Raw genomic sequence first — 177,906 nt, forward strand, 5'->3', positions numbered from 1 at the left:
AAAAAACGCGTCCCAACCGGTTTATCCAGTCCGGCGCTGGCCAGCGCCGCTTCGTAATCAGCGGTTGAATCATAAGCGAGCGGATCGATTGGCGACGAGTTAGTTAAACTCATCAAAAAGTAAACAATAACAGTGATCGCCAGAAGAGCAAAGGCGGCTAACAAAAGACGTTTTAAAAAAAACTTGAGCATTAGTTAACCTCGTAATCTTGGAGATAGACAACCCCATTTTTAAGGCCGGTACCAATTAGTCAAGGTTGTCAAACTTTGGCAATCGGTTTTTGTTTGTTGGGCAACCCAATCGCTTGGGTGCCAAAGTAGTTACCAACTAAACTCATGTACTCGCTGAAAATGCTGACAAAATACTGTTCTTCAACTTCTTGTTGAATTTCAAAGTCAAGTTTGGCGATCAAATTTTGAAACTTCTGACGTGCTTGGTCAACCAAAAGACGATCGCTCGCAGGCAACTTTTGGTAAGCCTGGACGTCCAAAAGCGAATCACCAATTAAACTGTGGGAGCTCAAACTAGTTTCCTTAGCGTTAGTAAAGTTGCTCGCCTGGTTTGGGCTCTTGAAGATGTTAATTAATTCAGGTCGATTTTCAAACTGCTGACTAATGGTAGAAGTTATCCGGTCCGACAAGCGTTTGCCGTAGTCAACGAGTGTTGGCGTGCTTTCGGCCAGGTTTGATTTAAGACTAGCTAGGGCCAAGCCTTGGATTCCAAAACGCTCCCGGGATAGACCCGTCAGCCAAGTTCCAGCTCCGGCGTAGTCGGGTGACCAACCGTGGAAAGAGTACCACGTTCCTTGTCCCAGCAAATAGTTGCGCAAAATATCCACGTTGTTGTATATCTCTAGCTTAGGTTTTAACTGCGGATTTAGCATTTTTAAAACGTCCACGAATTGTTCAAGCATTTGAGTACCGCTCGCGTCTACTTGGGGAAAGCGGTTGGTAAAAGTTCACTCAATTGACTTTGATTGATCCGGTCCCAATACCGCCTGAATTGTGCGTTGAATCGCAGGCTGAATTTTTTCAAAAACCGCCGACTTGAGACTCTCTTGCAGCGAAGATGTTTGCTGGTAAACTTGCTTGTTTTGCTCCATGCTCACGGTATTTTTCTCTAACGAAAAGTTGTCAGAACCTAGTTCGTAGTAAGTTAACCGGTTAAGTTCACCGCGGTAGTCGTAAAAAGTTCGCGGTTTTTCAGAGTCAGAGTTTTGAGCGTTAATAGGTGCATCTGGCGGTAAAGGCGGATACCAGGGCTCGGTTTGGTCAAGTTTGGACATGGTCCGGTTTTGAGTGTACCAGTTAATAGCTGCCATGATTTGACTTCGAAAAGCAACGGCGGTCGGTTTTAAATAATCACCTAGTTGCATTTTTCCCTGGTCAATGTTAGAAAGAGACGTGCCAAACCAAAGTTGGGCAAAGTTGTCGTTAAAGTGGTAATTGCTTAATTCAGGAAAAGGTAAAGCGATCGGAAACATGTCACCCACAAAACGGTTGTCAATTTGTGAATCAACGTAGCGAAGACCAAATTTTTCCGGTTCTTTTTTAATGTCAAAAATCTTGTTGGAAGCAAGGTCATTAAGTTCTAGACTGAAAACACGCCCGTGACGGTACTGTTCAAACATTGATTGAGCAAAAATTTTGTTATCGCTCTGGGGTGAGTAATCAAAAATAATGTTTTTGACCGTTTGATCGCTTTTAACAAAGCGTTTGTCCCAGTAGTGCGGGTTGAGATCGTACTCCACTTGAAACTGGTTGTTTTTTTTGACATAGTAAGGTCCAATGTAAAGAGTGTTATTCCAGTCGGTTCCGTAAGTAAAAACACCGTATTTGCGAACGTTAATCTCAGAACTGACAATCGCCGGGTCTTGTTTATCTGGCACGACAAGCGATGCGCCGTTACCACTTACATAATTAACTTTGCTGGCGTAGTCTTGGATGTAACCCGAAGGAGCCGGAATAAATTCTTGAGCGTCTAAAAACTTTTTAAAGAACTGCCCAAAATTGGGTTTCACAGTTGAATTTTTAGCTTGAATGGAAACTGTCGGTTGGCCTTCAAAATCACCTATCAAAGCCGCGTTTTTTCGCCCAGGCAAAGGGGTAACTAGTTCAATTAGATTTTTCACACCAAAAATATCGTAAAGATAATTGTTTGAAAAGCCGCCTGTGACTGAAGCCAAAGGACGAAAGCGACCGATGACAGAAGCTTGCCGCGACTGCTCACTCCAACGCTGGCTTCACTTTTGCTGGTCTTGACCCGGCGGCAAAACCCCGTAGCCGCCAAAGGGGTTACTAATGTCAACCGGAGCGTGACGTCAGTTGTTGTTAGTTAAACCAGTTCGGTAAACTCCGTAAAGTCAGTCAAGAGCTTGGAGGTAGTAAATTTCGCCCGTCGGGCTAGTCGCTGCCTGACCAAGGTGATTGACCCACGGAACGTTGGTACGAACAACAAAATCAAGCGCCAAAGTATTGGGACTTTCGAGTGCCTGGCGAAAAAAATCGGAGTTGATTGAGTTTTTTAACTGGGCATCGTCAACGTCACTATCAAACACCAAGTTGGTGTTAGTTTGGCGAACCACAACTTTGGAAGCTAGTTCCAGCTTCAAAAACTGGCTAAAACGGTGCTCAGAAGGTTTGAGATTTAAATTAAAATCTTCGTCAACTGGTTGCGAAAGATCGACCACTCGGGCGTTCTCTCCTCGCGAAGAACTGCGAACAAGTTGACCAGCTACCAGCGGAGAATGGAGGTCGTTAGAACTAATCGACCCGTAGGAGAATGATTTGTCAAAGCGGTACCAAGAGTTGGCATTGACGCTGTTAATCACAGTCCGCAAGTTGTTTTTTACCACCGACTGGTCGGGCAAACCGTAAGCGATGCCGAGTCCGGCGGCACCTAGGAGCGCGGTTGTGGCAAAAAACCCGGCCCCTAGTCTTAATCATCCTTTGTAAGTCATGACACCGCCTAAAAATTAACAGTCATTACCTGTGGTAATGTTGGATTTAAACACCAACCAATTAATAATCCAAGCAATTATAGCATGAACGGAATCAAATTGACAGTTAAGGACTAGTACTGGATTAACGAATGAGTACTAATTCCGTGGTACTTTTGACGACCTTTTAGGTGGACTAACTCAACCACAAAAAGAACGCCAATTACCTTCGCACCGTGTTTTTCAATCAAATCAACAATTGCCCTTGTTGTTCCGCCCGTAGCAAGCAGATCGTCAATGATGACCACCTTTTGTCCCGGTCTAATCGCATCGCGCTGAATTTCTAACGTGGTTTTGTTGTACTCAAGTTGGTAAGTTTTGCGAAAAACTGGGCCGGGCAGTTTGCCAGCTTTACGAACCATTACAAAAGGTTTTTTTAAGATCGCAGATACTGGCGTGGCAAAAATGAAACCGCGCGCGTCAGGACCAACAATTACGTCAGCTTCGCGGGCAAAATCGGCTAACTTGTGCACCGTGTAATGAAGCGCTGGACCGTTGGCTAAAAGCGGCGAAATGTCACGGAAATCAATTCCCGGTTCCGGAAAATCTGGGAAAGTTCGGATGAATTTTTTTAAATCCACGTCAGTCATTTTATCTTAATCTAGCATTAAACCAGTTAAGTTTTGAATCCATTTGAAAAAGCTTTGGTAAGTTCGACTTAAGTCAACTTGACCTTCTTTTTGGTAAAAACCCCGGTTTTTGGCGTACTGAATTAAATTCTGATTAACCTCGTTTTCTGTTTGAGCCGGAGTTAAATCCAAAGATTTGATTTTGTCGGGGTAAAGTTTTGAAATTAATTGGTAAGCATTGAAAAAAGCACTTTTTTGGTCAACCGCTTTGGTGCCGACTAAACCCAAGACTGCTAGTTTGGTTGCTGTTAAGTAGTCGGAAGCTTCAGGCCACAAAACGCCGGGGTTATCAAATATTCAAGCCCACTTAGTTTTGAGCACTTGACGTCCGCGCGTCTTACCTGCTAGACGTGCCACTGGCGCGCTCGCTCGGCCCACTAGGGTGTTAATTAAACGGGACTTGCCCACGTTTGGTAAACCGACCACAAAAATTTTGGGTAGGCCTATTGATTTAACTTTCAAGACTCGCTGGATCTTGCGACTAATTTGCTTTGCTGCTTGAGGATCGTCTAAATCAACTGCTAACCAAGGTGCTATTTGGTTAAGTTCATTTTCCATTTTTGCAAGCTTAACAAGGTCGCTCTGGTGTTTCCGAGTTAAAACTAAAAGTTGAGGTTTTTTGCCAATTAAATCAACTAAATGATGGTTAAAACTAGTGCGCGGAATTCGGGAGTCTAGGACATTAATAAAAAGGTCAACGTCTTTTTTGACCTCATCAATTTGGCGTTTAGCCTTAGCCATGTGGCCAGGGTACCACTGCATTAGCTCATCCAAGTCGGAATCGGAATTTGACCGTTTAAAAACATCACAACCAAAGCAATCATACCTGCGTAAAAAATTACCACTAAGTAATCGGTCCAGCGAGGCACGTACACCCGGTAACGAGAGCGTTTTTCGTAAGGATCGTAACCGCGGGTTTCCATCGCATAAGCTAAGTCATCGGCCTTAGTAAAGGCAGAAACAAAGAGCGGGATAATTAGCGTAATGAGCGACTTGGCTTTCGTTTTTAAGTTACCGTTTTTAAAGTCCACACCGCGCGAGGCTTGGGCTTTCATAATCCGCTGGGCTTCTTCTAACAGAGTGGGAATAAACCGGAGCGCGATGGCAATTATTAAAGCGATAATGTGAACTTTAATTCGGACAAGACGGAGCGGGAAAAGCACGTCCTCAATCGCGCGCGTCAGCGCCATCGGCGAAGTTGTGGCAGTTAAAAGAGTTGTGGTCAAAATCATGATGTAAATTCTGATCATGATTAGAAGCGACAACTGAATTGCCCGGTCTGATAAAGTAAACTTTCACCAGGAGCCATAAGTTTGACCAACATGTCCGGTTTTACCTAGAATGAAAAGATTAATCACGAAAATAAACAGACCAATCGCGAAAACTGGTTTTAAAGAACTGAGCAACAAACTTTTGCGCAAATGCGAAAAAAGAAACGCAACAAAAATTGGCACTAAGAAAATCGTTTGCATAATCAAACTACTAGTTAAAAACACCAAAACGATTAGCAAAATGTTAATTAGGAGTTTGACGCGCGGGTCAAGCCGGTGAACAAAGGAATTGCCAGGTATGTATTTACCAATTGTGACGCTATTCATGCTTTTTCCCCCGGGTGAGTTTAATTCTTCGAACCAGTTGACTTAAATCGCTGACGCGACCAATTTTTAAACCACAACTTTCTAACTGACCAACCAGCGAAACCAGTTTAGGCGGTTCTAATTCGTTTTCAATTAAAAAAGCGTGGTCATAAAGTACGTCCAACGTATTGCCGTCGCGAGCAACTTGGCCGTGGCGTAACACTATTGTCCGTTTGACGTAGGACAAAACTTTGTCTAGATCGTGAGTTACGACTACGATAGTTTTTCCTTTGGCATTGAGTTGCTTAAAAATGCCGTACATTTCCCGACTACCCTCTGGATCAAGACCAGCAGTTGGTTCATCAAAAATCAAAATGTCAGGTTCCATCGCTAAAATACCTGCTAGCGCTACTCGGCGCTTTTGTCCTCCGGAAAGAGCAAAGGGACTGCGTTGCAAATATTCCTCGGGCAGACCGACTAGTTTAATGTACTCCTTGGCCAGCGCTTGTGCTCGGGGTAAAGGAACGCCCATGTTGCGCGGGCCGAAAATAATGTCCTTTTCAATCGTTTCCTCAAAAAGTTGGTACTCAGCAAACTGAAAAACAACTCCGACACGTTTGCGGATCGAATTGATATTTTTGATTTTAGCCGGTCGTCGTCGACCACCTTCAATCACTATTTCTCCAATCGCGACTCGACCGCGAGTTGGCCGGAGAAGTCCGTTTAAATGTTCGATCAAAGTGGTTTTACCCGAACCAGTGTGACCGATGATAGCGATAAACTCGCCCAAACTAAACGTGACTGAAACGTTTTTAAGGGCGGTGAACTCGCTAATTGTACCTAGTGCGTAAGTGTGGGAGAGATCGGTCGTTTTTATTTGCATAAATTCTCCAGCAGTTGGTTTTTTGAAAAAGTCGGTGGAGTGATGTCTGGTCCAAGCGCGCTAGCTACGCGGTAGATAAAAGGACTCTCAATTTTAGCTTGCTCAATAATTTTCTGGTTGGACAAAATTGCGTGGGGATCGCCTTTGGCAATCACCTTTCCGCCGGCTAAAACGATAATTTCGTCTGCTAAAACTGCTTCATCCATGTCGTGAGTAACCACGATTAAAGTTTTACCATCGTCTTTTTTCAACTCTTCCATAATTTCCAAAACTTCGCGTTTTCCCTTCGGGTCAAGCATGGAGGTGACTTCGTCAAAAACGACGATTTTTGGATCAATTGCCAAAGTAGCCGCGATAGCGACGCGCTGTTTCTGCCCGCCGGACAAGTTTTGAGGTTCTTTGCTTAAGTGGTCAATCATGTTAACTTTTTTAGCGTACTTATGAACCTTTTCGTGCATTACTTGACGCGGTAAAAGTTTGTTTTCCAAACCAAAAGCGATGTCATCTTCAACTGTAGCGCCGATGAATTGGTTTTCCGGATTTTGGAAAACCATTCCGATTCGAGACCGGATTTTCTTAAGGTTTTTGCGCGAGAGCAAAATGTCATCAACTCAAACTTCGCCGCTGGTAGGCGGAGCAAGCCCGACAAGAATTTTAGATAAGGTTGACTTGCCTGAACCATTGTGTCCAACAATAGCGGTGTACTTGCCAGATTTAATGTGTAAAGTTACTCCATCAAGGGCGTAACCACCGGCTTGTGCGTACTTAAAACGCAAGTTTTGAACCTTGATCATAGCAGTGATAATTATACAATAAAAATGGCTTAAAATTTCTATAAGGAGTCGAATTTAGACTGGTCAAAAACACCGATATAGGGTAAATTACGCAGCTTTTCCTTGACGTCTAAACCAAACCCAGCATAAAAAAGATTGGGAGCATCAAACCCGAAAACATCTGCTTCAATGGGCGCGGTTCGTTTGCTTTTTTTATCTAGCAAAGTCATAATTTTTAACGTTTTGGGTTGGCGGGTTTTCAGTAACTCCACGATTTTAAACAGCGTTTGGCCAGAGTCGATAATTTCTTCAATGATTAAAACATCTTTGCCGTGAATATCGCTGTGTAAATCCATCACTACCTTAACTTGACCAGTGCTAGACATGCCACCGGCAAAAGAGCTGACTGTCATGAAATCCATCACGTGATCAACGCGGATGTGCTTAATTAATTCGGCTAAAAATGGAATTGAACCTTTGAGTAGTCCCACTAAAACTAAATTAGAACTTTCGCGGTAATTTTGATCGATCCACAACGCCAACTCCTGACACTTTTTCACGATTTGTTTGTTCGTATAAATGACTTGGGAGATGCGCGGGTCAACCATTAATTGCTTTTGTTTAGTCACTTTTTTTTCCTTGGCAAACTAATTTTTAACTGCAACAATTTTTACTTGGTACTTTTGTCGACCATCGACTTCCACTACGTCTCCCTTGTGTTTACCTAAAACCGCCTGAGCTAGAGGCGATTCATAAGAGACCTTGACAAGCGGCTGACTAAATGGGTCGGCTTCCAAAGTACCCACGATCTTATACGACTGGCGCGATCCGTTTTTTAAATGTTCCAAAACCAATTCGCAACCGATTCTAACTTCTTCATTTTTTGATTTAGTAGAGTGTGAAGCACCAGTTGTTAGAATTTGTGAATTGTCTAAAATGGCATTAATTTCCCGAATGCGATCTTCAATTTTGCCTTGCCTCTCGCGGGCAACGCTGTACTCAGCGTTTTCCGACAAGTCGCCTAAACCACGAGCATCACGAATTTCCACTATTACGCGCGGTCTTTCTACTTCCACTAAGTGTTTGAGTTCCTCTTCAAGTCGTTTTTTACCTTCGCGGGTAATGAGGTTTTTTTGTTTAGGTGGTTCAATCATTTTGGCTCCCATGGCAAATGTTTAAACTACATTCTAACTCAACTTCTCTAAACAAAGGCAAAAATTATTTTATCGGGCGATTAAGACTACGCCGTGGCCAACTTTTTCGTAACTAATTCGTAAATTTTGGTTTTTACAAAATTGATCAAGAGCTTGTTTTTGGATTTTGTCGTTTTTGCCATGGGCGATAAAAATCATTCCTTCCGCGCTAAGCTTGGGCAGCATCTGTTCCAGTTTAGCCACCACCTCAGAGTTGCTTTTGAGAAGCAAAAAAGCGAAGTTATCGGCTACGATTTTTTGCCGGGCAATTTTTTCCAGCGAAGTTTGTTCGTAAGTTCCTTCAAAACCAGCCACGCAAGATGTGCGGTAGCTATTGCGCATAATTGTGGCCACTGCGAAAACTAGTTGCTCATCTTGCAGCGGATCAGAGGCATCTTTTTTAAGTTGGCTAATAATTTGACCGTGGCTCGGGTCTTCAAAGGCTCTCTGGTAAGTGAGTAGGTTTTCTTGACTAGCGTATTTCCTTCGCAAAAATTTAATTCTTAAAATCGTAAAAACCGCGCTAGCAAAAGCGACTAAAAAAGCAATTCCTAACGAAACAATTAAAAATACTCTCAGCACTAAACGCCACCTTTATTTTTCAAATTATAGATGAACTGAGCGGATTTAAAAACCAGCGGTTGCGGTTGCAAGGCATTAAATCCATCTTTGTTTTGGAAACATTTTTTTAAACTCCAGTCACGATTAGACAACGCGGTAATAAATTTCCCAAACTTTTTCACCTTTGTGAACTATTGGAGCTTCTGTTATGTTTATTACGCTAGGTTTTTTTCAATTATGTGTTCTAATTGGAACATTGTAAAACAGCACAGGACGGAATTTTCCAACTGCGTAGTATCCGTCTTTTTTTTGCGCTCTTGGGTATTCTTCCCAACTAACTCTTTCAAAAAGAACCGTGATACCTAGTCCAGCTAAGTGGGCGATGAGTTCAATTCACTCGTCACCAAACTTATGGCTTTGACCTTTTTGGTCGAAGCGATTGCCAATCAAAATATTGTTGAGAGTGTTAGCACGTAAGACGCGTTCTTTCCGGTCCATGGTGAAGCGGAAATCTGTAAGTTCTAGGACTTGTCGGTAAAAGTATCTTAGAATGGATGGGTTAAAAAACCCATCTGTCTCCTTACCTTTAGTTAGATTCGGATCCATGGCCTTTTCTTTAGGGCTGCGGTGTACAACGACTTCAATGCGGTGGCAATTACCGCTGCATTCTAACATTTGGGCTCCAAGTTTGTCTTTGACAAGGCCGGTAAAAAGTCGAAATTTTAGAAAGTCTCGCTCTAAAACTTGTTGCATGTAGTCCGATAAATCGTATGGAAGTTTGACTCCAAACTCTAGATTTTGGTCAATTAAGTAAAGATTTGACTCGTCTTTGCCTTTTTCGGGAATTCCTCTTTTGTAAGGAAAAACAACCGGAATGTTGTCACTCGGTGAACTAGCGATCATTTCCAATCCGACCGTGAAAAACATGGTGTTGTGGGAAGGTAGGTAGCGCAGAAATTTAAAGTATAATCGAGCGCTAGCAAATAGATCTCTGGTGCTTGGATCAGAGTTTTTTCACAAATGTTCGTAGTCAATCGGAACTTTGTTTCACGGTGAGAAATGGTTAAACTTACCAATTTTTTTAAGTCAACCGGCAACATTGCCTCTCGTTTCGTACCTAAATCAGAGTGTATTTTCACCCTCGTTTTGTCCTCATTCGCCTTGTCGAGCGAATTTGTCAAGTAAATCACGCTTTTTATTTTCTCGCAAATATTCGGGGTGAAATTCGGGTAATGATTCGTGCCCGTACATCTCTGAAAGGACTCCGCGTAGATGGCCAAAATCTTTCGGACCTCGCAGTCCCGAGTAATCAACATCTTTAGCATGGGGAATTTGTTCAGGAAAATCTCACTTCAAAAACTCGTGTTTTTGTAGTTCCTTGGTAACGACCTTAATTACATCGTCTTTAGTTTTGAATCCCGTAACTAACTTGAAAAAACTCCTGTGTTGAGCTATAACTTCGCGTGGTTGAAGATTTTCATCGTCCAACTTACGTTTGTTAAAATAGTCGCTTTCAGGACCTTGAAGACCAGTTAAAAATTGAAAATGAAGGGCAGGCGAGTGGTAACTTTTAGGATCTTGGTTGCTCTTTCAATCCACGTCTAAAATGATCATTTTGTGGGATCCTATTCGCGGACCATCTTTCAGAACATCACCTAAACCAGTCAATTTTTTAAATTCCGAAACGCGCGTCAAACCAGGTTTAGTTTTTTCCAGTGCTTTGATTAGTGAGAGAGCAATTCCCTTGGAACTAGTTTTTAGTGCGTAGTTTATTTGTCCGCTTCAATATTCGACCATTTTCTGGAAGTTTTGTTCAAAAGTTTGAAAACCACCAATCACGATCGTGTTTGGCAAAGAAATTTTTTGGTCAACGAAACTGATTAAAGGTTGAACTCGAATGCTTCCGTTAAAGTAGACATGGTCTGGTCTTTCAACCACTTTGAAAATTAACTTGTAGTCTTTGTCAACGTCAGCAAGTCATTGCCTAATAAGCGACGCTTTTTTAACTAAATTCAAATCTTCCCAAGCAATTTCCTGACCATTTTGGTAACCAGCATGGTTACCAATAAAATTTATGTTGTTAGAGGTATTGTCAAAAGCGGGCAACTGCTTAGTTTTTTGCTCAGAGAGTTTGCTAATTTGAGTGTCAAAGTAAAAGTCGCGGAAAAAGTTATGCATCTGACCCGGTATTAACCGGCGAGCTGCTTCGCGTTCAGAATCATTTCAAAACCCATCTACCTCAATTTTCTTACTTTGCATTTCTCCGCCGCTTGAAACAAGTGCGTTTAGATGGACTATACCCAACCTATTGTCCACTCCCCGAACCATCAAATCGACTCCAAAAATATCTAGTCTTAAATCAAAAGGTGCTATCCCCAGATCGCGATAGTCGTAAATTCGTCCTTCCTCAAAATCGGTCGCTAATTTTCGCTTGAGTTGAGTTGTTAACTGAGCTGGAATCGACTCAATAACATCTCGGATCATTTTGCCAGCCATTGTCAAAAAACCAGTAACTTCAAAAGTCAGTTTTTGGCTGGCCTGTCCGAAACTAATTTGCAAATCAACTAGTAGCAAATTGTTTGTCACCAACGGCTTGACCGAAATTCACTCTAACTTTACCCCATCCAAATCATCGGGCAATCGAATTGAAAATTCATCCAAATTGTTCTTAACGTCTTCGACTGAAATTTTTGCAATGTCATACTCGTAAAAAGCGGATTTGTTAGTGATTTTAACCGCTATTTTTCCTTCATCATTTTGAGCGTTGTTAAGTTTGCGGATTGAATTTACCTTTTCAACTAATACTTTTTCTTCGTACTGGCTAAGAGTCATCAAATTTTCCAAAGTGTACTTTTTAACCACATGAGAACCGTCTTTGTCCAATTCTAAAATGAGCGTTAACAAACCTCTATGATCGTCAACTTCATTAACGATCATTTTGTAACCAACTCCTTTTCTTGATGGGTAATCAAGTTCAGGTAAATTCAAATCGGCAAAAGTTACCAACTGCTTGACTGATCCGACTTGACTAGGCAATCGATCTGCTAGTTTAGCTCTTGATAAGTGTTTGACGAAAATTTCAAAAACTTTTTCCAGCAGTTCTTCTAAAGTTCCGTATCCCTTGACAACTATCTCGCGCGATCGCTGGGCGTGGTCGCTTTTCACAGTCACTAAAATAATCGCTTGACCTAGGTTATCGTCTAGTGATTTAAGAGTAACTTTTACTTCAACGTCTTCCCACTGGTTTGTGTTTGGTAGTGGATCTAAACCTAAATCTTGCCAATTAACTGAGTTGCCTGGATAAACGCCCAGGGCCCTAGGTAGTCGATCTTTTAAACTAGTTTTGGTACGATTTTCTTCGATTCAAGTCAACAACTGATCAAGTTGAGGCTCTCGCTTGACACTAACTTTACGAAAACCGTGAAGAGTGATCTGCAACTCTTTCGGCGTCTGAGTGATTTTGCCTCAAACCAAGACTTTGAGTTTTACTTGACCAAGGTAATCATCAATTGACAAGACCTCTAGTGAGATTTTAGTAAATCATTCGCTTAACTCCTCACTTAAATTGGGTAGACCGAGTTTCTTACCAAAGTCACCCTCAAGTATTTGACCAACCTTAACCACTTTGCTTGCTCTTTGGTCAGACAGATAAGTCTTAGACCAATTTTTTCAAACCCAAGCTTTAAGAAGTTCAAAAGATTCAGTTTCTTTTTCAATTTGTTCACGTTTAACTTGCTGATTAGTTTTAAAACCGCTTACAATAAATTGCTCATCGCGGGTTTTTTGATCCATTTTGAGCTCAACTTTAATTTTAATTTCACCGCGTTCATCATCAACCGAGATAATTGTGATTTGAGTTTCAACTTTTTTCCACAACTTGGACGGAAGTTGCTTTAAACCAAGATCAGAGGTTTTGACTCTATCACCCTTTTGCCCGACCAAGCTAGGTAATTTTTGCATTAGAGTTGTTTTCAAATTATTTTCTCTGAAATAGTCTAAGAGACTTTTCAAGAAATTATCGGTCGTTAAAAATCCGCTAACTGTGATAACTTTCTCGACTTTTTTACCGTCTTTTTTCGCTTGGATCCAAACTTTTACGTTTCCAGTTAAGTCGCTAATCTCAGTAATTTTAAAAACTAACTGAACTCCTTTAGTCAGTTGGTTGGGAGGACTAGTTAGACCTAACTTTTCCAAGGAAGTCTCTTCTGCGACTTTAAAGATGTATCCCGCTAATTCATTTGTCAAACTTGTACGGGAATTGGTTTCAAATCAATTTAATAACCTGTCAAGCTCCGAGGCCACCCGGTCTTCTGTTTTGTAGCCATTAATGGTCACGTCTTGGCTGACCTTGGATTTGCCTCTCTCAAAATGGAATCTAACTTTAATGGTGCCTAACGCATCGTCAAAATCAAGAACCACCAATTTTACTTTGGCGTTTTGGAGTTTGTCTTCGGGAATAGTTTGCTTAATGCCCAACTCTTCCAAAGTAACTTCTTTACCAATTCCTTTGATGGAAGAGGCGATTTGATCACCTAGTGCAGTGCTAGTCTCGTTGATTTCTCTCATGATCCAGTTTTGAAGTTCTTTTAAATGCCTATCGTTACTTTTATAACCAGTCACCCAAACATATCCAATTTGGGTGTCGCCTGACAAAGAAACCTTAACTTCAACGCGGATCTGACCTAGGTCATCGTCAACCTTGTCCAACTTAAGTTCTATTTGAGCGTTGTTTTTTTTGTGGTTTGGAACGCCCTCAAGACCTAATTTTTCAAAAGAGACTTTTTGGTTAACTGAACCAATTTGCGAAGGCAGTAGTTCGCTGAATTTTGAAATAGCAGGACGTTGCTCGATTCAAGAAAGCAAATCTTTCAGGAAATCGCTCTTTGCTAAAAAACCAGTCACTTTGAGAGTTCCAGATAGACTTTTATTGCCCCGGATAAGTTTAACTTCCAGTTCCATCTGTCCTAGTTCATCGTTAATTTGTAAAATTGTCAGTTCTATTTTTGCTCCGCGCTTAATTTTGTTGGGAATTTCTTCCAGACCTAATTTTTCAAAAGAGACTTTTTGGTCAACTGAACCAATTTGCGAAGGTAATTGGTGACTTAACTTTGAACGGTTATTATGTTCCTTAAGGTAAGCAAGTAGAGAGAGTAAATGATTTTGGTTGGACAGAAAGCCAGAGACTACTACTTCTTTAGTTTGTCTTTGACCTCTCCGCGAAACTGTGATTTGTAATTTGATCGCGCCTTTTTCATCGTCAGTCTCAATTATTTTTAACTCCCATTTAATGTTCTTGCTCTTTGGAACAAAAGTAATTCCTAACTTCTCAAAAGTTAGGTTGTTTTGACCTGCAAGTTCAGAAGGCAATTTTGAACTTAGTTTGCTAGTCAGACCTTGACTAATGATTCGCTGCAAAGTTTCTTCAAGATCTAACTTATTTTTGGTCTGTTCTTCTTCTAAAACTTGCTGATTAGTTTTAAACCCTTTGATTAACAGCGTGGTTTTTAAACTTACTTTCCCAACTCTAATGTCAACTAAAAGTTCCAAAGTTCCTTGCTCATCATCAAATTCAGAAACACTAAATCTAATTCTGGTGTCCCCGCTCGTTAACCATTTTGGCAATTTTTCAAGACCTAGAGCGTTTAAGTCGCTACTTCTACTAGAAACAAAATTCAACTTGGCTTCCGAGGCCAATTGACCAGTTAAGCGCGTTTTGTGACTAAATGTTTTTTCAAAGTAGTCTTTAGCCATTTGAGCTTCAAGACGGTCTTGTTCTTCCTTAGTTTTAGTTGACTCCAAAAACCCGCTGATTAAAATAGTTTTGCTTCTTTGAAGAGACTTGCCGTTAAATTCAAACAGCAAGTTGATCTTTAATTCAAGTTGCCCGGATTGGTCACTGGTACGATCGCCTTTGGAAAAACGAACTCTCAAATTCTGTACGGTATTGTCTAGATCTGCAAGTTCGGGAAAATTCCCAATTCCCAGCCTTTCAAAAAAATTAGGTTGGTCAATATCTTTCAAAAAACTAGAAGCAAGTCTATTGTTGTGAGTAGTTTGTGGCGCTTGGTTAATTTGGTCAAATATTTTCTCAACTTTTCGGAAAACAATGCTGAATTCTGGGTCTTCCACTAAGAAACCGCCCACCTTAAGTCTTAAAATGGTTGTAGAACCGCCTAAACTAACTTGAATTAGAACTTTGATTTCACCAATTCGATCGTTGGCATCGGTAATTTTAACCGAGTGTTTAGCTTGTCTAAAGTTAAAATGGGATTCAATTCCTAAATCAGCAACTTTGGGAGTCTTGATGTCCCGCAAGAAACTCGCTTTAACTTCTGGAAAACTAGTTTGTAAGTAGTCTGGGCAGTTAGCTTTGATTTCAGAAAGAAAATCTTCTGCGTTTACTTTTAGAAAACCACTGATTTTAACCCCGGTTTTTTTTAAAATACTGTCAACAGAGTTAGCTTGTTGATAACGGATGTCAACTACGATTTCACCCTTTAAATCATCACAAGATTGCACTTCAAAGTAATAACGCTCATCAAAAACTTTTTCAACTCCAAGCTGAGCTGATGAGTAAGACTCTCCCACTACAAAGTCAAGTGTCTGAGTCTGATTACGCGTTGTAAGGTAAGAGTTTTTAAGGCCAACAACTTTGTCATCGTCTATTTGGTTTTTTTCTTGGTCTTGTTCGTCAATGCAAGACAACAACGAAATAACGGGCGAAGTGAGAAGTCCTATGCAAGCGCTGGTTAAAAAAAGTTTTTTCATTTTCATTCCTTGTGAATGAAACAATTGTACTACATTTTCTTTAATTTTGAAAAAAGCACAGTCACATAACTACACGTTAGGGACAATAAATATTTATCGGACTTTTTCTATTTTGCTTAAATTACACTTACGAACTTAAAAAGGTGTCCAAATTATGGTTTTATTTTTGATTGTAGTAACGGATCCAGAATTTACGGACTCAGTAAACCGACGGCTCGGTCTGTACTCATAGAAAAAGTTACTATTTGATTTTTAACTTGATTACCGTGTCTATCAGTTTTAAATCATTAGCATCGTGCCATTCTTTGTTTTGTTCGTATTTGGGTCATTTGTTCGGCTGTCGAAGAGCCGTCTCATCAATAATGTTAATTCGTCCAATCCGAAATCCAACTTTAAAATTCATTATTGAATCATCGTTGCGATCAACAGATAAAAATCTTAGATAAGGTCTGAGTGAAGCTATTGTTATGTATTGGTCACCAAATAAAATCTCTTTAACGTAAAAATGATAGTAAAGTTCTGATCAGTTAACTTCAGGAATTTTTGACCAAACAAGATAACGCTCCTGACTAATATTTTTTTGTCATTCACTGACCTGAGTCTCTTTTCTATAATCAATTTGATCGTCTAGAGAATCTTTCCCGTACATTTCGCTCAGCACTTCTTTGACATTCAACTTGATCTTTGTTTCCAATAAAACTCCATCTTTAATAAATTCTTTATTTTTCATAGCTGTTTTGTACATTTTTTCAACAGTATCTACCATTTTGTCGTGGGTAGCAAACCCGGAAAGAATCTTCACAAAACTTCTTTTACCTCGCGAAAATGCGTCGTAACGATGTTTTCGTGTAATTTCTTCTTCGCCTGGATTCCAAAATTTATTGTTAAATTCAATGTCTTTTGGACTGTTACTTGCTAATCCTCATACAAACTCAAACTCGTACTCATCGGAGTTAAAAATGTGGTGCTGTCCGTTGGCTATTGGCTTAGCTAGAATATCCATAAGTCATAATTGGTACTTACCAAACTTTTTGTATGTCTCTCTAAAAACTTTGGTCTCTCTAAAATTAATTGTTTTTTCGTTTATTTTAGCAAGTTCTTGGAAAGCATTAATATGACCTTGTCTAGGTTCTGAGGCATATTTGTCAACCGGGTAATTATCAAAACCAGGGAGAGCTTCTCGACTATATCCTCGATTAGATATCATTGGAACATGATCCAAGAATTGAACCAACGAACCTTCGTAACCTAACTCAATTTTATTGGGAATCTCCTGGCTTATTTTTGCAACCAAAGAGTGAAAATAAAGTTCAAAACTTTGAAAACCCGAAATGACAACTGGGTCTTCGCTTTTAATCACAAGATCAATGTAACGTAAAACTGGTTTAACCGTGATGGCTCCGTGAAAATTCATGCTACTTGGTCTTTCAACAATTTCAAATGTTAATTCGGCATTTTCGTCAAGTTCTCTCACTCAGTTGCGAAGAGCCAAAGTTTTGTTTACTAATTTTAAATCTTCCAAACTAACTTCAGGTCCCGGCGATCACGCCCAATCATCACCAATAAAGTGATTGATTTGGGTTTGGTCAAACGCGGTCAGTTTTTGGGTATCTTCCTCTGAAATTTGGCTCAATTTTTCTTTGAAGTAAAAATTTCCAAAGATTTTTTCAATCTCTTGTAAGATCTCTTGACGAGCATTTTTTCTCTTAGCTTCGCTTCAAAAACCTTCAATAGTTATTCTTTTGTCTCTTACGTAACCTTCGCTGGAAACGATCAACATTACTGTGACTGTGCCCTCAGTATCATTAGTTTTTTCAACAACAAATTTAAGGTCAAAAGATTCAAGTTTTTCTAGATCCTCTGTTATGCCCAAGTGCTCAATACCTAGTTGACTAAGATCGTAAGTCTTTCCTGTCTCAAAATTATTGACTTTTTGTTTGGAAGACTTGGTGGTTAAAGATTTCAGTTTCTCGTCATCAATGAATTTGTCAATCACTCTTTGGGATAATTTTTTAAAACCGGTGATTTTAAAACTTAAGGTTTCGCTGGCTTTCCCTCGTCGTATCTCCAATAAAACTCCTAACTGTTCGATGGTGGTTTCTTCTCAGTTGAGACGCCACTTTAATTCCACATCGGAATCAAGTTTTAAAGGTAATTTAACGTTGAATTCGCCGGGATTATTTTCAAACTGCTCAGGAGAAATTTCACGCGGGTCTTTGTCTCACCAATCGGAACGCTTATCAATTGAAACTTCAATATAACTGCTGTTTGAACCAACATTATTTTCTTTACGAATTTGATTGGCTGTTTTTTCAACGATTTTATGCGTGGTCATTAAACCGTCCAAAGTAATTTCTCTCACTAACGTTGACCCTTGTTTTTCAAGTTCAAACTTAATGGTAAGTTGACCTTGGTCGTCGTCAAGATTTGTGATCAACATCTTGATAGAAGTATTTTCTGAATTAGCACGGTTAAGTATCATTTTGATTTTTTTGCCGAATTCATTATTAGCAGCTTGGTTAACTTGACCAAAATGGCTCGGCAAATATTTATCTCAGTCTTTGTGAGTTTTCAGATGCCTTTCAATAAAATGCATCAGTTCAGCAATCTCTTGGTCCTGTTTTGTTTTAAAACCTCTCACTCACACTTCCCGATGATTAGTTTCATCACCCAAAGAAACCGTAACCCTTATTTGCAGCCTTCCTTGTTCATCATCAGCCAAGATGACCTGAATCTTGACAACCGCGCCTTGTTTTTTCTCTTCGGGAATTTCATCTAAACCAAGATCTTCTCACGTGATGTTTTGATTTTCAAATTTTTGGAAAATGTCTTTGGCTCATTTTTGTCCAAGTTTTGATTTTGCTAGTAAGTGCTGGTTTTTGATGTAGTTCAGCAGTCCATCTAAATGCTTCAAACTAGACTTGAATCCGTGGATAACTATCTCTTGCTCTTTGGTTAACCCTCGCAACTTAACTTCTACCTTGACAGTGATCTGACCTTGCTTGTCGTCCACCTCAATCAGTGTTAAAGTCACTTGAGCGTCTCGCTGTTTTTGCTTAGACAAAGTTGAAAGTCCTAGTTTTTCAAAAGTAAGTTCGCTCTCAAGGCCAGCAATTCGAGAAGGAAGTTCATTTTCAAAACGAGTTTTGGTGTGATTTTTTTGGATGTGAGCTAAAAGCTCTGTTAAGAATTTATTTGCTTGATCTTTTTCCTGCTTATCTTGAAGAGATGTTTTAAACCCTTGAATCTTAATTTCAGTCTCTAACTCAACTCGTCCAACTTTGATCGAAACTAGGATGAGCAAAGTGCCCTGGTCGTTATTTGTGCTTTTAATTTCAAAGGTAAGTCTAGCGTCATCAACTAACTGACTTGGCAAACTTTGTAATCCTAGATCTTGCAAACTACCACGAAAGTCTTGTTTAACTTCCGAAGGCAACTTGTCTTTCAATTCGCTCGTCTTATCCAACTCATTGTTTAGGTAATCCTTAATTTTTTGGACTTTTATTTGATCTTGTTTTTGCTTTTCTGGGTCAAGTTTTAGAAAACCGGTAATGAAAACGAGTTTAGACTCGGTGTAACCTTTGTATTCTTCTTCTGGTAAATCAAGAGCAATATTAAGCCGAATTGAACCCGCCATATCGTTATGCCTTACATTTTTGAAAGAAAGTTTCACCTCATGTTTTGCCAAGTCGTTATATTCAGGAAATTCACCAATTCCGAGTTGGTCCCAAAAATCAGCATCTGCCTTCCTTTGGACAATTTCGGAGGGGAATTTGCCAGAGTGTTCAGTTTGGTAAGAGTCGCTAATTTTCTTAAGCACCTGCTGCATAAACTTGACACGTTGACTTAGTTCTGGATCGTCAGCCAAAAAACCTTCAATTACGAAGGTAGTAGCAACTTTTTTGTTGCCAAGAATAATGGTGATCAAAACATTCAGTCGACCAAGTTTATCATCAGATTTTTTGATTTGAATTTGATGCTCGGCTTGACGGAAATTAAAATGGTGGTCAATGCCTAAATCCGCAGCTTTGTAAATGGTTTTTGTGTCTAACTCACTCGGTTTTTGATCGCTAATTAGGGCGGTTTCAAACATTCCTTGCTTAGTGATTTGGGTGCGGATTTGGTTAATAAAATTAACCGCATTAATCTTTTTAAAACCGATAATCTTTACGCCGCGCTTAATAATTGAACTGCTGCCATCAACTGATATGCGGTGTATGTCAACTACGATTTCACCAGCCAAATCATCATATTGTTGCACCTCAAACTCGTGCTGGTCACTAAAAATTTTTTCAAGCCCTATTTCGTTGGCTGAATAACGTGTTGCTAATTCAAATTCAAGTGTTTCGGTCTGGTTGAGCGTAGTTCGGTAAGAACCTTTAGGATTAATCTGGTCATCATCTTTTTCTCTCTGCTCTTGGCCAGTATTACCGATGCAATTTACCAACGAAGCAACTGGTAAAGTAACCACGCCTAACAAGGCGGCGGTTAAAAGAAAAGTCTTTTTTCTCATTTTTTATCCCCTAATTTAGTTTTAATTGTCTAAATTTTAGCAGATTAAACCTGAAAAACTGACTTGTAAAACAATTTTCAATCAATTTGACGGATTGGACTCATGTTTTGTCATAAATAAAGAATATTCTCGCTAAATCTGTCTGCGCGACCCACTTGTTAAGTTCAAAACCGAAAAACAAAGAAACATTCTAGAGTCAATTGTTTAAAAAGCGAGGCGAAGTTTTAGTCTACAGGAACTTCACCAAAGTAAAAATGGTAGTCAATTTTCCAAATTTTAACGTCATCTTCGTCTTCTATTAGCATGGAATCCACTCCATAATTGGCTAAAGGGCGGTTGTGCATTTCATTTTTTTCCACGTTGCTTTCTTCCATGATGTAGGCTTGAGAGTTGTATAACAGTCGTGGGCGGAAACTAACTGTGACATTTGGTTTCTCGTTCTTTGTAAATTTTGATTCTGCAATGTGATTTAGAAAATCAGTTGATCCTACTTTTTCAAAAACAAGTGTGACACCCAAATTCCCAAGCATTTTTTCAAAGGAAACATCTACAACGTATTTTTTGTTCTTTGGTCAACTCCAACGCGTTGAGGCTAAGATGTCATGAATGAGATAACCTTTTACCGCATCTTTAGGTTGAAAACCTCGCGTTGGGGTATTTCCATCTTGTCTATTTCACCAGTTAAATATGCCTAGCGAGCTATTAATTTGTTCCTTCCAGTACAGTTGTTTCGCTATTGATAAATCATGACTTGGATTATTTTCATCGTCCAAGGGAATTCTGACTACAATTTTGTGATGGTTTCTAGGTTTTCCACTTCTTAGCAGTGATGCACCTAGTTTTTCGTTCACATGTTGGTTGAAAAGATGACTTCCTAAGTTGTCTTGGTTCATCATTTCTTCCAAGTACTCTTTAAGATTGTGCTGCATTTTTAATTTAACAGTCAAGTTTTGCGCTTCCAATTTGTCTGCCGTTAGTAATTTTTCGTGGGTAGGTTGATTGTAAGAGTCCTCGGATCCGTCGTATCTTTGAAAGCGGAAAGCGACCTTGAAATTCATAGTAGGTTTTTTAGTTTTTAAACCTTCTACCGACACAAAACGGAAGTAAGGCTCGGCAGAATAAAAACGTTTCTTTTCTAACTGAGTTTTAAGGTTTGTGTTGGCTGATTTGAAAAACTTGACTCAGTCCACCGGCATTGTTTTCCAGTGATAGTAATGCTGGTCCATCTTAATTGCTTTAAGTCACTTGTTAATATCATCTGGTTTACCGTAATCAACTCAAACCCCTGGAACTTCGTGACGTTTAACGTCGTCAAGTATTAATTGATTAAAAAGTTGTCTTTTTGCTTTGTACTTAGGCGATCAGTGAAAATCCCAAGCAAATTCGGGCAGAGAATCTTCTCCGTACCACGATTGAAGAATTCCCCGAAAATGGGTCAAGTGGATGTTTGGCGCTTTTAAGGTTAGCGAGTTATTCGGTTCTTTGTAAACTTGCTCGGCCGTTTTTACCACATCATCGCGAGTAGAAAAACCGGTCAACCTAATGGTAAAACTTCTTTTTTGACGATAGAGTTTGTCATAATCGTCTTGATAAACTTTTTGGTTAAAATTATCATATTTATTTTGCCCATCAACCCCGAATAAAAATTCAAACTCGTATGTGTCCAAATCATAATTACGTGGGTCGTCTTTTTCAAGTTCCTTACCTAGGATGGCCATGACAAATAAGTCGTACTTGCCGTCAATTTTGTAAGTGAACTTGTCGGCAAGTTGAGTTAGCTCAAAAAACTTAGCGATTAAATTTTGAGAATTTGGAAGCGGGTAGTTGCTAAATTGTTCTCCGCTAGGCAGGTACTCTTGAAATAGCGACACCAACAGGCCGGAGTAACTTTGTCTTATTTCGTCGCCCAAGTTATTTTTTAGTTTGCGAACGTGAGAGTGAAGATATTTTTCAAAACTTTGAAACCCCTTAATCAAAACAGGGTGTTCGCTACTCACCTTGACATCAATGTAATTTAAAGTGGGTTTGAAAGAGATTAATCCGTTAAAATCTGTGCCAAGTAATCTGTCAACCAACTCAAATGTGAGACGCGCGGTTTGGCCGAACTTATGAATCGTTTTTTTGAGATTGTCAGTTGTGGATAACAAACTTAACTGCTCTCAAGTGATATTTGATCCGATTTTATATTTGTCGTCGTCGTCGATCCATTGATCGGTCAAATCAGTGGAGGCTCATGTAGTAACATTTTCTGACTCATAACTAGTAAGGTCAGCTAGCTTACCATCAAAGTAAGCTTTCCCAAACACTTGGGCCAGCTCATTAGTTAATCTATCTTCAGCAGTTTTGCGTTTTTCATCGTTTCAGTAGCCAACAATCGTGATAGCTTTTTTGTTTTTGTAACCGGTAAGTGAACTTGAAATGACCAGAGTCGCAACAACTTCTCCCAAGTGAGTATCATGTTTTATGATTTCTGCCGAAAACTCTAACGCATCATTTTCAAAATCGGAGATTTCAACGCCCAGATCCGCAAATTTGTAAACTTTCTTCTCAGTGAATTGGCTAACAAGCTTTTCTGACCACTTGCTTTTAAGTTTGTCGGGAAATTTTTTCAAAGCGGCGTCTACTAACTTATCTGAGTAAGGCTTAAAACCTGTGATGTTAAAAATTAACTCCGCCTGGGCTTTTCCGCGGGAGATTTTTAGTACCAAAACCACCGTGTTGGATTTTTCTAACTTATCTTTAATGAATCATTCAAAAGTTAAATTTTTCAAGTTAGGCGGCAGCATGATCCCGAAAGTTCGCAAATTATCTTTGATCATGTTAACGTCAACTTCAGAAATTGCCATTTCGTAAAAGCTTGAATCTTTCTTGACTTGAACATCTATGCGCTTGCTATTATTATCAACTTCGTATAGACCTTGAATTTGCCTTACCATATCGTCAATCTCTTTTTGGTCAACCTTAAACCTAGTTAAAAACCCTTCAAGAGTCAACTTAGCATTCTTTGTTTGTTGGTTTTTACTAATTCTTAAATCAATCAATAATTCACCAGTCGCGTCATTAGTTATGTATATAGTGATTTTCACCACAATTGATGCTCATTTAGCAAAATCAAAATCCTCCAACCCTAATTTAGAAAGGCTGATTACGTGGCCAGGTTTCCCTAACTGACTAGGTAGAGTTTTTGAAAAGTTGACTTTTGACAGACGTTCTTTAATGTAGTTAAATACTTCATCCAACTCTTGAGAGACTTTTTTGAATCCGCTAATCGTAAGAGTTTTGTCAATTTCAACCCCATCTTTACTTAAAGACACTTTGACTTTGACTTGACCTTCAACATCATCAGCGCGCTCAAAAAGTAGTTTTACAGATATTCCCTCGCGAGCAAATTCGTCTGTTAAGTCGGTGAGTCCTAACTCTTTGAAACTGGTTTGCCCTAAGATTCCTAAGTCGCTTGGCAAAGTTTGTTCCAGGTTAGTTTTACTTCGGTTTTTAATTCGGTCAAAGTAGGCCTCTAACTCCTGTTTGACTTGGCTTTCTTTCTTGAAGCCTTTGATTACCAACTCAACACTAAATTCTTGGTAGGGATTAAGAAGTTGAATGTTAACCGTTATTTGCCCCAGCAAGTTATCCACCCTATAAATATTGATATTTAACTTGAAGATCTTGCGATACTCTTCGGGAATTTGACGCAGTCCTAAATCATTGAAATCTTTGGTTTGTCTTTCCTGGGCAACTTGACTTGGCAACTTGTCTTTCAAAGAAGTTTTGGACCAATTGTTTTCAAATCAGTTGTTCAACTTTTCTTTTCAGTCAGTGATTTCTCGAATGTGGTCGGCTTCTTTTTTGAAACCTTTTATCTCTAGAATACCATCAACGCTGACTGAGTTTTTTGTAAGTATCACTTGGACCTTAACTGTTCCCAATTTATCACTAACAATCAAAATGGATAACTTGACTTGAATGTTTTCAGCTTTGCCAAAGTTGGCTAATTTTCCCAGTCCAAGGTCTTCAAACGAAACCTCTTGATCTACGTTTCCGACTTGACTCGGTAGTTTGCTTTGATGGGAAGTTGTTAAGTCTCTGCTTCGAATTTGCTCCAACAAACTGTTGAGTTCATCTTTTGTGGTTCTAAATCCTTTAATCGTGATTTGTTCTTTGTGTTCAACGCCTAGATAAGATAGCTCAACAGAAACTTTCACTTCGCCTTTGACATCATCTAAACTTATAAAAATCAGTTTTCAAGCGACGTTTTTCTGATCAAGTTCAGTTAATTTGTTTAAGCCGAGCGTTTCAAGCGAAACCGATTGATTTTCTTTAAGACCAATCAGACTTGGTAACTTATCTCGGTGGGTAGTTCACTCGATTTGACGCTTAACCCGGTTCATTATTTCAACAAGTTCGTTAAGTACTTTGTTAGTAGTTTTGTAACCAAAAACATCGTACTGTATGTTCTCTGTGATTTGACCTTTTTTAATCGTTAGTTTGACTTCAATCGAACCATTTTCGTCACTAAAACTCGTGATTTCAATTTTGACATCGTAATCTTTGAAAAGTTCCGGCGGAATTTTTTCAAGACCTAGATCTTCAAAACTAACGCTAGTTTTTCCGTCAATGACTTTGCTGGGCAGCTCAACCAAACTAGTTTTATTTCGCTCTCGTTTAATCCAAGCGAGTAGTTCAATCATGGTGTCACGGTGTTTTTTATAACCAGAAATTGAATAAGTTTTTGTCGCGGTTTGACCTGATTTAGAAACCGTTACTTTAACTTCAATGGTTCCTTCAAAATCATCAGTTTTGACGATTCTAAACTCGGCCAAGGCCCCAGCCATTTCTTGATCTGGTATGTTTCCCAGACCAAGTTCTTTTAGCGAAACAATCGCTTGATTTTTTCCGACTTGACTCGGTCGCTTGGTCTTGTTAGAAGTTAAATTAAGATTTTCAGAAATTCACTCCGCAAGGGACTCAAGTTCTTGGGCGATTTTCTCTTGCTTTTCCTTAATGACCTCAGAGTTTTTCTTGTACCCTTGCACAACGACTTGCCCCTGGAGTGACACGCCGTTTTTGCTTAAACTGACTTCTAACTCAATTTTCCCGTTTTGATCGTCAATATGGGTCACCAAGATTTGCACTTGCGCGCCCAGTAACTCGTTTGAATCTAAATCTTCCAGACCTAACTTGGCAAAGCTAACTTTCTCTTGTTCGCTGGCAATTTGACTCGGCAGTTTTGCCCCCAAGGTAGTTAAACTGCGATTTTGCTTGATGTAGTTTAGAAGGTCTTGCAACTCTTGGTTTGTTTGACGACGTAATTCGTCGCTAATTTGTTTGTTTGTCGCGTAGCCTTTGATAACTAAACGCAACTCTTGACTAACGTGGTTTACCTGGATGCTCACGAATAATTCCAAAGTGCCTAAATCATCATCGGCTGTCCCGAGTGTTAAATCCAGTTTGAGATTTTCTGTTAGCGCAGAGGGGAGCTCCTGTAAGCCTAGTACCGTTAAATTTTGCTGGGAGTTTTCAAGAGACAAAAATTCCCGTTTAATTTCCGAGGGCAGAGAATTTTTTAGGGCAGTGTGCTTGCTGAACGTTTGCTCAAATCAATTTTTGATTACTTGAACTTTAATGTGGTCTTTGTCCTCTTTAGCTTCGTCGCTAGTCAAAAAACCGCTAATCAAAATTGTTTTGCTTCGTACGACGGATTTTCCCTGGTTGCTAGCTGTAAGTGTGATAACCAACTCTAACTGACCTTTGGCGTCGCTGGTATTTTCTCCCTTTTTAAAACTGACGTTAATTGTTTGCTCGTCAAAATTAGGAAAGGCTCCAATGCCGAGTTGATTCCAAAAATCAGCATCTCCCGTTCTCTGGACAATTTGGGAAGGCAATTGACTGCTGTTATTAGTTGTGTAGTTCTCACTCAATTTTTCAATTATTTGACGAATTTTTTCTAAGCGAGCTTCTAACACCTCGTCTTCCATCGCAAGATCGCTTACCGTCAAAGTGATAGTTTCATCTTGACCAGCAATGGCAATTTTGAGTTCAATGGTAACTTCACCAAGCAAATCATCGTGATCAACTACACTAACAAAGTGTTCGGCTTTGCGAAACTTAAAATAATGCGCAATGCCTAGATCATCAACGTTTAAAAGTCTTTGACCTTCTAAATCGCTTGGTTTAGGTTTGTCAAGTAAGTTGCTAACTAAGGTTTTATTGTCGGGTAAGTCTTTGGTAATTTTTTGAAAAAACTCTTGTGCATTCAAGTTTTTGAAACCGCGAATCTCAACTCCGCTCTTGAGCTGTTCAACGGCTTGATCATTAACATGCTCTACGCTGACAGTCAGAGCGCCTTGTAAATCATCATAATCGTCAACTTTGAACAGGTACTGGTCATTAAAAATATCTTGGACACCAATTTGACTGGGAGAATAAGTTTCGCCAACGTTAAAATTTAAAGTGTCAAACTCTTTCAACGATGTGTAGTAAAAATTTTTAATAACGCCGATTTTTTTATCTTGATCGTCTTTCTCTAGTTTCTTGCCTTGGTCATCTCCCCAAACATTGCTGCAAGCAATGATACCGGCCACAGGCAAAGAAAATAGGCCACTTGAAGCGGTCAACAAAACTAATTTTCTTCCAGATTTTTTCATAAAGACATTATACCAATAATCGCGTATAAATTAGTCATCTAACTAGTTGAAAATAAGACCCGTGATTCGATCAATTCATAGTTTAGTTTGAGTTGCTGGTTTCTCAATTATTTCCAGCGTGCGATTGATGCTTTTGCTGGCTGTCATCTACAAAATTCTATGAGAATTGGCGGCAAATTATGCTCAGTTTTCAGACTAAAAAGCAGACCATAATTGCTGCCTGCTTGCGCTTTTACTAATCAGAGTTTAACACGGGTTAATTGTCCCACTTGCCTTATAGTCTGATCCAAGGCGCCTATGTCATCAAACGATTAGTTTCACGATCGTAAGTTTACTAAAGACCAATTATCTTCCTTGCCTACAAGTTCACGCCTAACATTGAAGTGCTTAGATCTGAATTTTACGCTGGTATTTTCAAAACAAAAAACCGGTTCCAGACCGGTTTTTAAAACCAAAATAAACTTAAAGTGTTTGGAGACTTATGGGATTAAATTTGTTTCGTGGTTATCCACTTTGGTGTTTTAACTTAAATTGACTTTTGCTAAAGCAGGTGGTAACACTGTTAAAAGACTGCTTTGAGCGGCGGAAAAGCGATTAAATTTCTAAGTGTTCAACTGCAAGAATTAATTTTTGATTCTGAGATTACTTATGACCAATTTTGTAAAACACTTCCCAAATTTTCCCAGTTACAATCAGCGGCTTGGCCATTTTATTTCGAATAGGTACGTAATCAAATCTAGATCAAAACGCACCAGGACCGGGAATCAAAGCTTTGTTATAGATTAAAATCGGACGATACTTGACACTAGCATTGTGACCACCTTCGTCCGGAAAGTCGGTTCAATAACTGCGTTCGACAAATTCAAAAAACACCATAACGCCCATCGCTTTTAGATTTTTTATAAATTCCAAATTCCATGTCTGATTGGTTTTGAATCCCAAAATACCTGATAAGGTGTTTCCGTGCTTTGTTTCTCGCTGATTAGGTTTGTCTGAATCGTAAGTAAAAGCCGAGGTTTTTAAAGCGGTTTGCCCCCATTGATGGGCCCATTGTGAACGAAGTTGGTCTGAATAATGATAATTATCAAAAACTTCTAATTTGTTGGTTTCGCCACTTGACAACAATTTAACCTCCACTCTTTTCCCGTCGAAATCTTGACGAGGTAAGGTCTTGCTCATCTTACTTATTAGGCCATTTAGAAGATGATCTCCGTCATCAACATACTTTTTAAGTAGTTGACCGAAGTTATTAGGTAACTCAATCTTGACTTCTGTTGGCAGAACATGAAGGTATTTTTCGGTCGACGGGTAAAGTTGTTGGTTATCAATATAAGGAGATACTAGTGGAATGTCACCACCAGGTGAGTTAGGCACCATTTGGACACCGACTTTGAACCTCATCACTGTTTTGCTATCTTCTGAACTCGGGTCGCCAGTTCTCTCAATTGTGGTGAACTGAAAGTACAAAAGCGCGTTACCCAGTAGTTCGCGAGCTGGGGGATTAAAATTTCACAATTGATTTTGGTCAAACGGAACCTTGTTCCACGGTAAAAATTTACCACCCTGGTTAATTAATTCTAACCACCTGGCTACATCAACTCTGCTTTCGTAGTCAAAAGAAATTGAGTAACTTTCAACTTCTCCGCTTTGCTGATTGATTTTTTTATCACCAAACTTATTCAAAAAATGATGGTTTTTGGGTTTATTGTGAGCTCAGTTGAAATCAAACTCTGGCAAAGACTCGTGCCCATACATGTTCGCTAACGCGCCGCGTAGGTGAGAAGTGTCAAGAGAAAGATTTCCCCGATGTTTTCAAGTGAGTTGATGATTTAAACCTTGAAGCAAACGAACAACTTCCCGAAGAACCTGATCCTTTGTGTTAAAGCCGACAACAGTTTTTGCAAAAACCCTTCCCAGCAAATATTCGTTCCCCCGGTATATACGTTTTTCCACCGTGCGGTTGAATTTTTCATAGCGCTTACCTTTTAAACCTACCACAAACTGAAATTCATGGCGATGTTCGTTGTCGTCATCTAACTTATCTCTTAAGTAGGTACTGTAGCCTCCCATAAAATCAATATCCAAAACTGAAAGTTGGTATTTATCGTTAATGGTTTGATCCTGGAATACATCTGCAAGACCAGAAAGTCTCATGAACGATTCAAGCTTATTGTTAGATTCTCTGACGGTTTTAAGCAGAGACATTTTAAGTCCGCGAGAATTTGTTTTTAGATCGTCGCCAATTTTCTTACTTCACTCAAGAACATGTTCTTGGAAAAATGTTTCAAAAGATTTAAATCCTCCGATCAAAATCGTTTGTGGACCAGGGATTTTTTGGTCAATAAAATGGAGAATAGGTCGAATTCGAATGCTTCCGTGAAAATCAACACTTTCTGGTCGTTCAACAATTTCAAATGTAACGCTGTAATCGCGATCAAGTTGCTTAATTTGATCTTTGAGCGATGCGGTTTTCGTGCTTAAATGCAGTTTCTCAAGAGTAAGTTCAGTGCCCAGAGAATAATTTTCGTTGTCGCCAATAAATAAATCGTTCAGCGTAGTTTGATCGTACACACGAAGATCTTGAACTTCTAGGTAAGATAAACCGGCAATTTTGTCGTTGTGATGGAAACCATCAAAAACCTTGTCAATTACAATGGGTAAATCTTGGTGAGCTTTTTTTCGTTTAGCATTGTTCCAAAATCCTTCTACAATTACTTCTTTGCTCCTTAGATAGTCAGACCTTGGACTTAAAACATCTGCTTGAACTGTGAGAGTTCCCGTAGCATCGCTTTTTCCTAGGACGGTTGCTTTAAATATCAAAGGTTCAACCTCAAAATTAGAAATATCTACCCCAAGTTCTTTAAACTGATAAGAACGGAAAAGTTTGAACTTAGAGACTAGTGTTCTCGCTAGATCAGAAGAAAGTCGTTCTGGTAATTGATTTAATTTTGCGTCAATCAAGTGATCAATTTCCGTCTTAAAACCTTCCAAAGTAAACGTTAGAGTTTGAATAGCCCCGCCGCGAGATAAAGTCAATCTAACAACAACGCGTTTAAGTTTTTTATCTAAAGATTCCAATTCCCAGTTAAGTTTGATATCGCTTGGTATGTTTGGCGGCATAACAATTTTTCAACCCAAAGCGTCATCTTCGATCAGTTCAGCCGTAATTTTTTCAAAATCAATGTCAAAGTAACGCGACTTGGGATCAATTTTAATTTTTATGTTGCGAACGTCGTCTGCGTTGTTAAGTTCAAGAATTTGCTTGACCATTTCCGCGATTGTTTGGATATCTAAATCACTCTTTTTTAGAAATCCTTTCAGTGTTAGTGTTTCCTTTTTGACTACTCCTTGTTTGCTTAATTCTAAGGTGATTGTCAATTTACCGTTTTCAATGTCAACTGCTTCAACCAAAATTTTAACTATTGCTTTGCGTAAATTTAGATCTAGTAAATCTAACGAAGAAAGCGTCAAGAAACTGCCTTTTTTGCCAAAGTGATCGGCAACCTTGTCGTTAACTTTAAGCGTTTGTAAACGTTGCTTAATCAAAGCCAACAACTCATTCAATTGATCGCTAACTTTTTTAAATCCTACAATCGTAAAACTTTGACTCGCTTTGACCCCTTCTCTAGTCAATTCGACTCTAATTACTACTTGTCCCGTCAAGTCATCAATTTTTTCTACAATGCATTTCATTTCCGTGTTTTTAACAAAGCTATCTGGTAAATTTATCAATCCCAATTTTTGGTAATCAATCTCTTGTTTTAGCGCAGCTATTTCGGAAGGTATAATGTCGCTCTTGCTGGTTTGAGTTCAATTTTTGCCAATTCAGTCAAAAACCAAGTTTAGTTGACTTTCCACGACACCAACTCTTTTATAACCTTTAATCACAAGCGTTTTTTCCGTTTGAATGTTGGAGTTAGTGATGGTGATTTTAACGCTAATCTCCCCTTGTTGATCGTCAAATCGTTCAATTCTTATTGCGAGTTCAAAAATTTCTCCAAACGCCTGCGGCAGTTGCTTAAGACCAAGATGCTTAGCATCTACTTCTTGGTAAAGAACACCTACCTTAGTTGGTAATTTGTCGCTCAGAGAGGTGTTTGATCAATTATTATCAATTCATTCACTCAGTTCTTGAACTTGTTTTTTTACCTCTTTAATTTGGTCTTCGGTCGTCTTGAACCCAGACACGGTAATTTCCGAACTTATTGACTCAGACTCTTTTCTAACTTCAACTTTGACTTTGACGGTTCCCCTTCGATCACTAAGACCTAAAATAGTCAAAATAATTTCGGCACCTTGTTTTTGCTGCTTTGTTAAGTCATCAAGCCCTAAGTCATCAAAACTAACTATCTGGTCTTCCTGACCAATTTGACTAGGTAACTTGCCACTCTTTCTTGTTAACGATCCTCTGCTTTGAATTAAGTCAATCACTTGTGCGAGTTGATCTAAGATTTTCCGGTAACCTCTGATGGCAATTTCGCTTTCGTGAGAGACACCCCGGTGCGAAAGCGTTACTTTAATCTTCACCTCACCTTTGGCATCGTCTGCACTAACAAAAACAATTTCAAAATTAATGCCTTGGTCGCTTATTTCTTTGAAATCACCAATCCCCAGAGCTTTAAAATCAATTTTTTGCCCTGGTCTTCCGATGGAACTCGGCATTTTATCTCTGTGGGCACTCAAACCACGATTATCTTCAATTCACTTTATTTTTGCGGTGAGAATGTTAAGAACTTCATCGTTAGTTTTATATCCCTTAATTTTCCATTTGATTTCCCGTTTGTGGGTGGCTTGTTTAGTATCTTTTCTAATTGTTAAAGAAATCTCAAGTGTTCCATCATTGTCGTTTGCCTGGTCGATAACCATCTCAATTTCGTACTCACCAAACAAGTTTTTCGGTAAATCGTGTAAGCCTAACTCTTTGAAACTAACCGAAGTTTTCCCAGCAGCGATTTCACTCGGAAGTTTATCTCTTAAGCTCGTGCGTCCGCGGTTAATCACAATCCATTCAAGAAGTTCGCCCATTTCTTGATCGTGAGTTTTGTAACCGGTGATCACAAAATTCTTGGAGCGCGATTGATCTTCTTTGGAAGCGGTAACTTTTACTTCAAGATTACCTTCAAAATCGTCGGCGCTGACAATTTCAAAACTGATTGAAGCTCCGTTTCTTTTCTCTTCGGGAATACTTTGTACACCTAGTCTATTTAAAGTAACCGGCGCGTTTTCTGAACCTATTTGACTTGGTCGCTCACTATTGTTAGAAGTGGAAACAAGATTTTGAGAGATTCATTCCACCAAAGACTTAAGTTCTTCGGCGATCTTTTCTTGTTGCTCCTTAATAACTTGGGCGATTTTCTTGTACCCTCTCACCACGAGCCTGTCGTTAAGTGATTGGTTATTTTTACTCAAACTAACCTCTAACCCAATTTCTCCGTTTTGATCGCTAACTCAATTGATTCTCAGTTGAATCGCTATACCCGTTTGGGTCTCTTCATCAATCTCCTGCAAACCAAGTTTTTCAAAATTAGTTGTCTCTTGAGGCTCGCCAACTTGCGATGGCAACTTTTGATCAAAAACGGTTCGATCGCGATTTCGTCTAATGTAATTAAGCAGGTCTTGCAACTCTTGGTTTGTTTGACGACGTAATTCGTCGCTAATTTGTTTGTTTGTCGCGTAACCTTGAATGAGTAAGTTTGCTTCCAACTGAGCTTTACCAACACTAATGGTGATTAGCAATGCCAGCGTTCCTCTCTGGTCGTCAGCAACCCCTAAATCTATCGTCATCTTAACGCCGTTTTGGTACTTTTCAGGCAGAGCATCCAAACCAAGCGTAGACAAGTTTTGGTGTTGGCCTGAATAAAACTTCTTCTTAACTTCTGAAGGCAAGGTTTGTTTTAACCTAGTTATTTTTCTCCATTCGTTTTCTAGGTAGTTTTTGACTGCTTGGGCTTTAGCATGCGATAAATCGTACTTAGTACCTTCGGTCGTTAAAAAACCGCTGATCAAGATTCTCTTAGTTCTAATTAAAGAATTGCCGTCGCTAGAAGTTTTAAACTCTATAATTAGTTCAATTTGACCTTCATCGTCGCTAGTCTTGTCTCCGCGTTTGAAACCAACTTTAATGTCCTCGCTTAATTCGGGGAAAGGTCCAATTCCGAGTTGATCTCAAAAATCGGCGTCGTTGATTCTTTGCATTACCCTTGAAGGCAATACGTCATCGTAAGAGGTATTAGTGTCTCTTAACTTTTTCAGTGCTTTGTTAATTTGATCAAGTCGCTCTTTTAAAACTGGATCCTCTAATGCCAAGTTGGTGACGGTAAACTGTCTTTCTAACGTGTGGCCCGCGATACTAATTTCCAAGTTAATGACTACTTCTCCGACTGCATCGTTAGGAGAAACGATATCAATCAGGTGTCGAGCCTTACGAAATTTAAAGTGTTTGTCAATTCCCAAGGTTTCAACGCTTAAAGTTTTTAAAAACTTTAGATCGCTTGGTTTTGGTTTTTTTAATAAATCACTAGTTAATGTACTGCGATCGGGCAAGTCTTTAACCACTGTTTCTAAAAACTCATCAGCACTCAGCGACTTAAAACCGCGCACTTGAACGTCGTTACGGAGCACAGTTGAACTTTTAACGTGCTCTACGCTAACTACTAGTGTTCCCTTTAGATCATCGTAATCGTTGACTTCAAACTCAAATTCATCGCTAAAAATTTCATCAATTCCTAATGCACTAGCTTGGTAACGTTTTCCAATTTCAAAGTTTAGGGTGTTAATGTTTCCCAGCGCTGTTGTGTAAGAGTCTTTCGGATTAACGATTTTTTTCTTATCGTCCTTATCTGGATTTTTCTCATCCTCTTTTTCTCAGGCGCTTCCACAGGCCATCAAAGAGGCGACGGGTAAAGTAACTAAACCTAAGTTTGTAGCAAGCAAAAATATTTTTTTCATTTTCAATTCCTTTTCTGAACCATTATACCATTTTGAAATCGTTAAATTTACCGTTGGAAACTCATCAACCTAACTGAAAGCATTTGATTGATAACTTCTTTTCAAAGTCTCCTCACGAATGATAAACTGACGATTTAACTCCATCAGTTTCAAATAAAAATCCCCAACTGACCGTTGGGGAAATTAGTTGGAAAAGTTCCGGGCAGTTTCACACGCAACTTGAGGAATTGCTATTTAGCTTCAATTCCAGATTTTTAGGAGTGCCATTGCTACACAATTTCGTCCATAAATTGCAAAGTTTTCGCATTTTCTAGCGGATTTTTTCAAATAATGACTAAATAGGTGGAGTCAGTTTGTAGTACAGCACTCAAATGTATCTACTTCTGATTAAATTTGGTTTTTGAGTTGAATTGACATACAAGAGAGTTTCGGGTTGTAAATTCGTCCAAAGGTAAGTGTTGTAAACAAGCCAAGGTCGGAAATAAATGGCAGCGTTATATTTTTTGTCGTTGTAACCTATCTTATGGTTAAACGTGGTTTCGTAGATTTTCTCAAACACGATCGTTATCCCAAGTTCATCTAAGTACTTTTTAAATTCAATCGTGTGCTGTTTAAATTTACCCGGAATGCGGGTGTAGCGTTGGGAAACAAAAATGTCTTCTATGCGGTAGCCATTCAACCCACCCGGATTGTAAAAGCCTGCAGAAAAGCCTGTAAAATACGGCCAAGAGAAAACCACAGAACGGTTAGCCTGGTTATCAAATAATTGCTCTTTAGCTTTAAGGTTAGCATCTAAGGGCGTGGATGTGTCATGCACTGGATCGGAAGAGCCAAAAACTGGTAACTTAACTTCCATTACGTAATGTCCATCGAAACTTCTAAGAATTTTGGTCCCTAAATCGCTTTGCATCTTTGGCGTAAAAAGTTTAGTTTCTAAGTTTTTCCTTTGATTCACAACATCTATCATGAAACCATGCATGTCATCTTGAACACGAAATTTAAAAATGCCGTTGATCGGTTGAAGTCTTAAACTCTCGTTCACGAGCGCACTGGCATTAGTCAAAGGATTATCAGTTCAGCGAGCCGGTGAATCACCTTTTACGGGTGAAATTGTCCGGTAAATAACTGCGGCTTCAAAAATCATGTAGTAAGGGTAGCCATTTTTTGAACTATCAATTCTAATGAATTTGAAATAAGGCTCAGCCTGGTCAAAGAGCGTTCTTAAATTAGGACCGACGTTCTCAAAAGTATCTTTTCAAAGCGCGGGAATTTTTTTTCAACTAACGTAGTATCTTTGACTGTCAATTGCCTTGAGTCATTTTTGCACGTCAGAAGGTTTTTCGTAATTAATTGGCACCTTCAAGTCAAATCTTCTGTCAAATTCCGGGAACTTCTCAGCCTGGGACAATAACTTTTCTAATTTTTTCTTCTTGGCTTTGTGAATCGGATTGTTTGTTAAATCAGATGGAAACTCAGGTAAGGAGTCGGATCCGTAAATCTGTTGCAAAATTCCTCGAAAGTGGCTCTTGTCAACGTCTACTTGCAAGTCAGACGTAAAGTATTCCTGTGAATTAATTCATTGTTCAAAAGCTCCAGCGATGCTCTCCTTTGAATCAAATCCGGTCAACGTTCTGACAAAACTTCTCTTGTATCGGTAAAAATCATTTGCGTAGACTTTTTGGTTGAAATCGTCGTACTCTCTTCCCTTGAGACCGATCACAAACACAAATTCACCCTCGGTTGGGTATGAATCTAAGAAAAATCAACTTTCTTCCACGTGAGCATTGGTGTAAAGAGTCGCTTTGATCTCCAGAGTATATTCGTCATCAAACGTAAAAGTTGGGAATTTTTTGGCTAGACCGGTAATTTCCATAAACGACTTGGCTTTCGTGCTATCAAAGGTAAGGTCCCGGAGAACCGAATCTATCCCCGTGTACTTAACTAGTGAACCGATTAGACCTTGCGAATCAGTCGCTATTTGGGCTGGAATTTGTTTTCTTCACTTGATAACATGTTCAAAGAAGTAATCTTCAAAACTTGGGAAGCCGCTGATAACAATTGTACGATCTGCAATGACCTGCTGATCTACCAAGCGGATAAGGGGAGCGACTAGGATGCTGCCGTGAAAATTGGTTCCATTGGGAATTTCTACCAATTCAAAAAAGAGTTGACAATCAGGATCTAGTTTGGTTAAAATCTGTTCCAAAAATGACGTCTTGTTGACTAATTCTAATTGGTGTAAAGAAAGCTCTTCAGCTAGAGGGCGGACGGAGTACTCACCACTGATTCACCAATTTGATTTACCGGTTTTGTCGTAACTTAGTAATTCGCTTATTTGATCTTCAGAAAGACTGCTGAGCCTTACATCGTAGTAAAAGTCTTGAAAAATTAGGTTAATCGTAGTCAACATTTTTTCTTTAGCAGCGGCGCGCTTAGAGTCGTTTCAATAGTTTTCAATCGTGATTTTCTTTTCTTGACTGTGAGAACCACTTTTGACGGCAAGCATGACAGTTACTACGCCGCTAGTGTCATCAACTTCCAAAACGTTCCAACTAACGGCCGCGTTATTTAATCTTGCATCGTCAATACGATCAATTCCAAGTTGGTCATAACTGTATTTTGTGCCTACTTCAAAATCAGTGACTAACTTTTTGGTGAAAGCGGTTGTCATTTTGCTGGGCAATTTTGCGACTATATCCGCAACATCTTTTTGGTCAAGACTCTCAAAACCATTAAACTTGAAGACAAATGTGTGACTTACTTGACCATAACTAACTAGCAAACTAAACACTATTGATTCACGGTCGGTTAACTCTTTAATCAGCACTCATTGCAACTTTACGCCGTAAAGACGCGGGGGCAAAGTAACTCCAAACTCGGAAGATCTGTGTTCAATGTCTTCGGCGGTTATTTTTCAAGGATCACGCCCATGGTAGTATGAACCTGGTTCGATCTTAAACGTGTGACTATCGCTGTTGTCACCCATGCCGTTTTTTTCACGGATAAATTTAAGAGTTTTGGCGACCTTGTTTTGGTCGTGCTCTTGTCTTGTCATGAAACCGCCCATGACATAATTACGTCTCAAGTGTAAGTTTTCTATTTGAATGTGGATGTTAATTTTTATCCATCCCTCTTTATCGTTATAGTCAACCTTGTACATATCAAGCTCAGCGTGATGAAGTTCTTCGTCAGTTGGTTTTTTGAGATTAAAAGTGTCAAATAAAATTAACGATCCTACTCTAGACAAATCACTTGGTAACACATGGGCTATATTTGCTTGAGATAAACGATTGACCACTACCTCGTAAACTTCTTCTAAAATCCTTCCATTCTCTGGATCAACACTTTTAAAACCAAAAACGGTTAACTCCCGGGTTAGTTTTGTTTTGCCTCTCTCAATTTTTAGGTCAACTTTTATGGTTCCTACAAGGTCATTAAACTCTTTAACCGTTAAATCGTAGGTAAGTCCAGTTCAAATGCTAGATGCTAATCCAAGCTCTTGGAAAGTAACTTTGTTGCCAACGTTTTTAAGTTCGGAGGGCAACTTGTCGCTAAAACTAGTTGGTGCTAAGTTAGCAAACTTTGTAGCGAAAATTTTTTCTAGGTACATCGAGTTAGTTTGGTAGCCCTTGATAGTGATCAGTGTATCTTCATTCCCGTGGGCTGTCAAATCTTTTACGAGCAACTTAATGGTGCCTAAATCGTCATCGGTCTCAACAATTGAAAATTCAAACTTAATGTTTTTTCTAGGTTGAACGGGCAAAGGTTGTAAACCGAGTTTTTCCAAAGTTAATTTGCCATCTAGCTCTGTCAAACTTGAAGGCAATCGGTCGTTCAAACTTGTTCGCAAACCATCAATTTGTTTGACAAGTTTGTTAAACTCGGGAGTAATTTCTAAATTTTTGTTTAAATTGTCGCCACTATCACGGTAAAAACCCTCAACCAAAACGTTTGTTTCTAACTTTGTCTTTCCAACTTTGATCTCTGCCAGCAGAGTTAGTGTGCCCTTCTGATCGTCAGCGACTTTTGCGGTAAAGCGGATCTGCGCATTTGCAAACAGTCAACTCGGTAAAGCAGGTAGTCCTAAATTAGTTAAGCGACTTTGACTTGCTACAAACGCTTTTTTAGCAGCCGAAGCAGGCAGTTTGTCGTACTTTGTTTTCCAAACAAAACTTTCTCGCAGGTAGTTTTTAATTTTTTGAGCGCGGGTTTGATCTGTGCGGTCTTTGACTTTTTCAGAATTTAAAAACCCGCGGATCATAACAGTTTTGCTTTTTTGAAACACCTGGTTATCAAACTCAAAAAACATTTTGGTTTTTAACTCAATTTGGCCGGTTAAATCGCTCGTGTTAACTCCCTTTTCAAAAGCAATTTGGATTCCCTCAGGCAACTTGTCAATCTCAGGAAATTTACCAACTCCTAGCTGGTCGTAAAAGTCGTGATCCACGATCCTTTGCATGAGCGTCGAAGGCAACTTGTTAGAATGAGTAGTTTCTGCATCTTTAAATTTCTCCAGCGCCTTCATAATTGCATCTAAGCGCTTGACCACCTTCGGGTCAACGCTTGACTTAAGACCCACTACTTTAAGCGGTAAATCTAACTGCTCTCCGCCCAAGTTAACACTTAAGATAATCTCTAACTGGCCCGCCGATTCTTCGTAACGGAGGATTTTAATTTTGTGCTCGGCTTGACGAAAGTCAAAATAGTCGTCAATTCCTAAGTCTTTGGCGGCAAGAGATTTAATGTCGGTCAAAAAACTGGCGTCTAATTTTTTTTCTAAAGAAGTTGTTAGTTCCATCTGCGGAGGTAAACAGCCGCGTAATCTTGCAAAAAAATCAGACGGCCGGATTTTTTGAAACCCGGAAATTGTTAACCCCGTTTTTAAAATTTGACTACTTCCATCAACTTTTTTCAAACGAAGATCCGCTTGCAATTGACCAGTTAAATCATTGGTAACTTTAACTTCAAACTGGTGCTGCTCACTAAAATTTTGCGCAAGACCCATTTGAGCAGGCGAATACAAGTGACCCTTTTTAAAATCCAAAACCGCTGTGTCATTTAAAACTGTCAAATAAGATTTTTTAACTCCGGATGACTTATGCGGAGTTTGGTGGCGGTTTTGTTCTGACGATCCAAACCCAAGGGTGCAACTAACTAAAGAGGTGGCCGACAAAACGCCTAGGCCTAAAAATGTGCTGAGTAAGGTAAACTTTCTCACATTGTTCCTTTCAGATGTAAACTAAGATTTATCTAATTAACCAAGATGATTTAATCAACTGCAAAGTTTTGCCACCAAGATTAACCCAATGCCGAAGGTCGTGTTTCAAGTAAGTGGTAGTCACTCTTCCAAGAAAACTAGTCTATCGCGGTAGGTTAATAAGATTTTTTAGATCAAACGCTCATCGCTTGATAACGCACTTAACCTACTTAGGAGGGGCTAGCAATTTGTAGTGAAATTCTCAAATGGTTTCACTTCTGATAAAAATTGGATTTTGAGCTGAGTTGACGTAGGTAACAGGTTTCTTTTCCCAACTTTTCCATAGATGGGCATTGTAAATAAGTCAAGGTCGGAAATGACTGATGGCGTTATATTTTTCGGATCTATAACTTACTGAGGTATCAAACCCGCTCGTGTAGATTTTCTCAAACATAATCGTTACACCAAGTTCATCCAGGTATTTTTTAAACTCAATTGGGTAATTTGTAAATCTATCCGGTAAGCGAGAGTAACGTTTGGCAACAAAAATATCTTCTATGCGGTAACCAGCCAACTGACCCGGGTTATTTTTGCCTTTAAAATATGGCCAAAGGAACAAGCCGCGGGAAAGGTTAGCTTGACGATCGAATAGCCACTCTTTAGCTCTTGAATTAACCACTGACGTTGGTTGTAGATCAACCGGTATTGTGTCAACTGTCCCGAAAGTTGGCAATTTAACTTCAATTTTGTGACGACGATCGCCTCAACTTTCAAAAATTTTGACTCCTAAATCACTTTTGGTCTTTGGAGTGAAAAGTTTGGCTTCTAAATTGCTCTTTTTGCTCACCACATCCCACATGAAATTTCTCATGTTACTTTGTGATTGAAATTTAAAAATGCCGTTGATCGGTTGAAGCAGACTATCTTGTATGAGCGTACCGGCGTAGGTCGGCGGATTATCAATTCAGCGATCCGGTAAATCGCCTTTTATGGGTGAAATTGTTCGGAAACGAATTGCGACTTTAAAAATCATGTAATCACTAAAATCACCTTTTTCAATTTTGATGAATTTAAAGTAAGGTTCGGCTTGGTCAAGAAGCACCCTTAGGTTGCGACCCTTTCCCTCAAAAGTATATCTTCAGGCTGCGGGTATTTTCTTTCAACTAACGTAGTGTTTTTGTCTGCTAATTGCCTTGAGTCATTTTTCTACATCGGAAGGTTTTTCGTAATCAATTGCCACCATTTGATCAAGCTCTTGGTGCTCTTTGGTGGCCTGGGACAACAATTTTGCTAAACGTCTTCTCTTGACGCCGTGGATAGGATTATTTGATAAATCAGCTGGAAACTCAGGCAAAGTCTCTGAACCGTAAATTTGTTGCAAAATTCCTCGAAAGTGGGTTTTGTCAATGTCTTGTACCCAATCTGACCCAAAATGTCTTGGCCAATTGATTCATTCTTTAAAAGCCCCAGCGATGTTATCTTTTGACTCAAAACCGGTCAACGTTTTGCTAAAACTTCTCTTCTCCTGATTCAGTTTGTTAGCGTAAACTTTCTGGTTAAAATCGTCGTACTCTCGTCCCTTAAGACCGATCACAAACACAAATTCACCCTCGGTTGGGTATGTAGGTAGGTACATGAAATCTTCTCTAATAAGAAAATCGGCGTAAATAACTGCTTTCACCTCCAGGGTATATTTGCCATCAAACGTAAAAATTGGTAATTTTTTGCCTAGGCCGGTAATTTCCATGAACGACTTGACTTTCATGCTATCAGCTTTGAGACTCCAGATCCTATCTTCTATGTCCACATACTTAACTAGTGAACCGATTAGGCCTTGCGAATCGGTTGCGATTTTAGCCGGGATTTGCTGTTTTCAATTGAGAACTTGAGTCTGGAAGTAACCTTCAAAATTTTGGAAACCGCTAATAATAATTGAGTGCTGTTCCCTAACTTCCTGGTCTACCAGGCGGATGACGGGTCTAACTCTGATGCTGCCGTGAAAATCAATTCCGCTGGGGATTTCCACCAATTCAAAAAAGATCTGACAATCAGGATCAATTTTTTCTAAAGCTTGTTTTAGAGCCGGCATCTTAGTCGCCAGTTCTAATTCCTGCCAGGAAATTTTTTGCCCCACAGCGTACTTTGGATGGTCACCGTTAATTCACCAATTTGATCGATTCGTTTTATCGTAGCTTAGTAATCCGCTTGTTTGCTGAGCAGAAAGACCACTTATCTCTTTATCATGGTAAAACTCTTGGAAAATCTCGTCAATTTGACCCGAAATTTTGTCTCTAGCAACTCGACGTCTAATGTCATCTCAATAGTTTTCAATTGTAATCTTCTTTTCTTTGCTGTAGTTTCCGCTGACAATCTTAAACAAGACGATGACTTTGCCCTTGCGGTCGTCTGTTTCTAAGACTGTCAAACTAATGTCAGAGTAATCAATTCTTCGGTCATCAAAGGCATCAATTCCCAATTGATAGTTTCTATATCTTTGACCGACTACATAGTCAGTAACTCTTTTTTTCGCCAAAAATGTAATCATTTGGCTCGGCAATTTTGCCACAATATCGTTAACGGTTTCAATGGTTAATTTTTCAAAACCATGGATGTGGAAAGTTAACGTATGTCTTGCTTTGCGGAAACTAACTAACAATTGGAACACCAACGTATTGCGAGTAGTTAGCGAACTAACTACTGACCAATGCAAATCTACGCCGTAAAGATTAGAGGGAATTTCGATGCCAAAACCTCTGTAGTCGCGAGCGATGTCTTCAGCGGTAATTTTTGAAGTGTCCCAACCGTGGTAATGAGTAAAGGGTCGAATTTTAAGCGTGAAATTGTCGGTGGTTAAGTCCCCGCCGTTTCTTTCACGAATTTTTTGCACAACTTCGGTTACTTTTTCCTCGTCAAACTGCTGCGCGGTCACGAATCCGCTCATTAGGTAATCTCTTCGTAAGTAAAAGCCATCCTTCTCAATCTCTATGTGCCACTTGATTAAACCTTTTTCGTCGTCAAGTTCTGTCGCATGCAAGTCGTACTTAGTTCCTTTGAGTTGTTCCTTAGATAGGTCGGGCAAACCCAGTCACGCCAAAGACACCGTTTCGTATGAAGTAATAAGACTAGTTGGCATTAAATCTCTTCTGACCTTGTCTAAGCGCTCAGTGATTAATTTGTAAACATCTTCTAGGGTGCTAGCAATTGCTGGATCAATGCTTCTAAAACCAAGAATTGTTAATGGACCTCTAGCACTGGCCTTCCCACGGGCGATTTCTAGGTTGACCGTGACACTTCCTGCCACATCGTTTGCTTGATTAACCGTTAAATTTAACCTAGGTGCTTGACTTTCGTCCCACCCAGGTAGAGTGATTCCCAAATCTTCAAAAGTAGTCTGCTCGTTGACATTTACGATTTCCGAAGGCAATTTTTCGGTAAAAATGGTCCGCGGTAATTGATGGGATAATTTGGTGACAATTTTTACTAAGTACGATGAATTGGTTTCAAACCCTCGCAAATTGATGACAAGTGATTCTCTTTCGCCGCTTTGTCAAGTGCTAACAAGAAGTTTTACTAGTCCTAGATCGTCATCGGTCTCGACAATTGACAATTCAAAATTAGCGTCTTGTCTGCGTTTGCTGCTCAAGGGTTGGAATCCAAGCTTTGCAAAAGTCAACTTGCCCTTTAGTCCTCTAAGACGAGAGGGCAACGTATCCTTGAGACTTGTCTTTGCGTTACTAATTTGATCTAAAAATTCCTTGAGATCACGAGGGATTTTTGAATCCTTTACCAAGCGATTTGGGCCATCAAAGTAAAACCCCTCAACCAAAACGCTTGTCTCTAACCTCACTTTACCGACTTTAATCTCAACTAAAAGTGTTAGTGTACCTCTTAGGTCATCAGCAGCTTGAGCGGTGAAACTAATTTGCGCCTGATCAAATAATCAACTCGGCAAAGCCGGCAACCCTAAGTTAGTTAGCCCTCCTCCACTCGCCACAAAAGCCTTTTTAGCGGCTGAAGCCGGAAGTTTGTCGTACTTGGTTTTTCAGACGGTTTTTTTGACAAGGTGGTCTTTAATTTTTTGAGCGTGAGTTTGATGCTGATGGTTTTGATGTTCGTGGTTTTCATGTCGATCTGAAGTTAAAAACCCGCTAATCATAACCGTTTTACTTCTTGCGTACTCAAAGTTTTTGTGTTTGAAAAGCATCGTAATTTTTAGCTCAATTTGACCGGTTAAATCACTAGTATTAAGACCTTTTTCAAAGGTGATTTTCGTATCTTCGGATAACTGGTCAAACTTAGGCAAGGGTCCAACACCCAAGTGATCATAAAAGTCAACATCCCCGATTCTTTGCATGAGCACGGAAGGCAGCTTATTAGACCGGGTAGTTTCTGAATCTTCAAATTGGCTAAGCGCCTTAAGAACTTGGTTTAGACGCGCGCTAACTTCGGGGTCAACATCAGACTTAAAACCAACTACATCAAACTGTAAATAAGTCGTCTCTCCGCCCAGAGAAACGGTGAGAACAACTGCCAATTTCCCCGCAGCTTGGTCATAACTGAGCACCTCCGCTTTGTGCTGGGCTTGACGAAAATCAAAGTGGTGATCGATGCCCAAATCTTTCGCTGTTAGAGAATTAACATTTTCAAAGAAATTCGTTTCTAACTTAGTTTTTAAAGAGGTTTCTATCTCTTTTTCTGAAGCCACTGCGCTGCGTAATTTGGCAAAAAACTCAGTCGGTTTAACTTTTTTAAACCCCGAAATTATCAGTTCCTTTTCTAAAATTTGACTACTACCATCAGACTTTTTGACACGAAGATTTGTTTGTAGTTGACCAGCCAAATCATCGGCAGTTATAACTTCAAACTGGTGCTCCTTAGTAAAATGGTTTTCAAGACCGACTTGCGCGGGTGAATAAAAACGCCCTTCTTTAAAATTCAGAACTGGCTTGTTAGTAAAAATAGTCGAGTAGGATTGTTGGCGCGCAGCAGATTTATGTGTTTTGTTTTTGCGCTCCTTAACTGGTTCAGATTCAAATATGCAACTCGCTAGAGAAGCTACGGGCAAAAGACCTAGGCCAAGGTAGGCACTAGTTAAAGCAAATTTTTTCATTTTCTTCCTTTCAGATGTACACTAGTTTAATTCTACTCCTGCTCTAAACGGGTTTAGCAAAGCGTTAAGGTAAAATAACGCTCACCTAGTTGTTGGCGCTTGCTTCACAAAATTTTTTAAAAGTTTAGTTTTCGAGCCCTAATAACTTTCCCATGTTGCCAAAACTCGTCAATTTTAAATTTTTCCAAAAAAACTCGCCCAACTTCAAAGTTGGGCGAGTCAACAAGTCTTGGCGTTTAATTTCTAACTAGTTTGTAGAGAAGTTCCCAAGTTACATCGCTTTTAACAAGAATTGGTCGGTTGGCGGAGTTGATGTAAGTATCTGGTATGTGCCGGTAAGCGAGTCAAGAGTGGGCGTTATAAAGTAGTCAAGGGCGCACCTTAATAACCGCATTGTAGTCGTGATGGTTGTAGTCAAGTTCGTGAGTAAATCAATGGTAGGCGGTTTTTTCAAACACAATTGTGATGCCAAGTTCACCAAGGTATTTCGTGAAGTTGATTTCGTGTTCTTTGTATTTGGTTGGATAATGAGAATAACGCTTGGAAACTAGAAGATTTTCTAAGGCGTGAGAAACTAAAAAGCCTGGAGCTCCTTCGCCGTGCTGGAAGCTAGGTCAAACTAGGTGACCTAGTTGGCGAAGAGCTTGCTCATCTCAAAGCAGTTTCTTCGCTCTCAAGTCTCTTTCCCATTTTGGTTCGTTGTCAAAATTTCTGATTTTCCCGTCTTCGTAAGTGGCTCCAAAAACCGGCAATTTAACTTCAATTCTGTAATTCTTTTCAGTGGTGTTGTGTTTCAATACTTTTACACCTAAATCGTTTTCCAATTTTTGGTTAAACAATTTGCTTTTGACAGCATCTAACTTAACTACGTTTTGCATAAACTCTCTCAAGTTGCTTGGCACACGCAAGTGGAAGTAATGGGATTTGACTTCGGTAAGCAGACTGTTAAAACTAGTTTGATTTCAAGAGTTGAAAGGTAAAGGATTCTGGTCTCATGTGGAAGGCAAGTCACCTTTTTTGGGCGAAATTGTTCGATAATTTACACCCGTCTCAAAAACCATGATAGTTTTTCCTTCTCCATCATCAATCACTTGTCTAAACTTAAAATAAGGGATAACTTGATCAACTAATGGTCGCAAACTAGCATCAAAAGCTTTGTCTCAGGCGATTGGTATTTTGCTATAAATTTTAGAATCACGGTTAAGTTGCTTGTCAATAGCGGCCAATCACTTCTTGACGCTGGCAGCATCATAATAGTCAACCTTAACCATTTTTTTTCTGTGATCGTTATGTTGTTTTTCTGCCTTATCAAGCAAATACTTCAGCATTTTTGCCTTATCCTCGTAAATTGACGATGAAGCAAAATTGTACGCAAACTCAGGAAGTGCACTTCCGCCGTAAATTCCTTTTAAAACACCCATAAAGTGGGTATTATCAATATCGTTTGTTGATACATCAAATGGATTGTCGCGGTTATACTTCCTGACCCATGACTCATATGCCTTATTCACGCTATCAATCGAGTCAAAGCCGGTCAGCGTTTTGACAAAACTTCTCTTATTTTGATGCAGTTTGTTATCGTAAACTCTTTGGTTGAAATAATCGTAATTCTGTCCCTTAAGACCGATCACAAACACAAACTCACCCTCGGACGGCTGTACATTAAAGTATTGTTTTGTAACAATTGAGTCCGTGTAGAAAACTGCCTTCACTTCCAGGGTATATTTGCCATCAAACGTAAAAACTGGTAATTTTTTGTCTAGACCGGTAATTTCCATGAATGACTTGGCTCTAATGTTATCGCCCTTGAGTCCAAAAATCTTATATTGTATATCCGCGTATTCAACTAGCGACGCAATTAGACCTTGCGATTCGGTTGCGATTTTAGCGGGAATTTTTCCCTTTCAATTGTTAACTTGAGCATGGAAATAATCTTCAAAACTTCGTAATCCGCCGATCACAATTGCTCTTGAAAAAATTTCTAAGTCAACGTACCGCACGACTGCCCGCACCCTGATGCTGCCTTGAAAATTGGCGCTTTCAGGGCGCTCGACAATTTCAAACGAAAACTTATAGTTGGGATCCATTCGACGGATTTGTTCCGCAAGCAATTGGTGTTTCTTAACAAGTTTTAATTCGTCTAATGAAAACTCCTTACCTTGGGACCAACGTGGGTTGTCACCGATGAACAGACTACCGTGATTGACTTTATCGTAAACAAGCAGTTCGTTAACTTGTTGCTCCGAAAGGTCACCAATCTTTTTATCTCGGTAAAAATCTTTGAAAACATTGTAGAAGTTTGCCACTTTTATCCGAGTTTTTTCGCGCTTAGCTTCGTTCCAGTAACCCTCAATGAAAATTGTCTTGCTCTTTTTAAAATCGGTGGAATCGGTTCAAAGTGTCGCTTTTATTTCAAGTGTACCTTTTTGGTCGTCTAACTTGAGAACGACTAATTTGAATTTAAGTATCTCGTCTAACACATCAGGGAAGTTAACTCCCAATTGAGCAAAAGTGTATTGTTGGTTGACCTTAAAATCACGAACGGATTTTTCGCTTAATTTAGTTGTCAAGCGGAATGGCAACTCTTGCAACTTAGTTTCAATCAACTTTTCAATGTACGGTTTAAAACCTTCAATCCTGAAAATAACTCTCTGCGTGATTTCACCTCGCGACACTTCCAAAGTCACGATTACCTTTTTGTTAGCCTCTTTGGTTAGAAGTTCTAGAGATCACTCTACTTCAAAATCATTTGAGATTATAGGCAGGAGGATTTTCCAAGCAAGCGGATTTTTCTTGATTTCATCAATGGTAATTTTTGAAACATCACGGTCGTAAACTTCGGAATTGCGGTCAACTTTGATAATGATCTCTTTGGCAGAAGAATCAAAACCGTTTTGTTTTTTAATCTGCTCAACTAACCTATTAACTGCTTCGCGGTCCAAAGTTGACTTCTTGAGAAAACCGTCAAGCACTAAAGTGCTGGTTTTCTTTTCGCCCAGCTTGATAAGTTCTAGGCTAACCACTAGTTCACCGGCGTTGTCATCGGTTTTTTCCACCAGCATTTTGATTTTAATTCCTTTTCTCTCGCTGGAATCTAACTCTGGCAAGCCAAACTTAAGGAAGCTTAGCGATGCGCCTTTTTGACCCATTTGACTAGGCAGTAAGTTTAATCTAACTTTTTTCAGACGTTGCTTAATTAGCTCCAGTAGTTCACTCAATTGTTGAGATACTTTTTTAAATCCGCCGATCACCAAACTTTTGGACACCTCAACGCCATTTTTGCTCAACACAAATTTGACGCTTACTTCTCCGGTCACATCGTTTGTCTTTTCCACGGTTATCCGCAAATTGACTTCTTGACTTAAATGCTTTGGCAGCGGACTAAGACCTAAATCTTTAAGAGTTGTGTGTGTCGCAAGCTTAAAATCACTCGGCATGGTGTTAGTTAAACTCGTTGAGAGGTGATTTTTTTCAATTCAAGCTAGCAGGTTGTTTAATTCTCCAGCAACTGAAACATTCGTTTTAAAACCTTTAACGCGTCACTTTGTTTCCAACTTGAAACTAGATTTGACAAGACTAATTTTGATTTCAATTTCTCCGAGTTTGTTATGGATTTTGCCAATCCTTATACCCACATTAAAACCGTCCCTAATTTTGTCCGGAATTTGGGGTAGTCCTAAGACACTAAAGTTAACTTCTTGGTTTATTTGACCAATCTGGCTCGGTAATTTATCGCTTTTAGAGGTCTTTTGTCAGTTTGTTTCAATCCATTTAACCAAACGATCAGCCTGGTCTTTTAACTCTCTGTTGTAATCGGTAGTTGTTTTAAATCCGCTAACATCAAAATCGGTGATTTTAGTTTGACCTAACTTGGCGATAACAACTTTGACCTTGGTAATCCCTTGATTATCGTTAACTCTTAAAATGGTTAAAGTTATTTCAACATCGTCTGTTTGCTCAAGAGGTAAAGCGTCAATACCAAGTTCTTGGAAACTTATGCTCTCGTCTTCCCGGCCAATCTCGCTTGGGAACTTGTCACGGAAATTAGTGGTCCAAACTTGGTTTTTAATTGAGTTTATGATCGCGTCTAGTTCATCGTTAACCGTTTTGAAGCCTTTAATTTCAACTTCTTCGCTCAGTTCAACCCCTTCGCGCTTAAGTTTCAATAAAACTTTCAACTTGCCGTTTACGTCGTCAGTTGCTAGCAAGGTAAACTCGGTTTCGGGGCACCCGTCTTGGCAAAATTCGGTGTTTTCAAACGATTTTATCCCCAGCATCTCCGGTGTAAGTTGCTGGTTTAAGTATCCGATCTCGCTCGGCAATTTGTCTTTATGAATTGTGTCAGCCAGATTTTTCTCAAACCATTTAAGTCTAGCTTGAAGGTCATTGAGAACTTCCGAACTGGTTTTGAAACCAAACACCGTGTGTTCAAACTTTTCAACTAGTTTGGCCTTGCGAATAGATACAAGCAAATCAACCGAACCTTTGGTCTGGTTAACTGCAATTACCTCAACAGTTAGTTCGTATTCCCCAAAACGTTCTTCTGGCAACTTACCAAACCCGAGATCTTCAAACTGGATTCTTTTTCTCCCCTTAATTACAGAAGTTGGTAAGTCATTTTCAAGACTTGTCCGGTGGTAATGGCCTTTGATCCAAATGAATAAGTCTTTAATCTCATCACGGTGGGTTTTGTACCCAATGATGGAGTAATTTCTCCGCTGCCTTACTCCCTGTTTGGAAACCGTTAACTCAACCCTAATCTCTCCATCAAAATCATCAACTTCTACGATTTTAAAACCAACTGAGGCACCTTCTTTTTCTTGGGAACTAAGTTCGTTTAAACCAAGTTTAGTTAGATTAGTCGTCTCACCCACGGACCCGACTTTGCTTGGCCGCAAATCTTTTTTAGTCAATGTTTGGTGGCGGTTACTGCTAATTCAATTAATTAAAGCGTTAAGTTCAGCGTTAATTTGATATTCGCGTTCTTTTTCAAACTCAATTTTTTTCTTGTAACCTCTAACGACGATTCTGCCAACTAATTTTTGACCATTTTTGGAAAGTTCAACTTCAACTTCCAATTCGCCGTATTCGTCGTCCACTTTAACGATAGTTAAATTAACCAAAATGTCTGACTTAATTTGACGCGGTAATTCGTTTAAACCAATCTTTTCAAAGTCAACCGCTTGTTTTCTAGTCCCAACGTCGCTTGGTAACTTATGACCAAACCTTGTTTCATGTTTACTTTTTTCCAAGTAATTTAGCAAATTCCGGAGTTCTTGCTCGATTTGCTGACGCTCTTGGTCTTTAACTTGTTCCAGCGTTAGAAAACCTTTGATTAGTAAGTGCGTCTCCACGGCAGGAGCGTTTCCAGCTTTGATCGTGGCAACTAAAATGAGTGTTCCGGCCTGATCATCAGCGGTCCCTAACGTAAAACTAACCTCGACTCCATCCAAAATTTCCTCGGAAAGATCGGTTAAACCAAGCAGAGTGATACTTGGATTTTTCGCGTTGATAAATTTCTTTTTAACGTCCGAAGGAAGTGATTTTTCGAGCGTGGTATTTTTATCAAAATCGTTTTCTAAGTAATTTTTGATCGTTTGAACTTTAAGTTTGTCCTCGTCTTGTTGGACTTCGTCTAAACTTAAAAATCCGCTGATTAGAATTGTTTTGCTCCGTTCGACAGAATTATTTTCGTGTTCAGCCTTGAGTGTAATAACCAATTCTAACTGACCTTTGGCATCACTGGTATTTCTTTTGTTGACTTTAAAACCAACCTTAATCTTCTGCTCGTCAAAATCAGGAAAAGCGCCGATGCCGAGTTGATCCCAAAAACCAGCATCTTCCACCCTTTGGGCAATTTGGGAAGGCAATTGACTGCTGTTAGTAGTTGTGTATTTCTCACCCAATTTTTCCATTATTTGGCGGATTCTTCCTAGACGACTTTTCAAAACCGAGTCTTCCATAGCCAAATCGGTCACTATCAAATTTTCAACGGTTCTATCTTGGTTAGCGATAGCAATTTTTAAATCAATCACCAACTCGCCCACTACGTCATCGCTCTTGACGGGGCTTATAAAGTGCTCAGCTTTACGAAACTTAAAGTACTCTCCGATTCCTAGAGAATCCACGTTTAAAAGTCCTAGGTTTTCTAATTCGCTTGGTTTAGGTTTGTCAATTAAGTCGCTAACTAGCATTTTATCCGACGGTAGCCCTTGGACAATCTTGTCCAAAAATTCCCGGGCGTTATAACTTTTAAAACCTTTAATTTCGACATTTTCACGGAGTAATTTGGCTGGAAAATCCTGGGTATGCTCCACATTAACGATGAGAGTACCCGTTAAATCATTGTAGTCTTTGACTTCAAACTGGAAATTTTTGTCAAAATAACTGCCAAGGCCTAGCTGGGCAGCGTCATATCTTTCGCCTATTTCATAACCCAAAGTATCCGAATCTTTCAAAGCGGTCGTGTAAGAATCTTTTGGGTTGACAATGTCTTTTTTGTCCTGATCGTCTTTTTCAAGGTTTTTTTCGTCATCAAAATCTCCAAAACTTCCGCAAGCTATTAGAGATGCGATGGGCAAAGAAATTAACCCCAGAGAGGTGGTAAACAAAACTAATTTTTTCATTTCAATTCCTTTTCTAGACAATTATAACATTTACGCTAATTTTTTCACCTGGGTAAAACGTTTCCAAATTGCGTTAAATTAGTCTATTAAAACTGGTAAAAACTCGTATCTACCAATAATTTTCCTTTGGTTTGATGTTAACTTTTTCGGTGAGCGGGCTCAGACTTAACAAAGTTAGTTGTTGTTAAAAAGTGGTTTTAAAAATAACCGGATAAACCTATGCTTGGTTTACCCGGTTTTGATTACTGCGAAGTGATTTTTTATGGTTCTAAAAAACTGCAACTGGAGAGTTTTTTAATAACTGTTTGCTCGTTAACTAAACGCGAAGTGTTTTTGAATCTAATTAAAGTTTAAGCAGTTAAATAACCGTAAATGGGTTTAACAATCCCGCGACTGTGAGTTTTATTGCTGTGGTCCACAACCACAATATCTATTCAAATTCCTCCGGCATTATCGTCAACTTTCCACAATTTTAAACTGATGCCAAAGCCGTCCAATAGATCCTTAGGAATGTCATTTAGTCCCAGCAGTTTTAAACTCTTGTGAGGTGCCGATTCAAAGTCTTTTGCAACTTGGGAAGGAAGTAGGTGTTTTAGTCGAGTGCCTTTTCGAAGTTCGTTTTCTATGTGATCTAAGATAGCTTGGACTTTGCTTCTATTGCCAACCTTAATGTTATAACCTCCAACCACAATTTGCCCGGTCAGTGATTGCCCGTTTTTAAAGAGTTCAACCTCTAGTTCTAATTCCCCTCTTTGATCGTGAGCTTTAACGATTTTGAATTTGGCTCCAACGTCGGTTGGGATTAGTTCTGGGAAATCTTTCAAACCGATTTTGGCGTAGTCAGCCGACTCTCCCTCGGATCCAATTTGACTCGGCAATTTATCTGCCAGTCAAGTGTCGTAGCGTTTTCCTTCCAGGGAAATGAGCAAATGTTCTAACTCCGCTCTGATTTGTTGGCGGTCTTTTTCATGAACGTGGTTAGGCTGTAAAAATCCTCGTATGTACACAGTAAAGGTAAATCGACGATTTTTGGAGTAATCTGTGATCTTACCGTGTAATGTAATCCATTGGTAGTTCTCAAAAACATTTCCCAATCTGAATGTGACATCAAGTCCGTTGGTCAAATTCTTAGGAACGTCATTTATGCCCAGCAGTTTGAAACTCTTATTTGCCGCTGAGTTGAACCTCTTGGCAACGTGGGAAGCAAGCAGATGTTTTAATCAGGTGCGCTTTTCAAGTTCGTTTTCCACGTAATCTACGACAGCTTGAGTTTGGTCTCTATCGCCAACCTCAGCGTTATATCCTCCAACCACAATTTTTCCGTTCAGCGATTGACCGTTTTTATAAAGCTGAACCTCTAGTTCTAATTCCCCTTTGAGGTTGTCAGTTTTAGCGATCGTAAGCGTGGTTACAATGTTTGACGAAACTAAATCGGAGGGGTTTTCTAAACCGATTTTTGCAAAATCAAATGAGTCTCCTTTGGACCCGATCTCGCTCGGCAATTTTTCTTGCAGTCAACTATCGTGACGTCTTCCTTCCAGAGAGGCGAGTGCTTTTTCTAACTCTGCCCGGGCGTGCTGGTGGTCTTTTTCCTCAATTTCACTAAGTTTTGCGTATCCTCGGATGTATAGAAGTGCACTGTGACTCGCGTTATTAGCCTGATCGGTGATCTTAAGTCTGAACGTTACAATTCCGTGGCTATCGTCAGCATTTCTTACTTCGTATTTGACATCAAGCTCGTCTATTAGTTGCTTAGGAATGTCATTAATACCTAGTAGTCCTAAACTTTTGTTTGAAGCTAAGTTAAAACTTTTAGCAACGTGGGAAGGAAGTAGATGCGTGAATCGAGTGCCTTTATCAAACTCGTTCTCTATGTGCTCTAAAACGGCTTGAGCTCTGCTCTTGTCTCCAACATTAACGTTGTATCCTGCAACCACAATTTTTCCAGTCAGCGATTGACCGTTTTTGTAAAGTTCAATTTCTAACTCTAACTCCCCGTTTTGGTCATCGGTTTTAACAATTGTTAGCCTTGTTAAAATGTCAGACGAAATTAAATCTGGGAAAGGCTGTAAACCGATCCTTGAAAAACTGACTCCATCTCTTATAGATCCAATTTGACTCGGCAGTTTGTTTTCCAGCCGTGTTTCGTGACGATTTTTTTTCAGAGAAGCTAACGAGTTTGCTAACTCTGCCTGGATGTTTTGGCGGTCTTTTTCCTGAATTTGATTCGGTTTTAAGTAACCGCTGGCACTTCGATTAAGACTGTATCCGATGTGAGCGGCACGGTCAATGATATTAATTCCAAGTCTGATTGTTCCGTCAGCATCGTCAATTTCTTTTAAAGAGTATTTGAAATCAATGTGCTCCAGCAGATGGTTAGGGATGTCATTTAGGCCCAGTAGTTTTAAACTCTTTTTGGGCGCTAAGTCAAACTTTCTTCCAACGTGTGAAGCAAGTAAATGTTTTAATCGAGTGCCTTTAGCTAATTCGCTATCTAAGTAATTCATAACAGCTAGCACTCGAGGGTTTTCCTTAATAAACGGACTTCGTTTGACAGCTGTCTCCGTTTCCGGTTGGACTGCATCATAACTTCGGTCAACCCCAAGACTCAAAGCGTCAACTTCGTTTGACTCAATCGGGTAAGCGCGGATCGCTTGAGACTGCTCGTGCTCGCGACTAGCGGTTTTTTCAAGTTTTTGCTTTCCCTCGGATTGAGAACTTCCGCAAGCGACAATCGTAGCCGTCGGCAAAGAAACAAATCCCAAGGTAGTAGCAAGCAAAAATACTTTCTTCATTTCAACTCCTTTTTTGCACCGTGATTATAGCATTGCAAGGTAATCTTCCTTCTGCTCTACAAGCTCGTCGTGAGCCCGTTTAATTAAACAAAACATCACTTCAGAAGGTTGCTGGTCAAGGTCTAGCGCTATTTTCAATGATGTTTAAGTGGGCAGAATTTTTAGGCCCTGAGAGTTTTTGGCTAATCAATCAGTTAGGTCCTGCAACCTAGATAGCGCCCGTAGTTTTACCGCTCTACTTAATAGTCCTTTTGGCAGAGCGAGCAATCTAACTAAAACGCGGGGCTGCTTCTAAAACCTTGTCTATTTTAACGGTGGAATAGCCAGCAACTTTGAAGGAGAAAGTTTTTTCAACGCCAGCGATTTTAAGTTCTAGTACAATCTCTAATTCACCAACTCCGTCATCGTAATCTAAGATAAAAACGCGGTGGAAAACGTTACGAAATTGAAAATAGTGGGCGACACCTAAATCGCTAACGGACCAAAACTTCGTCCTAGTGAAGATGCTGGCCTTAACTTGATCAAGACTAGTTCATAATGGTGCATCGCTCGGAAGATGTTGAACGACTTTTTTCAAAATTTGCTCAGGATCTTCCGTTTTAAAACCTGATATTTGGACAAAGTTGAGAAACTTTTTAACCACGCTTGAACCTTGGACGGCTTCAATTCTAGCGACAACTCTGCCCGAAACGTCATCGCAAAATGTGATGACAAAACCAAAATCTGCGCCGAGAATTTTTTCGCTACCAAACCTTTCGGATAATGAAAGCGCTAAATCGTCATTAAAAAATTTGTCAATTCCCAGTTGAGAAGCGCTGTAACGCTCGCCTTCTCGAAATGATAGCGTGCTAACATCGCTCAGCGACGTCTTAATAAAAATTCTTTCGGCTGCTTCTCCATCATCTCGATTGCCCACAACACCAGAGGCTCCGCAAGCCACCGTGGAAGCAATCGGCAAACTAACTAAGGATAAATTTGTGATAATTCAGGGCAATTTTCTCATTTTCATCTCCTGCCAGGGTGATTTTACCACAATTACTGCTACCATGACCAGTCTATTGAGATCAAAATACTCCCATTTTTAACTATTTAACGTCAATTTGGCTTCCGGTTTGCGTTGGCAGCGATAACTTTATGAAAAATCAGCCGTTGAATTTTTTTTGATTTGGGTGGTTATTTTCAGGTCAAAGACCTGAGAACCGTCAGGATGGCTGGAAAGACCTGGTAAAAAATAACTGTCACCGACGTGAAAATGAGCCGGCGGTCGGTAAGTATTTTGAAAAACTTGCCGAAAACTTTTCCAGGCTAATTTTTTAGCTCAAGAAGTTAACTGACTGCTTTGAATGGCTTTGAAAACTAATTTAACTACCAGTTGATGCTCAGCGTGTAAACCGTCGGCGCTAGGAACTGAGACGATCAAATTGACTAATTTTGAATCTTGGTTAGACGAACTTTTTTCTGCAACTGAGCAAGCCGTTGCCAAAGCGGGCAAGAAAACTAACCCGCTCGGCAAAACAACTTTGGGCCTAAAAACTGCCGCGATTTTCTTCCACATTTGCATCAAAAACCTCTGGTGGTAAAACTTCGGTATTTGCGCTAATTTTACAATAAATGTAATTATTCGTAAAACTAAAACAAAATTGGTTTTAACTGCTCAACTAAAAAATCAACGGGACTTAACTAAGTTAAGCGGGAAGTGTTAATGATACCCATCGCCAAAGTTTTTTGACCTCCGCCACGACCGCCGTACTTGGTAATTAACTCCGAGAAAATTCGCTGGCAGTCAAAAGTTTGCGAAGCAAGCGCGACTTTAGTGTTGCTTCCAACCGCACTGCCAACTATGATTAAAGCTTCGGGGTGCTCGCTGCGCAGACGGATTGCAAGCGATCTTAAATCAAACTGGTGATCAAAATCTAACTTGATAAAAGCTGGCATACCTTGGTAAGTGGTAGTTTTCCAAACTACGTTAACCTTGGCTTGGCTGCGACGAGTTTTTTTAATTAATCGTTTGTAATCATTAGTTAGTTTTTGAATTAACTCGGAAGTTATGGTTATGTCTTTTTCCAACGAAAAATTGGGTTGGTAAGTTGGCTCAAGCGTTTTTATTTTTGCGAGCAGTTGCTCGGCTTGGCTATGCATTTTAGCTCGCTCTTCCCGCTGGTAATTTTCAATGCTTTGGTGAGAAGTAATCGCTTCGATCCGGTAAACTCCCGAACCTTTGGACTCGAGACGAATAATTTTAAACCGCTCTATTTTTGCCGTGCTGCTAACGTGGGTGCCGCCACAAAGTTCTTTGGAAATGCCAAAATCAACCACTCTTACGATTGAATCGTACTCTTCATGGTCAAGCGCCCAAGCGCCCATAGCTAGCGCCTCTTCCTTAGTGGTTTCTAAGTAACGCCGCGGTCAATCTTGTTCAATGTAATCGTTAACTAACTGTTCAACGGCCTTAATTTGCTCGGGCGTTGGGCGGTTTGGATGGGGAAAGTCTAGTCTGAGACGCTGAAAATTATTTTCAGATCCAAGTTGGACACTAGCGCCCAAAATTTCTACCAAAGCCTTGCCAAGCAAGTGGGTAGCTGAGTGGTTTTGAGCCGCTTTTTGACGAATAACCGGATCTACTTGCAAACGAACTTTTTCGGCTTTAATTGGCTGGTTTAAAACGTGAATGTGGTTTTTGTGCTTGTCTTTAAAAACGCTCTCTACCAAAACTCCTCCCAGCGTTCCCTGGTCGTGCTCTTGTCCTCCGCTCGTCGCGTAAAAAGGCGTCTCAAGCGTGGCTACCAACCATTTGTCGTCGGCCTGAGTTTGAAAAACCACTTGTGAATCGGCCTCTAAATGATCGTAGCCCACAAAACGTGAAATTTTTTGAGTTGGTAAACTGGCTTGGTAACGAGCCGGGTTAAAACCCATTCTTGCTTTGCCACGCGATTTTTGCTGATGGGCCTGGGCTAATTGCTCAACTTGACCAAGGTCAACTTGAGCGCCGTGTTCATGGGCAATCTCCTCGGTCAACTCAAGCGGATAACCATAAGTTTCAAAGAGTTTGAAAGCGAGCTGGGAATCGACTCGGTTTTGACGGGCTAGGTGGTTTAACAAAAGCGTTTGCCCGTCGGCCATCGTGCGGGCAAAAAGTCTCTCTTCCCTAGCAATGATCTCAGCCACTTTGGCCACGCTCACCGGGTAGACCGGCAACGTTTTAGCCACGAGCCCAACTAATTTGTTCAAAAAATGCTCGGACTTAATCGCCAGTTTGGAGCCGGCGTGGTAAGCGCGACGAATTAAACGTCTAATCACATAACCGCGCGCTGTGCGACTCGGAATCACCCCGTCTTCAATTGCCATCACGATCGCACGAATGTGGTCGGCAATAATCCGGTAAGCCTGGGTTATTTTGCGTTTGGCGGCAACTTTGGACCTTGGCTCGTAAGGATGGGGGCTAAGTTTTTCAACGGCGGCAATGATTGGCAAAAATAGGTCGGTTTCAAAATCAGTCGGTGCTCCCTGAAAAATAGCCGCTAGACGTTCTAAGCCCGCGCCGGTGTCGATCATCTTTTGACTCAGTTCTTGGTAGTTACCTTGACCATCGTTTTCAAACTCGGAAAAAACGATGTTTCATATTTCTAAGTAACGATCGTTTTCAATGTCTTCGCTCAAAAGTTTGGTGCCCTGTTTTTGGGGATCAAACATAGCTCCGCGGTCGTAAAAAATTTCCGTGTCAGGGCCGCAGGGACCTTGACCCAAATCCCAAAAGTTAGTCGCGCGACTGCCAGCCACCAAGTGGTCAGCCGAAATGCCTAGTTCGCGTCAAATTCGGTAAGTGGTTAAGTCTTCGCTATGGTAAGTAATGTAAATCCGCTGTTTAGGTAGTTTTAACTGTTTGAAAATAAACTGGTAAGCCAAAACGAGCGCTTCTTTTTTAAAGTAGCCGCCGATTGAAAAATTGCCGAGCATTTCAAAAAAGGTGTGGTGGCGAGCCGTTTTGCCCACGTTTTCAATGTCGTTAGTTCGAATGCATTTTTGAACTTTAACAAGGTTAGGTGATGGCGGATTGACTTGGCCAGTAAAATAAGGTTTAAGCGTAGCCACGCCCGAATTAATTAGCAGCAAAGAGTGGTCGCGGTGAGGGATTAGAGAACTAGAGGGCAAAACTAAGTGTTCGTGAGCAGCGAAAAAATCGGTTCACATTTGGCGGATTCGGTTAGCTGAGAGTTTTTGCATACTTTATAAATGTACCACTGCATTCTAAACTTGGCTGCCTAAAAAACGCTAATTAATAAGTCCTTAGGCAACTTAACAACTTAGAGCAAGTAGTTTTTAAGACCTTTCTGATCAAAAACTTGGTCAATTTCGCCAGCCCCTAAGCAAAGCGAATCGGCGTATAAAACGCATTGCTGACCAGGCGTCACAGCCCAGTGTCCGGTTGGGTAATCAACGCGCAAGCGGTCTTTTTCCCAAGTCAGCGAAACATCAACGCTTGAACTGCGATAGCGAAATTTAGCCTGGGCTTTCTGAGGACGGTAATCATCAACTAGTCAGTTAACTTTTTTGAGCGTGACGGCTTGGGAAAGTAAAAACTGAGAGTCGCTAAGCGGCGCGACGTAAAGAATGTTTCGGGTCACGTTTTTACCAACTACGTAGTAGCGCTCAGACTGACCACCCAAATTTAGGCCCTCGCGTTGACCGATGGTGTAAAACGCGACGCCTTGGTGTTGACCAATTTTTTTAAGAGTGGTTAAATCTACGATATCTCCGGACTTTTTGGGTAAATAATTCTCAAGAAAAAGCGTGAACTTTCGGTTACCGACAAAACAAATTCCCGTCGAATCTTTTTTGCTCGCGACTTCTAAACCAACTTGGCGAGCAATTTCACGTACCTTTTCCTTAGTGTAATCAGCCAGCGGGAAAAGTACATGAGCAAACTGCTCGGCCTTGGTTTGAGCGAGAAAATAAGTCTGGTCTTTAGTTTGATCGAGTGGCTGGTGCAGTTGACCAGCCTGGTTACGGGCGTAATGCCCCGTGGCCAGAAACTGCTGATCGGGTCAGTTTTGGCGAATTCACTGCCAAAGTGCACCGAATTTAATTAAGCGGTTGCACCAAACATCTGGGTTAGGGGTGTAACCTTGCCGGTACCCTTGGATCAAATTTTGAAAAACTTCGTTTCAATACTTATCGACAAAATCAACTCGCGTTAATTCGATACCCAGTTTTTGGGCGACTTTCAGCGCGTCTTGGTAATCGGTTTCCTGGGGACAATTTTGACTAGGAACTTTTAGAGCACTAACTTGGACTTGGTTAGCTAAATCATCCCAGTTGCGCATAAAAACGGCCCTGACCTCATGACCTTGCCTAAGCAATAGTCACGCGGCCACGGCTGAGTCTACTCCGCCCGAGAGGGCAATAACTACTTTTGCCATAACAGAAAAATTATACCGCTCTGGAAGCGGCAAAGTCGCGTTCAAGTTGCCACAAAAAATGCTTCATTTTGATCCCGCCGCGGTAAGATCCAACTTGGGTCAAGTTGGCGTGGGTAACCCGGTGGCAAGGCACAAGCAGTAAAAACGGGTTGTTGGATAAAGCGTTTCCGACTGCTCGGGCCGCTCGCGGCTGGCCAACTTTAGCGGCTAAAGCTTGGTAAGTAAGTAACTCGCCGCGGTGAGTTTTAACTAACTGGGCGTAAACACGTCGGGCGAAGGGAGAAACATTTTGCCAAGCGACTTTTTGCGCGTCCATTTTCGTTTTTCGGCCTTGGAAGTACTCATCCAGTCAATCACCAAAGTACTTAGTCTGCTGGCAGCAGCGGACTAGTCGGACCGGCTTTTTGAGGCGACTGAGAAGTTTTTTAAGTCTTAAATTTTCAATTGGATCTTGACCTGGAGCGATTACATCCAACAGACAAAGTTGACCGTTTTGCGTGACGATTAAAAAACGCCGGTCGGCAAAATTACGGATGTCAAAAAATAACTTGTTCATTAACTAAGATTTTAACGCTCTAAGCGCGCTGGGTGACAATTTCTAAGGTGACTTGCCCTTGATCGCCTTGAACTTCAAAAAGAACAACCGTTTGACCCACGTGGAAATGGTGGTTTTGGTTAAGTCACTTGGTTAATTTTTCAAGGGCGCTTTTTTTAACCGGATCCGATAAAGCAGAGCTTTTTTCAATCGCTGTCTTTAAATCTTCTTCAAGACTAGTTTGGCTGAGCGGGTGAATTCCGTCGACTTGAGTGCGAACTTTGGCAGTCAAACTTAAATCAACGTGCGGCGCACAACTCACGACTTGGGTTGGTAGTCAAAAACCGCCCAAAGTTAAAATCACACCCCAAGAAAGTTTTTTCACTCCAACAGTTTAACTTATTCACGCAACATTTTTACAAAAATTGTAGTTTGAACGTTGGATATTTTTAAATTGTCAATTAAACTGAAAACTTAAATTTTTAAGTCAGTCTCAGAAAACTAAACTTTTTTCTCTTTGTCTTCTTGGTTAGCTATTTTGGAAATTCCGGGAGAAACTGGGTCAACTGTCTTTTGGTAAAACTGATCGTAATAAACCAGTCCAGCTACAATCGGGAAAACGGCGGTTGAAGTAGCGATAACTAGCAATGTTTTAGTAAACTTTTTCATGTTTTCCCCCTCGTTATTCTAATTATTATAGCATAAAACAACTAATATCCAATAAATAAATCACCTAACACCGGAGAAGTCCCAATAAAAAACTGCCCTCTCGGCAGCGCGAAGAACCTTCAAAACTGAATAGCTTCAAAATCAATCTTTTTCTAAACTTAGCGTTAAATTATTCAATTATTAGTACTGGTCAGCTCAATATGTCACCATACTTAAACACCCAGCCTATCAACCTCGTAGTCCACAAGGAATTTCAAGGAGTGCTCATCTTGAAAGAGGCTTCCCGCTTAGATGCCTTCAGCGGTTATCCTTTCCGTACTTAGCTACCCAGCTATGCCCCTGGCGGGACAACTGGAACACTAGTGGTACGTCCGTTCCGGTCCTCTCGTACTAGGAACAGCTTTTCTCAACACTCCAACGCCCACAGCAGATAGGGACCGAACTGTCTCACGACGTTCTGAACCCAGCTCGCGTACCGCTTTAATTGGCGAACAGCCAAACCCTTGGAACCGACTCCAGCTCCAGGATGCGATGAGCCGACATCGAGGTGCCAAACCTCCCCGTCGATGTGATCTCTTGGGGGAGATTAGCCTGTTATCCCCGGAGTAACTTTTATCCGTTGAGCGACGACCCTTCCACACGGAATCGCCGGATCACTAAGTCCTGCTTTCGCACCTGCTCGACATGTGTGTCTCGCAGTCAAGCACCCTTTTACCTTTACGCTCTACATATGGTTTCCGACCATACTGAGGGTACCTTTGAACGCCTCCGTTACCTTTTAGGAGGCGACCGCCCCAGTCAAACTACCCACCACGCACTGTCTCCCTTTTGGATAACAAAAGTGGGTTAGAATCCCAATTAAACAAGGGTGGTATTTCAAGGATGACTCCACGTTAACTAGCGTCAACGCTTCAAAGTCTCCCACCTATCCTACACATGTTTAACCAGAATCCAATACGAAGTTGTAGTAAAGCTTCACGGGGTCTTTTCGTCTTGCTGCGGGAAAACGGCGTTCTCACCGTTACCATAATTTCACCGAGTCCATTGTTGAGACAGTTGAGAGATCGTTACGCCTTTCGTGCAGGTCACCAATTAAGTGACAAGGAATTTCGCTACCTTAGAACCGTTATAGTTACAGCTGCCGTTCACCCGGGCTTCATATCAATGCTTCGTCGTATTTTAATTTTTGACTAACAAATCAACTTAACCTTCGGGCACTGGGCAGGCGTCACCCCCTATACATCGTCTTACGACTTAGCAGAGAGCTGTGTTTTTGGTAAACAGTCGCCCCTCACATTTCCTGTGGCTCACCGAAGTGAGCGCCCCTTCTTGCGAACTTACGGGGTAATTTTGCAGAGTTCCTTAACAATGGTTATCTCGCTCGCCTTAGAATACTCATCTTGGGGACGTGTGTCCGTTCTCGGTACGGGCTCACACGCGATTAAGTTAGAAGTTTTTCTTGGAAGTTTGGAATCGCTTAATTCGGTACTTGCCTAGACTTTCCCTATGCATCGTAACTCACGGTTATGCCGTGCGGATTTGCCTACACGACCCACTAATTACTTGCCCTAGAATCCGTTAACTAGTAAAGTTATCCTGCTTCGTCACTCCATCACTCACGCGGAGGTACAAGAATATCAACTTGTTGTCCATCGACTACGCCTTTCGGCCTCGCCTTAGGTCCCGACTAACCCTGGGTGGACGAACCTGCCCCAGGAAACCTTCCCCAATAGGCGTCAAGGATTCTCACCTTGAATCGTTACTCATACCGGCATTCTCACTTCTAACTGCTCCATCAGTCCTCACGGTCTGACTTCAGCGCGGTTAGAACGCTCCCCTAACGTACCCGTAGGTACCCGTAGCTTCGGTATTGTGCTTAGTCCCGTTACATTTTGGGCACAAAATTTCTTGACTAGTGAGCAATTACGCACTCTTTAAATGATGGCTGCTTCTAAGCCAACATCCTAGTTGTTTGAGAAACTTCACCACCTTTTTCACTTAGCACAATTTGGGGACCTTAGCTGACGATCTGGGTTGTTTCCCTCGCGACTACGGGACTTATCTTCCATAGTCCGACTGCATGGCAATCCGCTACGGCATTCGGAGTTTGATTATGGTCAGTACCTCTAGGTGAGGCCATCCCACATTCAGTGCTCTACCTCCGTAACTTAACACCACACGCTAGCCCTCAAGCTATTTCGGGGAGAACCAGCTATATCGAGGTTCGATTGGAATTTCACCACTAACCACAGGTCATCCAAGCACTTTTCAGCGTACTCTGGTTCGGTCCTCCACATGGAGTTACCCATGCTTCAACCTGCCCATGGTTAGATCACCTCGTTTCGGGTCTATGCCAACATACTAATCGCCCTATTCAGACTCGATTTCTCTACGGCTCCGCTTTTTACCACTTAACCTCGCATGCTAACATAACTCGCCGGTCCATCCTGCAAGATGTACGCCATCACACATTAACGTGCTCTGACTACTTGTAGGCTTTTTGGTTTCAGAATCTATTTCACTCCCCCTCCGGGGTTCTTTTCACCTTTCCCTCACGGTACTAGTTCGCTATCGGTGTCTAATGAGTATTTAGTCTTACCGGGTGGTCCCGGCTGGTTCAGACAAGGTTCCACGTGCCCCGCCCTACTCAGGGTACGACTAGGAGGTTGATGAATTTCGGTTACGGGGCTTTCACCCTCTCTGGCAGAGCTTTCCAACTCTTTCTCCTATCCATCAACTTTTTGACTCCGTGCTAGTCGCCCTACAACCCCGCCAAAATGACGGTTTGGACTATTCCGCTTTCGCTCGCCACTACTTACGGAATCACTTTTGTTTTCTTCTCCTCTAGCTACTAAGATGTTTCAATTCGCTAGGTATCGCTTTGTTCACCTATGGATTCAGTGAACAATCCTCAGAGATTAATCTGAGTGGGTTGCCCCATTCGGAAATTCCCGTTTCATAGCCTATGTCCGGCTCTACGAGACTTATCGCAGGTTATCACGTCCTTCATCGCCTATTAGACCCAAGGCATCCACCAAAAGCCCTTGTTTAATTTAAAGCCTATTGTTTAGTATTGCCGCGAATCAAGCTTGCGCTTGACTCTCGGCGAGATGATTTTATGTTTATCTTAGACGAAAAACTTTAGTTTTTGTGTTGTCTAAAGATTTACTTTGCTATTCAGTTTTCAAAGAACTTTAACTAATTTGAGATAACTAATTTTTAAATGAGAAAAGTTCGCTGTTTAGCGGTTTTCTTCAAGATGATTGACGCTAAACCAGAACTAAGATTAGTAATCTCGTTTTCCATTATACATGATTAAATCCGGGGTAAATTGAGAAAATTAGCATTATTTTTTAGAAAATTGCCGCCGGATCAAGTTTTATGGTCGCGAGTTAAATAGTGCCCCTAATTTTAGCCAGAATTAAACCCGGAAGTTCAACGACTTTTAGCTTGAAAAACTCCAATAAAAAATGCCTCCCTTGCAGGAGGCGCCTTTAAAAGAACTTTCAAAACTGAATATAAACGTTTCCATGACACTCTAGTTAGATTTGTTTGTGAGATCAATTGCTAACTAAAGATTTGTGAATGTGTGTGATCTTGACGATCAAGATCAATTTGTACTCCGTAGAAAGGAGGTGATCCATCCCCACGTTCTCGTAGGGATACCTTGTTACGACTTCACCCCAGTCATCAGTCCTACCTTAGGCGGCGATCTCCGAAGTTAATCTACCGACTTTGGGTATTACCAACTCCCATGGTGTGACGGGCGGTGTGTACAAGACCCGAGAACGTATTCACCGTAGTATGTCTGACCTACGATTACTAGCGATTCCGACTTCATGAAGTCGAGTTGCAGACTTCAATCCGAACTGAGACAAGTTTTCCAGTTTTGCTCCACGTCACCGTATTGCTTCTCTTTGTACTTGCCATTGTAGCACGTGTGTCGCCCCACTCGTAAGAGGCATGATGACCTGACGTCGTCCTCGCCTTCCTCCGGGTTACCCCGGCGGTCTCCCTAGAGTGCTCAACTAAATGTTAGTAACTAAGGATGAGGGTTGCGCTCGTTACAGGACTTAACCTAACATCTCACGACACGAGCTGACGACAGCCATGCACCACCTGTCACTTGGTTAACCTCCGCTATATCTCTATAGCATTGCCAAGGATGTCAAGAGTGGGTAAGGTTCTTCGCGTAGCTTCGAATTAAACCACATGCTCCACCGCTTGTGCGGGTCCCCGTCAATTCCTTTAAGTTTCACTCTTGCGAGCATACTACTCAGGCGGCTCGTTTAACGTGTTAACTGCGCTAGTGACTCTGCCACCAACTAACGAGCATCGTTTACGGCGTGGACTACTAGGGTATCTAATCCTATTTGCTCCCCACGCTTTCGTCCCTCAGTGTCTGTACATGACCAGTTAGTTGCCTTCGCCATTGGTGTTCTTCCATATATCTACGCATTCCACCGCTTCACATGGAGTTCCACTAACCTCTTCATGACTCTAGTATGCTAGTATCCAAAGCGGACTAAAGTTGAGCTTTAGGCTTTAACTCTAGACTTAACATACCACCTACGAACGCTTTACGCCCAATAAATCCGGATAACGCTTGCACCCTATGTATTACCGCGACTGCTGGCACATAGTTTGCCGGTGCTTTCTGGTGAGGTACCGTCAAACCGGAAGCATTTCCTCTTCCGGCTGTTCTTCCCTCACAACAGCAGTTTACAATCCTAAGACCTTCATCCTGCACGCTGTGTCGCTCCATCAAGCTTTCGCTCATTGTGGAAAATTCCCTGCTGCTGCCTTCCGTAGAAGTCTAGGCCGTATCTCAATCCTAGTGTGGCGGATCAGCTTCTCAACCCCGCTATACATCATCGGCTTGGTAGGCTTTTACCCTACCAACTACCTAATGTAGCGCACCCCCATCTCTAGGCGGAGCAAACGCTCCTTTGATTAAAGTCTCATGCGAGACAATAACATATCCGGTATTAGCCGGAGTTTCCTCCAGTTATCCCAATCCTAAAGGTAGGTTAGGTACGTGTTACTCACCCATTTGCCGCTAAGTACAAGTACTTCGCACGACATGCATGCATTAGGCACACAGCCAGCGTTCATCCTGAGCCAGGATCAAACTCTCGTTAAAAATTGACGATCATGGTGTTTATATCCAGTTTTCAAAGAACTAAAAAAAGTATTTGCGAACCGCTTGGACTTCTAAAAACTAAAGAAGACTAACCTTGGTTTCCGCTCACGCGGAACTAACTAATAATTCCAATCAGTTCAAGTGAGATTATACAAGAAAAATAAGTTTCAAAACCTATTTTTCGCTTAAAAAAACGCTAATTTGACCTCAACAACGGGTTAAATTTGAAAATAGTCGCGCGGATCGCGTAAATCGTACTTACCTCGCGGTGCAAAGTTGTGCGAACCGGTACCAGCTGGAATTTTATGCCCAACAATTACGTTTTCCTTTAGACCCTCTAAGTAGTCAACTTTATTAGCAATCGCGGCGTGGACTAAAACCGATGGCGTTTCCTGGTAAGAAGCCGCCGCTAAGAACGATTCAGAGAGAAGCGGGATTTTTTTAGCTCCGTTAATAACTACCTCTCCAAAAGCAGGTTTTTTGCCTTGACTAATTAACTGAGCGTTAACTTGCCGGTAGGCGTGACTATCAACTAGTGAACCGACAAAAAAGTCTGAATCACCTTGTTCACTAATTAAAATCTTCATCAAAAACTGACGAACAATGATTTCAATGTATTTATCGGCAATCGCAATACCTTGCATGCGGTAAAGTTTTTGAATTTCTTTGAGAATGTAGTTTTGAACCGCTTTAGTACCGGCAATTTCCAATAGTTCGGTCAAAATGATCGGACCTTCAACTAGTTTTTGACCTGGACGCACAACTTGTTTACGTTTAACGCGAAGTCGACGGTTAGCGCTAACAAACTGGTATTGGTAAGTTTGGGGAGTTTCAAGTTCGGTTGTTTGAACTTCAATGACCGAAACGCCCGAGTCTTTGTCGTGGTTATGAATGCTAGTCACGACGCCGTGGGTCTTAGAAATAATCGCCTTATCTTCCCACACGTCTTTGGTTGTGTCAATTAGCTGCATCAAGCGCGAGAACCCGCCCGTAATGTCTTGCACGCCAGCCACACCACCGGTGTGGAAAGTTTGCATCGTAAGTTGGGTTCCAGGTTCTCCGATTGACTGAGCTGCTACGACTCCAACTGGTTCACCAATCTCAACCACCCGGTCAGTTGCTAAATCTTTTCCGTAGCATTTTTGGCAAACTCCGTTGCGAGTTTGGCAACCAAATATGGAACGAATCTCGACTTCTTTGTGTTTAGCCTTGACAATTTCTTCGGCAATTTTAGCGTCAATTAACTGCTGAGCATCAATGATTAAATTGCCCTTAGCATCGTGAATCGGCTTATTAGTGAAGCGGCCAACCACACGTTCAGCTAAAGAAACTATTACCGATTGGGTTTGCGTTTCAACTAGGTCTTTTACAACCGCGCCAATGTCAGAGCCGCAATCAACTTCGCGAACAACGATGTTTTGGGCTACATCGACTAGACGCCGGGTGAGGTAACCAGAGTTTGAAGTATTAAGAGCCGTATCAGTTAGTCCTTTACGGGCACCGTGGGTAGAAGAGTAAAACTCGTAAGCTGTTAGGCCCTCTAAGAAAGAAGACTTAACCGGAACTTCGATCGTTGAGCGAACAACGACTTGGTTTTTAACGTATCCCCGGCGCATCTTTTTACTGTTGGACATTAGTCCCCTTAGACCAGCAAACTGGACAAAGTTGGACATGTTTCCACGCGCTCCCGATTTCATAATCATAAAAATTGGGTTGGTTGGGTGTTGATCCATGATGTTAGTCAAATCTTTTTGAATGTCGTCTTTAATTTGCGACCATTTTTCAATCGCCAACTTATAACGCTCGTCGTTAGTAATCACGCCCTGGTTGTACATTTTTCAAAGCGAGTTCACGTACTGGTCGCCCTCTTTAATTTTTACGTCCTTAATTGGTGACTGCATAATGTCTGAAGCGGCCATCGTCACGCCTGAAACAGTTGAGTATTTAAAACCTAACTCTTTCAAGTTGTCAAGAATTTTAGCAACCCCGTTAGTGTAATCAAACCAAACTTTTTCCAGCAGTTCAACTTTTTCATCTAGTTCAAAAATTCGTTCGACTCCCTGGTTTTGCAAAGTAATGCGGCGGTTAACTTCTTCAAAACGTTGGCGCAAAATCAAAGACAAAGTTTGAGCGTGAACGTGGTTAAGTTGGCGACCACTATAATCTTTTAACTCGGCAAAAAGCATCACGGTGTCGTAGTAGTTACCCACGTTAACTTGCTTAATCACCTGAGATAAGTCTTCCTTACTAATCGCTGAAACGTACTTGTCAAAAACGTAGCGAACAATTTTGGCAATATCCTTTTTAGCGAGCGGTACTTGCGTTGGCAGCTCTTGAATGTACTTACGTAAGTCGGTGCCATAACGCACCACGTAAGGGTTAGTGCGCTGATAAATGTCAAAAATGCTGTTATCAAAAATAAAATCAAAACTAGCCGGGAACGCTTGGTTAAAAATGAATTTACCAACCGAAGCCACCAAGTAAGACTTTTCGTCGTAGTGGTTAAAAAGCGACTGCTTTTGTACTTCAACAAGCGGCAGAGCCACTCGAGCAGATAAATCCACGTGGCCTTGGTCGTAAGCTTTAATCATCTCGTCGTAAGATCGGTAAAAGTTTCCCTCTCCGCGTGCTCCGGCTTTCTCCTGAGTCAAGTAGTAAAGGCCGAGCACCATGTCCTGGGACGGATTAATAATTGGCTCACCATCTTTAGGGCCAAGAATGTTTTTGTTAGCCAGCATCAGTTCGCGCGCTTCGCGAACCGCTTCGGGTGCAATTGTAACGTGAACCGCCATCTGGTCACCGTCAAAGTCGGCGTTAAAAGCAGTGGTTACGAGCGGGTGCAGCATAATCGCTTTACCCCGAACTAAAACCGGTTCAAAAGCTTGGATTGATAAACGGTGAAGCGTTGGCGCCCTGTTAAGTAAAACAACTTTGCCTTTAATAGCCTGCTCAACAAAAGGTCAAATGCGGTTGTCTTGCTCTTCAACTAGTTTTTTTGCGCCCTTAATTGAACTCGCTAGCGAGTGGTTAACTAGCCGCTGGATAATTCAAGGTTCAAAAAGTTTGGCAGCCATTTGACGAGGAATACCAACTTGGTGCATTTTTAGTTCGGGTCCGACCACAATTACCGAACGACCAGAGTAGTCCACCCGTTTACCAAGTAGGTTTTGACGAAAGCGACCTTTTTTACCCGACAATGAATCAGAAAGCGATTTGAGCGGACGGTTGTCTTTTGACATAACCGGCGAAGGTTTTTTCCGACTGTTATCAATTAGAGCGTCAATCGCTTCCTGCAACATGCGCAGTTCGTTTTGAATAATTAAAATCGGCGCGTCATTTTCCTGTCACTTTTTAAGTCGGTTGTTTCGAATGATAATTCGGCGGTACAAATCGTTAATGTCTGAAGTAGAGTGACGGCCTCCATCAATTTGAATTAAAGGTCGTAAGTCGGCGGGAATAATCGGTAAGTTGTAAATGATCATTGATGTCAAATCTTGACCCGATTTATAAAACTTGTTCAAAACATCTAGACGTTTGTAAAGTTTTGATCGTTGCTGAACGAGTCCTGAGTACCAACTTTCGTTTTCCTTGATTTCGCGGGAAATCCGGGTAATTTGGGACTTGACTCGACGAATTGAGTTTTTAAGGTCAAAGTTTTTTAGCAGGTACTCAATCGCTTTGGCACCGGTACTAATTTTAGCCTTGGAATACTCGTGAATAATTTCGTTAAGTTCGTAAAAGTCAACTCCGTAATCTTGACCAAGTTTAGAACTAGCGGTTTGTTCAAGATCCTCAATTGAATCACTAATCTCTTGGTAAGCATCGCTGCCAACTTCGTAACGTTCGCGCAACTCGAGCAAAGCATTGCGGTAAATGACTGCCGCCTGGTTAATTTCAATGATTTTATTTTTGGGCAAAGCTTTAATTCCGTCAGACTCAAGCACGATGTGGGAGCGGAAGTAAATGATGTTCTCAATTTGACGACGTGAGTGGTACTTTTCGGAATCTTCCGTTTTAAGTCCTAAAACTTTGGCAATGATTGAGTGGTGAATTGTAAAAAACCACAAGTGAACAACTGGCGAAGCGAGTTCAATGTGACCCATGCGACTGCGACGGGCTGATTTAGGTAAAATTTGCGGTTGGTAAATTCGACATTCATCGGTCTTTTCGCAAATTTGACCTTCGTTAGAACGTTTGTATTTCGTTCCACAAATCGGGCATTTGTAATCGGTAATCGGTCCGAAAATGACCTCGTCAAAAAGACCATTTTTCTCCGGTTTAAAAGATTTGTAGTTGATCGTTTCTGGTTTGGTCACTTCCCCGTAAGATCAGTGTTTCACATCCTCGGGTTTGGCCAGCGATAAAGAAATGCTCAAAATGTCGTTTTCGTGAACTTTTTGGTATTGTCTAGTTTGAATAATTGTTTCGTTTCTCATCGCTACTCTTCCTTCTTAACTTCAACGCCTAATTTGAGACACAGTCCGCGGAGCTCATAAGCGAGCACCGAGAATGATTCAGGGGTGCCCGGATTAGGTAAAGGCATACCGTTAGTTAACGCGTTATAAATCTTATTACGACCATCGATGTTGTCCGATTTGTAAGTTAGTAATTCTTGTAAAACGTTTGAAGCTCCGTAAGACTCAACCGCCCAAGCTTCCATTTCACCAAAGCGCTGTCCACCATTTTGAGACTTTCCACCAAGTGGTTGCTGAGTGATTAATGAGTAAGGTCCGACCGAACGAGCGTGCATCTTATCATCAACCATGTGGGCTAACTTAAGCATGTACATGACACCAACAGAAACTTTCTGGGCAAATTTAGCGCCTAAAATCGGATCGTAAAGATCAAATTTACCGTCAAGAGGCAAATTAGCTTCTGCCAGAGCCTCGTGTACATCGCGGTACTTAATTCCGTCAAAAACAGGCGAAACAAACTTAACTCCCAGCGCCTTAGCCGCCATGCCAAGGTGGAGTTCTAAAACTTGACCAATGTTCATCCGGGAAGGAACCCCTTGCGGGTTAAGCATAATGTCAACCGGTGTTCCGTCGCTTAAGTAAGGCATGTCCTCAACTGGTAAAATCCGTGAGATAACCCCTTTATTACCGTGCCGACCAGCCATCTTATCGCCCACTTTAATTTTGCGTTTTTGCGCGATAAAGACTTTGACGATCATTGAAATGCCGTCTTGCAGTTTATCGCCGTTTTCACGCGAAAGAACTTGCACATCAATGACAGTTCCGCCGTGACCGTGCTTTACCTTTAAAGATGTATCTTTAATGTTTTTGGCGCGCTGAGAAAAAATCGCAGCGATTAGTTTTTCTTCCGGGGTCGGGTTATCTTCGCTTTTAGGCGAAATTCGTCCGACCAAAACATCGCCGGCTTGAACTTCTGAACCAACTCTGATAATGCCCGAGTCATCCAAATTTCGTTTAGCAAAGTTGGAAACATTAGGTAAGTCGCGGCTGAGCTCATCATCGCCTGACTTTGCTTTTCGAAACTGAATGGTTTGCTCTTCAATGTGAATCGATGTGTAAACGTCATCGCGGACAAGTCGTTCGGAGATAATAATCGCGTCCTCATAGTTGTAGCCGTTCCAAGTTGTGAAAGCAACCACCACGTTTTTTCCCAGCGCTAATTCGCCTTGGTCAAACGAAGAAGCATCGGTCAAAACTTGACCTTTACTAATTTTTTGACCTTCTTGCACAATTGGTCGTTGTGAAATTAATGTTCCTTGGTTAGAACGTTCAAACGTTCTTAAGTAGTAAGTTCGCACGTTCTTTTTACCTTTAATTTTAATGACTTGCGAATCCACGTAGTTAACTTGCCCGTCTTCCTCAGCAATTTTGTTGTAAGCCGAATAGCGCGCAATGTCGGCCTCGGCTCCCGTCGCGATTAGCGGTGCCTCTGACTCTAAAAGCGGAACTGCTTGACGTTGCATGTTAGCTCCCATCAAAGCCCGGTTGGCGTCATCGTTTTCTAGAAAAGGAATGCAAGAGGAAGAAATTGATGTCATTTGACGCGAAGAAACGTCCACGTAATTAACTTCCTTACGCGGAACAATGATGTAATCGCCGTCTTTTCGCACCACGATATTAGCTTCCACAATCTGATCATCTTCGTCAACCGCGACCGAAGATTGAGCGAAAGTTTTACCTTTTTCGTCGCTAGCTGATAAGTAAATTGCATCGCGGATAATCTTGCCGTTTTCCACCGGGAAGTAAGGTGTTTCAATGAAACCGTACTGGTTAATGCGAGGGTAAGTGGCAAAGTTAAGAATTAGACCGATGTTAGGTCCTTCGGGAGATTCAATCGGACAAATTCGTCCGTAGTGTGTCGCGTGAACGTCGCGCACTTCAATAATCGCAGTTTCACGGTTTAGTCCACCCGGGCCGAGCGAAGTAATCCGACGTTTGTTAGCGATTTCGGCCAGCGGATTAACTTGGTCCATGAATTGGGAAAGCTGCGATGAGTTAAAGAAAGTTTTAAATTGGTTGTAAACAATTTTGTTATTGGTGATGTTTTTGGCTGTGATCTTATCAGGCTCGTTCGCCGACATTCTTTCTTTTGCACTTCTCTCTAACTTTGTCAAAGCGATTTGAAATTGGTTCTGAAGAAGTTCACCAATCGTGACTACCCGTTTATTGACAAGCGAGTCGGGGTCATCCTCGGTTCCAACGCCTTCAAGTAAGTTAAAGTAGTAACCGATTGCCGCGACAATGTCAGAAATAAGCAGGTGTTCTTCTTGCGAATTAGGGTCGTTCGCGATAATTTTAAGCGGATTTTTATTTTGCTCCATCCAAGATTCATTCGGGTAAACTTGCACCACGATAATTTGGTTCCGCTTAAGCAAATTAGGGTAAAAGTCAACTTGCTTGCCGTAAACATCGGTTGAAATTTCCGGAATATCAACCGTTGGCAAAACGCCTTCGTCAAACTGACTTTGAATTTCTTTGGCCAGTTTAAAGTCAATCGGAGTACCGGTTTTATAAAGCACTTTACCTGAGACTGTGGCTAAATCCTGGGCTAAAATGGTTCCTTCCAGGCGGTCAACCAAGTTGAGTTTCTTGTTAATTAAATAGCGCCCGGTTTTGAGCAAGTCGTAACGACGTTTGTTAAAGAGAAAGTTTACAAACAAGTTGCGACGGGATTCATTGGTGATCCGGTCGCCCTTTTTCAAAATTCCGTGCACATAATCAAGAGCGTCAATTTCGGTCTCCTTTTTATCTTTGCGGAGCGTTTCGGCTAAAACGGGTGTGGAACCAAAAAGCGACGGTAACTGGTCAAAAAATTCTTTTCAATTTTCTTTCTTATCTTTGCGACGGTCTTTTTTGTCGTACTTGTCAAACATTTTAACCAGTTCCGGACTAGTTCCGTAAAGTTCGGCAATCGCGGTTTTAGTCATTCCAAAGGCACGTAAGAAAGTTGAAAGCGAAACGTTGTTTTTGTCAATTGATACTTTGATATCGGACTTACTTTTAGTCACTTTGTGAAAAACTCGGATCCACATCCCGAGTTTAGGAATAATCTCCAACTTGTTAAAAAGGTCTTTGTCAGAGCCCTTACGAGCATCCATTTCAAAGTAAGCTCCCGGCGAACGAATTAGTTGTGAAACGACCACTTTGATTGAGCCGTTAACGACGAAGTTGCCGCCTTGAGTCATCATCGGCACTTCTCCGAACAAAACTTCTTGGGTTTTAACTTCGCCCGTTTCGTTGTCTTTACGACGCAAGGTCGCATAAACTTTGACGTTGAGCGTAGTTCCCTTTTGGCGAGCCATTTTAATCGCTTGGAATTCATCCTCGTACTTCTCAAGACGGAGCGAACCGTCAACGTATTCAATTGTTAATTTCCCGTTGGTAGAGTCAATAGGATAAATGTTTCGAAACGTTTCTTCTAGGCCTTTAGTTAAGAACCAGTGGAATGAATCTTTCTGAATCCGAACTAAATCCTCGACTGGATAGTGGTAGTTGTTGCGTGAATAATCACGTCGCTCAGTGATAGGACCAAATTTTCTCAGTTGATAAGAACGACTAACGGCGGTTTTTACGGGCATAGACTTCACTCTCTCCTCGGCGCAAGGTGGAACATAAGCGTTTAAATAAAGCCTTATTAGTATATCACAAATGTTAAATTAAAATATCGGCCAAATACTAAGAAAATTTTTTAAACTTTATCGGTAGCTTGGGCCATTTTTGACGGACCAAAAATTCAACTAACTAATCTTTAAAAATCGCTTAGTTTTACTAAATTTTCAACTTTGTTTTTGGACAAACTTGGGAATTTATAACGGTACGAAAAAGTAAAATGTAGACGTGGTACTTATGCGAATACTCAGAATTTACGTCACGGAATGGAACAAAGAGGAGCAAATTCAGCGTTACATTCGAGAGAAGAAAAATAGCAAGATTGAATTTGGTCAAGATTCGACTAAGTTCTACTCTAATTTTAACAGCAACCCTGAAAATGTTCGGTTTGAGACTGCTGTCATAGAATTTAATTGATTTCTGGTTGATTCTTTTGTGAAACATGCTGTTGAAAGTTCAAAAAAAGTTAGATACCTTAACCAAGAAGATAACGATAAAATGACGGGTGTAGAAAAAAATAGCGGTTCTGTGGCGGGTGCTATCCATAGCATCATTATGAAATGGCACTATAATCAAGAAAATTGAGATATCTTTGATTTTGTCACAGACCTATTTGTGAGAATCTTGATGGGTCATTTTTTTCACAACGGCAACAAAAGAGTCAGCATTGTTTTTTTGAGTACCGTCCTTTGGAATTTAGGTTATTATCTCAAATGAACCAGCGATGAAAAATACATTTACGAGCGCACTTATGAAAACGACCTGAAGGGTTTTATTCAGGAACTTGAATCTAAAGAAAACGCAGACAAAAATTGAAAAATAGTAATTGGAAAAATTAAGACCTGAATATACAGAAACATAGTCATTGCTCTTAATTTCAGAGTGCCAAGCTATATAATTGCATAGAAGACCTAAAAACAAAAAGGTTGGTTGTGAGGGAGAAAACATGAAATTAAAATACAATTGGTCAAAAGAACAACCGCCGCGCGACACAGAACAAATCCGTGCTGCGGTTGACAGAATAACTGACCCCGTTAAAGAAAAAGATTTTTTGCGGGTTCTAGAGAGTCTAAAGGACGATTAAAAAAGACCAGAAAAACCCCGACCAAGTGAGTCGGGGTTTTTCTTTTATTAAGGTCCTAACTGAGCGCACCCGCGTTAGATATAATTCAGACGATATGCGGAAAGTCGGACTCGACATTGGCAGCAAAACTTGCGGAGTAGCTGTGAGTGACATTTTTAACTTGACCGCCCAAGGGGTAGCCAACTTAATTTACCCCGAAAAAGACTGGCTTAATCTAGTCAACCAAATTGAGCAAGTTACTTCCGAGTACCAATTTGACACCTTTGTGATTGGATACCCGCGTTTCCCCTCGGGTGACAAACCGACTAATGCCCGCCGAATTGACCAAATTTTGCCTCTCTTAAAAAAGCGATTTAAAAAAGTTAAATTTGTTTTGATGGACGAACACCGCACGACCAAAAAAGCGACTCAAATCATGCAGCAAGCGGGTCTTTCACAACAAAAACAAAAAATGCTCAAAGACCAAATTGCGGCCCAAATTATTCTCGATGATTACTTAACAAGTAGTCTTTAAAAGTTTAAATTTTGCTTAGCTCATACATTTGTTGAACCATGGTAAACAAAGTGTCGGCAATCGGTTGGGTGAAGTGACGAGCTAGGTCATAGTCGGGATCATAGTCTAGTTCGTATATGTCTCTTGCAACCACGTCTTCCTCGCCGTCTTCGTCTTCAAAATAACCTTCTTCTAAAATGTAGTCTTGGTAAACTTGAAACGGCAACGAGTAATTAACATAATCAAAGTTGAGTAAGATTGGGTATTCGCGCGGTATTTCCTCTAAATCCACATCTTCTAAAACGCTGAGCTCGCCATTTCCAAAGAAGTATCCCCGGGCAACCTCGTAAGCCTGTTCGAGATACTCTCCGGTCAAATAGGTCGGCAAAATTAAGCCGTCAATGAGAAAAATCGGATTCTCTGGTTTAACGATTCGAACAAAGTTATCGTCTTCCATCAGCGGAAAATTATCATCAGCTCAGTAAGCATCAAGTGCGTCACCGTTGTAAAGAAGCGCCACATCCCAATCTTTACGCGGATCAATCAGATCCATTAAAACTTGGGTTCCGTCGGTGTCAAACTTAACGTTGTTAGAATTGAGTTTTTGGCCAAAACCATCACTTCTTTCAATCGTGTCTTTAAAACCCTGGATGTGACTTTCGTACGTTTCAAAAGTCGGCAAAGAATTAAAACCGCCCGGGCTAACTTCCGATCCAATCATCAAATTGTCGCGGACGTAATCGTTAACAACGATTTTTTGGTAACCCCGATCGGCGAGTGTTTTTAAAATGCCCCGGTACGATCGGTTAGGAAAAAGCGTGGCTTGTTGCTCGGGGTCGTCAAGCATCTCACGTTCTTGCTCGCTTCAGTTGCCTTGACGCGAATCGAAAACGACCACTTTTTCCTGCACAAAATAAGGGACGCTGTACTCCCACAAGTAATCCTCTTGACCATCGCCAGTTAAATCGCCCAGCGGACTGTAAACTTGGTCAAAAGCGCGGAAAACAAGCGGGGTGTAAATCTCTTCTAGTTTTTGCCTTAAATCTTGCTTACTTTCGTACTCCCAACCCCAAAGTCTTTTAAAGTCAATTTTTTGCACCATGTTTTTCCGGGCAAACTGCTTAATTTGGTAGTCAGAACTCATCCCGACTAAAACCCGTTTTTCTTGCAAAGCCGCTTCTAATTCATCAAGATCACCAAAGTTAGCATAACCGTATTTTTTGCTCAGTTCACTTTCTAAGTCCGGATCAATAAACTGCTGGTAATTTCAAACGAGCGGATGACTTTGACCGCAACTGAGCGCCGTTAGTGTTAAGGGGCTGAGTAAAGGTAAAATGGCAATTTTTTTTAGTCAAACTGATTTAACGAATTTTTTCATGTTTCTTAACTCTTCCCTTTCAAAGCGCAAAGCCCGCCGAACCGCTGACAGTTAAAACGAGCAAAATGGTTCCAAGCATTAAAGTTCAATTTTTGATGTTACTGCTGTAAAGGCGCGTTCCAATCGTTTCTACCTTAGCCACCATGCGTACCAAAATAAAGTCGTCAAAAGAAAGCGTTAAACTAATCACAAAAGTCGCGACAATAATGGGCAACATGTGACGAAAATAAGTTTTAAACCAAGTTCGAATCGGTCCATAACCTAAGTCGTAAGAAGCTTCCAAAAGCGATTTATCAAATTTGACTGAACGCGGATACATCACGATTAGTCCGTAGGGCAAAATAACTACAATGTGCGAAACGATTGCCCGCAGCATCCCGCCCTCACTAATCCCCAGCGTTCCAAACAAGAACGAGAACGTAACCGCTAGAGCAATCGCGCTCACAATGTCGGGGTTAATGAGCGGAATGTTAGCCGTTCCGTCCACAGCTAGTTTGAAAATTTTGTTGCGCTGGCGTCAAAGCGCGTAAGTTGTTAGAAGACTGAGCACAACCACTCCGCCCGCGCTAGTTAGACCAATAAGCAAAGAGTTTAAAAACGCTAGGCCTATTTCTTGTGTGAAAAGTTCGTCAAATCCGCGCAGCGAAAAACCGTTTCAGTTAAAAGTTAAGTCTCCGCGGTGCGGTGGCACGTTAAACGAGAAAATCGCAGCCATGACGAGTGGAACGTAAACTAGAATCAAAATTAAAACCACGTAAAAACGTTTGGCAAACGTTCCCAGTTTAGACATTGATACCTCCCCGAAGTTTTCGTCAAAAAGTCGGACCAAGGTAAATAAGTCCGTAAATACTCATCATGACCACGATTGTGATTAGCGCAATCGTTGAGCCAAGCGCGCCATCAGGCGCCTTGGTTCGGATCCGCGCGTTATCCATGAAATTGCCGATCAGTTTGTAAGATTCACGCATCGGAATTAGTTTTTCCGAAACGATGATGGAAGTTGCCGCCAACATAAAAACTAGGGCAAATCCAGCCGCTAAAGCGCGCAAGGTGTAAGGTATCACCACTCGTCAAATCGTTAAAAAACGGTTAACACCCAAATCCTCGGAAGCCTCAATTAAAGAGCGGGGCATTGATAACAAAACCGAGTAAAGAGGAATAATCATGAAAGGTAAGTTCAGGTAGGTCAGACCTAAAATTAACACGCCCAAGTTGTTAAGACTTGATTCGTCAAAAATGGCTAACAAAAGACCTTTGAGTGCTAAAACTTTGACAATCGTAAAAACAAACAGCGGCGAAACTAGAAAACTGAGAGCAAAGATTCGAAACATTTTGCTAGTGCTGCGAGCGCTAAAGTAGGCGTAAGCAAAACCGATTAATAAGCAAAAGGTAGCGCTAGCTAGACCAACTAAAATTGAGCGACCCATGACGACCCAAGTGGTCGGCATTTTCACCAACTGCCAGTTGTCAAACTCTTCGCTGACCGGAGCAAAAGCCTTAATGACCAAGAAAACCATCGGCATTAAAATAAACAAAATAGCGATCGAAAAGTAAGGTAAAAGTAAAGTTAAACGTTTGTTAAACACGCTTTTTAACCTCCCTTTTCATGAGGTGGACTTCCTCCCACTCCCAGTTAATTCCAACCTTAGTTCCGACGGCAAATTTGTGTGTTGACTGAATTAGTAAATCAGGTCCTTTGGGATTAATTTTGACTATGTATTCCCACATTGTCCCCTGGTAGTTAACCCGCTTAATTTCACCTTGTAGGTGTCCTTTGACGCGCGGGCCAATTTCAATGTCTTCCGGACGAATGACAATATCAACCGTTTCGTTAGTTTTAAAACCGGTTGTTAGAGCGCGAAAACTTTTGCCAAGCATGCGCACTTTCCCCTCGCCTAAAACTTTACCAACGAATAAATTGGAGTATCCGACAAAACTGGCTACCCAAGCGTTAATCGGCTCATCGTAAATATCTTGAGCCGTTCCGAACTGAACTACCCGCCCCTGGTTAATAACAGCCACTTTATCAGACAAAGATAAAGCTTCCTCTTGGTCGTGAGTCACAAAAATAAACGTCATTCCCAGTTTACGTTGGATGTCTTTTAACTCAAGTTGCATCTTCTCGCGAACACGCATGTCAAGCGCGGAAAGAGGTTCGTCAAGCAGCAAAACTTCGGGTTTAACCACCAGCGCACGCGCTAGTGAAACGCGCTGTTTCATGCCGCCCGAAAGTTGATCGATCGTCTTTTTTTCGTTGCCAGTTAAACCGATCATGTCAATCACTTGAGCAACTTCTTGGTTAATTTCTTGGCGCGTCATTTTACGCGTCAAGTAGCGTTTAGCGTACTGGTTGGTTTTAAGCTGGACGTAGTTTTCCCAGTAAGAGTAATGAAAGTCAGAGTTGTCGAGTCACTTTTGGGCTTTTCGATGTTTGTGCGAGTTTGGTTTGTGAGTCGCCATCATAGTTTCGTACTCGTCTTGCTCGCGGTCTAATTTAGCCAATTTATCTTCAACCGTTTTACGCCACTTATTTTGCAAAGCGACTAACTGTTGATGGTACTTAGCTGGCACATTTTCCCGTGGTACTCGGTAAATCTTTAAGCCATACTTAATGTTGTTTTCCACGTTTAAATGCGGAAAAAGAGCGTAATCTTGAAAAATTGTTTTTGTCGGGCGTTTGTACGCCGGTAAGTCTTTCATGTCGCGACCGTTGTAGCGGATTTCACCGCGCGTTGGTCATTCAAAGCCGCCAATCAAGCGAAGTGCGGTTGTTTTTCCCGATCCTGATGGACCGAGCAAAGTGACAAACTCGCCCCGATTAATTGTCAAATTAAAATCTTGTAAAACAATTTTGTCGTCAAATTGTTGAACAAGATTAACTAACTCAATGATCGGTTTGGTCTGTTGATGCGAACGCGTTGTGTTCATCGGATATTTCTCAACCCCCTTTGGACGTATGATGATTTTTTACGCATGTAGCATTATAAGTTTTTTTCACCCGTAAACCATCAATTAAATAACTTAGTTATTTGAACCAAAATCCGACTGGACTTAACTGAAATCTTAAAAACAAAAAAACCGCTCAAACAGAGCGGTTTTGGCTAAATTAGTAAGATTAGTCTACCGTTACTTCGGCACCAGCTTCAGTTAACTTTTTCTTAAGTTCTTCGGCTTCCTCAGGCTTGATGTTTTCCTTGATTGGTTTTGGCGCTGCGTCAACTAAATTTTTAGCGTCCATCAAACCTAAACCAGTGATTTCTTTGACAACTTTAATGACGGCGATTTTGTTTGGTCCAACTGCTTTAAGAGTCACGGTCACTTCGCTCTTAACTTCTTCAGCTGGCGCTTGACTAGCCGCCGCGGCGCTGACAACTGCCGTTGGGTCAACACCAAAAGTTTCTTTCATAGCCTCGACAAGTTCCATCACTTCTTTAATGGTCATTGACTGCAGACTTTCAATAAATGTTTCCTTAGTTAGTTTGCTCATCTTTTTTCTCCTCTCCCGTCTCGGTTTTTTGCTCAGCGTACTGGTTAAGTGCAATCGCTAAGTAACGAATTGGTCCCATCAGCGACATGGCCAGCATCGTCAATCCTTCCTCGTAAGAAGGCAGTTCGGCGATTTGGTTAATTCCGTGCTGGTCAAGCACCTCGCCCTCGTAAGTACCCGCCACAAGCGCTAGGGCTGGGTGGTCCTTAGCGAAGTTGGCGAGAATTTTGGCTGGTGCATTTTGATCTTGCTCAGTAAAGACGAACAAGTTAGGACCTTGTAAAAACCGCGCTAGATCCTTGTAAGGACTGCCCTCAAGAGCCAGCTTGAAGAGACGATTTTTGTAAACCTTGGCACTAATTTGGGCTTCGCTAAGTTTTTCGCGAAGGCTTTGAAGTTCGCGCACGGTCAAGCCGTGGTACTGAGCGACCACTAAACTAGTTACTTTACCCAGGCGAGCCGCAATTTCTTCGACAACGCTCTGTTTAACTTCTTTGTTGGTCACGTCAAAATCTCCTTCTTTAGCAAGAGGCAAAACAACGAGTTGATACCAAAAAGCGTTTCACGCACTCGGTAGCTTAATTAAGTCGTGCGACCGCTACGGTCTTAATGCATTGCCAGACCATTATAAACTAAATTTTGACCCTTGCTAAAACAAACAAACTAGCCGTTTCCGCGCGCATAATCCGCGGACCAAGGTAAACACGTTCAAAGCCGCTTGCCTTGGCTAACTCAAGTTCTTTTTCGCTTCAACCACCCTCGGGACCGACTAAAAAAAGAGAGTCTTGTTCAAAACTTGTTTTGATTGGTTGGGGAAGTTTTTCATCCAAAATGTACTTGTGAGCAGCACTAATTTGCAGTGCCTCTTTGAAACTGGTCGGACTGTGAACTTGGAGCGGGTAGTTGCGAAAAGCTTGCTGACTAGCGCCGTTAGCAATTTTAACTAGTCGCTCATGACGTTCTGGTCGGTGTTGAACATAATCGCTTGTAAGTGGTCAAAGCTGACTAACACCTAACTCGGCTGCTTTTTGAACTAACCAAGCAAAGTTTTTCGGTTTTAAAACTGCGGCAGCGAGTTTAACTGGTCGGGCAAACTCGTGGTTAAGAGCAATTTCCCGAATGATTAAGGCGCGCCGTCCATCTAACTTTGTTTCAAAAAACTGTCCTTGTCACACGCAAATAAAAGGTCGGCTGCCGATTCTGACCACTTTAATGTGAGCGAGTGTTTGAGGATCTAAGTCAAAGTGGTTGCCGACGCGTTTTTGTACGAAAAAACGAAACACTAACTAAACTCCCGCAAAAACTTGTCGTAAGTGCGGTCGGTTAATTCGGAAGTGAGGTCGCGAATTTGTTCGCTCTGACGGCGTGGTAAAGAAGGTAGGTAAATTTTCAGATGAACAATTAAATCACCGACAAAGTGGTGCCGCATTGAAGGAACGCCTTTTTTGGCTAGTTTAATCGTGGTTTTAGAGTCGTAGTCTGAACGCAATTTAATTTTCTCTTTGCCATAAGGTGTTGGCACTTCCAAAGTTTTTTCTTGCAAAATGTCAAAAGCTGAAACGGGTATTTCAAGGTGAATGTTGTAATTGTCGCGCTCGTAGTATTTGTGCTTAGCGATTCTGACTACTAAATAAAGGTCTCCGCTTGGACCACCGTTGTGTCCGCGCTGACCATAACCTTTAAAAATAATCGCTTGCCCGTCAGAAATGCCTGCCGGAATTTCAATCGTGGTTTCAACTCTTTCAAGTCGGTCATTAACTCATTTATCCAGTTTTTGGACCATCTTTTTACCGAAGATCGCGTCTAAAAACTGGATTGTAATTTGACCTTGGATGTTAGCTCCGCGGCGCGGACGCCGACTACTTTGGCCAAAACCGCCGCCGAAAAAGGAACTGAAGATGTCGTTAATGTCCATGCCGTCAAAACTACCAAAACCTTCAAACTCAAAACCACCAAAGCCAGCGCTTTGGTCAAATGCCGCGTGACCGTACTGGTCATAGCGAGAACGTTTTTGCGGATCGGAAAGCACTTCATAAGCTTCATTAATTTCCTTGAACTTAGCTTCGGCATCCGGTTCTTTGTTGCGGTCGGGGTGGTAGCGCATCGCCAGTTTACGAAAAGCGCGTTTAATTTCGTGTTCGGAAGCATTGCGGTCAACGCCAAGACTTTGGTAGTAATCTGGTTTGGATTGTTTTGCCATGTCAAGCCTATTTTAGCACATTAATACTACGAGTGCTAAACTTTCTTTACCAGGTTGATAAGTCAGTTCCTATATAATTTTTATTAGCATGGCACAGACTAAAAAACCGCTCCAAATCGTTCTCGACTCGTTTACCGGCTACTCAGAAAAAAAACTGACTAGTCTTGGTTTTACTTTCGTGCCCCAACTGATTAGCATTGACGAGCATACTTACCAAGATGGGCGGGATATCACTCTTAAACAAGTGGTAGAAAAAATTAAAAACGCCAAAAAAATTCACACGTCGCAAGTACCCCAAGGTTTGTTGGAAGAAACTTTTGCGGAGTTATCAAAAAAATTTGCCCATGTAATTTACATTCCAATTAACAGCGGAGTGTCTTCAACTTACCAAAGCGCAGTTCAAGTTTCCCAGAAATTTCCTAACGTGCACATTGCTAACGTTCGTCTAGTCGGTACGGCGCTAGTCGACACGGCCAGCAGAGCAATTGACGATTACGAAAAAAACCGTGACATTAAAAAAACGTTAACTCTAATCGAATCAATCAGTCACGCCAGTCACTGCTACTTTGCTCCCAAAAACCTAGAAGGCTTTATCCGAGGCGGCCGCCTAAAAGGAACTAAGAAGTTTATTCTTCAAAAAACCGGCCTAATCCCGCGGTTAGTTTTACGCGACGAAGGTATCAAAGTTAACGGCGTGAAACGCAGTTTAGCTAAAAACGTTTTCTCAAGCGTTGAGAAAATTATCCACGCGATTGGTCAAGCCCAAGTCCACGATTACTACTGGGAAATTGTCCACACTTTCGACCAAGACACAATTAAAATTGCCCGCCAAGCTTTAGAAGCAATCGGAGTTATCAAACCGATCGAAACACCCGTACCCGCTATCGTGGCTGCTCACACGGGTATTGGGGCAATTGGAATTAACGTTTGACCAAAACCTACCAACGGTAGGCGCGGTTAACATGGGGAAAAACTCTTTGGAGAGCGTAAACAATTAGACTGTAAAGCGGAACAATAATGGGCGTTTTAAGAATTCGTGGCACTAAGTAAAAGTCGTACTTAGCAAATAGTTCGTGCGGACTATAACCAACGCGCTGAACTAAGTAACGAATTTGTGCGATTGGCCCTCAGAGTCAAACGTAAATTACCACGACCAAAGTCACAACCACGACGACCGAAATCGCTTCTTGAAGTCGCTGATGGCGACTTTTTAAGTACTTAAGTAGCATCAAACCGAAAGCAAAAGCTAAAAAAGCGCAAACGCTTCACATCAAAACATAGACGCCCAGAGAATTGAACAAAAAAGCTTGATCGCCATTTTTGCTTTGGCTAACAAAACCTCGGTAGAGAGCCATCGTAATTAAAACTGAAATTAACGTGCTCATAACACTAAAAACTACTCCGGCCAGTCACCAGCGCTGGTGTTGGGTGTTGAGGCATCTTTTTAGAAAACCAACTAGTAAAACCATGGTCGGATAAATTAGAGCGTACTCAAGCATTCAGCGACCTAGACCCCCACCGACTAAAAGACAAAGGTGGTCAGCAATTAAAGCAATTTTGACTGCTAGAAGCGGTCTAAAAATCAGGCCAATCGTAATCACCCAAGCGTAAACAATTCCAAAACGCATGAAGCGCAAATTAACTGAAATGAATTTGTAACTAAAAACTCAAAGCGCCACGAAAACCGCTGCCAACGCCAGCTCGTAAGTCGAAGTGCGTAGGTTTTGTTTTAGTCAAGTTCAGAGTTTGTGCGAAGTAGTCATCAAACTGATTTTAGAACATTTAAGTTAAAAAAACTCTAACCGCGAGGGTTAGAGTGAATTGAAAATTAGAAAGACAAATCTTAGGAAATAATTGAAGTAATTGATCCCGCTCCGACGGTACGTCCACCTTCACGGATTGAGAACTTAGTTCCTTCTTCAATCGCAACTGGCGAAATCAGATTAACAGTTAGTTCTACGTTGTCCCCTGGCATCACCATCTCAGTACCTTGGGGTAGTTCAATTCCGCCTGTTACGTCGGTGGTACGGAAGTAAAACTGCGGTTTGTAGTTTTTGAAAAACGGTGTGTGACGTCCGCCTTCCTCTTTTTTCAAAGCGTAAACTTGCGCTTTAAAAGTTGACCGCGGAACAATTGAACCTGGCTTAGCAAGCACTTGTCCACGCTCAATTTGATCTTTGTCAATTCCGCGCAGTAGCAATCCGGCGTTGTCGCCAGCTAAAGCTTCATCAAGTGTTTTACGGAACATTTCAATTCCGGTCACAACTGTCTTTTTAGTGTCACGTAGTCCCACGATTTCAACTTCTTCGCCAGACTTAACGCGACCACGTTCTACCCGTCCAGTCGCCACGGTTCCCCGTCCAGTGATTGAGAATACGTCCTCAACAGCCATCAAGAATGGTTTGTCAAGTTCGTGTTTTGGAGTCGGGATGTAGTTGTCCACAGCGTCCATCAGTTCGTAAATTTTTGCTTCAAACTTTGGATCACCTTCAAGCGCTTTAAGCGCTGAACCACGAATCACGGGCACTTTGTCGCCGTCAAATCCGTACTTAGTTAGTAGTTCACGAACGTCCATTTCAACTAAGTCAACCATTTCTTCATCGCCTTCTAACATATCTACTTTGTTAAGAAACGGAATAATCAACGGAACACCAACTTGCTTAGCAAGCAAAATGTGCTCACGAGTTTGGGGCATCGGTCCGTCAGTAGCCGACACAACTAGAATTGCGCCGTCCATTTGGGCCGCTCCAGTAATCATATTTTTAACGTAGTCAGCGTGGCCCGGGCAATCAATGTGGGCGTAGTGACGCTTTTCCGTTTCGTACTCAATGTGAGCGGTGTTAATCGTAATTCCCCGCTCTTTTTCCTCAGGAGCATTGTCAATTGATGCGTAATCTTTCGCTTCTGACAAGCCCTTTTTGGAAAGAACCGTTGCGATCGCGGCTGTTAAAGTCGTTTTCCCGTGGTCAACGTGACCAATGGTACCGATGTTAACGTGTTCTTTTTTTCGATCAAATGCGGTTTTTGCCATGTGTAATTCCTCTCAAATTATCTTTCTTGCACACCTAATTGTAGCAAATTGTCGTGCAATCCAACCACCACTGCCTAGTCTTCCAACTAGAACCTATCCCTAGGATTAGCACTTGTTCTTAGAACAATTATACCAAAATATAAGCAAAAAGTTTATGTTAAATCAACGTTTTTACCCGTGTGAACGTAAGCGATTAGCTCGCAAATGTGCACCACGTAGTTGGTGGCCCGCTCGATCGCTCCGATCACATTAGTCGCAAAAATGACTGCCATCACCTGTTCCTGCTTCCGGTAACTGGTAATGGAACTAATTAGCGACATGCGCATATCGTTAGCCAGTTTTTCAATCGCTAAGTCGCGCTTGACTAGTTCAACGGCCAAATCAAAACTTTCCCGGCTAATTACTTCGCTCAGTTTTTTAATCATGCGCAAAAAAGGTTGGTGAACTTTGCTAATCGTGGCTAGTAAATTTTGTTTAAGCGGTTTGGCCTTAATAATAAAGCGACCGATACTCTTAACGTAATCGCCAATTCTTTCAATGTCCTGGGCGATCATAATGTAAGCCATTGTACGTCTTAAGTCTTTGTCAAGCGGCGTCTTAGTAATTAAAAACTCTAAATCGCCGTGAATTTCGTCAAAAAGGGCGTTAACTTGCCGGTCATCGTTAATAATTTTTTGCGCGGCGTCTTTGTCATCATTTTCCAGCGCTCGGGCCATTTGACTGTGCTGGTTGAGCACCAGAATAAACATTTTGATTAGTTTTTCCTGGATTTTACGCGTTTCTATGCGAATAATTGATGTCGCCATTTTTACCCCATTTTACCACGGATGTAATCTTTGGTAAGACGCTGCTTCGGTTTAGTAAAAATCAGGCGCGTTTTATCAAATTCAACGAGTTTGCCGAGGTAAAAAAAAGCCGTGAAATCACTAATTCGAGCCGCTTGCTGCATGGAGTGGGTCACGACAATAATGGTGTATTTTTTCTTCAGTTGGCTCATTAGACGCTCAATTTTGTTAGTCGCAATCGGGTCCAGCGCCGAAGTGGGCTCATCCATCAGTAAAACTTCCGGTTCCATAGCGATCGCGCGGGCAATGCACAGACGTTGTTGTTGGCCGCCCGAAAGTCCCAGCGCGTCGTCAAACAAGTTATCTTTTACTTCTTCCCACAGCGCTGCATCGCGAAGCGCTTTTTCAACTATGTTGTTTAGTTCGCGCGGCGATTTAACACCGCTTGAGCGAGGACCATAGGCGACGTTATCGTAAATTGACATCGGAAACGGATTAGGCTTTTGGAAAACCATCCCCACTCTAGTTCTTAACTCAAGCGGACTAATCACGTGCGATTTTTTAAGGTGGTAAATTTGCTTTTGGTAGCTAGCGATTTTTCCCTGGTAGTCAGTTGCTAGTTCGCTGTCAGCGCGAGAATTTTTCGCTTCTTTTTTAAGTTGGGCGATTTTGGTTTTGAGTTGGGCTATTTTATTTTTGCGATCTTTTTCGCTTTTCTGGACTTTGGTTTGTCAAGTTTGTCAAAGCTCTTTGCGACGCGAAACAAGCTCATCCCTATCGGGTCCCTTGGGTGCCAAATTGACTTGATCAGAAAGCGCACGAATTTGTCTTTCTAAATCAGTGTCTACTTCGCTGCCAGACTCGCGACCTTTGGTCAGTCCAAACCAGTTTGACCAGGCTCTTTTTTGCTGGTTGGCCACTATTTCGTACTTGCCATCAAACTTAATCGAACCGCCAAGCTTAACCCCGACAATTAAATCGTTCATTTTGTTAAGGCAGCGAATGAAAGTTGATTTACCGCACCCCGAAGGACCAATTAGAGCCGTGACTTTCCGCGGCGGTAAATCAATCGAAACATCTACCAAAGCGTGTTTACGACCCGAGTCGTACCAGAGATTGAGGTCGCTCACTCGGAAAATCGGGTTAGAACTAGTGGTTTTATCAGACATATTGAGCCATCCGCGCGGCCTGACGGCGGTTTTTTCAGCGCGTGATTAACATTCTAAACCGCTGACCAATCCAAGGCACGCCTTGAGCCAAAAAGATAATTAGTGTCGTGGCGAGCAGTGCAACCGAGCCAATTTTGTAAGATAAGGCGATTTGAGATTGGAAATCAAGCGCTTCTCGGTTGTTAGCAAAAACGTCCAAAATGTTCGTTGTAAGTGTGTGACCAGGCGACAAAATACCGATGTCAACAATCGATGTCGCAAGTCCAAGAGTTAAAAATATCGGCGCTGTTTCACCCATAATTCTTCCCATTGATAGGATTGTACCGGAAACAATTCCAATCGTGGCTTGGGGAATGACGACTTTGAAAATCGTGCGCGTGCGGGAAGCACCGAGCGCGTAAGAACCTTGGCGGTAAGAGTCGGGAATCTTAATGAGAACTTGTTCAATCGAGCGAGTGAAAGTTGGCAAAATGACTAACACCATCGTCAGCGTTCCCGCCAAAAGAGAGAAAGGAACCGTTTGGAAAAGTCCGAGCGTTTTAATGAAAAACACCGCGCCAAAAAGCCCGAACAAAATTGAAGGTGTTCCGCCCAGCGAATCTAAGAAAAACTTGATTAGTTTACCCAGTTTTTTGTCCCGCACATACTCGGATAAAAACAGAGCCGCGCAAAGCGCGAAAGGAAAAGCAATCACAATCGTGAAGCCGATTAACACTAGCGTTCAAACGAGCGGATGGAGCAAAGTTGACGGCACTCTTTTAAAGCCGCCAATGACTGGTTGAAGGTTGGAAAAACGCCAGTCGGCAATTTGGTACTGGGACATACCAACGATGCAAATGTCTAAAACAATCCAACCAACGCTAGCCATCACTAGGAAAATAGCCACCATCTCCCAACTTAGTCGCCAATAATCCCGGGCGTGACTAGTTGAACTGCGGGCAAAGCGGGCAAAGTACTTGGAGTAAGGTTCGTTGTGGGCGCGCTTAAGACCAAAGGCGCGTCAAATGGGATAAGACAAAAAGTAAACCGTTCACCGGAAAAAGAGCCGCAGTTTACCAACAGTTCAAAGCGCGGCAAAACTAACGAGTTTGAAAGGCAAAGTCAAGTAGTACCAAACCACGAGCGACCAGTAAAGTCCCGCGTTTTGGTAAGCGTCGATCCGCTTCCAAGGTTTTTGACCAAGCGGAGAACGGTTAGTCAAACGGCGTTTTTGGGAGATTTTAGTCACAAAGACGACCAAAACCATGATGATAACAAAAAGCGCCAAACCAGCCGCAAAAAGCGGACTCGTGTCACGGCCGTGGTCGGTGAACATGTTTTTCGCAATTAACACTCCCAAAGTTCCAAAGTCGCTCTGCAAAAAGTTTCATAACCCCTCAGCTAAGGGATGAGCACTGTTAGAAATTAAAATGATTGACAAAGCCATCGTTTCGCCAATCGCGCGACCAAGCGCCACAATCACCGCAACGTGAACGCCGCTGCGAATCGCTTTTTTGACGCTCGTGTAAGAAACGTACACTAATGTGTTACCCAGCGCCAAAGACGAGTTAACTAATTCGCGTGGAACAAGGTAGAGCTGGTTCAAAATCAGCGCGATCAAAGTTGGCAAAATGATAATCACTAACATCAGCGTTCCGTTCAAAATCGTGTTGCCGTGGTCAGCGCCAAGCACCAAATTAGTGACTACTTTTAGCGACTTAATCGCGAAAATTCCAAAAACCACCGAAGGCACGCCGGCCAAAATGTTAATCGTGGTTCGCAAAACTTGTTTACCTTTGCGAATGCGAAAAAATATGAAGTAAGCCGCTCGAAGCGCAATCGGTGTCGCGATTAAAGTCGCTAAGAAAGATGTGAAAAGAGTAACTAGAAGCGGCGACCAAATACCCCAGCCGCCTGGTTCACTGAAATAGTTGCTAAAGTACATGTGCCAAAAACCGTAGCGCTGGTAGGCCGGGTAAGCTTCTTTGATCAAAAAGCTAAACATCAAAATTAGAGCCACGATTGCCAAGGTCGAAAAAATAAAAATGGTGACCTTGGTGAGCAAGTCTTGGAACGTTTTGCGACCAACGGTTTGGCTAAACGAGCGAGGAGCTTGTTTCACACCCACATTTTAACGGAAAAGCCCGTCCAGAGGACGGGCTGAAAAAATTAGCGGCTAAATTTATTTGACCTTTAAACCAAAGTCTAGACCGTCGATTTGGTTGGCAGAGGGCAAGCCTTCAGCAGCCAAGTCGGGTAAAGTTAAAGAGCTGGGCTGACTGGATTGCAAACTAATCTGCTCACTGCTCAGAGCTACAAAACCTAACCGGGCAATTTCGCTTTGAAACTCCGGGCTGAGAAGCGTTTTAACCATTTCAATTACTTTTGTTTTGCTGACCGGGTAAAGAATGTTAAACGGACGAATTCAATCGTAACTTCCGTTTTGAGCGTTAGCAACCGTCGGGGCACCTCAGCCGTCAATTTCGGCTAAAACAACTTTGGACTGACGGTCGTTTTTAATGATGTAGCCGAGCGAGTAATACATCACCGAACTGGCGGTGTTAGCGTTTTTACCGTACATGGTATTTTCTTTGTCTTCAACTTTAAGTTCCGGAGCGATAATCGAATCGCTATGAGTTTGCACTAATTTTTTATCAACTCCTAGCGCCGCAAAACTTTCGCTCGCCACGATTTTGTCGGTAAAAGCTTCGGCCTTACCCGACGTGTCTTTACCGCCTTCAATCGCTAGCGCCCGCGGCTTGGACTCCTCAGGCTTGAATAACGAAGAATCTAAACCAGTAACTTCTGGGTTAGTTAAAAACTCTTGCCAAGTCGGGTAACGCTGGTCGTCTTGACTGAGACAATAAATCGCCACTAGAGCGTCGAATTTGATGCGCGGAATAATGTCGTTAGAACGATCTTGGTCGTTCAGTCGGAGGGAGTTCAAAATCGGATCAGGCAAATTAAGGCCAATTCCAATCGCATCCCAAGCAAAAGTTAAGGTGCGAATTTGGTTGTTTAACCAGTTGGTAACTTCCTGAGCAAAACCAGTGGTTGGATCAGAGTAATTGATGCCTTCCACTTTACCAATCGAACCAGGTGTTTTGCGCGAAGAAGTCATGGCAAAATCATAACTAATTTGAGCTTTGGCCATTTCCCGTGCGCCAAGCGTAGAACCTAAGTTCTCATAGTTAAGCGTGTGCTGAGTTTTTTCGTTAATTAGACTTGTAATGGCGGTAACCGAGTTTGATCCTTTACCAGACAATAAGTTTGGAGCGCCTCCGCAAGCTAATTGACCGAGCGCAAGTGCGCTCACCCCGCAAAATGAAGTGAGAGTAGAGAAAACTTTTTTTTGAAACATGCATGTCCTTTGTTAGCTATTCAATTGCTAACTTTGGAATTATAGCGTTAATAAAAAAACTAGCCCAAGGCTAGTTTTTGAATTAATGTCGTTTTTACTCTTTAGACTTACTTATCTTTCTTGTTCAACCAAGGACGAAGTAAGTTTCACGCAATCTCTTCGCTAGTTAATTTGTAAGGGTTGCGAGCTGGGTTTTTAATTAGCTCATCTCAGTCACCTAGGAAAACGTTAGAGAAGTCGTACTTGCGTAAGTAGTTTAGTCCGTTGCTGTTAATTGTTTTAGCAGCCGGTTTGTGTAACTCGCTTGAGTTTTCTTTTAAATAAGGAGCTGGTGAGTCAGAGTTAAGCGATCAGATTCCCACGTAAGCAAGATTTTTTTCGCCCATTGCTCAGTTGTAAAGCTCTTTGGCGTCTTCCAGCGTGAAGACTCCGTTTTTATGGTCGTTAACACCGATCATCGGAGTTACTCCCACTTTATCTCAAACTGATTCCAGTTTTTTCTCTTGTGATCAAGCAGCGTTAATTGCTTTGAGAACTTGATCGTGAGTATTTTCAGTCGCTTCTTTAGCTAATTGGAAGTTAGTTTTGCCATCTTTAAGCGCTTGGTTATACATTCCAATCCCGTAGTCCATCGCCATGATGTTAATCACTGGCATGTCCTTAGGCTTGTTACCCATCATTCTGTAGTGGGTCGTTAAAATGTCTAGCATCGTAATTTCGGACTGAACTAGACCGCTTGGTAAGACTGGCAAAGTCAATGAAAATTCTCACTTCGGATTTTCACGTTTTAGACGCGCCATTGCTAGGAATAAAACTTTTAACTCGTCAATTCGCGTTCGAGCAGCTCCTTCAATGTCAAAGTCAACTTTGTAACTCATATCTTTTTCGCCTAATCCGACTAGTTTGGCTAAGTTGAGGTTGAACTCTTTAATTTTATTTTGGAGAATAAATGCCGCGTTGTTCACGTCGTTGTTTGCTTGTCTTAGCGCCGTGTGTCAAGGGTTTTTCTCGTTGTCACCAGTGTTGAATCCACCGTATGAAACAGTTAAGTTTTGGAAAATACCAGCTTGTTTAGCGGGTTCAAGAATTTTCGGTACTAAGTGCGAATCGATGAAGTCATCGCTAGTTACGTTTTTACCTTTGATTGGTGAATAGAAACCGGCAAAACTTAAGTCAACTTCGCTATCGTGGACGTTGTCTTGTTGAACAAAGGCTAGCGTTAAGTGTTTTAAGTTCTTAACTTTCTTGCTTATTTCGTTTTTGTAATCAACTAGTGGCCAAAGCCCCATGTCAACGTAAGGTGAGTAAACGGTTTTAGTTTGAGCCGCACGGTGGTCTTTTTCAGTGACGGGTTTGATAATAATTTCTTTGCCATCTTTGTCAGTAGTAGTAGTTTTACCATCTCTTAGTGGGTTGGCTGAGTGCCAAGTTAGGTGTTTACCTAGTTTTTCCAGTTTGTTGTTGGCTACATTATCAATTTGACCACCATCGTGACCGCCGTCTCAGTCAACTGATTCTTTACGAATTTCAACCAGAATTGCTTCTAAGTCCTTGTCGTTTTGGATTCAGTTGTAATCAAAAAATCCAGGCAAACTTTTTAAAACACTTGTGTCTTGTGAACCACTAAGTTGTTCTTCCGCAGGAATTTCTTTTTCGCTAGCGATTTTCCCGCTGAAAATTTTGGAGAAAGTTCCAGCTGGGTAAAGTCGACTGTTACGAATGTTGACGTTTAGCGGATTGTTGTCACTCATGTTGTGTGCGCTGTCTCCACCTTGAATAAACTGCGATGGATTGTCGCGGGAAATGTAGAAGTTAGAAATTTGTTGCAGTCCTCGCTTTTGGGCTAACTGACGCAGTTTGAAAGCGTCCTCGGCCCCAAAGTTGTAAGCAGCTTTTTCGCTGCGAACTCCAATTCACGGAGTAACTGACATACGGTTATTAATCAGTCGGTCGTTAATTTCGCCTTTTTCCACAAGCTCGGGTGCAAACCCTTTTAGAAGTTCTTTCCAAGCGTGGAAACTGTTAGGAATCATCTTGTTTTCTAAGGCTTTGATTTCCCAGTCTTCGTCGCTCAGTTTTCCGTCATTACCAGCCGCTTCGGTTGGTTGAATATAACCAGTCACTATGTTAAGACTGAAGTTAATCCCTAGGAAACGGGTGAACTCGTAAAGCGGGTAAATGTCATCACCGATGCGACTTGGACCGTCAGCCGGGTTGAAAGTACCTTTCTCAACTCCGATATTTAGTCCGTCTCGACCAGTCACTAGCGATAGACGCACTTTGTAGGAAGGATCTTGTTCAATTAGAATTTTTAGCGCTCCGGCTAACAAACGAGTTGATGATCCAAACTCCGTGCTACCTTTGGTATTGTAAGGAGCAGCGAAGTAAAAGTCAAACGATTTGGTTCCCCACTTTTTAGAAATTTGCTTGAACTGCTCAGCCAATTGGTATTCGGTGTAGTTGTTCAGGTAAGCCGTGTGTCAAAAAGCGTTTGAAAACGGACCAAAGGTAATCGTTAAATCTTCGGGGTTGACACCGTCTTTAACTCACTGGTTTCAACGTTGTTCTTCAAACCACTTGCCAGACTGGTTAACGTCATCGGGGTTAACCGCGTTTCAAGCCGGTTTAAGTTCCATTGAATCCATGGCATTTTGCATGAAACCAACGTTAAACTTGTTGGCGATACCGTCTTTTTTAAACTGAGCTAAGTCGTTGTAGTTAGCGTTTTGGTAACCTTTTGAGTCAAGTCACCCTTTAATTTCGGCGCGGTAAGCACCAGGCACAGCTTTTTCCTTAAGAATGTACTCAACAGTGTCGCGCACAATTCCGATGTCAGCGTAAGGAACGTACTCAAGGTCAGCAATTTGATTATCAATCACACGCTGAGTTAAAGTTGAACGCAAACTATCTGAACTATCATTGATAGCTTGCTGGTAAATTTTGTCAATCGGACTTTCTACCGGTCCGTGACCAGTCATTAACTTCGATCAGTCGTAAGACATGACAAAGTTTCCTAATGATTGACGAGAATAGCGGTAGCGAAACTCTTCATTACGCTTGAAAGGCTCAAACTTTTCTTTTAAAACTTTGTCCTTTTGCTCCTGCTCTTTTTCCTTCTGCTCCAATTCTTTCTTGACTTGGTCGTCCGGATTAGCAGTTTCGTCGGACTGAGCCCCGCAGGCTACTAGGGAAGCTCCGATACCAAGAGGCACCGCCGCTCCCAGAGTTGCCAGCAACAGTTGGCTTTTTTTGCTTTTTAGTTTAGTCATTTAACTCTCCTCTTCCTTGACAAATTCAGAATGTGCAAGGTTTGACTATTTTAACAAACTCATTATAACACAAATTTTTATTACTTACCGATAAACATCTTGTTTAAGTAAGTTAAGTACCTCATTTGCCAGTGCCAAACTAACTCCCGGGGTTGTATCAATGGTCAAATCCGGCTTAACCCTCTCTTGGTAGTAGTTTGAACGTTGGGTTATTTGCTCTGCACTTCACCCTTTTTTGTCGCTGAGACGTTCCCGTCTTACTACCGGATCGCAAACTAATTTTACCACCTTAACGTTTTTGAGCTCTAAATACGGCGACCCCAGTACCGGGCATTCGCAAAAATCAAAGTCGCTTTGACTAAGTTGCTGGGCAATCAAAGGATGGATTAATTGGTCAATTTGCTCTAACTCCAATTGTCCTTGGGCAAGTTGTTCGCTGAGAGTTTTTCGTAAAACGCCCTCCGAACTGACAAAGCGAGCACCAAGCACATTTTTGATTCGAAAATAACCCGCCTGACCAGGCTGGTAAAGGCGGTTAACAATTTGGTCACAACTCTTGACCTTAAAACCTAACTCGCCGAACTTTTCAAGCAAAGTCGTTTTTCCAACGCCAGGCAAACCAGTAAGCACAACGCGTAACACTAATCAACCACGTTCAAATACTGCAAACTAGCTCGGGTAATGAAGTTGACTGGTTGGTTGAGATGGGGTAAAAAGTAAGTGTCAATTAGACCCAGCTCATCAATTTTGACTTTTTTCTCAATCGCGAGCGAAAGCATGTACATCACGCTGGCGTGGTCGGCTTGGGAAGCGATTTGAGCGCCAATAATCTCACGGGTATCACGGTCAAAAACAACTTTGAAAAAGACTTTATGACGTTGAGGCATAAAAACTGGCTTATCGTAGTCCTCGACAAAAATGGATCCGACGTTGCGATGCGAGCAACCAACCTCTTGACTTTGGAGCTCGGTTAAACCGGTGCTCGCTAAAGTTCAACCAAAAACATGGATCGCATTAGTGCCTTGGACGCCGCTAAAAGCTAGTTTGCCTGGCTCCATGACGTTAATGGCCGCCACGATGCCTGAGCGGACCGCGTTGGTAGCCAACATGACCGGTTTAAAACAAGCGTCAGGGTTGTACTTTTGGGCGACGCAATCACCAATCGCGTAAATATCTGGGTTGGAAGTTTGAAAGTACTCGTTGACAATAATGCCGCGCTGGGGATCGGTTTCGATTTGCCCGCGAGCTGGTTCAATTCGAGCGCGGAAACCAACGCTAACAATCGCCATGTCAACTTGATATGTGTCCTGGTCGGTCTCCACCGCACGAATGTGGCCTTGCTCATCGCCGATAAAACGAGTCACCTTTTCGCCTAGTCGCAAGTTAATGCTAGTGTTTTGCTCAACGCCTTGGACTAATTTAGCGCTAATCTCGCGGTCAAAATTGTGAGGCGCGATGGCATCTTGCATCTCGATTAGGTAAACTTTTTTACCGTGCTTATCAAACGCTTCGGCTAACTCAACTCCGATGTATCCGGCTCCGATCACGGCGACTGAACGCACGTTTGGATCCTCAACCTTAGCAATAATTGACTGGGCATGCTGGTAAAGTTTGGAGACCAAAACCCCCTCTAAGTCAATTCCTGGCCAAGGCGGTTGAACTGGTCATGAGCCCGATCCGATAATTAGCTTATCGTAAGGCTGGGAAAACTTTTCTCCCGTCTTTAAATTGGTTACTTCGACCACTTTTTGAGCGGCGTTGATCGCACTAATCTCGTGGCGCATGAAAACTTTGGCGCCCATTTTTTCAAGCTCTTCAAGCGACGAATAAAAAAGCGTCTTCGGGTTTTCAACTAGGCCCGAAACTCACAGGGCGATTCCGCAACCTAAAAACGAAATGTTGTCGTTACGGTCAAAGATTAGCACCTCATCTTCAGGCTTTTTTTTGCGTAAAAGCGTTTTAGCTGCCCACGTTCCAGCGTGGTTGCAACCCATTAAAACTATTTTCATATTTTTTTAACTCCTTCCTGGGGCACCAGACCAACCACTAAATCGGCTAAAACGGCGGGCTCCAAATTGTTAAAATAATCGTTGAAATCGTTAATCTCGCTCAGCCTACGCAAAATGTCTTCGCGTGAGTAACGAATTTTTCGGAGGTGATTTTCCACGTAAGCAATGTCTTTTTTGCCGAAAAAATCACCGTAAAACTTAAGGTCGCTAATTAACCCGTTTTCCACGTTGAGATAAACTTCAACTAAACCAACACTCGGCACGTAAAGCGTGTTGTTCAGTTCGTACTGAGGATTTTGACCGTAGTTGTGAGCTCAAGTCGCGTACTTGTTAGTGCGCAAAAGTTCAATTTGGTGCTTGTCTTCCTCAGTCAGTTCATAAGGCGTCATCGCCGGAAAGTCGCGCAAAACTTCGGCGAGCAGCATTTCGCAAAACTGGTTAATTGACAGCGGTGCCTTTAGGTGGTCCTTAATGTTAGTGATCCGACTTTTGACTGAGTCTAAACCTTTGGCCTTGATTTTGAGCGGGTTAACGTTAAGCGCTTTGCTCACGTGCGAAGTTGAAACCGAAAACATGATCGTTCCGTGGTGAATGATTCAACCCTTGACCAAAGACTGGGCGCTGCCAGAAAACTTGCGCCCGTCAATCAAGATGTCGTTGCGACCAGAAATTTGCGCTTTGATGCCTAGGCGCTCCAAAGTTCGAACCACCGGTTTTAAAAACTTTTTAAAGTTGAGAAAGTGACCGTCTTTTTCCCGCTCAATGAAAGTGAAGTTTAAGTTGCCAAGGTCGTGGAAAACTGCTCCGCCGCCTGTCATCCGCCGCACGACTTTAATTTTGTGTTTGTCAACGTAGTCCTGGTTAACTTCTTTGTAAGAATTTTGGTTTTTTCCTAGCACGATACAATTCTCGTTAATTCACAGCATGAAAAGCGCAGTCGGTTTGTGAACTAAAAAATACTCTTCCGTTGCTAAGTTTTGGTAAACATCGTGCGATGGTAGTTTTAAAAATTGCATTAGACTCCCTGCTTATTGCGGCGGTAAAGTTCGACGCTAGTTTCGTGGCGCTCGGGTCTAAAATCGGCCAGAGGCGTAATCTTAGCGTGGATGGCAGCCAAGATGTTTTCGGCTTGGGGATAAATTCAGCGGTCTAAACCTGCGCCCGGCATAATTCAATTCCGAGCTCCGAGCACAACCGGCGGTGCATCTAATTCATCAAAAGCCAACTCGCTGAGCGTTGAAGCCACGTGACGCATGAAATTATTCCGCTCAGCCCCGTTGTTGACCAAAACGATTTGGCCAGTCTTTTTGAGCGATTTTAAAACGATGTCATAGTCAAAGGGCACCGCCGAACGAGCATCGATTACCTCGGCGCTAATTTTTCACCGCTTGGCGAGTTCTTCAGCCGCTTCTAAAGCCGGGTACAGAGCGCTGCCCAAAGTCACGATTGTAATGTCTTGACCAACACGGCGAATCACTCCCGCGCCAATTTTGACGGCGTAAGCCTGACTTGGCACGCCAGTCTTAACAAACTTTTCACCCATTCCGTAAAGGTTTTGAGTTTCAACAAAAACCACTGGGTTAGACTCTCTCAAAGCGCTAGTCATTAAACCTTTGGCATCGTAGGGCGTGGCTGGTTGAACTAGTTTTAAACCAGGAATGTGGGCGATGACTGACGTATAGTCTTGCGAGTGCTGAGCTCCGTAAGTCGCGCCGATTAAAACTCTTAAAACGAGTGGAACATTCAGCGTGCCGCCCGACATAGCTCGCCACTTGGCCATCTGGTTAGCGATTTCATCACCAGCCCGGAACAGAAAGTCAAAGTACATAATTTCAACCACCGCACGACCGCCGCAAAGTGCGTAGCCAACCGCCGAGCCAACGATCGCCGCTTCGCCAATCATCGTGTTAAAAAAACGGTGGTAAGGAAGTAGCTCGGTTAGACCGCGTCAAACCGCGTAAGCTCCGCCTCAGTCACGGTGTTCTTGGCCGTAAACAATTAAACTTGACTGCTCGGTTGCTTCCTGAGCAACTGCTTCAAAAATGGCGTCGCGAATTTGGTACTGGCGCAAAGCCGAAACCTCTTGACCATTTTGGTCAAAAGCGTAACGCGCTTTTTTAGTTAACTGAATGTAACGAGGGTTTTCTTCAAGCGGTTGACTTAGTTCAACTTGCTTGTAAGTGGGTAGGTCAAGCGTCTCGCGCGGGTCAAGCATAATTTCATCCAGCACGCGGTGGTCTTTTTCCCAGTTGACAAAGGGCGACTTATTAGAGTCAACGTTTAACTTATAAACTTCAAAAACGAGTTCTTCGGCCGTTTGGACCGCCTCGTCAAGCGCGGCTTGATCGAGTGCCTGAGCCGCTAAAATCTCTTTTTCAAACAGTAAAATCGGGTCGTGTTCGCGCCAAGCTTTGACTTCCTCGGCTGCGCGGTAAGGCTCGGCCGCATCAGCCGAAGAGTGGCCTTCGTAGCGGTAAGTCATAAACTCGGTTAAAGTTGGTCCAAGACCATCTTTAGCACGCTGGCTTTGCCGGCGCTGAGCATCCATGACTGCCAAGACGTTTTGCCCGTTAACTCTCTCGGCTCACATTTGTTCGGGATTAACGCCCATGCCTACGCGAGCTACTCCCTTGCTACCCATCGTTTCACCAACTGGTTGACCACCCATCGCGTACTGGTTATTAATCACGTTAAGCATAAAAGGTGGACGACGGTCGTAAGGAGCATCCCAAAGTTCCCGGTACTGGTCCATCGCTACGAAATTAATCGCTTCCCAAACTGGTCCGCAAGTAATCGCTCCGTCGCCAATGTTAGCAATCACAACGCCCGGACGCTGGTTAATTAGTTTGTAAAGAGCCGCGCCAATTGCGATCGATGGAGATGCGCCAACCACGGCGTTGTTCGGATAAATGCCCAAGGGAGTGAAAAACATGTGCATTGAACCGCCCATGCCCATGTTTAATCCCGTTGCTTTGGTAAAAATCTCGGCCAGTACCCCGTAGAGAAAAAACACCCGAGCGCGCTCCTTGGTTGATTCAAACTGACGATGCTCGCGCAGCATCTCGTCCACTTGACCGCCTTGGTGCTCGGCCATAATTTTTTCAAGTTCCTCATCGCTTAACTTTTTAATCGCGGTCAGTCCCTTCGCAATCACTTCGGCGTGGTTGCGATGGGTACCGAAAATAAAGTCGTTTTGATCTAGATCGTAAGCTTGTCCAACCGCCACGGCTTCTTGACCAATTGAAACGTGGAGCGGACCGTCGTACTGGTACTCAACTTGACGGTAAAAGTTCGTCGCTTTGTTTTCCAAAAGCATTTCGTCAAACTTACGCGCTAAAACCATTTGGAAGTAAATTTCCCGCACGTCCTCGGCGCTCAATTGACCCGCGCGCATTTCATCAACTAAAGTTTTTTGGTAAGTGTAACTAGGAATATTGCGCGGATCGGGGTAGTGTCCCTGGCTTAAAATGGAAGGGTTAATCGGTTGAACTTTAGGCATGGGGCACCTCCTGCATAATCAGCTCCTTGAGCAGTTCGGCCACGGTCGGATGGGGAATTACTAAGTCGCGCACTAAGTCAACACTCATCATTTTAGTTACCATCAGACCAGCAATCGCGATAATCTCGGTGGCGTACTGCCCGACCATGTGAACCGCTAAAATTCGGCGCGTTTTAGGGTCAACCAGCATTTTGACAAGTCCGGCGTAATCGTCTACCTCGGTTACAAAGCGGCCTGAGTAAAGCATCGGCATTTTGTAAACTTGGTAATCTACTCCGTTTTTTTGGAGCTCTTCTTCGCTTGGACCAACGGTGGCAATTTCCGGATCGGTGTAAATTACGTTCGGAATCGCGTTATAGTCAACCGTGTCCCAAGTTTGACCAAGCAGTTGGTGCATGACAACTTCGGCTTCGCGGTAAGCAGTGTGGGCTAACATGGAAACGCCGTTGACATCGCCAATTGCGTAAACGTTAGCTAAGTTAGTCTGGCATTTTTCGTTGGTAACTACCGCGCCTTTTTCTAAGTAAAGACCGATTTTTTCAAACCCCATGTTAGCCGAATTAGGTGTCCGCCCAGTGGCCAGCAAAATTTTCTCGTAAGGAATTTGGAAAACTTGTCCAGTCGCGCGGTTTTTCACGCTCAAATGGTGCTGATCAACTTTGACTGCTTGGTGGCCTAAGTAAAATTTAACTCCGCGCTCTTGGTAGTAGTTCAAAATTTGCTGACTAATTTCCTGGTCAAGGTTTCCACCCACTTGGTCTAAAAACTCGACCACGTGAATTTCGGGACCTAAGTTTTGAAAGTAAGCTGCCATTTCAAGGCCGATCACTCCGCCGCCGATAATTACGAGTTGCTTGGGTAGTTTTTCCAAAGCCAAAACTTCCACGTTAGTCAAAATTTTGTCGCGGTTTTTGATTAGCTCGTCCAATCCCTCAATCGGCGGAATGTTTGGCACGGAACCGGTTGCGATCACTAACTTTTCGGCCACTAAATCTTGACCGTTAACTTTGATTAAAAACCCCTCCGAACTTTGACCGCTAACTTGACCAAAGCCGCGGAAAATATCGACTTTGTTAGCCTTAACTTTCGCTTCAACGCCTTGGACTAATAGGCCAACTTTTTCGTCCTTGCGACGAACGGCTTGCTGGTGGTCGTACGAAAAAGAACCAACTTTAACTCCGTAGTCGGCCGCGTGGGAAACGGCTCGGTAAACTTTGCGCGAGTAAAGCAGAGCCTTGGAAGGAATGCAACCGACATTAAGGCAAGTTCCTCCGAAAGCATCTTTTTCAATGATAGCGGTTTTAAAACGCTTGCCGATTCGCTCGGCAAGTAGGTATCCGCCTGGTCCGGCGCCCAAAATCACCACTTGGTACTTACTAGCCATAATTCTCCTTTGCGACTAACTCGTCAATTCTTTCTAAAACGGTTTTAAGATCGACTAAAAAGCGACCGCCATCGGCTCCGTCGACTAAACGGTGGTCAATCGTCAGCGACAAAGTTAAGGCTTGGTGAAACTCAACTAGTCCCGCGCTGTTTTGACGAGCGCGCAGCGACAAAGCGCCCACACCTAAAATTGCCGCTTGACCGTCGTTAAGAATCGGAGTGAAAGACTCAATCCCCAGGGCGCCGACATTAGAAATTGTGAACGTTCCCGACTTGAGATCAACGGCGCGGTACTGACCTTCGCGCACCAGTTTAATCATTTGCCGCGCCTGCTCACTAATTTCTCTAAGTGACTTGGAGTTGGCGTTTTTTAACACCGGCACGATTAAACCACCGGGCGTATCAACCGCGATCGCGATGTGGGCATGGCGGTGAGCAATCGCTCGGTCGTCAAAAACGTGAGCGTTAATCGTTTGACTGTACTTAGGTAAAACGCGTGAAGTAGCCAAAATGATTAAATCGTTAATTGAAATGCGTGGACCACCTTTTTGGCTCGCATTTTTAAACTCTTTGTGAACTTTGGTCAAATTAGTCGCGTCAACGCTAATCACCAAAGTGGCCGCGGCCGACTGACTTTGAGATTGGAGCATCGCTCGGGCGATGGCGCGGCGCATCGGCTGATAATCAAAAGGCGCATCGCCGTTTGCTTGGGCAGCATCAGAGATTAACTGGTCAATTAAGTTAGCGCTTGGTGAACTGAGTGCTCCCTTAGTTTTGGCTAAATTCATTGAACTTAAAACGTCTTGGCTAACTAAGCGGTTTTGACCGGGCTTGGCTGGGCCCATTAAATCCGGTCGTCAGCCTGAACGGCGCAAAGTTCGGATTGCGCGCGGAGAAAAACTTAATTGCGACGATTCCAAAGCCTGTTCGGGCAACTTCTGCTCAGGCTGAACATTTGGTTGAGGCTGGGGACTAGTCTTAGTCGCGGAAGTTAATCGCGGCTTTTCGGGCGCGGTTGGCGTAGACTGATCAACTTGAGGCTGACTTTTGGAAGCTGGACCAAACTCTTCCAGAAGAGAACTAATATCTTCGTCAAGTTGGCCAACGATAGCGACGGGCGAAAAGACGGCGATTTCCTGGTTAGGTTCAACGAGAATTTTTAAAACTATACCCTCTTCCTGCGCTTTGTGTTCAACTTGGGTTTTGTCGGTTTCGTAACTGAAAAATGGTGCGCCGATTTTAACCGGCTGCCCTTCGGCGATATGTCACTCGGACAAAATGACCGATTTAACCGTGTTCCCCATCTTGGGCATTTTGACTACTTTAGCCACGCTGACTCTTTTCCGTCGGATCTGACTGACCGACTGCTAACTCTTTGGTTAAGCCGATTTTTTGGTTAACGCTCATGACAAGACTAATTAAAGATAGGTGGTAAACCTCTTGCCAATCACAACCCCGGCTTAAATCGTTAACCGGAGCGTTAAGACCCACGATAATCGGACCAATCGCCTGGTATCCGCCCGTTAGTTTCATAATTTTGTAACCGATGTTAGCCGCGTCTAGGTTAGGGAAGATGTAAATATTGGGCGCGTGAGCGAGCGGACGGTTCCATTTGTAAAGCCGGGTTTGGGCGTCATAAGCCGCGTCAAACTGAGTTTCTCCCAAGACGCGGTAACCTTGCTGGGTCAAAGTTTCACTCGCCTGGCGAACTTTTAAAACGCTGGGCAACTTATTTCCTCCGCTACCGTTAGTTGAAAATGAAAGCAAAGCCAAGTAGGGGTCGATGCCAAAAAGACTTTTCACGCCCGCTGCCACCGACTGACTAATTTCAACTAACTCGTCTGAACTAGGTTCGGGCACGATGGCCGCGTCGCCCAGAAAAAGGTTAGTTTGGTCTTTGCTCATCCAGAAAAACGAAGTGACAAGCTTGCGGCGCGTACCTATGACTTGTAACGCCGGGCGAAGCACTTCGGCCGTCGGAACCGTTGCTCCGCCAACCACGCAGTCTAACTCGCCGAGTTTGACTAAACACATCGCGAAGTAATTTGGATCGCTAGCCCAACGCGCGATTGTCTCGGAGTCGTTTTTTTGGCCGCGAAGTTCAGTCAGAAGGTCAATTATTTTTTGACGCGGATAAGTATTAATCATCTCCGGACTAATCACCACGGTTTTGACATTGGACAGTTCCGCTAGTTTTTGGACGGCTTTTAAAATGCGTGGGTCAGCTCCATCGGGATAACCGATCCGAATTTGTTCAGGGTAATCGGTTATCGTTTTAGTTAGCGCGCTAATTAGAGGGTGTTTATTCATAGTCTTGTCTCCCGATCAGTGGTTGTCTGAGTCCAATCAGTTCAAGGCCTTGGCGGGCGATTTCAATCTCCTCGTCGGTTTCCGAAGCGTAAATGGCAAACTGGGAAGCGCGGGTTGATACTTTGACCCACTTAGGTCCAAATAAATCGATTTGCGTTTCTAAAACTAGTTTAGAGACACTAACTTTTTCCACGAAACGACGCAAAACTTTTAAGCTGTTTTTCCCGATACCGCCGGTAAAAATAATTCCGTCAATTTGGTTGCCAAGTTCGTTCAGATAAGCGCTGTAGTAACTGACTAAGCGGTCGACGTACATTTCAAACGCGAGCTCGGCCTTGGGCTGACCCTCAGCGATGGCCTTTTCAATCTCGCGCATGTCGTTGGTAAATCCGCTCATCGCCAAAAGACCAGATTGACGGTTAAGCAAATCATCGACTGCTTGGTAGTCTAGGTTTAGTTGCCGCTGGAGAAAAATCGCCACGGCCGGATCGATGTCGCCCGAGCGAGTTCCCATCATCAGCCCGGCTAACGGAGTGAGTCCCATCGATGTGTTAACTGACTTACCATCTTTAATCGCACAAACCGAAGAGCCGTTGCCAAGGTGAAAAATAATCAGACTCGGGCGGTCGATTTTGCTCTCCTGACAAAAGCGGTGCAAGTTGTACTGGTAACTAATTCCGTGCATTCCGTACTTGCGCACCAGGTGTTTTTCAAAGAGGTAGCGGGGAATTGGATACAAAAAACGCCTCTCATCCAAACTTTGGTGAAAGGCGGTATCAAAAACTAAAACGTTCGGAGCTAAGACGAGTTTGAGCATTAATTTGACGCCCAGTAAGTTAGGCGGGTTGTGAAGTGGAGCTAGGTGACTAAGCGCCGCAAGTTCTTCTAACACTTCGGGCGTTGCCAAAGTGGCTCGCTGGTAAAAACTGCCGCCCATGACTACCCGGTGACCGACCAGTGCGATTTCGCTAGATAAGTCGTTCACGACTCCCTCGCTTTTTAAAAGTTTAATTAAGGTGTTAAAAGCCGTTTCATGGTCTTTCAAAGGCAAGGCTTTTTGAAAGACTTGCCCGGGCCGAGTAAATTTGATGTTGCCGTTTTTTTCGCCGATTTTCTCAAGCAAAACTTGGGCCAGAAGTTCTAGGTTTTGGTCAAAGACTTTCGCTTTAACCGAGGAACTTCCGGAGTTGATTACCAGTGTTTTTTGCATTTTAAAGCTCCAGTCGCATTAATGCTTAATTAAGTAAAATTATACAACACTGGTTAAATGCAAACTTAACGACTCTTAGCCGACTGATTAGGAGCACTAGGAGCGGCTTTTTTAGCCACGATTTGTTTCAGACGAGCCGCTTTACCGCTTCGCTCGCGCATGTAGTATAGTTTCGCTCGGCGAACCTTGTTGCGACGAACCACATCCACGTGGGAAATGATCGGTGAATTGAGCGGGAAAGTTCGCTCAACTCCAATGCCGTAAGAAATTTTGCGAACCGTGAAAGACTTGGAAGCCCCGCTGTTTTTAATCGCGATGACTAGTCCTTCAAAAACTTGGATTCTCTCTTTGCTGCCCTCGCGAATTCGAACGTAAACTTTGACATTCTCGCCTGGGCGGAAATCGCCTAAGTCGTCGCGGCGCGATTGCTCATCAACGTGGGTTAATAGTTTATGACGCATGTTTTTTTCTCCTTAATAAGTCTGGTCGTTTAGACCGAGTTTTGGCCAGTGCTTGCTCTTGGCGTCACTGGTTAATTTTTTGGTGGTCGCCGCTCAGTAAAACGGGCGGAACTTCCATCCCTTTGTACGAGCGAGGTCGAGTGTACTGGGGATACTCAAGCAAATCCTTGCTAAAAGAGTCGTCGTCTTGGGAACTAGCTTTAATCACGCCCGGCACTAAACGAATTACCGCGTCAGCCAGGGCTAAAGCAGGTATTTCGCCGCCAGTCAAAACAAAGTCGCCGATTGAAATCTCCCAGTCAACTAGCGAGCGTACCCGTTCGTCAAAACCTTCGTAATGTCCCGCGACGAGCGTGAGCTCTTTTTCACCAGCCAGTTGACGCGCTAACTTCTGGTTAAAAACTTGTCCCTGCGGGGTGAGCAAGATTTTTTTGCCACCCAGAGCGCTCAAAGCCCGGTCAATCGGTTCGACTTGGAGCAGCATTCCCTGACCTCCGCCGTAAACCTGGTCGTCCACGCGGCGGTGTTTGTCGAGCGAAAAATCACGCAAATTAACCACGTTAACCGTTACCAACTTTTTTTCAATCGCGCGTTTAACGATCGACTCGTCCGCAAAGACTTCAAAAAAACGCGGGAAAAGCGTGACGATGTTCAGACGCATAACTACGAAAGGGCGACTTTGGCTTTAGAAGCAGTTTTTTTAGCGGTTTCTTTTTTGGAAACTGCTTTTTCGGCTTTAGTTTGATCGTACTGTTTAAAAAGTGTTTTAACAGTGGGCGAGGGTTGAGCGCCGTAGCTAAGTCACTTTTTTTGCAGTTCCACGTCAATAAAAAGTTCTTTGCTGTGCGGGTTGTAGTAGCCGATTTCTTCAATGAAACGACCGTCGCGCGGGGCACGACTGTCAGCCGCTACGATTCGGTAAAAAGCGCTGAATTTTTTGCCGATTCGTTTCAGTCTTAGTTTAACCATACTTTCCACTCCTTCGCACTAATCTTACCATGATTGAAATTTTAATGTCAAGTAAAAGTGCTTGACAAAAACGGGTCAGAAATATTTTTGCTAAAATGAGGGAGAAGATGCACAGACTGGAATTCATGCGCGGGGAACTCGCACGCGCGCGGCAAATGCGAGCTAACAAAGTCTTTCTCGGATGCTTCTTGTTCTTAGCAATCGTAACTTTTTTGGCCCGTTTTACGATCGCCGTCCTACTTGATTTTGGTCTCAAAGACGGGCAGTTTTACCCCGATTGATGAAAAACTATCATTAGCGGCGAACAAACTGCGGCGGGCGGTCCCAACCTAGAAGACCCTTACTGGCGTCAACTTTTTGACCGAAGACCAAACTTTTTGTGAATGATGACCCAGTTCACTTGGCTAACCACTCTTTTGATGATTTTTTACCTCTTTTTCCGGTTTTTCGGCGTTAACCGCGATTTGCCCGAGTGGTTGCGTTGAATTGGTTCCCAGCGCACTTTGAGCATCGTCACGATTTACGAAATTACTATCGCGCTGATTTACTGGTTTTCTTACTTGAGCGGCGTCCGAATTGAAGTTTCGGGCGCGCGAATTCCGGTCTGAAGTTTTTTAGTTACTCTGGTGGTCCACGCCTTTTTGCCGTTTTTTGTCACTTTTTACTCGGTGATTTTCTTAATCCAAGACAAAAGCGCGTCGTTGTTGCGCGAGAGATTTGTTTTTAAAGCGATGACTTGACCAATCATCTACGCCTTTTACTACATCTTAGTGGCGCTAGTTTGAAAAGACCCCTACGCAATTACCGACTTCAAAGGCGAGTTTTACCTCAGTCTTGGCAAGATGATCGGAGCGCTTTTAACCATTTACTTTTTGATCGGAGTCATGGTCATTGTCCACAACTACATTTTGGTTCGTTTTAACCACAAGTATCTGGCTAGTCATGACAACGACGCGCTGCTGCACCGTAAACAAGTACTTGCTCGAATTAAAACTAAAGCGGCTCGCAAAGTGATGAAAGACGACAAAATTCGCGACCAACTCAACCAACTGACCCACGAGATTATCCAGTTTGAACGGGAAGTGGAAATTAAAAAAAGGATCGCTCGCCACAAGTGGAAAATTGCCCGGCGTAATTCGAGAAAAAATCCTTTTGAACAAACGGAGCCACCTAGCTAATGGCAAAGTCTCAATTAACCAAGAAACTGTGACTAACTTTCAAAACTCGTGGCGCACTCAGTCTGTTAGTCTTATCTGCTCCTTTAACCGGACTTAGTTGCTGGCAAAAACCCCAGACAATCCACGAGCAAAAAGACCGGCAACTTGACGCTCTACTTGACATTATTGGCAACTTAAGAACTAGTTGAATGAGTCAGTATCCGAGTCAAGTGGCGCGCCAAAACCAAATCATCGGCGACTTATCAGAGCTTGGCGTTGAGCAACGCACTCCTTCCATCACGGGCGTGGTTTTTCGCTTTCGGGTAGTTCGAATTGACGATATAAACGGTGAGATTACGTTGGAAACAGTGGTTCAAAAAAACGAAAACATTAGTCGGCGTCTTATTTACGTGGGAGGATTTTACTCCCAAAACTGAAACGACCTAAACCAGGCGCTCGAAAAAGCCGGTCATGAACTCAAGAGCGATTGAAACCACCTTTTACCTTCCCAAATAGTTGAAGTGGGTCAGTTTTACGAGCCCGAAAAGTTGGGCGTTAAACTGGAGTTAAACGGTCTAAAAAACTGGGAGGCCCGCCTTTTGGTCAGCAAGGTTGACGACCAAAACGGTCAAATTGAAGGCCGCTTTTTAATTACTTATGCTAACGTAGTCGGTACGCTAAACGTGACGATTAGCGGTTATGGAACCTAGGGGAAAATATGAGCGAAAAAATTGAAACAACCGAAGATGCGCTAGTTAAAATCAAAATTAACCAGTCGTTTATTTCCTACCACTTGCAAGATAAAAACATGCGTTGGACGGCGATTTTTGTCCACGGATTTAATTCATCAAGCGATTTTGCTAAACCAGTCTTTGGTTTAAAAACTAACTACAACATCATTTCGGTGAACTTACCTGGCAGTCGCTACTTAGATCACGACGAAGCCGAACTGGGCATTGACTTTTACGTGAAGCTGCTTGAAATATTCATTAAAAATAATGTCAAAAGCCGCAAAATCGTCTTAGTTGGTCATTCGCTCGGCGGCGGAATTGTGGCCGCCCTAAGCAAACTAAGCAAAGTTAAACGAGTGGTTTACGTGGCCGCCATTAACCCTCACATGATTTACGCCCGCAACTGAACCGCTCTTTACGACTTATTTTTTGGTCAAGGAATTCACAAAAGCCTCAAAAACATGTTGGTCAAAGCTGGCGCTAAAATTTACAAATCACTAGTTGATAAAAACGCCGTGGTCAAAGAGATTTGCGACCAACAAGGTCGCTTCGTACCAATCATTAAAAACTACTTACTTAATACGGAGTACATGAGCGAAATTCTCAAAGACCAGTACCGGCAAAGTCTCCGGAAAAAACCGCTTTTCATTATCGGCGACCAAGACCGAATCGTTGAAACAAGTCGCTTTGTTAACTTCGTTGAGCAGGAATTAGGTCAAAAAGTGGTGGTGTTGCCCCGAACTAAGCACAACCCCTTTCTAACCCAATCTAACGCCATCAACGACATTCTCAACCAAATCATGCCGGCCAAAAAACGTTTTTTCCGCCGCACTTTAATTAAGGTGCATCCTTGGCAACTTGTTCAATCAATTGCTGTCAAAAATTCCAAAAACGTGCAAAAGCCCGACCCCGGTGACTAATTTTATTTTTGCTAGCTAAATCTAACTCGGCAAACACCTTTTGCTCGCTTTGCAAGTAAAAAGCCGGGTCAAAACCAAAACCATCGGGACCGACTGGCACTACAAGTTTCCCGCTTACTTCCCCTTCAAAAACTCGCAGTCCGTTTTGGTCGCAGTAAGCAATCGCCGAGCGATAACGGCACGAGTTATCTTGCGAACCGAGCTGAGCTAAAAGAGCGAGCGACTTAACTCGAAACGGAGCGTCTTTGAGTCAGCGACGCGAGTAAAGTCCCGGAAAGTTACCTAGCGCCTGAACCTCTAACCCCGAGTCATCAGCTAAAACTGGTTGGCGGTAAAGCTCGTAGTAAAAGCGCGCTTTGAAAGCGGCGTTGGCGGCAAAACTTGCGCCCTCTTCGGGTGCTTCAGGCAAACTTTTAAGAATCAAAAGTTGGCCCGCTAATTGATCAGGATCGTAACTTTTTCAAAGCGCCGTGAACTCCTCAACTTTGTGAGCGTTAGTTGTCGCGAGCAAGATTTTTAGCATTGGCGGGTTTGCCTTTTCCGACTGGGCACTTGCCAATCGCAAGCAAAAAGTACGCCGTCTTCACAATTGATAACCGGCGCGTCTTTAATCTTTGAAGGGCAAGCGCGAAAAATTTTAATCACTGTTTCGCCTGTTTTAAAAAGAGCCCCTGGGCTGGGACTAAGCGCGCGGATCCGGTTAAGACTTTGCTTAATAGTTAACTCGGGGCTCAGCACCCGGAAATGCTGGTCAATTTTGCGGGTTTGGCTGGCGATGGCGTGGTCTTGGGGTCGGGATTTAACTTGGCCAGTGGCGACTTTTTCGAGCCAGTCGACAATCTTAGCATTAGTTAAACTAACGAGTTTAGACAAAGCGCTCGCTAAGTTATCTTGCTGACTAAGTTTAGTTTTGGCTTGGAAATAAATCGGACCCGAGTCAATTTGTCGAACCATCTCAACTAACGTAATTCCGGTTTGATCTGCTCCGTCGGCCAAGGCATAGTGAACTGGGCTCGGTCCGCGGTAAAGCGGTAAAAGCGACGCATGGATGTTAAGCGGTTTTAGGCGACCCATTTTAAGCACTGAATCAGGTAGTCAAAATCCGTAGGCAAAAGTTAGGAGCAAATCAAAATCAAAACTTTTGAGCATCTTTTCAAGCTGGCTCGCTCGGGTTGGTTTTAAAAGCGGCAAACTTTGCTGACCAGCTCACCTGCTAACTGGTGTGGGCGTGAGAATTTGACCCCGACCAACTTTCGCGTCAGGCTTTGAAACAACTGCCACAACTTCAAAATGCTGGGCGATGAGAGCAAAAGTATCCACCACAAAAGACGGACTGCCAGCTAAGATTATTTTCACCTTTAATCCTTGCTCGCCTGAGCTAAGCGCTCGTAGACGATTTTGTCACGGGCACGGAAACTAAGGTTATTTTTTAAAACTCTGGCTGTTTGCTTTTTAACTTTGTTAGATAAACTAACAGGTAGTTTGGCGCTAATTTGGTCAAGGACAGCAAAAAGATCAACGTGGCGCGTAACAATTACGTGACTTGGTAAATTCGCAATTTCCACCAAGGCGGTTTTGTTGGAATAAATAACCAAAGAGAGCGTCGCTAGTTTGGTTGGCAAAAACGGCTGTAAGAGTTTGATGTGAAGATCGTTTTCTAAAACTGCGTTAGTCACCAGTTCGGTTTTGCCCTGGTAGTTTCGCTTTCACGTGGGCTGGTCAGCCTCGCCCCGGATCATCCCTCTTAGAGATTTGACTTTAACGACCACTAAAGCTTGGCTAGTCAACAAAATTCCGTCGATTTGAATCCACTCGTCTTGCTCATTTTTAACTAGCGCCGACTCAATGTACTTGTTTGAGGTGTGGCGAGCCCAAAGTTTAATGTCATCGGCGATCGCTTTTTGGGCCACTAAACCAACCCGGCGAACCAGTTTGCGGTAAACATAACTTTTGGTTAAGTAATAAACTAGCCAAATTGCCGCCGCGATCATTAGAGTTAAACCGCCAGCAATTCCGATGTAATAACCAAGACTAGCCTGCGTTCAAACGGAGGCTTGGGCAAAACTAGGACTAGTTAAAAACATTAACAAGATTATAAGGACAAAAATCGCCACGTAAAAGAAAAATTTGCGTATAATTTATCTAACTTTCGCGGAGGAGCCTATGGCCAGCATTAAAGCCAAAATTAAAAACATCGCCAAAATCAAACGTCAAAACGTTCGTAACCGTGCGGTTAAATCCCAAGTTAAGACGGCGCTTAAAAAAGCTCGTCAGGCTGTTTTAACTGACCCTGCTCAAAGCCAGCCGCTAGTATCCAAAGCTCACAAAGTGATTAACAAAGCCGTTAGCAAAGGCGTTTTGCACCCCAACAACGGCAGTCGTAAAATTTCTCGCCTTGACCTTTTTGTCCAACAGAAAATTCAAAAACCGCCTGCTCAGTCAGTCCAAACAAAAACATCTGATCCAGCACCTAAAAATTAATTTAGCAAATTGTCTATTCTTCCAGCGAAGCCGGGTCTAAGTTGTGGTAAACGGCTTGGACGTCTTCATCGGCTTCAATTTTTTCGACTAAACTTAAAATTTTTCGCGCTTTTTCGGGTGGTAGTTTAACTTCTAAATTCGGCAAAAAAGTCACCTCAGCGCTCATTCACTCGTTAATGCCCCGTTTTTCTAAAGCAGTTTTAACCGCTTGAAAATCTTGGGGAGACGTTTCAACAAAGTAGCTCTCGGGACCTACTTCAAAATCTTGCGCGCCGCTTTCTAGACTGTTTAACATCCATTGGTCGTCGCTTTGGTTGGCGCTGCGGGCAAACTCCAAAAGTCCTTTCCGCTCAAAAATGTAGCTGACTGCTGAAGAGCTGACCACGCTGCCGTTAGCTTTGTTAAAGTAAGACTGAATCGAGGAGCTGACGCGGTTGGCGTTATCAGCTAAACAGATAATCAAAAAGGCGACTCCGTTCACGTTCGCTCCGTAAACAAATTCTTTGTAGTTTTTACCCGCTCCGCTGCCGCTCGCTTTTTGAATCGCGTTTTCAATGTTTTTTTTAGGCATTGAAGCGGCACGAGCTTTGCTAATTGCGTTTCTGAGTGTCGGGTTAGCTTGAGGATCAGGCCCGCCCAAGTTGACGGCAACCATGATTTCCTTGGATATTTTCGCAAATGTCTGAGCCCGCTTAACGTCTTGGGCGCCTTTGCGATGTTTGATATTCGCTCATTTACTGTGTCCGGCCATTAGTTATAATGGATTATATTATGAAGTGGCTCAAGGTCATCAAAATCCTCGCTTTTCCGCGGTTAAAAAAAGCCGCGCGGCAAGAGTATCAACCTTTTTTAAATCAAAGTCCGATGGAAGATATGCTAGTCGTTTCGCACACTTTACACCGGCAAACTTACCAGTGGCTGCGCAAATTCAAAACTCCGCAGTACGGCCGCATGTGACTTTTACGCAAAAAAAAGGCTTTCAACACTTTGTTTTTTCAGCAACCTTATGACGTAGTTGTTTGCGACCGTTACGGCAACGTTTTAGCAACTTTTGTCGCGCTTGGGAGTGGTTATGTTTCCAATTACTACCGGGCTGGTTATTTTATCTACTTCATGGTCGTGGGTTCGATTAAGTTTTACGACATTCGACCGAGCGACCGGTTAACTTTTAAACGCCTTTTGCCGAGTTTGCAAATTCTTCAGGACTTAATGGGCTTGAAATAGGTTCACGCTTGTGGGCGCTAGTTTGGACAAGATCTTGAATTTTTTGCCGACTGGCAACCGACACCGACTCGCCGGCTAGGAAGGCATCAATTTCTAAGTAAGAAAGGCCGAGTTCTTTTTCGTCGCTTTGACCCGGATAAAGGTTGGCGCTAGGCGTTTGCTGAATAATCTTTTCGGGCACTTTTAACTCACGAGCAAGTTGTCAAACTTGCGTCTTACTTAGGTGCAGAAGCGGAAAAAGGTCGGCGCCGCTGTCGCCGTGCTTAGTGAAATAACCTAAGTTTCACTCGGCACGGTTTGTCGTTCCGATCACTAAAAACTGCCGCTCTTGACCAAGGGCGTAAAGAGTTAGCATTCTTAACCGCGGCATTAAATTAATTCGGGATAAATGATTGCTAAGTTCAAGTTTAGTTGTCAAAAGTCGGTAAACATCGCTTAAGTCAACTAGCTTAGAAGGTATGCCGAGCTGGTTAACAACTAACTGAGCGTTAGCAATTTCATTGTCTCTTTCAATTGGCATTAAAACTGCTAAAACTCGCTCGCCGGCCGCCTCTTTTAAGAGACTAGCGACTAGCGCCGAATCAACACCGCCCGAAAGACCAAAAATAAATCCTTTGGCTCGAGCAGACGCCAGTTTTTTGCGCAATCAACTAACTAAGTAAGCGTGGTAACTTTTCATTTTTAGTTGCTCCTAATTATAAATCAGGATCAGTTTCCCAAGTGAGTTGATGGTCAAAGATTTTGACGTTATCACCTGCCTTAGCTCCCAGTTTAGCCAGCCGGTCCCAAACGCCGAGCTGACGCATTTTACGGTTAAAACGCCGAATGTTGTCAAGCGAATTGAGCGGAATTCTTTGGCAAATTTTTTCGACTTCGCTGCCCGTAACCGAAAAACTGCCCGGACCAATTCTTCGAACTTGGGTCGGAGCAGTTTGGTCAGTCAGTTCAATCACTAAGTCTGTCTCTTCCGCGCTGCCCTGAACTGGCCCGACTTTTTCTAAAAGATTAGCTAAGCGCTGTTTGAGCGTTTGCAAACCCGCGCCGGTTTTAGCCGAGAGCGCTAAAACTCGCTCGGGTCCCAGTTTTTGGACTAGGCTTTGGTAGCGCTTTTCAAAACCCGGGCAGTCGCTTTTGTTAGCCGCAACTAACTCTGGTAAATTAGCCAATCGTTTGTCAAAACTAACTAGTTCGTGGCGGATGGTCTGGTAGTCTTTTCACCAGTCGCCCTCATCCTTACCTAAGTCAAGCACGTGTAAGACTACGCGGGTTCTTTGCACGTGTTTTAAAAAGGCGTGGCCAAGTCCTTTGCCCTCACTAGCTCCGGCGATTAAACCGGGCAAATCGGCTAACACAAACGAAAAATCACCGACTTTAACTAATCCAAGTTGGGGTACCAAAGTTGTAAAAGGGTAGTCAGCGACTTTAGCCTTAGCCTGGGAAAGACGACCGAGCAAAGATGATTTGCCGACCGAAGGAAGGCCAACTAAGCCCACGTCGGCTAAAACTTTTAAACTTAAATCAAGCCGGCGTTTTTGACCTGGTCGGCCGTTTTCGCAAAGTCGCGGAGCGGGATTGCGAGCCGACTTAAACCGGGCGTTGCCGTGACCGCCCGTTCCGCCTTGAGCCACTAAGTAATTTTCCGACTTAACGATATCGTGAACTAGTTTGCCCCGCTCGTAAACAAGCGTGCCAAGCGGGACCTTGACGTATAGGTCTTGACCGCCAGCACCAGTTTTGTTTTTCGACTGACCGTTTGCGCCGTCCTCGGCTTGAATAATTTTGAGTTGGTGAAGGTGAATTAACGTGTTTAAACCGCTGTCGCCCTTTAAAAAAACGTTGCCACCTCGACCGCCATCTCCGCCGTCAGGACCACCCCGGGGTACTTTTTTCTCCCGGCGAAAAGAAATGATGCCGTCACCGCCTTTACCGGCTCGGACTTCAATTTGGCACTCGTCAACGAATTTCACTCTCTAATTTTAGTCTTTTTAAACCGCTTAACCCCACTCGGCCATGATGTTAGTTTTAAAACGCGAGTAAATAATGGCTCCAATCCGAATGATGGTTGCAATCATGTAACCGCGCGTGAAGCGGACTAGACCAAAAAAGGCGCCGCCTAAAATTAGCCGTCCGTACTTAGGTTGGAGACCCAAAAGCATTTTGAGCGTGTTCATAATCGCCCGGTGTTTAGCTGAGATGCTCGGGTCTTTAACAATAATTAAAATTCGCCACTGGGCTAAGCGCCTGAGCGCGATGATCGCGTAGAAAAGCATTTTACGCGAGTAAATTTTGTCTAAGTTGACTTGCTGTCAAATCGTGGTTAAAACTTCTAGTTGATGCGAGGCGTTTTTAACCATCACTTTGATGTTGATCGATTGTTCGTCCCGACCAACGTAGTAGCGATAAAGTGGTAGGGGCACGTAGTAAAAAGACTTAACTTGTAAAAGCGGAATCAAGGCGAACTGACTGTCGGTGTAATAAATACCTTCTAGTTGACGGTACTTAATTTTTCGCAAAAAATCTAGCCGGTAAACAAGCGAGTGCATCGTGATTAAATCGCTAGGTAAAGCGATTTGACGTGTGTCAATGATTCGAAACGGTTCGATGTAATTGCGGAAAGATTTGCGGTAAGTCTTGTTAACGCCAATTTTTTCAAACGTGTGGTCAGTTACAATCACGTCCACTTGCGAAGAAAGTCCGGCACTAATGTAAAGCAGTTTGATGAAATCGTCGGTGCTAAAAGTGTCATCAACGTCCAAGATCTTAAAGTAAATTCCCCGAGCCAATTTAAGGGCGTGGTTAATCACGCTGCCGTATTGGCCGTTAGGTTGAGCAATCACCCGAATAAAGTCCGGTCGAACTAAGGCGTTATAACCGCGCGCCAGTTCGCGCGCGACTCGAAGCGAGTCGTCGGTTGAACCATCGTCAATCACAATTACCTCGTAAAGACGAGTTAAGTTACGCTTAATCATTTGGTGGTTAACGACCGAGTGCAGTGCAAGCGGCAAAAAATCTTGACCGTTATAACAAGGAATAACGAGCGAATAAAGCGGTCTTTTCACGGCTAATCTGGTTTTTCTCCCAGCAAGGCAGTTGCTTTTTCCAGCGCGATTTTAACCGCCTGGTCCATGTTGATGTACTTAAAAGTCGCCAAACGACCGACGAGGTGAAGGTTAGGGTAGCGACTGGCTAAGCTCTGGTATTTTTGGTAGGCGGTTTTAGCTTGGTCAGTCATCATCGGGTAGTAGCGCGTGCCAAAACGAGGTGAATCAGGCTCGTAAGCACCTGGGTACTCGCGGGTGATCACCGTTTTGCCAGTCGCTTTTTGACCTGTCATGTGTTTGTATTCGCTAATCCGAGTCATCGTTGGGTCGGCCGGGTAATTGACTACCCCGACGGGTTGAAACTGGTCAATGTTCAAAGTTTGAACTTTAATGTCAAGCGAGCGGTACTCTAAAAGTCCGTAGCGGTAACTAAAAAGCTGGTCAATCGGACCCGTGTAAACAACCGGAATTTTAATTTCTTTAGCGCGGTAATAAATTTTGCCGTCCCGAAAACTGACTAAATCGCTCGCATCGGTTTTCAAAACAACTTTAATGTTTTTGTGAGCCAGCATTTTTTCCACGCTCTTGGTATAGCCCTCAATTGGCAAGCCCTCATATTTGTCAAAGAAGTAACGGTCCTGGTAACCGATCATAACTGGCACGCGAGCTAAAACGCTCGGATCAAGTTCGCTCGGGTCTTTACCCCACATTTTACGGGTGTAGTTAGCGAAAATTTTCCGGTACACAAAATCGGCTACCTTTTGAACTAGTGGATCCGGGTTTTTACGGAGTTCGCCGATCGTAACGCGCTGGTCAATTCCGTAAGTTGTTTTTAAAGTCGTTTTAATTTGCTCAGCCTGGCCGGGAAAAAACTGGTCTACGCCGGTGAAATTAAAAGGGATCGGAATTAGGTGGTTGTCAACTTTGCCAAGTACCCGGTTGTGGTAACCGTTTAACTCCCAAAACTGACTCATGAAACGGTAAACAGTCTCGTCATTAGTGTGAAAAATGTGGGGACCGTAAACGTGGGTCATCACGCCTGACACGTTTTTGTCGTAAATGTGACCCGCCACATGGGGACGCTGTTCAATCACTAAAACTTCCCGGCCAGCTTGAGCCGCTTGGTAGGCGATGACAGCTCCCGAAAGTCCGGCGCCGATGATAAGAATATCCATTGTATAATTGCTATTATAGTTCAATTGGTCAGATTGACAAAACCGACTTTAAACTCCATTTCGTAAGCGGTTAATGACCAATAAGACGCCAATTTATGGTATAATTTCTTAGTAATTTACTTTGGTAAGTAAATCTAGTTAGCAAGGGGTTTTGGTGCAAAAATACGATTCGACTAGTATCGCAGTTTTAGAAGGTTTAGAGCCCGTTCGTACCCGACCAGGGATGTACATCGGCGGAACTGGCACGCGCGGTTTACACCACCTAGTGTGGGAAATTTTGGATAACTCGGTTGACGAGGCAATGGCCAATTTTGCGACTAAAATTGACATCATTTTGGATGCTGAGGGCGGAGTTACAATTAGCGACAACGGACGCGGAATTCCGGTTGACATTCACCCGTCAACTGGTCTTTCCACGCTTGAAACTGTTTTAACTCGTCTCCACGCCGGTGGTAAGTTTGATTCTGAAACTTACAAAGTTTCGGGCGGACTCCACGGAGTAGGTGCTTCGGTTGTTAATGCTCTAGCGAGCGTTTTTGAAGTCTGAGTTGAACGCGATGGGAAAATTCACGCCTTAAAGTTTGAAAACGGCGGCCAACCAACTGGACCGCTTGAGGTAGTTGGGACAAGCGAAAAGACGGGCACAAAAATCCGCTTCGTGCCTGATTTTACGATCATGGAAAAAAACGAGTGGGATTTTGCCGGCATTGTTGACCGAGTTCGTCAAACCGCTTACCTAAACCGCAACTTAGCCTTAACTGTCACCGACGCGCGGAGTGAGCAAATCATTGAGCGCAAGTTTTGCTTTGAAGGCGGAATTAAGCAGTATGTGAACGATCTCAACGTTGGTAAAACTGCTCTCCACGAGCAAATCATTTATGCCCAAGGCGAGTTTAACGGCGAAAAAGGTACCGTGCAAGTCGAAGTTGCGATGCAATACGACCAAGCTTTCCAAAGCAACATCGTTTCTTACGCCAACAACATCGCCACTAACGAGGGCGGAGCCCACGTAACTGGCTTTATGGACGCTTTAGTCCGCATTTTTAATAACTACGCCGAAGAAAACAAGATTTTCAAAAACGAGAAGGAAAAGTTAACGCGCGAAGATGTCAAAGAAGGTTTAACGGCGATTATCTCAATTCGCCACCCGAACCCAATGTTTGAGGGGCAAACCAAAGGTAAACTGGCTAATCGCGATGCTCGCACAGCTACTAACAAAATTTTGTCCCACAGCTTAGAAAGATTTTTACTCGAAAATCCCTTTGAAGCGCGTCAAATTATTGACAAAGTGATGCTGACCCAACGCGCTCGGTTTAACGCCCAAGCTGCTCGCGAGGCAACTTTCCGCAAGGACGCGTTTGAAATCGGTTCTTTGCCCGGCAAATTAGCCGACTGCTCAACTAAAAGCGCCGCTGATTCGGAACTCTTTATTGTTGAGGGTAACTCGGCCGGCGGCAGCGCTAAGATGGGTCGAAACCGGGAAATCCAAGCCATCTTGCCGCTGCGAGGAAAAGTGATTAATGCTCAAAAGGCTCACATTGACAAAGTTTTCAAAAACAATGAAATTGGTTCTTTAATTACCGCTTTAGGTACCGGCGTGGCCAGTGAGTTCAATCTTCAAAAACTGCGCTACTACAAAGTAATTATTATGACTGACGCTGACGTGGATGGGGCTCACATTCGCACTTTGCTCTTAACTTTCTTGTACCGCCACATGCGACCTTTAATTGAGTACGGCTTTGTTTACATCGCCCAACCGCCGCTCTACAAAATCACCACTAGTCGACAAACTTTTTACGCCTACAGCGAAAAAGAAAAAGAGCAACTTGTTGAGGAGCTAGACGCTAACTCAAAAATTTCGCTCCAACGTTACAAAGGGCTAGGAGAGATGAATCCTGGTCAGCTTTGGGAAACAACCATGGATCCTGAACGCCGTAAAATGCAGCAAGTTCAAATCGAAGATGCAGCTGCGGCTGACTTAACTTTTTCAATTCTAATGGGTGACGACGTGGAAAAACGCCGCGAATTCATTCAGGAAAACGCCCGCTACGCCCGGGTGGAGGTCTAACGGAGTAACTATGTTTAATAATTTTGACGACGACGATAAAAAATACCAGGGCGAAGACGAAAAAATCGCCACAATTTTTGGCGAAGAACCAAAAGCTGACCTTGATAGTTCCGATCCAACTGAGCAAAACGAATTAGCCTCGCCCAAAAGCGAACCCGAAATTAGTTCGCAAATCATTAGCGACGACATTGACGGTCTTTCGCCGGTCGGAATTTCCAAGGAAATGCGCCAATCTTTCCTAGAATACGCTATGTCAGTCATCGTAGCGCGGGCTTTGCCCGACGCGCGCGATGGTCTTAAACCAGTTCACCGCCGGATTCTTTACGGTCTTCACGAACTGGGTCTTTTGCCAAATGTGGCTTACAAAAAATCGGCTCGGATCGTCGGAGACGTGCTCGGGAAATACCACCCGCACGGCGATAGTCCAGTTTACGAGGCGATGGTTCGAATGGCCCAAGACTTTTCGATGCGTTACCAACTAGTCGACGGACACGGAAACTTTGGTTCAATCGACGGAGACCCGGCCGCAGCGATGCGTTACACCGAGGCTCGCATGTCTAAACACGCGGCTTTGATGCTGGACGGAATTAGAAAAGAGACGGTCAACTTCGTGGACAACTACGACTCGTCGGAAAAAGAACCCGCGGTTTTACCAGCTCGTTTCCCCAACCTACTTGCTAACGGCGCGACTGGAATTGCCGTCGGAATGGCAACTAACATTCCGCCGCACAACTTAAGTGAAACGATTGAAGCGCTAATTATGCTCGCCCAAAACCCGGCCGTAACTACCGAACAACTAATGCAAGTCTTACCTGCTCCTGACTTTCCCACGGGCGGATTAATTACCGGTGTCAGCGGACTCCGCCACGCTTACCAAAGCGGTCGCGGATCGGTTTGCATTCGTTCAAAAACCGAAATTGAAACGCTTAAAAACGGTAAGCACCGAATTATCGTCACCGAAATTCCTTACCTAGTTAACAAAGCTCACTTAGTGGAAAAAATCGCTGAGTTGGTTAAAAATAAAGCGCTGGATGGTATCACTGATTTACGCGACGAAACTTCCCGGCACGGGATGAGAATTGTGATCGAACTAAGACGTGATGTTGTGCCCGAAGTAGTTCGCAACCACCTTTTTAAAATGACCAACTTACAAACTAACTTCAGCATTAACATGCTTGCTTTAGTCGGCGGTCAACCCAAAACTTTGGGACTCAAAGAAATGCTCAGCGTTTACTTAGCACACCAAGTGGAAGTGTTAACTCGTCGCACAACTTACGATTTAAACAAAGCCCAGACGCGTGCCCACGTTTTGCAAGGCCTTAAAGTGGCAGTGGAAAACATTGACGCCGTGATCCAAATTATTAAGAAAGCCCAACACGACCAAGCGGCTCAAAACGCTTTACAAACTCGTTTTAATTTGTCGCCCGAACAAACTAAAGCGATTATTGACATGCGACTTGGTCGGCTAACTAGTTTGGCGACGGAGAAAATGCGCGAGGAACTGGCTGACTTAGAAAAACAAATCACCGAACTGAAAGCCATTTTAGCCGATAAGAACTTGCTAATTCAAACTATCATTAGCGAACTACGCGAAATTCAAACTAAGTACAGCGATGTGCGTCGGAGCGAAATCGTGGAAGGTTTAATCGCGATTGACGACGAAGATTTAATTCCCCAAAAAGATATCGCCATCACGATGAGCGCCAAAGGTTATGTGAAAAGAGTGCCACTTGAGCAGTTTCAAATTCAGCGCCGAGGCGGTGTTGGAGCTCGTTCAATGAGCACTTACGAAGACGACCAAGTTGATGCAATTTTAACTACCTCAACTCACACCGACTTACTAATTTTTACTTCGGTCGGCAAAGTTTACCGCATCCGCGCTCACCAAATACCAGAGACTTCTAAGCAAGCCAAGGGAACGCCGTTTGTCAATGTAATTCCTGACCTAGATAAAAACGAAAAAGTAGTTTCGCTGCTCAGTCTGAGCGAGTATAAACCTGAGCATTACCTTTTAACTGCCACCGAGCAAGGAGTAGTTAAAAGAACTTTGCTAAGCGAATACGCGCGAATTAACCGCAACGGTAAAAGGGCGCTCGGACTACGCGAAGATGACGTATTGGTCAGAGCTTTAATTGTCAAAGAAGGCGACCAAATCGTTTTAGGCTCTTCGGGCGGTCGGGTAGCTCGGTTTGGAGTCGAACAAATTCGTCCAATGGGTCGAAGTGCGGCCGGAGTGCGAGGAATTAAACTCAACTTATCAGCCGGTGAAAAGTTAGTGGGACTTTCTTATTCGCGCCACGCGGAAGACAAACTGCTCGCGATCGGGGAACAAGGTTTTGGTAAACTGACTCCGATTGACCAGTACCGTCAAACTAACCGCGGTGCCAAAGGGGTAATTAGTCTGAACACGAAAAAAGCCGGCCAACTGCGGTTTGTTCGGATCGTCAAAGGTTACGAAGACCTTTTGGTTACGACTAAAAAAGGGATTACCATTCGCACAGCGCTTGACCAAGTGAGTGTCAGCGGACGCGCGACTAAGGGCGTCAAAATTATTACGCTCGGAGCGGATAACGCCATCCAATCTTTGTCAATCATTGACAGCGCCAAAATTGAGCAAAAAGTTGAGGAAGCAATTCGTAAAACGCAAGAAATCGAACTTGCTCAAGTTGAGGCACTAACTTCAGAGTTGGCCAAAATCAAATCTTAACGCCAATACTTTTGGGGTAAGTAACGCTGGGAAACTAGGTAGTTAACAAAGTCATCAAAAATTTGCCGGTCAAAAATGTCTTCGCGGTAGTGAATTAAGTCTAAAACGTGTTTGACAGTGGAGTGGACTTTTTTAACTAGTCGGCGCGGGTAACCGTACTTGCTCACGTGGCGGTTAAATTCGGGATAATCAACAACGCGCGTTTTCTCGCCGGGGTAAAGTTTAATGTCCAAATCGTAATCGATAAACTTAATTGTGTTGTCTTCAAAAAAAGGCGGTGAAGACAAATTAACGTAGTAGTAAATGCCGGTGTGACGAATTAAACACATTGTGTTAAAAAAGCCGTCCAAGGGAAAAAATCAAACGAGCGGTTCGCGCATCACCCAGCGTGAACCTTTTCTTTCCTGGACCTTAGTTTTGTACATTAATAGAGCGATTGAGTACTGTGAAACTTCAACAACTTTCACGCCGTTCCACTGGCGGTAAAGCGTACCGTCGTGTTTGTAGGCTTGAACGTTAATAATCGAGTTCATGACCGGCAAAGAAACATCCACTAATTGTCCTTTCAACTAAACGACTTAACCATTGTTAAGCAAACTGATTTGCACGCTTTTTTGGTCAGCGCTTAAAACGGCTTGGTAAGTACGTCCGACTTTTTTAGCCCGCTGAGGATTAGAAAACTTTTTGGTTCAAACAGGTCCAGTTTGCGAACGCCGTAACGATTCTAAAGCTTTCAGGTCCTGACCAAACTCATCCTTGGCAAAGTAAAGAGTTTTGCCAACTAACTCAGGTCCGTGGAGTCAACCGTCTCGTTCCCCGTTAGTCACGTAAAACGTGTGGCTATCAACCGAGGAGTAAATCGAGCGCACATCAGAAGCTAGGTGAGTCAGCGCATGGTAATCGTAAGGACGTGGATGTTTAATAATCGGGATCGCCCGAAAACTGCCGTCTTCCTTGAAATACCCGACGTAGTTGTAATCGGTTTGGGTCGGATCTAACCAACCTGCGAATTTAATCCGGTCTACTTCTTCGTCCGATTTCATCGGTACTCTGACAATGCCGCCTTTAACGTTGCTCAAATTACGGGCGGTGTTTTCATGTCAAATCAAAGCTAAGTCGGCCGAGTTAAAGTGCCCATTGTGCTCGCGCCACAAATTAATTAAACCGCTTGATGTACTTTGGTCAGCAAAAGGACGGTCGTTTAAGTAAACATCGTTTTGCTGAAAACCTTCGCTGTACATTAGCGTGTCGCGAAGGTAAAGCGTTAAGTTTTGGTGCCTGTCATCGTAAGGCGATTGCCAAGTTCCTGAACGCAGCACTAAATCGCGTTCGCGGAATGGCATGGTAAGTTGCATGTACTTACGGGCAAAAAGTTCGTGCATTGAGAAGAGGTACGAAATTCGTTCGCTCGCGTTTTCAGGGTTGATGGGCGCCCATTCCCAATCTGGGTAAGCTGGTGAAAACGCGTAACCTTCGTTTCTTTCAAAACCTTCCCAAATTTTGCTAAAGTCGCGCTCAGAACTGTTAGCAATTTCAAAAAGCGTTTTGGAATCGTAAACGGTTCCGATTGATTTGACTCGAACCGTTTTGGCGCGGTTGTTCTGTTTTAGTTTAATCGTGTCAAGAAGCGGTTGGTTGGAAATGAAATTGTCGTAAATGTAAGGCTCGCCGTAAAGCGGTGTAGGCACATCGTAGCGAAGCAGTTCTTTGAACTTACCTAGGAAGTACTGGTTTCAAGGTTGAACAACGTTGGGTTGGGAATAAATCTCTTTGCTGACCCAGGTTAAATCATCAATTTCTAAGTTCATTAGTCAGGCGTTAGCTTCGTGGTGACGGTACTCGTGGTAAAGCGTTTGAAATAGCAGTTCCACCTTAGTCTCTAAGAAAGAGTGGTCGGGCGCTTGACCGCGGTTAGAAAAAATGTTGACTAGCGGACTGGTGTTAATGATGATTTGCGAAGTACCCGGGTAGTAAGTGCCGTTAACCGAATCGGAAATTAGCGCATCAGAACCTTCCTCGGTCAAAATGATTTCTTTGAGCGAGTAAATTTCCGGTCCCACACCTAAGTCGCGGTCAATTCTTTGTTTGAGAAGTTCTAAACCGCGGTCGCCCAAAAACCAAAGCGGCTCTGTTTCGGTGCCAAAATGTTTCAAATTCCGCTCGCGAATCGGTACGCCACAGTAAGAAATTTCCATTCACTGAGCCGGTGTGACTGAGCGTTTTAACTCGCCAAAACCGCGGGTAAAAGCGTAAATGCTCAGACCCAGCGAACCAATCGCAGTTAAAAAGAGCACTCCAACGCCTCAACCAACTAAGTTGCGAGTGCTTCGAATGGAGGATCAATAACCTCTGGGACGGGGAATTTTTCAGTTCACGATCGTTAACTTTCTGCCAGAATTATAGACTTTTTCCCTATCATTCTAGCGTGCACCTCCGTAAGAAGCAATCTCTCATCGACCGTTTTATTCGCTCGCCTTACCTAATTAAAACTTGTCCTTACCAACTTGAAAAAGACACGATCTTGGAAATCGGAACGGGCAAGGGAGCGATGTTAGTCGCCTGAGCAAATCACAAACATAAGCAGCCTTTTGTGGGGTTAGAAAAAAATCTCGCGGCGGTTAGTTTTATTCTCAATAAAATTCACCATTTTGTTCCAAACTTAAAAATCATGGTGGGTGACGCGGAGCATTTACCCCGTCTTTTCCAAGGTAAGTTAGCTCAAATATGGTTAACATTTCCCGATCCTTGACCTAAAAAGCGGCACGCCAAAAGACGTTTAACTGATCAAAAATTTTTAAAGATTTACCAAGCGATGCTTAGACCGGGCGGCATCTTACAACTTAAAACTGACAACCGTGTCTTTTTTGACCAGTCGCTGGCGTTGATCCAAGATTTTGGTCTCAAACTTGAGCAAGTTAGTTACGATTGGCACGCCGAGTTGGGCGAGCAAAAAAACTTTCCGAGCGAATACGAAGTTAAGTGGTCTAAACTTGGCAGCAAGATTAACTTTTTAAGAGCACGTTTTTAGAGTTAAAATACTTCTGCTATGTACAAAGTTATCTTTGAAACAACTTTGCCCGACCTTTTTGTGGCGCTGGTCAAAGACGATCACATCGTCTGGACGCGTCACCTTTTAGACTGCCGGGAAAAAAGTGAAAATTTGCCCCAAGTCTTTCAAGATTTGATGAGTGAAAACTCGCTCCGGGCTGACCAAATCAGTCGCTACTACGTTACGCTGGGACCGGGTTCTTTCATGGGTAGTCGCGCTAGCCTGGTTTTAGCACGCAGCATCGCTTTGACCACTCAGGCCGAGCTTTGAGTCGCTAACACTTTCTCTTTTATCACTAACCAAGTTGACGGCACCTACTACTTAAAAGCTTCCAAAACCCAAAGTTACCTTGGTCAAATTGAAAACGGTCGACTAAATTGTCAACTAGTCCGACTTTGCCCGAGCGAGCCTTTTGACTACTACCGGGCTTTTTTTAAACACCCAACCAAAGTACTTGACCACTTTAAAAAAGCCGATAACCTAGCCAAACTAGAGCCGATTTACCTGAAAGAACCGGAGGCTGCCGTATGAAAATTCTAGCTTTTGAAACATCGCACGACGACACATCGATCGCTTACTACCAAGACGGTCAAATTTTGGCTTTGGAGCAAAAAAGTCAGGCCGAATTTCACCGCCACTTTGGCGGGACAGTGCCCGAGTTCGCCGCGCGTTTACACAGTCAAAACTTAGCCGAACTGCTACCCCGTTTAATTAACCGGTTTGACCTTTCAAAAGTTGATGCGATCGCTTACACCGAAAAACCCGGTTTAATCGGTTCGCTCCACATCGGACGACTAACGGCCCAAGCACTCAGCTTTGTTTACCAAAAACCCATTTTTGGCATTAACCATTTGCACGGCCACATTTTGAGCGTTGAGTTTAGCGGCAAAATTACTTTCCCGGCTTTAGCGCTAGTTGTTTCGGGTGGTCACACCCAAATTTGAAGAGTTGATAATTACTTAACTTTCCAACTTTTGGCCGAGACGCGCGATGACGCGCTGGGTGAAGCGTTTGACAAAGTGGCAAGAGCGCTTGAAATTGGTTTTCCCGGCGGTCCGGCGATTGACAAAATTAGCCGTGATTACGCTAACGAAAATTTAATTGATTTTAGTTTGGATCTCTTGGAAGAGGGTGATTTTTCTTTCTCTGGCATCAAAACGAAAGTCTTGCAGTATCTCAGGGAAAACCGACCAATTTCAACTGAAAAAAAACTGCTTGTGGCCAAAAGTTTCCAATATCACGTTTGCAACTACGTGATTGAAACTTTTAAGAGACACCTCCACTCTCAAGAGTACGGCAGCATCATCCTCAGCGGAGGGGTGGCCGCTAACTCTAGACTCCGCCACGAATTTAGTCAACTTCACGAGCGAGTTTTAATCCCGAAACTTGAACTTTGCACCGACAACGCAGCGATGATTGCCCTAGCTTGCGATCGGCAAAAGAGCCACATTTTGAGCCACCAGCAACTTGAACCGCTGCCTCAATAGTGGTTATAATTCATAAATGATTTTGATTGTCGGTCTTGGTAACCCGGGTGCAAAGTACGCGAATACCCGCCACAACATTGGTTTTAAAGCGATTGACGCCATAAGTAAACTCTGGAACATAGAGCTCAACCAGAGCAAGTTCCAAGGCAGTTTTGGTAAGTCGGGGCAAGTAATTTTGGCGCGACCAAGCACGTACATGAATTTGTCGGGTCACTTTGTCAGCCAACTCGCGAGCTACTTTCAAATTGAAACGACCCAAATTTTAATTATTTACGACGAAGCGGCTTTACCCACGGGCGTAATGAAACTGCGGCAAGGCGGCTCAAGCGGCGGGCATAACGGAGTTAAAAGCGTCATCGAGCAACTTGGTCAAGATAATTTCATGCGACTTAGAATCGGGATCGGACCGGTGCAAGGCAACTTAGAAACTTACGTCCTAAGTTCTTTTAGCACTAGTCAAATCGCAGTTTTAAACAGTCAAAAAAAACGTTTGCTCCAAATGGTGGAGTCGCTAGTTGAAGAGGGGTTAGAAAGCGCCATGAACCGCTTTAACTAACCAGGCTATAATTCAAGGCATGAAAGTTTTGGCAATTAGTGGCGGACCCGACTCAATTTTCTTGCTCCATAAGTACCGACGCCAAAAAGTGGTCGTGGCTCACGTCAACTACCAACTGAGAAAAACTAGCGATGCCGACCAGTCTTTGGTCGAATCTTACTGCCGGCGCTACCAAATTGAGTGCCATGTTTTGCGAGCAAAAAAAATTAATGGCACGGGCAATCTTCAAGCCAAAGCTCGGCAAATTCGTTACGACTTTTTTCAAAAAATTTACCAGCGTTACCAAGCAAAAATGCTTTTAACGGCTCACCACAAAGATGACTTTTTAGAAACGGCTCTTTGACACCAGAAAACTAAGCGCCAGCCCGATTACTTCGGAATGCGAAAAGACCACCAAATCCAAGGCATGCGTGTCAAAAGACCTTTTCTACACCGCTACTGAAAAGACCAAATTCGAGTTTACCTAACTAAACGCGGTCTTGAATTTGCAAGCGATTTAACTAACGATGATCCCCGTTTTGCTCGCAACCGAATTCGAGTTAAACTAGCCGAATTACCAACCAAACAAAAGCAAGCTTACTACCGCTGGTTTTGTTTGAGTAACCAGATCCTAGTTAAGAAAAACCGTAAAGTGGCACGACTATTCAAACACTGGCAAAAAACTGGTTTCCGGATCGCATTTTTAGAGCGGCAAACTTTTCAAGCCGCGCTGGTTTGGAAACTAATTTACCAAAATGCTTCGCCGATTAAAGTTAGTTCCCAAAAGTTAGATAACATTACCCAGTTTTGCCTCAGCAAAACCCACGCTCAAAAATTTGTCTTAGATAACCATTGACACCTAGTCAAAAAGAGTGGGCGACTTAGTTTAGTTCGGGTAGAAAAAGATCAGCAAAATTCAAATCGTCAAAATTAAAATCCACGGCAACGCAGTGTAGTAATAAACGCGCGTGGAACGTCCGCGTTTTTTGCCAGCCAAACGCAAGTTTTTATTAATCAGTGAGTAACGTCTAACGCGACGCTCACCAACACTAATGTTAAAGACCAAGAGCGCCGACATAATTAGGGAAGGTCAAACTCAAAGAAGTTTCCAGTTTAGATCGATTCCCGAAGCGAGCGATTCGGGTGTTAAGTTGTTTTCGTGTAAAAATTCCGAATCTTGGTAAAGGTATTTGTTAACGGTAATGTTTAACCATTCACCAGTTCCGCTTCCGCCCGGAGTAATCGAGAGCGAGTTGGCCGTTTTAATAATGTCAAAAGTAACGATTTGGGATCAGTAAGTCCCGCGCGATAAGTCCGTGCGAACAAATCCGCCCAGAGAAAGCACTAAAGCGTGGGGTTGGAAAAAAACCGGTAAAAACGTGTAAAAAATGATTTCAAAAACGATTCACCATTTAGCTCACAGCGACCGCATGCCTTGGCGCATTTCGGCAAATTCAAATTGAACCCGGGCGGCTCAAATACCGGGGTCGTAAATTTTTACAAAGGGCAGCCACTCTAAAAATGAAATCGTTTTCTCAACTATTCAGTGTTGAAAACGCACGTGGAGACTGAGTAAGAAAATCATAATCGTAGCGAATAAGTTTCACGAAAGACCGACCAAAAACCAAATTAAAGTCGCTCGAGAACCAGTTTGATTAGTCGAAAGAAAGTCGCGGTAAATTGGGTAACCGATCGGCAGCAGAACCGCTGTTTGCAAAACAATCCCCGCTTGGTAAATGACAAGCGAAGAAATAATGGAAGATAAAAGCGGACCACGCCGCACTCCTTTGCGGCGTAAGTACCAGTAGCCGATCGCATCACCGCCGATCGAAAATGGCGTTACAAAAGTAATCATTAGACCCATGAAAGAAGCGATGATTAAGTGGTGAAACTTGACTTTTTCGTTTTGAAGAGTCAGCATCCTTTTCCGAACCCAAGCTTCTAACACGAGGGTGAAAGTCATTCAAACGACCAAACTAAACCAAACAATTCGCATTTGTGAACTAAAAACTAAGTGAGCCACGTCAAAAACGGTTCGGTTCCGAGCGCCCTTATAAACGTAAAGAAAGACAACCACTAAAAGCGCGGCGATAATGGCAGTAAAAAGTCCGTAGCGAATTATCGAACTAATTTTAATTTTAGTTGGGATGGGCGACTCGATGTTATCTTCAATCAAGTTGCTAATCGTTTTTTCGGTTGTGACAATGTCAACTAATTCTTGCTCGGTTGTACCAATTGTTTGAATGTAAATCTTAACTTTCGGCTCGGTGCCCGAAGGTCGGATGGCAAACCAAGTCCCGTTAGACAAAGTAATTTTGAGCATGTTTTGGTTAGGTAGTGGATGCCGACCAACGTTATAATCAACGCTTTCAACCACTTTTTGACCGGCAATTTTGCGAACTTTTTTGAGTCTAGTAAACAGTTTGGCTTGGGCGCTTGGTGTCAGTACTTTTGACATGACAATCGAACGGTGAATGCCGTGCATTTTAAAAAGTTCAAGCAAGCGATCGTAAAGGTTAGTGCCTTGCGTTTTGTAATAATTAGCCATCTCGACCACTCCAACTAAAGCTTGGAGCGCGTCTTTGTCGCGACTAATGTTTGGATTGAGCAAAAAGCCATACGACTCTTCGTAAGCAAAAACAAACTGCTGGTTAGTCTTGTCTAGCGCCTCAATTTTTTCGGCGATGTTTTTAAAACCAACGTGAGTCTGGTAAACCTTTAGTCCCGCGCGGCGGGCAATTTGGGCCGATAACTCACCCGAAACAGTCGTCTTAATGATGTAACCGCGTTTGGGCAATTGACCGCTCTGCTTAAGTTGGTTAATTAAGTAATCTAAGTAAAGAGCGGCGACTTGGTTTCCGTTCAAATATTTAAAACGGTGTTTATATTTGACGACTACGCCTAATCGGTCAGCGTCAGGATCAGTCACAACTACTAAGTCGGCTTTCTGAGTGCGGGCCAGCGAAACCGAGCGCGCGAAAGCGTGACCGTCCTCGGGATTAGGCGACTTAAGAGTGCGAAAATCTGGGTCTGGCACCATTTGCTGACTAACGTTGAGATGTTCAATGTTCATCCGTTTGAGCAACTCATCGCCAATTTTTCCGCCCGTTCCGTGAAGCGGTGAAAAGATGACTTTTAAAACTTTCGAATCATCGGGTCTTTGCCGCAGTTGTAAAAGTGCTTGGATGTAACTTTCCACGATGTCTTGACTAACGTAGGCATAGCCACCAACTTTTCGCTTCACTTGAAGCGGATCAACTTGAACCATGTTGGCTTGAACTTTTTTAGCAGCCTCGCCCGTAAGTTGACCACCCAGATGGTCGTAAACTTTAAACCCGTTGTACTGCTTAGGATTGTGACTGGCCGTAATCACAATCCCGCCAGCCAAAGATAATTTACGGACCGTGTAAGAAACTAATGGCGAAGGTTGGAGTTCGTTTGCTTCAAACAAAAATGCTTTAATTTGGTGAGCCCTTAAAACGTCGTAAGTCACTTTAGCAAAAAAGTCCGAATTAGCGCGGTTATCGTGTCCGATGATCACGCCTTGTTTGAGCACTTTAGCTGGCAAAGTGCGTAAGTACTGGGCGTAAGCTTGACTGGCCGCTGCGATAGTTAATTCGTTAATTCGGTCGGGCCCAAAACCCATTAGTCCGCGCATGCCAGCGGTGCCAAAAACGAGTGGTTCTTGAAAACGAACGCTCAAATCTTTCCGAATTAAATGGTTTAAATCACGTTTGTACAAGGGGTCTTGGACCAAGGCATTTTGCCAACGTTCTACGAGCGGGTTAGCCATAAGCGAATTATACTTTATAAATCTGGGCGCGCTAGGTGCGACAAATTTGAAGATTGACTGTTAGTTTAATCTTTTGGAAAAACACCCCAAACTTGCTAAACCAAGTTGGTCTATAATGTCAAAGTCTAACTTTGCTTAAAATCATTTGAAAAATTGAAACGGAGAAATCTAAATGAAACCGACTTACGAGACTGACGCGCAGCATGCAGAAATTAGTCAACCCCAGCCAAACGCTGTTCAAGCACCCAATTTTTTGCCCGGCAAAATACTTATTTGGGTAGCGGTTGTGGTGTCGCTTTTCACAACTCTACTGGCCCTCATTTCACCAACCAGTTTTGTTTCTGAATATAACATGGGGCAAGCAAACCGCGATAGTTTTGTGATCGCAACGAGCATTTACTCAGCCCTTGGCAACCTTCTTTACGCCTTACCTCTCTTTCTTGTCAAAAGAACTAATGTTATGAGAGTTTGGGCAATCGTGTGACTAATTTTGGCAGTTCTTGGTTTAGTTTTTTTGCCTCTTAACTTAAGGATGTTCGGTCCTCTCTCAACCGTACTTGGTCTAGCTAATGCGGTCTTAATTTTGGTTGGTTCAATTTTGATTATTGTCAAAGCCAATCAAGCGCAAAAAATCGATCCAAGGAATTTTTCGCAATTTTAACCTTATAGCCGCCTAAAAAAAAGCGCTTCGCCCTAAATGTGAAGCGCTGATGTAGTTGGTTAAACTTTATAAAACTCAATAGTTAGTTTTAATGCTAAATACAAATTCAAAACTAATTCCGCGTCCTTGGTCTAAATCTTTTCAAAGGGGAGCGTTTATAACTAAGTAACCAGCCATCGGGAAGGAAATTCACATTCTAGCTGCTAAAGTTAACATCAAAGCAGTTTCGGTTCCTTTTTGGGCGTGTTCATACATCCTTTTAATTCCCGCGCTAGTTATAGTGAACTTTGCGTAGATGCCCAAAAGATCAAACCACGTTGGTTGGATGTTATCCTCTCAAAAACGTAACTCATCCGTTAAAATCCACGCATTTTGTGGTTCGCTTTTTAAAACATTTTCTCCACCACAATTTCATTTTGTCTGTTGGGCCTCTTGGGTTGCGGTGCTCGCAAGCGTCGTCGGTGACGCAGCCGCGATCGCGCTGTTTAGTAGTAACGACATTTTTAGAAGCATGTTTTCTCCTTAATTCAAGGATCGTTTAATCCAATTTTGTTCGCCAAAAGTGTTTGTCAGAAAACAACTCTACACAAACTCTCGGTTTAACAAACTGGCCAATCCACTCAACTTTTCAATTTTCGTAAATATCTCTATTTACACTCTCATTATACAAGGAGGTTGTCAGTGTCTCAAGTAAGGTGGAGCAATTTAAATTACCCCGTTAAAAAATCGGTTTAATTAAGTGTCCGGAGCCACTTTTTTTTGACTAGCCAGGTAAAAGTTCACTCTTAAAACGATTATAATTTTAGCGTTAGATTTGCCAAAAATCTATCAAAAAGATGAAACGGAGAGATAAGAAGAATGAGAGAAACTTATGAGACTAACACAGGTCAGCCCAACTTTTTTATAGGAAGACTTTTGGTCTGGATTGGTGTTTTAATAACGATAGCAGCCATCATAACTGGTATTGTGATGGCGTTTAACAACAGTGAAGTAGGTCAAAACGCGATGGGCTTTTTCTGGGGTGTTATTGCAGCTAACATTCTGTTTTTGCTACTTTACGTGTTACCGCTGATGATTGTTAAGAATCCTAACACGCTTAAAATTTGGGCGATCGTCTGGATTGTGCTTTCGGCCCTTAGTTTGATTTCAGCGATAGTTAACATCGTCAACACCTCAACTGGTCTAGTCAGCGGAATTCTCGGATCATTAAACGCAATCTTTATTTTAGTCGGATCTATCATGATCGTGGCTAACGCTCGTAACTACCGTTACTAGATTTTTTCATAAGATCCGTCGGCACAAACAACAATGTGACCGAGTAGTTGAATGCCAAATATTTTGGCGCACTGAACAATTTTAGAAGTAATCATTCGGTCGGCTGGAGAAGGATTAGTTTTTCCTGACGGATGGTTATGGAAGCAGTAAAAACGGCGCGCTTGAAAAGAGAGAACGGTGCCAATAATTTTGGCCGGTTCAATTGAGACAAAAGAGTTGGTTCCTTTGTAGATCGTCTCCCAGTAAAGAACGGCGTTTTTCTGGTCCAGCAAAACAACCAGGAACTGTTCCTGGTTTTTTGTTGCGATTTTTCAGCGGGCAAAGTTTGCTGCTTGATAATCGTTCTCGATTCGCTGTCCATCAGTCGTTTTACCAATCCGCCGACTTAGTTCAAAAAGCGCCTTGAGTTCAATCGCCTTAACTAATCCAATTCCGTGAATTTGGTGTCAATCGGTTATTCCTAAAGACGCCAAAGTGGTGTAGGTTCCAAATCTTTGCCAAATTTTCTTAGCTAGATCAATCACATCTTGTTGGTGGTGGCCTGAACGTAAAAAAATCGCCAATAGTTCTATGTCGCTTAAATTTTCAGCTCCTAAGCGCAAACACTTTTCGCGCGGACGAAGTTGGTGAGGTAAATGCTTAATAGGCATAGTAAACCACTCGGTAAGTCTGACTCGTGGGTTTAGACGTTTCGCGCTTATCCCACTTAATTTCTTGTTTTCCGTCTTTAAAACTGCCAACGCTTGAGTTTGAAGCGTGAATAGCGGCGATCACTTGGTGAATCGAACCAAAAATTAACGGCAAAGCGACGGCGACCCATCCTCAACCGCCTGAAACTTGGTCTAGTTCACAACTTGATAAAGGTTTAAAGTTAGCTAATTTCAATTTTCCTCCCAACCAAAGTTGGGTAAGTTGGCTAAAAGTTGGAACTTTTAAGAATAACTAACGGTTTGATCGGGGTAAAAAAGGATTTTGCTTTCAAATCGTTAGCCAAATGAAAAAAAATCACCTAAGTCAATAACTTGTGCTAAGGTGTAAAAGGAACATGATTTTTGGAATTTTGCCGTGTACTTAGGTCGATTGTCAACTAAATCTTAATCACCTAAGTTTGTATATTTTCTACGAACAACATTTGAATTAATTGAAAAACAAGGGAAGCACACTGTGAATAAAAATAAACTTTACAAATTATACATTTTAATCAAGCATGCGCAATAGTCACAAATTATTAGTCGGTGAAAAAAATATTATGAAACTGGTATTTTTATCTTCTCCGTATCAATTATTTTTCTTTTTTCTGCTATTTCCTCAGCCACTAATTTTATTTCCTTCAAAAAAAGTTCTTTAAATTTATTAAGTATTTTGTCATCAACGGGTTCACCTTCTTTAGGTTCTGCCACTGAAATGCTCATATTACTTATATTATCAATGTTAGGGAGATTTCATAAAAAACTGAAAACTCAATTTAATAAACTTGTAAATTCAACTTCGTCAGGTTCCAGAAGATTAATTTTTTGACTATTATCTTCATTATCCTTAATTAAACAATTTGTTATTTTTATGTATTTTTTGTCTTCAGCTTTCTCAATTACTATGTTGAATATTTCTTCACTACTCATTATTTTCACCTCTGTAATAATTTCATCTATCTAAAAATGCAGGTTTACCACCTTCCAAAATTTTGCTACAAATATCTGATCACTTAACACTTTTTTTATCATCATTGATTGATGTCATTTCATTTAAAAAAGGATTCCCATAATAAGTTTCATTATTATCAGCAATTCCATCTTCCGAAAGTTCTCTATAAATGGTTTGGTATGGCAGACTCCTAACACCAATATTTGCGTTATGAGTTACAATCACGAAAGTTTTATTATTTTTAGCTTTATCTCTAATAATCTTTACTATTTTATCGTTTACAAAACTTTGATCTAAAGATTGTTCTGGTTCATCAATAAAAAAGTAATTTTTGTCCTCATTTAAATGAGCCATTAACTTTATAATTTGTTTCTCTCCGCTTGATGGATTGCAAACATTGCCATTTTGATCAACAATAATATTTTTGAATCAAACAAGATCATCGGTAGTTATGTTTGCATTTTTTTGATTTTTTCAACCTTGTAATTCCACCATAAATTTAGACAGTTCGCTCTTTCAGATATTTTGTGATATAGTTTCAATTAATTCAATCAGATTTTTACAATCTTTTGGACTACGCTTGTTAAGGTTTTCATAACCATCTTTTTTATTTCCTTTCAAAATTTTATATTTTCTTTTAACAAATAACTTTTTTTTGTCGGAAACTTCGCCTAACTCCAATTTACTAGTTTCATATTCTTCTTTATTTAGAACTTTACTTACTGAATCAAAAAGTTCTTCTCTTGCCGAAAACTTTTCATGGATACCTAGTTGATTAGGTAAAGCAAAAAACATTTTACTTTGCTCGAGTAATTTTTTAATTTCAGAAAACAATTTATCGCAAATATGAGCAACATTAACCTGATTATAAAAAACTTTATAAAGTTCGAATTCAATTTCAAACAATTTTTTAAGGATGCCCGTAATTAAGGGGTAGTGTTTTTTTATCGTGTCATCTTCACTATTTTTTTCAATTATTTTATTTACTCCCTTAATGTGATTAATATTTTCATCAAACTCACTTCATCTACTTTCTTTCTTTTCATAATCTTTTTTGTTACGCAACATATCAGTTGATAATGTTAAATTCAACAATTTTTTATATTGATTAGGTTTGTAATTTTTGTAATGTTCAACAATTTGTTTGTAATTTTTGATGTTACTTTTAGAATTAAGATGTTCCATATTTTTGGCATAAAAATTAATTGTTTCCAATTTTTTTTCCAAATCCAGTTTATTTGAAAATTGACTAGTTTTGTTTTCTATTAATTTGTCAAAGGAAAAGTTGGGATCGTAAACTTTGTAATCTTCTCCCTTTTCTTCTTTAATTTTTTCACATATTGCTTTCAGAATGTCGGATTTACCGCTTGCACGAGGTCCGATAATCACGTTTACATCTTCATATAAAATTAATTTCAAGGGATTTTTTCATTCTTTTGGTTTTATCTCAATAGAAGTCGCATTTTTTTCTTTTAGTTTACTAGTGATAAAACTTTTATCTCTTTTGAAAAATTTTATTAAATTGTGATAACTATCTATTTTCAGTTTGATGTCTGGTAATTTGCCATACTTAGGTTCCAACACATCTTTTTCATCCGAACCAAGAATTGCAGGTTTTTCTTCAAAGGCTAATATGTAAGTAGAACTTAGTGATGATGTTTCTCAAAACCAAAAATGACTGAATGATTGCAAAATATTTAAATCTTCTTTCGGCAAATCACCTTCATACGAAGTTTTTTTGTTTCCCTTTTGCCTACTAGGTAACAAAAAAATTGAGTTTGAAAATAGGGTCTTTTCCGTTTGAACATGTTTTTTTAGTTCAGAAATTTTAACTTTACAATTTTTAGCTTTAGTTTTCCCTTCAACAAGTTTAATTACAAAATTGCTTCATTCATTTTTATGTTTATTATCAACAATAATCGTTAAATTATGCCTATGTCCCTCTGAGTCTTCAATGTCCAGTTCTACTCCAGGTAGTAAAAGTATGTTTTTTTCCTTTAACTTTTTTTCCAAAAAGTTAAATTGTTTTAAATCAAATCAATTGTGGTTAGTAATGGCTACAATGCCCACATCTCAGTTTTCTAAATTGCTAATAAATTTTTCGACCGTTTTATCTTTTGAAATATCAAGATTTCTATTTGGTGACTCGCCATTTTTTATGCTTAAAGTGTGTTGATGCAAATTTATTCTCATAGTTTCATTATAGGTAGTTTAAAAATGGCTTTAGAAAAAATTAACTTCAAAACAAAAATGTAAAGGTACCGAATTGATTTAGCGATTAAAAATCATGACCAGACCAAATATATACTGGGAATTGAGTGCGATGGTAAGTTTTACCACAGTTCTCAAACGGCCCGCGAAAGAGATATTCACAAGCAAGCTTACCTAGAATCACGCGGATGAAAAATTCACCGCATTTGGAGTCCGAATTGGTGACGCAATAAAAACGCGGAAATCCAAAAAATTGTCCAACTAGTTCAAAGTCTTCAAGAAGAGAAAACACCTCAACTAGTTGGTCAGTCAGCGCGTTAATTAAAACTAGTCCAACTTTTTCAGACCGGGACTTTTTTGGTAGCCGCGTCCAACTTTAGCGATCAGTTTACTATTGTGCTTAACCGCATCAGCCGAAAAAAGAACTTCTACTTTCATCAAAGCTGCGCCAACTCCGTAAACATCAACCGGGGTTTTTTGTTTTTCAAACTCAGCAATGCGCTCAGCCGAAAAACCAGATGAAACGATGATTTTTACTTTTTGAGCACCAACGCGGTCTAACTCGCGGCGCAAGTCTTTAATCAAAAGCGGCGTGACACCGCGCTGGGCAGTGTCTTTAAAATGCGCGTCCACTAAATTGCGCGCGGTGTCAACGCGAACCCCAAAAAGCTCTTTGCCAAAACGCTGCCAAACTTTGAGCGACTCGTTAATGACGTCGTTATGAAAGTCAACCAAGGCTACCAAAGGCTGGTCAGGAAAAACGAGTTTAAATGCTTCCAAGGCCTTGATTGAATCACCGCCAAACATTTGAATTAAAGCGTGGGGGACTGTGCCGACAACTTGAGCACCATGACCTAGCGCTTGCGCGCGGGTGACTTGCTTTCTAATGCCGCCCAAATAGATGCTGGCGCCATCATAAGGTTGGTTTAAGTAAAGATCGGCTCGGTCACCCATGAAAATTAACTCTTTGCCTTGGGCTGCCTTGACGCAGCGGCGCGCGTTAGTCGCAAGAGAAGAGCAGCGCGATAAAATCCCGTCAATCACGCCCTCATAATGCCCAAACTCGTGGTAAGGTCCCACAAGCTCTAAAACCACTTGGCGCGCTTTGAGCAGTTTGCCGTCGGGTAAGTAGCGAATTTGGTAGCGGTGTGTAGCGGTGTTTTTTTTCAAAAACTCTAATACTTGACTCATGCCTGCTAAGACAACGTTATCGTCCCACTGAAAAAATTGCAAAGTAGTTGAGCTTTTGGGTAAAAACCGCCGGGCGATCGCTTGAGTGTTGAGCAAATATTTAGCAACGTAATCGGTCGGTTTAAGTCGAGTCATGTTTAACTTTCGGGCGGCAATAAATTAACTTTTTGCCGGTCAAAAAAGTCGTCAATTGCGCGGGCTAAACCGTTCTGGTCAACCGCAGCAGCGTGAAAACGAGCGGCTTTTTTAGTTTTCTGATCCGCGTTAGCTACCGCGTAAGAGTAGACTGGTAGTTCCAGCATTGAAATGTCGTTAGCCGAATCGCCAATCGTCATGACTTTTTCCAAACTAACTCCGAGGTGTTTAGCTAATCACTTGACGGCAAAACCTTTGGAAATTTGGGGTGGTAAAACCGCGACAGTGTGGTCGTCAACTAGAATTCAGTTTAACTTGAGCTCACTAACTACCTCTTGGGCTTTGACTAATTTATCAGCGCGACTGATCAGCAGTAAGTTTAAAAGTCCGGGACGAGTTGGATCAAAAGGCGAAACTTTTAAATCACCGATCATTTGGAGACGTATTTCGTGCTGAGCATCAAGTCTTTCTGCCAGCTCAGAACTCATGAAAAAATCGTGCTCAGTTCAGGCGCAAAAGTAAATTCCTTGGTCAGAAAGATGCTCGTAAACACTTTGGACGACTTGCGGTTCTAACGTCTTAGCAAAAAGCGGTTTCTCTAGCTGACGGTCGTAAATGTAAGCTCCAGTCGAACTAATTACGTAGCGCAGACTAAGTTCAAGCGCTAGTCCTTTAATCATCTTGAAGTAACCATTACCAGTCACAACCACAAACTCGGCGCCGTGGGATTGAGCTTGGTGGATTTTGCTTTGGTTCTCGCGACTTAAACTGGCCGGACCTTTGTCATACATAGTGTGGTCGGCATCGGAAAAAATTAGGTACATTTTTTGATTATAACACTCGCTAATTAACTGTCTTTGGAGCGGACCTAAGCACAAAATTAATAATTTTGCCCGCTACGTAGACCACCTTGAGAACTTGGACGTCTTTTAAATAGCGACTGACAGCGGGCAAAGACTCAGCCTTTTGACGAACTATTTTAGCGCTGGTCTGAGGATCATCTATTTCCAAAGTAGCTCGTAATTTGCCATTAACTTGGACGGCTAAGATAGTCGGTTCAGTCACGATTTTGCGCTGGTCAAAACTAGGTCAAGTTTGTTCATGGAGCGGTTTTTCTTTTAAATAAGCCAAAATTTCCTCGGCCAAATGGGGTGCAAAGAGCGACAAAACGACCGCAAATCCTTTCAGTTCATCTAAACTTGCTTTGAGATTAGCGATCAAGGCATTGACAAAAACCATCAGTTTGGAAACTGCTACGTTGAATTTAAGTTGCTCGACCAGTTGACCCACTTGTTTGAGCATGAGATGGTATTGGCTAGTAATTTGGGAACTGCCTAGGGCGGTTTTGCGAACTGCGTTTCAAACTCGGTCGAGCCACTTACGCATCGCTCTGAGCGAGCGCGTGGACCAAGTTTTAGTTTCCTCAAGAGGACCACTAAACATTTCGTAAAGTCTTAGTGCGTCGGCTCCGTAAGTTAAAACGATTTGGTCGGGACTAACCACGTTGCCACGTGACTTAGACATCTTCAGTCCGTCGGGACCCAAAATCATCCCCTGGTTAACCACTTTAAGAAAGGGCTCCTTAGTCGGGACTAGTTTAAGGTCATAAAGTACTTTGTGTCAAAAACGAGCGTAAAGAAGGTGCAAAACGGCGTGTTCTTGCCCGCCGATGTAAAGGTCAACCGGCAACCAGTGTTTGAGTGCTTTTTGGGCCTCGGGCGAATCAAGCGCTAAATATCCGCCGGTCCGCTTTTTCAAAATGTAAGCTAGGTAGTACCATGAAGAGCCAGCTCACTGGGGCATCGTGTTAGTTTCTCGGCGTCACTTTTTTCCTTCTAGTTCAACCCACAGCCAACTCGGATCGGCGTTAGCTAGGGGAGACTCGCCTTGACCTCCGGATTTAATTTGGTCAAGAACGGGTAAAGTGACGGGCAAATTGGGGTCAAGTTTAATTTCTCCCTGAGGACCGTGCAAAATCGGAAACGGCTCACCCCAATAGCGTTGGCGCGAAAAAACTCAGTCGCGTAAATGGAGCGATCCGTCGGGGTTTTTAATTCAGTTGCGTTGTAAGTTGATTAACGAACTGGGTCAGTCAACTTGATCCAATTCTTGAAAAAGTTTGTCGGCGTAAGCGGTGATTTTTAACACTCACTGGCGCATTGGTTTTTTCACGACCGGAAAATTTCCGCGCTCAGAAACCAGTTTTCCATCAGTCGTTTGCAAAACCTCTTCGTTAGCTAAAACAGTGCCTAAATCGGGGCTCCAATTGACCTCTACGTCGCGCATTTCGGCTAATCCGCGCCGATAAAGAGCGCTGAAAATCGCCTGCGTTTGAGCGTAAAAATTCGGATCGGTAGTGTCAACTTCTTTGGCGTAGTCGTAAGAAAAACCGAGCATTTGCAGTTGACGACGAAAATTGGCAATGTTTTGAGGCGTAAAGCGTTGCGGTAATTGTCCCGTTTGAATGGCGAACTGCTCGGCTGGCAGACCAAAAGCGTCCCAACCAATCGGGTGTAAAACATCGAATCCTTTGAGACGTTTAAAGCGAGCCACGATGTCGCTGGCGGTGTAGCCTTCTAAGTGACCAACGTGTAAACCCTTGCCCGAAGGGTAAGGAAACATGTCTAAAACGTAATATTTGCGACGCTTATTAGTTAATTCGGGCGTTGCAAAAACATCGTGATCAGACCAGTACTTTTGCCACTTTTTCTCAATCTGCTGGTGGTCGTACATAAGTGTAAAGATTATAAACGAGTTTTAAACATCAAGCGGTTCGCTATCAATCACGTCGTGACCGCTTTGGAGCGCGTTATCAGCCTCAACGTGAGCAGCGTCAATCACCTGGGCTCAATCAATCGTGTAGTAGTTAATTTCTTGGGCAATTAGTTTGAAAATATCGGATGTAAAAAACACGATGTAAGCAAGTCAAAAACGACCCTCTAAAGCGGGTCAAGCGTCTTTAAGTGGACCCATTACAATCCAAGCTCAACCAATTTGCGCTAAGTTAAAAAGCCAGTCGGTCAAGGAAAAAACGAAAGTTCGTCCGCCCGACACGCCGTTTCGGTAAGTCGTGGTAAACCAAATTCAAACCGGGTAAAAAAGCGCGATGACATAAAGAGTGTTACGCACTTCGATCAGTTGGGCGCCTGTGTCAACGTTTGGGTCACGTGTGTCGACTAAAAAAGTCATCAGCGGCGCAAAAGAAGCGACAATCACAACTAAAACTGACAAAGCAACCGACATGCTAGTGTTAAAACCTTTAAGCTGGTTAGAGTGAATTTTGGCCGATTCAATCCGACCATTACCAAGCTCTGACCCGACAAAGTTAGCCGCCATCACGCCTACGCCAGCAAAAGCTGTCGTAAACACATTCATAATCGCATTGCTCAGTCCGAGCACAGCCGTGGCGCCAATCCCTTGCCCGAGCGATCCCTGGGGATAACCCATGTCGTAAAAATAACTGCGAAACGTAACAAGCGCCACCATCGTGGTGTAAGCAAAGAAAAGAGCGAAGCGAGCGAAAAACAATTTGGTCGTGTGCCAGTCAAAACTAAAAACAGTCCAAGGGGCAAACCGGAGTTGGGAGTTAGTTTTGACTACGAAAGTAAAACCGACGATAATCGCAACCATCCGGGCCGCGACCGAAGCTCAAGCCGCTCCTTTGACGCCCACGTCAAAACCGTAAATTAAAATTGCGTTGAGAGTGATGTTCATTGAAAGCGTTCCCACGCCTCAGTAAACTGTCACGTGTCCTTTGCCTACTTCGCGGAGCTGAATACCTAAGTTGCCCGAGATCGAGAAAAGAATTCACTGCAAAGCGGTGATTTGAATGTACTCACGAGCCATCGCTAAGTTTTTCGCGTACTGAACTTCTTCGCTGGCTAAATGCTCGGGACGCTTTAAGAAAAGCGAGTTAAGCTCGTCGGGAATGATTCAGGCTAAAATCGCAATTACCAAAGTCATGCCAGTCGTTAGCACGTAGCGAAAACGCGCCATTTGCTTAAAAGCTTGGTAACGACGCGAGTAAAAGAGTTGAGCCGAGACAACTCCGCCCGCAGCGGCCACGCCGATCACAATTCCGTTAACTATGTTAGTCCACTGGTTAGCGGCCGAGATGGCTGCTACTGCGTTATACTTTCCGACCATGAAGTTGTCAATAAAACCGTTCAAAGCAAAAAGCATCGCCCCGAGAATTACCGGGTAGAAAACTAGGAAATAACGTTTCCACTGACGAGCATCGCTCGGAAAAAACTGCCTAAAAATCGCCTTCTTCCTCCGCGCGCTGAACTTCAAGTTGATCGTTTACTTCCTCGTTAACTTGCTCGCTAACTTCTTGCGAGTAATCTTCGTCATCATCGTTGGGGTATTGCTCGTTGGTGTCATCGTCGTTATAAAAAAACGAACCGCTCGTTGTTTCAAACTCGATGTCTTCCCAGTCAAAAACATGGTCGTAGTCGACCGTCTCAACATCAATTTCCAACTCGCCATCCACGACGTTAAAAGTTGTACTAACGCTGACAGGTCCGCCGCCGTACTCGCTGTCAATTCGTCACTGACCGCTGCCTTGAAAATTGTACTCATTGTCTTGACCAAGAATTTCTCACGACTCCAACTCAAACTTAACTTCAATTGGCACTTCCACCTTCAAAATGGTGTGGCGAAAAGTTTGCAGTGCCTCTTCCACAGTTTGAGGCGTTAATTTAGTCGGTCATTTTTGCACCATAATTCAACATTCTACTAAAAAACCGCTTGCTCACGGCGGAGCGGCACGGTTTTCTAACTATTCTTAGTGCTGAATAACTCTACTTCCAAAAGGAAGCAAAAATTTCCACCAAAGTCTTAATTTGGTAACCGATTAAACCGGCTAAGGCGATTGAAAAGACAACGTAGACTAGTCAAGCTAGTTCGCGGCGGGAAACTCGGATGATTTTAGCCCACTCAACTTGAGCTAAAACAAAGAAGGAAACGAGCAAGGAGATCAAATAAATCGTTAGTTGGACAAACCAGGGCATTACTCTCCCCGAGCGACTTTAATCCGGTTTAATGCTCGCTCTAACTTAAATGTATAACGAATTTGCTGGCTAGTTGAAAGTCTCTCCTCGCGAAGCCTTTTCTCGGCGTCAATTCGGGCCGACTCGGCTCTTTTTAAGTCAATCGCGTCTTTAAACTCGGCGGCCGGAGTAACAACTTTAACACCTTGGGCGTCAACTTGCATTAAACCGCCGCCCAGTGCCAAGACTTTGTGGGAGCGACTTTTTTCCTCTCCGATACTAGCTTGAGCAATGTCTAGGGCTGCTACGAGCGGGGTGTGACCCGCTTGGATACCGATGTAACCCCGGGTTGTTTTGAGCGTCACAATCGGAACTGGGTCGTCAAAAAAAACGCCGTAAGGAGTTAAGATTGTCAGATGAATTTGTTTCATCGCTAAGCGTTAGCTTCCTTTTCTTTTTTTGCCTTAGCGAGTGCTTCGTCAATCGTACCAACGTAAAGAAAGCTGCTCTCGGGTAAGTTGTCGTGTTGACCGGCTAGAATTTCGCTAAAACCGCGGATCGTTTGTTCCACTTTGACAAACTTACCTTCTATACCCGAAAATTTCTGGGCTACGAAAAACGGTTGTGACAAAAAGTTCCGAACTCGGCGAGCACGTTGAACAACTTTCTTGTCTTCTTCTGAAAGTTCGTCCATTCCCAAGATCGCGATGATGTCTTGCAGTTCTTTGAAACGCTGCAAAATGTTTTTAACTTCTTGGGCCACTTGGTAGTGCTTTTCACCGACCACTTCCGGGTCAAGCAACCGCGAAGCCGAAGCCAGCGGATCAACGGCCGGGTAAATCCCGAGCGCGGCAATGTTCCGGTCTAAAACTGTTTTGGCGTCCAAGTGAGTAAAAGTTGTCGCCGGAGCTGGGTCAGTTAAGTCGTCAGCTGGCACATAAACGGCTTGCACCGAAGTAATCGAACCCTTTTGAGTGGTAGTAATTCTCTCTTGGAGTTGACCCATTTCGGAGGCCAAAGTCGGTTGGTAGCCCACGGCCGAAGGCATGCGACCAAGCAAAGCCGAAACTTCTGAACCAGCTTGGGTAAAGCGGAAAATGTTGTCGATAAAGAGCAAAACGTCTTGCCCTTGTTTATCGCGGAAATATTCGGCCATGGTCAAAGCTGATAAACCAACTCGCATACGAGCTCCGGGTGGTTCGTTCATTTGACCAAAGACAAGGGCAGTTTTATCCAAAACGCCCGCCTGAGCCATTTCGTGGTAAAGGTCATTACCTTCCCGCGTTCTTTCGCCTACGCCAGCAAAAACTGAAAGTCCGCCGTGTTGAGTAGCGATGTTATTGATTAACTCTTGAACCAGCACGGTTTTACCCACGCCAGCTCCGCCAAAAAGACCAATTTTTCCACCCCGAGCGTAAGGCATCAATAAGTCAATCACTTTAATGCCCGTTTCCAAAATTTGCGCCTCGGTGCTTTGTTGAGCGTAAGTTGGCGCGCTGCGGTGAATAAAGTCACGGGGTGCTTTTTTGGTAAAAGGTTTCTCGTCAATCGGATCGCCGAGCACGTTAAACATTCGACCCAAAACGCTTGGTCCAACGGGCACCGAAATTGGTCCGCCCGTGTCAAAAACTTTTTGACCGCGGACTAGTCCAAACGTTGAGTCCATTGCGATGCAACGTGCTGTGTCGTTACCAATGTGTTGGGCGACTTCGAAAACTTGTTTCTCACCTTTGGTGTCAAGTTCCAGCGCGCTCAGTAAAGCCGGGAGTTTATGGTCGGCAAACCTGACATCAATGATTGGTCCCAAAACTTGGGTAATCGTTCCGTAGTTTTTTGGCATGTTTTCCTTTCGGGCTAGTTTTGGCTGCCAGCCACAATTTCGCTAATTTCTTGGGTAATCGCCGCTTGGCGCGCTTGGTTGTAACGAACTGTTAGTGTGTCGATCAATTCGGCGGCGTTATCAGTTGCGTTTTCCATCGCAATCCGACGAGAAGCCATCTCAGATACTTTGGACTCCACCAGTTTATCAAAAACAAGACCCGCGATGAAAAAGGGCATCATTTGGTGAACGATGCTAACGTCTTTGGGTTCAAACTCAGTTAGCTCCTCGTCCAAACTCGTTTCAGCCCGCCTGGTTGCCTCGGCCAGCGACCACACTAAAGGCTCAAACGAAATTGAGTTAATGTACTTGGTGCTGACGATTCTTAAGTCTTTCACGCTTTGCTCAAGCAAAAAGTCGCCGATTCGGTCCACGATTTGGTTAATTAAACGGTAAGTAATGTTTTCGCCTAAGTTGCTAACGGCTAAGTCAACGCTGCGACCAATTGTTTCAAAGTGACGCACTCCTTTAGTTCCGACCACAATTAGGCGGTCTTGGGGACCGATCTGAGATTGAGCTAGTTTTAAAACGTTGACATTGTAAGATCCGCTCAATCCTAAGTCAGAAGTAATCACCAGCCAAAGAACTGGCGCGTCTGGGTTATCGCCAAAAAGCGTTTTGGCTCCGCCAAAGTGGCGCAAAGTCGGTCAAAAAATTGCTTCCAAACTGGCAAAGAACTGGTCCGAAGCACTAAAGTGACGACGTAACTTTTGCAGTTTAGAAGTCGCGACTAGTTGCATAGCGCGAGTAATTTTTTTGATCGCAACAACACTATTTATGCGACTTTTTATTTCTTGGAGTGACGGCATTAGTCTTCGAAGTAGGCTCCTCTATTTTTGGCAGCGGATCGTGATCGTCCGCGACGTAGTTTTTAATAGTTTTTAGGAAAGTTTTGACAAAGCGGTAAACTTCCCAGCGCACCTGCTCATAAAGCTCGGGGCTAAAAGCTTTAGCCTGGCTTAGTTGGTAACGCAGTTTTTTGGCCACTGATTCGCGGCCAAAGTAACGTAAGAGTTCCTCTTTAAACTGACTCACTTGCTCAACTGGCAAAGGATTGGTTAACTTTTCTTTGACCGCTAAAAGCAAAATCGCCTGGTCAATTTGGTCAATCGGCGCGTACTGGTGTTGTTTCATAAGCTCGAGCACTTTTTTCCCGTGACTCAAAACCCGCTTAGTACTTTGGTCAAGGTCAGAGCCAAACTGGGCAAAATCAACCATTTCGTTATACTGAGCCAACTCGAGTTTAAGCGAACCAGTTACTTGCTTAATCGCCTTGATTTGAGCTGCTGAACCAACGCGCGAAACCGAGTAACCTACGTCAACAGCTGGGCGTTGACCGAGGTTGAAAAGACTTGTCAGCATAAAAATTTGACCGTCGGTAATCGAAATGACGTTGGTCGGAATGTAAGCGGAAATGTCGCCGGCTTGCGTTTCAATGATTGGTAAAGCTGTGATCGAACCGCCGCCGTGCTGCGGATTGATTTTAGCAGCTCGTTCTAAAAGTTGGGAGTGAAGGTAAAAAACGTCGCCAGGGTAAGCTTCTCGACCAGGAGGGCGACGCAGCAAAAGCGACAAAGTTCGGTAAGCAACCGCGTGTTTAGATAAATCATCGTAAACTATCAAAACGTCCTTACCTTTTTCGCGCCAAGCTTCGGCAATCGTAACTCCCGTGTAGGGAGCAATGTACTGCAGCGGAGCTTGTTCGCTGGCACTAGCGTCAACCACAGTCGTGTACTCCAGCGCTTTGTAACGTTTTAACTTACCCACGATTTGAGCAACCGTGGAACTTTTTTGTCCAATCGCCACGTAAACGCAGTAAACATCTTTGCCGCGCTGGTTAATAATCGTGTCAATCGCCACCGCGGTTTTACCAGTTTGACGGTCGCCAATAATTAATTCGCGTTGACCTTTGCCAATCGGAATCATGGAATCGATTGCTAAAATGCCCGTTTCAATCGGTTGGTTGACTTCTTCGCGCGTCATTACTCCGGGGGCGATTTGGAAAATTTCCCGGCGGGCCAATCCTTTGAGAGCTTTTTGCTCGTCAATCGGCTCACCTAGCGCGTTAACTACCCGACCGAGCAGAGCATCGCCCACTCCGACCGAAATCACTTGTTTAGTCCGTTTAACGACGTCGCCTTCTTTCACGTGACGGGCTGGTCCCATCAACACAACACCAACCGCGTCTTCTTCCAGACTAAGAGCCATCCCGTAAAGATTTTTGCCAAAACTTAACAGTTCACCGAGCATCACTTTGTCAAGACCAGAGACGGTTGCAATTCCGTCGCCGATTTTAAGTACGTACCCGCTTTCCTGAGGTGTAATTTGGTGGGTAAATTTTTCAATCTGCGGCCTAAGAATTGCCGCTAAGTCCGATGCTCTAGTTGCCATCTTGGAGAATTCCTTTCAAAGTTAAACGCTCACGGAGCGCTTCTAAACGGGCATTGATCGAATCGTCAATAGCCTGGTCTTCAATCACGACTTTAACTCCGCCAATTAACTCCTGGTCAATTTTGTTAACTAGTTCAACCGGTTTTTTCATTTGGCGGCTAATTTTGGTGCTAATTCGCGTAATTTGCTGCGGAGTTAATTTTTCACTCGAGTAAAGCACGCCGCTTTGCACTCCGAGCGCTTGGCTAGCCAATTCGCCAAAGTGAGACAAAATTTTGCTCGCTAAGTAGGCGTTTTTCCGCTCGGCTAAAATGAGCATTAAGTTGATTAGTCAGCGGTCAAATTTGCGTGTTAGTGCCTTTTCAATGAACTGGGTTTTTTGCCGCGTGCTCAATTGGTAAGAATCAAGCGCCGACGCTAGAGTTGGGTAAGTGCGAAATACCTCCGCTAACTCCGCGGCCTGCTTTTTTAAAAGAGCAGTTTTGCGCGCTTTTTGAGCGAGCTGGAAAAGCGCCAAGGCATAACCAATACTTTGGGTGCTATCCATTATTTTTTACCAATGAATTCTTCCACTAGTTTACGGTTAGTCGGAGAATCCATTTCCTTGCCGATCACCTTTTTAGCAGCGTCAATCGCTAAATCAACAACCGCTTTTTGGGCGTCGCTGTAAAACTCTTCGCGAGCCTTTTCAATCGATACTTTAGCTTTTTCCAGCAGAGAGTCGGCCTGGTCTTTCGCTTCTTCAATTGTCGCAAGTTTTAACCTTTGCGCTTCTTTTTTAGCGTCGCTAATAATAGCGTGGGCCACGTTGCGAGCGTGGAGAAGTTCTTCGTTGGCCAAAACTTGGCTTTGACGGGACTTTTCCAGTTGCTTTTCAGACTCGTCAATGTTGTCTTGAATGTAGCGACGACGTTTGCTGTACATTTGGCGAACAGGGTTGTAAAGCAGTTTGGTCAAAACTAAAAGCAAAATTAACAGCGCCAGTAAAGTTGCGACCACTGTTGGTCAAGTGGGGAACAGTTTATCGGCGATGTCAATGTTTACAGCCTGCCACATAATTTCCTAACCTCCGAAAGCAAACAGAAGTAAAAACGCGATCAAAAGACCGTAAATCACGGCTGTTTCAGTCAGCGCAATTCCAACGATCATGGTGGTACGAATTTTACTCTGTGCCTCAGGATTACGTCCGACTGCTTCGCAAGCTTTACCAGCGGCGTAGCCTTGCGAAATTCCGACCCCGATTCCCGGCAAAAGCGCGAGAGCGGCTCCGATCGCAATTAGTCCTTTTTCCATAGTGAATTCCTTTCCTTTAAGTGAATTAGTTTATTCGGTTTCTAATGACCAGTATAGCATCGTTAAAAGTGTGAAAACATAAGCTTGGACAATTCCACTGAAAATGTCAAAGTAGGCGTGAAAAACGGGCGCAATTAAAGCACCAAGTAAATTGATCTCGCCAACCACGGGAATCATTTGTCAAATTCACCCCGTCATGTAGTAGAGCAGATAAAGAATGATTGATCCGCCAATGATGTTACCAAACAGACGAAAAGAGAGCGAAATTAGCGGAGCAAACTGTCCGATTAACTCAAGCGGGTTGGATAAAAAACGAAGTCAGAACCGTCAACGTTTGTAAACGATTCCGACTACGTAAACGCCCATCCAAGAAACTAACGCCAAAGTCAAAGTCACGCTGTAAGAAGTTGAGACAGCCGGCACTCCGACTAGCGAAATCAAGTTGCCAAAAACTAAAAAGGTGAGCAAAGTGAAAATGTAGGGCGCTGGACGCTCAAGTTTATTTCCAGCTACATCACGGTAAAGGTTGTCCACGCCCATAACATAGTGCTCGGCAACTTGGGCTACACCAACGGGCGCACGGTTAACGGGTTGTTTACTAACCTTGAGATAAACAACGATTGACAAAACGATTAAAATCAACACCACCAAAATCATTGAGAAAATGTGGGGCTGTAGTTTAACCGATAAAAAGGCTTCTTTAAGTTGTTGCACTAGTTATTTTCTCCGGCTGAGATTTTCGGCAAAGAAAACCGACCCACGTGTAGTTAGTGAGAACATAACCTCCAACCCCAGCAAAAACATTAACCGGTTTTGTAAAGCTAAGTCAACTACTTTCTGACCACGCGAGTCCGTTGGAAAATTTATTAACGGCGATGGCAACAATCAAAACTAACGCCATCACCAGAAGCAAGGTTCACGATCTAAGCAAACCAAGCGCGAAACCTTTGGAACTATTTTCAAGCAACCAGCGGGAGTAAGCACTGTTCATCCAGGCGTTGGCACCGCTAATTAGCGAACCAAAAATTCACCCGACAATTAGACTGTAATCCCAAATGCTGCTAAGACTTAAAGCTAGTGTTGTCAAAATTCAACTAACCACTAGCGTTTGTCCGATCCAACTGAGTTTCTTTTTGTTATGCAATTCGCACCTAACGACGAGTAGCTTGACTAGTGATTAGTCGCGTACTCACTAACTATTTTACTACATAAATAGTGCGGTGCCCAGGGCATAACCGGTTAGTAAACCGGTTTTTCTAACAAATTGGGTTGGGGAACTAATTTTCCGCCAACGTAAACTTTTTCGATGTTCCGGTCGTCGCCAATGTAAACAAAACGTTGAATTCGTTCAAATAAGTCAAGTGGTTTGTTTTGACCAAGTGAGCGGTCGTCAATTACTAGAGCGTCAAAGCGGTAACCGGGTTCAAAACTACCAACTTTACCAAACATTTCACCGCCACCTTTAGTTGCTAAGTAAAACGCTTCCGGAGTGGTAAGTGCTTTTTCTTTCTCAACTAGGTGAGCTTGGAGCAGCTTTGATCCGTGGATCGCTGCGACCATGTTGTGGAGTAGCGAGTTGTCGTGTCCACCGGAAACGTCACTACCTAGGCCAACTTTAACGCCGTTTTCAAAGAAACGCCGAATTGGAGCGATTCCGCTGAAAAGGTTAAAGTTTGAGTAAGGACAGTGGGAAACAATTACGCCGTATTTTTTCAGTTTCTCAATTTCGGGTTGCTTAGATTGAACGCAGTGTGCCATCACTGTTGGAGTTTCAAGTAGTCCAAAACGCTCGTAAACCGATACGTAATCGGGTGAATCGGGGAAAAGTTCTTTGACCCAAGCCACTTCACCTTTGTTTTCGGAAAGGTGAGATTGAACTGGAACTTGGTATTTTTTAGCTAAATCTCCGAGTCCTTGCATTAGTTTGGCTGAGCAAGTCGGCACAAAACGCGGAGTAATGATTGGATTAACTAGCGGGTGTTTACCGTGGTATTCCTTAATAATTTCCTCGGTGTCACGCAAAGAATCCTCAGTTTTTTCAACCAAGTTATCAGGCGAGTTAATGTCCATGTTAACTTTTCCGACCAAGGATGAAAGACCAGATTTTTTAAACATGTCTAACAGCAGTTTAGTCGCATCCTTGTGGATGGTGTTAAACACAACGCTGGAAGTTACGCCGTTTTTTCAAAGGGTCGTAATAAAGTCGTTGTAAACTTTGCGAGCGTAGTTCAAATCTTTGAACTTAGCTTCCTCGGGGAAAGTGTAAGTTTCCAGCCAAGGCAAAAGTTCTTTGTCAAGACCTAGTCCGCGGTTAGTAAACTGCGGAGCGTGGATGTGAGTGTCAACTAGACCAGGAATAATTAACTTGTCTTTGTAGTCGCTCACGGGGTAAGAATGATACTGGGAAGGGATGTCCTTGCCAACTGCTTTGATGACATCGTCTTCTACGACAATGTGGCCATTTTCGATTAGTTCAAACTGACTCGGTTTTGAAGTGTAAACGATGTGACCTTTAACAATAAAACCTTTTTTCACTTTTGCTTCCTTTGCAATGGATCTACCCGCCTAACTTAAGTATTTGCGGCGGATAGGTAAAGAAGTTTTGTGTTGGGCCTGTGAGCCCCCAAAAAACCAGTGGACAACCGCCAACGGTTAGTCAACTCTTTACCGATGAAATTATAAACAAAAAGCCACTGGAAAAAAGATTTCCAAAAGTTGCCGACCAACTAAATGCGACGATTACGGAAAATGTAGAAAATTACGATGGAATTCATCAACAAAGCGATCGCGTTAGAAACGATTAATCCGTAAGCTCCGTAGGCACCGGGACCGTTAGCAATTAGAAGGACGATACCGTAAATCATGAAAAAGAGAGCTCCTAAGTGAAAAATCAAGTACTGCGAAAGCGATAAGTTGGCAGTTTGTTTGGTTTGAATCGTGCGGATGGCGTTAGGTAAGAAAGAAATCGTCACCAAAATTCCTCCGATGATTCCAAACAATTCAAAATATATATTCATTGCGATTTAACCTTTCTGTCAAAACAACTTTTCCATTATACAAAATAAAAAGTTCCACTCGCTCAGGAGCAGAACTTTTATTAGTAGCGGTAGTCTAAACTAGTGTTCGAGCTCAGTCAACGCGGTAAACAGCGATTCCAAGCACGATGCACTTCATTAACTCACCGAAGCCGTTTCCAACTAGCGCAACGGTTACTCCAGTTCAGTTAATCGCTTTGACTCCGGTTTCCGGATCAATCGGCAAGGTAGCCGAACTAATTCCAAGCGAAATCAAGAATCATCCGACGATAAACACATAAGCCGATATAACGTCTAGAACCGAAGAAAGCATCGCTCTTCCGCCTACCCGTAGAACCGATAGGAAGACCATCGTGAACGATAGGAAGAAGAATCCAAACGCGTGTCAGACGGTGTGCCACTGGGTGTAGAAGAGTAGCATGCTGCCGGCTGGGAGACGGAAAATTGGTCCCATTCCGAAAATACCAATCATAAGAAGCATGAGCGCTAAAATGAAAGATATCATTAGCACCATTCCGCAGAAGCGTTTGAAGGCAAGTTTAGCGCCTTCGGGGTCACCAGCTCCAAGACGTGTTCCGACATAGTAAGGAATCAGAGTCCGGTAACCTTGGAAAATCGCGAAGAATAGGTTGACAATCGTCATCGTAATCACGATCGCTTTCATACCTAAGTCTCCGGAAGTTGGACCTCCCAGTTTAATCATCACGATTTGAACAAGCGCTAGAGACAGTGAAAACAATACGTCCGAGAAGGCAATTTTGCCAAAGTTTCCAAGCACTTTCACGAATAGATCTTTGGAAAGAACTTGGTCACGTGAGAACGGACTGAAAGCGTGACGAACGCTTGGCATCGCAAAACAAAGACCAACGTAGGTTGCGGCTTCAAAGACCCTTGAGGTAATTGTTCCCCAAGCGGCTCCTTTAACACCCATACCCCACTGAGTTACCCGGAAGACTGGGTTGTGGCCGTCGTACTCAATTAAGCCGTAGTCCATACCTTCCAATTGTCCAGTTGCGGCTTGGCCAGCTTTAGGCATTAGGATGTTTAGTCCCTCTCCGCCGCTGGTTACGCTCACAATGTTATCGCGCAGCTGTTCAATGTTATTGACCTCGGCAGCGCTTAGACCGTATTTAACGATGTCTTCGTTACGTAAAATCGCACCAGGCACGTTTCAAAGCGCCAAGTCCACTACGACAACGCGCTGGTTTTCGCTGAGTTGTCCTCAAACTGTGTTCCAGCTAGTGTCGGTTCCCCGGCCATCTACGATAGACCAAATGTTGGCTGATTCTTCCTTAATTTGTTCAGGAGTTAAACCAGCAATATCAGCGGGAACATTAATACCGTTTTGAATGTCGCGGTTAATTTGTTCCCAATTTTCTAAAGCACCTTCAATGTACCGGCGAACCGCGTCACCGGAAATGTAGTTGTCAAACCTCCAATTTTTGATCAACCCGTTGTAGCCCGTCATAAACAGTGGATTGAGCGTACTGTTAATGATAAAGGCAGTTCCTGAGACAATCATCGGGATAAGCGGCTTACCTCATTCAACGAAAGTAAACTGGATCGGTAAAACTAGACCCAGCAACACAAATGACCACGAAACAAGCGCTCAATACTCTTTAGCGTGTTTAATCGCCGCGCTGTTTGGCCCTCCGTTGTTTGAGAGGAAAAAGTAAAAAAGCCCTTGGTCGTTTTGAGGAGCTAAGGCTGCTGCCGTTAGCACCCCGGTTAGAACAAGGGCGATTGAAGTTCCAATCACAATTTTCCAGCTTACCGTTTCACGGACTTTGGGAGTATTTTTAGCACCGAAATACTGACCGGTAAAAATACCTCCCGCCACACAGGCCGAAATGACCGTGAACAGGATAAGTTGAAAGACGGCGTTGGAAGAGCCGACTCCCGCCGTGGCGTCTTCACCAATCAAGTTGGAAATAAACATCGTGTCAACCATGTTGATTCCCGCAATAAAAATTGATTGGATAACCACAGGCAGCATTAATCTAATCGATTTTTTGATGAACTGTCAATCAAAAAAGGACGAGATTTTTGCTCGGAATCCTGATGATGGATTTTTGTTATCGTATGTACTAGTCATACGAGATACATTATACATCAAGCGAAATAATCACGCCAGTTGGAAATTTAACCTATTGAAGCGACTTTTCTAACTTTAAAAATCGTCCTTTTCAATCCTGAATTGGAAGTTGATAATGAGTTAAAAAAACGTGTCTGGAACCGGGAAGCGTCTGGCCAAATCATCAACCTTTTGACTCACGCCCGATGAGTGACCACGTCAAACTTGGTCAATTAGGTGAGCCAGTTTTTCAAACTCAGCCGCGCCAAACCCGCGCGTTGTCATCGCCGGCGTGCCCAGACGAACTCCGGAAGTAACCGTTGGTGACTCGCTGTCGTTTGGCACCATGTTTTTGTTAGCGATGATGCCGTGCTCCTCTAGAAGAACAGCCGCTTTTTGACCAGTTAGTCCGTAAGACTTTTTAACGTCAACTGTCAGTAAGTGAGTGTCAGTTCCGCCCGTGACCACTTTTGCTCCCAACTTAGTTAAAGTCTGAGCTAACACTTGGGCGTTTTCGACAACTCTTTGAATGTAAGTTCGGTAGCCGGGCAAAAGCGCTTCGCCAAAAGTGACTGCTTTACCGGCGACAGCGTGCATCAGAGGACCGCCCTGCAAAAACGGGAAGACTGCCCGGTCAATTTTACGGGCTAATTCGGAATCGTTAGTCATGATTACTCCGCCGCGAGCACCGCGCAAAGTTTTGTGGGTCGTGGAAGTAATTACGTGGGCATGACCAACGGGACTAGGATGGGCTCCGGTGGCAACTAGGCCGGCAATGTGGGCGATATCAGCCACGAGGTAAGCGCCAACCTGGTCAGCAATTTGACGAAAACGAGCTCAGTCAATTTGACGCGGATAGGCCGAGTAGCCAGCCACAATCAAAGCCGGTTTTTCACGGTGAGCAATTTGGGCGATTTGATCGTAATCAAGCAAACCCTGGTCATTCACGTCGTAGCTAACGGCTTGGTAGTAAAGACCAGAAAAGTTGGCGCGGTAGCCGTGCGAAAGGTGACCGCCCGCGTCAAGCGCTAAACCGAGAATTTTTTGGCCTGGTTTAATTAACGCAAGGTAAGCCGCGTTGTTGGCTTGAGTACCCGAGTGAGGTTGGACGTTAGCGTAATCAACACCAAAAAGTTTGCGTAGTCTCTCAATCGCTAAAAGTTCGATCTTGTCGGCTTGGGTTGTTCCGCCGTAATAACGCCGGCCCGGGTAGCCTTCCGCGTACTTATTAGTAAAAACGCTGCCTACGGCAGTGAGCACTGCCTTGGAAACGTAATTTTCCGAAGCAATTAGTTCAATTTCAACGTTTTGACGTTTCTCTTCGGCCTCAATAATCGTCTCAACGTCTCGGTCAGTTTTACGTTTCACAAACCACCTCTTGGCACTAACAGTTAGACGACCGCGCGGTTACGAACCGAAGCGATAATTTCGCACGTTATCGTTACTGCGACTGTGCTGACAGCGCCGCCCACAATTAAAACGTCGGCAATGTTAAAAGTTCCCCGGTCAGCCCAAGGGGTGTAAATCACGTCTCGCACATATCCAAATATGTACCAGTCTAGCGTGTTACCTAAAAGTCCCGCTAAGGTGATCGCTAAACAAAAAGCCACGATTTTGCGGCGATTTAAAACGGCAATTAAAAACACCAGCAAGGCAAGAGCTGTTCCGACTCCCGCAAAAGCCGCTGGCGGAACTTGGATTTGGAGTCAGTTAAACAAACTTGAGTTGGGATGTTTAACTCGTCGAAAACCGATTCAACCTAACGAACGTTCTTCTCCGTTAAAAATAGGGTTCTTAAAAACAAATCATTTTAACCATTGGTCAAGGGCGATCAAAGCGCCGCTGACTACCAAAATGATAAGTAGGTTTATTAGTCGACGACGACGTTTGGGGTTTGAAGTTGTGATGTTAGGGAAAAATGCCATGTACAAATTATACTCTGCTGGCACCTTGTAAAACTAAAACTTCTTGGCAGCGCTGGCAAAGACTTTCCTCGTTAACCTGATCGGGTAAATAATGGTTCCAGCAACGAACGCACTTGACCGATTCAAAAGTATCAACTTGGTTATTTTTGCCCCAGACTACTTGTCCGACCATTAAAAGTTTGGCTAAATCCCAATTTTCTAACTCGGGTCACTTTCTCTCCAAGGTTACCCGGGCGGCGTAACTGCGACCGATTTGACCCGCTTGCTTAGCTTCTTCAACCATTTTAAACACTAAATCTTTCAGTTCAAAAAACTGCTTAAAACGTTTGAGGTCAGCTGGTAAAACTTTGCTTTGGTAATCAATTTTGGTGAGGAAGATCGACGTTTTCTGCTGGTCAAAGCGGTAAGCCTGGTAAGCTTGCTCGCAAGTAGTTGGTAAAACCGGAGCGAGTGCTTGCAAAACAAAAATTAGCACCTGGTAAATAACGCTCTGGATCGCTCTACGCTCGGGGTCGTTGGCCGCATTGGCGTAAAGAGCGTCCTTCGAAACTTCCAAGTAGTACGAGGAAAGTTCTAGCACAAAGAGGTTGACTAAATTAACAACTTGGTTAAAGCGACTAGCTTGGTATTCGCGCTGGACCGATTTTTTAAGGTCAGCCAACTTTACTAAAACTAACCGGTCTAGTTCGCTGTAAGTCGGTTTGGTCGCGGGCTTTCAAACAAAGTCAAACAAAACGCCGAGCATAAATTTAATTTTGCTTCTCAGTCCCCGGTAAAAAGTTGCGACTTGCTCTAGAATTGGTTCAGAGACGCTCACGTCCGCGCCGTACTCGCTCAGTGCCACCCAAAGTCTCAGAATTTCGGCTCCGTAACGAGCGACGATCTTGGCTGGATCAATCACGTTGCCCAGCGACTTAGCCATTTTAACGCCGCGCTGGTCGAGAACAAAGCCGTGCGAAATAATCTTTTTAAAAGGAGTTTGATTAGCAAAAGCAACGCTGTTAACGAGCGAGGAATTAAACCAACCGCGAAACTGGTCGGCGCCTTCCAAGCAAAGATCAGCTGGCCTGCCATTTAAAGATGGTAGGCGAAACGAAGTCCCCGAGTCAAACCAAACGTCCATAATGTCAGTTTCTTTTTTTCAACTTTTAGCCCGCTCAGTCCAAGCGGTTGGGACCAGTTTCTCGTTTGGTCATTCCCATCAAATTTGACTGCCGTGCTGGGCAACTAATTTAACGATGTGTTTAAAAATAGCCGGTTCAAAAACGGGCTGACCTTCGCGGTCGTAAAAAATGCTTAGCGGCACACCTCAACTTCTTTGACGCGAAATCGTCCAAGTCTGGCGGGCCAGAGCCATAGTTGACAGTCGCTCGGTTGCTCACCCAGGGTAACCCTTAACTCCGACTAGCGCTTTTTTGATCCGGACTTTGAGCGGTGCTAAGTTAACAAACCACTGTTTGGTTGCCCGGTAAATGACTGGTTGATGCGTTCGCCAGTCGTGGGGATAAGAGTGGGTAATTGCTCGCTCGGCTAATAGTTGAGATCTCTCTCGTAAAAACTGACAAATTAGCGGATTAGCTTTGAGGTAAAACTGACCTTGCGCAATTGGACTAGCTTGGTTAATAAGACCTTGGTCGTCTAAGTGCATAATCATCTCAAGACCGTATTTTTGACCCAGCTCGTAGTCCTCCACGCCAAAAAGAGGAGCAAGGTGAACTAGACCTGTTCCTTCCTTGGCATCAACGTGATCGCTCAAAACCACTGGTCCGCTCCGCTCGCTAAAAGGTCTTTGGTAAGTTAGATCAACCAATTGCTCGCCGCTTAAAGTTTGACTAACGCGGTAATTTTTTCAACCAGCTAACTCGACCACTTTTTCCAAGCAATCTTTGGCTAGTAAAAAAGACTGCTGGTCAACTTGGACAAGGGAGTAGATTATTTTGGCGCCGACAGCCAAGGCGCTGTTAGCTGGCAAAGTTCAAGGCGTGGTGCTCATCAGCAACAGTTTTGTTTGAGACGGAACTTTTTGGTTGCCTTTTAAAACGCTAAGAGCCACGTAAATTTCCGGCGAACTAACTTGCTTATAAACAATTTCAGCCTCGGCTAAAGCGCTTTGCGAAGAAGGGGACCAATAAATCGGTTTGAGCGCTTGGAAAACTAACTTGTCTTGCACCATTTTGGCAAAAACTTCTAGTTGGCGGGCTTGATAAACCGAATCATCGGTCTGGTAAAAATCGTCTAGGTCGGGCAAGAGCTGCAAAGTTTCAAACTGCTTTTTCTGAATTTGAATTTGCTCCTGAGCGTAAGCTTGAGCGAGTTGGCGGATTTTAACTGGTGCAATTGCTTGACGATCGTGAGCAGTCTTAGTTAAAACTTGGTTTTCAATTGGCAGACCATGGGTGTCTCAACCCGCAACAAAAGGAGTCGCATAACCCTCTAAAGTTTTGTTTCTTAAAACAATGTCTTTGAGAATTTTGTTGAGCGCGTGACCAAGGTGAATTGAACCGTTCGCATAAGGCGGACCATCGTGTAAAACAAACTGACCTTGACCAGCGTTTTGTTTCAAGGCACGCTTGTAAATCTGCTCCTTTTTCCAAAACTCGCGCCAACGCGGTTCTTCGTGAGTAAGGTTAGCCCGCAAAGAAAAATCGCTCCTTGGCATTAAGAGCGTAGTTTTTCAATCTGAGAGTGAATTTGGGGACTTTTTCATAACTTCCAAGCGCAGTGCCTGCATTATAAACTAACTGAGCGGGCTAAGGAATAACTTATAATTCCAATGAATCTGAACGAGTATTTTAGCACTTGACACCTTAGAGTGCTAGACATGCTATAATTGAACTAGCAAGGAGATCGCATGGAATTTAGTTTTAACCCTACCCAAGAGTCTAACAACCCACTCAAAGACTTCGGACGCAACTTAACCGACGAAGCAGCTCGTGGCAAATTGGATCCGGTCATTGGCCGGGACGACGAAATTCGTCGTATCATCCGGATTTTGTCACGGAAAACCAAAAATAATCCCGTTTTAGTCGGGGAGCCCGGAGTCGGAAAAACTGCCATCGCTGAAGGACTAGCCCAAAAAATTCTCAGCGGCGATGTGCCGGAAAACTTGAAAGACAAAGAAGTGATTGAAATTGACATCCCCGCTTTAATCGCTGGCGCTTCTTTCCAAGGTCAGTTCGAAAAAAGACTCAAATCGCTCATGAAAGAAATTAAGGAGGCTCAAGGCAACTTAATTCTTTTCATTGACGAAATCCACATGATTGTCGGAACGGGTAAAAACGCCCAAGGCGGAATGGATGCCGCCCAAATTATCAAGCCGATGTTAGCCCGCGGAGAAATGCGTCTAATCGGTGCAACTACGCTAGACGAACACCGTAAGTACATCGAACAAGACCCGGCTCTAGAACGTCGTCTCCAAAAAGTTTACATCGCCGAACCTTCCGAGGAAGAAACTGTCACCATTTTGCGAGGACTCAAAGATCGCTTTGAGTCTTACCACGGGGTGAGAATTCATGACAACGCCTTAGTGACAGCCGTTAAACTTTCAAGTCGTTACATTTCCGACCGTTTCTTGCCAGATAAAGCGATTGACTTAGTTGACGAAGCAGCCGCTGCGATCCAAACCGAAATGAACTCAAAACCAGAGAACCTAGAAAAAGTTGAGCAGCGCTTAGCAATGCTAGAGATGGAGAAAGTCGCTCTTTCCAGCGAAAAAGATCCTAAGTCCCGCGAAAGACTCGGCGAAATTAAAGATCGGATTGGGGAAACCGAAAAAGAAGTTAAGGCGCTTCGGAGCGCTTGGAATCGCGAGAAAGAAATTCTCCGTGACATCGGTAAATACAAAGAAAAAGTTGAGCAACTCAAAACTCAGCAGCAACGCTACCAAGCCGAAGGAGAGTTTGAAAAAGCTTCAATCTTGCTTTACAAAGAAATTCCTGACTGGGAGAAAAAACTCCAAAAAGCTGAGGAGCAAGCCGGGCAACGCGAAAACTCGATGATTAAAGAAGATGTAGACGAGGAAGAAATTGCTAACGTAGTCGCTAAGTGAACAGGCATTCCAATTACTAAACTGCTGCAAGGTCAACGCGAAAAACTACTAACTTTGGAAAAACACCTGGCCCAACGGATCAAAGGCCAAACTAACGCGCTTAGACTAGTCAACGACGCTATCTTACGTTCGCGAGCAAACGTGAATGACCCTAACAAACCAATCGGTTCGTTTATTTTTATGGGACCAACTGGCGTTGGTAAAACCGAAGTGGCTCGGGCACTGGCTTTTGAACTTTTTGACACCGAAAAAAGCATGATTCGGTTAGACATGTCAGAGTACATGGAAAAACACGCCGTTTCACGTCTAGTCGGTGCTCCTCCAGGCTACATTGGTTTTGACCAAGGTGGTCAATTGACCGAAGCAGTTAGACTCAGACCCTACTCGCTCATTTTGCTTGATGAAATTGAAAAAGCTCACCCCGAAGTATTAAACATTTTGCTGCAAGTCTTAGACGATGGCCGGTTAACTGACGGTAAAGGCAAAGTGGTTGACTTCAAAAATACAATTATAATCATGACAACTAACATCGGATCGCTTGACATTTTAGAGGGCAAAAAAAACGAGCAAGTTACTAAATTGCTCTACAAATTTCTCAGACCCGAATTTATTAACCGAGTGGACGAAATCGTGGTCTTTAACGCTTTAGACGAGGAAGCGGTTCGGCAAATAACGGTGGTTGAACTAGAAAAGTTATCCAAACGTCTAGCCGACAGAAACATTTTGCTCGAGTTTGACGCGGGGGTAGTTGATAAAATCGCCAGCGAAGGTTATGACCCGCTTTTTGGCGCACGGCCAATTAAACGTTACATCGTCAAAAACTTAGAATCCGATTTAGCTCGTAAAATCATTAGCAATGAAATAAAAGAACAAACCCAGTACGTGGTCAAAACACTTAACAGCGAGTTTGTCTTTGACGAAAAACGTCTCAACTAAACTTCAAAGTGACCGCCCAGCGCCTTCACAATCGCACGGGCAAAAGCCAAACTTTGTTCAAAATCGCGCGCGGTAATTAAGTTCTCCGCTATTTCCAGCGCGGTTTTTTTGTTGAACTTAGTTAGTCCATAACCTGGGTAGGCAGTGATGGCGCGTCCTTGAATAATTTCGGCTTTAACAAGCAGCTGGGGAGCGGCACAAATTGCTCCAATCAGTTTGTTGCTGGCGTTAAAACGTTTAATCAAACTAAGCACTTTGGCATTTTTGAGCAAAACGGCGTGACCTGGTCCGCCCGGAATGACCAAAGCGTCAAACTGGTCTCACTGGTCAATGCTGGACATTTTCTGACTGACAACTTGAGCCACGTACTTACCTTTGACTAACTCTTTGTCCTCGGGCGATACGATGCTGACCTGAAAACCAGCCCGGCAAAAAACGTCCACGCTCGTGATTAATTCAATGTCTTCAAAACCTGTGGCGGCTAAAACTAAAATTTTGGCGGTTTTTTTCATGCTCAAATTATACCTTATCAAGTAATGTCAGTCAGACGAGCGAGCTCCTGGAAAGTGTGTTGGCGGCGGTACTTAAAACTAAGCGGCGACGGGTGAGCGTCAACGATTGCTTGACTGCTAATAATTCGGCGGTAGTTTTTTGCTTCGTTACCCCAGAGCACCCAAATTGGTGCTTGACTTTTGTCGAGTCAACGAATCACTTTTTCGGTAAAACCTTGTCAAATGTGTTTGTGACTGTTAGGCATGTGCACGCGAGTAGTCAGCGAAGTGTTAAGTAACAAAACGCCCTGCCTAATTCAATGTCTAAGCGTTCGGTCAGCGTAAACTTTGCCTTGCACTTGCCGAATCTCTTGGAAAATGTTGCTGAGCGAGGCCGGGATCGGCGCGTAAGAATTAACGGCAAAAGCTCATCCGTTAGCTACTTCCGGCGTGGGGTAAGGGTCTTGGCCAAGAATAACCACTTTTATTTTGTCGGGTTCAAGCTTAAAAAAACTGAGCACTTGCTCGCGTTGAGGAGTAATTGGTTCGTTCCAATCAAGCGAGTCTAAAATCGCTTGACCTTCCTCAATTAAAACTTTGGGTCAGTCCATAGTCTAATTGTAAACAAAGCCGCGCAAAATAAAACCACCCGGGAGGGTGGTTAGCAGTTAGTTTCACTAACAAACGAGTATTTGCGTTTTCAAATCCGACCAATTCGCAACCAACTAGTTGGCCTTACTTCTTGATCATCTGGACTTTACCGACGCAAAAAACTCGGCAAGTCATCAGTCTCGTCTTCATCGACTAGCTCAAGTGAGTCATCGGCGCTGACCGGTTTAACACGCGTTTCTTCGCTAATGTGCATTTTAGCACTTTCCGGGAACGGGTCTTTAACCAGCAATTCACGCGTTCCCTCGTCTTCAAAATCAAGGTCAATTGTGTCCAGAACTTGCGACACTTGGTGCTTGATTTGTTCCTGAGTGAGCGGTTTTTGCTGTTTTAGACCAGTTGCTATCACGGAAACTTGGATGTCGTTACCAAGACTTTCAACGATTGAAACACCGAAAATGATGTTCAATTCGTCACCAGCGGCTTTTTTGATCGTCTCAACGGCTTTGTTAGCTTCATCAAGAGTGATGTCGCCACCGGAGATGTTAATAATCGCATCTTGGGCTCCGAAAATCGAAGCTTCTAGAATCGGACTGGAAATGGCGTGAGTAGCGGCTTTAATCGCTTTGTCTTGACCGTTTGCTTTACCAATTCCGATCAAGGCTGGACCTTTGTTGCGCATGACGGTCGTCACATCGGCAAAGTCTAAGTTAATTAGCGCCGGAAGCGCAATTAAGTCGGTAATCGTGCGGACAGTTTGCTTAAGCACTTTGTCAGCGTACATAAAAGAATCTTTTAACGAAATGCTGCCAAACTGTTGAAGTAGTTTGTCGTTAGAAACGACAATTAGCGAATCGACTTCGGCGCGTAAGTTATCTAATCCTACTTTCGCGTTGTCAATCCGCTTAGTTCCCTCAAAAGCAAAAGGTGTCGTTACGATCCCGATTGTGAGTGCTCCGAGCCCTTTGGCGACCTTGGCGATTACTGGCGATGCGCCAGTTCCAGTGCCGCCTCCCATACCCGATGCAATAATGACCATGTCTGCGCCTTCCAGTAGGTCGCGAATTTCCGACTCACTTTCCATCGCTGCCCGGTGTCCTTCTTCCGGATTAGCTCCGGCGCCTAAACCACGGGCACTTTTGCCAAGCGTCAATCGATCGTTTGCAATCGAGGAGTTAAGAGCTTGTTGATCGGTGTTAGCGACAATAAAATCCACCCCTTGAATTCCTTCTTGAATCATGGAATGAATCGTGTTGCTGCCACCTCCTCCAACTCCGATTACTTTGATTTTGACGATTGAATCTAAATGCTGTTTAGTTTCATCCATTTCTTCCTCCAATTCACTGGTAGATGCGATTTCAAATCCCCTTACCTTTTTGACTAACTAACTTAAAGTCGCTTAGCAAGTCGGGATTTGTTTCCACGATTGTATCATAATGAACACCGCTAATTTGATCACTCTTCTCCATTAGTTTGATTAGTCCTAGACTAGGCAGGTTGTGAGCGTTTCGCTCCACGAACGTCATGGGAGCGTAAGCTGACACGTTTTGTTGCCCTAGTCTTTGACGGGCAAATTCCTCCAAACCCTCTAAAATGCTTGCCTTACCAACGATGACAAACGGAAGATCCAAATACCGTGAACCTAACTTTTTTTCTAAGTAGCCGCGAACGACTAAAAGAATTCGAGCGAGGCGGATTTGGCAAAAATGGTTTAACCAACTGCTTGTTAGTCCAGGTTGATCTTGGGTAAGAGCAATCGACTGAGATGACTCTTTCCTTGCTAAATCAATGTTAACTAATAAAAGTCGCTCGATTTGCTCAGTTTCATAAGCAAGCTTTTGGCTGAGCGTTTCCAGTCAACTTAGGTAACCGCTTTGGTCTAACCGGAGCATCAAAACTACGGCGTGGTTTTTAATTAAAGTTAAGTAGGTGTGTTTACCACTTAAATCTAAGGTGACCACTCCTTGCGATTGAGCTCCATCGGACGCACTAGCTAAAGCGCGAGCTTGGGGAGTCAAAACAATTTGGTTAATTTTTAGTTCGTGGACTTGAACAAGTTTGTTGATAAAACTTTCAATTTGCCGACTAATTGTTGTCAGCGCCAGAATGGCAGTCAGTTTTTGACCGCGTTTATTGAGAGGTGCACTGTTGTAATTTTTGACCACTACATCGTGAACCTGAAAACGAAGTGGTTGAACTAAAATCAACGCTCGCTGACTAGTCGTGTTTTTCTCACGAACTAGTGCCAGCAAGTTATCAATGTCTTGCCGTTGCACAAGTCCGTTAGGAATTTTAATCGACTGGCTAGTTAAGTTAATTTGTTGCTCCACTTCATCAAACGGGTCAAGAATAATTGAAACACGAGAGATTTTGCCACCAACTGATTTCTCAACGGATCGCAAAGTATCCTTAATGAAAAGGTGGTAATCGACCCAAGTAGACCGAGCGTTAAAGAGTTCAACCGTTGCGGTTGGCAATTTCTCGTAAACTTGGATGCCGATTGCATCTTTCTGAATTAAAAAGTTAGTGATGATGTTGCGTTTCATGTTTATTCTTAGGTTGCTTGGTGTTAATTAAAACACGGAGACGAGCCGAACGGGACCGTTTGTTTTTGGTTATTTCACTCGGTTCCGGTCGGAAACTTTTGGCGCGGTAGTTCGTAGTTTGAACAACCGGTAATTTGTTGTTTTCTTGGTCGGTCAAAGCGCTAAATTCACGTTTAACTATTCGATCTTCACAAGAATGAAACGTGATCACAAGCAACCTGCCCTGAGGATTAAGACGTTTGGTAGCTTGCTCTAACATGCTTTTGAGCCCGCCTAGTTCATCGTTGACCGCAATTCTTAGCGCTTGGAAAACTTGTCGAACGACATTTTTCCGGCGCACTAACGGAGCGGGCAGCGACTCCCTAACAATTCTCGCTAACTCAAGCGTAGTTTCAATTGGTCGCTTTGCTACCAGCGCATTCGCAACTCGGTGAGCGAGTTTTACATCTGCGTTATTCCGGAACAATTGCGCTAACTGATTGGCGCTCGAGTGGTTGACAATTTGGTGAGCATCAAGCGTTTGACTTTGGTCCATTCGCATGTCAAGCCGGGCGGCTTTGGAATAGGAGAATCCGCGGTGGGCCTGGTCAAACTGTGGGGAAGATACGCCTAAATCAGCCAAAATACCGTCAACCTTACCAACGCCAAGCCGATCAAGTTCTTCGTTAAGATAACGAAAATCTCGGTGTACAAGTCGGAAGTTAGTGCGGTTTTCTTGACTTAGTCTGCGCTGGCAAAACTCAATTGCCTGCAAGTCTTTGTCAAAACCGATTAACAATCCCGCCTGATCAAGTCTGGCTAAGATGGCCTGAGCATGAGAGCCCCGACCAAGAGTTAAGTCTAAGTAAATTCCCGTTGGTTTGATGGCTAGTTCGCTCAGAACTTTATCCAGCAAAACCGGAACATGCTCTGAATTAGAACTGACCGCCATCTTCCAACAGTTTTTGAGCTAACTCCTCAAGCGATTTTCCACCACTGTGGTCTTTTTGGAACTTTTTAAACGTCTCGGCTGGCCAAAGTTCAACTTTGTTACCAACTCCGACGAAAACAACGTCCCTGGTGATTTGCGCTCCTTGGATCAAGTGGTCGGGCAACATGACTCGACCTTGACCGTCAACATTCAACTCGGCGGTGTTACCCAGCAAAAGCCGGGCGAAAATTCGCGCCTTAGAGTTAAGCATGTTGTTGCCAAGTAATTTGCTTTTCCACAAATTGAACGAGTCGGCGTCGCGTAGTTCGAGTACTTTGTCGGGTCCGATTGTAGCGTAAAAAACCATTCCGAGTTCCTGACGGAGCTTCACCGGAACGATTACCCGCTTTTTTTGATCAAGTGACCGTTCAAAGTTACCGAACATATTTACCACTTTCTACCACAAATCACCACTCACATTATAGCGAGTTTTTTGGGAGAGACGAGTTTTTTTAAGCCGCTAAAGAAAACCATCCCCGGGTGAACCCGGTGGATGGTAAACAAAAAAATTAATCGTTAGTTTTATGAAGGTCGGTTCTTTTTTGGTACTTGACCAAGCGGTGGGGTACTTTTGTGCCGCTAACGTTGACTAGGTTAGGCAACTTAATAGCGTGGTGTGCCCGTCGCTTGTTTTTGCGAGATTTAGAAGTTTTTCGTTTTGGGACTGCCATCGGTACCTCCTCTTAGTTTTTGATTATAACACCAGAACCGCAACTAGACTTGTGATTTATTAACTCCGTCGTCATCGGCATTAACATCTAGCACGACTGTTTCTTCTAGACCAGCTTCTTTGATCATGCGCTCTTTTTCACGTTCAATCGCACGCAGTTGTTTTTTCTCGCGGGAAGTTAACTTTTCAGGCTCTTCAACAGCTGGTGGCTGATCTAAGTCAGGGGTCTGAGTAATTTCGCCCTCCTCGCGCTTAGTTTGGTATTCGTCTAAAACATCTTTGATGTTGGCCTTGTAAAGAAACAGCTCCTCGGGAATGTGGTTGAGCTCACCCGTAATGATGCGGGCAAAACTATCAATCGTGTCTTCCAAACTAACCGAAGCGCCCTGAATGCCTGAGAAACGTTCGGCGACGATAAAGGGTTGAGTTAAAAAATTTTGCAAACGCCGGGCAGTCGCGACGATGTGTTTGTCTTCGTCAGTTAGTCCGTTGAAACCAAGAATCAAAATAATGTCTTGGAGTTGATTTAGTTGTTCAATGAACTCTAGCACGCGCGTAGCGACTTCGTAATGGAGTTGGTGAACCGATCCGCGAGCCAGAAATTTGGAGTTAGACTCAAGCGGGTTAACGGCTGGAAAGCGACCTTGAGCAGCGATGTTTCGATCCAAAATAATTGTGGAGTCAAAGTGGGCAAACGCAGCTACCGCTGAAGGGTCACTCAAGTCGTCAGCCGGGATGTAAACCGCCTGCATGGAAGTAATTGAACCTTCTTTGGTTGAACCAATTCTCTCTTGGAAAATACCCATCTCCCACGATAGAGTCGGTTGGTAACCAACCGCGGAAGGTAGTCTTTCTAGGAGCGAAGATAGTTCGGCTCCGGCTTGAACGTAGCGGAAAATGTTGTCCACGAAAAGCAAAATGTCTTTTTTAAGCGTGTCACGGAAATACTCAGCTACTTTGACGCCGGCAAAAGCAGCCCGGTAACGAGCTCCAGGCACCTCGTTCATTTGAGCATAAATGAAAGCGGTTTTTTCCAGAAATTTAAGGTCTTTGGCTTCCTGCCATAGTTCGTGTCCTTCGCGAGTTCTTTCGCCAATCCCAACAAACACCGACAGTCCGTCGTGGTTTTTAATGAAGGAGTTGATTAACTCTTGAACGACAACAGTCTTACCGACTCCAGCCCCTCCGAGCAATCCAACTTTTCCACCGCGCGGAATTGGTAAAAGTAAGTCAATCACCTTCACGCCCGTTTCAAGTATTTCGTTGGAAAGCACGCTTTGGTAAGACTCTTTCTCAGTTCGTTCTACGTCAAGAATTTCCAGACGAGCACTAGCTTTGATTTTGTGTTCGCTAGCATCGTAAGGACGTCCGAGCAGATCCATCACCCGACCCAGAATTTCTCGACCAACGGGAATGGTCACCCCTAAGTTGTCAGTCGTAACCACATTGCCAAGTCCGGTTCCATCGACTTTAGTTAGGGCGTAAGCCCGTACCGTATTGGTGTCAATCAGTTGGGCCACTTCAAAAAATTCTTGCGAACCATAACTAGTGTCAACTTGTAAGAGAGCGCCAATTTTAGGAATTTTCCCGGTTCCAAAACGCACATCAATTACTTGCTGGTTAATCGCAACAATGCGACCAATTAGTTTTCGGGTCGATTTTTTAGACCTGATTCGCGGAGTTTTTACTTGAGTTTTAGCCATTATTTACCTCCTAAGTTGCGCGCCACGTTTTTGTAAATCCGGCCGTCATCGCGAATGTCCCGGTAAAGTTCAACAAAACGGTCGTTTTTGCGGATGTGCGGGTACTGCATAATCAAGAAGTACTTGAGCATCGGCAAAACAATTTCGCGGTTGACTAACTCCGAAAAGGCTGGTTTGACTTCACTAGTTGAGATCATCTTACGAATGTGACGACCAAGAAAATCGTTTTCCATGTAGGTGTTAAGTAGTTTTTTGATGAAGACGATTTCGTGGGTTGTTTCAAAAAAGTTAAGGTAGCCTTGCTTGTAAAGCGTCAAGAGCAGCGTACCAGTCTCGTAAAAAAGTACATCTAACTCAGGTTGAATTAAAAGCGCCGTTAAAACACGTCCTTTTTCCAAAATTGTCGCGTTTTGACCTTGGGCTCCTCCGGTCAAACGAGCTAATTTACGAGTTTCCTCGTACTGAGAAATAGTCAACTTGAGTCCGCTCGACACGCTGGCCAAAGCTTTGGTTTGAGCTGCGGAACCAACCCGGGAAACCGAGAAAGGCACATCAATCGCCGGACGTTGACCGGAGTTGAAAAGTGTCTTAGAGGTAAAAATTTGTCCATCGGTAATCGAAATCACGTTGGTTGGAATGTAAGAAGTAATGTCACCAGCTTCAGTTTGAACAATTGGCAGCGCGGTTATCGAACCGCCTCCAAAGTTCTCGTTAAAGCGACCAGCACGCTCTAGCAATTTGGAGTGAAGGTAGAAAATGTCACCCGGGTAAGCTTCACGAGCTGGAGCTGAACGAATCAGAAGCGCCAACTCACGGTAAGCATCTGCGTGCTTTGAAAGATCGTCGTAAACAATCAAGACATCGTCGCCGTAAGTTTCCTGCAAGTACTCAGCGATCGTAGCTGCCACGAAGGGCGCTAACCATTTTTTGGTCGCGACTGTTTCGGCTGAAGCGGAAACGATCACTGAGTTTTCCAAAACTCCGCCTTGCTCCAATTTGCGGTAAACATCTAAGACCGAAGTTTTTTTCTGACCAATCGCTACGTAAATAACTTTTGTGTCTGAGCCTTTCTGAGCCACCATCGCGTTTAGGGCGATTGAAGTTTTACCAGTTTGACGGTCACCCAAAATTAACTCTCTCTGTCCGCGTCCAATCGGAATCGCTCAATCAACAGCCGCCAAGCCAGTTATTAGTGGTTGGTTGACGAAGTCGCGAGCGTAAATTGGCCGGGCAATTCGGAAAATTGGTCGACGGACTTTCGCGCTGGAACGTACTTTCGGACGATGGTCGCTCATCACTTGTCCGTCAATGTTAATGATGTTACCCATAATTTGCTCGGTAAATTCAATTTCAAACTCACGACCTGTCGGTTTGCAAATGTCGCCAACTTCAATTGGTTGCACGATAGAAACATCAAAAAGAGCAATGTCAGCGTTTTGTTCGTTAGCACGCATAACAATACCCCGGGTTTGATTGGGAAAGCGAACAATTTCGTTGAGAATGAAATTGTACTTTCCACTTACTTGGACGATGTAGTCCTTGATTTTTGTTACTTTGAGAGCCATAATTACCTTCCTTACATTCTACCCAATCGGCACGAAAATTCCGAGTACGACCAGTGTGAGAGCCGCGACAACGAAGACCGCAAAGACAGTCCGTGAAATTGCCAGCGAACGACTTGTGAGTATTTGACGAGAGAATTTACGTCAAGTTAGCGCCAAGCCGACCACGCTAATCATACTTAAAATTGCTCCGGCCACGATAATCGTGATTTTAGCGGAAGCGCTCGATTTGTAGACCGCTTCAATAAACTCACTACCGTAGGGAACTTGGAGCGACAAGTAGCGCACAAGGTCGCTTTTAAGCAAGTCTTCGGCGATAACCGGCGCTTGGTCACGACTGCTGAGTCCGCTGATGAAATAACGAATGTTGTAATAACCAGCGTTAACCCCGACACTCGTAATTGTGTTTGGTTCGTAAGCCGCATCTCCCAGCGCTTTGCGCAACACATTCTGGTCTTTCTTGCTTAGTTCGGGGTGTAGTTCCAAGTACTTAGTGATGATTGATTCAAGGTTACGACCGATGGCTAAATTTTCTATGTAAGTTGAAGTGGTACGACCACCGAAGTACTCGTAACGGAAAACTTCATCGTTTTCCACAATCGCTCTAATCGCTTCCCGAACCACTTTGCGAATTTCATCCGCGTAATCGGCATTTTCAATTTTTCCGGCTGTGATTTCGTCAATGATTTGTCCAAGGGCGCGGAAATTGCCGCCGATAATTTCGGTCAAGACTTTGTCAAGCAAATGGATCATGTTTTGAGCTAGACGCGCATTTTGGGGATCGCGGTAACTTTCGGGTTTAAGAATGTCGCCTTTGCCATCTAAAAACCAACTGATAAAGTTTTGGCGATCGGAATCCTCTAGGTAGCGGGAATACAAACCGTTATTAGTAATGAAAGCCAAAATTGAACCTAGTTCTTCGCTCCCGTTGCTTACTTTGGTAAAGTAGGCTGATTTAGCGTAGTAAAGCTGCATGTCTCTCAAAATCTCTGACATTTGACTCGTGTCAATCAAGCCTAAAACATCCGGGTTAATCCCGATTGCATCATCGCGTTCAGTCTCTAAGTACTCGCCCATGTAAAGAGCTAAAACACCGCCTTTTAAAGTGTCAAAGTTGTCTTTCTCAAGTTTAAACAAAACGTTTAACGCTTCGCTAAGCGGTTGGGAAATGATGTGCATCACAATTTGAAGCGATTTTTTTCACTCCGGCGTTGAAGTGTCAATGTTTGAACCATCAACGGGCGCTTTGTTTTTGTTCTTGACATCAGCATCCAAATCCCAAGGCAAATTTCTAGCGGCTACTTCCTTGATAATCTCGGTGATGATTTCTTGCATCTCCTCAGTTAAAGCTGCGCCGGACCAATAACGGACAATTGCGTCGCTAATTTGCATTAAATTTTGACCTTGAATACCAGTGTTATTGACGATTCTTTTCTCAATGAACGATAACTTGGTGGAGGTGTCGCTCATTAAGTAATAGTTCTGTTCGCGGAGGTTATCGGTAATCCCGAACTTTTTTTCCAACCAAATCGCGTAGCGGTTAGTTGAATCAACTAGTCGCTGGACAATGTTTTGCCCGGTATTAGGAATTAAAATCGGGTTGCCTTGCTCGTCAACTAAGTCACGACCCGTCTCAGGATCCTCAGCAACAAGTTGGTGGTAGACTTTGTTCTTGTTAATTATTCCGCCATTTTCGTCTTCGTAGTAACTTTCGTAGGTGACTGGAAAAACTGGATATCCTTTAGCCAAAGGCGGGTTTGGGAACCAAGCCAGGTTGGGTTCAATGAAATATTGGTCAGCTGAGTCAATGCTTCCCGACCAGTTAGCGTAAACATAACCCACTATGTGTTTGTAAAGTTCGTCAATGTCGGCCTTGGCTTCAATGATAATAATTCGTTGTCCTTGGGTAATGTCTTCAATCGGATTCACGCCAGTTGGCGGTTCAAAGAAAAACTTGTCACGTCAATTTTTGTTTTCGTAATTCTGCTCATCAGTCGGCGGAACTGTAGGGTTAATTTGCATGACACCCTTTTGCAAGATTAAATCAACTTGTAGTCAATTGACAGTTTTTCCACCGGTCGACAACTCGTGTACATTAGTTGAGATTGAAATTGGCGAGACTCCTTGCGCCACTTCGTTAAAATCGCGGGTGTTAATTGCGAACTTGCTCGGATTAACTTCGATGTTTAATTCGGTGTCAAAATTAATTTCCAAAATGTTGTTTTGACCGTCAAAAACATCGGAACCCTTGTTATTAAACTTGAGCGATTCGCTCCACTTTGTGCCGGGAGCCATAAAGAAGCGCAAATGTTCGGCTTCCTCAATTTTTTGCCCCATGGCTGGTACATCAATCTCTTGACGTCAGTTAGAAAGGTTCAGCGCAATGTTGAAACTGTCACTCGTGTCGCCCGGATCGTAAAGCGGCGCGCTAGGATCAAGCGGATCTTCGCGGTAAGGGTAAGAAGTGTCGTTAAAATTGGTAATCATTTTCATGTGATTTGGACTGAGTGAATTGTCAAGAATTCCGTAAGTGAGCGCTTGGACAGCCGAATCGCTCGTGTCAGATTCCACGCCAAAGTGAACTACTTGGTTTGAACTTGACGGTTTAATCATGATCTCTAGCGTTGAATTGTCGGCAGTTTTGGCTAGGCGAACAACATCGGTTAGTTTTTTGACTTCTGGCGTTTCCTGACTAGCAAAGTCATAAACGTGTCCATCAAATCTGTCGCGAATGAAAATCGTGTTGTTATCAGCTAATTCTTGAAGGGTAAAGTCAGAATCGCTACTGCTAACTAGGTCCTTTAATTCGTTGTTTTGGTTATTAAGAATTAGTTGGTACTCGCCCGACTGGGAATCAGGGTCGTTTTCGTCTTTGAGACTAAAAACGTAACCTTCGTTGTCTGGCACTTGGGCTAAGTTAATTTGCGCCACTTTGTACATGAAATCGGTTGGAATGGTAACTTGGGCACCGCTGACATCCGTTGCGCTAGCGCTAAAAGTGTCAACCACGCTCTCTGGGCGACGAATCTTAAGATCAACATCGCGGCCAAGCACCTTGAACTGGTTCAAAGTTCTGAAAGCTTTGTTAACTTCTGTGCGGTTGGTAAATTGCGTTTCTAAGCGCTGAGCGCGCTCTCTGATGCCGGGAATCTCGGGAGCATTAATCGCCGCGACAATCGTGATTAAGGCGTTATCGTAGATGCCCCGAATTTCATCGGAGTAAATGTCTAGAGCTACCAGACCCCGGATCAGCGCTTGAACTTGACGCGTGTTGTTGTTTTCCGTCGGTGAAGGCAAAGTAGGAATCGTGTAAAGAGTCTGGGGGGTGTCTCCATCGGCAAGTGGTTGAATCGCTTGCCCAACCGAATGAGACGGAGATTCTAAGGTGCTGGAATGAGCAAGAGCTAATCCGCTTGAACTGAAAAGAGTTAAAGTGCTCGCAAAAACCGTCGCTATTCAAGAACGTAATTTCATTAGGCCAACTCCTCCTGCAACAACGTGCGGTTTTCCCGGATGATGCGCCTAATCATCACATCCAACAAATAGTGGCGAACAAGCGAATTACGGGCTTGTTCGTAAGCATCTTCTACGTCAAGTCGTTGTTCGGCTTGGAGAGCCGATTGCTTAGACAAGTCAGTTAACCGACGGTTAGCCAGTTGAATTTCCTTTTGAATCGCTGAGTAGTAAGAGCTAAAAATGTCGCTCGCTAAAGCTGACTTAACTAAACGAGGATCGCGGTCAGCGTAAGAGCGAATTAAGTGCGAAATGTACTGAATATCAACGTACTTAAGGTCTTCCGAACACATTAGCAATAACCCTTTTTGACTAGCAACAAAGAAAACACTTGAAGCTAGAAAGTCGTAATACTTATCAAATTCGTCCCAAACTCTAATCCAAGTCGTTTCGTAAGATCCGACTGTTTGCTTTTTAGACTCGTCGGATAAATCAAATCGCAAAACGCCCTGAGTGAAGTTAAAAAGACGCACGCGGGTTGGTTTCGCCGCGAAAACTTCGTTAAAAACTCGCGAAATTGAAATTAATTCCAAAGGTTTAAGCATCGGACCTCCTTTTTGGGACTGGTTGATCATCTTCTAATCCGATCACCGAGAAGGCCACTGCACTCGTAATCAGTTCGTTGGTAATGTTTTCTTTCCGAACTCTTTGCATCATCGCTTGGACGCGTTCAACTTCGCTCTTAATGTTGTTTTCTTTGTCTTCAAGCGACTGAAGTTCACGGGTTTTTAGCGAAAGGCGGTACTGAATCATTGATTCATAAACTTTCAGTTCAATCGCCAACTTAGCAATTCTCTCAGCCACCGAACTTAAGTCACGTCGTCAAGTCACTTTACTAAGGTCAATCTCTTCAATGATTGAAATTGCTGAACCAAAGTTTTCTCAGTCGTGTTTAGTTAATTTCTTAGTTTTGTTCTCAAAGGGGTAAATACTTAGAGACACGACTCTTTGCTCAATAGCGCTCAAGTAAATTAGTTGGGCCTCAACGAACATCAAGTCGCTGTAACCGCGGTAAATTTGCCAGGAAATACGCCGGTAAATTGAAGGATCATCAATGTCTTGGAGACTCATCTGTTTAGCTACATTGATTCCGCGCTTTGTCAAAAAGTCAGCTAACTCCCGACCGATGACAACGTAAATATCGTTAGCAGTGTGATTTTTGGAAATGTATTCGTTAATTAACCGGTGGGCATACTTTCCTAGGCGATCCGAGCTTGGGTTTGCCATTACAAAGTAAAGATTGCGTTTCTTAGGCACTCGCGACTTCTCAACTAGGAACATAGCCGGCTCGTAAACGTTGTACTTCCGGTACAAATCAATCATGTAATTGTTGAAAACGGTGTAAGAAAAGTTGATTTGGTCAATCTTGTCTTTGATCTCGCCAATTTCACGAATGATCTGGATCTTTTGGATGTTAATCACGCGGGTGAATTCTCCAAAAGTCTTGATCCGATTCTTGAGTTGTCTTAAATTAGCCACTAATCCGTTCCTTTACCGATTGCGCCACCACGCTTCATGCGACGTGATCCGTCAGTTTTGCTTTTAGCGCTAGAAACTGACTTTTTGGCTTTTTGCGATTTAACGCTCGAAGTTGAAGATTTTTTAAGCGCCTTTGCCCGACTTGTTTGAGAAGTCGGTCTTTTGCCTTTGTTTCGCTTAGAAGAAGTTTTTTGGCTAGAGCCCGTAGTTGCCTGACTTGGAACAACTGTTGGCAGTTCGTTATCTAGGTAAGTTGGGTTGGTTAAACTCAATTGATCCTCTTCAAAGTGACGAGAAGATTTTTGGCTTTTTTTGCTAGACTGCCCTGAACTCTTGCGGATCTTTTTGGCAAACCAACGTTTAGTAACCACAGGTGCATCGTCTTTGGTAGAAACAGGGTTTTTAACCACGACTTTGTCTTCGGTCTGAGGACTAAACTCGTCATCAAGAGCAGTGGTTGGCAATGTGCTTTCGTGTTGCATTAGTTTAGCGTCAAATTCAAGTGTTTTTTCCAGGGTTTTTTCGGCTTGAATCATTTTCTTGCGCTCTAATTTGCGGCGCTCACGGCGCGCTTTAAGAGAATCGCGCTTAGATTTGCGCGGTCTTCCGTCATCTTTAGCTCGAAATCCTTCGTCTGGTTGAGGAGAAGGTTTACGACGAGTTTTGGCGTCAGCTTCTTCTTGAGCAATCTTAGCCAAAGTTTGCTGCATGTTAACCACGTCGTCACTAACAGCCACAATTTGTTGTTTTTGCTGGTCTTGGTAAGTTTGGAAATCATGGTTGAGACGAACTAGTCTTTCGTGTGAATACAGCAAAATCGTGCTTCGGCTCTCAAAGTTAACGCGCGCCAAGATGAAATCACCTAGTTGAACATAGTAACCGCGACGTACGTTTTCGTCTAGAGCAAAAGTAAAGTTTTCCACGATCGGACGGTCGCTGATACTTAGTTTGTTGTCTTTGACTAGACGATCAAAAAGTTTTTGCCAAGAAATGGCACGTATTTCGGAAACAAACTTCGGACTAATTCGCGAAGCCAAAAGAACTTTGTCAACGTAAACAACTACCTCAAAGAAGAGTTCGCTTGAAATCTCAACGCCGACTCCAGTTGATAAAGTCGCAAAAATTTCGTCCGTAAAAATAGTGATCACATCAAGCACTTTGTCCACGTCTCAATTACGATTGAAGTTGATTAAAGAGAGTTGAACCGCTATGAAAGATAGTCCCACGTAAGCACCGCTGTCAATTACATCTTGGTAAGTTGCGTTGATGCGACGGCGCGCCAGATCGTAGTTTTGAGCGATTGATTCGCGAGTTAACTTCATCAACTCTTCGTTTTGACGATCGTTTTGCGTACTATCGATCAGGAAGTTCATTGAGTCAGTAGTACGAATAATTTCGGTGAAACTTTCGCGACCTGGGTCTTGGTTAAAAGGGATCGTTTTTTGATCGAGTTCGTTTGACACGCCAGTTTCGGCTAACATGTCCTCTTGATTGTTCTTTTTGCTAAATAAAGCCATTACCTTACCTCCGTGGTAGTCGTTGTCGGACTAACGAGCGTTGCTTGACGACGATCTGTTAAGTGTTTAACAAACCCGTACCCGACCAAGTAAATTAAATCAATTGTAATACTAATCATCTCAGGTGCAAGCGCGATGAGCAAAAAGAGAACGATTAGTTTATCGGCCACGATGTTCATAATTGCGATCGTGTTTTCCACGAAAACAACTGTGAAAACTAGACCGACAATCGCTGCCGTGGCGGCCATGCTAACTCCGATGAGAATTCGGAAGTACTTTGAAAAAGTGATTAAGTTGCTGAAATGAGCCCAAGCCATACCGCTTACGACCGTTAAGCAAGTCACAAACAAAATCGCGTAAGACATCGTAGCGTACTCTTTGGCGTGCGGATAAATAACGGGCAAAAATTCAACGGCGGTTAAACCTACAAGAGCAACTGCAATCACATAAGAGCGCAGTACCAACTCGTTAATAATCGGGTTGGTTCGGGGAATATTTCTTAACCGAGCGTTAATAAATAAGTAGAGCATGAAAGCCAGCAGAAAAGCGCTGTCTATTCCGACCACTACTCAAAGCAAAGTTTGTCATTTGATACCAAAGGCAAATTTAATTGAGATTGCCAACATAGCACTGAAAGTGACTGCGGTTGGAAGAGCGCCCAAATAGCGGTAAACTTTTCAAATACTTCGCTTGCTAGAGGGATTAAGCTTTAGAGTGGCAGCAATGCCAATTGCCATAATGGTAACGCCAATTACCCAAGGCAAAAAAGCTCCGAGCATTATGTCAAGTTGCCTAATTTGACTAACGTCGTAAAGGCGCCAAATTAAGTACGCGTTTAAACTGACAACCACCGGCCCAATCAACGTAGCTAGTGTGCGCCATTTTGCGTTGGGATAAATTCTTGAACGAGCCAAGTTAAGAACAAGAGCGTAGAACGAACTGGACGCAGCCATAACGATTTGCAAAATCACAATTATTCAAAGTAGGGAGCGGTAATCGGGTCCTTCCATAGTTTCTATCAAGGATATCCCCGTCAGCAAAGTAACTGGCGCAATTAAATAACCTATCATCTCCCAGAAACTGATTTTATGGGGTCGACTCCGGGACCAGAACTGAACTACTCCACAAACAAAAAGGAGCGATATAAGCGTTAATCAGTTGATTAAGATCATTGGGCGTTCACCCTCTCAAAATTTAAATCGGTTAGCAATGTAATGAGCATCATCGTTGCCAATGGCCGAGTAGACGACAAAACCGATCACAAAAGCGTGGATGATCACTATTAGCAAAACGTAAAGACGTTGACTAAAACGACTTCTCTGTCGAAATCCAACTGGCAGCATGTACGGTTCAATACTCATCACGTTTGCGATCCGAGTATTGTTATCAACGACGCTTTGGTTAATGTTTGCCATGTTGCTCCTTACTACTACTTTCCCTAGCCGTTAGCCGGTCGCGGCTGAGCAAAAACAATCGTTTGCTCGTAAGCCTCGCGACGACCAGCCCTTTCAAGGTGAACAATGATCCGGGTGTCTCTCCGACCAACTTGAGGGGGCTGATAATCAACCCGGTAATTAATGTCCTTAGGAATGCCACGAACCATTTCGGGAGTAACTTCTAAAACTGGTTCTCCGCTTAGATCCACCGCAATTTTAATTAGATTGGGCGAAAAGATTCGGGCGTTAGAAAACATGTTTTGGTCGCGAAGCGAGTTTTTGTGCTCCTCACGGCTTTGTTTAAAAGTGATTTGTTTACCAATGATGACAGATTTGGTCAAGGTGCCAACTTTCACATTTACCTCAACCTCTTTCGCGTTAGCGGGCGGACGTAAGTACCGCACCGATAAAACTCGGAAACGAGGGTTTACCTCAAACAATCCGGCTGGTAGGTGACTGGTCGGGAAGGGAGGCAGTAAATCTTGGTTGATTTGAATGTCGCCTGGACCAATTTTTCCGAGTTGGTAATCATTGTACGACTCGTTAAGTTTGATCCATTTTTCAAAGGGTCACTCCACTAGGTTATTACCATAGCGCTCAACGGCAATAATTCGAAAAGTCGCGTAACGCGAGTCATCTTTAAAACCAACGAGTTTAATGTCCTTAATTGACTCGTACCGGTAGCCGGGCACGATCGTGGTAGATTTTTTAAGTTCACGATCCAAAGTTTCATCTCCGCGGTAAAGATCGTGTAAAACGACTGGATCATAAAAACGACTGCTAATGTCAACCGAACCGTTTTCAACTCGAATTGTTTGCCAACGACCGCTGACATATTGTCGCTTAGAGTACTTGAACTCTAAACGTTTAGGAATTAACAAGTTGACAGAACGATAGGAAACGACTAACGTCATGTCAACAAAACGATCGTCCTCGCGAATTTGGTCGTAGTGGTATTCCACGTCAACTAAGCGCAGATTTTGGATCGGACCTTGGTAACTAAACTGCTCAGCCCGAATAAACGTGGGCGGAGCTAAGCGGTTAAGGGGCAAATAAACAAAGTCGCGTGGTTTGATTCGACTGACAAGATTTTCGGCTTCTTCGCGAATGGTCTGACCAAAATCAAACTCAACTTGTTCGTTAAAAATCCGACCGTCGTAATAGTACTCAACTTGTAAGTAAGAACGGGTTTCATCAATGCTTGCCGGCGGCATGTAGATTACTTTTCGCAGTTTGGCCCCTGATTTAGCCGTCACGATTGAACTACTAATTTTGATAGGCGGAGCACCCCTAACAAAAGAACGATCAACGCTGTAATGTTTCACTTGATTGAGTGGAATTATTAGTCCCTTTTCAATCGCAACTTCTGTGTCAACGGTGATTTGACTAGTTTGCGCTGGTCGATCAACTTTGATGTACTGAGTTTTTTCAACTTGAGGTTCAAGTCTTTTTTCAACCGAGTTGCTAGTGATAATCGGTAACTGGACTTTGTAAGTTTTTTCAGTCTCGGGTGACTCGCTCGAAAGATGGTACTCAATCATGGCGTAGCCTCGGAGATTTTCGCTCTCGGTGTCAAAGTTTTTAGGCACATTGATAAATGGTTTGGCCGAGTAGACCACCCGGTCTACGACCACGTCCTCATATTTAGCATCAATGTCTTGCGGTTGAAGATGACGGTAATTTTTCTTGATCAACGAATCTGGGCGAATCTCAAACGAATCAGGACGGCGAATTTCTTCAAGACGTTGGTTTCAAGTGTAGGCAAATGGCAAATCAAAAATGTTGTTAACTCGATCGCCAGTTTTGCTTTCGGCTAAAACTTCTAAACGACCAACCTTTTCGTTGCCAACCGGATGGCGGTAATCAAGACTGATTAAGTTTCAACCCTTACTCAAGGTAAGGTCTTTCTCAGTCACATTGGCAAGCGGATAACCAACTAGCAGTTGCTCGTTAAAAGCAGCTACAATCTGTTGATTTTCCGATGAATTAACTAGTTTTACTTTCATAATAGTTTACCACACAATTATAAAACAAATAGCGTGTAGTTCTCCATTTTTTTTCCTATCCTAACCGTCTTCTCCGGTGACGGATAACCAGCGTAATCACCGTCGCTACCGCGGCAAAGAGTCCCAGAATGGAAACCGCTAAAATCGTGGTCAGTAGTTGACCTGAAATAGTTGATTCAGGCACTAAGAAATCGATTTTAATGCTCACGG

123 protein-coding genes, 2 rRNA genes and 3 pseudogenes are annotated in these 177,906 nt (G+C 43.0%); 20 read left to right on the forward strand and 108 right to left on the reverse strand.

Annotation, left to right across the window (positions count from 1 at the left end; translation table 4 throughout):
- The 29 genes and pseudogenes from CSE00_RS00155 to CSE00_RS00290 all read right to left on the reverse strand — a co-directional run.
- A pseudogene (locus tag CSE00_RS00155) lies at window positions 1–191 on the reverse strand (ABC transporter permease); the annotation flags it as partial.
- Complete coding sequence (locus CSE00_RS00160; protein ID WP_127942531.1) at window positions 191–2,959, reverse strand: OppA family ABC transporter substrate-binding lipoprotein; 2,769 nt, start codon at window positions 2,957–2,959, stop codon at window positions 191–193. The gene CSE00_RS00160 and the pseudogene CSE00_RS00155, both read right to left, overlap by 1 nt.
- A 113-nt stretch (window positions 2,960–3,072) precedes the next feature.
- On the reverse strand, window positions 3,073–3,579 hold the full coding sequence (locus CSE00_RS00165; RefSeq protein ID WP_127942533.1) for an adenine phosphoribosyltransferase: 507 nt from the start codon (window positions 3,577–3,579) through the stop codon (window positions 3,073–3,075).
- A gap of 15 nt (window positions 3,580–3,594) precedes the next feature.
- Window positions 3,595–4,368 (reverse strand): GTPase, encoded by a 774-nt coding sequence (locus CSE00_RS00170; RefSeq protein WP_161565508.1) that lies wholly within the window; start codon window positions 4,366–4,368, stop codon window positions 3,595–3,597.
- 20 nt (window positions 4,369–4,388) lie between these two features.
- Window positions 4,389–5,225: an energy-coupling factor transporter transmembrane protein EcfT gene (locus tag CSE00_RS00175; protein WP_127942537.1), complete on the reverse strand. Its 837-nt coding sequence runs from the start codon at window positions 5,223–5,225 to the stop codon at window positions 4,389–4,391.
- A complete protein-coding gene (locus CSE00_RS00180; RefSeq protein ID WP_127942539.1) occupies window positions 5,218–6,087 on the reverse strand; it encodes an energy-coupling factor transporter ATPase in 870 nt (289 codons plus the stop codon). Before CSE00_RS00180 ends, CSE00_RS00175 begins: the two co-directional genes overlap by 8 nt.
- On the reverse strand, window positions 6,078–6,881 hold the full coding sequence (locus tag CSE00_RS00185; protein ID WP_127942541.1) for an energy-coupling factor transporter ATPase: 804 nt from the start codon (window positions 6,879–6,881) through the stop codon (window positions 6,078–6,080). The genes CSE00_RS00180 and CSE00_RS00185 overlap by 10 nt, the downstream gene beginning before the upstream one ends.
- A 38-nt stretch (window positions 6,882–6,919) precedes the next feature.
- Window positions 6,920–7,468 (reverse strand): hypoxanthine phosphoribosyltransferase, encoded by a 549-nt coding sequence (hpt, locus tag CSE00_RS00190; RefSeq protein ID WP_127943096.1) that lies wholly within the window; start codon window positions 7,466–7,468, stop codon window positions 6,920–6,922.
- Window positions 7,469–7,507: 39 nt separating this feature from the next.
- Entirely contained in the window at window positions 7,508–8,026 is a 519-nt protein-coding gene (greA, locus tag CSE00_RS00195; RefSeq protein WP_236631435.1) for a transcription elongation factor GreA, read from the reverse strand.
- 57 nt (window positions 8,027–8,083) lie between these two features.
- Window positions 8,084–8,635, reverse strand: coding sequence for a hypothetical protein (locus CSE00_RS00200; RefSeq protein ID WP_127942543.1), 552 nt, complete (start codon window positions 8,633–8,635; stop codon window positions 8,084–8,086).
- Between the two features lie 123 nt (window positions 8,636–8,758).
- Entirely contained in the window at window positions 8,759–15,382 is a 6,624-nt protein-coding gene (locus tag CSE00_RS00205; RefSeq protein ID WP_161565509.1) for a lipoprotein 17-related variable surface protein, read from the reverse strand.
- Window positions 15,383–15,623: 241 nt separating this feature from the next.
- Window positions 15,624–19,895: a lipoprotein 17-related variable surface protein gene (locus CSE00_RS00210; protein ID WP_127942547.1), complete on the reverse strand. Its 4,272-nt coding sequence runs from the start codon at window positions 19,893–19,895 to the stop codon at window positions 15,624–15,626.
- A 224-nt stretch (window positions 19,896–20,119) separates the two neighbouring features.
- Complete coding sequence (locus CSE00_RS00215) at window positions 20,120–26,539, reverse strand: lipoprotein 17-related variable surface protein (protein WP_127942549.1); 6,420 nt, start codon at window positions 26,537–26,539, stop codon at window positions 20,120–20,122.
- Window positions 26,540–27,181: 642 nt separating this feature from the next.
- Window positions 27,182–33,487: a lipoprotein 17-related variable surface protein gene (locus CSE00_RS00220; RefSeq protein WP_127942551.1), complete on the reverse strand. Its 6,306-nt coding sequence runs from the start codon at window positions 33,485–33,487 to the stop codon at window positions 27,182–27,184.
- Window positions 33,488–33,821: 334 nt separating this feature from the next.
- A complete protein-coding gene (locus CSE00_RS00225) occupies window positions 33,822–38,705 on the reverse strand; it encodes a lipoprotein 17-related variable surface protein (protein ID WP_127942553.1) in 4,884 nt (1,627 codons plus the stop codon).
- 205 nt (window positions 38,706–38,910) lie between these two features.
- Entirely contained in the window at window positions 38,911–43,794 is a 4,884-nt protein-coding gene (locus CSE00_RS00230) for a lipoprotein 17-related variable surface protein (RefSeq protein ID WP_127942555.1), read from the reverse strand.
- Between the two features lie 236 nt (window positions 43,795–44,030).
- Window positions 44,031–50,420, reverse strand: coding sequence for a lipoprotein 17-related variable surface protein (locus CSE00_RS00235; RefSeq protein ID WP_127942557.1), 6,390 nt, complete (start codon window positions 50,418–50,420; stop codon window positions 44,031–44,033).
- Between the two features lie 350 nt (window positions 50,421–50,770).
- Entirely contained in the window at window positions 50,771–53,215 is a 2,445-nt protein-coding gene (locus CSE00_RS00240) for a lipoprotein 17-related variable surface protein (protein WP_127942559.1), read from the reverse strand.
- A 268-nt stretch (window positions 53,216–53,483) separates the two neighbouring features.
- Window positions 53,484–54,224 (reverse strand): hypothetical protein, encoded by a 741-nt coding sequence (locus CSE00_RS00245; RefSeq protein WP_161565510.1) that lies wholly within the window; start codon window positions 54,222–54,224, stop codon window positions 53,484–53,486.
- A 123-nt stretch (window positions 54,225–54,347) separates the two neighbouring features.
- Entirely contained in the window at window positions 54,348–54,776 is a 429-nt protein-coding gene (locus CSE00_RS00250; RefSeq protein WP_161565511.1) for a hypothetical protein, read from the reverse strand.
- Window positions 54,777–54,895: 119 nt separating this feature from the next.
- Window positions 54,896–57,436 carry an alanine--tRNA ligase gene (gene alaS / locus CSE00_RS00255; RefSeq protein WP_127942565.1) on the reverse strand — a complete coding sequence of 847 codons (2,541 nt, stop codon included), beginning with the start codon at window positions 57,434–57,436 and terminating at the stop codon, window positions 54,896–54,898.
- Between the two features lie 80 nt (window positions 57,437–57,516).
- A complete protein-coding gene (gene mnmA, locus CSE00_RS00260) occupies window positions 57,517–58,632 on the reverse strand; it encodes a tRNA 2-thiouridine(34) synthase MnmA (RefSeq protein ID WP_127942567.1) in 1,116 nt (371 codons plus the stop codon).
- A gap of 10 nt (window positions 58,633–58,642) precedes the next feature.
- Complete coding sequence (locus CSE00_RS00265; RefSeq protein WP_127942569.1) at window positions 58,643–59,188, reverse strand: MGMT family protein; 546 nt, start codon at window positions 59,186–59,188, stop codon at window positions 58,643–58,645.
- 19 nt (window positions 59,189–59,207) lie between these two features.
- Window positions 59,208–59,552 carry a hypothetical protein gene (locus CSE00_RS00270; RefSeq protein ID WP_127942571.1) on the reverse strand — a complete coding sequence of 115 codons (345 nt, stop codon included), beginning with the start codon at window positions 59,550–59,552 and terminating at the stop codon, window positions 59,208–59,210.
- 116 nt (window positions 59,553–59,668) lie between these two features.
- Window positions 59,669–59,836, reverse strand: coding sequence for a hypothetical protein (locus CSE00_RS03000; RefSeq protein WP_161565512.1), 168 nt, complete (start codon window positions 59,834–59,836; stop codon window positions 59,669–59,671).
- 160 nt (window positions 59,837–59,996) lie between these two features.
- Window positions 59,997–62,895: ribosomal RNA gene (locus CSE00_RS00275) — 23S ribosomal RNA — on the reverse strand.
- Between the two features lie 569 nt (window positions 62,896–63,464).
- A 16S ribosomal RNA gene (locus CSE00_RS00280) occupies window positions 63,465–64,979 on the reverse strand.
- The 16S and 23S rRNA genes sit together here, the layout of an rRNA operon.
- 218 nt (window positions 64,980–65,197) lie before the next feature.
- Window positions 65,198–69,415: a DNA-directed RNA polymerase subunit beta' gene (rpoC, locus tag CSE00_RS00285; protein WP_127942573.1), complete on the reverse strand. Its 4,218-nt coding sequence runs from the start codon at window positions 69,413–69,415 to the stop codon at window positions 65,198–65,200.
- Window positions 69,416–69,417: 2 nt separating this feature from the next.
- The gene (locus tag CSE00_RS00290; RefSeq protein ID WP_127942575.1) at window positions 69,418–73,032 is read right to left on the reverse strand and encodes a DNA-directed RNA polymerase subunit beta; all 3,615 of its coding nucleotides are present in this window, start codon (window positions 73,030–73,032) and stop codon (window positions 69,418–69,420) included.
- A 268-nt stretch (window positions 73,033–73,300) separates the two neighbouring features.
- Between CSE00_RS00290 and CSE00_RS00295 the strand changes: the two genes are divergently transcribed.
- The 3 genes from CSE00_RS00295 (at window position 73,301) to ruvX (ending at window position 74,661) form a co-directional block, all read left to right on the forward strand.
- Window positions 73,301–73,969: a type II toxin-antitoxin system death-on-curing family toxin gene (locus CSE00_RS00295; RefSeq protein ID WP_127942577.1), complete on the forward strand. Its 669-nt coding sequence runs from the start codon at window positions 73,301–73,303 to the stop codon at window positions 73,967–73,969.
- A gap of 40 nt (window positions 73,970–74,009) precedes the next feature.
- Window positions 74,010–74,147, forward strand: a complete 138-nt coding sequence (locus CSE00_RS03005; RefSeq protein ID WP_161565513.1) for a hypothetical protein — start codon at window positions 74,010–74,012, stop codon at window positions 74,145–74,147.
- Between the two features lie 94 nt (window positions 74,148–74,241).
- Window positions 74,242–74,661, forward strand: a complete 420-nt coding sequence (gene ruvX, locus CSE00_RS00300; protein ID WP_127942579.1) for a Holliday junction resolvase RuvX — start codon at window positions 74,242–74,244, stop codon at window positions 74,659–74,661.
- Window positions 74,662–74,665: 4 nt separating this feature from the next.
- Here ruvX and CSE00_RS00305 read toward each other — a convergent pair whose 3' ends face one another.
- The 8 genes from CSE00_RS00305 to CSE00_RS00340 form a co-directional block, all read right to left on the reverse strand.
- Window positions 74,666–76,018, reverse strand: a complete 1,353-nt coding sequence (locus tag CSE00_RS00305; protein WP_127942581.1) for a hypothetical protein — start codon at window positions 76,016–76,018, stop codon at window positions 74,666–74,668.
- Complete coding sequence (locus CSE00_RS00310; RefSeq protein ID WP_127942583.1) at window positions 76,002–76,808, reverse strand: ABC transporter permease subunit; 807 nt, start codon at window positions 76,806–76,808, stop codon at window positions 76,002–76,004. The genes CSE00_RS00305 and CSE00_RS00310 overlap by 17 nt, the downstream gene beginning before the upstream one ends.
- A complete protein-coding gene (locus CSE00_RS00315) occupies window positions 76,801–77,604 on the reverse strand; it encodes an ABC transporter permease subunit (RefSeq protein ID WP_127942585.1) in 804 nt (267 codons plus the stop codon). The genes CSE00_RS00310 and CSE00_RS00315 overlap by 8 nt, the downstream gene beginning before the upstream one ends.
- Window positions 77,597–78,946 (reverse strand): ABC transporter ATP-binding protein, encoded by a 1,350-nt coding sequence (locus CSE00_RS00320; protein WP_127942587.1) that lies wholly within the window; start codon window positions 78,944–78,946, stop codon window positions 77,597–77,599. The genes CSE00_RS00315 and CSE00_RS00320 overlap by 8 nt, the downstream gene beginning before the upstream one ends.
- A 187-nt stretch (window positions 78,947–79,133) precedes the next feature.
- A complete protein-coding gene (rplL, locus tag CSE00_RS00325) occupies window positions 79,134–79,505 on the reverse strand; it encodes a 50S ribosomal protein L7/L12 (protein ID WP_127942589.1) in 372 nt (123 codons plus the stop codon).
- Window positions 79,489–80,040 carry a 50S ribosomal protein L10 gene (rplJ, locus tag CSE00_RS00330; RefSeq protein WP_161565514.1) on the reverse strand — a complete coding sequence of 184 codons (552 nt, stop codon included), beginning with the start codon at window positions 80,038–80,040 and terminating at the stop codon, window positions 79,489–79,491. Before rplJ ends, rplL begins: the two co-directional genes overlap by 17 nt.
- Window positions 80,041–80,137: 97 nt before the next feature.
- Complete coding sequence (locus CSE00_RS00335) at window positions 80,138–80,788, reverse strand: RsmE family RNA methyltransferase (protein WP_127942593.1); 651 nt, start codon at window positions 80,786–80,788, stop codon at window positions 80,138–80,140.
- On the reverse strand, window positions 80,788–81,705 hold the full coding sequence (locus CSE00_RS00340; RefSeq protein ID WP_127942595.1) for a DnaJ C-terminal domain-containing protein: 918 nt from the start codon (window positions 81,703–81,705) through the stop codon (window positions 80,788–80,790). Before CSE00_RS00340 ends, CSE00_RS00335 begins: the two co-directional genes overlap by 1 nt.
- An 88-nt stretch (window positions 81,706–81,793) precedes the next feature.
- Between CSE00_RS00340 and CSE00_RS00345 the strand changes: the two genes are divergently transcribed.
- On the forward strand, window positions 81,794–82,666 hold the full coding sequence (locus tag CSE00_RS00345; protein WP_127942597.1) for a DegV family protein: 873 nt from the start codon (window positions 81,794–81,796) through the stop codon (window positions 82,664–82,666).
- Here the strand turns inward: CSE00_RS00345 and CSE00_RS00350 are convergent.
- From CSE00_RS00350 to rpsP, 19 genes and pseudogenes are all read right to left on the reverse strand, one after another.
- Window positions 82,644–83,468, reverse strand: coding sequence for a hypothetical protein (locus tag CSE00_RS00350; RefSeq protein ID WP_127942599.1), 825 nt, complete (start codon window positions 83,466–83,468; stop codon window positions 82,644–82,646). The two genes, CSE00_RS00345 and CSE00_RS00350, sit on opposite strands and share 23 nt — an antisense overlap.
- A gap of 80 nt (window positions 83,469–83,548) precedes the next feature.
- A complete protein-coding gene (tuf, locus tag CSE00_RS00355; RefSeq protein WP_127942601.1) occupies window positions 83,549–84,736 on the reverse strand; it encodes an elongation factor Tu in 1,188 nt (395 codons plus the stop codon).
- A gap of 152 nt (window positions 84,737–84,888) precedes the next feature.
- Window positions 84,889–85,542: a PhoU domain-containing protein gene (locus CSE00_RS00360; protein ID WP_127942603.1), complete on the reverse strand. Its 654-nt coding sequence runs from the start codon at window positions 85,540–85,542 to the stop codon at window positions 84,889–84,891.
- A 2-nt stretch (window positions 85,543–85,544) separates the two neighbouring features.
- Window positions 85,545–86,123: pseudogene (locus tag CSE00_RS03030) on the reverse strand (phosphate ABC transporter ATP-binding protein); the annotation flags it as partial.
- A gap of 339 nt (window positions 86,124–86,462) precedes the next feature.
- Window positions 86,463–86,690 (reverse strand): annotated as a pseudogene (locus tag CSE00_RS03035) (ATP-binding cassette domain-containing protein); the annotation flags it as partial.
- Window positions 86,680–88,791, reverse strand: coding sequence for an ABC transporter permease subunit (locus tag CSE00_RS00370; RefSeq protein WP_127942605.1), 2,112 nt, complete (start codon window positions 88,789–88,791; stop codon window positions 86,680–86,682). The gene CSE00_RS00370 and the pseudogene CSE00_RS03035, both read right to left, overlap by 11 nt.
- 60 nt (window positions 88,792–88,851) lie before the next feature.
- Window positions 88,852–90,030 carry a hypothetical protein gene (locus tag CSE00_RS00375; protein WP_127942607.1) on the reverse strand — a complete coding sequence of 393 codons (1,179 nt, stop codon included), beginning with the start codon at window positions 90,028–90,030 and terminating at the stop codon, window positions 88,852–88,854.
- 107 nt (window positions 90,031–90,137) lie between these two features.
- Window positions 90,138–93,299, reverse strand: coding sequence for a hypothetical protein (locus CSE00_RS00380; protein ID WP_127942609.1), 3,162 nt, complete (start codon window positions 93,297–93,299; stop codon window positions 90,138–90,140).
- A gap of 84 nt (window positions 93,300–93,383) precedes the next feature.
- Window positions 93,384–93,941: a dephospho-CoA kinase gene (locus tag CSE00_RS00385; protein ID WP_161565515.1), complete on the reverse strand. Its 558-nt coding sequence runs from the start codon at window positions 93,939–93,941 to the stop codon at window positions 93,384–93,386.
- Window positions 93,941–95,308 carry an FAD-dependent oxidoreductase gene (locus tag CSE00_RS00390; RefSeq protein WP_127942612.1) on the reverse strand — a complete coding sequence of 456 codons (1,368 nt, stop codon included), beginning with the start codon at window positions 95,306–95,308 and terminating at the stop codon, window positions 93,941–93,943. Before CSE00_RS00390 ends, CSE00_RS00385 begins: the two co-directional genes overlap by 1 nt.
- Window positions 95,299–96,324: a lipoate--protein ligase gene (locus CSE00_RS00395; protein ID WP_127942614.1), complete on the reverse strand. Its 1,026-nt coding sequence runs from the start codon at window positions 96,322–96,324 to the stop codon at window positions 95,299–95,301. Before CSE00_RS00395 ends, CSE00_RS00390 begins: the two co-directional genes overlap by 10 nt.
- Window positions 96,324–98,807, reverse strand: coding sequence for an alpha-ketoacid dehydrogenase subunit alpha/beta (locus CSE00_RS00400; protein ID WP_127942616.1), 2,484 nt, complete (start codon window positions 98,805–98,807; stop codon window positions 96,324–96,326). Before CSE00_RS00400 ends, CSE00_RS00395 begins: the two co-directional genes overlap by 1 nt.
- Window positions 98,800–100,191 (reverse strand): dihydrolipoyl dehydrogenase, encoded by a 1,392-nt coding sequence (lpdA, locus tag CSE00_RS00405; protein ID WP_127942618.1) that lies wholly within the window; start codon window positions 100,189–100,191, stop codon window positions 98,800–98,802. Before lpdA ends, CSE00_RS00400 begins: the two co-directional genes overlap by 8 nt.
- The gene (locus CSE00_RS00410) at window positions 100,184–101,521 is read right to left on the reverse strand and encodes a dihydrolipoamide acetyltransferase family protein (protein ID WP_127942619.1); all 1,338 of its coding nucleotides are present in this window, start codon (window positions 101,519–101,521) and stop codon (window positions 100,184–100,186) included. The genes lpdA and CSE00_RS00410 overlap by 8 nt, the downstream gene beginning before the upstream one ends.
- Window positions 101,514–102,500: a phosphate acyltransferase gene (locus CSE00_RS00415; protein ID WP_127942621.1), complete on the reverse strand. Its 987-nt coding sequence runs from the start codon at window positions 102,498–102,500 to the stop codon at window positions 101,514–101,516. Before CSE00_RS00415 ends, CSE00_RS00410 begins: the two co-directional genes overlap by 8 nt.
- Window positions 102,493–103,710: an acetate/propionate family kinase gene (locus tag CSE00_RS00420; protein ID WP_127942623.1), complete on the reverse strand. Its 1,218-nt coding sequence runs from the start codon at window positions 103,708–103,710 to the stop codon at window positions 102,493–102,495. Before CSE00_RS00420 ends, CSE00_RS00415 begins: the two co-directional genes overlap by 8 nt.
- Window positions 103,711–103,775: 65 nt before the next feature.
- A complete protein-coding gene (rplS, locus tag CSE00_RS00425) occupies window positions 103,776–104,171 on the reverse strand; it encodes a 50S ribosomal protein L19 (protein WP_127942625.1) in 396 nt (131 codons plus the stop codon).
- Window positions 104,161–104,832: a tRNA (guanosine(37)-N1)-methyltransferase TrmD gene (gene trmD, locus CSE00_RS00430; protein WP_127942627.1), complete on the reverse strand. Its 672-nt coding sequence runs from the start codon at window positions 104,830–104,832 to the stop codon at window positions 104,161–104,163. Before trmD ends, rplS begins: the two co-directional genes overlap by 11 nt.
- Window positions 104,833–104,834: 2 nt before the next feature.
- Complete coding sequence (gene rpsP / locus CSE00_RS00435; protein WP_127942629.1) at window positions 104,835–105,140, reverse strand: 30S ribosomal protein S16; 306 nt, start codon at window positions 105,138–105,140, stop codon at window positions 104,835–104,837.
- A 107-nt stretch (window positions 105,141–105,247) separates the two neighbouring features.
- Between rpsP and CSE00_RS00440 the strand changes: the two genes are divergently transcribed.
- Genes CSE00_RS00440 through CSE00_RS00450 form a run of 3 tightly spaced genes read left to right on the forward strand, consistent with a single transcriptional unit; the run spans window position 105,248 to window position 107,948 of the window.
- Window positions 105,248–106,318, forward strand: a complete 1,071-nt coding sequence (locus tag CSE00_RS00440; protein WP_127942630.1) for a hypothetical protein — start codon at window positions 105,248–105,250, stop codon at window positions 106,316–106,318.
- Window positions 106,318–107,007, forward strand: a complete 690-nt coding sequence (locus CSE00_RS00445) for a lipoprotein 17-related variable surface protein (protein WP_127942632.1) — start codon at window positions 106,318–106,320, stop codon at window positions 107,005–107,007. Before CSE00_RS00440 ends, CSE00_RS00445 begins: the two co-directional genes overlap by 1 nt.
- Window positions 107,008–107,015: 8 nt before the next feature.
- Window positions 107,016–107,948 (forward strand): alpha/beta fold hydrolase, encoded by a 933-nt coding sequence (locus CSE00_RS00450; RefSeq protein ID WP_127942633.1) that lies wholly within the window; start codon window positions 107,016–107,018, stop codon window positions 107,946–107,948.
- Here the strand turns inward: CSE00_RS00450 and CSE00_RS00455 are convergent.
- From CSE00_RS00455 to CSE00_RS00465, 3 genes are read right to left on the reverse strand one after another with little or no spacing between them, the layout of a single operon-like run.
- Window positions 107,866–108,471, reverse strand: a complete 606-nt coding sequence (locus tag CSE00_RS00455) for a non-canonical purine NTP pyrophosphatase (RefSeq protein WP_127942634.1) — start codon at window positions 108,469–108,471, stop codon at window positions 107,866–107,868. The two genes, CSE00_RS00450 and CSE00_RS00455, sit on opposite strands and share 83 nt — an antisense overlap.
- On the reverse strand, window positions 108,465–109,304 hold the full coding sequence (locus CSE00_RS00460) for a methionyl-tRNA formyltransferase (protein ID WP_127942635.1): 840 nt from the start codon (window positions 109,302–109,304) through the stop codon (window positions 108,465–108,467). The genes CSE00_RS00455 and CSE00_RS00460 overlap by 7 nt, the downstream gene beginning before the upstream one ends.
- Window positions 109,305–109,306: 2 nt before the next feature.
- Entirely contained in the window at window positions 109,307–110,032 is a 726-nt protein-coding gene (locus CSE00_RS00465) for a nuclease-related domain-containing protein (protein WP_127942636.1), read from the reverse strand.
- Between the two features lie 79 nt (window positions 110,033–110,111).
- Here CSE00_RS00465 and rpsT point away from each other — a divergent pair, with 79 nt between their 5' ends.
- Window positions 110,112–110,429 (forward strand): 30S ribosomal protein S20, encoded by a 318-nt coding sequence (gene rpsT / locus CSE00_RS00470; protein WP_127942637.1) that lies wholly within the window; start codon window positions 110,112–110,114, stop codon window positions 110,427–110,429.
- Window positions 110,430–110,442: 13 nt separating this feature from the next.
- Here rpsT and CSE00_RS00475 read toward each other — a convergent pair whose 3' ends face one another.
- A complete protein-coding gene (locus CSE00_RS00475) occupies window positions 110,443–111,180 on the reverse strand; it encodes a YebC/PmpR family DNA-binding transcriptional regulator (RefSeq protein ID WP_127942638.1) in 738 nt (245 codons plus the stop codon).
- A 20-nt stretch (window positions 111,181–111,200) separates the two neighbouring features.
- Between CSE00_RS00475 and CSE00_RS00480 the strand changes: the two genes are divergently transcribed.
- The gene (locus tag CSE00_RS00480; RefSeq protein ID WP_127942639.1) at window positions 111,201–111,653 is read left to right on the forward strand and encodes a hypothetical protein; all 453 of its coding nucleotides are present in this window, start codon (window positions 111,201–111,203) and stop codon (window positions 111,651–111,653) included.
- Here the strand turns inward: CSE00_RS00480 and nadE are convergent.
- Genes nadE through glf form a run of 4 tightly spaced genes read right to left on the reverse strand, consistent with a single transcriptional unit; the run spans window position 111,598 to window position 115,869 of the window.
- Window positions 111,598–112,332, reverse strand: a complete 735-nt coding sequence (gene nadE / locus CSE00_RS00485; protein ID WP_127942640.1) for an NAD(+) synthase — start codon at window positions 112,330–112,332, stop codon at window positions 111,598–111,600. The genes CSE00_RS00480 and nadE overlap by 56 nt on opposite strands.
- A 16-nt stretch (window positions 112,333–112,348) precedes the next feature.
- Window positions 112,349–113,620 (reverse strand): GTPase ObgE, encoded by a 1,272-nt coding sequence (obgE, locus tag CSE00_RS00490; RefSeq protein WP_127942641.1) that lies wholly within the window; start codon window positions 113,618–113,620, stop codon window positions 112,349–112,351.
- Window positions 113,621–113,647: 27 nt separating this feature from the next.
- Entirely contained in the window at window positions 113,648–114,712 is a 1,065-nt protein-coding gene (locus CSE00_RS00495; RefSeq protein ID WP_161565516.1) for a glycosyltransferase family 2 protein, read from the reverse strand.
- 2 nt (window positions 114,713–114,714) lie between these two features.
- Window positions 114,715–115,869 (reverse strand): UDP-galactopyranose mutase, encoded by a 1,155-nt coding sequence (glf, locus tag CSE00_RS00500; protein ID WP_127942643.1) that lies wholly within the window; start codon window positions 115,867–115,869, stop codon window positions 114,715–114,717.
- A 151-nt stretch (window positions 115,870–116,020) separates the two neighbouring features.
- Between glf and gyrB the strand changes: the two genes are divergently transcribed.
- On the forward strand, window positions 116,021–117,937 hold the full coding sequence (gene gyrB / locus CSE00_RS00505; RefSeq protein WP_201736501.1) for a DNA topoisomerase (ATP-hydrolyzing) subunit B: 1,917 nt from the start codon (window positions 116,021–116,023) through the stop codon (window positions 117,935–117,937).
- A gap of 10 nt (window positions 117,938–117,947) precedes the next feature.
- Window positions 117,948–120,644 (forward strand): DNA gyrase subunit A, encoded by a 2,697-nt coding sequence (gyrA, locus tag CSE00_RS00510; protein ID WP_127942644.1) that lies wholly within the window; start codon window positions 117,948–117,950, stop codon window positions 120,642–120,644.
- On the opposite strand, the gene CSE00_RS00515 is transcribed toward gyrA, so the two are convergent.
- Window positions 120,641–121,213, reverse strand: a complete 573-nt coding sequence (locus tag CSE00_RS00515) for a DUF402 domain-containing protein (RefSeq protein WP_127942645.1) — start codon at window positions 121,211–121,213, stop codon at window positions 120,641–120,643. The two genes, gyrA and CSE00_RS00515, sit on opposite strands and share 4 nt — an antisense overlap.
- Before the next feature lie 9 nt (window positions 121,214–121,222).
- A complete protein-coding gene (locus tag CSE00_RS00520) occupies window positions 121,223–122,938 on the reverse strand; it encodes a hypothetical protein (RefSeq protein WP_148669035.1) in 1,716 nt (571 codons plus the stop codon).
- Between the two features lie 131 nt (window positions 122,939–123,069).
- On the opposite strand from CSE00_RS00520, the gene trmB reads away from it, so the two are divergent.
- From trmB to tilS, 5 genes are read left to right on the forward strand one after another with little or no spacing between them, the layout of a single operon-like run.
- Window positions 123,070–123,672, forward strand: a complete 603-nt coding sequence (trmB, locus tag CSE00_RS00525; protein ID WP_127942647.1) for a tRNA (guanosine(46)-N7)-methyltransferase TrmB — start codon at window positions 123,070–123,072, stop codon at window positions 123,670–123,672.
- An 18-nt stretch (window positions 123,673–123,690) separates the two neighbouring features.
- Window positions 123,691–124,233: a hypothetical protein gene (locus CSE00_RS00530; protein ID WP_127942648.1), complete on the forward strand. Its 543-nt coding sequence runs from the start codon at window positions 123,691–123,693 to the stop codon at window positions 124,231–124,233.
- Window positions 124,221–125,180: a tRNA (adenosine(37)-N6)-threonylcarbamoyltransferase complex transferase subunit TsaD gene (tsaD, locus tag CSE00_RS00535; RefSeq protein ID WP_127942649.1), complete on the forward strand. Its 960-nt coding sequence runs from the start codon at window positions 124,221–124,223 to the stop codon at window positions 125,178–125,180. Before CSE00_RS00530 ends, tsaD begins: the two co-directional genes overlap by 13 nt.
- A gap of 16 nt (window positions 125,181–125,196) precedes the next feature.
- On the forward strand, window positions 125,197–125,736 hold the full coding sequence (gene pth, locus CSE00_RS00540) for an aminoacyl-tRNA hydrolase (RefSeq protein WP_127942650.1): 540 nt from the start codon (window positions 125,197–125,199) through the stop codon (window positions 125,734–125,736).
- 19 nt (window positions 125,737–125,755) lie between these two features.
- Window positions 125,756–126,649 carry a tRNA lysidine(34) synthetase TilS gene (gene tilS, locus CSE00_RS00545; RefSeq protein ID WP_127942651.1) on the forward strand — a complete coding sequence of 298 codons (894 nt, stop codon included), beginning with the start codon at window positions 125,756–125,758 and terminating at the stop codon, window positions 126,647–126,649.
- On the opposite strand, the gene CSE00_RS00550 is transcribed toward tilS, so the two are convergent.
- On the reverse strand, window positions 126,602–129,508 hold the full coding sequence (locus CSE00_RS00550; protein WP_127942652.1) for a lysylphosphatidylglycerol synthase domain-containing protein: 2,907 nt from the start codon (window positions 129,506–129,508) through the stop codon (window positions 126,602–126,604). The two genes, tilS and CSE00_RS00550, sit on opposite strands and share 48 nt — an antisense overlap.
- Before the next feature lie 172 nt (window positions 129,509–129,680).
- Here CSE00_RS00550 and CSE00_RS00555 point away from each other — a divergent pair, with 172 nt between their 5' ends.
- The gene (locus CSE00_RS00555; RefSeq protein ID WP_127942653.1) at window positions 129,681–130,169 is read left to right on the forward strand and encodes a hypothetical protein; all 489 of its coding nucleotides are present in this window, start codon (window positions 129,681–129,683) and stop codon (window positions 130,167–130,169) included.
- Between the two features lie 66 nt (window positions 130,170–130,235).
- On the opposite strand, the gene CSE00_RS00560 is transcribed toward CSE00_RS00555, so the two are convergent.
- Window positions 130,236–130,670, reverse strand: a complete 435-nt coding sequence (locus CSE00_RS00560; protein ID WP_127942654.1) for a hypothetical protein — start codon at window positions 130,668–130,670, stop codon at window positions 130,236–130,238.
- Window positions 130,671–131,138: 468 nt separating this feature from the next.
- On the opposite strand from CSE00_RS00560, the gene CSE00_RS00565 reads away from it, so the two are divergent.
- Complete coding sequence (locus CSE00_RS00565) at window positions 131,139–131,444, forward strand: hypothetical protein (RefSeq protein ID WP_127942655.1); 306 nt, start codon at window positions 131,139–131,141, stop codon at window positions 131,442–131,444.
- On the opposite strand, the gene radC is transcribed toward CSE00_RS00565, so the two are convergent.
- The 4 genes from radC to CSE00_RS00585 form a co-directional block, all read right to left on the reverse strand.
- Window positions 131,441–132,094, reverse strand: a complete 654-nt coding sequence (radC, locus tag CSE00_RS00570) for a DNA repair protein RadC (RefSeq protein ID WP_127942656.1) — start codon at window positions 132,092–132,094, stop codon at window positions 131,441–131,443. The two genes, CSE00_RS00565 and radC, sit on opposite strands and share 4 nt — an antisense overlap.
- A complete protein-coding gene (locus CSE00_RS00575; protein ID WP_161565517.1) occupies window positions 132,084–132,329 on the reverse strand; it encodes a hypothetical protein in 246 nt (81 codons plus the stop codon). Before CSE00_RS00575 ends, radC begins: the two co-directional genes overlap by 11 nt.
- A gap of 362 nt (window positions 132,330–132,691) precedes the next feature.
- Window positions 132,692–133,072, reverse strand: a complete 381-nt coding sequence (locus tag CSE00_RS00580; protein ID WP_127942658.1) for a hypothetical protein — start codon at window positions 133,070–133,072, stop codon at window positions 132,692–132,694.
- Window positions 133,056–135,278, reverse strand: coding sequence for an AAA family ATPase (locus tag CSE00_RS00585; RefSeq protein WP_127942659.1), 2,223 nt, complete (start codon window positions 135,276–135,278; stop codon window positions 133,056–133,058). The genes CSE00_RS00580 and CSE00_RS00585 overlap by 17 nt, the downstream gene beginning before the upstream one ends.
- A gap of 78 nt (window positions 135,279–135,356) precedes the next feature.
- On the opposite strand from CSE00_RS00585, the gene CSE00_RS03050 reads away from it, so the two are divergent.
- Window positions 135,357–135,617: a DUF559 domain-containing protein gene (locus tag CSE00_RS03050; protein ID WP_345775209.1), complete on the forward strand. Its 261-nt coding sequence runs from the start codon at window positions 135,357–135,359 to the stop codon at window positions 135,615–135,617.
- 6 nt (window positions 135,618–135,623) lie between these two features.
- Here CSE00_RS03050 and CSE00_RS00590 read toward each other — a convergent pair whose 3' ends face one another.
- The 21 genes from CSE00_RS00590 to ileS form a co-directional block, all read right to left on the reverse strand.
- Window positions 135,624–136,622, reverse strand: a complete 999-nt coding sequence (locus CSE00_RS00590) for a nicotinate phosphoribosyltransferase (RefSeq protein WP_127942660.1) — start codon at window positions 136,620–136,622, stop codon at window positions 135,624–135,626.
- Window positions 136,623–136,624: 2 nt separating this feature from the next.
- The gene (locus CSE00_RS00595) at window positions 136,625–137,446 is read right to left on the reverse strand and encodes an HAD family hydrolase (protein WP_127942661.1); all 822 of its coding nucleotides are present in this window, start codon (window positions 137,444–137,446) and stop codon (window positions 136,625–136,627) included.
- A gap of 19 nt (window positions 137,447–137,465) precedes the next feature.
- Window positions 137,466–139,355 carry a class I tRNA ligase family protein gene (locus tag CSE00_RS00600; protein WP_127942662.1) on the reverse strand — a complete coding sequence of 630 codons (1,890 nt, stop codon included), beginning with the start codon at window positions 139,353–139,355 and terminating at the stop codon, window positions 137,466–137,468.
- Window positions 139,356–139,379: 24 nt separating this feature from the next.
- On the reverse strand, window positions 139,380–140,915 hold the full coding sequence (locus CSE00_RS00605) for an MATE family efflux transporter (protein WP_127942663.1): 1,536 nt from the start codon (window positions 140,913–140,915) through the stop codon (window positions 139,380–139,382).
- The gene (locus CSE00_RS00610) at window positions 140,878–141,345 is read right to left on the reverse strand and encodes a hypothetical protein (protein ID WP_127942664.1); all 468 of its coding nucleotides are present in this window, start codon (window positions 141,343–141,345) and stop codon (window positions 140,878–140,880) included. Before CSE00_RS00610 ends, CSE00_RS00605 begins: the two co-directional genes overlap by 38 nt.
- A 79-nt stretch (window positions 141,346–141,424) precedes the next feature.
- Window positions 141,425–141,634 carry a hypothetical protein gene (locus CSE00_RS00615; protein WP_127942665.1) on the reverse strand — a complete coding sequence of 70 codons (210 nt, stop codon included), beginning with the start codon at window positions 141,632–141,634 and terminating at the stop codon, window positions 141,425–141,427.
- Window positions 141,634–142,044: an ATP synthase F1 subunit epsilon gene (gene atpC, locus CSE00_RS00620; RefSeq protein ID WP_127942666.1), complete on the reverse strand. Its 411-nt coding sequence runs from the start codon at window positions 142,042–142,044 to the stop codon at window positions 141,634–141,636. The genes CSE00_RS00615 and atpC overlap by 1 nt, the downstream gene beginning before the upstream one ends.
- Window positions 142,045–142,046: 2 nt before the next feature.
- Complete coding sequence (gene atpD / locus CSE00_RS00625) at window positions 142,047–143,453, reverse strand: F0F1 ATP synthase subunit beta (protein ID WP_127942667.1); 1,407 nt, start codon at window positions 143,451–143,453, stop codon at window positions 142,047–142,049.
- 14 nt (window positions 143,454–143,467) lie between these two features.
- Window positions 143,468–144,301, reverse strand: a complete 834-nt coding sequence (atpG, locus tag CSE00_RS00630; protein WP_127942668.1) for an ATP synthase F1 subunit gamma — start codon at window positions 144,299–144,301, stop codon at window positions 143,468–143,470.
- The gene (atpA, locus tag CSE00_RS00635) at window positions 144,264–145,883 is read right to left on the reverse strand and encodes a F0F1 ATP synthase subunit alpha (protein ID WP_127942669.1); all 1,620 of its coding nucleotides are present in this window, start codon (window positions 145,881–145,883) and stop codon (window positions 144,264–144,266) included. Before atpA ends, atpG begins: the two co-directional genes overlap by 38 nt.
- On the reverse strand, window positions 145,873–146,430 hold the full coding sequence (locus CSE00_RS00640; protein ID WP_127942670.1) for a F0F1 ATP synthase subunit delta: 558 nt from the start codon (window positions 146,428–146,430) through the stop codon (window positions 145,873–145,875). Before CSE00_RS00640 ends, atpA begins: the two co-directional genes overlap by 11 nt.
- Window positions 146,430–146,939 carry a F0F1 ATP synthase subunit B gene (gene atpF / locus CSE00_RS00645; protein WP_127942671.1) on the reverse strand — a complete coding sequence of 170 codons (510 nt, stop codon included), beginning with the start codon at window positions 146,937–146,939 and terminating at the stop codon, window positions 146,430–146,432. The genes CSE00_RS00640 and atpF overlap by 1 nt, the downstream gene beginning before the upstream one ends.
- 6 nt (window positions 146,940–146,945) lie before the next feature.
- A complete protein-coding gene (atpE, locus tag CSE00_RS00650) occupies window positions 146,946–147,176 on the reverse strand; it encodes an ATP synthase F0 subunit C (RefSeq protein WP_127942672.1) in 231 nt (76 codons plus the stop codon).
- 30 nt (window positions 147,177–147,206) lie between these two features.
- Window positions 147,207–147,890 (reverse strand): F0F1 ATP synthase subunit A, encoded by a 684-nt coding sequence (locus CSE00_RS00655; protein WP_127942673.1) that lies wholly within the window; start codon window positions 147,888–147,890, stop codon window positions 147,207–147,209.
- Window positions 147,877–148,320, reverse strand: a complete 444-nt coding sequence (locus CSE00_RS00660; RefSeq protein ID WP_127942674.1) for a hypothetical protein — start codon at window positions 148,318–148,320, stop codon at window positions 147,877–147,879. The genes CSE00_RS00655 and CSE00_RS00660 overlap by 14 nt, the downstream gene beginning before the upstream one ends.
- A 95-nt stretch (window positions 148,321–148,415) precedes the next feature.
- Entirely contained in the window at window positions 148,416–149,711 is a 1,296-nt protein-coding gene (guaD, locus tag CSE00_RS00665; protein WP_127942675.1) for a guanine deaminase, read from the reverse strand.
- Window positions 149,712–149,902: 191 nt separating this feature from the next.
- Window positions 149,903–150,193 (reverse strand): PQ-loop domain-containing transporter, encoded by a 291-nt coding sequence (locus CSE00_RS00670; protein ID WP_127942676.1) that lies wholly within the window; start codon window positions 150,191–150,193, stop codon window positions 149,903–149,905.
- Between the two features lie 94 nt (window positions 150,194–150,287).
- A complete protein-coding gene (locus tag CSE00_RS00675) occupies window positions 150,288–152,306 on the reverse strand; it encodes an MATE family efflux transporter (protein ID WP_161565518.1) in 2,019 nt (672 codons plus the stop codon).
- A gap of 120 nt (window positions 152,307–152,426) precedes the next feature.
- Window positions 152,427–153,653: a serine hydroxymethyltransferase gene (gene glyA, locus CSE00_RS00680; protein ID WP_127942678.1), complete on the reverse strand. Its 1,227-nt coding sequence runs from the start codon at window positions 153,651–153,653 to the stop codon at window positions 152,427–152,429.
- A gap of 23 nt (window positions 153,654–153,676) precedes the next feature.
- On the reverse strand, window positions 153,677–154,210 hold the full coding sequence (locus CSE00_RS00685; protein WP_127942679.1) for a signal peptidase II: 534 nt from the start codon (window positions 154,208–154,210) through the stop codon (window positions 153,677–153,679).
- 7 nt (window positions 154,211–154,217) lie between these two features.
- Window positions 154,218–156,917: an isoleucine--tRNA ligase gene (ileS, locus tag CSE00_RS00690; RefSeq protein WP_161565519.1), complete on the reverse strand. Its 2,700-nt coding sequence runs from the start codon at window positions 156,915–156,917 to the stop codon at window positions 154,218–154,220.
- Window positions 156,918–157,061: 144 nt separating this feature from the next.
- Between ileS and CSE00_RS00695 the strand changes: the two genes are divergently transcribed.
- On the forward strand, window positions 157,062–159,194 hold the full coding sequence (locus CSE00_RS00695) for an AAA family ATPase (protein ID WP_127942681.1): 2,133 nt from the start codon (window positions 157,062–157,064) through the stop codon (window positions 159,192–159,194).
- On the opposite strand, the gene CSE00_RS00700 is transcribed toward CSE00_RS00695, so the two are convergent.
- From CSE00_RS00700 to CSE00_RS00770, 15 genes are all read right to left on the reverse strand, one after another.
- Window positions 159,191–159,706, reverse strand: coding sequence for a DJ-1/PfpI family protein (locus CSE00_RS00700; protein ID WP_127942682.1), 516 nt, complete (start codon window positions 159,704–159,706; stop codon window positions 159,191–159,193). The two genes, CSE00_RS00695 and CSE00_RS00700, sit on opposite strands and share 4 nt — an antisense overlap.
- A gap of 14 nt (window positions 159,707–159,720) precedes the next feature.
- On the reverse strand, window positions 159,721–160,296 hold the full coding sequence (locus CSE00_RS00705) for a uracil-DNA glycosylase (protein ID WP_127942683.1): 576 nt from the start codon (window positions 160,294–160,296) through the stop codon (window positions 159,721–159,723).
- A gap of 146 nt (window positions 160,297–160,442) precedes the next feature.
- The gene (gene ftsZ / locus CSE00_RS00710) at window positions 160,443–161,621 is read right to left on the reverse strand and encodes a cell division protein FtsZ (protein ID WP_127942684.1); all 1,179 of its coding nucleotides are present in this window, start codon (window positions 161,619–161,621) and stop codon (window positions 160,443–160,445) included.
- Window positions 161,608–162,840, reverse strand: a complete 1,233-nt coding sequence (locus CSE00_RS00715) for a hypothetical protein (protein WP_127942685.1) — start codon at window positions 162,838–162,840, stop codon at window positions 161,608–161,610. Before CSE00_RS00715 ends, ftsZ begins: the two co-directional genes overlap by 14 nt.
- Window positions 162,818–163,771 carry a 16S rRNA (cytosine(1402)-N(4))-methyltransferase RsmH gene (gene rsmH / locus CSE00_RS00720; RefSeq protein ID WP_127942686.1) on the reverse strand — a complete coding sequence of 318 codons (954 nt, stop codon included), beginning with the start codon at window positions 163,769–163,771 and terminating at the stop codon, window positions 162,818–162,820. Before rsmH ends, CSE00_RS00715 begins: the two co-directional genes overlap by 23 nt.
- Window positions 163,755–164,195: a division/cell wall cluster transcriptional repressor MraZ gene (locus CSE00_RS00725; protein ID WP_127942687.1), complete on the reverse strand. Its 441-nt coding sequence runs from the start codon at window positions 164,193–164,195 to the stop codon at window positions 163,755–163,757. Before CSE00_RS00725 ends, rsmH begins: the two co-directional genes overlap by 17 nt.
- A gap of 124 nt (window positions 164,196–164,319) precedes the next feature.
- Window positions 164,320–164,481: a 50S ribosomal protein L32 gene (rpmF, locus tag CSE00_RS00730; RefSeq protein ID WP_127942688.1), complete on the reverse strand. Its 162-nt coding sequence runs from the start codon at window positions 164,479–164,481 to the stop codon at window positions 164,320–164,322.
- 43 nt (window positions 164,482–164,524) lie between these two features.
- On the reverse strand, window positions 164,525–166,183 hold the full coding sequence (atpD, locus tag CSE00_RS00735) for a F0F1 ATP synthase subunit beta (protein ID WP_127942689.1): 1,659 nt from the start codon (window positions 166,181–166,183) through the stop codon (window positions 164,525–164,527).
- On the reverse strand, window positions 166,183–167,748 hold the full coding sequence (locus tag CSE00_RS00740) for an MMOB1660 family gliding motility ATPase complex subunit (RefSeq protein ID WP_127942690.1): 1,566 nt from the start codon (window positions 167,746–167,748) through the stop codon (window positions 166,183–166,185). Before CSE00_RS00740 ends, atpD (CSE00_RS00735) begins: the two co-directional genes overlap by 1 nt.
- A gap of 18 nt (window positions 167,749–167,766) precedes the next feature.
- The gene (locus tag CSE00_RS00745; protein ID WP_127942691.1) at window positions 167,767–171,219 is read right to left on the reverse strand and encodes a hypothetical protein; all 3,453 of its coding nucleotides are present in this window, start codon (window positions 171,217–171,219) and stop codon (window positions 167,767–167,769) included.
- Window positions 171,219–171,803, reverse strand: a complete 585-nt coding sequence (locus tag CSE00_RS00750; protein ID WP_161565520.1) for a hypothetical protein — start codon at window positions 171,801–171,803, stop codon at window positions 171,219–171,221. The genes CSE00_RS00745 and CSE00_RS00750 overlap by 1 nt, the downstream gene beginning before the upstream one ends.
- The gene (locus CSE00_RS00755; protein ID WP_161565521.1) at window positions 171,796–172,737 is read right to left on the reverse strand and encodes a F0F1 ATP synthase subunit gamma; all 942 of its coding nucleotides are present in this window, start codon (window positions 172,735–172,737) and stop codon (window positions 171,796–171,798) included. The genes CSE00_RS00750 and CSE00_RS00755 overlap by 8 nt, the downstream gene beginning before the upstream one ends.
- Window positions 172,737–174,254, reverse strand: a complete 1,518-nt coding sequence (locus CSE00_RS00760) for a hypothetical protein (RefSeq protein ID WP_127942694.1) — start codon at window positions 174,252–174,254, stop codon at window positions 172,737–172,739. Before CSE00_RS00760 ends, CSE00_RS00755 begins: the two co-directional genes overlap by 1 nt.
- Complete coding sequence (locus CSE00_RS00765) at window positions 174,254–175,669, reverse strand: hypothetical protein (RefSeq protein WP_127942695.1); 1,416 nt, start codon at window positions 175,667–175,669, stop codon at window positions 174,254–174,256. The genes CSE00_RS00760 and CSE00_RS00765 overlap by 1 nt, the downstream gene beginning before the upstream one ends.
- A 23-nt stretch (window positions 175,670–175,692) precedes the next feature.
- A complete protein-coding gene (locus tag CSE00_RS00770) occupies window positions 175,693–177,696 on the reverse strand; it encodes a hypothetical protein (RefSeq protein ID WP_127942696.1) in 2,004 nt (667 codons plus the stop codon).
- Window positions 177,697–177,906: the final 210 nt, after the last annotated feature.

Origin of the sequence: Mycoplasma sp. ATU-Cv-703, from assembly GCA_004011965.1 — a bacterium.
GTDB lineage: Bacteria > Bacillota_I > Bacilli_A > Mycoplasmatales > Metamycoplasmataceae > RYZV01.